Here is a 230211-nt window from a genome sequence, read left to right on the forward strand (position 1 = left end):
TACAATGTCTATCGCAACAACGTCACCGTTAGCCTGATCGATGCGCTTGCCGGAATTTTCCCGGCGGTGCAACGCCTTACCGGCGCCGAATTCTTCCGCGCCATGGCGCGCTTCCATTTACGCGACACTCCGCCGACGTCGCCGCTGCTCTTCGAATATGGCCGCGACTTTCCGGCTTTCATCGAAGAGTATGAATACGCCCAGTCTTTGCCCTGGCTTGCTGACGTCGCGAGGGTCGAGCGTGCCTGGCTGGACGCTTACCATGCGTCGGACGTTCAACCGCTTGCTGCCGATGCTCTCGCGTCCGTGCCGCCTGAGCATCTCGCCGGTCTGGTTTTCACGCCGCATCCGGCTAGTAGAATCGTTCGCTCGCACTATCCGGCATTGACGATCTTTGCCGCCAACCGCGGTGATGATCCCGTCGGTCCTATCGAGGCAATCGACCCGGAAGATGCGCTGATCACGCGGCCCGATATGGAGGTGGTCGTGCGGCACCTGCCGCCGGGCGGCGCGGAATTCCTGATCTTTCTTATTTCCGGCGAGCCTTTGGGTGTCGCCGCAGCCAGGGCTGTCGACGCCTACCCATCCTTCAACATCGCAGCCAGTGTCGCTGGCATGATCGAGGCCGGCGTGTTTTCGGCCATCACTCCTGGAGACGCATGATGACATCGACCACCACACAACAACCTTCGATCAAAGACAGGCTTCAGCCGATCGTGACACTCGTGGAGATGGCGCAGACCCTCGTGCGCGCAGTCGCGCAGCCGACGCTCGTCCAAGCCGTTATGCGCGTCGCCCTTGCCGTACCTTTCTGGAAATCCGGCATTCTGAAATGGGACGGTTTCCTGCAACTGAACGACACGGCTGTCACCCTCTTTACTGATGAGTTCATGCTGCATCTGCCGGGCGGGCCTTATCCCTATCCAGCGCCGGTGACCATGGCTTTTCTTTCCGGCTGCGCGGAGATCACGTTTCCGATCCTTCTGGTTCTTGGCCTTGCCACCCGGTTCGCCGCGACGGGCCTTCTGTTCATGACGCTGATCGTCGAATTGACAGTGCCGGACGGGTGGCCGATCCATATCACCTGGGCTGCGATGGCGCTGTCACTTATGGCATGGGGCCCCGGCAAGGTGTCGGTCGACTATCTGCTGGCAAGGATCTGGAAGAGCAGCGCTGCATGATCGTCCCTTCTATAACAAGTAATGCAAGCGGCTGCACCGCATCGGAGCAACGGGCGTCGCCGCGGGCAACCTGGCGCCGCCCATTCAAATGTGAAGCCTCGGCGTCGCCGTGATAGTTGCAGCCGCATCGATCAGCTGCGTCTCGCAAATGGCTGGCTACGGTATCCCAGGAGCCGCGTTAATATGAATTTCTTCGTGGTCAACAAGCTCCTTGAGAATATCGTCTCGATCCTGATTGAGATGCGGCGGAGCCCGGTCGAAACGCACCGGCGTTGCTGACATTTTGAGGGGATTCCCGAGAAGCCGCAAGGCCTTCCCATCCTGCGTTTGCATCTCCACCACCATCTCGCGAGCGAGCGTATGGGGATTGGAAACGACCTGATCGACGGTGGCAACCCGGCCGGCAGGAATTTCGGCAGCAATCAGGCGCTGCTCCCAGTTCTCGGCAGTATCGGCCTGCAATGCCTCGCCTATCAGTAGATCGAGGGCATCGATATTGACGACGCGGTCGCGGTTGCGCTGAAAGCGCGCGTCTACGCTCAGATGGGGCACCCCGATTGCCGCGCAGAACCGGGCAAACTGCTGATCGTTGCCGACCGCGATGGCGATATCGCCAGCGCCGGTGGCAAAGGTCTGGTAGGGGGCGATATTCGGGTGTCGGTTGCCGATGCGCCCCGGCACCTTTCCGGAAACCAAGTGGTTCGTCGCTGCGTTGATAAGCCAGGCGACTTGGGCATCGTAGAGCGCAAGGTCGATGTATTGACCTTCACCGGTACGGTCACGGTGCCGCAAGGCTGCAAGGATGCCGACGGTCGCGTACATGCCGCACATCACGTCGGCAATGCCGAGGCCCACCTTGACTGGTCGCCCGCCATTGGCATCATCTTCTCCGGTGATGCTCATGATCCCACCCATGGCCTGAACCAGGAAGTCATAGCCGGTTCGGTCGGCATAAGGGCCTGTCTGACCGAAACCAGAAATCGCGCACCAGACGATATCGGGCTTGATCTTACGGATATCCTCGTAACCGAGCCCTCGTCTGGATAGATCGCCCGGCTTGTAGTTTTCGATGACCACATCGGAAATTGCGGCCAACCGCTTCACCAGGGCAACGCCGTCCTCGCTGGCAAGATCGATGGCGATCGATCGCTTGTTGCGGTTGGCCGAGAGGAAGTAGGCGCTCAGATCGCTGTCTTTGCCTTCGGCTGTTGGCACAAAGGGCGGTCCCCAGCTTCGAGTGTCGTCGCCGACATCAGGACGCTCGACCTTGATGACATCGGCTCCGAGATCGGCGAGCAGCTGTGTGCATGTCGGTCCTGCCAGGATCCGCGAGAGGTCGAGGATGCGCAGGCCTTCAAGGCTGGCGGATTTATTGTATTCAGACATCGAAGCCTCACGATTTCCAGGGCGAACTCTTGAACCATCGAACGAGATAGGCGGTCGCGATCAGCACGCCGAAGCCAAAGAGATTTCCAATTGCTTCTGCGTCGGTGGTGCGCCCGGCATGATCGAGCGCAATACCGATCGGTTGAGCGATCACCATGCCGGTGATGAAGACGGCAAGCGACTGCTGGCCCACGACCGTCAACACCCGCACGACAGGGCCGCGCAGGCGCGAGCCTTTCTCGCCGACCAGATTCACAGCGATGTAGCATAGCGCCATGAAGTGAACGAAGCGCAGCGGGCCGAAATTCGTCTTGTCGGTCGATGGAGCAAGTCTCGTCGCCGCCATCTGGAAGAAGGGGTGGACCTCCTGAAACCGTACCCAGGCAAAGGGTATCGTCAGCACGACGACACCGACGGCAAGCGCCATCAGCCGGCGGTCAAATCGCGGTGCCGGCAAGCTGCCGCGCATCAGGAAGAAGCCGGTGAAAAACAGGAGTTGCCACCCGAACGGGTTGAAGAACCATGGGCGATCCGACCAGGGTTCGGCCGGCAGCCGTGTCAGGCCAAATTGAGTAGCAAGCCAAAGGCTGATCATCAATGCAAAGGGCAGGAAACGCTGGATCTTCAACGCAAGGATCATCACCGGCATCAGCGCCAGAATGACGATATACATCGGCAGGATGTCGAAATAGTTCGGCACGTAGGTGAGTGTCAGTAGGCCGACAAGAAGGTTGCCCGGATCCTTGATGAACGGCACGAGATTGAGGCTGTCGACATAGCTGACGCCGTCATAACGCGTTCCGGCGACGACCATGATGGCGGCGACGACGATAAAGACAACAATATGGGCCCAGAAGATCTGCCAGATGCGTTGGGCGATGCGCGCGATTAGCATAAGTGCGCCGCTGCGATCGAAGGTCGAGCCAAAGGCGATGGCGGAGGCCATTCCCGATTGGAAGACGAACATTTCCGTCGCATCGGAAAAGCCAAAACGCGCCGGGATCCACAACGCCCAGCCGTCGCTGGGGATGTGTGCCAGAAGGATGATTAGCATGCCAACGCCACGAAAAAAGTCGAGGCGCGGATCGCGCGGACGCTTGATCTTCTGAGGAGCCAGCGCCGTCGCGACAACCTCAGAAGGCGCCATCGTAGGCGCTTGCGTCGAACCGGCAAGCAATGAGGCTGAAGCCTCCGCGCTTGCCGGCGGCCTCAAGCTCGTGACTGAACTCATCGGAATTCTCCACATTGACGCCATAGCCGCCGAACCCTCGTGCGACTGCGGCGAAGTCAGTTTCTCCAAGCGTGACGCCGGTCGACGCAAGCCCGGCCGATGCTTGCTTCAAAGCGATGAGGGCGAGACTGCGATCCTGGAACAGAACGATGGTCACCGGCAGATTGAGATCGCGCAGCGTGGCGAGCTCGCCGATCCCCATCTCAAGGCCGCCATCACCCATCACGGCGAACACCCGCCGGGAAGGATCGGCGACTTTGGCGCCGATCGCCAAGGGTAGGGCGGCGTTCATGGTGCAGAATCCCGCGGACTGGAGCAGCGAAAAGGGCTTGGTTGCCACCCATTTTTGCGACAGCAGAATGCGATGGGCGCCGCTGTCGACCGTCACCAGACCCTCCGAGCCAGCCGTATCGTTCAGGCGATCGATGATCGCGTGCGGGCCCCACGCCGCCTTGGTCGCGAAGATTTGACCAAGCTCTTCCCTTGCGACGCCGGGCTCGCCCTTTGCCCAGACATTTCGCCCCGCTACCGAACCGTTGAGCGCCTGGACGATTGCCCTTGGCTCGGCGGTGATCCTTGTCCCCGCATGGTGCATCGCGTGATCGAGAGGTGCGTTGCTGATATCTACCAGCTTCGACCGATCCGCGACGAAGTCCAACCAGCCAAGGCGCATCTCGATCGGGTCATGGCCAATCATCAGCACGAGATCGGATTTTTCAAGCAACGCCAACAGAACCTTGTCAGCAAGCGGCGAGAGTCCGGCTCCGCCGAGAGATAGTGGATGATCCTCACGCAGGAGACCCTTAGCCTTGTAAGTTGTGATGACCGGCGCACCTATCGTCTCGGCAAGATGTTCGAGGGCCGGGCCAGCGTTGCAGCGAGTGGCCTCAAGTCCCGCCAGGATTATCGGGCGTTCAGCGACGCGGATTCGTTCGGACACATTTCTGATCGCAGGATCGGTAATCGAAGCAGATGTGCCAAACTGAGTTGGCGGCCTGATAATCGCGTTGTTAGGACTCACTAAAGCAGCAACAGTCGGTGAAAGATCGAGATGAACCGGTCCCATCGGCTGTGTCGTAGCGATCGCCAACGCGCGCGCCACGGTCGAAGCAGCACTTTCGGGCTCAATCTCGAAAGACGTCTTAACGATGGGCCGTAGAAGCTGTGCATGGTTGATGACCTGATGTGTGTAACGCGCGCGCGTGCTGCGGTCGACGATACCCGAGATAACAATCAGGGGAACACGCTCCTGGAGAGCATCGGCTATACCATTGACGGCATTCGCCAGACCCGGGCCGACAGTCGTCACCAGCAGCTCAGGCTTCCCGCTGATGGTGCTTGCGCCAGCCGCCATGATCGCTGCCGATGTTTCATGGCGGGCAAGACTGAAGGGAATACCCGCTTTCTCCAGGCCATCGATCAGCGTCACGACCTCGCCTCCCGGTACCCCGAAGGCATGGCGAATGCCATGGGCGTGAAGGGTCTTCGCGACAATATCTGCGACACGGTTCGTGTTGGTGGAAATCGTCATCGTTCCTGCTTCGCTTCAAGAGTTATCGAGCCCTGATGGCAGCCTGCCCGGGGATGGTGGAACCGGGCAGGCCGCCTCCACGGCACGTCTTAGTGTTCGGTCTGGCGGACGACGAACGCTACGACGGTGCCGAACAGGACATGACCAATGAGCGATGCCCAGGTCAAAGTGATAAAGCCAAGGAATGCCGGCAAGCCTGCAAAAAGATGCGCCATCACATAGAGTGCGAACACCCAAAGGCCGGTCCCGAAACCGATACCGGTCAAGAGCAGCGGCAGCTTCGGCACAATCAGCCTCTGCAGCGGCCGGGCGATGAAGAGATAACCGATCGGATAGAAAATAATCCCCACCACGGCATGGATACATTCCGCAAGCAGCAGATTATTGAAGCCGAAGACCGACTGTATCAAGGCAGCCGGTTCGAGTGGTCCTCCAACCCATAGCGGCGTGATCAAGCGCGCCCAAATCTCCCAGGTAATATCAGCTGCAATGCCCGCAGAGACGATTGTGCGGCCAAGGCTCGGCTGGATTTCCGGAAAGACGCTGGTCTTATTCATTTCCATCATCGACATTGGGATTTTCCTTCGTTGATAGGGATTGCTCAAACGGGCAATCGTGCGCTGACCGAGCGCTCAATGGACTTAAAGAGCTGGTCATCGGCCTTGAGGCGCTGTCGGATCTGGCCGATGCGCGAAACTGCAGCATTGTCGCCGCCCGCACCGACGGCTTTCGCAAGCGCAAGCACGAAAAAGTCTCGCTGCGCGTTGCTTCCGCCTATCTTTGTGAGGTTTGCGACCATTCGGTCGATCATCTGGCGATCGGCCGGGGCGTCGAGACCGGCAAGTACACGAGCCATCGGCACACCGATTTCCGCAGCAACACGCGCCTGATCATCCATGCCCAGCGCTTTTGCGTCGATCTGTGCCACGAGCTCGGCCACGCCGTCGCGCTCACCAACGGCAACCATTGCAGCCAGATTGTGGAGGGCCGCAAAAATGAGCGTCGTATCCGTCCGGCGACGATAGGCGATCTCAGACACGTCGTGCCAGCGGTCACCCACATGGACGCCAGACTGCTCCATGCGCCATAGCAGTGAAACGGCGTTGGCCATGTCACGGAAATCGTCGGTCTGCTGCGGACGAACCTCGTCGTCATAGATTTCCAGAACCCGATCGTGGTCGCCGCGCTCGAGATGCAACAGACCGAGATGCCAGGCCATATGAAACGAAAAATTGTTGCAGCGCGACCATGCCTTGCGGCCGCGCTCCAGCCAGTCGACACCTTGTTCGGTGTCGCCACGCATCTCAAAGACATGCGAAACGGCGTGCAGGCCCCAGGAATCGTCTGGTTGGAGCGCAACCGCGCGCAGGCCAGTCGCGAGCGCCTCAGAATAGCGCCCATGCTCCTCAAGCGCGAAAGCGTGACAGCCAAGCACGAAGCCTGCAGCAGCAGCCGACGAATCGAGGCCGATTACGGCACGCGTGCTTGCTTGCAACATCGCCGCCGTATCCCCGGCCATGAACCGTAGAGCGTGGGAGAGCTTGAACGGAAGAAGCGTCGCCGGCCGATCTTCGAAGCCGTGGTCGAGCACATCGGCAGCGCGAGAGAAGGATCCCTCCGAAGCGGCTTCTAGCGCCCTCACAAGGATGCGTTCGTCACTCGTCCCGCCGACTTTTCTCGCCAACGAAACATGTGCGTCTGCAAGTGCGGTCGTCGCGACCGGCTCAAGCTCGGACCGAGCGAGAATAAGGTTTGCGAAGCCCTTCAACACATGCCCAGCAACATGATCAGGATCCGCAGCAAGCGTTGCCTGCAGGGCCGCGCCAGTGCTCGGCCGATGAGATGCTATCCCGTAGACCGCACTCTCAAATGCTCGCTGCGCCTCATTGCTGGCGGTGCTCGTTGTCAGATCATAGGCATCGCGTTTCATTCGTTTACTCCTTGAGGAGGGACCGTTGCCTGAAACCTCTATGGTCCCAGGCGAGAGCGTCCGACAAAGACCATTACGGCTGCAGCTGTTCGTTCGTTACAGCGCGGCAGAATTATTTTCTCGCAGATGCAACACGCCTAGCAATCAAACCTATGGAACCGGAAATTTTTTGAAACATCTGTAACAAAACGATGCCCTACTGCGAAAAGGCACTTGGCGGCTGATAAATGAGAAGGTGGCAGGACAATGGAAACAAGACGAAAAGCGGAACCCGTGGTGATGGTTACCGGCGCTGCCGGAAACCTTGGCCGAGCTGTCGTGCATGAACTCGTCGCAAACCGATATCTCCTGGTTTGTGTCGAGCGTGGTTTTGAAGCGCTGGAACGATTGTCTGCAAATGTCGGCCAGCCGAGCGACATGGTCCACTTAAGCGGCATAGATCTGACAGATGCTGATGCCTGCAAAGGCGCGGTTGACAGAACCCTTGAGAAGTTCGGGCGGATCGATGCCCTCGTCAATACCGTCGGCGGCTTCGAGACCGGACCCGTGAGTGAAGCAGGAATAGATCAGTGGGATCGGCTGTTTCGGATGAATGCCCAGACAGCCTACACGATCAGCGCTGCGGTGCTTCAGCCGATGCAGCAGGCCGGCTACGGCCGCATTGTTCATATCTCTGCAGCACCTGGCCTAAAGGCAGGCGCTAATCAAGCCGCCTATGCCGCATCGAAGGGCGCTGTTATTCGACTGACGGAAGCGATCGCCGCTGAGAACCGCGACAACCGCATTTCGGCCAATTGCATTCTACCAGGGACGATCGATACGCCGCAGAACCGGGCCGCGATGCCCAATGCGAAAACCGATAGCTGGGTGCAGCCGGGTGATATCGCAAAGCTGATCGGCTTCCTCGTTTCGCCTGCTGGCGGCGTCGTCACCGGCGCTGCCATACCGGCGACCGGGCGCATCTGAGGAATGTCATGTTCGATATGTACGATCCAATCGCCGTCGGAGTGATGATATGGGCCGGGATTGGCCTTGTCGTAGCCACGGCGTTTCTGCTTTTCGGTTTTGATAGGATCGATCCCGGGGCCCATGAGGCTTACGCGGTTCGGCCGCTCCTTGTTCCTGGCCTCGTGCTCCTCTGGCCGCTTGTGATCTGGCGGTGGATTATACTTTCGAACGAGGAGCGATAACATGCAACGCCGCCATCGCCGCGCCCATACGGTGATCTGGACCGGCGTCGCCGTCGCCGTGCCGATTGCGCTCGCCGTGATTTTCGCAAGCGTCCCCAAGCTGGCGACAGATGCACCAGCCGTGCGCCTCGATGCCCCGACAGGGGGAGGAGGGCAACCGTGAGCGTATCCTACAAACCGGTGATCTGGAACCGGACCAAGATGATCTATGACGCGGTTCTGCTGGCCGGCATCGTGATCTACATCCTGATTTTCTTGAAGCTGGGTCCGATCCTGTCGCCTGCGCTACGCGACACCGATCTTCCGACGCAACGCATGCGCGCCTTTGGCTCGCTGGCGCTGCTCATGCTCACTATCATACTTTCGATCGGGCCGCTCGCGCGTCTCGATACCCGCTTCATGCCGCTTCTCTACAATCGCCGCCATTTCGGAGTGATGACGGCGATTGTCGCCGCGACCCACGCCTACTACGTGTTTGGCTGGTACTTCTCCTACAGTCCGACGCCGCCATTGACCGCGTTGTTCACCAGCAATACGAGCTTCACGAGCGTCGTCGGATTTCCCTTCGAGCTCTTCGGCATTGTCGCGCTCGTCATATTGGCAGTTCTTGCGGCGACAAGCCACGACTTCTGGCTTTCCTTCCTGACGCCTCCGCTGTGGAAGGCGATCCATATGAGCGTATACCTTGCCTATGCAGCGGTCATCCTGCACGTGGCGCTTGGCGCACTCATCGATCGTCGCGACCTTGCGCTCGGACTGCTGTCGATCGGCGGCTTGGCGCTGCTTTGCACCTTGCATTTGCTTGCAGGGCGCCGGGAAAGTGCGGCCGACGCTGCTGCATCTCCGAAGGCTCCCGACGCACCCTGGATTATCGTCGGTGATCTTGCTGAGATCGCCGAAGGAAGGGCGATCATCGGCGCGGCGCCAGGCGGCGAACGCATTGCCGTCTTCCGCTCAAAAGGCGGTCTCTCGGCGGTCTCGAATGTCTGCTCGCACCAGAACGGCCCCGTCGGCGAGGGCAAAGTGGTTTCGGGCTTAATCACCTGTCCGTGGCACGGCTATCAATATCGAGCCGAGGATGGCTGTTCACCGCCGCCATTCCGTGAACGCATCCGTAAGTATCGCGTTCAGTTGCAGGGATCGATCGTACTTGTCGATCCCAAACCGTTGCCGCTCGGCACCAAACTCGCAGCATTCCCGATCCCGGCCGAATTTCTCCCCGCCGCTCCGAAGAAAGAAGGAATAGCCTGATGCTCAAACCCGCTGAACGTGGCTTCTTTGTCGGTTATTTCAAAAAAGTCCCTGCCGACGTCAGGGCGCTTATGATCGGCTTCATCGTGTTTTTCATTGCAGGAATGGCCTCGGCCTCGGTGCTCATGTCGCTCAACACCGACAGCCCGGGCGCGGGGAGCTACGCCGACGAACTGCATGGCGAGCATCTCATCGGGATGATGGAACTGAAGCCCTATCCGATCCTCCGTGTGCCGGCTGAAGGCTCGGAACCGGCACGGGCGGTGATGTTGGCGGGCTCCGGCAAATTCGGCGTCGACGACAGAGCGTTGCCGCTTGCCGGCAAAACTGCGCAAGTCGGCGGCGTCTTTGTCAAACGCGGCGATCTCGAAATGTTGCTGATCGGCGGCGCCGACGATCTGAAGGCCGCCGATCTTCAGATCTCAGCCACATCAACAATCGCGGGCCCTCAAGACCTTGGTAGATGGCGCCTGACTGGTGAGATCTGTGATGGGAAATGCGGTGGTGGCGCGATGAAACCCGGCACTGGGCTTGCGCACAAGGCCTGTGCCAACCTCTGTCTGAACGGCGGCGTTCCGCCGGTGTTCGTCTCCACTGCTCCGGTCGACGGTCATATCTTCTTTCTGCTTTCATCAGAGGACGGTGGTCCAATGCCGGCCCCTCTGCTCGATAAAACCGGCGTCCCGGTGGTGCTTGAAGGCAGCGTCGAGCGGCGTGACGATCTGCTGATCTTCAAGGTTGACCGGCCGGTCAATGGAGCCCAGTCGTGAGTGAAAATGAAACGGCGACCCGGATCCGTCATGTCATCGGCCTTATCCTGACTATACTTGCGATCGGGCTCGTCGTCCTTGTCTGGAACTTTGGGCTCGATTATCTGAACGGTACGATATTCGAGGAGTTGCGATACGTCATTTTCGCCGTCCTTGTGATCGGCCTTCTTTCGGGATTGCAGAACCTTCTCTCCCGCTTCGGTCGCTAATCTGCGGCCGATCACGACGGCATATCGCGCTAGCATCAGCGCCGAATTGCGTCGGCATAATCAGGGCGATGTAACAACCAGGTCGATTCCAACGAACAGGACATGCGGACCACACAACTTTGTCCGCGCGCCGCCGAATTTCGTGGCGCAGCGTTAACGATCAGCACAGGAACAAGCTCATGGAAACGACGATCGAGCCCACAAACGAAGCAAACGAAGATCATATCCGTCATCGCGCCTATATGCTCTGGCTGGAAGAAGGGCAGCCGGATGGCCGGGCTGAAGAACATTGGCATCTGGCGCGGTCTGTTGCCGAGGCGAGAGAGGACATGCCGGATGCAGTGACAGTGTCGAAGGAAAAAGCAAAATAATGATTCTGGATTCAGGGCCGGATGGTGCCCTGATTTTTCCAATCTAACGGTATAACGAGCACATGAAGCCGCAATCGATCTTCGACACTGCTGAGGGGCGGCGTCTGCTTGCCGAGAGCGCGACCGGTTGGCGCCGATGGGGTCCGTATCTGGCGGAGCGGCAATGGGGCACCGTCCGCGAGGATTACAGTGCCGATGGCGACGCCTGGCGCGCGTTTTCATTCGACGATGCACGAAGTCGCGCCTATCGCTGGGGCGAAGACGGAATCGGCGGGTTCTGTGATGACAGCATGCGCTGGTGTCTGTCGCTTGCACTCTGGAACGGTAGGGATCGGATCCTCAAGGAGCGGCTGTTTGGCCTCAGCAACGAGCAAGGCAACCACGGTGAGGACGTCAAGGAGGTCTATCATTATTTGGATGCGACACCAACGCATTCCTATCAGAAGATGGCCTATCGCTATCCGCAATGTGCCTTTCCCTACGATGAACTGGTCCGCGTCAATGGCGAGCGCTCGCGTCTCGAGCGGGAATATGAGCTCGCCGACACCGGCATATTCGCCGACGGCCGATTTTTCGATGTAACGATCGAATATGCCAAGGCAGCGCCGGACGACATTCTCATGCGCATCATCATTAAAAACGCTGCCGTCGAGGCGGAGTGCATTCATGTGCTGCCGCAGCTATGGGCGAGGAACACCTGGTCATGGAGTGACGGTAGTGAGCGGCCCGTTCTTGAACACACCGCCAGTGGAGACGTCTTGGCGCGCCGGATTGGCAAAAGGACATGGCGGCTCAGCATTGATCAAGAAGCCGAACTGCTTTTCTGCGAGAACGAAACCAACGTACCGCTCCTGTTCAACTCGCGGGCAACGGGACCCTTCAAGGATGGCATCAACGACTACGTCGTTGATCGGAAGGCCGACGCCGTCGGCACAGACGGTCATGGCAGCAAGGTCGCGGCCTGCTGCGCACTCAAAGTTCCCGCTCTCGGGAGCCGCGAGATCCGGCTTCGATGGCGGCCGGATGGCATTGCAACGAAACCGTTCATCGATTTCGACGCAATTTTCCGAGAGCGTATTACCGAGGCGGACGAGTTCTACCGCGCCCTACAGCATGGCATCGACGACGAGGACACTCGAAAGGTGCAGCGGCAGGCGCTGGCTGGCCTGCTATGGTCGAAACAGGTCTACCGCTTTGATGTTCCGACCTGGCTGGACGGCGATCCGGCCCAGCCCAGGCCTCCGCAAGCACGGCGAAGGGGCCGCAACGCCGATTGGCGACATCTCAACAATGCCGATGTCATCTCCATGCCGGATACCTGGGAATATCCCTGGTATGCCGCATGGGACCTCGCTTTTCACTGCGTCTCGCTGGCGCTTGTCGACCCCGCCTTTGCCAAGGGCCAACTCGCTCTTTTTACGCGCGAATGGTTCATGCACCCCAATGGGCAGCTACCTGCCTATGAATGGGAGTTCGGCGACGTCAATCCGCCCGTTCACGCCTGGGCGACGCTGAAGGTCTACCAGATGGACCGTGCGCTGATCGGCACGGCCGACGTCGATTTTCTAAAAAGAATATTCCACAAGCTGATGCTGAACTTCACCTGGTGGGTGAATCGCAAGGACAGTGGCGGCCGCAATATTTTTCAGGGCGGTTTTCTCGGCCTGGATAATATCAGTCCCTTCAACCGATCGGAGGTTCTACCTGATGGGGCTTCGATCGATCAGGCCGACGGCACGGCCTGGATGGCCATGTATGCATTGAACCTGATGCGCATAGCGATCGAACTATCGATGACCGATCCGGTCTACGAGGATATCGCAACGAAATTCTTCGAGCATTTTCTGTCGATCGCCGGCGCCATGGCAGACGTTGCGGGCAGTGGTCAGGGGCTCTGGGATGACGTCGACGGCTTCTTCTATGACACTCTGCACACCAAAGAGGGACGCATTCACCCTGTCCCTGCAAGATCGATGGTCGGTTTGATCCCGATTTTCGCGGTCGAAGTGCTCGATCAGGCCGCTCTCGACAAAGTTCCAGAATTTTCCAAACGTCTGCAATGGTTTCTCAAGCATCGGCCACAACTGGCGAGTTTGGTCCCGAAGTGGACGGACCCCGGGGTTGGCGAACGAAGCCTTCTTTCGCTGTTGCATGGCGACCGACTGAGAGGCCTGCTACGAAGGATGCTCGACCCGGGCGAATTTCTTTCCGAATTTGGCATAAGGTCGATGTCCAAGGCACATCTCGATGCACCATGCAGCGTAAGTTTCGCTGGAATGCAGCTCGACGCCAGCTATACGCCGGCAGAGGCGGTCACCGGCCTGTTCGGAGGCAATTCGAATTGGCGCGGGCCGATATGGATGCCGGTCAACTTTCTCCTTATCGATTCGTTGCGGAAATTCCATGCTTACTTCGGCGACGACTTTAAGGTCGAATGCCCGGTTGGATCAGGTCACATGCTCCATCTGGAAGAAGTGGCGGATGAGTTAAGCCGGCGGTTGCAGAAGCTTTTCGCAAGCGACGCGGGCGGGCGACGGTCGTCCGTGAGATCAGACGCGACGATCGATGACAATTTGTTGTTCCACGAGTATTTTCACGGTGACACCGGCGAGGGACTTGGTGCTTCGCACCAGACGGGGTGGACGGCTCTTATTGCCAATCTTCTCCACGATCGGGGCATAACAACGCGCCGCTAGCACTGCAATGGCCGATTCACAAGTCAAATGAACCGACCAACTCCGTAGCTGCGAGGCTCTGACCTTATCCCCCGTACCGAACTGCGGGCGAGAACCATGGTATGATTATTTTCCGCCTGCTGTAACGAACCACTCGCTCTGTGCGTAACGGTCATGAAAAATTAACTGTGTGACACGGGGATGTTTGATGACGGTAGACGGTGAGGCTTTCGCGCTCGCTCAGGTTCGCGACTCTCTAGATAAGGCAATGAAGTTTCACACTGCCGGCGAAATCGACCGCGCCGAGGAACACTATCGCGAGGTGCTCAGACATCGTTACCGCGTTCCTGACATTCTTCCGCTGCTGGCAGGAATTGCGGCGTTGAAAGGAGATACCGAAATGGCGATCGGTTATTGGAACGATATGCTTGCGATCAAACCGGACCATCTCGTGGCTCTCCTGGAAAAGGGCGCGCTCGTGCTCAAACGTGGAGAAACGGACGAGGCGATCCGGTGTTTTGAGGCTGCGGCAATCGTTTCTCCCGATAATCCGTTGGCCTTGAACAACCTGGCCGTCGCCCTTGTACAGGCCAGCCGCCATCATGAGGCCCTCGACCACTTCCGCAGGCTGGCAGGTCTGCAGCCGGAGAACATCATGCTGCAACATCAGGTTCGTCGCCAGACATCGAGGGTCGTTCCTTTCTGGCATATTCCGATGTTGAACGATGTGCATCGCAATGCGGCCTTTGAAGAAGCAATCAAAAAGGTGGTTGCTGCGCGCGGAACGTCGGTGCAGATTCTCGATATTGGTGCCGGTAGTGGATTGCTGTCGATGATGGCGGCGAGGGCGGGAGCGACAAACATCGTGACCTGCGAAGCCGTTCCGGTGATCGCCGAAATTGCCAAGCGGATCGTCGCGCAGAATGGGTTCTCCGACCGGATTGCCGTTGTCGACAAGATATCCACGGATCTCGTTATCGGTCGGGACATGGGTGCTCGCGCCGACATCCTGGTGTCGGAAATCCTGTCGAGCGATCTTCTTGCCGAAGATGTTCTCAACACTTTTGAGGACGCTCATGCACGTCTGACCAACGAGGGCGCGACCATCATTCCGCGGGCAGCGACAGCCGTTGGTTGCCTGGTTGAGAGCAATGTCCTTAACCAGTACGCATTTGTGGAGGAGGTGTCGGGCTTCGACGTTTCTGAATTCACGCAACTTGCTGCCAATCGACTGCCGGTCCACGGCACGATGACGGAATGGAAGAGACTTTCGCCTGATGTTGATCTGCAGAAGATCGATCTGACTCAGTCAAAGTATGCCGAAGAGATGCGCATTGTCGAGATTCCGGTGATTTCGGACGGTATTGCGACCGGGATCGTTCAATGGATAAAGATAGATCTCGCGGAGGGCGTCGAGTTTGTCAATCATCCTGACAACTATTCAGACGGCGGCTGGCTGCAGATCCTGCATCCGTTTCCAAGGCCAATACAGGTTGAGAGCGGCACCGCTCTGCAAATCATTGCGGGCCACGATCGCAGCAGCCTGATATTGATGCCACTGTCTTCGGCTAGGAACTGAGACCACGAGCTACGGCAGAGCATGCGCAAAAGAGGTCGGAATGGGCCAGACAATCAAAGCATTCGTATTTGACGCCTATGGCACGCTTTACGACGTGCGGTCGGTTGAGAACGCTGTGGAGCTTGCGTTTCCGGGCCGCGGTCGGTTGATCACGCATGTCTGGCGGATGAAACAGCTCGAATATTCGTGGCTTGCGACGCTCATGAGCCGATACGAGGATTTTTGGTGCCTGACGCTACGCTCTCTGGAATATACGCTCCATTCCCTCAACCTCAGCTTTAATGAGCAGCTGCTTCAGGACATAGCCTCGAGCTATCTCAACCTCACGCCCTTTGACGATGCGCGGCCTTGCCTGGAGCGGCTCGCACCCTTGACGCGCGCCATACTGTCGAATGGAAGCCGCTCGATGTTGTCGAGCCTTGCTGTAAATTCCAAGCTCGATCGTCTTTTCGATCATATTGTCAGCGTCGATGCAAACCGTGCCTTCAAACCCGCTCCGCAGGCCTATGCGCTCATCGAGGCAGTGCTTGGCGTTGGGCGTGACGAGGTTGCGTTCGTATCGTCCAATGGCTTCGATATCTGCGGTGCAAAGAGTTTCGGTTTCACCGTCGTCCGCGTCGCGCGGACCGATACCGCCAATATTGCCGGAAGCCTGGCGGAGATGATCGTTGACGACCTCTTTGTTTTCAATCTGATGCGCGCAAATGCTGAGGCGTTGAACTATGCAGCGGATCTCACGGTGGGGTCGCTGGCTGATATTCCCGACCTGTTTGAAGATCGTGGGTTCGCCGGCTGATGTACCTGTACGTCAAAGCGCTTCATATCGTGGCTGTCGTTACCCTGATTTCTGGCATGCTGGCGATGGCGCTTGCGCTACGGATTGTCATATCCGGACCGCTTGAACGGGATGGCCGCAGGTTCGCCGAAGCCATACTGCGTTGGGACGGGTTCGTGACAACGCCCGCCCTTGCCGTTGTGTGGATGGCTGGCTTTACGATGGCGTTTGGCGCCGGCTGGGACACATCACCCTGGCTTTTGCTGAAGATGGTACCGGCCATCTTTTTAAGCGGCCTGCACGGTCTTCAGGGAACGACCTTGAGACGTCTTTTGCAAGACGGCAGGCCTGCCAATGGTCTGTTCAGGGCCGCTCCGATCGCGATATTCGTTGCCTTCATTGCCATCGCCTGGCTTGCGGTCGTCAAGCCCTTCTGACCAGGATCGAGGATGTCGTGGCCTGACCTCATCTCGCTGACGATATTTTGATTGAACTGACGGTTGAATTATAGAACGATCGAATTAAAACTAGGCCGTTGAGTTCCAAAAATCACAGAAATGGTCGGGGTGTTACTCAAATGGAACTGGAGCAGGAGCTTGCAGCTTTCAAGGCTGAATTTGCACGCAGTGCACCAGCGGGTCGAGCTGCTCTGTATGACGCAAAAATCGAAGAGCTACGAGCGAATTTTCCCTTAGCCACTGTTCTCCAAGTCGGTAGCCTCGCTCCAGATTTCGAACTACCCGATGTTTATGGAACACACGTCAGCCTTCGTCGATCGTTGCAATCTGGTCCTGTGGTTTTAGCGTTCTACCGCGGGGGCTGGTGCCCTTACTGCAATATTCAGTTGCGAGCCTATCAACAATCAATGCAACAGATCTCAGCAGCAGGTGGACGGCTTATCGCAATATCCCCGCAGCTTCCGGACCAGTCCTTTAGCACTGCGGAAAAGAATGAATTGTCGTTTAGCGTCTTAAGTGATGTCGGGAACGTTGTGGCACGAAGCTTTGGTCTCGTGTTCAGCTTGCCTCTGGAATTGCGCGCGGCGCTGACAGCCAACAACAAGGCACTCCCCGACATCAACGGTGACGAAAGCTGGGAGCTTCCCGTACCAGCGACATTCGTCGTTGCATCCGGTGGCGCGGTGACTTTAGCCCATTTCGATGTCGACTATAGGCAACGACTCGACCCAGGCACGATCCTTGATGCGCTGAAATCCCTGACAGCGCAATAATGCGGTCGGCGGACTTCTATTTCAGCCTGCAAGTTTGCCAGCGCATCCGCAATTGCGAAATGGAGATCTCAAATGATCCGGTTTTATTTCCACCCGACGCCGAACCCGGCTAAAGTTGCGCTTTTTCTTGAAGAAGCCGAGCTCGCTTATGAGCTGTTTCCTGTTGACACAAGTAAGGGCGAGCAACACCAGGCTTCGTTTCGGGCGATAAACCCGAACGGCAAGGTTCCGGCGATTGTCGATACTGAAGGTCCAACAGGAAAAGAGGTACGGGTATTCGATTCGACGGCAATTCTTCTCTATCTTTCGGAAAAGACCGGCAAGTTCCTCGGCCCCGTTGTGGATCGACCCGAGCTGCTTTCCTGGCTTCTGTTTCTTGCGTCGGGCCTCGGTCCGTTTTCGGGGCAGGCGGTGCACTTTCAGCATTCTGCGCCAGAGGCGCTGGATTACGCGATCAACCGCTATCGCCGCGAGGCCGAACGCCACTACCAAGTCCTAAACGATCACCTCAAGGGACGGTCCTATATTTTGGGTGACACCTATACGATCGCCGATATGTCGGCCTGGGGTTGGCTCGATCGGGCATCCCGCGTGCTAAAGGGCGCTGACGATCCATTCGCGCTATACCCTAACCTGAAACGATTCTTTGATAATGTTGACACCCGACCGGCGGTAGCCCGCGCGCGGAACGTTGGCAAAGATCATGTTTTCAAACGCGTCAACGACGAGGAGACAAAGCGCGCGCTTTTCCCCTCGAACTATCCATTGATCGCCTAAGCCCACCTAATTATTTGTGGAGATTACCCTTGAACGGAAGCCGGTCGCCAGCGCTTGGGTAAGACGAAGGTGAAAGCCATCAGAAATTCGCCCTCAGATCCACGCCAGCATAGAGGCTGGCGACCTGATTGCCATAGCCGTTGAAACGCAGAGTCGGGTGACGACTGGCACTGAAGAAACCGTCTTCGCCGGTTGGCCGCTTGGTGGCTTGGCTCAAGCGTGGATGATCGACGGTCGGATTGACGTTAGCATAGAAGCCGTATTCCTGGCTGTTGGTCACTGAGCGCAATGCGCACGATCGACTTGATACCCTTGCCGCCGTATTTCCACGGTACGACGACGCGGATCGGCGCGCCGTTCTGGTTCGGCGGCGCCTCGTCCAGCCGCAGGCTTTCGACATAGGGCCAGTCCAGCGATTCGAGGAGGCTCAACTGCCCGGGGATCTCAGTCGGCCGTAAGACAGTCTCGAAGGCGACGAATTTTGCGCTGCCGAGCCGAGCGGCTCTACCTTGTCGAGCAGGGCCGAGAGTGGAAAACCGCCCCAGGGAATGACCATCGACCACGACTCGACGCAGCGCATCGATGGAGCGGCGTGAATAAAATTCGAAATTCGCCGATATCGGCGCCACCGACAGCAGGCGCCGCGCTCTTCAAATTCACTCTGCGCTCGCACCTGAGGGAGTAATCAGTCAGTGATGGCCGACAGGATCGCGCCGCCGTTGGGTCGCTGGACAAGCACCGCGGTCTTCAAGCCCGGTTGCTGACCTGGGAGTGTAAAAGAAGTCATCTCTCCGCTCCAATGACCCAATCTCTCAAGACGACGAACAACGTGAGCATGTTGCAAAGTGCTTCCCGTGTTCTCGCCCCGCGCAACGGGCACTGCCTCGATCTGTGGGTCGTAACGGACCAGCCAGACGTCAGCGCCGCCAGTTTCAGGGCCTGCCCCAACCTCGATGCGATCCCGGCTTAAGGCGAGCGCAGGCCCATTGAGAGGAGGCGTTTCAGAGATGAGCTGCTGGATCTCCGGTAGGCTGTTTCCCACGGCCGTCGCCGACCCGTTCACGACCATTTGCGGTGTGTAGGGTCCCGCCTGGTGCAGGGAAGGTTCGTAAGTGACTTGACGTTGAGTGAACTCCGGCTTTCCGTAAGTGTCCTTCCATCCGAGATAATCCCAGTAGGTTACTGAGAAGCTCAGGGCCAAAACGTCGGACCGATTGCTAAGCTTGATAAGGTTGACGTTAGCGGGTGGGCATGACGAGCAGCCCTGACTTGTGAATAGTTCTACAACGGTTGGCGTCCGCTCTGCTGCAACTGCGGGCAGTGCCGCAGCAACGGTCAGCGAAGACAAGAGTGTCGTTTTGATGATGCCACGATATTTCATGGTGAAGCTCCCAGGCTATGTCCTCGCGCCAGGAAATCTGGACGATCAACCAGGTATTCGCCGCACAGACGACCATTGTTACGTCCTCACATCTTAGTGATGGCGCAGACAACGCTGTAACGATCGACGACCACTCTGCGTAACGGAGACATCATCACCATATCACGGGGAAAATAACATGTTTCAGCTGCGATCCACTGTAGTAGCCGCCGCAGTCGGTGTTCTGTCGGCGTTTTCGCAACCGGCACTTGCCGAACCAGTCTCTTTCAGTACCAAGGATGGAGTACGGATATACGGCGACTTCCGTAAAGCGGATGGGCAGGCCCGGGGCACGATCCTGCTCTTTCATATGGCTGGCTCGAACAAAAGTGAGTACGCGCCTCTTTCGCCCCTCCTCAACAAGGCGGGCTTTGCAACGCTAGCAGTAGATCTCCGCTCAGGCGGCAACCTGTGGAATGGCATAAACGAGACCGTGGCGCACGCGAAAGCCAATTATGACTACGCCGACGCCATTCCCGATCTTGATGCCTCGATCGCCTACGCGGAGGCCAAGCACGCCGGACCCATTGCTATTTGGGGATCAAGTTACTCGTCAGCGTTGGTCTTCATTGTTGCGGCATCACATCCAGAGGTCAAAGCTCTGCTCGCGTTTTCGCCGGCCGAATATATCACCGGCCACTCAATCAAAAACGCTGCTGCAAAGCTGTCTATTCCCGTTTTTATAACCTCGTCGCCTGACAGCGGCGAAGTATCGGCTGGTCTCGCGCTGGCAGATGCCGTGCAACATCAACAGGCTGTCCAGTACATTCCCACTCACGGTGTTCACGGATCATCTACCCTTCGTCGTGACGAGGATCCTGCAGGCGCTGACGAAAATTGGAAACACGTAATGGCGTTTCTGGATAACGCCTTTCCACGCTGACGATGTCGTCAAGAGCATGAATAACGCTCCGAGCCGGCGAACGAGTGCCGGCTCGGAAGCTGGCAAAATTAGCGGAGGACACGATCCGCCAGAACGTCGGGCTGCTTGATTTCGAGCGGTCCGTCGAACAGTTCCTCATATTTTGCCATCAGAGCAGCGGCGATCGACCCACCAAGGTGCGCCTGGCGACCTTCGACGCTGTCGAAAGCATCGAAGATGCCGAAGGTCAATTGATCGAACCGGACGGCAAACCAGGCGACGGTCAGCGGCTCTTGCTCCAACAAGGCAGCCGCTCCCTTCAGGAAAGCCGCAACCTCTTCCTCTTTTCCAGCCTTTGCCTTCAGTTGAACGAATAGTGCGAGCTTGGTCATGTTCATTTCCTCTATCAAAGTGCCGAATGGCCGCTCACGGCTTCTTCGAGCGCAGGTTTCATGGTCAGGAAACGTTCGTCGATCGCTGCAGGATCGTCACGGTTGGTCGCGATCATTTTAGCGCGGGTCTCTCCGCCGCGGATCACTTCGAGCGCACCTTCCTCGATTCCGCCAATTAAAGCGTCAGCGACCGCTTCTGCTGGCTCCCGAGTGAAGCCAAGCTCAGGACCGGCCTTGGATGATTGCATCATTGGCGTATCCGTCGCGCCGGGGTAGAGCGTCAGAACGTGGACGCCTTCTCCCTTCAACTCGCGGCGCAGAGCTTCGCTGAAGCGGGCAAGCCCTGCCTTGACGCCTGCATATGTCGCGTAGAAAGGCGCCCCGATCAGCGCGATGCCCGAGGCAACGTTGACGATCAGCCCGTCGCCGGAATCACGCAGATGAGGAAGCGCCGCCTGCGCGAGCAAGATCGGGGCAACGAGGTCTACCTCAACCATTGCCCTTATCTCCTCCTCGGTCGTTTTTTCGAGGCGGCCGGCTCGAACTCCGCCAGCGTTGTTGACTAGGACGTCGAGCCCACCAAGCACGCGGATGGCCTTCTCAAGTGACCGGGCACGGCCTTCGGCTGTCGCAACGTCCGCCTGTACCACCGCAACGGGAGATCCGTTTGCCTCAAGCTCCTTTGCCGCTTGCGTCAGGCGTTTCCCATTTCGGCCGGAGATGACGACACGAGCACCTTTGGAAATCATGACGCGTGCGATAGCGAGTCCGATGCCACTCGATCCACCTGTGATCAGAACGCGTTTTCCGTTAAGCTCCATTTGTTTACCTCGTTCTCGTTGAAACTCGCATCGGACGCCTCAGGCAGGCGCTTTTTCCCTCAAAGCGTCAACTATGGCCTCGGAAGACAAGCGCTTGCGATAGTCTGCTTCCGCATGGGACAGGACGACGCGGCCATTGCGACCGATGACAAAAGTTGCGGGGATCGGGAGTTCCCAGCTGTTGTCGCCGTTGATTGCAGCCAAATCGATCCCAAGGGAGGCATGAGCGCCCTTCAGATCCTCGGGCATTCGGCAAACCAGACCAAACTTCCGCGCGACGACGTTGCCGATATCGCTGAGCACATCGAAGGTGAGGTTGTTTTTTTCAGTTATTGACAAGGAGCCGTCTGGTCTCTGGGGCGAAATGGCGAGGAGACATCCACCTGCTTCTGCGATCTCCGGCAGAGCACGTTCGTAAGCTGCCAGCTGGATATTGCAGTAGGGGCACCAGGCGCCTCGATAGAAAGTAAGAACGACCGGACCGCCTGAAAGTGTCTCCAGCAGTGATATGGCCTCGCCTCCGGCGCCCGGCAGCGTAAATTCCGGAGCCAGGTCGCCAGGCTTGGGTACCCGGTCAAAGGGAAAACTGGCGGTCAGTTCCTTGACCTTGGCATTGAGAAATGCCGCCGCGCCTGGAGCGGCGCTTGCCTCGAACCTTGCGTTGTAGTCGGCAAGTTCCTGCTCAAGATCCATCTGATCGTTCCCCTCCCTGTGCGGAAAACAGCGTGATCGAAAATGTACACCAACGTGAACGGCGCGCGATTGCGTTTTAAATCATTTGTTATAAAAAGTATCCAGCCAAGTTTCCCGGCTATGCTTGGAAGACCGATCAACTTTCCGCGAGACAGGCATATGGCCCGGCCAAGAGAATTCGACGAAAACAAGGTGCTGCAGCTAGCGGTAGAGCAATTCTGGGAGCGAGGATATGAAGCAACCTCAATTCGCGATCTCGCTCAGGCGATGGGTCTGACGACTGCGAGCATCTACAACGCGTTCGGAGACAAGCGAGCTGTCTATCGACGAGCCTTGGATTTCTACGTCGAGCAGAGTTTCGGGGATCGGGTCGGACGTTTCGAGAAAAGGCTGCCCCGCGATGCGATACAGGCCTTCTTCCACGAAATTATCGACCGGTCACTCAGCGATACGAAACGAAAAGGCTGCATGCTGGTCAACTCTGCCCTTGAAGTGGCTCCGCATGACGAGGAATTCCAACGAGTGGTCAGCGGGGTGCTTTCCCAGGTCGAGGCGTTTTTCCGACGCTGCATTGAGGCCGGCCAGAACGACGGTTCAATTGACCGACGCCAGTCCGCAACCGATATGGCCGGTACCCTGCTCGGAACACTTTTGGGCATCCGGGTGCTTGCCCGAACGCGCCCTGAAAAAAACCTGCTTGAGGGGCTGATCAGGCCGGTTTTTGCGATGCTCGAACCAGAATCAAAACAGCAGTTGGACCAGTCATTTGCCTGAACAATCTCTCGACGACCGTGGGCTTCGTCTCTCCACGTGCAAGCCACAAAAAAAACCACGCGGCGCATGTAACAATTACGCGCAACTCGGCGAAAAAGGATGTGTCGGATGATAAACCCGGCGCGTGAACAGGAATGGGCTTCGTGGATGCAGTCCGCAATTGCGGGTGACAGCCGGGCCTATCACAAGCTGCTGACTGCGATCACTCCGCATGTGCGGGTTATGGCTCGAAGACGCTGTGACCAATTCGGCGCGCCCACAAGCGAGGTCGAGGACGTGGTCCAGGAAGTACTGTTGGCAATTCATCTCAAACGAGGAACCTGGGACCCGGCCCGGCCGCTGGGACCGTGGATTTCAGTGCTGGTGCGCAACAAACTTATCGACAGCCTTAGGCGACGCGGGCGGCAGATCAGCATCCCGTTAGAAGATGTCGAGGCGACGCTGGCGAGCGATGAACGGCTGAGCGCCTCCGATCGGATGGATGTGGAGCAAATACTGGCCAAACTGAGGGATCCGCAAAGAACGATCGTCCATGCGATCTCGATCGAAGGAACGAGCGTCCGGGAAACGGCCAATCGCCTCAATATGACAGAGGTGGCGGTTCGGGTGTCTTTGCATCGCGCGTTGAAGGCGTTGGCTGCATTGTATTCGGAGCGGGCAATATGAAGACCAACGACCTCATTGCGCTTCTTGCCCACGATGCCCCTGTTCGTATCAACCTTAGTCAGGCGCTTTTTCATGCGGCGATAGCAGCGACCATTATCGCCGGCGCTGCGTTCTTTGGATTTATCGGATTTCGCGTCGATATCGACACGGCGGTCGAAAGCGTGCGTTTTCTGTTCAAGTTCGTGATCACCCTCGCGTTGGCAATTACCGCTGGCTCGTTGCTGCTCCAGATTGGCAGACCTGGGACATCTCTTGGCCCGTGGGCCTGGTGGCTGTGCCTACCTGTTGCCTTGGTCGCAAGTGCGGTTGCCCTTGAACTCCTCGTCATGCCTAGCTCAACGTGGGAAGCGCGAATGATTGGGCACAATGCCAGGCTGTGTCTGACGATTATTCCATCACTGTCGGCGTTCCCATTGGCGTGTTTTCTTTATGCGATGAGGCATGGCGCGCCAGAGCGACCGGGGGTTGCCGGAGCGGTCGCCGGGCTGGTTTCGGCCGGCATCGCGGCAACGTTCTATGCGGCCAACTGCAATGACGACAGCCCGCTTTTCGTCATGTTCTGGTATCCAATGGCGATCGCCGTGGTTTGCGCCGTAGGTGCGCTGTTCGGGCAAAAGATGCTGAAATGGTGACCTCCACCTCGTGCATTGCGAGCGACGAAGACCAATGGCCAGCCATGGCACGACCGCTCAATGCAGGCCGCGATTTTGTCGAGTCGTTTGATTTTCTGACTTGGCCTGATTTTTCGGAGGAGAGCGCTCCCCAGTTCGACGAGTTGCTGATGCGTTTTCCGGTGACTGAGGAATGCAGATACTTCGAGCGGAAAGCTGAGGCACGCCTGAGGCGGGCTTCATCGAGACAGCGGCATGCCAATTGGGAGACATCATGACAGTAACATCGCGTGGCTCGAACGAGCCGAGCCTCGACAATTTCTGGATGCCGTTTACGGCCAACAGACAGTTCAAGGCCGCGCCGCGAATGCTCGCCTCCGCTAAGGGCATGTATTTCGAGGATACCGACGGCCGCAAAATACTGGACGGTACGGCCGGACTCTGGTGCGTCAATGCCGGCCATGGAAGGGAGCGCATAGCAGATGCGGTCCACCGTCAGTTGAGCGATCTCGATTTCGCTCCGTCGTTTCAGATGGGGCACCCGATCGCATTCGAGTTTGCGAGGCGTTTGGGAGACATTGCTCCGGCGGGTCTGGATCGGGTGTTCTTTACGAGTTCCGGATCCGAATCGGTCGAAACGGCGTTGAAAATTGCGATCGCCTATCAGCGCGCAATAGGGCAGGGAACCCGCACGCGTCTTATCGGTCGGGAGCGTGGTTATCATGGTGTCGGATTCGGCGGCCTGTCGGTCGGTGGGATACTCAACAACCGGCGGGTCTATCCGTTGCTGCCAGGCGCAGATCATCTGCGTCACACGCACGATCTTGATCGAAACGCGTTTTCAAAGGGACAACCGGAGCACGGTGTTGAACTGGCAGATGATCTCGAGGGCCTTGTCGCGCTGCATGGAGCAGAGACCATCGCCGCAGTGATCGTCGAGCCCGTCGCTGGATCGACCGGTGTATTGGTGCCGCCGCGCGGGTACCTCGAGCGACTGCAGTCCATCGCGCGCAAACACGGCATTCTGCTGATCTTTGATGAGGTGATCACCGGCTTCGGTCGGCTTGGTACGCCGTTTGCCACCGAATATTTCGGTGTCGAACCCGATCTCGTCAGCACCGCGAAGGGCCTGACCAATGGTGCCGTGCCGATGGGAGCCGTCTTTGCAAGCCGCAAGATCCACGATGCGCTGATGACAGGTCCTGACCATGTCATCGAATTGTTCCACGGATACACCTATTCCGGCCATCCGGTCGCGTGCGCTGCGGGCCTCGCAACGCTCGATATCTACCAGGAAGAGGGTTTGCTGCGGCGTGCTGGACATCTCGCCACAGAATGGCGCGAAGCCATTCACGGCCTGCGCGACCTTCCCCATGTCATCGATATCAGGACCGTCGGGCTCATCGCCGGCATCGAATTACAGTCACGAGCTGACGCGATCGGCACACGAGCGTATGAGGTGTTCGTCAGGGCCTTCGACAAGGGCGTGCTCACGCGCGTGACTGGGGATATCATCGCGCTTTCGCCGCCACTTATTATCGAGACAGGCCAGATAGACCAGATCGTTTCGACGTTACACGATGTCCTAATTGAAATTCTCTAAGTCTGGCGGCTAAATGGCGCAGCCGAGTGATTGATCGACCGGACCGGCGACGCCATATAAGCAACTGGCTGGTCTAACATTTGAAGTTAGGAGTGTGTTGGTGTGAAGACGGAAGACCTGATAAATCTGATATCGGAAGATACCCGTCGTCCCGTTAACATCTCCAGGGCGTTGTTCATCGCAACCACCGGCGGCGCCTTTCTCGCAGCGATCGCATTTTTCTCGACGTTGGGGTTTAGACATGACATTGGACACGCCGTCGAGACCGTCAGATTTATTTTTAAGTTTTTCGTGACCCTGTCTCTATTCGGAGCCGCGGTTTCGCTCATTGGAGCGACGATACGGCCAGGAAGTAATCCAGGTGGCCGGCGCTGGTTTCTGTTGGTTGCGCCTGCACTACTTCTCGGCGCGGTGGCGGTTGAGCTCTACGTGACCCCCGCTTCAGATTGGACTGAAAAATTGATCGGCCACAATGCGCTGCATTGTATAACGATTATTCCTGCCCTGTCGCTTTTTCCGGCCGTTCCCCTTTTTCTTGCGATGCGAAATGGCGCTCCCGAAAGCCCCGGTATTGCCGGCGCCGTTGCCGGTTTGGCATCGGCGGGCATTGCTGCCACCCTCTATGCTTCGAATTGCTTCGACGACAGTCCTTTGTTCGTCGCTGCCTGGTATCCACTTGCTATAATGCTGGTTGCAACCATTGGATTTTTTTCCGGGCATCGGTGGCTACACTGGTAGCTTGCCACCGACTAACTGATCACAAACCTCCACTCCTAGTTGGATTTGAGGCGGTGGCGTCGCCTTAACCGATCGCCGACGTCTTGAGTGCTTGTCAGGCGCATTTCATAGGACAGTCGACAATGCGATTTCACGCCAAGTGGTGATGGCGGTGGCGCGGAGCTGGCGGTGGTCTGCGGCAGAGAGATGTTTCCGGTGAAGCTGAAAGAGGTTGGCGACATGGCCATGGACCGAGATGAAACGTTGACATTGCCGCGCTGACTTAAAGCGCATCATTCGCCGCTCTCGGCGCCGTAGCGGCAAATGAGAATTTTCGGCACGGTTGTTCAATCACTTGTGCGAGCGATGCTCTACGCCCGGCATCAACTCGGCCTTTGCCGCCGAATAGGAACGCAGCTTGTCAGTCACCAGCACCCGCGGGGTGGTACTTTGGCTCTTGAGCAGCTTGCGCATCAGACGTAGCGCTGCTGCCTTGTTCCTTCGGCTTTGAAGCAGGGCATCGAGGACGTAACCGTTTGCATCGACGGCGCGCCACAGCCAGTACCTCTCTCCCTTGATCGTCACCACCATCTCATCGAGTTGCCACTTGTCGGCAAAGTGGCCTCGTGTGCGGCGCCGGAGCTGATGAGCGAACTTCAAGCCGAATTTCGCCGCCCATTCCGCGACGGTCTGAAACGTGACGGAGATGCCGCGCTCAGCCAACAGATCTTCGACGTCGCGAAGGCTCAGCGGGAACCGATAATAGAGCCATACCGCATGGGCAATGATCTCAGCAGGAAACCGGTGGCGTCTGAAGTGGGTATGCGGGGCTTCGGTCATGAAAACCCCAATATCAAGTCAGCTCCAACCAGCCGGTTAAGGCGACGCCACCCGTCCGCATCTGCTTAAGACCAAAAGCAGGTGTCTCACTCGCTTCTAAATCGTTCTCACGTTCCTCATCATGATCCGCATTGCGCGAATAGCTGCTTCGAGGTCTTGCGGGTCAACGCCTTTTATCAGCGCGTCTTCTCGCGCCAGGGCAATGCGGATGACCGTTGCGTGGAGTTCGTAGCCTTTATCGTTAAGCCACCAGATCCGCTTACGAGGGTCCTTTTCCGACGTGACCGAACCGAGCAAGCCCATTTCATCGAGCGTCGCCAAAGCACGACTGGCTGCAGCTTTGTCCAGATTCACGACCTCACAGATCCTTGCGGCCGTGATTTCGGGTTCTACGGCAAGCATCGCGATCGTCCGCCACTCCGTAATGCCAATGCCAAATCGTTCACGATATATAGCCGACGCACCACGCGAGAGCGCATTGTTGATGCTCGAGAGAAAGAACGGGATGTAGTTGGTGATGTCGAGAATCTCGACCCCGTCTCGTAGCGTTGTCGGGTGGGAGATCCGGGCCTCAGGGCAAATCGCATCGGGTTCGGCACCTTGAAGCTTCTCGCGCATCTCATTTCGATCCATCAGGCAGTTTCTTTCAGCGCCTTTGCTAGGCCGACAATGTCGAAGTCCCGAGCTGCGAGCGCGTCCAGCGACACACCATTCGGATGTCGAAGAAGCTGTCTTGCGGCCATATGTTCGCCCGCGGCATTGATTGTCTCAAGGCACACTAATTTGCCCATCTTGAACCGAAAAACAAGCTGTCGCCCACCTGGCCGTTCCACCGAGACGTCATCGTCCGCCGACTGACCGAGACCTGCAATCTGGAGCTTCAGGCTTCCTTGGTCGCTCCAGAACCAAGGCAAGGCGTTGTACGCCATGCTCTTGCCGGTAATCCGCATGGCGATGGTACGGGCGTGATCGGTTGCTGCCTGTACCGATTCAAGCCTTATGAGGGTCCCTGAAGTGGGGCAGGGAAAGGCTGCACAATCGCCCAAAGCCGAAATTGATGCGTCCGCCGTCATCAGTGCTCTGTCGACCACGATCCCGTTGTTAACCTGAAGACCTGCAGTTTCGGCGAGCTCAGTGTTGGGACGGACGCCTGCGGCAAGCAGGATCATGTCGCCTTTGATACTGCGACTGTCGGAAAGCCGGACGCCGCATGCCAGACCATTGTGACCTGTTTCGACTTCGACCACGGAGGCACCCAAGATGAGTTCGGTGCCGATTTGCTCATGATATCTGCGAAATGTCTCAGACATTGCTTCCGAAACCGCTCGCGCCATAAGCCTTGATGCCGCTTCAACCACTGTGACGTGGTGACCGGCAGCGACAGCGACCGCAGCAAATTCGAGGCCGATGAAGCCCCCACCGATGACGATCACCTTCCGTGGTACGGTGAGAGCATCGCGGAGCCGGTCCGCGTCCCCTGTCGTTTTGAGACTGTAGACATTACCGGCGTCCAACGCCGGTATGGGAGGTACAAAGTTGCGCGCACCGGTGGCAAGGATCAAATCTTGATAAGGCACAGTCCTGCCTGTCGAAGTCTCAACTGTTTGGGACGATCTGTTGATGCCGATCACCCGCTCTGGCGCTATCAGCTCGATCTCGCTTCGCTCAAAGAAGCTCGCCGGTCGTAGTTGTACGAGCTCGGCACGCCCGTCCTTCAGATATGACTTGGAAAGAGGTGGTCGCTGGTAGGGGAGGGCTTCCTCATCGCCGATCATGGTGATCGGCAATCTATATCCTTCCTGCCGCAAGCTGGAAGCCAATTGGAAGCCGCCCTGGCCGGTTCCGATGATGACGACCCCATGGCTCATGTCTGGCTCTCCGGCAGGTGAATGATGAGACCATCAAGCTCCGGCCGTAGGCGGATCTGACAGGAAAGGCGGCTTGTCTGCTTCACTTCGCAGGCAGCGCTCTCCAACATATCCTCTTCACCATCGGCACGATCGCCGACTGCCTCCAACCATGCTTCATCAACATAGCAATGGCAGGTGGCGCACATCATTGATCCGCCGCATTCGGCGACGATGCCATCTACGTCATTGGCAAGTGCCGCCCGCATGACATTGTCTCCGTCGGCGGCGTCCACGGCAGTTTCCCTGCCGTCGTGGGAGATAAACAAAATCTTAGTCATGGCAGCCCTATCTAGCAATGAAACGAAGCGGCATGCGGTCGAGCGCGTGGATGGCATTGTTGGGGCGCCATACGGCCTCGCCGGCGAACTCCACGCGTGCGACCTTCTCGACGAGAACAGTGAGAACAGTTTCCAGTTCAAGACGCGCCAAGTTCTGGCCAACGCAGCCATGAATGCCTGCTCCGAAAGCCATGTGACCTACGGGCTTTCGATCGATCCGGAAGACTTCCGGATCGCCCCATTTCTGTGGGTCCAGATTTGCGGACGCTAAGACACACAGGATCTTGGTTCCCTCGCCAACAAAGTGACCCGCGACCTCGGTATCCTGATTGGCCGTGCGAGCAAACGTATGGACGGGCGACGTAAAGCGAAGAACCTCTTCGAAGCATGCACGCGCCAGAGAGTGATCTGCTTTCAGCTTTTCGTATTCGTCAAGATTGGATGCCAGACACCACAAGGCGTTGCCGATCCCCGTGACGGTGGTATCCACGCCGGCGGAGAGGAATGAGCGAACAAGCATGGCTGCTTCGTCTTCCGTCACCTCGCCATCGTCCGCTGCGCTGTAGATCAATGCGCCCAGTCCATTCTTGGTCAGGCGGTCGCGAGCGCAGGCGGCCGAAATCCACGGCACGATGTCCGGAGCCATTGCCATCGCGTTGCGCCTGAACTTGTTATCGGGACCCAGCGCGTTGAATACCATGGCCCCGTAATCGACGAGCTTACGCCGATCACTGTCCAGCATGCCGACAGCTTTCGGGAATACCGCGACGGGGAAGGCTTCGGCCAAATCGGCGACAGCCTCGAAGCTATCGCGCTCGATCAAACCGTCGATGATCATCTCGGCATTCTGACGAAACTCATCCTTCAATCCGGCGATTGCCTTTGGCGACAACGCACGCGCCATGACTTTGCGCGTCTTCGTATGATCCGGCGGATCGACTTCCAATATGATCGATGGTGGTCGCCAGGGCTTGCCACACTTGAAGTCGTTAAGACCGACGCCGCGGGACGAGACAAAACGTGTGTGATCGGAGAAGATCTCGCGCGTCTCCTCGTAACGCCCCGTTGCGAGGACCGACCACTTCGAGATGTAAACGAGCGGTCCCCGCGCACGCAACTCCGCAAAGTAGGCTGCGGGATCGAGGAGCACATCTTCAGCGTATGGATCCACGTCCCATACCGGGATGCCAGAGGATGGCTCGAACGTCATATGGCCTTCAATCATGTTCATGAGTTTACCTCCTCCGCAGGTCAGGCGTAAGCGACGCCGATGTGGCGTCCCAGTAGTTTCGATCGTCTTTTGAGCGCGTCGGCTCCCCGTCGCTGTGATGACGATGGCGAGGCTTGCGATCACAACGCCGCCGCGGCGTGTTGCTCGACACCACGGTTCGTCTTCCATCCGCCGCCAGCGCTTGGAAACTTGCATCGATCGATCGCGGATGATCCCAAGCGCCTCGAGTGACTCGTCGAGAAGCACGACTTCCGGTGCCATCATCAGCGTCCGCGCAATGCCAGCATCTGCTGCTCGCTCCTTGAAAGCTGCGTGCCCCAATCTTTCGGCGATCTTTCAGTTTCGGAAAGGCTTCAACGAGCGACGTGATTCCGTGTAGGACTGAGGGGATATTTTCCTCCGCCGCGAGTGACGGAAAAATGTCGCGTATTTGGCGTACCTGGCCTAACCCAGATGGTCGGTCTCTTCCCGGATCAGCAGTTGCTGGTTCTCAAGGCCAAGATTGGGGCCGCCGACGTCCTTGTAGGTGATTCGGTCTTGTGCTCGCCAGCCTGCTTTCCATGCCTAGCGAGATAGGTCTCGACGGCTTCCCCGTAATGGTTGCCTTACATGGCGAGGTGGCCTGAGAATTACGCAATGGCGCCAACCCCGACTGTGTCGACCGAACTAACGCTGGAACAAACCGCGGCAATAGCAGCCGCCAAGGCTGCACGCGTGAAGATTTGCATGTGATCCTCCCAAATCCATGTCTATGCGAGCACTCCTCAGGTCGCACGAGTTGTGTTCGCAACTCATCGCCAATAAAGCTTAAGCTAGTTGAGTTGTCAACTGACATAATCATTGAGAAGCCGAAACAGCAAACGCAGGAGCATAGATTTCAAGGATCGGGTCGTTATCTCAGCCTTCCCGATCAAGCTCATCTGAAGACCCTTCTGGCCCAATACTGTGGGATCGTCTGTGGGATCGAGAACAAGGAACCGGATCTTCTCCCGAGCGCTTGACTATCGCAACCTCCAATCGCTCCCGGACGAACTGGGCTTCCTCGATATCGCCGATATTGATTGGCGCCACAAAACTCCCACGTTGCGGCAAGATGTCGATAAGTCCTGGCAAGACGGATCAATGCTTTGCGCACAGGTGTCCGGCTGACGCCCAATTGGCTTGGCTCAGTTAGCCGTTTGCGCGTTTTGACAGCATAGCGTCGAGACTTGCTGGGCCGCCGCCCGAAGTAGCAAAGTAAAGAAAAACAAAGCTCCAACTGGCGGCGGTGTAACCGCCGTTTTCCGTGGGAAAAAAACTGACAGGAAGGTGCGCGGTGAAGTATGCGGCCGCCATGAGGCCGGAAAGAATGAAGGCGGATAGTCGGGTGAAGACCCCGATCAGGAAGCAAAGCCCAACGGTAAGTTCGATTAGGCCCGCAACCCATTCCGGTGAACCGAAAGCAGGCATGAACTCGCCAGCATGAAAATGAAATATTTTTGCGGTCCCGAATGAGAAGACTATAAGTCCCATTACAATCCGAGTTATGCTTAATACTCCTGGTTGGAGGCCTGTGAGTTTTTTGATCATCAAATAAATTACCTGCTGGAAAAGCTTAGTGCTGCTGATCATCAATGATCAGTTACCTGCTAGATTCACAGTCCCTTTTCGGATGATTACGTTGCCGTAAAACAGCGTCTCACCGGTGGCAATAATGGCGAAGGCTTCTTTCGCCCGCTCATAGAATGCAAAGCGCTCAACGCGTGTAAGCTTGATGGCCGCGTCCGGAAGCGTGTCGAGCGCATTCTGGATTGCCTCATGGGCCGGGACGATAGCATCGGGCTCGCCGATCACCTCCATTCCGACAACTGGATCAGGTTCGGATTCGTCGACCGGCATGACAGAAAGCACGGCTTTGAGCATGCGAGGAAGGTCGGCGGCCTCCATGCAAATTAGGCGCTTGGCAAGGGTCTGGGCGGGAAAGCTTCCGTCAGCAATCACTATCTCGTCGCCGTGACCCATCGCGCGAAGCGCGTGGAGTATATCTGCATTCAGGATGGGGTCGATACCAATGAGCATGGTCAATCCTCAGGTCAGGTCGTGAAGGTCTTTGGTGATGGCCGGGCCGATCTCAAATTCCGAAAAGCGGATGTTTAGGCCGCTACGCTCTGGCGTGCAGGCGGTTGGGCCGACTTGGTAGGTATCCGCGATGGGGAAGGGAGCGAGACGAAGCAGCGGCCAGAAGCTGCCATCGCGCGATGCCTGGACGCGCATCGCGCCCTTGGCAAGCGTGATACGAATGTAGAAGTCCTCAAGCTCTTTGAAGGGCTGCGACACCGACCAGTCCGACTTGCCGTCGGTAATGACCGTGCTAAGGAACAGCTCGCCATCGGTGAATTCGACGCCGGTCTTGACCCAGCGCTTTTCGTCGATCCGGACCATCAGGCCAGCCTGGTCGTAAAGCGTCCGGAACTCGCCCTGGATGCGGATCTTTGCCGTGAAACCGTCCGCCGAAGGGAAGCCCAGGAAATGGCCGCTGTCGCGAGTGAAACCGTAATAGGTCTCGCGCCAGAAATCAGTCTTCTGGTCTGTTGTCATGGTCAGGCTAGTGTCAAGGGCCTCTGCGCTTGCAGGAGCGTTCAGCCATGTGCCGTTTCTGAAATCGATGGTCATTTCGTTCCGTCCATTGAAAGTTGATAAGCGTCGATTGCGTTGCGCTCGAAGAAGCGATCGGCGACGCCAGGCCCCGTCGATGACAGCCGGGAGGCAATGGCCTTGACCTCGGCATAGGAGGCGGCCAGCGTGGAAACCGGCCAGTCGGAGCCGAAGATCACTCGGTCGGGGCCGAAGCATTCGAGGGCGATCTTTATATAGGGGTCAAAATCTACGGGCGCCGCGCGATGGCAGTTGGCCTCTGTCACGAGGCCGGAAACCTTGCACCAGACGTTGCCGTGTTCGGACAACTCCTTAAAGGCGGCATGCCAGGAGGTCGAAAAGCCTGACGCGATAGGCGGCTTGGCCATGTGGTCGAGCACGAAACGTCCGTTCGGAAAATGACCCACGAGATCTATTGCAGCGGGCAGCTCACGCGTGCGCACCAGGAGATCGAAGGCGAGCCCTGCCTCGAAGACTGCGGCAATGCCTCGATGAACGGCAGGGCGGCGAAGCCAGTCCGCATCCGGTTCGTCATGGACATTATGACGGATACCGACGAGACGCTGTCCGCCCGGAAGCAACCGGCATGCCGTTAGCTGTTCAGCGATATCCTCGGCCTGCAGATCAACCCAGCCAACGACACCTGCGACAAAGCTGTACTTGTCGGCTATCGACAGGAAATCGCGCGTCTCTTCGAGATCGTGGCGGCATTGCACGAGAATGGTTGCATCGACGCCCGACGCGGCCATCAGCGGCATCAGCTCGGCGGGGCCGTAGTCGCGACGCAGCGGCTTCAACTCATCGCCTGCCATCCATGGATAGGTTCCCGTCGCGAGATTCCAGAAATGCTGGTGAGCGTCTATAACTCGGTTCGGCATCATCGGCTCACGCTGTCGGCGCTTCGGCGGCGATAAGGCACTCAGCCTTCAAGTCCTGCCAGAGCGCAGCTGGTATCGGCTGACGGAAATGGGTTGCGTTCTCCTCCATCTCCGTGGGGCTGCGGGCGCCTGTCAGGATGCTTGCAACGGCCGGATGGGCGAGCGGAAACTGGATCGCCGCCACCTTCAGCGGTACACCGTGGCTCAAGCAGACCGCCTCTAGCCGCAGCGCTCTGTCAATCAGCGATTGGTTCGCGTCCTGATAGTTGAACTTCGCGCCCGTTTTTGGATCAGCCAGCAATCCGCTGTTATAGACGCCGCCGATAACGACGGAGATGTTCTTCTCGACACAAAGCGGCAGGAAATCGGCAAGTGCTCCCTGTTCCAGCAGCGTGTAGCGGCCAGCAAGCAGGAAGCAGTCAAAATTGCCGTTGCGGGCGAATTCGGCAAGCATTTCGCTCTGATTCATGCCGGCGCCAACCGCGCCGATCGTGCCCTCGCTGCGCAATCTGTCGAGCGCCTTGTAGGCGCCGTCGATAGCCTGGGCGTAGTGATTATCCGGATCGTGAATATGAAGCACGTCAATGCGGTCGGCGCCGAGGCGCTTCAAGCTCTCTTCGATAGAGATCATCACGCCGTCATAGCTGAAATCGAAAACTGGGCGCTCCGGCGGCGTGCCCTTGTAATAAGCGTCTTCGCCCTCCGGTTTCTCGGGCAGGCGGAGCAGACGGCCGACCTTCGTGCAGAGCACATAGTCGTTGCGTGACTTGGTTTTGAGAAACGCGCCCAGGCGCTGTTCGGCCATACCATTTCCATATTGCGGCGCGCTGTCGAAAAAGCGAACGCCGAGTTGCCAAGCCGTTTCCATTGTCTGTTCAGCGGACTTTTCGCTAGTCGCGGAATAGAGGCCTCCGATTGCCGTCGTGCCGAGACCGAGCGTGGTCGCCTCCAGCTTCGTGGTGCCAAGGCGTCGTTTCTCAAATTTTTCTTTCATGAAAATTCCATCCGAAAAGCGCAGGAAATCCAGCTTGCTTTTAATTTTCATTCTCTTTCCGTTGTGTCAATAAATTTCTTTTGAGAAAATTAACTTGCATATGCGCAAAGATTTTGTCAGCTTCTGAACATCGGTTTCGAGCATAGAAGACCTCAACATGACTGCCGACTTCTCAAAAGGTGCTGCATTTTCTGACGGGAAATTCGTCCCGGCCGGTGAAGCTGCGATTTCTGTTCTCGACTGGGGCTTTACCCGCTCCGACGTGACCTATGACGTCGTCCATGTCCGCGACGGCGCTTTCTTTCGTCTGCAGGATCATCTCGACCGGTTCGAGCGCTCATTGAAGGGACTGCGCCTTTCGCCGCCTTCTTCTATGGCCGAGATCGGCGAGATTGCCATGCGGTGCGTCGCTTTGTCCGGCCTGCGTGACTCCTATGTCGCGATGATCTGCACACGTGGCAGGCCGCGGATTTTCGGATCCCGTCGCCCGCAGGATTGCGACAACAAGCTGATCGTCTACGCGATCCCGTGGATCGACGTGATCCCGCTCGATGTGCAGGAGAGAGGAGCACATCTGCATATTGCTTCCGTGCCGCGCATCGCGTCCGCATCGATCGATCCTACCATCAAGAACTACCATTGGGGCGATCTGACCCGCGGTCTCTTCGAAGCCCATGACGCCGGCGCGGACACGGCGGTGCTCCTGGATGCGGAAGGGTTCGTGACCGAGGGGCCGGGCTTCAACGTTTTCATCGTCAAGGACGGCGAAGTGCTGACGCCGGATCGCGGAGTGCTCGAAGGCATTACCCGCCGTTCCGTGCTGGAATTGTGCGGAATGCTCGGCATTCCAGCCCGCATCGCACCTCTGACCAGCGATGATCTGGCATCGGCGGACGAAATGTTCTGCACGACGACGGCGGGCGGCGTGATGCCCGTATCGAGGATCGGCGACCACATCATGGGCAACGGCAGACCGGGCGGGGTCAGCCTCAGGCTCAAGTCGTCCTACTGGAAACAGCATAAAGCTGGATGGCATCAGACACCGGTCGATTATTCAATCAAAACAACTTCGTTCGAAGGGGAACGCAAATGAAAAGACGTGAATTTCTGACCGCGTCCACTGCGGTGGCCGTCGGGGCTCTCGCTGCTCCGGCTTTAGTCCGGCCAGCACGTGCGGCCGGCAAGGAGCTGCGGATGCTCACCTGGGAAGGCTATGCAGACGATCAGTGGGTCAAGGCATTCGAGGCGCAGACCGGCGCCTCCGTCAGCGTCAGCTATACCGGCAGCGTCGACGAGATCTTCGCCAAGATGACGGCTTCGGAAGGCGCCGATTTCGATGTGATTGCGATAGAGACATCCTCCTACAAGCGCCTTACTCAGGAAAAGCTGATCCAGCCGCTCGACAGTTCGAAGCTGCCGAATGCCAAGAACCTTGCCGGCGCTTTCAAGAATGTCTCGGCGATCGTCTTCGACGGCAAGACCTATGCCGCGCCCTTCGCCTGGGGCTCCATCCCGCTCATCTATAATGCCGACACGTTCAATACGCCGCCGGTCAGCTGGGAAGTGCTCTGGGACGAAAAGTACAAGGGCCGCGTCATTGTCATGGACGACGCCAATAACGCCATCGTGACGGCGGCGCTGACGCTCGGCATCCGCGACCCGTTCAACCTTACCGATGAGCAGTTCGACCAGGTGAAGAAGAAACTGCTTGCCCAGAAGGCGAATGTCGCCAGCTATTATGCCGGCTTCGATGACGGAGTCAGCATCTTCGCGCAGGGCGGCATCGATCTGATGATGTCGATGGGCGAGCCGCAGGCACCGATGCTGAAGAAACAGGGTGCCAATGTCGGTCTCGTCATCCCGAAGGAAGGTGCGATCGGCTGGATCGACTGCTGGGCGATCAGCGCCAAGGCGCGCGATCTCGATCTCGCCCACGCATGGATCAATGCAATGCTGGATCCCGCGGTTGGCACCTACATCAGTACGAAAACCGGCTATGGCAACACGACAAACCAGGCCGTCAACATCGATGCAGGCCTCACCTATGCCGACAAGCTGATCTTCCTGCAGGCGCCCGAGGACTTTGCAAAACGTATCGAGGTCTGGAACGAGATCAAGGCGACACCGGTACAACCATGAGCGCACTGCTTTCCGATACTGCAGATCTGGCCGCCGGGAGACAGAACGTCATCCAGCTCGTCGGGGTAACCAAATCCTACAAAAGCATTGGCGTGCTGAGCCCCGTCGATCTGGATATTCGGGATGGTGAGTTTCTCACCATCCTTGGCCCTTCAGGCTCGGGCAAGACGACCATCCTTCGGATGATCGGCGGCTTCACGCGCCCAACCGCAGGCAAAATCCTCCTGCGCGGTACCGACATAGCGCAGGTGCCCATCCACAAACGGCCGTTTAACACAGTGTTTCAGGACTATGCGCTGTTCCCGCATATGACGGTGGCACGCAATGTCGGTTACGGCCTGCGTATCCGCAAGACGCCGGCTGGCGAGATCAAGCGGCGGGTCGAAGCGGTTCTCGGTACGGTCAACCTCGGCGATAAGGCAGGCCGATATCCGGCCGAACTTTCCGGCGGTCAGCGTCAACGCGTGGCGCTAGCGCGCGCAATCGTCTGTGAGCCGCAAGTAATCCTGCTCGATGAGCCCCTGGCTGCGCTCGACGCAGAACTCAGGCGCTCCATGCAGGAATTCCTCAAAGAGTTGCAGCGGCGCATCTGTACGACCTTCGTCTTCATTACGCACGACCAGGAAGAAGCTATCTCCATGTCGGACCGGATCGCCGTGATGGACCATGGCAATCTCGTTCAGGTCGGCACGCCGCAGGAGATCTACTACAATCCTAAGAGCGAATTCGTCGCTAAGTTCTTCGGCGAGAACAACATTCTGCCGGCGGTCGCCAGCGGACTGCCACCGGCACCAAGTATCGAAAGTCCGCTCGGCAGGCATGCCGCCACTGCGGGCCAGCACGGCGAATTGCTGCTGGCGATCCGGCCGGAAAGCCTCCGGCTTTGTGATGGCAGCGACCTTCGATCCGACGAGCGCATCGCGAGCGCGCGGCTTGAGTCCATTACTTTTCTGGGCGCGAGCACACAGCTTTCTCTATCCGTCGGTGCATCGGGCGAACATCGCGTCAAGGTAAGAGTACCGACGACGCTATCGACCCGAAGCCTTGCAGCGGGCAACGACGTCATGCTGCGTTGGTCGGAAGCCGATGTCAGCTTCCTGCCGAGAGGATGAGGTCATGAGCATCGCCACCTCCCCTTCCGCTATCGACATCGCGCAAGCTCCCTCCAAACCAACGCGGGGCCTTGGCAAGCCCATTGCCAGTCTGCTGGTGTACGGCCTGCCGACCGTCATGATCTTGCTTCCGCTTGTTTCGTTTCTTGCGTCGAGTTTCCTGGAGCAGGACAACGGCAGGCTGACGGGCGACTTGACCTTCGCCAACTACGCCGCTTTCTTCACCAGCGGCAGCTACCTCTATGTTTTCTACGGCACGCTGAAGCTCGCCTTCATCGTGGCGCTGATATCGCTCGTCTTTGGATACATCCTCTCCTATCTGATCTGGCGGCTGGAGGGCTCAGCGCGCTATCTCCTTCTGCTGCTGAGCGCGCTTCCGCTGGTGATGAACTATGTGGTGAAGATCTATGCGATGCGCAGTATCCTCGGCTTCAACGGCTTCCTGAACTCGACCCTGTTGACGCTCGGCGTTATCGACATGCCGAGCAGGCTTTTCATTTTCAACCAGACGGCGGTTATGTTGACGATGGCGGTGATCTACCTGCCATTTGGCATCCTCCCGATCTTCCTGGCGCTGGAACGCATTCCGTCGTCGCTGATCGCGGCGGCGGCCGATCTCGGGGCAAAGCCCGGGCAGATATTCCTGACTGTGGTCCTGCCACTCAGCCTGCCGGGCTCGATCGCTGCCGCGCTCTTCGTCATGGTGATTGCGCTTGGCGACTACCTAACGCCGCAGATGGTTGGCGGCAGCGAGGGCTTCACCTTCGGCCGCGCCGTCTGGAGCCAGTTCGGCATGGCCTTCAACTGGCCGTTCGGCGCAGCGCTTGCCGTCATGCTGCTTTTCGCAGTCGTGGCGTTGATTGCGCTTGCTTCTCTCATTTCGCGCACCGCGAGGATCAAATGACCTTGCTCGAACGCATCACCGTCACCCTGCTCTGGATCGTCGGTGGCATCACCTTTGCGGTGCTCTACGCGCCCGCCGTTATCGTCATCCTGCTCTCCTTCATCGGCATCAAGGACCGCAAGCTCGACTGGTCGGACTACAGCCTGCAGTGGTACGGCAAGGTCGCTAGCAATTCGCAGCTCATAGAGGCGCTCACCAACTCGCTGATGGTCGGTGTCTGTGCCGTGGTCATAGCAAGCGCGATTTCGCTTGGCCTCGCCTACTACATGAAAACCGGCGCGCGCCGCGGTCAGTCCTATGTCGAGTTCGTGATCTTCCTACCCTTCGTGCTGCCCGCGATCATCACCGGCATTTCTCTCCTGATCGCGTTCCGACAGATTGGGATCGACCGCAGCTTGATCACGGTCACCGCCGGTCATGTCGTATTGATTCTGGCCGTGATCTACCGGATGATTTCTATCAGACTCGATGCGCTCGAAGATTCGCAGATCGAAGCCTCGCGCGATCTCGGAGCAAATGGTTGGGAAACCTTTGTGTACGTTGTATTTCCGCAACTGCGCTCGGCGCTCGTTACAAGTTCCCTACTTGCATTTGCGCTCTCGTTCGACGAAACATTGGTAACGTTTTTTCTCGTCGGTGGGGAAACAACGCTTCCCATGCGGCTTTGGGCGATGATGCGGACCGGCTTCACTCCCGAAATCAACGCGCTCGTTTCGGTTGTGCTTTGTGTGACGTTTCTGTTCGCGACCCTCGGGGCTATGTCGCTGCGAAAGAGTATAGAGCGGAAATCATGACTTGGACGAAAGCCACCGGCCAGATTGGAAAACACGGCACGACATGAACGAGAAAGTTAAAAACCTCGGCAAGCTACTGAAGGACCGGCGCTCCTACCACGGATGGACGCTTGCGGAAGTCAGCTCAATGACCGGAATCGCGACCTCCACTCTTTCCAAAGTGGAGAACGGCCACATCTCGCCGAATTTTGATACAATCCTCAAGCTTTCGCACGGGCTCGGCGTCGAGATTGGCGACCTCCTGAACTCGTCGTCCAATGAGCCTACGCCGCCACTCGTCGTTGCGCGACGCAGCATCAGCCGCAAGCTTGAAGGGCAGCAACTCGACCGGCAATATTACCGCTACAGTTACCTCTCCTCCGACGTCGCCCACAAGCGCATCATCCCGATCCATATTGAGGTGCGTGCGTTAACGCCGGAGCAGATGGGGCCGCTGACGGCTCATGTCGGGGAGGAGTTTATTCTCGTCCTCAAAGGCAAGGTCAGGCTGTTCAGCGAGTATTACGAACCGACCGACCTGGACGAGGGCGATAGCATCTATCTCGATAGTACAATGAAGCACGGCTATATGTCGCTTGAGGCGCCAAGCAGCTCGATTGTGGTCTGCTGCTCCAGCGCCACGCCGAACCTTGCACAGACGCTACGCGAGGTGATCAAGGAACAGATCATCTCCGAGCAGCAGGTAAAGGGAAAGGCGTAACGAGCTTCTACGTCAATCGAGCACATAGGAAATCGGCGTCCCCTTCGAGGTGGCGAGATAGGCCTGCAGACGCTCCTTGGCTTTCGTGCTCGATGCTTGAAGGTGTGACGTCAATGCCTGCTCGGCGAGCGGATAGTTGCCGGCGGCGATCGCGTTCATGATGGCCAGATGCTCGTCCATGAATGCGTCGATGGGTCGCGTGCCGCGGACCGCGCGTTGGATGTGCTTGCCGGCGACAAGTACGCAACGCGTCCGCTTCAACGCTTCGAGGATCTCTCCATTGGCGCTGTACTGCAGTGTGGTGATGTGCAGATCTTCCTCGAGTGAGTCGAGTTCGGCACTTGCGATTTGCGGGAACCTATCTGAAACTTCGATCAGTCGCTGACGCATCGTTTCCAGCGTGTCAGCTGGAATGCGTTGCATAGCGCTCTTCAGCGCAGCAGGTTCCAGGAGCAGGCGCACCTCGTAGATGTTTCGGAAGCGCTCCTCGTCGAGCGGGTTGATCCACCAACGGGATTTTTCGTCACGTTCCACGATACCGCTCTCGGCGGCGTGGTTGAGAATGTCGCCGGCAACCGTGCGTCCAACATTGTAGTGGCGGGCAAGCGCCAGTTCGTTGATCCTGAAGCGGCCGAACACCGCGCGCAGGATAACGGTGTTTTCGAAGTCGTAGTAGAAGTTTTGCCACGCGAAGGTCTTGGGACTTGCCGATCCTTCGTCGTCCAGGCCCAGCATTTCGGACGTGATCCTTATGCGCAGAGGCCCGCCTTCTGCACCAGCCAGCACGCCGCGGCCATCAAAGCGGCGCACAAGCCCTTCGGCTTCGAGAGTAACCAAGGCTTTCTTGACCGGCGAGCGGCTGGAGTCGAAGAGTGCCCCGATCGGACCTTCGAGAAGGACCGTTCCGTCCGGAAGGCTTTTTGAAAGCACGGCCTTTCGCAGTTTATCGGCGATGACTTCATAGGCAAGAGTGCGATGCGTCATTCGATCCTTTCCCAGTCTCAGGTCACCGCCCCTATTTGCCAAGGCACGAATTCCAGGTCACCATAGTTGTAGCCCTCGCTCAGCGTCCGGTCGCCGGAAGCTATGGCAATGATCTTCTCGAATATGCGTTCGCCGGCAGCCTGGATGCTATCGCTACCGTCAATGATGCCACCGCAGTTGATATCCATATCCTCGCTCATATGCTCGTACATCTCGTTGTTGGTGGCAACCTTGATGCAGGGCGCCGGCTTGAAACCGGAGACGGAACCGCGGCCGGTCGTGAAGACGATCAAGTTGCAGCCGCCGGCAACCTGGCCCGTCACGGCGACCGGGTCGTAGCCTGGCGTATCCATGAAAACAAAACCGGGCTCGGTGATCGGCTCGGCATATTCATAGACCGCCATCAGTGGCATCGAGCCGCCCTTGGCAACGGCGCCAAGCGATTTTTCGAGGATGGTAGTCAGCCCACCTTCCTTGTTGCCATGCGAGGGGTTGTTGTTGAGCTCGGCGCCGTTTTTTTCCGTGTAGTTTCGCCACCAGTCGATGCGCGCCATCAGCTTTACGGCAATCTCGGGAGTGGCTGCCCTGCGCGTCAGGAGATGTTCGGCGCCGTAGATCTCGGGGGTTTCGCTGAGCACTGCCGTCCCGCCGTTCTTGACGAGCAGATCGGCGGCGTAGCCCAGCGCCGGGTTGGCGGTGATGCCCGAATAGCCATCGGATCCACCGCACTGCAAGGCAAGCTTGATCCCCGAAAGCGGCTGCTCGGTCCGGTTCGCCGCATCGATCTCGGGGAGGAGTTCCTGAATGATTCCGACAGCCTCCTCAATGGTTTTACGCGTGCCACCCAGCCCCTGGATAGTCATCGTGCGTAGGCGCGGGCCTTCTTCCAACTCGAAAGCCTTGACGAGATGGCTAATTTGATTCGTCTCGCAGCCGAGGCCGATCATCAGGATCGCCGCGAAATTCGGATTGCGAGCGTAACCGTTCAGCGTACGCCTGAGATAGGTGAAGCCTTCCGTATTGGTGGGGATGGCACAGCCTGTCCCGTGCGTCAGCGCTACAACGCCATCGACATTGGCGTAATTGCCGAAGCCGTTCGTCTTGAAATAGTCGGCAACCGCCTTGGCGACCGTCGCCGAACAGTTCACCGAGGTGATAATTCCGATATAGTTGCGTGTGCCGACAAGACCGGTGGAACGAAGGTAGCCTTTGAACGTACGGCGCTCACTTTCCGGCAGGAGCGGCGTTGGGCCGCCGTCGATTGCAAATTCGTGGGAAACGGCGCTGTCGAGCATGGCTAGATTTTGCAGGTGAACCTGCTCGCCCGCGGCGATGTCTCGGCTCGCATACCCGATGACCTGTCCGTATTTCAGAACCGCTTCGCTCTCCCGGATCGGGCGCATCGCAATCTTATGACCGCTCGGAATGACACTTAACGTTACAGCCTCACCGATATTCTCGCCCTCCGCAAGCCGGCGCGTCGCGACGACGACGTTGTCCGTATCATGCAGCCGGATGATCGAGGGGCCGGATTTATGCACAGGCATCGATATCTCCCAAATGAGTATTGCGTGCAAAAATCATTCGTGATAGACCTCCGGAAGTCAAGTAAAGACTTGAGCTACGAGAAAAATTTGCGGGGCATTTCCAAAAATGGCGAGTGATAGACACTATTCCGGGCTTTTCCCGGTGGCACCGACGCCTTTCACCGACGCGGGAGATATAGATCTCGGCGGTCAGCGCCGCGTACTCGATTGCATGATCGACCAGGGCGTCGATGGTATTTGCATTCTAGCCAATTATTCCGAGCAGTTCCTGTTGTCGGACGAGGAGCGCCTTCAGCTGACCGAGCTCAGCCTTGCCCATGTCGCAGGCCGCGTGCCCGTTATGGTCACTTGCAGTCACTTCAGCACCCGGATCGCTGCATCGCGCGCACGGCACGCGTCTGAGCGCGGTGCAAAATTGATCATGCTGATGCCACCCTACCATGGGGCAGGCATCAAGCTCGATGAGCCATCGATCCGCGAGCATTTCGCCCAAGTCGCGGATGCTGCGGGCATTCCGATCATGATCCAGGATGCACCGCTCAGCGGTGTTGGGCTGTCGACCGATTTCATGGCGCGTATCGCGCGCGATCTACCACTCGTTCGCTACTTCAAGATCGAGGTGGCCGGCACCGCAGCCAAGTTGCGCAAGCTCATCGAGCTTGGCGGCGAGACGATCGAAGGCCCGTTCGATGGCGAAGAGGCGATCACGCTGATGGCCGACCTCGATGCCGGCGCCACCGGTGTCATGTCGAGCGCCATGCTGCCGGATCTGATCCGCCCCGTCATCGAGCATCACAAGGCAGGCGATCGCCAGCAGGCGGCAAAGGCCTATGAGCATATCCTGCCGCTGATCAATTACGAGAACCGCCAATGCGGGCTCAGGGCCGCCAAGACGGTCATGATGGAAGGCGGCGTCATCAAGTCCGATCATGTCCGCCATCCGCTTGAGCCGCTGCACCCGGCAAGCCGGGCGGGGCTCCTGGAGCTTGCGCAGAATGTCAATCCGCTGGCACTCTCCTGGGGCAAGTGAGGACGCAACACTATGTCAATCATTGAAGACCCCAAGATCGTTGAAATTACCGGGCGCACCAGGGTCCTCGGGATTCTCGCGCATCCGACTGAACATGTGAAAGCCCCTCCCGGCATCAACCGGATTGCCATGATGCGCGGCAGGGATGCCGTGATGGTGCCGCTGAATGTGGCGCCCGCCGATCTCGAAAGCTTCGTTGCCAGCCTGCGTGTTCTGAAAAGCTTCGACGGCGCCATCGTTACCGTTCCGCACAAGCAGGCGATCATCCGGCTCTGCGACGAGGTGAGCCCGCAGGCGCTTGCCGTCGGCGCTGCCAATGTGCTGCGCCGCAAGCCTGATGGCCGCCTGATCGGCGACCAGCTTGACGGCATAGGTTTCGTCGAGGGCCTCGGCGATCAGGATATCGCGGTGAGCGGCCGCAGCGTCTATCTGGTCGGGGCAGGGGGAGCCGCCAACGCGATCGCTTTCGCCCTCGCAGAAGCAGGCATCACGAGATTGACGCTCGCCAACCGCACGGTGGAAAAGATCGAGACTCTTGCCGCAAAACTTAAGGGTGCCTATCCGGCACTCGATGTGGCGATCGGCACCGCCGATCCGCGCGGCCACGACCTCGTCATCAATGGCACTACGCTCGGCATGAATGCTACGGATCCGCTACCACTCGACGCATCGCTGCTCGAACAGGGCATGACGGTTGCCGAAGTCATTATGGAGCCGGAGATCACGCCGTTGCTGCAGGCTGCCCGCGAGACCGGATGCCGTATACATTTGGGCCGCCACATGCTCGACCACCAGCTTCAGCTGATGGCCAATTTTCTTGGTCTCTGACCACCTCGGCCGCTTCGCGCGGCCTCAATTCTTATTTTCGGAGAGATGACATGCAGGATCTGGCAATCAATGGCGGACCGCGCGCGATCGACGGCACGCTGCCGAGCTTCCGCGACACCTCGGGCCGCACCTTTGGCCAGGAGGAGATCGAAGCGCTGACAGAGGTCATCAAGTCGGGACGCCTCTCGTTCCTGACGGGGCCGAAGACAGCGGAGTTCGAGCAGGCCTTCGCAGCCAAGTATGGCGTCAAGCACGCCGTCGCCGTCGCCAACGGCACGGCGGCGCTGCACACTGCCGTCATCTATCTCAATCCGGAGCCCGGCGACGAGATCATCCTTTCGCCGGTAACGGACGTGGGAACGGCTATCCCTGTCATCGCGCAGCTGGCGATCCCCGTTTTTGCCGATGTGGATCCGGTCACGCAGAATATCGATCCGGCGTCGATCGAGGCCAACATCACGCCGCGCACCCGCGCGATCATGGTCACCCATGTCTACGGCCATCCGGCCGATATGGAGGCGATCATGGCGATTGCCAAAAAGCATAAGCTCGTCGTCATCGAGGACTGCGCCCAGGCCCATCTCGCCTATTACAAGGGCAAGCTCTGCGGCACGTTCGGCGATGTCGCCTGCTTTTCTTTCCAGCAGTCCAAGCACATGACGACGGGCGATGGCGGCATGGTCATCACCAATGAGGACGGCAAGTTTGGCCGCGGCCTTCGCCATTGCTCCGACAAGGGCTGGCCGCGCGAGCGCGGCGGGCGCAATCACCTTTTCCTGGCACCGAACTATCACATGACCGAATTGCAGGCGGCGGTCGGCCTGGAACAGCTGAAGAAGCTCGAACAGTTCGTCGGGGCGCGCGTTTCCTCCGCCGACCGGCTTACCGAGCTTCTGGCCGGCATCGATGTGCGGCCGGTTCTGCCGCTCGAAGGCACCGTCGGCGTCTATTTCTTCTACTCGTTCCGTCTCGATCCGACAAAGCTCTCCGCCCCCGTCACCGAGGTGATGAAGGCGCTCGCGGCCGAAGGTATCGACGGTTTCATCGGCTATCCCGGCCAGATCCCGCTCTACCGCTACCCCGTCATCCGCGAGCACAAGACCTTCGGCGACTCCGGCTGGCCATTCACGCTCAAAGGAGTGCGCAAGATCGATTACGACAGCAGTCTCTGCCCCGAGGCCGAGCTTGCCTGCAAGGAAACGATCTGCATGTGGTGGACCGATCGCTTGGAGGAGCGCCATCTCTTGCAAATCGCGTCGGCGATTGAAAAGGTAATCACCCACTATTCCGCACGGACGTACGGCCGTGGCTAATCCCTTGAACCTAACCTTCGCATTGATGATGGCTGGATTGGCGGGGTGTTCGACAACGTCGACAGGAAAGGACGTTGGTGCGCGTTTTGTTGGCATGACGAGCGCGCACGCCATAGCTACCTTCGGCGCACCTGACACTGTGATAAAAATCGGCGACAGGCAAACGTTGCGCTGGTTTATTCAAAAGAGGGAATTGTACGCCGGTCCGAGCAACAAGAAGGAAGTGTTCAAGGATCAGGATGGCGTCCATGTCAGCGAGACAATGGGAATGAAGCTGAAGACTCGGTTTAGCACTTGCATGCTCACCATGCATGCAAGGGGTCCAGAAATGGTCATTCAATCCGTTGAGACATCCGGCGATATTGGCGCTTGCGAGGAGAGATGGGGCCTAGACGGTCAGGCGTTCTTGACCGAAACCCCTCACGACCCCAGCATCTAGAGCGATTGCACTTAAACTGGCCGGGCACACGACGGAATTTAACCGCATTCTCTGACCAAAGAAAAATCACGTTCGTCCGAGAGATGTCCACACACAGTTTTTTATGGGGCAAATGGATGCCCGCGAACGATGGATGCATTTAAGAACGCATCGTGGCCTGCGCTCAGGCGATCGATCAAATTGGAGGAGATCTACCTCCACGCCAACAAAACCATGATCGAGGCACGCTCTGGCCTCCGCCGATACGTGACGTTTCGCAACAGCCGACGCCCGCATTCATTCCTGGGCAGCCAGACGCCGGATCAGGCCTACGTTAACGCGCTGGCACCAATGATGGTGGCTGCAGAATCGAGGCGGAAATCCACTTAGCAAAAAGCCCGAAACAGTTCAGACAAACGAGCCACCTCTCTCCGTGGAGCCGGTTTTGGTTAGGTGCGGAATAATTTGGTATAGTTTATTTTTCTGGTTTGTTAGGCACAGGCAAGATGACCCCGCAATCGACACCGATTTGGCGATAGGTGAATGTCGTCGATGGTAGCCGGGCGATAAGGGCGTTCCCTCCAACGTTTCCAACGCGAAATGCCACAGTTTGAAAGCCGGGAATAGTTGATTGGCGATCAATTCCAGCCGAATTTACATCGGTATCGAGACATATTATCTTTGATATCAGTCGGCTTTGTGCGCTTGACGCGAACGCGATGACCAGGTCGCAGTAATCTGTTTCGTTCGAGACGAAAATCGCTGCCGTTTTATCCAAATCAACATCAAGATAGGATCTGAGCTGCGTATTATGAAAATGGAAGTGGCGTAAACTCGGGTTAGCTTTCAGCAACCTATAACGGCGCACGGCGTGCTCGTTGTGCTCTTTGCCATTCAGAAAGTATACATTGCCTGGCAATGATTTTGAGAGCGATGTTGCCAGTGCATTTATCTGCATATCTGCTCTTTCATAAACCGAGCACGCATCCTCCAACTCGACGAGTCTTAACCCTTCCAATTCAACGATGGGAATGCCAAAGGATGAAAGTATCGCCACATCCTTCTTGCGCACTTCGATACTCTGGTCGATCAGCATAGCGATGCCATCGACCCGCTGGGATAGGGATGCGATAGCCGTCTCAATTGTGGTGTGCCGCCTGAAGATATGGCTTACGGTATATCCGTGCCCTGCGGTCGATTCTAAAAATCCGGCGATGATTGCTTGCGCTCGCCGGTTAGGACGCACGCCGTCTTCTCCTTGAAGAACCACCAGGCCAAGTGTGTTGGTTTTTCCGGTTCTCAGGGAGCGGCCTGCCATTTGGGGCTGATATTGGAGGCGTTTGATCTCCTTTTCTATCACTGCACGCGTCCGATCGCTCACAAGATCCCAGCGCTCGTTTACGACGTTTGAGACGCTCATCACGGAAACACCGGCCGCGGCCGCGACATCCTTCAGCGTTACTTCTTGCTTTTTGCGACGGGGCACTGCTGCATCCTGAATGAATTTCTACATTTATCTTTACACAAAAATCTGGCCGCGCTGCAATGCAGCACCTAGCACCTAGCACCTAGCACCTAGGAACCGTGCTCGAATTAACGCGCGAACAGATTGTAACGTTAAATGGCTTGCTTCGGTCCATGCAACCGTCTTGGCAGCTGAGTTTGATCTGAGGAATGATGTTATCTAATTGAAACGGAAGAATAATAAATTTCTTTGACAGATGCAGCCCGTGCCCCTTGACAGATTGCGTCGGTCGATCTTAATTTTAACGTTAAAGATAACTTAAGAAAGGGGAACGAGCATGAAAAATGAACTGAAGACCACTAGGCGTGGGTTTATGGGCGTTACTGCGGGCATTGCTGCTGTAACTGCATTTGGTGGCGCCGGCGTAGTTTTCGCCAAGGGGAGCGGGAACATCGGTTTTGCCATGGAGACATATACGGTTCCGCGGTGGAAGAATCTCGATCGCCCGAGCTTTGAAAAAGCGGTGTCGGCCGGTGGCTTCAAACCGATCACCAACCAGGCGGATTTTAAAGTCGAACAGCAGCTATCCGATGTTGAGAACCTTTTAACCGTGGGCGTAGACGCCCTTGCGATTGTTGCTGTCGTGGCTGAAGCGGGCGTCAACATGGCGCGCAAGGCAAAGCGCGCGGGCGTACCTGTGATCGCTTACAACACCGCGATTCCATCAAAGGATGTCGATGTCTATGTCGCGAGAAATAACCGTGGAGTGGGTCAAAAAGCTGCTAACGCCGCGTTGGCGGCCGGTGTGCTCAAGGGCAATTGGATTATTGTGTCCGGCCAGGCTGGCAACACGGTGGCAGAGGAAATCACCAAGGGATACTACGATATCCTGCAGCCCCTGATCGACAAGGGTCAATTGAAGATTGTCAGCCACCTTTTCCACGATGGGTGGGATCCAGATGCTGCGCGCCGTCAGGCGGAAGATTGTCTGACGTCGACGAATAACGATGTCGCAGGGTTCCTTTGCAACAATGACGGCATGGCTGGAGGTGTTATTGGTGCGCTGCAGAAGGCGGGATTAGCGGGGAAGGTCTTTGTGACTGGCCAAGATGCCACGGTCGAGGGTTGCCGACACATTCTGTTGGGTAACATGGCGCTATCAAGCTTTACTCTTTTCGACCAGATGGGAACGATCGCCGGCGAACTTGCCGTCAAACTAGCCAAGGGGCAAGATCTGGGTATTACGCAAACCTACGACGCCGGCAATGGGGTCACTATCCCTTATATGCCGGTCGAAGACCGCGACATCACCCGCGAAAATATGGTCGAATACTTGAAAAAGTACAGCCCGGTCTACGTCGACGCCAAGGCCGTCTTGGAAGGCGTTCCAAAGGAAAAATGGCCCAAAGGCGCAGAGGCCCTTCTTTAACGAAAACTGCCTCCCCAAAAAAGCCACCCGTTGAAAAACGGGTGGCTTTTTTGTGGTAGAGGATCGGTCAAAGACACGCACTTGTAACGTTAAAGCTTTTTGATCCGCTATAAATCGGGCGGTTAGAAAAAAACCGGGCGATTTACCTAAGTAACTGATTCATAAACAATATACCTAATGCGAATTGCCCCGCTGTGTATTGACAAGCTGCTGCATTGTCATTTACTTTAACGTTACAAAAAATAAAGGGAACGCGGCAGAAGCCGTTTCGACCTTCCGACTGGAAATCGCAATCAATCGTGCTGCCGCATAGCTTGCGCTCGCGGCGACGGCGGCTGTTTGCCCGTTTTGACCGGAGATAGAATAAAATGGGAACAAATTCTACTGCAGGCGTGGCAGAGCCTTCGTCAGCTCTACCCGAAGCACAAAAGCAATCCAGAGAGGCCGAGCGCGCCGAGTGGCGGCTTATCGTCCTTGTCGCTGCCACCGTGGCAATTTGGATTGGCTTCCACGCGTGGACCGGTGTCTTCATAAGCCCGCGTAACCTTTCTAATCTAGCCGTCCAGGCTACGATCACCGCTTTGATGGCCGCAGGACTGACATGGCTTCTCGTTGCGCGCGAGATTGATCTGTCCGTCGGATCATTGCTCGCTCTATGTGGTGTCTTGTCCATGCAGTTGATGCAGAAACATGGATTAGATGCGATCACAACCATCTTGCTGGTTATCGTTGTGGGTATCGCCATTGGCTTACTTCAGGGTTCCTTGCGCGTAAAACTCGGCATTCCGTCGTTCATTATCACGTTGGCCGGATTCTCCTGGCTAAGGGGATTGGCCTACGTTGTCTCAGGGGCGGAAACCCTGTCAGGCGCCGGCGACACCTTTTATCAAATCGGCAATGGGGAATTTCCCAGCTGGATCAGTCTGACCGCCATCTTGACACTTAGCGCGCTTTATGTGTTCACGTGGCTGCGGACATACACAGGTTTCCTCGGGCCGCAGAAGCGCACTTTGCGCCCAGTTAGCATCGCGGTTCTCGGCTTGACGCTTTTAGCGGCCGGCATGTCCATCTGGGTATTTGCTTGGACCCAAGGAATTCCCTATCCATTGGCACTACTGCTGATCATCGTCTTCTCTATGGAATATGCCGCGAAGAACACTCGCTTTGGCCGATATGTGTATGCCATTGGCGGAAACCCCGTGTCGGCAAAGCGCGCCGGTATCAAAGTGAATACCATGATTTTGGCGCTGTTTGGCCTGATGGGCGCACTGTCTGCGCTAGCGGCTATCGTCCAAACGTCCAGGCTGGATGCCGGCCCTCCCGGCGTCGGACTCTTCGTGAACATGAGCGCCATCAGTGCGGCGATCATCGGAGGCACGAGCTTGTTCGGCGGTGAAGGTCGCGTCGTTGGCGCAGTTCTGGGGGCCCTTCTGATGGCAAGCATCACAAATGGGCTTAGCCTGGCGGGCGTTGATACCTTCTACCAGATGATCATCACCGGCGCATTGCTCATCGTCGCGGTCACCGCCGACCATGCCGCACAACAAAAGGCGAAGTGAGATGATCCAGACAGCAAATAATCCCGCAGTTTTGGTAAGAGACCTGCGCAAAAACTACGACGCAGTCGAAGCCACCCGTGGGGTCAGTTTCGACATCATGCCAGGCGAAATCATCGGACTTGTCGGTGACAACGGCGCGGGCAAGTCAACATTGACGAAGATGATTGCGGGTGACGTCGCACCATCGTCCGGCGAAATCCGGATTGGGGGTTCCCAGGTACAGAGCTCTTCAACGACTTGGGCGCGCGATCACGGTGTCGAGATGGTTTACCAGGATCTCGCCCTTTGCGACAATCTTGATATCTGTGCCAATATTTTCCTTGGAAGGGAAATCGTCCAGCGATCGCCCTTGGGCTTTCGGCGCCTGGCGCACGACGAAATGCATCGAAAGGCGGAAAGCCTACTGACGATGCTCGACGTCAAGTTGCCGAACCTGAGGGAGCCTGTCACTGCGCTCTCAGGCGGGCAACGACAGATGGTCGCGATAGCTCGGTCCGTCGCTTACGACCCCAAGCTTGTGATCATGGACGAGCCGACCGCCGCACTTTCAGTTTCGGCGGGCCAGCCGGTCCTTGACCTTATCCGGCGCTTACCCAAGCAAGGTGTTGCTGTTCTCCTGATCAGTCACCGTCTGAGCGACGTGTTGACCACGGCCGACCGGATTCTTGTGCTTCGGCGCGGGAGGATCGTGGCCACAGTCAAGGCAAGCGACACCAGCGAGGGCGAACTTCTTCATCTCATGGCTGGGATCAACACTCCGAATGAGGACTGATCCAAACGCACCAGCGCGCAGGCTCGAGAGAGCATCGCCAAGAACTAGAAAGTGGGAAGAGCAATGACATATATCCTTGGAATTGACGTCGGTGGTACCTTCACTGACTTCGTAGCCTACAACGAGCAAAGTCGTGAAGTAACGGTGTGGAAAGACTTTTCTACGCCTGGTGACCCGTCTGACGGGATTCTCAACGGCCTAAAGCAGTTTCCAGCAGGTGAAGAGATCTCCGGGATCCGGCTTGGAACCACTATCGCGACCAACGCAATTCTTGAGCGAAATGGAGCGAAAGTTGCCTTCGTAACCACCCAAGGGTTTCGCGATGTGCCCTTCATCCAACGCGGCAATCGCCGCTTCCACTTCAATTCGCGCTGGGTCAAACCGCAGCCACTGATCGAGCGGTCGAATGCATTCGAAGTGCTTGAGCGCATTGATTGTGACGGTAATGTCATTACCCCTCTCGACATGGCCAGCGTCGCTAAAGTCGCCGATGCGATTGCAGCAAAACCGGAAATTAAAGCGATCTCCCTTTGCTTTCTTTTTTCATACATAAATCCGGAGCATGAAATCGCCGCGCGCGATTTTCTTGCGTCGCGTTTCCCTCATCTCCCCATCTCGATTTCTTATGACGTGCTCCCCAAATGGAAGGAGTACGAGCGTGCGTCGACAACGATTGCAGATGCGTACGTGAAGCCAATCGTGACTGAGCAGCTAGGTGAGCTTGAAAGCCGTATTTCGGATGCCGTTGGCGCCGCGCGCGTTGTTGTCACCAAATCAAATGGGGGGCAGACGACTGTAAAAGGAGCTTGTGACGCGCCAGTGCAGATGACTTTGTCCGGGCCGACAGGAGGTGTCGTTGCCGCCCAGTTCATCGGCAGCCTCATTGGTGAGAAGAACTTCGTTACTATTGATATGGGCGGCACATCTACCGATTGCTCACTGATTGTGAACGGATCTGCTTCCATCACGACAGATTTCGAAGTCGAATGGGGCATTCCAATCCAGGTGCCGATGCTTGATGTCCGCACGATCGGTGCAGGTGGCGGCTCGATCGCTTGGATCGACAAAGGTGGTCTCCTGCGTGTAGGGCCAGAGAGTGCGCGCTCGCGTCCTGGTCCCATATGCTACGGCCGTGGTGGCACTGAGCCGACTGTCACCGATGCCAACCTTGTGCTTGGCCGTATCAACCCGGACAATTTCCTCGGCGGCACGGTCAATCTTGACATGGAAGGTGCACGCGCAGGTATTGCCCGGCTTGCGGAGAAACTACGCATGACCGTCGATGAGGCGGCTTTGGCGGTGATCAAGATCGTTAACAACAATATGGTTGGCGCCGTTCGAAGCGTCTTGATCGAGAAGGGTGAATCTCCCGATAAGTTCTCACTGATGTTCTTCGGTGGGGCAGGTCCGGTCCATGCCTGTGACTTGTTGAAAGATCTGTCGATGTCCAGGGCGATTATTCCGGTCCATCCCGGCCAGTTCTCTGCATTCGGGTTCACTGCAACGGACGCGCGCGTGGATCGGCAACGTACGGTCCAAATGACATCGAACCGCATGGATTTCGCCCGTGCAACCCAACTGCTCAAGGAGCTTGAGGACGATTGCCTCGCGCAAATGCACGCTCAAGGCTTTACAGGCAGCATCGACATCGAACGTCGTGTGGAAATGCGGTATCACGGCCAGAACTATGAGCTCTCTCTTCCGCTGCGCTTTACATCGTTCGACGAGGCGACAGCAAAGGAGCTTTGGACAAGTTTTGACAAAGCCCACGAAGACCGCTTTGGTTTTAATATTCCCGGTGAGTTCATAGAGATCGTCAACTTCAATGTAACCGCATATGAGACGCTCGGGAAACCGCAGGTGCCGAAGCTCGCTCAAAGCACCAGTGCCCCAAAGCCGGTATCGATGCGTTCGGTTGGTTATGACGAGGGACGTCACGATACGCCAGTCTACCGACGGGAAGAACTTTTCGCCGGCGACGCTATTCAGGGACCGGCTGTCATTGAAGAAGCCGTCTCCGTTGTTGTGCTCCATCCAGATCAAGAAATGCACGTAGACGACTACGGCAATCTCCATGTTTCAGAAAGGCAAGCGCGATGAAATTCTCCGACAACGGTTATTATCTCGAAGAATACACCAAATGCGATAACTGCGGTGTTCTGCTCTATCGCTCCCCTATCCGTATTACCACCGACGGCGCGAACAAGCAGTATTGCTCCGACTGGTGCGTCGATTGGGACATGAAGCGGGAATCGGAAGTCGCGTCCCAAAGGCGCCTGGCAGAAACAGGGGGGAAGTAAATGGAAAAAATCGCTGCCAAGCATATGGTTCAAATGAGTATTCTGGACGGGCGTCTCGTCCAGATCGCGAAGGAAATGGGCATTACGTTGATGATGACATCGTATTCGACGATTTTCAACGAAGGCCTCGACTTCACCTGCGGTCTTGCTGATGCCAAGGGTAACCTGATTGGAACCGGCGACTTTCAGCCCTCCATGATCGGTGGATTACCTCTCGTTATTCAAACGATAACGCAGGAAATTCCGGTCGAGACCCTCGAGGAAGGCGACGTGATCGTGCATAACGACCCCTACCGCGGCGGCATGCATACCCCCGAGCACACCTTCATCCAGCCGGTTTTTGTCGACAAGGTCTTTGTCGGTTACTCCGTCGCGATCGGTCACGTTGCGGAAGTGGGAGGCATGGTTCCCGGTGCGTTTGCCGGCGAAGCTACAGAGATTTTCCACGAGGGTTTACGGGTACCGCCGATCAAAATTCGGCGCAAGGGCAAGGACGTAGAGGATGTGTGGCGCCTGATGCTCGCGAACTACCGGACTCCGCGCCAGAATTTCGGCGATTTCCGGGCGATGATCAGCGCCGTCGAACTTGGTGAACAGCGTCTGAGGGGCCTGATCGAAGAGTTTGGCCTCGAACGATTTACCGAACTGACCGACAGTCTTCTAGACTATTCGGAGGCCCGGATGCGCGCTGAACTACGTGAGTTTCCCAATGGCGTCTACAGCTTCGAAGACTATATGGAAGACGACGGGATCGAGAAGCGTCGTTACAAAATCGCGGTCGATGTCTTCGTCCAGGATGATGAAATCGTGGTGGACTTTCGTCGATCTGACAAGCAGGCGAAAGGGCCAATCAACGGCGTGCTGTCTGTTGCGCTATCGGCGTCCTATAACGCGATCTTACACCTAACGGATCCAAGCATCCCGAAAAATTCGGGCTGCTTCAGACCTATACGGGTCGTCGCTCCTCCTGGCCTCGTGGTCAATGCCAACTACCCGGCACCTGAAGTCGGAGGTAACACCGAGACGCATATCCGGATCTGCTACACTGTTATCGGTGCTTTGGCAGTAGCTGTTCCGGAACGGGCGTTTGCAACGGATGGCGGCACGCATTCAAACTTCCTGTTTGGGGGGCAAAACTCCCGGACGGATGAGTACGTCGTCTGCTATGATTTATCGACACCCGGCTGGGGAGGGCGTAGCCATGCGGACGGGAATAGTGCTTGCAACGCCATTAACGGCAACTCGCGCCTTAATCCCGTTGAGGTATTTGAAACCCGTTTTCCCTGGCGCATTGATGCGCATGAGTTTGTTCCGGACACGGGTGGTCCCGGCGAGTTTCGCGGCGGACTTGCCTTACGCAAGAAGATGACGTGCCTTGCTGATGAACTCAAACTGTCCTTCATGTCCGATCGACAGGAGCTTGCGCCGTGGGGTCTCTTCAAGGGCCAGTCCGGAGGTTGCGGTAGTCTGCATATTCGCCGCAAGGGCTCGGAGGCCTGGAAGGATTTTCAAGAAGACAGCGGTAAGGTCTCAGCATCGAAATTTTCGAATGCGGTAGTTTATGAAGGGGACCAAGTTATCGTCGTCGCCCCAGGTGGGGGGGGCTACGGTGATGCGCGCAAGCGCGACCGCCAAGCACTGGCAAAAGATATTGCCGCTGGTTGGGTCACAGAAAAAGGCGCTGCAGCCTATCGTTAGAAAACTGAACCGGCAGGCTCTGACGATGTCGCCAGAGCCTGCATAGCCCGGAAAATAAATCATGAATGGTCTATCATCTTCGACAGTTTTGGTTGTCGGGGCTTCCAGAGGTATTGGCTTAGCGCTGGTTCACGCACTCTCGACACAGGGTTACAACGTCATAGCAACGAGCCGCGATGGTTCCCAACGTAGCAGCGATGCCTTGTGGCTTCCGCTCGAGCTCAATGATCCTCAGTCGCGCCATTCACTCGTATCGAGCGCCCACTTAGCTGGCGTGGAAATTGTCGTCGTATCCGCCGGTGTGATGCCTAAAGATGTCGACGAGACGCTCAATAAGCAGACGATTGTTGATTTGTTTCTGACTAATAGTGTTTCGCCTGTTGCCTTGGGGCAGGAGCTGGCTAAGACGCATCAATATTCACTCAAGCATCTCATGTTTTTGGGGTCGGTCATGGGATCGGTCGAGCTAAACTCGGTTGGCGATCACTGGCTCTACCGGTCAAGCAAGGCAGCATTGACCTCGGCCGCTCGCAGCCTGTCCGTTCAAATCCCGAGCGTGAAAGTTACCGTTGCTCATCCAGGTTGGGTGAAGACAGATATGGGTGGGGAGGAGGCTGATATTGAGGTCGAGGTTTCCGCGGTAGGGTTGAGTGCGTTGATCTGTTCACCCGCAGATTCTTCCTTCACCTTCTGCAACTACCTGGGTGAGACAATTCCGTATTAGCAATTCGGGACCGCCTCGACAGCGTCGCCCGTCCTGCAAGCTTAACATTGTGAGCGGGCGCCAAGACTGCTTCGAGCTTCTGCAGATCAGATTGTTTTTCTTGCGGCAAACCGGAATAGTTGCAACGTGTACCTACGTCTGTTCAACGGGCACAAGCAGTCGTGGTTTGCGTTCCGCAATATCGGCCCGCGGAGAAAGAATGTATTCAAGAACGCTTCGTGAGCGTTCCCATTCACTTGCTGATGGCTTTCTTGGGAGACAAGGGGCGCGTCATATAAGACCGTCGCGACAGAGTTCAACGTCGTCGCTCGCACAGGAGCTTGCTTGATCGCCGGGACACCAGAGCATATCTATCCCAAATCGGTTCTACCCCTCGTCAATGGCCGAGCATCTTGAGTGCCGTCGCGATGACGGTCACCTGTAGTAAAAACCCTGGACCGTGGTCAGGGCATCTAGAACTACTTTGACTGCGGAAGCGTCGAGGGGTGCCTGCGGCGGTATCGGATCTCCGACGTCGTAGCGCTGTGCGCTGAGCGCTGCCTTCAAGCAGCTTGCCAACCGATATTGTGCGAAAACTTCGTTGAAAGGCCAGAGGCGCTTTTGCATTGTCATCGCATCGTTCCAATCTCCGCGCATACAAGCATCGTACAACTCGATGCTTTGCTCGGGCAGTACACAAGCCGGTCCAGCGAACCAACCTCTGCCTCCCATCATGAGTACTGTAGTCGCGATATGGGACGATGCTGAGTAAATAGCAAAATCGCTATCGCATCGGTTGAGGATGGACAGCAATCGACCGGTGTTCGTCGAGGCATCCTTTAGACCAACGATGTTTGGGTGTTTTGCAATCGCGCAGATTGTCTCGATTGACAGATCCGTGCGTTGGAAATTCGGATTTGTATAAACGATGATAGGGAGATCAACGTTATCTGCTACGTCCAAAAAATATTTTCTCGCTTCATTTTCCCTTAGAGGGAAATATGAATCGAGCACAACGACAATTCCGTCTACTCCTACGCCGCGATAAGCTTTGGCTTGATCTATTGCCGATTGAGTGGAAACGCTGGCGACGCCCGGTAGTACCGGCACCCGATGGCTCGCGGCCTCAACCACTACCTCAACGATGCGCATCTTTTGCGTCTCGGACAGATAGGCGTATTCTCCACTGCTTCCAAGCGGTGTTAAGCCGCTCACACGTTTTCGAATAAGGTCAGAGCAGAGATCACCCAATACTCGCTCCATGATACTCCCGTCAGAGTTTACTGGACTTACCAGGTAAGGGATCACGCCGGAAAAAAATGTCATTGTTCCAATCTCGGTCTTGGTGTTTCAAATCAGGTGTTCTTGCGTCTAGGGCATTGCTTCGGTCAGACGCGGTTATGAGATTGCCCCCGTGAAGGGGCATACTTGAGCTGGCAGAGCTGCTCAGTTCGCTTGCTCTGCATACTGGGAGCCTACGGCATCAAGAGAGGAGAACAATGGACATTTAGCCCGCGCGCATGCACTTTGTCGCAGTCACTACCGACAGCCGCCACGAAAATTGCTGAAAGGGCCGTTAAGGGACCGCGCGCAAGCCACCCCAAGACGCCGGGCATGGAGCCTTACGCATTCCACGTGACGAGATTCAAAGAGAATTTCGTTCGCCCGTCCAACCCGCCCATGCCGCGTTTGAAAATCAAGCGGGCCTTACAACTATCCCTGTGTTTGGGTTGCAATACGGCGAAACTCGATTGGTGACATCTCAGCATTTTTGGTGAAAAAGCGAGTGAAGTAGGCAGCGTCTTCGTAACCCAGTCGGTATGCAATTTCTTTAACGCTCAAGCTTGTGTTTGCAAGGTAAGCCCGAGCCTCTTCCATTATGCGAGCCCTGAGGTTGGCATGAACGCTTCCGCCCGTTGCTATGACAGACATTTTGTTAAGGTTGGAAGCGGAAACACCGAGCTGCGTAGCATAAAAATTGACGTTTTTGTGGGATTTGTAGTATTTATCAATCAGCCATGAAAGCTGCTTGATCCGACCCCCATCGGACAGATCTCTGTATTTTCCAGCGTCCAGTCCTTCTTTGAAGGCGTTCCGTTCATGCAGAAGGCGAAGAAATTCAACGATGAACGCCTGCACGGAAGCTTCCCTTGCCAAGACATGGGGGTAGCGGAACTCATGATGTTCTTGAATGACTTTCTCAATTGATTCGATCAGCGGGGCGTTGTTGATTGGATCTATGCCTTCGAAGATCATGATATTATCGAGCACGTCTGCGACGAGCAGCCCCCTTTGTGCCATGCGCCCAAAGAAAAAATCGCTGATCGTGATGACGTGGCCGCGGGTTTCGATCTCGGGATATGAATTGAAGCCATGCTCGAAATTCGGAGGGACCAACAACAGTGTCCGATCCCCAAAGTCTTTCCTACCCGCAGGTGTTACAAGGGTAGATTTTCCTATTGAAATATACACGAACTGGTAAAGGTCGCGATGCAAATGCATTTCGATATTGTTGGTCAGATTTTTACTTCTGACGAAGATCGACTCCGCATTCGAGTAGATCGACTGCCCCAGTTCCGGGCCTTCGCCATAGAGTGAATAAGCAGGCGTGGCAGCGCCGCCATAAGTGGGTTGGGCGACGTTTATTCGACTCGCGTTCGGCATCCAGTACCCCTTCACCGCGGGACGAAGCGTTGAGCAAAACGTCCAGCTATTTGTCAGTTTTTACCATTGTTCCCTTTGCGAGAAAATGGTTTTTTGAAATCAGACTTGACGGATTTTGTAGTCGGGCCGCTCTCGTTTTTAGATGTGCCGCGGTCGGGAACTGGCAATTATCCCACGAATTTTCGCTTGGGCGAGGCGCCGGAAATGGATCGTGCGGTGGCAGCCATCGTACGTCGGCCGGCGCAGATAATATCAATGCGAGGGACGCAGTATTATGCACATGCTAACAAAGAAGACATCGACTGAAATTCCACTCGAGGCAGTTGTGGTCCGGGCGGATGAGGGATCACCCGTAAGCCTTGGCTCAGAAGGCGGCGGGAGCGCTCTGGTCAAAGTGTCGCCAGTGAGCCATCAATTCTCGCACTTTGCCGTCGTGGGCATCGACCTTCCCAAAGGAGCTTACCTTCGCCCACATGCTTATGAACTTAACGAGCGGATGGTTCTGTGCTTCGGAGGCCGAGGTCATGTCATCGTAGACGGACAAAAGCATCCGGTGTCCAAGGGAACCTTCATGTTCTGGGGTCGGGGTGTTGGCGTTGAAGTCGTGCAGGATGGTGACGAGCCTCTTCGCCTGTCGGTTATCTCTTTTCCGCCGGCACCTGACTCGCGCTTCGATCTGTTTCCACTCGGCGGCGGCACCCCCGCCGATGGTGGCGCCTCGGTCGGAGTTCGTGCGGGGAACAATCTCGTGGAGCGTGATAACGGCCATTTCATTATCGTCCAAGATGATGAAGGCGAGGAGTATTGGCAGGCTGCACCCAGCCTGGGCTACGTGAGCATCATGATCGCTGCGCCTGTTTTGCCGGTAACCTACTTCTGTGCAGCGTCACAGCTGCTTGAACCAGGGGCCAATGTGCGCCATCACGGCCACGTGGCGTCCGAAGAGATAGTGATCGTTACCCACGGAAAAGGTATCGTGGTTCTGGGTGATGAACAGTTTCCGATTGCAGAAGGCGACGTCATTGTCCTTCCGCCGACGCTAATGCATCATTTCATCAATAACGGAACTGAGCCTCTCAAATACGGCGGCGTATTCCTTCCGCCTAGCGTGGAAGGCGCCTTACGAGAGACGGGCGTCAGGAAACTTCCGGGCGAACCCCGTCCGGCGTCAATTCCACGCAATCCGACGACGGAAAAGCTCCTCGTGGATAAATACGGTTTCATCATTCCCGGCATTTCGGATCAACGTACTGTAGGCGTCTAACAAACGTCTAAGAGGGAACTTCAATGACACTTCCACTGGAAGGAATTCGGATCTGTGATCTGTCGCAGATCATGTTCGGCCCGTGCGGTACTCAGGTTCTGGGTGACTATGGCGCGGATATCATCAAGATCGAAAAGCCCGGCATCGGAGACATCAGCCGGGCGATTGACCGCCATCGCCCTAACAAAGGCGACGAAAGCGCGAACTTCATGGCCATGAACCGTAACAAGCGGAGTCTGGCGTTGGATATCAAATCCCAGGAAGGCCGTGATATTGTCAAAAAGATTGCCAGGAACGCCGACGTGTTTGTGCACAACTTCCGGCCGGGTGTGGTCGAGCGTCTCGGCCTCGGCTACGAAGATATCAAAGCCATAAACGAAAAGGTCATCTATGTCGAGGGATCGGGCTTTGGGGCGACGGGTCCACTCGCGCACAAAGCCGGCATGGACTTCGTGGCACAGGCGATGGCGGGCGTTGCCTTTGGGAATAAGGATCCGGATGGTAAACCCCAATTGTTCCCGATCTCGACAGCGGATTTTTCGGCGGGCATGATCTTGGCTCAAGGGGTGCTCATGGCGCTTTACCACCGCGAGCGCACCGGTCAGGGACAGAAGCTTGAGATCAATCTTCTCGACGTTTTTTTGGTGATGCAGCAACAGGAAGTCACGCAAAAGCTTCGGACCGGTCACGACTTCAATCCTCTTGAGCAAGACCCAATGGACATCTTCACGACTTCAGATGGCAGCGTCGCTGTAATTGCGGTTTTGAGGCCAAATCCAGTGTCCGATATCTGTAACGCGCTTGAGATCCCCGATCTTACCAAGGATCCCGAGTTTTCTACGCTTTCCCAGCAAATGTCCAAACGCGGTGAATATCGCCGGCGGATGAGTGCCGGCTTTAGCAAGTTCACCACGGAAGAATGTGTGAGGCGGCTGGACAAGGCAGACATCTTGTGTTGCCCGGTACTCCCCTTGGGAGAGGTCCTGCAGCACCCGCAGATCGACGAGAACAAGATTATCGTCGAGATCAACCACCCAAAACACGGAAATTTCCGTACCGTCGGGAATGCGATAAAGTCTTCGGCCTTTCCCAACATTGCACTCAAAGCTCCTCCATTGCTGGGTCAACACTCCGAGGAAATCCTGACCGAGTACGGCTTCTCCCAAGACCAAATTGCCAAGCTTTTCGATAGCGACGTCATTGCTCGTTAGACGACCGAATACGGCTCAGCAAACTTGACATAGATGAAAAGGCGTCAACTCAATGACCTTACACTACAACATTCAGGGGAGCGGTGCGCGCACTGTTCTCCTTGTGACCGGGCTTGGTGGGCATGCAAACTTCTGGGATGCTCATCGTTCCTATCTCGCGGAAAAATACACCGTCATAAGCTTCGATCAAAGAGGGTGTGGCGCCAACCGCGATGTGGAGGGAGTTCACACCCTGCGTGAAATTGTGTCCGATGCGGTCGGCATCCTTGACGATGCTCAAGTGAAAAAGGCTACCGTGATCGGTCATTCCATGGGAGGCGTCATTACCCAGTGCTTGGTTCTCGACCATCGGCAAAGGGTCGAGGCAGCAGTGTTCAGCGGGACATTTTGCGCATTTGATCGCTATATGGAATTCATCAACAATCTACGCCAGCGCGTCCTTGATACGGCGGGGACGGAAACCTGCGGGCAGCTTTCGGCCATCCTCGCAATGCCAGGTGGGAATGTGCTCGATCCGAGCTATGACCTTATGAGCCGAATCAAGACGATCCGCCAGACCATGGCCGACGATGTCCTCGCAGCACGGATGAAAGCACCCTTCAACTTCGATCGCCGCGATGAGCTTCGGGCAATTGAAGGTTTGCCAAGCCTAGTTGTGGGAGCTTCGGATGACATGTTGGCAGCGGAATATCAATCCAGGGAAATTGCCAGTCTGGTGAGAGGTTCTCAGATTGAAATAATCGACGGAGGGCATTTCTTTCCCAATACTCGCGCTGCCCGCTATCGTGAACTGATTGGCTCCTTCCTTCAGTCCACAGACGCCCTTTAGCGCCTATTTCGTGGAGGGCGATAACTTGGGTTGTCGCTTGCCGCCGCTATGCCGAAAGTTAGAGCACACGATGTTCAGTAGATCAGTCAGGACGACTCCTCCGGGGCAAATGGAGGGCACAACAGACATCATTGTCGTTGGATCGGGAGCTGCGGCGCTCACGGCAGCGCTAACAGCCGCATCGGCTGGCAAGTCCGTTCGGGTCATCGAGAAAACCGACAAATTGGGTGGAACCAGCGCCATGTCAGGCGGAATGACCTGGCTGCCTGGCAATCACTACGCGCAGGCAGCTGGCGTTGAAGATTCATTCGAAGAGGCGTTAGCCTATATGCGAGCAGCGTCTCCAATAGGGTGGCGGGAGACAGAAGACGAGCTATGGAAGAGCCAGCTTAGGAACGGGCCAGAAATGCTCAAGTTGGTGGAGGCACTTAGCCCCCTTCGTTTTCGCCTCACGCCGGTTCCAGATCCGTTCCAAGAATGCGTGGGCGCAAAGTCAACCCGAATTCTCTCCGTCGAGCCACTGAGCAAGAAGATTCTCGGGCCTTTGCGTAAAAAGGTCAGGCGTTCGACGATACCGCAAAGGCTGACGTATCATGAAACCGTCGCTGCTAAGCTTGATCGTCAGCCCATAAGAGGTACATTGAAATTCCTTCCTACTCTAATCCGGCGCTGGCTCACGGATTCAATGGCACAGGGCAACGGCCTTATCACCGGTCTTCTGAAGGGCTGTATCGACGCCGGGTGCATGTTTGAATTATCAACAAGGGCGATCGCCTTGAAGGTCGATGCCGCGGGTGTGGTCAAAGGGGTAGAGGTGGAGCGCGATGGACGGCGCCACACCTACAAAGCGCGGAGCGGTGTCGTTCTTGCTACGGGGGGCTTCGAGTGGGATAGCAAAATGCTGGCCACGTATTTTCCAAGCGAGATCGACTTTAAGAGCTCTCCGAGCAGCAATGAGGGTGACGGCCACAAGATGGCACAGGCTATTGGCGCCACCTTCGCACATATGGACCAGGGTAATATCGTCATCCAGCCGCCCACAAAATACGAGGGCAAACTGCACGGCTTGCCGCTCAGGATCCATGCTGAGCCGGACGCGATCATTGTCGACCAGTCTGGTAACCGGTTCGCCAGCGAGTATGAGTTTTGGGTTTACGATCGCATCATGGATCGGGATGACGACGGAGGTCTCATTCATCAACCCGCTTGGGTGATCAGCCATTGGCCGATGATCAAACGTACTCCACTGATCTGGTGGTACCGTCGGTACCAACCCGGCTGGTTACTCAAAGCAGATTCCCTGGAAGAGCTGGCGGCAAAGACGGGCCTTCCATCCGGCGCTCTGCGCAAGACAGTCGAACGCTTCAACGCCTTCGCTCGAACCGGGATCGACGAGGACTATCAGCGAGGATGCTCCTGCTTCTATGAAAAGAGCGTAGCATCGAGCGTCGGTCTTATGGCGGAGATCAAAAAGCCGCCGTATGTCGCCTATCGGTTCCGTCCGTCCCTTCTCGGAACCAAAGGCGGAGTGAGAACCAATGAGTATGGTCAAGCGCTTCGGGCGGACGGCAGCATAATTCCCGGCCTTTATTGCGCCGGCAATGTCATGGCCAGCCCCACGGGAGCACGTACGCCAAGCCAGGTTGGTACGACAATCGGACCATATATGACATGGGGTTACATTTGCGCTCGTTCAATTTTGAAGGACAACCGCCTCTAGCCTCGCGGGACGGCGGTCATTGCTTGATTGGCACGAAAAGACGCGACCCTTGGGGCAGCAAATGGCTGCATGCGTAGCAACTGGAGATAACATGAACCCGACCGAGAATTACGCCGACAAAGTCGTCCTGGAACGACCGGCAGATGGCGTTGCCCTTATTCGCTTCGACCGCCCGGATAAAAAAAATGCGTTGCACAGCTCGATGATCATTGAGCTGGGACGCTTGCTTAGCGAGCTTGATGAAGACAATGGCGTGCGTTGCGTAATTCTCGCGGGGACGGAGGCGTTTTTCGCAGCCGGGGCGGACATCAAGGAAATGGTGGCCTTAGGTCCTGTTGAAGTGTCAAACAGCCCATCCCGTGTCGCCGCTTGGGCGGCGATCGAGTCCTTTGAAAAGCCGTTGATTGCTGCCGTCAACGGCCTCGCCTTCGGGGCAGGCTGTGAACTCGCCCTGGTATGCGACTTCGTCGTCGCAGGCTCGAATGCCCAGTTTGGCCAGCCGGAGATCCGTCTAGGCGGCGTGCCAGGCGACGGTGGAACGCAGCGATTGCCGCGCAAACTTTCGCCGAACCTGGCGAACTATATGCTGATGACTGGAGAAGCCATCGGTGCGGAGCGAGCGCTTCAGTTCGGCTTCGCCGTCGAGGTTTGTGATCCACCTGCTACCGTGACACGCACTATCGAGATCGCCCGCGCAATAGCGGCGCGGGCTCCGGCCGCAGTGAGGTCGGCGAAAGCTTGCGTGCGCAATGCTGTCGGTGCCACGTTAGAAAATGGCTTAGCGTTCGAACGCTTTAGCGTTAATTGCCTAGCAATGACTGAAGACGCAAAGGAAGGCATGCTTGCTTTTACCGAAAAACGTCCTCCTGTCTTCACGGGACGATGAGCGATTGTAAAACGCACCGATCTGCACGAGACGGAAGGGCAAGGCTGACACAACAACCTGTCGCTCGAACGGTTAGATCAGCGACGACGTTGCGCCCCACAATGAGCATCTGCTCGCAAACTCGTGCCTCTGGCGACGGACTTGTAAATGATCATCGGAATCAGCATCGTCGAACTACTTCGGGCCCAGCCTCGAAGGATGAGCTTGTCGGTTTTGACCGGGTAATTTGAAGATATGCGATATTTGCCTTTCCTGATGCCCTGAACCATCGGCTCGGGCCACAATCCCGTTCATGCGGACAAGAGCGCCGCACAGTCTTCCTTGATCATTGATGCTTGGTGCACACCGTCGGTTGGCCGATTGTGCAGTGTGGTCGCAAGCGAGCTATAGTTACGGCCGTGCGTAGTGCGACAACCAACATGAGACGTGATCTCATCCCGATTGTCGCTCGACAGTCGTGGCTTAACGAAGCCTCGCGCGCAAAGGGAGGCCGCGCTTTAGACTCCCGCTTTCCGAAGGCTTGCTGATGGTTAGGCGACCTGCTTGGCCGCGATCTTGGCGACGTGAGCGCCCTGATAACGCGCACCGTCCAGTTCTACGGATGAAGGCTGACGCGAACCGTCAGCCCCGGTGATTGTTGTCGCACCATACGGCGTTCCACCTTTAACCTCTTCCAACCCGAGCTGTCCCTGGAAGGAATAGGGAAGACCGGCCACGATCATTCCGTGATGAAGCAGTGTCGGGAGGAAGCCCAGGATGGTTGATTCCTGACCGCCATGCTGCGTCGCGGAAGCTGTAAACACCGCGCCTATTTTACCAGCGAGCTTCGAAGCGGCCCAAAGTCCCCCGGTTTGATCCCAGAAATTGCGCATCTGCGATGCCACAGTGCCAAATCGTGTTCCTGCTCCCACGATGATCGCGTCATATTGATCCAGTTCGTTCGGGTCGGCGATTGGAGCTTCCTGGTCCATCTTAAAGAACGAAGCTCTGGCAACCTCGTCGGGCACCAACTCGGGGACCCGCTTGATAACAACTTCGGCGCCAGTGGAACGTGCGCCATCTGCAACCGCCTTGGCCATCGTTTCAATATGGCCATAAGCAGAATGGTAGAGAACGAGAACTTTAGTCATCTGATATAATTACCTTGTTGTGTGTTGGAGCGAGCTCATCAATTGTTGCCATTCAGCGTCATCGTCAGGAGGCGGCGCGCCCTACTGAAATCGACAATTCCCCGATGGCTTCTATCTGCACGTCGATAGTATCGCCCGGCTGAACAGGTCCCACTCCCTGAGGGGTTCCAGTCATTATGATGTCTCCCGGAAAGAGGGTGTAGAAGCTCGAGGCATACTCGATAAGGCGTGCAACGCTGAAGATGAGTTGCGACGTATTCGCTCTCTGTTTCTCAATTCCGTTCACGCTGAGACGAAGCTCCAGAGCATCGGGAGAGGGGATTTCGTCGAAGGTTACAAGCCATGGCCCGAGGACGGTATAGGTGTCTGGGGACTTTCGAAACGATGGAAATTCCTTTCCTCTAACGGTCATGTCCAGACCGATTGTGAAGCCTAGGATATGCTCGAAAGCCCGATCCTTTTTCACAAAGCTGGCCTCTTTGCCGATAATGACCGCGAGTTCTACTTCGTGATCTGTCCGACGCTCGCTGAAGCGGGGCATGACAGTTTCGGAAGGTCCTATCAACGAACTTCCCGCCTTCAAGAACAGGCCGAACTCGTCGATATTTGTATAGGTCGTGCCGTTGTTGATCTCACTGTCGGCATTCGCTTCATCAATGTGAGCGCGATAATTGATTGGCGCGCCAATTATCTTGCCTGGATTTGCGATGGGCGATGCCAAGGAGACTTCGTGTAGCGCCAGTCGCGACGAACTTTTGGAAACAGCCGCGCGCATCTTGGGGAGATCCAGCAGCTGCCGGGCAAGCCAGTCGCCGGGCGGCAAGGGCCATGCTGGATTCAGGTCAAAGGCCGAAGTGATGTCTATGACCGTATCCCCCACTACCACGCCGATCCGGTTGTGATTGAACCTGCAAATCTTCATGGCATCTCCCTCCGGCTAAATTACTGCATTTGCATTTATTGCATATGCAGTATATCGCTATGCCTTGTCTGTCAACGATGATCACCATCCAGTGCAAGGAGAACTGTTAGATGACTACGGAATCCAACACGCCAAACACTATCGAGCGATCGGCCTACTACGCTGAGCTCAGCGCTCTTCAGCTGGCGCCTCTATGGGAACGCCTGAAGGGGCTTGTCCCAACCGACCCTCGCCCGAACGCGGTCCCCTATCACTGGGCATGGAATTTGGTTCGCCCTCAGTTGTTGACCGCAGGTCGCGCGATTACCGCAGAGGAGGCGGAACGTCGTGTTCTGGTTCTGGAGAACCCAGGGCTTGAGGGGAAATCTCAGATCACCGATACGCTTTACGCTGGACTGCAGTTGATCATGCCGGGTGAGGTCGCCCCAGCTCACCGGCATACTCAATCGGCGTTGAGGTTCATGCTCGAAGGCGTGGGCGGCTTTACTGCAGTATCGGGTGAGAAGACAACGATGCATCGTGGAGACCTGGTCCTCACGCCTTACTGGACTTGGCATGATCACGGGCATGACGGCGACGAGCCGGTCATATGGTTGGACGGGCTCGACGTGCCATTGGTCAATTTTCTAAAGGCAGGGTTTCGCGAAGAACATCAAGCCAACCGGCAGGTGTTGAGCAAACCGGAGGGCGACTCTCTCGCTCGCTTCGGAAGCGGCCTGCTTCCGGTGGTCATGCCCAGCATGTCCGGCACGTCGCCGGTGTTTAACTATCCCTACGCCAGAACCCGTGAGGCGCTTGACGTTTTACAGCGGTCCACTGACATCGACAAGCACCTCGGCATTTGCATGCGTTATGTGAACCCTGTGAACGGGGATTGGGCAATCCCAACGCTTGGCACGACGATCCGACTGCTCCCTAAAGGTTTTAACTCGACATTCTACCGGTCGACCGAAAGCGCTGTATTCGTGGTCATCGAAGGGGAGCCGACCGTGATTGTGGAGGGATCGGCGCCAGTCGTATTGGGCCCGAACGACGTGTTCGCTGTTCCCGGTTGGTTGCGCCATCGATTTGAAAGCTCCAGTTCGGATTCCATTCTCTTCTCATTTTCCGATCGGCCGGTGCATGAAAAGTTGGGCCTCCTGCGCGAGGAACGCAGCTGACCCTTTTACTGTAGCGGGCGGCGGCCAGTAGGCCGCCGCTCCGAAATCATATTTATCCACTTTTGACCGAGACGCGCCTCAATCTCGGTTATCTCGATCTTTTTTCGGATCGGATTCCAAACAGGTTTGTGGTATTCGACCTCGCTGCACGATGAACTTCGACAAAAGTGAAGAGACGCATGGGTGAAGAAAACTACAAGCTCGAGGACCGTCTCTCTTTTCTCACGAACCGGGTTGCCTCTGCAATAAACGAGCGGTTCGTTTTGAAGCTGCAGATCCACTCGTTAACGATACCGATGTGGCGCGTTCTCGTTGTGCTTCATGATTTCGGAGAGTCAAAACTGGTTGATCTCTCCTCGCTGACATCAATCGATGCTTCAACGCTGTCGCGGCTCACCGAGGGGATGCATGAACGCAAACTTATCCGGAAAGTCCGCTCGACAAAGAGCAAGAGAGAGATCGTTGTATCGTTGCGATCTGAAGGCAAGGGGTTGGTGGACGCCTTGATTCCGCAGGCGATCGAACTCGATACATTTATGCTGGCTGGCCTCAGCGAGAGCGACATGGCCGTGACACGGCGCGCATTGCGAAGTATGTACGAACAATTGACCGCAGCCGGGCAGACTGTTGTGCCATCTGCTGGCGCTGCCACGAAGGACGCTCGGAAGGAAAAGTACTATGTCCAATCCAAATCCGACCGAGTTGAGTGAGCTTGGGATTAGACATCGTAGACGTGAGTGCGATGGATCGGCTTGACGCGACGGGCTAGAAGCAAGGTTCCACGTCAGCAAGTCCCTCCAATCCCTCCAGGCAACGGCGCCAAAGTCGCGTGAATTGCCACGCTGCCCCGTTTCATAAATCTTGCTGTCGGCAGGCGCGATCGTCTAAGATCATTGACACTCGAGCATGGGCGTTGGCCGTCGGCTTGAGAGCCCTGCTTCATCATCGGTGCTAAGGTATAATGCGGCCATGCAGGCAGTCCGGGATTGATCCTGATCAACCCACGAACGAAGTCCTTATTTCATTTCCAGTCAAATTGGCTCAGTGTGTCGAGCATCAAGAATTCTCGGCCATAGTGAGATAGGACCCCGCTGCGGGGAACAGCTTGGGGCGTAGTTCCCAGTCCGTCTTCGTGAGCTGCGGACAAAGAAGATCTGAACCTGCGAAACCGAGGAGCGACGGCTCCTGCGTGTAGAGGACCGTCCGGTGCTAGTCTCGGCTGGGTTACACGGGTCGCGCTCGTCGTTGCCGCCTCGACTTGATGCGGTACCTACAGACCTCGGCCGGCTATAAGATGCCGAACATGCAGGGCAGTCACCGTGGAATTGAGCAATTTGTCCAATATTTTGGGGTACTTTACCATTGTCCCTGAAGCCGCCACATGGTTACTGGACTCCAAGCTTCGGCGACCTTTCAGGTTAGCCATAACAGGAGCATGGGAACCGCCGTATCAGCGGCTCCGAAGTTCAAGTGGAAGCCGCGGAAGACGGACCCTCTTAGCTGACAACGCAACGTTGCCAAGTCGTAAACCATACGGGAACAATGGTGGAGGCCTACATGACCATAGTAAAAAATCATCGTGAAATGAGCCGCAGAATGGCATTGAAAGCAGCAGCGGCGTTGCTTGCTGCCTACAACCTTCGTTCAACGCGTGCACTTGCCGCCGGTGAAAGTCTTAACATTCTGAATATGAACCTCCTATTCGGCGAAACGCTGGGTAACCAAATTTCGAAATCCTATACCGCTGCCGAAATCAGCGCTGACCCCGTTCCGCAAAATGAGCATTACGAAAAGCTCCTTGTAGAAATGTCTCAAGGATCTTCCACTTATGACCTTTTGACCTTGGACGCATTGTTCATCAATCAGGTTTTAGGCAATCAGTGGGTGAAGGCCGTGGAGGATATCCAGGCTGAGGATGCATCGCTGCAGCCTTTGCAATATCAGAATGTAATTCCGGAATCCCTGAAATTTGTGCAGCGCGACGGGAAGCATTACGGAATACCGCTGACGCTCGCCACCCCTATTTTTGTTTACCGAAAGGATCTGTTCGAAGCAAAGGGTCTTTCGGTGCCCACGAACTGGGACGATTATCGGAAGTGTGCCGAAGCGCTTCATACAAATGAGGTGGCTGGCAACATCCTGCTACTAGGTGGTCAGGATGCTCACATGTCAGGCGACTGGGCTACCCGGTTAATGAGCATGACAAAGTTGGGGCCCACCGACGATGGCGTGTTGGATGGCTCAAATCAGCCTGCCTTCAATACTGAGGGACAGGGTGTGAAGGCGATTGAACGGATCAAGGAGGTGCTTCCTTTTGCACCCAAGGGCGCTGAAGGTCTCGACTATCCAGACGGTCTGTCCCTTTTCTCCCAAGGAAAAGCCGCGATGTTTATCAGTTGGTCGGATGTGTTTTCCGGCCTGGAGAATGGACCACTGAAGGGCAAGTTCGGCTATGCCGCCGTTCCAAGCGAAAAATATCAGCAGCAAATGACCGGTGGCTTTTCAATCGGCGTCAGCGCTTTTTCACAAAAGTCAATCGAAAGCTATAAATTCCTCGATTGGATGCTTAAGGGAGAGGGGTACAAGCTGTTTCTCGATAACGGCGAAATGAATCTGGTGTTCAAATCGCAGCTAGAAGATCCGGCGGTGCAAGCAAGAATCCCCTCGCTGGCCGTCTATCAGGATTTCAAGAAGCGGGGAACCACCACGATCGCACTACCCCCTTACCGCGTTCCGAACTCGGTGGAAGTGCAACGGGTCCTATATGAGGAAATTCTGGCCGCCGTTCTCGGCAGAAAATCGCCTGACCTAGCGATGAAAGACGCCGAAACGCGCGTCAAAGCCATCATTCGTTAAGGCCGCTTGAACTGACGTGAAGGAACGGCCCGCGGCCGTTCCTATCATGCAATGGGAAATTACTATGGCTATGACGCGTTCAATCTCTACGCCAGTTGTCACTGGCACCCATAAAGCGGAACGGGCGGGAGAGCGCCGGACAGGCGTACTTCTCCTCACACCGGCGTTTGTCCTTATGAACCTCGTCGGCTTTTTTCCGATGATCTATTCTCTTTACATCTCGTTGACGAACTACAACCCGACCCATGGCGGAGCCTCTCAATTCATCGGTTTGAAAAACTATGCCAACGCCCTTTTAGATCCACAATTTTGGCATGCCATTGGCCTCACCTGTGTTTTTGTAACCTTAAGTGTGACGTCGTCATTGGTTCTTGCAGTACTTTTGTCGCTTCTGTTCAACTTGCGGTACCCTGGATTTTTCCTGTTGCGGACGATCATCCTGGTGCCAATGTTGGTTACGCCGATCGCTGTTGGCATCGTGTGGCGGGTCATGATGATGCCCGACCTCGGCGTCCTCAATTACCTCCTGACCGTGTTAGGCTTTCAACCCCAGCTCTGGACATCATCGGCAAGCACCGCGCTGCTATCGATTGTACTTGTCGACATTTGGCAGTGGACTCCCTTCATGTTTCTTATTGTCTTCGCGGGCATTTCATCGCTCCCACGCAGCCCATTCGAAGCCGCTGCCATTGACGGGGCCGGGCCGATACGTGTGTTTTTCTCCGTCACTTTGCCGCTACTTCGGCCGGTCATCGTTATCGCCACGCTACTGCGCATCGTAGATGCCTTCCGAACCTATGACACGGCGTTCATCATGACGCGAGGTGGGCCAGATTTTTCCACTGATCTCGTCAGCGTCTACCTGCAGAGGATAAATTTCCGCTTTTTTGATCTCGGCTACGGATCGGCATTGTCGTGGATTACCCTACTAATCGTGACGGCTATAATTTTGATATTCACCAAGCTCTCTGGCTTTGCGCGAATTATTTCTGAAAAAGAAAGCCGATAGGAGCCCAGCATGTCTATGAAAAGGCCCGCTATTCGCCGATATTCTCAAATCTTGCTGGCGTACTTTTTTGCACTCTTTGCGACAGCGTTTTTCGCCTTTCCAATATTTTGGATGGTCACAGCATCTTTGAAGAGCGACCAGGCAATTACAGCATTCCCACCTGTATGGGTTTTCACCCCGAGCTTGCAAAACTACGCCAAGCTCATCACGGACATTGGCATCGCCAAGATGTTTATCAACAGTGTCGTCATCGTCGGATTGTCCACGAGCCTGGCGATGGTTTGCGGAACTTTGGGCGCCTACGCGCTGGCTCGGTTCGATATAAAAGGCAAGCAGATGATTGCCTTCGAGATTTTATCAATCCGTATGCTGCCACCGATCGTCAGTGTCGTTCCAATGTTTATCCTCGCGAGGTGGCTGGGTATCTTCGATACCTACTGGTTGCTGACTGCGGCGTACGCTCTTTCCGGTCTACCATTTGTTGTCTGGGTAATGCGCGTCTTTATTCAGGATATCCCGCAGTCAATTGAGGAAGCCGCACTGATTGACGGATGTTCACGACTTGAAACTTTTTGGCGGGTGACGCTCCCGCTCTTGTTGCCCGGCCTGGCAGCGACAATGGTCATCGTGTTCATGTTTGCCTGGAACGAATTTCTCCTGGCTTCCATGTTGACGTCGAACGCTGCGAAAACGCTACCGGTCATCGCTGCAAATACTCTGAGCGCAAAGTCAATTGCCTGGGGTCTGGCTTCAGCCGCAGGAGTCGTCATGTCGCTGCCTGTCGTCATCCTCGTTCTACTTATGCAACGCTATCTTGTTCGCGGCCTGACATTGGGCGCAGTAAAAGGCTAAGGAGGCTATCGTGGGCATTCAAATTAGAAACGTGCAAAAGCGTTTTGGCGAGATAACTGTTGTTAACGGCGTGTCAGTTGACATAGCCGAAGGCGAGTTTTTCGTCATGCTGGGGGAATCTGGCTGCGGAAAGACGACAACACTCCGTATGGTCGCAGGGCTCGAATTACCAACCTCGGGATCCGTGCACATCAACGGCAGGGACGTGACCTTCGCAGAGCCGCGCCATCGCGATATCGCCATGGCGTTCCAAGACTATGGGCTCTATCCCAACATGACAGTCTTTGAAAACATTGCCTTTCCGCTCAAGATCAGAAAGGTGCCTCAGTCGGATCGCAAGAGGAAGGTTGAGGAAACAGCCGGCAAGCTCGGTATCGCGGACTATCTTGGCCGTAAGCCGTTTCAACTGTCCGGCGGTCAGCGGCAGCGAGTTTCGCTAGCGCGCGCCTTAGTACGAAACCCTAAAGTCTTCCTGATGGACGAACCGCTTTCGAACCTTGACGCGAAGCTTCGTGCCGTCATGAGGACCGAAATCAAAAAGCTCGTGTCCGAACTGGGAATCACCACGATTTATGTCACGCACGACCAGATCGAGGCTATGTCTATGGCAGACCGAATTGCCGTCATGCGTCGGGGCGACATGGTTCAGATCGGGTCGCCCATGGAAATCTATGACCGGCCCCTGACGCGCTTTGTCGCTGATTTCATGGGATCACCGCCCATGAACCTGTTCCCGGCTGTCATGAAGACGCCGGGTCAGCCGACCTGTCAGATCCAGGAGTTTGTTGATACGCTTCCAATTACCGAGCGCGAGTTGATTGCCGCGAGACTGGATCCAGCACACCAATTTACACTCGGTATTCGGCCTGAACACCTGAAGCTCGTCCAACCTGGTTCGCCTGGATCGGCGCGTGCAGTTGTCGACTTCGTCGAACCATTGGGCCAGACCACCAATGTCTATCTCGCAATCGGGGACACGCGGCTGATTGCGGTTACCGATCGATGCGCCAGCCAAGTAGGTGATGTCGTTGGGGTGTACGCGCCCCCGGAGAGTGTGCGTGTCGTTGCAAATTGAGACCGTTTCGACGTCCCCGCTAAAGAGAGCCGCGTCGTCGACACACGTACCGGCATTTTGACCCCTAGTAAAATTTTTGTTGATGGAGGCTCACTTGTTGCAAGCGCACCCCGCTCTCTCGCACCGTACTTACGGCCATTTTATCGACGGGGTCTTGTGTGATCCTTCGGTCACGTTGATCGACCGCCACTCACCCGCCGACGGCACGTTACTCGCGCGCTTTTCAGCAGGTACGTCGGAAGACGTCGATGCTGCTGTAGCGGCGGCGTTAAAGGCATTTAACCAGGAAAATTGGCGGGATCTGAGCGGCTCGGGCCGCGCTGGGCTGCTTAATAGATTTGCTGACTTGATTGCAGACAACGCGGACTATCTTGTTCGACTTGAAGCGGAGGAATCCGCCAAAGCGACGAAGATGTCTGTATACGAGCTTGCAATGGTTGTCGAAATGACGCGCTTTGCAGCATCACTTGCGGTGACCGAAAAAGGAGAAACCCATACACAGCTCGGGCCTCTGTCGCTGGGGCTTGTAACGAAAGAACCATGTGGGGTCGTCGGCATGATCGTGCCGTGGAATTTCCCTTTGATCTGCCTTTTTCAGAAGCTCCCGTATGCGCTCGCGGCTGGATGCACGGTAGTGATCAAACCCTCCGAGCTAACGTCCAGTACCGCCATTGAGATTGCGAGGTTGGCGAGCAAAGCGGGCTTTCCTCAAGGTGTTATTAATGTCGTGACTGGCACAGGGACTGCCGTGGGCGAGGCTCTGACCAGTCACCCCGATGTATCACTGATATCCTTCACGGGCTCCACTGGTGTTGGTCGGCACATCGCTGGAAAATGTGGGGAGGCCGTTAAGCGCGTAGCATTGGAACTCGGAGGTAAAGGCGCCAACATCGTTTTTGCCGACGCGGACCTTGATGCCGCATTGGATGGCGTTCTCTTTGGGTTCGTTTTCAATCAGGGCGAAGTTTGCGCGGCCGGATCGCGCCTGCTGATCGAAGAGAGTGTTGCCGACGCATTTGTGTCAAAACTTGCCGAACGCGCAAAGCGGATCGTTGTTGGCCACCCCATGGACAAAAATGCGGATATGAGTGCGCTGATCCATGAGGGGCACATGAACAAGGTCCTCGGGTACGTCGCCGACGGACAGAAAGAAGGTGCCATCCTCACGTGTGGCGGAGAGCGTCTCCAGGGCCAAGCTTACGATAATGGCTTTTTCGTGGGTCCGACGATCCTTACTGAAGTTACCTCTAGCATGCGCGTTTTCCGGGAGGAAATATTCGGGCCTGTTCTTTGTGTGACAAAATTCAAAACACAGGAAGAAGCAATACATTTGGCTAATAGTACCGATTTCGGTCTTGCAAACGGGGTGTGGAGCAAAGACATCGACAAAATCTTTACGGTTGCCCGCCAGTTGAAGTCTGGAACCGTATTTGCGAACACGTTTCTGGAGGCGGCGCCGCAGCTTCCCCAAGGTGGTGTCAAGAAAAGTGGCTTTGGTCGTGAAAACGGTTTGGATGCACTTAATGAGTATCTGGATACCAAGCAGACCTACGTGAAGTTGGGTGCCCGTCAGCCGATTCTTGCTCATACAATCAGCTAAATCAAAGGAAGGGAGTTTGCTTTGGCAGACGAGAGCAAGCGCATTGCGTTGATTGGATATGGTGCGATGGCCCGCAGCTTGCAGGCTTCGCTTCTTCGGTCCGAAGCCGGTGTGGCCGTGGCAGCGGTACTCGTACCAGCTGAGTTCGCGCCGCCGGCGAGTGAAATTGCTGGTTTAGAGCTATTTCACGATGTTGCGGATCTTGTCGCCTGGCGTCCTTCACTGGTCGTTGAGTGCGCAAGCCACGATGCTGTGCGCGATTTTGTTCCGACTTTGCTGCGGAACGGGATCGACACAATCATTGTCTCAACCGGGAGCTTGGCTGACAAATCGTTGTTCGATGATCTTGAGGTTGCCGCAAAAGTCGGACGCTGCCGTCTAACGGTCGTGTCAGGCGCTATTGGAGGACTTGATGTTTTGAGATCGGCGAGAAGCGCAGGCTTGAGTAAAGTAGCCTATACTGGCATCAAGCCACCAATCGCTTGGGCGGGCACTCCGGCTGCGGATAGGATGGACTTGACGGCGCTTCTTGAGCCGACGGTCATCTTCGAAGGCAACGCACGACAAGCCGCGCAGCTTTATCCAAAAAACGCAAATGTAACCGCCGCGGTGGCGCTCGCAGGTGTCGGGTTTGACGCAACCAGCGTAGCACTTTTGGCAGACCCCGGGACAGCGACGAACGGACATCGCGTGGAGGCGACGGGAGCCTTTGGCAGTTTTTCAATCGAGCTACAAAACCAACCTTTACCGGACAACCCGAAAACATCTTGGTTGGCCGCTTTGAGTATCCAAGAGGCGATTGTACGGCACTTCAGCTCCGTCGTCGTTTGAAAGTGCGCGTTAGTTCGGCTTGGACCGCGTCCAATCGGCAGATTTGAATACATAGGTGTAGGTAAGAGCGCATGAAAATTCTCGTCCCAGTGAAGCGGGTGGTTGATTACAACGTGAAGATCCGTGTCAAGCCGGATGGATCGGGCGTCGACCTTGCCAACGTCAAGATGTCGATGAACCCGTTCGACGAGATTTCGGTTGAGGAGGCCCTTCGCCTAAAGGAAGCCGGCAAGGCCGAGGAAGTGGTCGTCGTCTCGATCGGCCCGGCCAAGGCCGAGGAAACTTTGCGAACCGCGCTCGCCATGGGCGCCGACCGCGCCATCCTCGTTGAAACCGATGACGCCGTCGAGCCACTCGCAGTCGCAAAGATCCTCAAGGGTGTTGCCGACGCTGAAAAGCCAGGCCTCATCATTGTCGGCAAGCAGGCGATCGACGACGATTCCAACCAGACCGGCCAGATGCTTGCAGCCCTTCTCGGCTCCGCCCAGGCAACCTTCGCCTCTAAGGTCGAAATCGCCGGCGACAGCGCCGCTGTCACCCGTGAGATCGATGGCGGCCTGCAGACCATCAAGGTCAAGCTTCCGGCTGTCGTCACCACCGACCTTCGCCTCAACGAGCCGCGCTATGCTTCGCTGCCGAACATCATGAAGGCAAAGAAGAAGCCGCTTGACAAAAAGAGCCCGGCTGATTTCGGCGTCTCCACCGCGCCGCGCCTCAAGGTGCTGAAGACGGAAGAACCATCCGGCCGCAAGGCAGGCGTGAAGGTGAAATCGGTCGCCGAGCTTGTCGACAAGCTCAAGAACGAAGCCGGCGTACTCTGAGATCTGGAAAGGGAGAACACGATAATGGCCATTCTTCTTCTGGCTGACCACGACAATGCGACCCTTTCCGACCAGACCGGCAAGGCACTCACGGCTGCTTCCAAGATTGGCGGCGACGTTCATGTGCTGGTCGCAGGCAAAGGCGTCAAGCCTGCTGCCGATGCCGCCGCAAAGCTCTTGGGCGTCTCCAAGGTCCTGCTCGTCGAAAGCGACGAGCTCGCCAACGATCTGGCAGAGCCGCTGGCCGACCTGATTGTCTCGCTGGCAGCGAGCTACGACACCATCATCTCGGCCGCCACCTCGGTCGGCAAGAACGTCCTGCCGCGCGTCGCAGCCCTTCTCGACGTCGCCCAGATCTCGGAAATCATCGAAGTCGTCTCGGCCGACACCTTCAAGCGGCCGATCTATGCCGGCAACGCCATTCAGACGGTGCAGTCGACCGACGCCAAGAAGGTGATCACGGTGCGCACTGCATCCTTCGGTTCTGCCGCAGAAGGCGGATCGGCTTCGGTCGAGGCGATCCCCGCCGTGTCCGATCCGGGTCTGTCGACCTTCGTCAACGATGCGGTGTCGACCTCCGACCGTCCGGAACTGACATCCGCCAAGATCATCATCTCCGGTGGCCGTGCGCTCGGTTCAGCCGAAAAGTTTAAGGAAGTCATCCTGCCGGTCGCCGATAAGCTCGGTGCTGCCGTCGGCGCATCGCGCGCTGCCGTCGATGCAGGTTACGCTCCGAACGACTGGCAGGTCGGACAGACCGGCAAGGTCGTCGCTCCGCAGCTCTACATCGCCTGCGGCATTTCGGGTGCGATCCAGCATCTCGCCGGCATGAAAGACTCGAAGGTCATCGTCGCCATCAACAAGGACGAGGAAGCGCCGATCTTCCAGGTCGCCGACTATGGCCTCGTGGCAGATCTCTTCGAGGTGCTGCCTGAGCTACAAAAGGCCATCTAACGCGATAGCCGAATTTTTACGCGCCGGGAATTGGGATTCAGATCCTTATCGAAGCGGCGGGAAACGATAGCGATATACAGAGGGATGGATGACGGATATGAATGAAATGACAGGGCAAGAAGATATCTACGATGCCGTAATTATCGGCTCAGGACCATCGGGGGCCATAACCGCTCACACCCTCGCGCTTGCAGGACTCCGTGTCGTATGTTTGGAACAGGGCGACTACGCGCTCCCTTCCGATTATGCCGCGAACTTCGATATGTGGGAGCTCGTGGCCCGGGGGCATTGGCAAGCAGAACCCAATCGTCGGCGCAATCCCGCAGATTATCCCTTGGATGTTTCCGACACAGACTTGGCGCCTTCGATGTACAGCGCGGTTGGAGGATCGACCATCCACTTCAGCGCTTTGTGGTCTCGCCTAGCACCTTCCGACTTCCGTGTACGCACAACGGATGGCGTGGCTGACGATTGGCCTATCAGCTACGCCGAATTGGCCCCCTTCTATGATGAAGTCGACGACTTCATCGGAGTTTCCGGGCTTGAGGGAGATCCTGCCTATCCCGAGGGTTATGCTCCAAAAATGCCGCCGATGCCCCTTGGCAAACATGGCATGAAGGCCGCGCAATCGATGAACGCTCTTGGCTGGCACTGGTGGCCCCATTCAAATGCGATACCAAGCCAGAAGATAGGGTCCCTTGCAGCATGCGCACGATGGGCCACATGTACGCAGGGCTGTCCAGAGGGAGCCAAAGCTTCTTTTGACCTAGCCTATTGGCCCGCGGCGATTAAAGCCGGAGCGAAATTGATTACCGGCGCAAGGGTGTCGAAAATAACGACGGACGAGAACGGCCGGGCCTCGGGTGCAAGCTGGATCTCGAATGGCACTAGCTATCACACATCAGCGAAAACAGTCGTTGTTTGCGCGAATGGTATTGGCACCCCCCGGCTTCTTCTGCTTTCGCCAGGCGACAGACATCCCTTGGGGCTGGCCAATTCCTCTGGTTTAGTGGGTAAGAACCTGATGCTGCACCCCAATTGCGCGGTCATCGGCTATTATGACGATGAACTGGAGTCCTGGCGCGGTCCGGCCGGATCCGCGGCAAGTTCGATGCAGTTTTACGAAACCGATCTCTCGCGGGGGTTTGTTCGCGGTTCGAAATTGCACGCCTGTCCCACGCCGGGCCTACTATTCAACGGCGTAGACCCACACAGGTTGTTAGCGTTTGATGAGCTCTGGGGCAAGAGTTTCCATCGCGTCATCAGGGATGCACGCAACGCGATATTCTGGGCAGCCAACATTGACGACCTGCCCGAAGAAACGAACACCGTGACGCTTGATCCTATTTTGACAGATGGCGATGGCATCCCGGCACCGAAGATCAGTTATCGCTACAGTGAGAATACGCTGAAGATCAGGGACTTCACGGTTAAAAGGCTCAGTGAAATCCATGCGGCAGCTGGCGCGAAGAAGACAATCGAGATCGCCGATCTCCAGGGCGAGCCGGGGCACCTGCTTGGAACAGCAAGAATGGGAAAAGACCCAAAATCGTCTGTTGTAGACGAATACGGTCGCAGCCACGACGTTCCGAACTTGGTCATTTCCGATGGGAGCATTTTTGTCACCGGCGGAGCCGCGAACCCAACCAGTACAATAGCCGCGCTTGCACTCCGGAATGCCAAAGAACTCGTTCGCAACCTCAAAGGTGGTGCTTCACAATGACGAACAGCGGTAAGTTGAACAGCGACAAGCGCCTGTCTGTTTCCAGGCCCGCCTCCGCTCCGCCACGAGCGTTCACGCAACGGGAACTGCAGACGTTGCGCATCATCGCGGATACCTTAATTCCACAAGAAGGTGATTTTCGCTCTGGCAGTTCCGTTGCCGAATTCAACGAACTCGTGACGAAGGCCGCTGCGATACTCGACAAACACTTCGAAATGCTGACAGCTCTTCTAGAGGTGTTGGGCTTCACGCCTGCGACAGAGATGTGGGCCAGGCTGAGAAGGCTGGCGGACGAGGACGGAGATGGATTTTATATTCTCTCCACCTTGATCGTCGGTGCGTACATCTATTCCGATGAAATGAAGGCAGAACTGAATTATCCGGTTCCTCATCGCAATCCACCAGGTTTATTTGATGCCGCAGACGAACTCTCAAATGGAATTCTCGATCCAGTCATAGAGCGCGGCCCGATCTATAGAATGGTTAAATGATCACTATGACTGAAGCGGCTTGCCCGGCTTAAACCGGCACCTGTGCTCCATAATGAACGTTGAGTAAAGCAGTGCGCGAAAGCATGGAATTCGACGTCGTAATCGTCGGCGGTGGACCTGCCGGTCTGTCTGCGGCGATCCGCCTGAAGCAGGTCAATCCGGAACTATCGGTCGTCGTGTTGGAGAAGGGTTCCGAAGTCGGCGCCCATATCCTCTCTGGCGCGGTGGTCGATCCGATCGGTATCAACCGCCTGCTGCCCGGCTGGCGCGCGGAGGCTGACCACCCCTTCAAGACCGAGGTCAATGCCGATCACTTCCTGCTGCTCGGCCCCGCCGGCTCGCTGCGTCTGCCGAACTTCATAATGCCGCCGCTCATGAACAATCACGGCAACTACATCGTCTCGCTCGGCAACGTCTGTCGCTGGCTGGCCGAGAAGGCGGAAGCGCTCGGCGTCGAGATCTATCCCGGCTTTGCCGCAACCGAAGTGCTCTATAATGACAAAGGCGCCGTCATCGGTGTGGCCACCGGCGACATGGGGATCGAGAAGAACGGCGAGCCCGGCCCGAACTATACGCGCGGCATGGAACTGCTCGGCAAATATGTGCTGATCGGCGAGGGCGTGCGCGGCTCGCTCGCCAAGGAGCTCATTGCCAAATTCGACCTCTCGAAAGATCGCGAGCCGCAGAAATTCGGCATCGGCATCAAGGAGCTCTGGCAGGTCAAGCCGGAGAACCACAAAAGGGGTCTGGTGCAGCACTCCTTCGGCTGGCCGCTCGGCTTCAAGACCGGTGGAGGCTCATTCCTTTATCATCTGGAAGACAATCTGGTCGCCGTCGGCTTCGTGGTGCACCTCAACTACAAGAACCCCTATCTCTATCCCTTCGAGGAATTCCAGCGCTTCAAGACGCATCCGGCGATCCGCGGCACCTTCGAGGGCGGCAAGCGCATCTCTTACGGTGCACGCGCCATCACCGAGGGTGGATATCAGTCGGTGCCGAAGCTGACCTTCCCGGGCGGCGCGCTGATCGGCTGTTCGGCCGGTTTCGTCAACGTACCCCGCATCAAGGGCAGCCACAATGCGGTGCTGTCGGGCATGCTGGCAGCCGACAAGATCGCCGCGGCGGTCGCCGCGGGCCGCGCCAATGACGAAGTGATCGAGATCGAGACCGAATGGCGCCAGACGGATATCGGCAAGGACCTGAAGCGGGTGCGCAATGTCAAGCCGCTGTGGTCCAAGTTCGGCACGCTCATCGGTATCGGCCTTGGCGGCCTGGACATGTGGACGAACCAGCTGTTCGGTTTCTCCATTTTCGGCACGCTGAAGCACGGCAAGACGGATGCCCAATCTCTCGAGCCCGCGTCCAAGCACGAGAAGATTAACTATCCGAAGCCGGATGGCGTCCTGACCTTCGATCGGCTGTCCTCGGTGTTCCTGTCGAACACCAACCACGAGGAAGACCAGCCGGTGCATCTCAAGGTCAAGGACATGGCGTTGCAGATATCGTCGGAGCACGACATTTTTGCCGGCCCCTCGACGCGCTACTGTCCGGCAGGCGTCTATGAATGGGTGGAGAAGGATGGCAAGGAGACCTATGTCATCAACGCCCAGAACTGCGTCCACTGCAAGACCTGCGACATCAAGGACCCCAACCAGAACATCAACTGGGTGCCTCCACAGGGTGGCGAAGGGCCTGTCTATCCGAATATGTGAGGTGCTGCGCGGACTTCCCTGGCAGATTTGCTGATGTAAAAATTTCCACTAACCCACTGACGCAAGAGATCAAGCACGTACTTATTGAGACTGCCTTTCTGCCGAAGGCAAAGCGGCAAACCTCGATGGGAGTGTTGCCAGTCGAAAATGCGAGGCGTCGCGACGGACGCCTCTTCGCAATTACCGGGGCCACGAATGCAGCAACTACTTCGCAGCGTCCGAAAGCCATTCAAGAGCACCGGCTTCTGCAGGGAATAGCCAACCGATCACCAAAATAATCCAAAACTTCCGTGTTTCTGTCCATTGCTTCGACATCGCGATCCTTTCAACCTGCTTGCAGATAAATCGAAGGTGGAGAGCCATGATGAGCACGCTGATCTACATGACGGATATCTCGAATATCGTTTTATCCCTTGGAGAGAGTGTACGGAGCTATTTGTATCAACTAGGAAGAGACAGCAAGCGCAACGGTTGAGCACTGTTTCTCGACGTGGCCTGCTGCAGGCGACGCATGAGGCCGCGGCTTTCGCCGGCTGTATACACAGCCATACTGGCTTGACCCTGCGCGAACACCCGATCGCTTTCTTGCGCAAGGATCTCGCCGCTCGAAGCCTCGTCACCTGCGGTGAAGCCATGTCTGCCCGCGATGGCCGGTGGTTGATGACCGGGGGCCTCGTTCGGGTCCGTCAAATGCCAGGATCGGCAAAAGGCGTGATGTTCCTGACGATCGAGGACGAGACCGGTCCGGCAAACGTCGTCGTCTGGCCGAAGCTGCGCGCGACGCCGACGCGTTGTGCTCGGATCAAGCATGATGGCGATCAACGGCCGCATCCAGCGGGAAGGGGACGTCGTGCACCTCATCGCCCAGCAACTGTTCGATCTCTCGGGCGACCTATCCGCCTTGGCGGATCGTGATGGGAGTTCAAACTGCCGACGGGCCGGGGCGACGAGTTCGCCCACGGATCGCCGGGAAGTCCGGATTCGCGGTATCGAGCGCCGGCGGTCCAGCCAAGGGATATTTTCGTTCCCGCCCTTTCTATCGATATGCTGAAGGTGAAGATTCGGAATTTTCACTGATGATTTCAGAATGATTGCTTGTTCAAAGGACGCACTCCTTGACCGGAATCGGACCGCGGCACCCCTCATCCTACAAAGGCAGTGATTTAAAGAAGTTCCATAATTACTATTACGTGCGATTCACTAAGTCATTAAAATATAAGACATTTATCCGTACTGCTGGTGCTGTTTGCTACCCACATCTCGGCAAAACTTGGTGCACTTGGACTAGGTTCTCCAAAAACCTTACTCAGCGAGCGGAAGCACGTATCTGGTCACCACAGCCGCACCATCCTCAAGAGATATTTCAATGACCTCATTGACCAGATTGTCCGTGGCCGCCAGTTCATCGACTATAGCGCTGAACAGCTCGCGCTGCCTTGCAGGAAGGACCTGCGGCACGATTATGACAAGGCCGGCGTGCAATTCTTCCTTCGCGTAGAGCTTCCGAAAATCCCGTGCGTTATTGGTCACAAACGTGAAATCGCCCTCAACGATGCGAGGCATAAGATCCCAGTCAGTTTCGCCGCTCAGTCCCAGCCAGTTCACATGGGAACACTCGTGGCCAAGATCTTGCGCGACGGCCACGAGTGAGGTGTGAAGGCATTCATCAATCAAGAATTTCAAGAAGAGACGCCCGACGATTTTGGCTTCGGATCCCCTTTGAGCGAAAGGCGCTTCGTCGATTTTACTGTCAGTCCCTGGTCCGAAAGTTTCTTGGGCCGCCCACGTGAAGGATGGGCGGCGGTCCAAATCTCGGCGAGTTCCACCATATGTGAGGTAATGGAAGGATAGCCCTCAAGGATCTCCTCGGTCGTAGCCCCTTGCTCTTTCATCGAGGCAATCATGCGGACCGGTACGCGCGTTCCTGTGAATACGGGATCACCGCCGACTATACCTTTGACGCTCTGGATGATGGTTTCGGCTTCCCTAAGGGCGTCCGCGCGAGCGGAAAGCTGCTCCCTCGCCCTTGCGACGTCGACGATCAGATAATCGTCCGCTCTCACGGTCGGCGCCATCGGATTGTCCTTGATGGCTTGGAACAGTCGCTTGCGGCGTTCGGCGCTAAGGATTGAGCCAACTCCATACCACAACTTCAGACGAAGAAGATCATCATCGGTCAGCGCACGCCCACGATGGCTCGCAAGCCCGGTATCTATAATTCGCTTATCGATAGCGTTATGCACCGATTTGAGCCCGACCTGACTCACCGCAGCCGCCTCGGCAGGCGTATATTCTCGAAGGGTGGCACTCATAATCATTCTCCTTGTGGAGAACATATAATGTGCTTAGGCATGATTGTAAAGATTATAGTGATCCCTCTGCCTCGCCGTCCTCACCTAGGGCACGCAGAGAGGCGAGGCACCCGGTCGGACTTTTGGATAAGTTTCACGATATTCTCCTTCTGTGGATGATCCTCTACACGGGCTTTTCGCAAACTTTTTTGATGCCCCCATAACGTAGAAATTTCCTCCTACGGGTTTTGAATTTGACGGATGTTTTCGGAAATGGAGGCGCCCTCGGCGCACGAATGACCGGTCAGCAGCGTTGGTGCATCGGTCGCTGAAAGAACGATTTCTGTCTTTGATGCTCTGGCTACGCGGTGACGGTTTTATAGCGGACGGATTTCGGGCGTGCGCATGCCAGCATTCGATTGAGGACGGCACAGCCTATGGAGACTTTGCTGCGCTCCGAATGAGCGCGCCCGCAACCTGTATCCGATGATCGATTTGTAGCGACCGATTGCGGTCTCGACCAGAGATCGTTTCCCGTAGCCGGTCGCAGCCTGCCACTTCATCCGGCCATCGGTGTTGATCGCCGCGATGTGGCGGTCTCGTTGGCTCAAGGGATCGGCATCTGGCCCTTTCACCGCGTTTGCGCGTGGCGGAATGACCACCATAGCACCGGCACTATGCCAGGTCACGGCGTCATAAGTTGGACTGCCGTCATAGGCGCCGTCGGCCGTGAACTGTCCGGTCGGCGCATCGATCTGGTCAAGCAGCGCCTCCACCTGCGAGGCGTCGCCGGCATCTTGGTCGGTCATGACGTGGGCGATGATGTCGCCGCTGCCGGCATCCAGAGCCAGGTGCAATTTTCGCCAGTTCCGACGTGATTTGGCACCGTGTTTCTCCTCCAGCCATTTGCCCGCACCGTAGATTTCCAACCCTGTGCTGTCGATGAGGACGTGGACATGTCCCTTTCCCCGAGCTTGGTGCTGTCGCCGCCCGTCCGGCAATCGCCGTTTGCTTGCCCGACGGCTCAGGGTCGTATGATCGGGAACGGCGAGATCCAGTCCCATCAGGGTCAGCACTGAAGTCAAAAAGCCCTCCGTCTGGCGCAGCCGCAGGCCGAACACCAGTCCCAGCGTCAGGGCAGTTTCAATCGCCAGATCGGAATAACGCGGCTGTCCACCGCGCGTTGTCCGCTTCGGCGCCTGCCAGGACGACAGCGCCTCCGGCGTCATCCAAAGCATCAGGCTGCCACGTCGGCGAAGACCAGCCTCATACTCTGCCCAGTTCGTGACCTGGAACTTCATCTTGCCAATACGATGGCGGCGGGAGGCGTCGTGCTTGAAAGGCATCGTGGCGGAGACCGGTTATTGAGCTGGCCACCGCACCTAACCCACCGCGATTAACGATCCGCGCACCAACGTCCCTCGGCTACAAAACGCCAGCCGAAGTGTTCATGGCGCATTTGCACGAAGAGGGCTGATCCCCTACCCTAAACGCCGGCATGATGCACTTGGGTGAGCTTCTCCATTTGGTTTGCAATAACAAAGTCTAGTGGTGCACAATGACCTGTCCCAACTGACCACCGAAGGGAGTGACCAAATGCAGCATTGGTTGGACAGACTGACTGATCTCTCGGCGATCAGGGGTGACGAGAAAATCCTCAAGCAAGCCTTGGCACACCTTACGAAACAAGCCGGCTTCCAAGGCTACGCCTATCTACACATCCAGCCCGGTCACACGATTGCTGCGTCCAACTATCATCCCGAATGGCGAGAGACTTATTTCCAACGGAATTTAGCGGCCATCGATCCGGTCGTTAGACGCGCCAAGTCCTTCAAACAGCTCTTCACCTGGAGCGGCGAACAGAACAGACACCGCCTGTCCAAAGCTGAGCGGGCGTTTTACGCCGAGGCCGCCGACTTCGGCATTCGCTCCGGCATCACCATTCCCGTCAAGGCAGCAAACGGATCTACGTCAATGTTCACGCTTGCCTCCGAAAAAACCATGATCGAGCTTGAACGTGATATCGATGCTGTGGCCGCCGCCGCAGCTGTGGGGCAACTCCATGCCCGTATGTCTTTCCTGCCCTTGACGCCGAGTGAACAGCACCCAGCCTGGCTGGATCCCAAGGAAGCCGCCTATCTCCATTGGATTTCCGTCGGTAAAACGATGGACGAAGCCGCCGATCTGGAGGGTGTCAAATACAACTCCGTCAAAAGCAAGCTCGAAGAAGCCAGGAAGCGGTTTCAGATTCACACCATGCCGCACCTGGTTGCACTGGCCATTCGGGCAGGGCTCATCTGAGCGAACGCATCAATTGACGGATACGTTTGGGATATAACCCAGAACTCCAACCAGCGTATTCAGCGCGTTCATCTGCGCGTGCATCGCGATCATAGCCTCCACGTATTCGAGGTGCTGCTCGCCTCCAACAGCTTTTCCCGTTTTATGGTCTGCTGGCAATGCCTGGAATAACTGATCAGCCTTGTCCACGAGTAGCCTGTGGAGCCGGACGGCATTGATCGTTAAAGTCTCGATATCTGCGGTATCCAGGCCCCGGGTAAGCCCGATCACCGGGCGCAGTTCACTGCTATCCGACACTGTCGCGTCACTCAAATTCATTACCAATCCTCCCGACGTTTCGTCTGCGGTCCGCCCCGCAAATGTCTGTCCATGATCCCCAACCGGGGTTGAAACCTCCACCCGGAGCCCTGTAACCTTTGGCACCGAAGCGCCCGGACATACATCAAATCAAAACGATGTGACATCTCTCACAGATGCCCCTCACCTATCCACTCATTCTTGTGAAGCAAACACCTGGCTCAGATAAATTCCATTCTGCCACATGAGCATACGGGGCTCGCTAGCTCATGAATCATGCTTTGACGTCCGGGGATCACTGCCCCCTTCCGCAGCAAGAGTGGAGAGCATGAGAGCGGTCTCGTAGGACTTTTCGAACGCGGGAACCGGTAGGAATTCAAAGCGCGAATGGAAATTATAGGCGCCAGTAAAGAAATTCGGGGTCGGTAGACCTCGGGCAGACAGGGCGGCCCCGTCGGTTCCGCCACGCATCGGAGTGAGCTTTTTTTCGATCCCAAGCCGACCCAGGGCGTTGAACAGCAGCTCGGCCGAGCGGTTGTCCTTCTGAAGGTAGTCGCCGATATTATGATAGGTGTCGGTCACGCTGTACTGCACCGATCCTGAACGGTATTGCGAGGCGATCCGTTCCACGACATCACCGATACGCTGTTTCCGCTGCTCGAATTTGACCTTGTCGAAGTCACGGATCATGACCTTGAGCCGGGCCTCGCTGTCGTTCGCAACAAGGTCCTTGAACCAGAAATAGCCTTCGCGTTTCTCCGTGCGTTCCGGTGTTTCGTTGCGGTCAAAATGGGAAATGAAGTCGAGCGCCATCAGCAGCGGGTTGACCAGCACGCCCTTTGCCGACATCGGATGAGCACTGACGCCGGTAAAGACGATCTCACCGGATGCGGCGTTGAAATTCTCCACGACGACCTCGCCAAGCTCACAGCAGTCGACGGTATAGGCGAAGTCGCACGGGAAGCGGCTCAGATCGAGCGCCTTGGCGCCGCGTAGTCCGATTTCCTCGTCCGGAACGAAGGCGACGAAAATGTCGCCGTGAGGCCGCGACGGCTCAAGCCTGGTAAGGAGTGTCATGATGACCGCGATGGCTGCCTTGTTGTCTGCTCCGAGCACGCTCGTTCCGTCGCCGACAATAATGTCCTCGCCCCGCCAGCCGTGGATTTCCGGATGGTCTGAGATCCGCAACCATATGTCTTTCTCCGGATTGAGGCACAGATCCAGCCCCTCGAAGCGTTTGATTTGAGGCCGGATTACCGGAGAGAGGCCGACATCGACCGTATCGAGATGCGCGATGAAACCGATGCGCGGGGCGCCCGGGCTATTGCCGCGCTTTACGCCCGTCACGATCGCATGCTCGTCGACCACGACGTCATCAACGCCGAGACCACGCATCTCCTCCGCCAGCAGCCTGGCGAGTTCAACCTGCCCCGGAGAAGATGGCAAATGCGTGGAAGCGGCATTACTCTGGCTTTCTATGGCAACGTAGCGGAAAAATCGGCCGATAAGCTCGTCGCGAACGCCCATCGTTTCTTGTTCAGTCGAATACATTCAATTCCCTCATAGGCGATGAATGATTATGCTCTTGGGTGGCGATGCCCGGTAAGTATCCGATGGCTGTCATCCGTCCCCTCACCTCCAGATCACAGGAGCGTCCAAAGCCCGGAACCACATACCGATCAGGCCGAAAAATTAGATGCGAAGAATACCTATCCCGCCTTCCAATTCGATCTGTACGCCCAGACTTGCCGATTGCTCCTTGAATCGTCGCAGGATTCTTTCGGCGCTGCCTCCCGTCGCGAGGTGTGGAACCAATCGGCTTTCGAGCAAGCGATCCTTCAATCCGTATTCTCCGCCGATCACGATAGGATAGAAGCTGATGTCGATCAGATCGTTATCCTGCCCGTAAGAGCACACACCGACAACGCTCTCCCAGACCTCAGGCGCTCGCCATGACGATTTTTCCGACCTGACATGGAAGATGAAGTTGCCGAGGCTGTAAAAAATCGGACGGCGACGATAGATTTCCATGGGCTGTAGGACCGGAGCGCCGTGGCTGACGAACATCGCCGCACCTGCGTCGATGCATTGTCTTGCAACGCCGCCGACCCACTCCGGTACCTCGTACCAGTCAGATGCCCAGTGGTGATGGTGCAGATAGGCTATGACGAGGCAGCCATCCCTGGCAGAGGAAGCAATTGCCTCGAGGTTCCGAGTAATATCGTACTCGTCAATTTTGACGCTCCTGCCGAATATCTCCGATCGTTTGAAGATTGTGCGAGCGATACCAATCTCCTCATGCGGATCAACATACGAAGGGTCGTCGGGCTGGCTGTCATTGGTGAGGTCAATCGCGGTGTAGCCAACACTCTCCCGAATGGAGCGAAGCTGCCCGAAGGCTGCGTCATCAACCTTGATGACCTGCGAAAGACGCAGCCGGTTCACGCCGGGGCGCGCAGGGCGGCCTATGTCTGCATTCGCTGCATACATGAAGTCGGGACCCGGCCCCCCGTCCATCGCAACGATGGCGACACGTCGTCCGCCGATTGTTCCGGTGCCTGCCTGCGAAGCCTCGAATTGGTTGCGGCCGAGGCCGGCATGGAGGAAACCTCGCTTCTCGACCTCTTCCAGGGTCGAGAGCACACCGGACGGGCCAAGATCAAACGCATGATTGTTCGAGAGCGAAAGTGCCCGAAACCCGGTCGCCTGAAGCGCATCCAGGACGACAGGATCGCTACAGCCGAAGAATGATCCCTTGAGCGGCCATCCACCATGGCTTCCAAGGATCGTTCCCTCAAAATTGGTGAACGAAAGATCCGCGCGGTTAAGCAGGGTCTGTACCTCCTGAAACGCCGGAGCACGGATAGCACGGATGTCGTATTTTATAAGGGATTGGCCCGTGACGGCCAATGTGAACCTGTCATTCATATGTCACCTTTTGTGGCTGCAAGACACCACCAATGTCTGAGAAACGGATGTGGAACACCGGGCCGCTGGCGCGGGGCTGCGGCCCGGCAGCACTCAGCACGTGAACCGGAGGGGCCGGGCGTCGATGAGGGTGCGCGTGTATGGATTTTGCGATTGCGAGAAGATGAAGTCGGAGGACCCGAAATCCTCGACCCGGCCGTCCTTCAAAATATATACGAAACTGCAGAGCTGCTGCACGACGGCAAGGTCATGGGAGATGAAGATCATCGTCATATCCCTCTCGGCGATGCTGTCTTTGAGAAGCGTGACGATTTCGGCCTGTACGGACACATCGAGCGCGGAGGTCGGCTCGTCGGCGACTATTATCTCAGGCCTCGCGAGCAGCGCCCGTGCGATGCAAACGCGCTGCTTCTGGCCGCCCGACAGTTGGTGTGGATAACGGGCGAGCAAGTTCCGGGAGAGACCAAGCTGATCCGTCATCGTCCCGACGTCCGCGGGTTCTTCACCAGAACACATATCCACGCCAAAGCGGATGCTTTCATGCAATGTCTCGCCGACGGTCATCCTGGGATCGAGCGAAACAGAGGGATCCTGAAAAACCATCTGCACACGGCCCAGTAGACCATTGCTACGGCCACTCTTTGAAACATCGAACTCGTTTCCGCCAATCGTCACCCGTCCCACTGAGGCCATGTCCAGTCCGGCGATGATCCGGCCGAACGTCGTCTTTCCGCTTCCACTCTCTCCGACAATGCCGGTGATCTCGCCGCGCGGCAGCCGTATGCTTGCGTCCCGCAACGCAAACTTTGCCGCGTTCCGGCCAAGGCTCCATGAGAACCCTTGTGGGGAGAAAGTTTTCGAAACACCCTCTGCGACGAGAAGAACCTTGGCGCCCTCTCCGCAATCGGAGGACATGGTCCGGCTGCCATTGGTTCCTGGCTCTACTGCAGCCGCCGATATCCGCAGCCGCGGAACTGCGGCAAGCAGGCTGCGGGTGTAGTCGTTTTCGGGCGCATCGAGAATGATCGCGGTGCGGTCCTGTTCCACCACCTGGCCCTTTCGCATGACGAGAACCCGATCGGTTATCTCGGACACCACACCCATGTCGTGGGTGACCAACATAATGGAGACGCCCGTCTCGTCGACGAGGGTTCGAAGGAGCTTGAGGATCTGCTTTTGGACCGTAGCATCCAGCGCTGAGGTCGGCTCGTCAGCGATGATGATGTCGGGAGATCCCGCCAGCGCGATCGCGATGACCACCCGTTGCCGTTGCCCTCCAGAGAATTGGTGAGGATAATTACTGTATCGCTGCCGCGGCTCCGGAATTCCGACGCGATCAAGGAGGTCAAGAGCACGTAGACGGGCGGTACGCCTCGAAAGTGAGCCGTCGAACGCCAGAATTGTCTCCTCTACCTGTGCGCCGACGCTCATCAAGGGATCGAGCGAGGCGGTATGGTCCTGGAAGATGGCGGATATCCGGCGTCCTCGGATGGCGCCCTCCCCCTTTTTCCTGCCGTCGATCGGTTTGCCGTCAAATTCGATCGTACCCGACATCACCTCAAACTCAGGCGCAAGCAAGCCGAGGACGGCATTGCCCAATGTTGACTTTCCGGCCCCCGATTCACCGATGACGCCGAGGATCTCGCCGCGTCCGAGCTCGAAACTCACGTCGGTGAGGATCGTCAACGGTCCGGACGCCGAACGATGGCGAAGGCTAAAGTTCTTCACCTGAAGCAGAGGCGTTCTTCCAGTGTTTTGAGTCATACCGGACGGCTCCTTGGATCGAGACGGCGTCGGACATCTTCACCGACGAGATTGATGCTTGCGATCAGCCCAAAGAGAGCCAAGCCAGGAAAAAGGCTGATCCAGTATTGGCCGGTCAGAAGGTACTGGAACCCGTTTGCGACTGTGGAGCCCAGTGACGGCTTGTCGATCGGAACGCCGAGGCCAAGAAAGGACAGGGTCGCTTCGAGTGCAACGGCATGGCCGACCTCGATCGGGATCAAGGTCACGGCCGGCGCGATGCTGTTAGGAAGCAGGTGGCGAAAGATGATCCTGGAGGTCGGCAACCGCATGAGCCGGGCCGCATCCATGTAGGATTTGTTCGTCTCACTGAGTGCCACGCTGCGCGCCAACCGGGCATAACTTGCCCACTGGGCGATAATCAGCGCCAGAATGATCCGGTCAATTCCAGGCCCGAGGGTGACGATCGCGATCAAGGCGATCAGGATCGTCGGCAGGCTGAGCTGTAGGTCGACGAGCCGCATGATCACGATGTCGGCCCACCTGCCGAAATAGGCAGCGCTAACACCCGCCGTTAGCCCGATCAGGGCGGCGACCGCTGCGCTTGTGACTGACACCACGAGGCTGATGCGCAAGCCGTAGAGGATACAGCTGACGATATCCCTGCCGAGCCCGTCCGTTCCGAACAGGTAAAGATAGCCGCCGCTGCCCCACGTACCCGGAGGAGAGGATGCCTCCCACCCGTAGATTTGCAGGGGGTCGTATGGGTTTTGCGGCGCGATCGCCGGTGCGGCAAGGGCAAGCAGGATGTAGGCCACAAGCAGGATTTTGGACGGGGTCAGCGTTTGCCATTGAGGACGCCGGTTCAACGCCCGGAGAATGTGAGCTTTCATGGCAGTTCCCTTTATGAAGACAGGCGCACGCGCGGGTCGAGCACGGCATGGAAGAGATCGACAAAGGCATTGAGGGCGACGACGGCGACCGAGATGAAGGTCAGTGTCGCCATCACCACCGGCCGGTCGAGGAGCTGGATGGAGTCGATCAGGAGCTTGCCGACGCCCGGCCACGAGAAAATCGATTCCACCACCACCGCAAAGGCGAGCATGCCGCCGAATTGCAGGCCGATGATCGTCATGATCGGCACGCTGATGTTCGGTAGAGTGTGGCGAAGCAGGATCCTTCGTGGGGAAAGCCCTTTCGCGCGGCAAAACCTCGTAAAGTCCAGGCTCTCGACTTCGATCGTGCCGGATCGCGAAAGCCGCGCGATCAGCGCGATGTTCGGTATTGCCAGCGCAAGCGCCGGAAGAACCGTGTGCCAGAGGCCGTCCCGGGTCAGGACGCTCCACTCCTGGCCCATGAAGCTCGCCGTCGCGCCCCTGCCCCCGGATGGAAACCAGCCTGTTAGGACGGCGCCGATGAGAATCAGCATCATGCTCAGCCAGAATGACGGGACGCTGAGTGCGAACACGCTCGATCTGAGCACGCTCCGGTCGAGCAGTGTTCCCCTCCTCCGGCCGGCCAGGAGCCCCACTCCTGTTCCGGCCGGAGCCGCGATGAGCATCGCGATACATGCGAGTTCAAGCGTCGCGGGAAGCTTGCTCATCACCAGCTCCAGAGCCGGCAGATGATAGATGTATGAGGTTCCGAAGTTTCCATGGACGACGTTGTCGATGAAAAGGAAGTACTGGCGCCAGATCGGTTGATCCAGTCCCAGCGCGACCGTCGCGCGCTGGATATCCTCAGGCGTGGCGGTTTCGATGTTGACGATGTTGAAGACCGGATTGCCGATGCTGTGAATGCCGATAAAACCGATCAACGACATGGCAAGGAGGAGAAGGAAGGCTTGGCCCAGTCTTCCGAATGCTGCTGAAATCAAGGCCATGGTTCTCACTCCGTCGTTGGAAGCGTCTGCATCGCGGTCGTCCAGCCGCGGGGATGCATCACATAGGAGCCAATCCGCGGGCCGAAGCCGACGATGTGATGGAAGTGATAGAGGGGAATGATCGGCTGGTCGGCCATCACGAAATCCGTCGCTTCGGCAAGCGCCTTGTTCCGCTCCGGGCCTTCCTGGATGCTTTCCGCCTTTGCAAGCATCGCGTCGAAGGCCTGGTTCCGATAATGCCCGAAGTTCAAGGCTCCGGTTCCCCGTTCGGGATTTGGCGAGGCCAGGAGAGCATGGAGAATGATGTCGACCGTCTCGCCGGATGTGCCGCCGTACCAGGCGGCAAAGTCGCCGCTAGCGCGCTTGGTGTTGAAGACCGAGAACGGAAAGGCGGTGGGCTGGACGGCGACCCCGATGCGCGCCCAGCTTTGCGCGATCGCCTGGAGGCTCTCACCGTCGCCGGGATAGCGACCGGAGGGTCCGGCGAGAACCACGTTGAAGCCGTTCGGAAAGCCTGCCTTTGTGAGGAGCGCCTTCGCTTCGTCGTAATTCGGATCCTCCGGCTTCAGATTGGACGAAGCGCCCGGCAGACCGCCCGGGAAAACCTGTATCGCGGCCGTACCGTAACCGGCAAGGATCTTGTCGACCATAATTCCGCGATCCGTCGCCATCGCAAGCGCACGCCGCACTAAGGGGTTCTTGAAGGGGTTGGGGATCTGCTCGCCGGATTTGCTCGTCACGCCGGGAAGTGTCTCTCTTTCCACGTCGAACTGCAGGAAATTGACACGCGCCGCAGTGACGCTCTCGATCCTCGCGCCCCGCTGTTTGAGCGAGGCCACGTCGCGTGCCGGAATGGCGTCCGCAACGTCGACATCCCCGGTGGCCAAAGCCGCCACCCGCGCCGCAGGATTCTCGATGATCCGGAACGTCACCTCGGACCAAGCGGGTCTGCCGCCCCAATAGTCGTCGTTCCTCGTAAGCTTCAGCATCTCACCGGAACTCCAGCTCTCGAACTTATAAGGCCCGGTGCCGACGGGAGGGCTTCCGGCATTGAGCTCCTCCGTGGCTTGGAACCCCTGCCCCGGTCGATGCATCACGAAGATCGAGGAAAAGGCCAGCGGCAGGTTGGGGACATTGCCGTTCGTATCGATGACAACGGTGAGAGGATCGGGCGCCGAGACCGCCTTGATCTCGCTTACATAGGAACGAAAGCCACCGCTTGGCGAGTTCAGGAAATCCCTGATGCGCGCGATCGTGTAGGCGACATCGTCTGCGGTGAAGGGCGAGCCGTCATGAAAGCGGACGTTTTCCCGCAGCTTGAATTGCCATTGCGTGCCGGATGTCGCGCGCCAGGAGACGGCAAGGCCCGGCTTCAGATCGAGACGCTCATCCTGATAGACGAGCCGCTCGTAGATGTGGGAGAGCAGCGAGGTGTTTTCGTTGAGATTGGCGTAATGCGGGTCGAGCGTCATCAGCTTGTAGGAGGTCGCGATGCGAAGCTCCTGTGCCTGGGCCGGCCCCGAAAGAATGCTCCAGAACGCAAGCGAGATCAGCAAGGCCGACAGAAGAAGCGGACGAAATGAATTTTCTTGTTTCATTATCGAGTTCCCAATTTTTTTGATTTTTGGCACAGCCAGCACCGCCGCGGCGGAAGGCGTTCCACCACGCGTTCATCACTGGAGCGAAGTCCTCAGAAATCCGGCATCGCGGATGCCAGTTGACCCAAGCGCAACTCGGACTGAAAGCTGGTGTTGATCGCTCCTACGTCGCTGCGCCGGACTGCGAGAAGGACATTTCCACATCGATCTTCAGCAGATCGGCTATGACGGAACGGATTTGCGGCCAAGGATACTCATCGCTGATGAGCGAGGGTTGCCACTTTGTGACGACGGCATGGAGTTTCGCGGTTGCGCCGGTGATCGATTCCGCCGGCGTATCCCACAGGGTTTCCGCCATCTCTCCCTCGAGGGCAAATGCATGGCGCTCTTCTTGGAGAGCCTCGCTGTATCCGACTTCGTCGGCAGCCTTTCCGGCTTCGGAAGCTTGCAGCGGTGAGCCCACAATCGAAAGGAGCTTGGTTTCCAGGCCCTGCTGTCGCAAGCATGATTCGATCACGTGTTGCCGGGCCGCACACCATTCATGCCATATCGTGAACGCGAGATCGCCTTTGCAAGCCTCCAGCGGCCCGGTGAGTGAGGCTGCAAGCTCCGGATATGTGGGTAAAGACGCCGCCACGAAGGAATGGAATTCTCCCCGGGTGACCGGAGGCAAAGTTCTGCTATTGTCGGAATCAGTCATGATCCGAGCTCCCGTAAGCTTGGTTGTGGCTAGATCGGGTAGGTGTTCGCGCACCTACTCGATCGTTGAGTTGCAGTTTTTCCTACAAAATGATAGAAGTCAATCAGAAAGTTTGCCTTGAGTAACAACCTTCTCACAGTGGAGCAATGCCGTGGAGCACGAGCTATGTTGGGCTGGAGCCAAGCAGAGCTTGCGAAGGCAGCTAATGTCTCTCGCCAAACTATTGCTGATTTTGAACGTGGGGCACATCTGCCCATAAGCAACAATCTCGCGAGTATCATTGTAGCCTTTCAAGAGGCCGGGATCGAATTCATCCGGGAAAATGGAAGTGGCGTCGGCGTTCGCTTCATGAAGCCGATGTCGTGAGTCACCGGAAGGCGGTGATGCCATCAGGCGGAAGCATATGAAAACTGCCCTATTGGAAAGTAAATACCACAGGCTGTAGCGACAACTTCACGCTCTTTCCGTCATGGCGGATGAAGCTGGAAACACATGGCAGCTCTGGTAAGGAAATTTGTATTCGCCGACTTGCAAATCAACGTTTTGTCGGTGTTCTACTTAACATTTCGCCCGCATGCTAGTTGACGTTCGGCCAGACCTCAATCAGCGTTCAGCCAGTGCCTTAATCAGCATTTTGCCCATGCCAATTTCAAACCGTATAAAGTCCAGCAAAAGGCTCACAAGGTCGCCTCGGGAATTGGAAGGTGACTATCGGAATAGATTATTGATCCATTTTACTGGGTTGATTTCTTCGCAAAGAAGCATTAATTGAACCATTAAAAGGGTCATGCGATGCGATTAACGCTTCAAATCCATTTTAGTGGTGAGTGGCATCAAGCTGCTACACTCGAGATACGCGACGACGATACTGGCTATCAAGGCGCGTCGATCGTTGACTATGACCTCGACTATTTCATTGCGGCGGCGTCCCAAGAATTCGCGCTAGGCAAGGCGGTCTGCGACTTTCGCGCGCTGTCCGTCCGGTACCCGGTGGACCTCGAAAACCGATATGGCCGTCATTGGCCTCCCTTCCTTCTGGACCTGATGCCGCAGGGACACGCACGGCGGAAGCTCGCCGAACATCTTGGTCTCATCGAAGCGTCCCGGGCATCCGATCTTCCCCTGCTCCTTCGATCGGCGGCGGGCGGAATAGGCAATCTTCGAATCAGGGAAGCGGCGGAAGCGGAAGCGGAGCGTTTGCAAGGCGTGCAGCGCCAAGGCGTTACCGAGACGGATATTCTGGCGCGCTCGGACCGCTTCATGGAAGTCGCCGATCGTTTTGGAATGCTTGCCTCCGGTTCAAGCGGCCTGCAGGGCGAGTGGCCGAAAGTGTCGATGACCCAAGCAAGCGACGGACTATACTACCCTGACAGCTTCGTCGACGACGACGAGGCAATGCGTCATGTCATCGTCAAACTGGTTCGTAGCACCGAGCCAGTAGATCGCCTGATTCTCGAAGGCGAAGCACTGTATTCCCGTATTGCTGTTGAAATCGGCCTGAATGTCAGCGAAGTCTCAACGTATGCGGAAGGCGTGCTGATTATTCCTCGTTTCGATCGGCAGAAGGGGAAGAATGGCCAGACGATACACCTTGGGCAGGAAAGCCTGGTCTCTGCCATTGGCGTTGCCGATTTCGGCCATATCGGATCGCACGAAATCTATATCGACGTTCTGAAGCGATATTCGTCCGATCCGTTCGCTGACATAGTCGAATACCTGAAGCGCGACATTGCCAACCTGGCGCTCGGCAATCCCGACAATCATGGCCGGAACTCGGCATTGAGCAAGCTTCCCGAGGGGCGGATCCGGCTGTCGCCGCTATTCGATTTCGCACCCATGCGACTGGCCAAGGAAGGAATTATTCGTTCCACGCGCTGGGCTTCCATGCGCGATGCAGGGCGCGATCACCTTCCGGATTGGAAACTGATCTGCGCCGAGCTTATGCCCGATCCGGATGAACAGGCGCGCCTCATAACCGCGCTCGGCCAATTTGGCGAACGCTTGAGGCAGGCGCCGCAAATTGCCGAAGACATCGGCGCGCCGCTCGAAATTCTCGATCGGGCGATGAGCCGCTGCATTGAGATCGCGGACAGCGTTTCAGTGGCCTGCGCGTGACATCAGAAAGGAGCTGATCAAATGGCCCGCTGGAAAAAACCCACGAAAGAAGAAATTCTGGAGCACCGTCGGAATCTGGCCGAGCAGGCGCGCCAGGGTGCCCTGCGTCTGCCGGGCGCAGTGGTGGAGATCCGCAAGAGCTTTGGGATGACACAAGAGGAGTTCTCCAAAACCCTCGGTCTTACGCGGCGGCAAGTCGCAGAAATCGAAGCTGGCACCGCAAACCCGACACTTGAAACACTGGACAAGATCGGCCGCCTGTTCGGATTTGCTGTCGGTTTTGTGCCAAGAACGCCGCGTGAGGACGCCGCGAAATCGCCCTTCAACTGACAACATGCACCGTTTCGTCGCCCACGGCGGCAAACGCAGGGCCGAGTACCCAATCGCCGAGTCTTTAACCAAGGCGGTTGCGGATGACAGCCGCTACCAAATTCCAAACCCGATAGAAGCGCGGTAAATGCTCATCCGCTCAGTCGCCGCACCATGATGACGTCCACGATTTCCCTGTCACCGTCCAGCAGCCCACAGGGGATCCGGCCAACCTCGATAAATCCATGGCGCCGGTAGAAGCGCAACGCCGCGGGATTTTCGGCGTTGACGGCGAGTTCCAGCTGCAAAACTCCCTCGCCTCTTGCAAAGTCGATCACAGCATCCAGAAGATCTTTGGCAAGACCGGTGCTGCGAAAACATTCACGCAGATAAACCATCACAAGGGTGGCGCGATGGGCCATCTTTCTCGGTCGAAAACGCAACAATCCCATAATGCCGATGGGCTCGCTTTTGCTGAACGCGACAAATACGGGATCATTCAGCCTTTGACGCCATGCTTCATCAGGGAGCATGACCCAATCCTCAAATCTGCTTGCGAACGACGCCGGCTCGCAACGAAGGGCTTCCAGCCGAATGCGCCGGAAAACGTCGATCTCGTCAGGAACAATTCGCCTGATCAATACTCGCTCTACTCCCATGACGGACTCCAGAAACGTGAACCGAGTTCCGACCGTGGAGAGTTTCGAGCCCAATCGACCACTTGCCGCATGGAGGGGCTTTTTCTTCCCAAATCTCCCAGGCGGCAGCTCCCCAGAAAGCCGCAAGAATTATGCCCACTGCCACTCTGCGGACGCAGGATGAATTGCTTCAGCCCTGATATGCGCCGACAGTTCCGCCCAAATCGGATCGCTGGTGAAACTCGCAAGGTCGCCGGCGGCATCCTTAAGCGAATGGGCGCCATATCTGTCAGCCACCTCCATCGCCACCCCGCTCTCTTCGATCTCCATGAACGGAGACCCGTCCTTTTGGCGCAAGACGCGGTGTCCCCACATCCCGGGCTGCTCGTCGGCATGTAGCGCATCCAGAAGCTCCCGATCCCTTGCGACATCGAGTGCGGTTGCGATAAGGTACCGCATGAGGGGATAGTAGACGGTCTGCCGACATCCGCCGAGAACACGAATGCCGGGCAGGATCGACGTCACCAGAAACGTCAGCAGCAGACTAGGCACCAATTTGCGCTGGCGCAGCGGGGCCGCGATGCTTTCAGGATCGAACCCCACCTCACGGAACGAAGGGGATCCGCCTGAAAGAACGCCGTCCTGCAAACGCAAGGGGAATATCCGGCCGCCCTCCAATCCCCAGAAAAAATCGGTTGATTGGCGAACCCATCCTGCCCACGGACCGCTATTCAGCCGGTCCAGCGCCCGCAACATGTTTTCCGCGAACTCGCCACCGCCGGCAAAGCGAGATGACAGCCACGAAGTCGGATCCTCAAAATGTTCCGCGACGAGATCGGCAACATCGATATCGTCAAATTGCAGCAGCCGTAGAGACGACGGAAATGATCTTCGCCATAGGACCTGATTGGCGGCTCTGATCGCCTCGGCTGCCGACGGAAAGTCACTGTCCGGCAAAATAGCCTTGAGCTGGGCAGCGGCGGGATTGGCGGCTCCGCCGGCATTTCGCTCCGTCAGCGTGAACCGATAAGGTCCGTTGAAGCCACAGATACTGTAAGGATCCATCCGGCTTCGAGACAGGCCGAACACGTTCACAACCTCGCCGCCCAGCGAAAGCCATCCGGGGCCTTTTTTCGACTTCTCTGTGAACTTCACCGTCGAGGAATTGTAGCAGATGTGCCAACGATGGGCATGGGCGGTGAGACCGAGTGCGCTGAACAGGTGCGTGTAGAAAGCATCGGGCTCGATCAGCAAATGACAATGTGGGCCGGTTTGGATAACTGGCGAAGCCGAAATTTGCCGGCCTGCATCCTCTGCATCGTCCTGACTGGCCCCTGACCTCAATGCGATACGCGTGACAAACGCCCGCAACCGGATCATCGCGTCATCGCGAATCGAACATCGGCCGCGGCGGCCTTCTGCGTAAACTGCAGATGCGTAGTCCTTGAGCGGAAGCGCCCAGAACCGGGCAAGGTCGGGCATCAGAAAAGACAACGCCTGTCTTACATCCTCCGCAGCACTTTGACCGCTCATGGCACTCGACAGCTCTTTGCTCATTTTTGCTATTCTCGCATGATCAACCGACCGTTCAGGTTTCGCTGTCGATCGACTGCGGCGGTCGCCACGCCCAGTCTAACGGTATCGGATTTTTCTCATCATTCACGAGGATGTGCGGCACCTGCTCGTAGCAAAACCCTGACGGTATCGCCGGTCTCACCATCGAAGTGATAAAGTCTCGCAGCGAATTCAAGGAATTGGAGGAGACGATCGTATAGAAATTCCCGCTATTCCAGGTGACGACCACATATCGGAAGTATGATCGCAGAGCCGATTGCGATGCCTCCAGATCGACCTGGAAGTCGAACATCGTATCCAGAACACCGCGCTTCTTCTCAACAATCTGCGTCTTCGTGAAAAACCTCGACTTGAACACCTCGTCCTTTTGGCGCTCTCGTTCAAGGTAGGCCTCAGTGTTTCCGTGGGCGAGCTTTTGCACCTGAACCAATACGCCGTTGGAACGGACACGGGGCGCGATGAAGCCGGTTTGATTGTCCCTGTCACGCCCGTACATCTGGAACGTAGTGTCTTCGAGAAGGACATCATATCCGTCCCGAAAAGGCTGAAGGGCTTCATCCGTCGCGTACCGCTCATCGTCCAGTTCGAAGAATGGCCCGTGGTAAAACTGCGCGTTGTCGCTGCCTCTCCGGGCGAAAAAGGAGATACGGTTGCCGTCCGTGGGACTGCAATTGAGAGTTCTCAGGCGCCCGTCACCCAGCTTTGCCAGTGTCCTCGCAAGGGTGCCGGCGCCCGCCCCCAGGGTGTAGATCGTCGCAGGGCGTCCGTGGCGCGCCCACGTCTTCTGCGCAAACGAGAAGATAGCGGCGCCCAGGCGACACTCCTCCTCCAACCGATAGGGAATGCTTGCAAAATAGTGGCTATCGAAATGTCCCCACAAACGTCGGTGCGTATCCCAGAATGTCATGCAAGCGAGATCGAACGACAGAAGACCCATCTCAGGTTCGGGCCTGTCCAGATCGGGCGCCCCTCCCAGTCCGCTGGCCGTTTGCTCAAAGAAGGTTGCAAACGAATTGAGGCGCGGAGCCTTCCGCCAGGCATCTATTGTCTTGCTGTCCACCATGGTGCGATCCTCGTTTCGAGCCAAACGACAGGTGCCGCCTTGATCCGATTTTCGGATCAGGGCTCACAGCTCCGCCGATCGTCCCTGCCAAGGGCGTTTTTCGCGACTAACCGTGATTGCGTAGAGTTGATTGCCCGGGAGACTCGATGCAATCTACCGATATCGAGAGATTGACTCGCAACTTTGACTTGCTCAAAGACGTCGTCAAAACGCCGAAAAGGCGTATTTGCGCGGTGTCAGGTCTCGATTATTTCAAGGAAGCTTGCCCTTGCGATAGCCTGATACATCGTCCTGGCATCGAGTTTGCGTTTGGCTAACGTGAGGTAGAGGCGCACGGCATTCTCCGAAATTTGCAGTCTCGCGGCGATGCGCTTCGAAACGAGGCCCCGCGCCAGGAGTTGAAGACATTCCTGTTCTCGCCGGGATAGTTTCCGGTAGCCACCACTTTGGCGTAGGCCCGACACGGACAGCACTTTCTCGTGCAGATAATGGGATAGAATCTGCAGGTCGTGGTTCCTCGATATGCGTAGTTTCCGCCACTCAGGGCTCGGCAGGTTCGACGTCACCGAAAACAGACTGCGTTCGCCGCCCGGGCCTCTGATCGGGACTGTCAGACCGTGCCGGCCAATGTCGAATGACGCCGCCTCCTTGAAAAAGTAGCGCGTCCCAGGGGATCTCTGATCGAGGCTTGACCAATCGACGGGCAGGAAGCCATTGCGGCTGAGTTCGATGACAGGGTCGATCTCGAAATAGTTTTTTCGAAGATAAAGGGATGTCCATTCCTCTGGATATGTCGTGCAATAGAAGGGATAGGCGTCTGCCCGATTTGCTGGCCGGACCACCAAAAAGACCAGATGAGCAAAATGGTATCGCTCTCGAATATCAGCGATAGCGACATTCAAATCCGCTCTGCTGCCTACCCTTCGCAATATCGCCAGCGACCATGACAATGGCGACGGTTGTCGATTTTCCATTGGTTTCCTTTCGAGAAGCGCGACGCGTTTACTGTCTCCGCATATCGGGCGATCTGCCATCCCGCTTGGTGTGGGCGTATTCGGCGTTGAATCATCAACGTTTCATTTGTGACGCGGCGGAAATCGGCTTATCTCGAGCCGCCGATCCCGGAGAGATCGATGCGCATCCCTGCTCTGTTGGGATCGCTTGCACCGTCGGCCTTCGGACCATCCTGGCCATCTTGGTCCTGCGGCTTTGCACTTGCGTTTGCATCCGGCTCGATGACAGGGTCGCCTTCCTTCGGCTCCGCGAGTTTTACCTCGCCAGGATCGGCCGCAGTAAACACCGCCTTTCCCTCGAAATAGCCGCTCCGCCAGGAGATGATGGCGTCCTCAAACGCCTCGTCGACGGCGTTGCCGTACCATGTCGTGACGATACGGTAGACCTTTCCGAACAGCGCCGTGCCCATGCTAATGTTTTGGCAAGAATCGACCAGGTCCGGTTTCAGCTGCGAGACATCCTTGATCCCGAGACCGGCCGGATACTGCGTGATCCCCACGCGGACAACGGCCTGTCCGACATACTGCCCAATCAGTGCCATCGCCTCCTCGGGCGTTTTTGCCTGCGGTACCAGAATAACGCTGTTTCCGGAGCGAACCGAGACGGAGAGCGGATCGGGCGACCCGGCCTGCGCGATGAACTTTTCGACGATGGCAGGTTTCAAGGTCGGATCGGCGCATTGCCGGATAAGAGCGGCATCGACCATAGTTGCTATTCCTCTGCTTGGGAGTTGAAGGCGGTGACGAGGGGCAAGTCGAACAGCCGGGCCCAGGCGGTGGTGCTGGCGTTCTGGATCGCGATGATCGATGTGCCGGATGTCCACCAGCCGTTGCCGGCAGCGACAATAATCTCTGGCCTGTGCAGCATCGACTGCAGCACAGGCCAGACGATGAGCTGCTCGTAGCAGATCAGCGGCGCGATCCTCTGGCCACCGAGCTCGACGACGGGGTTGGTGAAAAAGCCAGCCCGGGCGCCGCCACCCCGTCCACTCCAGGCAAGCCACGGCTGCCACATCGACGCGGGGACGGGCATCCGCTCGTGATAAAGGATGCGTGCCCCTTCGCTGGAGATCGCCACCAAGACATTGTCGTAGCCGGCGCGCTCGATGACTGTAGCGCCGGCGATCACGATGACGCGGCTGTCCGCCAGCTCTCCCTGCCAGTACCGCTCGACAGTCGGTGTCCAGAAGCCAAGGGCGCCTTCGGGAAGCACGACGACGCGCGCGCCATTGTCTGCGACCTGTCTGACCGTTGCGATGAGGCCACGGTGATGCTCGAGAGATGCGTCACGGCCGAGGTTTTTCCCGAGCTCAAGATCGACCCCCGCCCAAGCGTTTGGTACGTTGGATGGCGTCCAGGTCGTGGCGGACCAGACGTAAAGTCCCCCCAGGACTGCGACCGCGATTTGCCACCTTCGACCGGTCATGATGACCAATAGAATCGCGGTCGCGCCGAGGCCGAACCACCCCCATCCCGGAAACAGCACGCCAGCGGCAGTAATCGGATGCGCCCAGCCTGCTATACCGAAAGGAGGAACTGCCATCAGGACGGCAGCCGCCACATAGCGCAGCGCCCTTCCCTTGCCCGGACGATCTGTCCAGAGCGTCGTGTGGACGACCACAAAGGCAAGCGAGGCGACGATCCAGAGCAAGAGCCCCGGCCACAGATCGGACGCATAGAAATTTGCAACGCCCTGCGGCAGCCCACGCGAGGCCGCCAGAAAATACCCACCCGAGACTACAGCAGCGACGACACGCGTCGGCGATTTCGCCCAGAGCAATGGAAAAAACATGGCGACCGGAAGGGCCAGCATGTTTCCGCTCCAGCCGACGGTACCCACCGCGATCGACAGCGCGATCAGGATCGGTCCGTGCAAACGGTCAGGGATCGAAGGTGAGGATCGGCTTGGCGAGGCCGAGGAGGCCGCTGATCGAGATAGGGCCAAAATATCGGGAATCATAGGAGCTCGCAAAGCAAGAGTGGAGAAACAGGTGACCCGACGGCACGATGCCACCAGCAAAATGGAGGAGCGGACGACCCGCACCGTCGCTTGAACGAACAGCGGAGTTGGGCAGAGGAAGCCGATCAATGACCACATTGGAGCCGACCTCCACATGCTGGCCGGGAAGCGCCACGACGGTCTTGATGAGGGGAGCAAAGCCGCCGGGGCATAGCCCACGTCGGAGATAACCGCGCTGCCAGGCCTCCTCAAACTGCGGCGTGGGCGGAGGGCAGATGAACACAAGGTTGCCAACGAGGGGGTCTCGACCAAAAGGCTCGATGCGCCAGAGACCAAGTGGTTCGCTCGGCGTCAGGTTCAGCCTGACGCCGCCTACAAACGCGATCCCTGCGAGAGCCACCATGACGCTCGCACTGGCAGTGACGAACACAATCACCCCTCGCCTGCTCATTGCTTCATCACCGGCGCCTGACGCTGAGCGAGCTTCAGGTCCTCGGTCTGCTTCAGCGTTGCCACTGCGCGCTCATGGGCCGATAGCTGCTGAACTGTGCGCATCACCGGCCAGGCTTCTTTCAGCCGCTCCTTCTCCTCAGGTGCCAGCCCCTCTGAGAGCCTGTCGAACAGCTGACCTTGCGGATTGCGCGCGGCGTTGGTCAGCAGGGTCCGCTCACCGAACCGTTCGGATACCGCCTTGTTGAGGCCGTCGATTTCGGCCTTGGTTTCGCGTATGCTGAGCGCGTATGCCATCGCGGCGGGAAGATCGTGGCGGTCGATCGCGTCGCGCACTCGTTCCAGCACGCTTAGCGCTGCCGGCGACAGCGCCGGGATGTCGATCGAGACGCGCTGGCGTTGCGCCTTCTCCTCACTCTCGAGCCGCTGCACGGCGACCTCGCGGATGCGAAGGTAGGTTTCGACGTCGCGCTTCAGCGCGGGCACGTTGACCTCGGCGACGCGGCGGGCCTCGCGGTCAGACTTGCTGGAGAGAACCCCGGTCTTGCCCTTGAGCGGGCCGATCGACGACGGATCCGCGGCAAGCTTGTTCAGCGTCTGCGACGCAACTTGGCTGTCGGCAAGGACCGCGTCGAAATTCATGGTACGGAAGGCGGGCTCCGGATCGGCGAACACATAGCGAAAACGTGTCGAGACCTCGTCCCATTGCTTCTTCACGGCGGGATCGTCCGCAACCTTCCGATCGACGGCGTCGCTCAACGGTACTGGGAACAGTTTTACGCCTGACACCATCGGGCGGATCTCCTTTGTCGTTTGAGTTTTTAGGGTTTGCGTCAAGCCGAGACGTGTCCCCGCTGCTCGAAGGCGAACAGCAAGATCAGCAAGTTTCGAGCCCTGGCGCAGCGTCCAGTCGAGCCGATCACGCAGCAGGGTTCGAGCGACCTGGACGATTTGCAGGCCGCGGTTCTCCGCAAAGGCGAGCGCCGGGCGATAAAGCTCGCCGCGCTCGTAGTCGAGCGTGGTCTCCTTGGCATTCCTGCGCGACAGGATCTCTTTCAGACCGCCTGCCTTGGCAAAGGAACGACGGCCATAATAGAGTGCCAAGTCCTCGCGATGGCGGGTCATCGCGACATAGGTCAGATGGCGATCCAGCGAGAGGGACGCGAGTACCTTCACCCTGTCGACGGTGGCGCCCTGGCTTTTGTGGACCGTGGTCGCATAGCCATAATCGAGGTTGTTGTAGAAGCGCTGCTCGACCGACACCTGGCGACGCTGATCGCCCTCGCCGATCACGACAGAAATGCGGTTCGGCGCTGCCTCGACGACACGGCCGATCATACCGTTCTTAACGCCGAGCGAACCTTCGTTCTTGAGGAAGACGATCTGGTCGCCAGCGTCGAAATGGCGGATACCGTCGGCAGTCCTGAAGGAATGCCCCTCACTGAGAATGCCTCGCTCGACCAGCTTCTCGCGCGCCATCACGTTGAGCATTCGGACGTCGCGTCGGAGATGCGCCAGCATCAGTATGGACTTTGCCGGATCGTAGTCACGGTTCCAGTCGGCGATGAGGTGTTCCACAGCCTGAGCTTTCAGCTCCGCGCCAACCACCCTGCCCTCGGAACGATAGGCGGCGAGCGCTTCGCCAACGCGGCCGCGTGCCAGATCGAGCGACGCCTTTCGCATCCAGTCCTCTCGCTGGCGATAGATGGTTTCGAGTTCGGCGTAGCCAACACGGTCCGCGATGGCGCGAAACGCGGCGCCCGCTTCGATCGGCTGGAGCTGCTCGGGATCGCCGACAAGTATGAGCTTGGCACCGGACTTGACGACCGCTTCGACAAAGCCGGCCATCTGCCTGGACGCCAGCATGCCGGCCTCGTCCATGACAAATACCGTCCGGGCATCGAGTGCGTCGCGTCCCTTTTTCCAGCGCAGCTCCCATGACGCGAGCGTGCGGCTTTGGATCCCTGCTTCCTTTTCCAGACCCTCTGCCGCCTTGCCGGCAAGCGCGCCACCGACGACACGGTATCCGGCAAGTTCCCAAGCCTCACGGGCTGCCTTCATCATCGTGGTCTTGCCCGCACCGGCCCGACCGACGACAGCGGCGATGCGCGCCGGACCTGCGACATGTTCGATCGCTACTCGCTGTTCAGTTGACAGGCGGGCATGGCGCCCGAACGTCGCTTCCAGCACCGACTCAGATACACCATGTGTTTTCCGCTCGGAGAGCCAGAGCGAGCGCCGTGCCATCTCCGCTTCCAGCCGGATCAGCTCTCGCGTCGTGTATCGCGCCGGCAGCCTCTGGCCGGTCGCGAACTCGATCGTGTCCCGCTGCAGACGCAGGATTTCTAGGCTCTGCAGAATACGTGCTAGAAGCTGCTGGAAAGTGCCGGGATCATCGATATAGCGATGCAGCACCTTGGCCACGTCGCGTTCATCGAAGACGCTCTTCTCACGAGAGACGAGATCGACCACGATCTCCGGGCGCGCCTGAATGCGCCGCAGGTTGTCGGCCTTGCGTGCCTCCTGCAGGTCGAGCCGCTCAAGCGAAGGCCGCTCCCCTTCCACCATCGCTTTCCGCTCGATCGCCTTGGCGCCAACGCCGAGATGGATGGTCGGCCGGAGCTCGATACCCTGCTTCTCATAGGACCGGCCGTCGACGTGCAGCGCGACCCCATTCAGCGCCAGATGATGGTTCTGACGTTCGAACCAGGCGTCGCGAAACGCATTGAAGTCCTTGTTGTCGCCAGCCCATAGTTCGTAGACGATTTTGCCGGCGGCGTTTCGAAGCGGCTGCCCGTCCTCGCCGATGACCGCAACCTTCTTTGGCCCAAAGCCGCCCTCGGCCAGCGGCCGCAGCGTCGTCATCAGATGGATGTGCGGATTGCCTGGATTGTCGTGGTAGACCCAGTCGGCCACCATGCCTTTCGACAGGATGTGCTTTTCCACGAAGTCCCGGACGAGCGCGACGTTCTGCTTGGGCGTGAGTTCAAGTGGCAGAGCAATGGTTACGTCCTTGGCAAGCTGGGCATCTATCCGTTTCTCGAAGGCCTCGACCCTGTTCCAGAACGCCTCCGAAGCTCCGGACACCGAACGGTCGGCGATCAGCTTCCGTGCCCATTGCGGCGCATTCGCAGGAAGCACGAACTCCTCGTGCAGCAAGCCCTCCTTCCGGGTGTAATCGATTGTGCGAGCCTCACGCTCGTAGTCCATTCGGGCGCAGTGCCGGTAAGCCGCCGACAGCACCGCGCTGCGGCCGTCGCCGCGGCTGACGATGCTAACTGAGAAGTGGGCGATGGCCACAGCGGTGAAACTCCCCGATATGAACCTTGTTCGTTGGGAGCGGCGGGCCATCTGAGGCCTCTGAGCACGCGTCGCATCAGCGACGTATAATTGCGCCCTTGGAACCGCTCCTTCGGAACGGCGGGATCATCCACAAAAGCATCGCCGTTGGCGATCTGCAGATCTGCAGATTTCAATTCAGGCTCATCCGGGAGAGTTTGGCGTCGCAACAGCAACGCCAAGGACCTCAAGGAGATCGTCCGGAATGAAGAAGCCATCATCCAAGATCAGGGAAGAAATCGCCAGATTGCTGGATCAGTTGAGAGCCGCCGAGACGCGCGAGGCTGAACGCATCGGCCGGATTGCGCTGAAGGCCGGTATTGGTGAGATCGAGATCGAGGAGGCAGAGCTTCAGGCGGCATTCGAAGAGATTGCAGGACAGTTTCGCGGAGGTAGTGCGGCGGCAACGCCGAGAAAAAAACCCAGCGGCGGCAGGATCGGTAGCGAGACCACCTCGACGCTCGCGTCTGGCTCGGGTGCGGGCGGGCCTGGTGAGGCTTGAGCGGATGGCGAAGGGAATGTCGACGGAAGCGCGCAGGAAGGACACTCGCGAGAAGATCGAGCTCGGTGGCCTGATCGTGAAGGCGGGCTTGCGCTACGAGAAGCGAGCACTGCTCCTCGGCCTGCTGATCGAGGCCCGAAAGCGGATTAAAGGCAATGAGGCCGAGCGCTTGCGCCTGACGGCTCTCGGCGCGGAGGCGTTTGGCGATGACAGCGAATAGACTGCTTCTCGGGATCCTTCCGGCGGTCATCATGTTAGCCGCAATGGTTGGGACAACAGGCTTGGAGCACCGGCTGGCGGCATTGGGGACCAGCCCGCAGGCAAAGCTTTTCCTCGGGCGGGCCGGTCTCGCCCTGCCCTACATCGCCGCCGCCGCAATCGGCGTGATCGTGCTGTTCGCCTCGAACGGATCGGTAAATATCAAGGCTGCCGCGCTGAGTGTGCTTGCCGGAAACGGCGCGGTCATCATCAGCGCAGTCGCCGGGGAAGCAATCCGACTTGCCGGCATCGCCAGCAGCGTGCCGGCGGGGAGATCGGTTCTCGCCTATGCCGATCCCGCGACAGGGGTCGGCACAAGCGCTGCATTGATTGGCGGGGTGTTTGCGGCGCGCGTTGCGATCAAAGGCAATGCCGCGTTTGCTCGAGGACGGCCAACGCGGATCGGCGGCAAGCGGGCCGTGCATGGTGATGCCGACTGGATGAGCATGCAGGAGGCCGGGAAACTCTTCTCCGGCGCCGGCGGCATCGTCATCGGCGAGCGCTACCGCGTCGACCGCGACAGTGTGTCGGCGATATCGTTTAGCGCCGATGCGAAGCACACATGGGGCGCGGGCGGCAAATCTCCGCTTCTGTGCTTCGATGGTTCGTTCGGCTCATCGCACGGCATCGTCTTTGCCGGCTCCGGTGGCTTCAAGACGACGTCGGTGACAATTCCAACCGCGCTCAAATGGGGCGGCGGGCTCGTCGTGCTCGATCCGTCCAGCGAGGTCGCGCCGATGGTTGTGGGGCATCGACGAATGGCCGGCCGCAAGGTCATCGTGCTCGACCCCACAAACCCCGCCATCGGCTTCAACGCGCTCGACTGGATCGGCCGCTTCGGCGCCACGAAAGAGGAGGACATCGTCGCGGTCGCGACATGGATCATGACCGACAACGCTCGCGCCGCGTCGGCGCGCGACGACTTCTTCCGGGCTTCCGCCATGCAGTTGCTGACCGCGCTGATCGCCGACGTTTGCCTGTCGGGGCATACGGACGCAAAGGATCAGACGCTGCGCCGTGTCCGGGCCAATCTCTCTGAGCCTGAGCCAAAACTTCGCGAGCGGCTGACACGGATCTACGAGCAGTCGGAATCCACCTTCGTGCGCGAGAACGTTGCCGTCTTCGTCAACATGACGCCTGAGACATTCAGCGGCGTTTACGCCAATGCGGTGAAAGAGACGCACTGGCTTTCCTACACGAACTATGCCGCCCTCGTCTCAGGCGACAGTTTCTCGACCGACGAACTGGCAACCGGCGTCACGGACATCTTCATCGCTCTCGACCTGAAGGTGCTGGAAGCGCATCCGGGACTGGCGCGGGTGGTGATCGGCTCCTTCCTCAACGCGATCTATAATCGCAATGGCGAGGTTGCTGGGCGAACGCTGTTCCTGCTCGATGAGGTGGCGCGTCTCGGCTATCTGCGCATCCTCGAAACGGCCCGTGACGCAGGACGCAAGTATGGGATCAGCCTGGCGCTGATCTTCCAGTCGATCGGTCAGATGCGTGAGGCCTATGGTGGCCGTGACGCCAGCTCCAAATGGTTCGAATCCGCGTCATGGATCTCGTTTGCTGCGATCAACGACCCGGAAACGGCCGAGTACATTTCGAAGCGCTGCGGTGACACAACGGTCGAGGTCGACCAGACAAACCGCTCTTCCGGAATGAAAGGATCATCGCGCTCGCGGTCAAAGCAACTCACGCGCCGTCCGCTGATCCTGCCGCATGAGGTGATGCGCATGCGTGGCGATGAGCAGATCGTCTTTACGGCTGGCAATGCTCCGCTGCGCTGCGGTCGCGCTATCTGGTTCCGGCGCGAGGACATGAAGGCCTGTGTCGGGCAGAACAGATTTCACAAGGTCGGTAAGACGTCTGAAGCCCGCTGATCGAGCGGAGCGCAACGGGTCCGCCAGCGTAAGACGCTCTACGTGCCAGATCACTCGGAATAAAGCCATGACGGTTTGTCATTTCGGAAGAAAGTGCCAGCTCTCATCACATCGAAATATCGCGAGGTATCGACGCTCATGGAATTGCTTTTTACATTCGCCGGATTGGTTGCAATCGCCGTGGCGCTTTACATTTTACTGTCGCAGAGAGGAAAGGGGCTTTCCTTCAAGGTCACGTGCTTGATCTTCAGTGCGTTGGTGTTTTGCCTGGCAGCATTGTGGTGCATTGTTTACGGGCCGGAGCTGTGGATCCTGATACAGGCGGGCGCCATTATCGCCGTCGCAACGCTTGCCGGCCTTTTGGCCTCTCGCAAATCCTGATGTTCGCGATCTGCGATCCCGACGAGATCAAGTGAGAATTTGCCCCGCACCGGAGACCGTGCGAGACAGCAGCCACGGTAGGGCCATGTGCCGGAAGCAGCTGCCCGCGATCGGCGTTCGGTCGGTGGTATCCTCATCGGCGAAAGGCTGGCCCAGAAGTGGCAAGGATCGCGCCGGGGTTAGTGTGAATGATCCGAGCACGGACGGATCACTGTTGTGAATCGATGATACCTATCCGATTCAAAACTCTCATTGGACGGCGGAATCCAAACGCGCGATTCTGCTGTCATGATCGTTCAGCCCTACCACCTCTATGTCGAGCGTATCGAGCCTGAGAAGAACATGGCACGGTTCTGCGTACTCGCAGTCCAGCCGACACTGTTCGGGGAAGTGTCGCTGGTGCGTCGCTGGGGAAGGATTGGCACACACGGCCAGCAGAAGGTTCACATCTTCAATGAAGAGAAACAGGCCATCGGTCTGTTCCTCGAACTCCTACGCGAAAGGCGAAAAAGGGGTTATAGACCGAAACCACCTGTGGAAATCCGGACTATCCGGCATTTGTCATCGCAGCGCGTCAATGACAAACTCATCGCAAGCTGAGAGGGATTCCATCTTCATAAATGAAGCGAGGGACTTCCATGACCACCACCAATGAAATTGCCGACAAGATCGCAGCAGACAACAGCCTGACGAAGGTGCAGGCCAAAGGCATCGTCGAAGCCGTGTTCAAGGCGATCGCAGACGCTGCCGGCTCCGACGCTGAAACCTCCATCCCGGGCTTCGGAAAATTCAAGGTGAAGGCATCGCCGGAGCGCGAAGGTCGTAATCCTTCGACTGGCGCGACCGTGAAAATAGCGGCTTCGAAGAAGCTGACCTTTGCGCCTGCCAAGGCGCTCAAGGATGCACTGAACAAGTGATCCCCAAAAGGGAGAGCCCCGCCTTTCGGCGGGGCCGTCGTTGCTATCAGTCCCGGTTCGGCCGGGACCAGATGAGCGAGAAGCCTTCCTCGCCTTCGACCTCGATCAGGGTTGCGTAGATCGGGGCCGGGAGGCTCGGGTCGTCGAGCTTGACCGAGAGGTAGTCGCGGCCTTCGTTCGAGGTCTTCTTCCAGGCTGCGCCGAACTCGACATTGCCGGCGAGGATGCGGAAGTCGGGACCCTTTTCGGTGGCGCGCTCGACTGCACGGATGGTTGCCTTGACGTTGAGGTTGAGGGTCTTGATGGTGCCGTTGAAGCCGTTGCCGGAAGCGGTGAAAGAGCCGATGGTTGCCATTGTCGTATTCCTTTTCGGTTGTTCGGATCGCGCCCACCGCGATCTCGATGGCTGTCGACAAGACCGAAGGCGATCGGCCTGCACCTGAAGGGCCGCAACGCAGTGAAGGACGGCCAAAGGAGAGGCTTTCTTGGTCACCGCGAGGAATGGGCGCTTCCGCGCACAGGGGAAGAAAACGATCCGGCCGTTGCGGATGCCGATCGAGCCGAGCATCGCGACGCGGTCTTCGGTCAGACATGCCCCATCGAGACCGCAGTGGACGCGCCAGCTGTCAGATAAAGGGGTACGGCAATGGCCTCATCGAGTGGTGACCAATGGAAATGGGTGCACAACGCCCACAAGCACCGACCGAGTGATCGAAGCCAACGCCGCATGTGGGAGGTTGCCGGAAACGGTGCGTTGCTTCCTCGCGTAGCTGGTTGTGATGCCACGCCTGAATGACAGGACTGAGGAGCGATCACTCCCCCACTCGCAGCTTCAGACGGACCACGCCCCGGCCGGAAGACCAATCAGAGCTTCAAGCCGCGCGATGTTTTCCGCCGGTCAACCCATTCCTTGAAACCACGAACGGCGGGGTCGCGAGGAGCAACCTGGCCGCCAATCGACTTCACCAAATTTAGTGCTAGCTTTGCGTGACATCCGCAAGCGGGGCCGCTTTACCCTTGAGCGCGAGGCAGCCGCCGGGCCATGCACCTTCATCTGCTCCCAGCACTGTCTGAAGCCAGGCGAGCGTCAGACGCCTCAAAGCTTCCAGAACGTCAGGCGCCTCGGTCTCGGTCTCCTTTGCGTCAAGCCCGGCGATCCCGCCCAGCCCGTGACCGACGCCGTGCAACATCAACAGCGCTTCTGCGCCCGGCGCATCGTGAAACACATCCGCATGCCAGTCCGGCCCCCGGGTGGTGAAATGCGGATCGTCCGCATCACCGCAAACGACAAGGCTGCGTATCGTCAGCGTCGAGAATTCAACGTCGAAGAACGGAAACCGTGCGGCGTTCTCATCAGTCATGTCCTTTCCGCCGCGTCCGGGAGCAGCCAGCAGGATACCCGCCGAGATGCGTGGATCGGAGAAATCCTCACCATTCAGCAGCGCGCCTAGCAGGAGGCCAACGGTATGCCCGCCGAAGGAATGACCGGCCGCGGCGATGCGCGAGTGATCCGTCCGGCCAGCAATGGCGGGCGCCTGCCGCTCCACCTCCGGCAACTGGTCGAGAATAGCCTTTATCTCCTCGACGCGCTCGCGCCAGAAGAACGGCGCGCCGGGTGAATCTGAAGGCAAGCCACCAACGCGCGAACTCGCATGCGTCGGCTGGATCACCACGAAACCCCGTTCCGCCCAAAACTGCGCAAGTGGGGCGTAACCGTCTTTCGACGGGATATAGTTGGACGGGCCGAACCCGTGCGACAGCAGTACGATGGGAAGGTTGCCGCCGGTCGCCGGTGCGGTCAGACGCAGTTCCAGCGGTTGGCGGCCGGGCATCGGCAAACGGATTGGGGTATGGGCCACGGTGAGAGTGGCCTCAGGCGCAGGAATATGTTCGGCGAGACCGATCAGATTGTTCATGGTCGGGATCCGTAAGCATTGATTTCCGGGTAAGCGTCTTCAGGCCACCGAGTGGCCTGCCTCGCGGAACCAGGTTTGCGCATCCGCGCCGGCGGGAGTTTTCATCGGCGCTTCCCGTTCCGTGACAGCACGCCAGACGGCCTCTGCCACGTCTTCCGGCGTCGTGAATTCTGTGCCGGAACGCAGCGTTGTCAGGTAGTCGTGGACGAATGCGCTATACGGCTCGGGGACATCCATTCCCATACGGGCGACGGCATTTTTGCCGAACCCTGTGGTCGGCGCCGAACCCGGGAGAACAAGTTTCGCACGCACTCCGAATAGAGCGGCTTCAAGAGCGAGACTTTCGGTGAAAGCGTTTAGCGCTGCCTTGCTGGCGCTGTAGACGGAGAGTGCGGGCAGCGGCTTGATGGTGACGCTGGAGCTGACGTTGACGATGACGCCTGAGCGACGGATACGCATGTGCGGAAGAACGGCTTTGGTCATCGCCATCGCGCCGAACACGTTCGTTTCGAACAGTTCGCGGATTTTCGACATTTCGGCGCCTTCCAGTACGTTGAGCATGCCGACGCCTGCATTGTTGACCAGAGCATCGATCGGCCCGGCCGCTTCGACCGCCTTCGTGATGCTATCCGCGTTGGACACGTCCAGTGCCAGGATCTTGAGCTTTTCGCTATGGGGTATCAGATCGGTCCGCGGAGTACGCATGGTGGCGACCACGTCCCATCCTGCCGTCACAAATGTTTGCGCGATGGCGAGACCGAAGTCGGATGAGCAACCGGTGATGAGGATGTTTGGCATGTTCTGTCTCCTGACGATTAACTTTCCAAGAGATGGACCAGTCGACTCGGACTTGCTATGTTTGATTGTTCGTAATGTTTTAGCGTAAGTCCGAAACCATGACCGATCCAGTTGCCGAAGTCGTTTCCCTACTCAAGCCAAGCCCGTCGATCTCAAAGCTGGTGACAGGCGGCGGTCAGTGGCTCGTCGAGCGCACGGAACTTGGAAGCCCCTTTTATTGCGCGGTGGTCGAAGGCCATTGCCGGATGACGATCACAGGTCGTGAGCCGATGCTTTTGACTGCCGGCGACTTCGTTCTGGTTCCGGAAATCTTCTCGTTCACGATGAGCAGCCTGGAACCGCCGCCGCGCGGAGCGCTTGCCCAGCGTCTTGAGACCAGCCCGGGTGTCTTCCGGCTCGGAGACCCAGAAGCGCCCGCCGAAATCAAGGCGATGGTTGGCCATTGTGCCTTTGGCTCGGATGACAAGGCTCTTCTTGTCTCGCTGCTACCGGAGGTCATCCATGTCCAAGGCGAAGAGCGACTGATGATGCTCGTGGGGATGATAAACGACGAAACGAGTGCCGACCGTACAGCGCGTGAGATGGTGCTTCACCGGTTGTTGGAGGTGCTGTTAATCGAAGCTTTGCGATCAACAGCAAGTGCGGCGGCCCCGCCCGGTCTTCTGCGCGGTATGGCCGATCCGCTACTGGCACCGACCTTGCGCCGGATTCACGCAGATCCAGGTCGCAGCATGACGGTGGAAACATTCGCGCGGGATGCCGCCATGTCCCGTTCGACCTTCTTCGATCGTTTCCGGAGGGAGGTTGGCGTGCCCCCGATGGAATACGCGACCGGCTGGCGTATGGCGCTGGCGAAGGAATTCCTCCGCGACGATGTCGCCACGGCGGAGATCGCGCAACGTGTCGGCTACGGTTCCGCAAGCGCCTTCAGCGTCGCGTTCAACCGCCATGTCGGAATGCCTCCCGGAGCCTATTCCAGGAAAGGCGCAGTTGCATAGAGCTGGCTCAGATAATACTACCTGCCAATATAAGCAGACAGTTCGTCCGGCGTTCCGTTGGGAAAAGCCTGCTTCAGGTAGTCCAGGAACGCCGACACGCGAGCGCTCAGCAGTCGCCGGGATGGGTAGAGTGCCCATAGCGCGACCTCCGATTCCTCAATATCTCCCCAATGTAGCAACGTGCCGTCAGCAAGATCGTGGCTCACCAGCGAGATCGGCAGGCGTGCAGCGCCGACACCTACCCGTACCGCATCCCGCACCATGATGATCGACGACAATGCAAGGACTGGCTCGATACTGAATGTCGCTGACCCTGCTGATGTCGTGCATTTCCAGGTCTGCCGATGACCTGCACCTCGCACTACGCCCGGCACTGGAGCGTCTCCAACCGGGCGGATAAGCTCGGGGCTTGCAACGACAACGAGCCGGTCGCGCAGGAAGACTCGGCCGACGAGGGCTTCGTCTGGTTCCGGGTTGACCCGGATGACCAGATCATAGCCTTCCTCGATCATGTCCACGGCTCTGTCGTCAGTGGTGATTTCCAGTCTCACATCTGGATGTTTCAACGCGAAACCTGCGGCGATCTTTCCCATGGCGGTCTGGGACAATAAGAGTGGCGCGCTGATCCGCAACCTGCCACGCGGCTTTTCCGCGCCGGAAGCGATACTGGCTGCCGTCTCATCAAGTTCCGTAAGGAGAGCGGCTGTCCGCACGTGCAGGGCACGTCCCTCCTCGGTGAGCTTTAGGTTGCGCAGGCCACGCTCGAACAGCCGAAGCTCAAGGGCAGCCTCAAGTTCTGTTACCCGTCGCGACAGGGTCGCCTTCGGACGGCCGGAGGCTCGCGCTGCTTTGCCAAAGCCACCATGGCGCGCAACGAGATTGAAATCGGCAAGAGCGAGGAGGTCCATGAATGTTCCACCTGTGAGACGGAGTGTCCAAATTAACGATCTATCGGGCCATCAATGAACCATCCATATTCCGGGTGTCAAGCGAAACCAACCAACCCGGAGATACTCCCATGACCATTCTCGTTACCGGCGCCACAGGCAATATCGGCGGCCAAGTTATTCAACATCTTGTCAACCGCGGAGCCGATGTCCGCGCTCTCGTCCGCGATCCCTCGAAGTCCAGTTTTCCGGCGGGTGTCTCCGTCGCAAAAGGCGACTTCCTGGACGTCGACTCCCTGCGCAGTGCCTTCGATGGCGTGTCCACACTGTTCTTGTTGAATGCGGTCGTACCCGACGAGTTCACCCAGGCTCTGATCGCGCTCAATGTCGCCCGCTCGGCCGGAATCGAACGGATCGTCTATCTCTCGGTCATCCACCCCGACGTCTACGTGAACGTGCCGCATTTCGCCGGGAAGTTCGGCGTCGAGCGGATGATCGAGCAGATGGGCTTGGCAGCGACGATATTGCGTCCCGCCTATTTCATCCAGAACGATCTGACGATCAAGGACGTGATCACTGGCTACGGCGTCTATCCGATGCCCGTCGGGACCAAGGGCCTCGCCATGATCGACGTGCGCGATATTGCGGAGATTGCCGCCATTGAGCTGCTGCGACGCGAACAGGCCGCACAGCCGCTCCCGTTCACTCGCATCAATTTGGTCGGTCCAGACACCCTCACCGGAGCGGACATCGCCGCCATCTGGTCGGACGTTCTCGCTCGCCAGATCAACTATGGCGGTGGCGATACTGCTGCGTTCGAGCAGAACCTCAAGCCATTCATGCCGGCCTGGATGGCCTACGACATGCGCCTGATGGGCGAGCGCTTCCTGACCGACGGAATGCTGCCCGAGGGCGGTGACGTCGAGCGACTGACGTCACTTCTTGGCCGTCCGCTCCGCTCCTATCGCAACTTCGCCTTGGAAACCGCTGCTTCTGCCTGAGGCAGGCGCCCACAATTTTAAACAAGGACCATCGTCATGATCTATTCGACCACAACCGTCACGGTGAATCCGGAAGGCGAAACAAAACTCACCCGGGAGCAGGTCTGGAAGGGCCTGGAACTGAAGGCGCGCGACGCGCGCCTCTTTCTCCCGCCCGGCCTCTGCACCCGCTGCGACGTCGTGGAGGAAGGCGCGACGCACTTCGTGCGCGAAGCCACCATCGCCGGCTCCGACATCAGGGAGATCATCACCCTCGAGCCGCAGAGCAAGGTCACCTTCTTCCAGGCCACCGGCCCACGCGAAGGCGCCATTATTAATGAGCTGTTCGAGGACGAAGCCGGCGCCCTGCAGCTGAAATTCTACTGCTACCTCGGCCTGCGCGGTAAGGAACCTGGCGGCCCAGAGGAACAGGCCGAGCAGACGCAGTTCGACAGCGACAAGGGCTACAGATCGGCCCTGCTGTCGACGCTGAAGCGGACCCGCGAACTTCTCGCAGAGGGCCGGCTCTGATTATCACCAGCATCCAACCCAACAGGGCGGCCTCCTGAGAGGCGCCTGCTTTCCAAGAGGAGCACAACAATGACCACGTTTACGACTGATACAACTCTGGCCGCTGCGCCGAAGATCCTGATCCTCGGCGCAACTGGGCCAACCGGCCGTCACATCGTCAACCAGGCCGTCAGCCGCGGCTACGATGTCACCCTCCTGGTGCGCTCGCCGGAAAAGGCCGCAGACATGAAGGGAGCGAAGATCGCCGTTGGAGACGCCCGTGACGAGAAGGTGTTGCGCCAGGCCGTCAAGGGTCGCGATGCCGTGATTAGCGCGCTCGGCACACCCGCAAGTCCGTTTCGCGAAGTCACGCTTCTTTCGACCGCGACCCGAGCGCTTGTCAGCGCCATGAAGGCAGAGCGCGTCGCGCGTCTCGTCGCCATCACCGGTATGGGCGCTGGCGACAGCGCAGGACACGGCGGTTTCCTCTTCGACAAGCTGATCTTCCCTCTGCTTCTGCGCAAGGTTTACGCCGACAAGGACCGTCAGGAGGCAATCATCAAGGGCAGCGATCTGGATTGGACCATCGTCCGTCCTTCAGTTCTCAACAACAAGCCTCGTCACAACACGATCCAGACGCTCACGGATTTGAACCAGTTCCGCGGAGGCTCCATTTCGCGCGAAGACGTTGCGACCTTCGTGCTGGATCAAGTCACCACGGATCGGTGGCTACATAGGTCACCCTTGATCACCTGGTAGGGTTGGCTGGAATGGCCTGTCGAAGCGAAAGATGCAGGCGGGAGGGATCGCGGTCACCCAAGCCGCGATCGCATAGCTGCACTGCACAAAAATTAGGTGCAGCATGATGAAAAATAGGGCATACAGACTTCAGCTGATGCACATGGCGGCTTCCTCCCAGTTCCGCCGCAGCAGCTGTTCCCCTCTGGAGGTCCATGACCTTCACACTTTATGGGCCGCGGTTTTCCGTCGGCCCTTTTTTCTTTTCAGAAGCAGGTCGCAACGGCGTTGCGGGCATTGGAGAAAAGCGGGGCCTGAGCCCCGCGGCTCGGCTACTCGAAGGCTGACATCTGGGCAGTCGCGGCTTGTCTGCCGACCGAGTTCGCGGGCTGTTCGACCGTGCGCTCGTAAGGCTTCCAGGTTTCGCCGGTGATGGTGATGGTGTAGCTTCCGGCCCACGACCGCACGTCTTCAGCTGATGGCGCAAGCAGCGCTGCCGGATGCACCAGTTTTCCCTCGGCAAAATGCTCGACCAGAGCCGCACGGGTATGTTTTAGGAGGACTACTCGTTCTGATCGGTCTGCTCTGGATGGGTCAGGGCAGCGGGTATTTGCCATATCCGGCCGAGAGCTTCATGATCGATCAGTCGCCCTGGATTTATCGGGGAGCTCTGGTCGGCGTTGTGGTGATCGTGCTGGCGCGATGCAAGCGGTCGCTCCCGTGATTGCCCCTGCCCAAAACGAAAAAGCCTGCCGCGGGAGGAGGAGTGGGCCGTCTGAAATCAAAGCTCTGCGGGAGGAGGTGCATCGCTTCGATGAAAACCAGAATACCCATTCCGTCCGCACATTAAATAGACTTTGCTGCAGTGCAGCCATGCGAAAAATACACGGCCTCAGATAGATCTCCAGCGCAGCGCCTCGCGGCGGCCAGACACAGAAACGCCCGCGTCATCAGCGGGCGTGTCGTCATTCAGCTTGGCTTGGAAACAGTCGCTTAGCGAGCAACCGATGCGCGGGCCACGCTATGAATGTCGGCGCGATCGATGCCGAGGTCCTGCAGCTCGCGCGAGCTCATGCGGCCAAGTTCGCTAACGGTCTGACGATACTTGCGCCAAGTGTTGAAAGAGCGTGCTACGTTCATGATGATCCCCTTTCGTGAGGTCTCTTGACGCCAGCAACCATGCTTGGTCCCAACGTCGTTTCGATGATTGGGATATTGGCCCCTGCCCGCCCGTCGATAAGGCACAAGGTCTCAGGTCGGCCATGTGCTCAAAGCATGGGTCCAATCAGAGAGGGGCTGAAGGGGTCATCAGGCCCGGAATCGGTCGAAGGCAGTGAGGCGTTTGATTGGAGGATCGGCGTCTGGATAACGGTAGATTTCGGCCCTGAGATAGCGGAGCTCATCATCGAGCGCCTCTTCTCCAACCTCGATCCACCAGGATTTGGGACGACCGTCACTTCCGTCGGACCAGCGATAGCCTCGCGCCTTCAGCTGGTCCTTCATGTCGAACGGGCTGTTCTCTGCAAAGATCCGGACACGCGATCTCTGGCTTGCTTCATAGAGCTCGGCAAAAGCGGTGGAAACCGATCCGTCCACTTCGCGGGCCAGAACCTCCAGAAGCGCAAAGCAATCGTCGACCGCGCGATGACCCTCATGAAAATATCCTGCTTGCCCGAGCAGATATCCGAGCTTGGTGCCTTCATATCCCCGCGACGACCAGTCGATCTCGGAGTTGGAGCAAGCCCAGGCCTTGCCGGAGAACAGGCGAGAAAAGGCCTCGCAGAATGGCCGGTCGAAACCGGCATTGTGGGCGATCAGCAGATCGGCAGCCCCAATCAGCGCCCGCAACGCCGCCATATCGATTGACTGCCCGGCGACCATATCGTCGGTAGTCCCGGTGAGCCTGGTGATCTCAGCGGGAATGGAAACGCTCGGCTGCCGTAATCCGCCATACATGCCGGTCACGTCACCGATACTTCCTGTTGCATCGAAGGTGAAAGCGATCACGCCGATCTCGATGATCTCATCCTTGCGAGCATTGAGGCCCGTGGTCTCGGTGTCGAGAATGATGCCCTTGAGCGGGTACCCTGGCCGGGGGACTGGCGCGATCGCGCGCGGCACGAGTTTCTGCAGGATCCGATATCGGCCTGTCTCCGACAGATGTCGGACCATGTCGTCCTCACTAAGGGGGATGGTATGCTTGTCGGGTTTGACGGATTTGGAGGAGCCACGCGTGACCGCATGGTCGCGCGGAGCCTGCTCCGAAAACATGTCAAACTGTTCTGCCATTCCTGTTGTCAAAGCCTCGCCGCTAATTTTCCACCTTCAAAACACGGCACGATCGGCAGATCAACCTTGTTGGTGGGGTGCGGGTTCAGCCAACCTGGGAGCAAGGTTTATAATCGCACGGTTTCACGCAGTGACAGCTCTTGGGTCGTTGGGCAGAAACGTCCAGAATATAAAGGGCACACCAGCTGTAGCGGGAACCGCGAAAGCCGTTCGCCTCCCACAAGACCGGTCAAAAGGGTTGCCGCAGGAGGGTTAGCATAGCGACGGCAACGCCGGAAACCGGGACCGACAGCCCCCGGCGCGCGGGTCCGCTCTTAAACCAGCGACCGCAGAAGTGCGCTTTTGGGCCGTCAAATGTGAACGCCTTGAATGGACTTGAACCCATAACCCCCGTTTGGCCGACATCTGAAATCTATAAGGTTTTGAACAAAGAGCTTTCAAGCGAACATCGACCAGAAACTGCGCCGGCTCCCATTCTAATGAATCTCGAGCTTCGCCGAACACAGGATGAACTCTGCCCGGATCCCCGATTATTCTAGGAAAGGTTCTGTCGGTAGAGAAGCAGGACAGTGACGAATGTGACAAACCCAATAACAGTCAGGCCGACGGCCCGCATCGAAGCTGCTCGGTCGCGATGAATTAACGCCGCCGAAAAAGTGCAAAGCGACCAACCGCCTGTGACTATGATCAGCAGCCAGGAATATAGGAACGGACCAAGATCGTAGCCACCACCGCCGATAGATGCTCCAGAATTCGTATCGATCTGAACTGCGATCAGCGAAACAACGGGTACGGCGAGTGTAGAGATCCATACCCAAAACGACCTATTTTTCATCAGAGGTTACCCAGTCCATAAACGCGGTTGTCCCGTCCGACGAGGAGATATGACTAAAGAGATAGGCCGCAGCAATCCATTTGAACCTGTCTGTTGATTTCCGCTTGGCATTCTCCGCAGACATCGACATTGCAAGAGATCAGCGCTCGAAACGTGCCAGCATCCTGTTCAACTGAGCGTTTTGCAGTCGGAGCTTGCCCGCCAACTGGGTCCGGAGCATGGCGATCTCTTCATCCAGGCTGACCATTTCGTCGGAAACAGAGGCAGCGACTGGAGAGACCTGTAACACGACCGCGGCCGCTTCAACCTTTGTGGCATGAGTTCTCCGCTCGCGGCGCGTGGCTTCGGCGGTGCCTTCGACCTCCTCAACGATCACGCCGACATCCGGCAAAACTGTGCCAGAAGCTGGCTCCAGCTTGGCGCTATCGTTTTCCAACACGCCTGCAGAATCGTTGCGGGTTTCATCGGATGGTTCAGGCGCGATGGCAACCGCATCAGATCGATCGATCGGCCGTAGTTGTTCTCTTGCCAGGTGATCGGCGCTATGCCGGCTCTCCTCGACTGTGGTTTCGGTCGGACCCGCTATCGCCAAAACGTTTGGCTTGACGCCTTCGATCGCGCTGTTGTCCTGATTTGGCTGGCGCCGCGGCGACACAAGTCTGGCAAGGAATTTCCAGGGAGACGCCATTAATTCGACCTCGCGGTTAATCCCGCATGCAGGCTGCGAGTTGATGGTTTGGCGGCGGCCGTGACCGCCCACCGGACTATTTGGCTCGTTGCATGCAAATGCGGCCGGCGATGGGCCGCCGGTTGCTTCTTAATCGAGCTCGAGGCGCTTGCGCAGATCGGCGTTTTCAGCACGGAGCTTTTCGGCCAACAGCTTGCGCAGCCTCTGGTTCTCTTCTTCCAACTGCAGCAGATCGGCCATCTCGTCACTCGCTTCTGCGGTAGCTGTCGGCAACGCAGGTGCCGTCGGTGCTGCGAGAGCCACCGGTACGGCCTTGGGAGCGCGTTTCACAGGTGCCTGCTTTGCGGTTCCGGCACCTTCGATCGACTTGGCCTTGCGTCCACGCTTCTGTTTCTCGGGCGTGCCCGCAGAAGTACCGGCTGGTTCCACCGCATCATCGACCGAGGCGACTTGAGGACTCACCTTTTTTGCGCGCGGTTGGCGCTGCTTTTTCGTCGCGATTGGCGTTTCCGCAACGGCCGACGCATCAGTCGTGGTCATCGTATCGATTTCGTCGGCCATGATCGTCTCCTCGGTCACTGTTGGTGTTGTGTGATGCCCAGTCGGCGGTGTCAACAATGGTTCCGCTGGCTCAGCTTTCGATACAGACACTCCGCTGGCGGAACTACCATCTGTTGGCCCACCCGGCAAAAATGACACCGCGTCGTCCTCGACATCGCGGGCAACGGACTTTAGATCGATCTTGCCCCAGATCGAGTTCGACTTCGGGTCGGGTTTCTGCCGACCGGATTTATATTCGACGACGAAACTGCGTTGGACTTTTTTCACCGGAAGACGCCTCGGGTATCACGGGATGATTCAGCGATACTCAACATCGCCACAGGCCGAGGAAATAGCGGTTATTCGCGTGCCAGTCCATGCTGTAACAGCACGAATTCGGATGGTGAATCAAAGGCGACGCTTGCGACTTTTGCATACTATATGTGGATGAATCTTGGTACTCGATCTGAGGTAGTACACGGAGGTCTTGATGGGATCCGAACCTTAATTCCCGCTGCTTGTCTCAGTGGCCCCAGAGACAAGATAGCGGTATCGCCGCAAGATTGTCACCAAACGGCAGAATCTTGTCGCCGTCGTACAGAACCCAGCCCGCCTTGAAGGCACGGCCTGTGGCTACGGCTAGTTTGCGTAAGCCTTTGAAATCTGAGGCGGTCACCGTTGCCGCAGCCTTGACTTCAAGTCCCACCATATTGCCAGCTTCATCTTCGAGAACGATATCGACTTCGTCCTGATCCTTATCCCGATAGTGATGGTAGGTTGATTGGATGTCGCTCCAGGTCGCAAGCCGGAGGATTTCGTCGGCGACAAACGTCTCCAGCAATGAGCCGAATAGTGAACGGTCCCGTGAAATTCGATCCATTGTCAGTCCGATAAGCGCAGCCAAAAGGCCGCTGTCGAGAAACAGGAGCTTTGGAGTCTTAACAAGGCGCTTCAACGGATTTCGAAACCAGGGCTCTATGCGACGAACTAGAAACAACTGTTCAAATAGCCCGATATAACGGCGAGCGGTCTTGTCATCGATACCGACTTGGCCGGCCAATTGGGTGAAATTGAGCAACTGTCCTGAATGATGCGCAAGTGCCCGAAGAAGCTGCGGCATCTGGTCCAGGCGTTCGACGTCGGCAATGTCGCGCACATCTCGTTCAACGATGGCGCGGATGTACTCCCTAGCCCATGCGGATCGGCGGCGGGGATCGCCCCGGCCCACCATCTCAGGATATCCGCCAATAAGCACCTGCTCAATCAAGGCGTTCCCGACTATTGGGCTGTGGGGAACTATAGCCTCTCCAGCAAAGGCAGAATCAAGGAAGTTCGACCGGTTACGTCGAATTTCGGATTGAGCTAGAGGCAACAAGGTGACGACCTCCATCCGCCCAGCCAAACTGTCGGAAATCGTCGGAAGTGCGAGAATGTTTGCTGAGCCCGTTAACAAAAATCGGCCAGGTCGCCGATCGTTGTCGACGGATTGTTTTATGGCACGTAGCAGCTCCGGCGCGCGCTGCACTTCGTCTAAGATGCCGGTATCAATCTGACGAATGAAGCCGACTGGGTCGGCCTTTGCTGACAGTAAGGTCGTTTCGTCATCTAGCGTAAAATACGGACGATCTGTCTGAAGCAAGGTTCGAGCCAACGTCGTCTTGCCACATTGACGTGGTCCGTTCACGAGTACAACTGGCGTATCTTCCAAGGCAATCCTAATTCTCTCGGCCACGCCTCTCGGATAAAGCAGGTCAAAGGGGCTTTCCGCTTTCAATTTGTTCTTCCTCCTGAGCGCTACAAAATTCTAGGATAGCCGGCGCGTTCGGCTCGGAAGCTACACGCGTCCAGTTCGGATTTCAACCTCGTCCAATCCGGAACTTATATTCGTCTGTTTCGGAGTTTACTTATGAGCGTGTGCCGACCGGCGAGAAGGCCAAGCGGTGGTCTGGTTAGAGCTGCTTTCAACCCCATGGTCTTGATGAGAATCAAACGGCAAACCTCAGCCGATTTTGGGAGCGATGTGAAATAGACATGCGATTTCAGATCGCTTGGATAGCTTGTCAGTGGTAATGCGAATTTTGGAACACCTAGGCGGTTTCCTGCCGCCCTATAGTCCCGACTTCAATCTCATCGAAAACGCATTCTCCAAACTGAACGCTATGCTGCGCGCTCGCGCGGAGCGGTAGCTCTGACGCGCTTCAGAGAGAGGTGTGCGTGACCCGACCGTCACAGATCGTCAAAGCGGCCTTGAGGCGGGAGACCTCCTCTGGGGCGGTCGCCTCGATATCACCGGACAGCACGACGACGTCGGCGAGATAGCCGGGCTTCAGCACACCTTTTCGGTCCTCCATGAACTCCACCCAGGCGCAGTTCTTTGTATAGCCCTCCAGTAGCTCCGTCAGCGAAAGCCGCTGATCCTTCAGGTCGTCGCGCCATGGCCTGCGCATCAGCGCGCCTTGGATGCAGGCGAGCGGGTCGATGGGCGTGACCGGCCAGTCGGTGCCAAGGACGAGGGTGACGCCGGAATCCTTTATGGTTCGCCATGCGAAGGCGAGCGGCCAGCGCTTTTCGCCGATACGACCGAGATAAGGCTGCAGCGGCAGGTCGCCCGTTCCCGGCGGATGGGTCGGCTGCATCGAGCCGACGACACCGAGCGCCGACAGACGCGGCACGTCATCCGGCTCGATGGTCTCGATATGTTCGATGCGGTGGCGGTTGTCGCGTGCACCATTGAGCGTGCGCGCATGCTCATAGCCGTCCAGCACCTCACGGACTGCGCCGCTGCCGATGGCGTGAACAGCCATCTGGAAGCCAAGGCGATCGGCCTCGACGGCGACCGCATTGAACTGTTCGACCGGGAACAGCAGATCGCCGTTTTCGTCGGGGCGGTCGCCGTAGCCGCCGACCATGACGGCCGTTCCGGACTCTATCACGCCGTCAGCGAACATCTTGACGAAGTCACAGCGCAAACGGTCCGTATTGTAGCGCTCGCGCCAGACGACGGCCTTTTCCTCGATGACGCTGAGCGGCATGAAATTCTTCATGTGGTATGGCATGCGAACACGGACCGGCAGGCCGTCCGTCTTCTCGATCTCGTCGAGAAGCTCAAGCTGGTAGAGGTTGCCATCCATGTTCTGAAACGAGGTGATGCCGAGCGAGGCGCAATAGGCGAGCCCCTTCTTGAGGAGGGCAATATCGCTGGCGCGTTGAGCGTCGGTGACCAAATCCGGGTTGCCGCCGGTGGCGATGCCGAAGCGTTCGCGCCCGCCGGTCGATCCGAGCTCCAGCACGGGTCCCATGGCTTCGCTCTCGCGCAGTTCGCCGGCGGCAAGGCCGTCCGCTCCCATGACGATCTCATTGCCGATGCTCAGTTTCGCACCTTCGAGAATACCGGCGGCCTTGAGTGCAGCGGTGTTGGCCCAGGCCGTATGATAGTCGGGGGAGATGAGCAGCAGCGGCCGGTCGGGCATGATCGCATCGAGCTTGCGGCGATCGGATGGCGTATCGCCGAAGATGAGATAGTCGGCGCCGTTGCCGACGAGAAGCGGCAGGTCCGGGTTTTGCGCAGCATAGGCCGCAATGGCGTTTGTGAGCGCCGCTTCGCCGCGAACGCCCATCAGCGGCAGTTGGATGAGGCTGAGGGAGCCGCCAAAAATATGCATGTGAGATTCGTTGAAACCGGGCACGATCGTCCCGCCGCCCGCATCGATCACGTGCGTGAATGGGCCTGCAAGCTCCATGGCTTCGGCATCCGAGCCGACCTTGACGATCCGGTTGCCGATAATGGCGACGGCTTGAGCGCGCGGCGCGGCATCGTCCATGGTGATGACCTTGCCGTTCCTGATGACGATGTTCGCAGACTGACCCATAGCGTTCTTCCCTTTTAGGTAAATTTGTTATGTAGCGCGCCGGTCTGGCCGGCGCGCTGATGTCCTTTGATGGCGGAATGGCTCCAGACCCAGCGCTACTTGCGCAGGTTGGTCCAGATCTTGTTGTAGAGCTCGATGACTTCGGGGCTGCAGGGCGGCGAGAAAGAGACCTTGAAATTTGCCGGGCGCTGGAGTTCCAGCGCGTTGCCCAGATCCTTATCGAGGAACTTCTCTGAGCCGACGATGCCGTTACTATAGGTCGCGAAGTTGGAAATCATCGCGGCGTTTTCCGGGTCCATGACGAAATTCTGGAAGAGCTTGGCGTTTTCCAGGTTCGTTGCGCCCTTCAGCACGGCAACGTTGTCGACGAAGCCCTCGACACCTTCCTTGGGGAAGCCGAATTGCAGCGTCGGCCGGCTTGCGCGGGCACGATAGGCGGCACCGTCCCAGATCATCGAGGCATCGACATCCTTGGACTGCAACAGCGTCGGGGCATCGTAGCTGAACGTGCGCCAGGAAGGCTTGGCGGCGAGCAGAAGTTCGTTGATCTGCTTTAGCTCAGACTTGTCGGAGGTGCAAAGCTTGAAGCCCTTGTAGTGCTCAGCCGCGTGGATGACGCTTATCATGTCGTCGAGGACGTTGATACGGCCTTTCAGCTCAGCCGGCGGATTGAAGAGAACGCCCCAGGTGTCGAGATCGCCCTTGTAAACAGCAGTGTCGGCTTGCAGGCTAGTGACGCCGATCTGCCACGGAACGGTGTAGTGGCGGCCTTCGTCGTAATAGAGGTTCACAATTTCCGGCTTAATGTTCTTGAAGTTTTCCATCTTGTCGGGCTCGGTAGCCTCAAGAAGTCCTTCCTTCTTCATGATGTCGACGGCGTAGTCGGACGGTATGACGATGTCGTAGCCGGAGCCGCCAGCCTTGACCTTCGCCATCATCGATTCGTTGGTGTCATAGGTGTCGAGCGTAACCTTTACGTCAAACTGCTTCTCGAACTTCTTGATCAGGTCGGCGCTGGTGTAGTTGCCGAAGTTATAGATGTGAAGTTCGCCGGCGGCGAAAGACGTGCTGGTTGTGAGCAGAAGACCCGCGATGGCAAGAGATGACAATTTCTTCATTTCTGTTGTACCCTTCTGGTTGGTTTTTAGTTTTGGTTCTGCTTCATCTTTGTCAGGAGGAAAGAGAGAACAATGAAAGCGATGGAGACGACGAGCAGCGCCGTGCACATGGCGTTGAGTTCGGGCGTCACGATGTTGCGGATGCGAGACCAGATAAAGAGTGGCAGCGTTGTCTCACCGGGACCGGCAATCAGCTGCGTGATCGTGAAATCGTCGAAGGAGACGATGAAGGCGAGCGCTGCGCCAGAAGAAATGCCCGGCAACAGCAGCGGCAGCGTGACATAACGAAACGTTTTCCAGCGATCAGCGTAGAGATCAGCCGCCGCATTTTCCAGCGTCACGTCCATGCCCTCGAGCCGCGCCTTAATCGGCAGGTATACGAAGGGGATGCAGAAGGACGTGTGCGCCAGAACGATCTTCAGAATGCCATAGCTGATGCCGAAGGTCTGCGCGATGAAGGAGAAGAAGGCGAGCAGCGACACGGCGCTGACGATTTCTGGGACGATCAGCGGCGAGGTGATTGCCAGAATGGTAGCAGACTGCCCCCGCCAGCGCTTGACCCGCGTGGTAGCCAGCGCCGCCATCGTGCCAATGATCGTCGACATGATCGTTGCCGCAATGGCGATCGCCACCGACAGGATGGCTGAGTTGAAGAACCCCTCGTTCCGCATCAGCGCCACGTACCAGCGCATGGAGAAGCCCTGCCAGGACGCGCCGATGCTCATGGCATTGTTGAATGAGAAGATGAGGACAACGAGGATCGGCAGATAAAGGCTGACCAGGCAGGTGACAGCGATGAAGCCGAACCCCGTTTGGCGCTTGATGTCGATCTTTCCTGTGGACGCGAAGCTAGCCATGTTTCACCTGTCCCGAGCGACGGATCTGAAAGAGAAGCGCAAGCAAAACGAAGACCATGAGCACGATCGAGAAGGCCGAGCCCAGCGGCCAGTTGCGCGACGAGCCGAATTGGAGCGCGATCAGGTCGCCGATCATCAGGTGGCTGCCGCCACCGAGCAGAAGCGGCGTGACATAGGCCCCGAAGGCGGGCACGAAGACGAGGATGCTGCCGGTAACGATGCCGGGCTTGGCCAGCGGTATGATGATCTGTGTCAGCACCTTGAAACGGCTCGCATAGAGATCGAAGCCCGCCTCGACGAGGCGAAAATCGAACTTTTCCAGCGAGGCATAAATCGGCAGCACCATGAAGGGCAGGAAGCTGTAGACCAGGCCGAGCAGGATGGCGAAGTTCGTGTAGAGCAGCGTGATCGGGCGATCGATGAGGCCGAGATGCATCAGCACCGTATTGATGAGCCCCTCGTCGCGGATAATGAACATGACCGCGATCGTGCGCACCAAGAGGTTCGACCAGAAGGGGATCGTCAGCAGTAAAACCCAGAGATTGCGCTGTTTCGCTGGGCGCGTCGCCATGAAATAGGCGGTTGGGAAGCCGATCAGCACGCAGAAGATCGTCGTCGCCACGCCAAAGACGGCGGTGCGAATGTAGATCTCTAGATAGGACGACGAGAACGTAAGGGTGTCATCGAACATGTCGCGCTGGAAAATCAGAGAGACGTAGGCCTCGAAAGAGAATTTTGGCACGACGCCGCCGTAGTCGCCAGGCGCCATGAAGGAGTATGCGACCACGATCATCAGGGGGATGAAGCCCAGAAGGATCATGATGACGATGGCCGGTGACGAGAGCAGCAGATGACGCCTGGCGTCCTGTTCGTCCTGAGCGGTGGCGATCTCCGACATGGCCTCAGTCCTTCAGGATCTGGGCGACGCGGGGCGGAATGGTTACCCCGATCGTCCGGCCGACGGCAATGCCTTCTTTCGGGCCAGGGCGGTTCTGCTGCCGAATGGTCAGCGCCGTACCGTCGCTCAGGCGGGCGTGGACATGCGTGTCCGTGCCGAAATAGACGATTTGTTCGACGGTCGCGTCCACCGCCTGCGGCGAGCCGGGCGCGACCAGTTCCAGATGCTCAGGGCGCACGACGATGGTGACGGCCCCCGAACTGGCTACCGACTTGGCGGTCAACGCCTCGACGACTGGACCGCAACGCAGCGCCACCGTGCCGACGCCGTCGGCGCTCGACATCAGGTCGCCCTCGAGGAAGTTCGTCTCCCCGATGAAGCCGGCGACAAAGCGGTCGGCGGGATGTTCGTAGATATCAGGCGCCGAGCCGATCTGCAGGACCTTGCCGCCATTCAGGACTGCGATGCGATCAGACATGGTCAGGGCTTCCTCTTGGTCGTGGGTAACGAAGATGAAGGTTATCTCGGTTTCCTGCTGCAGGCGCTTCAACTCGATCTGCATGGATTTGCGAAGCTTCAGGTCAAGGGCCGAAAGCGGCTCGTCGAGAAGCAAAAGCTTCGGTTTCGGGGCGAGCGCGCGGGCCAGCGCAATGCGCTGCTGTTGGCCGCCGGAAAGCTGAGTGACGGAGCGATTGCCGGCATTCTCCAACCGGACCAGACGAAGCATTTCCTCGACTGACGACGATATTTCGGCGGCACTCTTGCCGAGCATTTTGAGGCCAAAACCGATGTTTTCGGCGACCGTCATGTGCGGGAAGAGCGCGTAGTTCTGGAACACCGTGTTGATCGGGCGTTTGTTCGGCGGCAGCATCGAAATGTCTGTGCCGTCCAGCAGGATCTTGCCGTCGCTCGGCGCTTCAAAGCCAGCGAGCATTCGAAGCAGTGTGGTCTTGCCGCAGCCGGAAGGCCCCAGAAGGGTGAAGAACTCGTTCGGACGGATCTCTATGGACACGTCGTCGACGGCGCGGAAATTGCCGAAATCCTTCAGAACACTGAGGATCGAGACAGCACCGCCCTTGGCGGCCCTTAAAGGCGTAATACTGCTCATATTTTAAGAGCCACCCAGTTTGAACTCGGCCGAAAATCCATCGGTTCAGTCTCCCAGTTTCAAGTTTCCATGTTGGGGTCAGAGCGAAAATGATGCAGAAATCCAAAGCCGCGAAGAATATCTCCGCAGTCGACATCAGTCCAAATTGAATACATTGACTTCGCAGAGGACAATCGGCCTGAACGAGCTTCTCGTTAGCGTTCCTGTACGGAGTTATCTGCTGTATTCCGCAGACCGGAATGGCCCGCGAAATTTGTGTTGTTCCCACGCTTGTATTTTAATTAGTGGACGCCACCTACTTTATGGCGTCAACAATTTGTGTCAATAAAATGTTTTACGACGTAAAATATTTTATTGGGGAGGCAGCGAGACATTGGTTCAGAAAGCGACGGCAGGCCTGCGCGAGCGGCAAAAGCAGCAGCGCAGGGATGCAATCATGGAAAGCGCGCGCACTCTTTTTGAACGCCTTGGCATCGAGGAATGCTCGATGGCGATGATCGCCGCGGCGGCCGGCGTTTCGACGCCCACGGTCTTCAACTATTTCGGCAGCCGCGATGAATTGCTGCTGGCGATCATCTTCCAGGGGCACCAGAAAGCAATCGACCATTATCGCACGCACATCCAGCGCCAATCCGACAGCCTCGCGGACGATCTGTGCGAACTTCTGAGCGACCTGACCAAGCGCTCCCTGGAAATTTTCAGCAAATCCGTCTGGCTCTACGCGGAATCGACCGCGATCCGCTACCCTCAGTCCGAATTCGTGCAACGCTACAGCCAGATCGACGCGACACTGATCAGAACGATCAATGAGATGCTGGTCGCACATGCCTGCAGGACGCGGCGCGGCGGCCGTTTTGACGCCGATGCCCTCGCCTCCATCATCTACAACCACTGGCTCAGCCATTATCAGGCCTGCCTGAAGGACGAAACGATGACGCTGGAGACGCATCTGGCGCGGATTCTTCCGGAGATCAGGGGCCTTCTGGACCTGATCTTCGAAAACGCCTGACCGAACGCGTCCCGCCATTTCATTCGGCATATCCGTTGATGCCCTTGATCTCCAGGAAGTCGTCAAGACCAAATTCCCCGTATTCGCGTCCGTTTCCGGATTGTTTCATGCCGCCGAACGGGGCGTAGGTGTCCCAGGCGGGAGAGTTGATGTGGACATTGCCGGCGCGCAGCCTGCGGGCGACGCGTCTGGCACGGTCCCTGTCCGACGAGGATACATAGGCCGCAAGACCGTAGATGCTGTCGTTGGCAATGCGGATCGCGTCGTCCTCGTCCTTGTAGCCGATGAGCGAGAGCACCGGCCCAAAGATCTCCTCGCGCTCGATACGCATGCCGGGCTTGACATCGGCAAAGACGGTCGGGCGTACAAAATATCCGCGATTGAGGTCGTCCGGGCGGCCTTCGCCGCCAGCAACCAGCGTCGCGCCTTCAGCGATGCCTGCGGCAATCATGCCCTGAATCTTATCATACTGCGCCTGGCTCACGACGGGGCCGAGATCGACGCCTTCACGCTCCGCCGGACCGACGACCAGCGAACCGGCCGCTTCTGCAGCAATGGCTGCTGCCGACTGCATGCGTCCTTCCGGCACCAGCATGCGGGTCGGTGCGTTGCAGGACTGGCCCGAATTGTCGAAGCAGTCGAGCGTACCCTGGCGTACGGCCATCACGAAGTCGGCGTCCTCGAGGATGACGTTGGCGGATTTGCCGCCTAGCTCCTGGTGCACACGCTTGACGGTCGCGGCAGCGGCCTTCGCGACGGCGATACCGGCGCGGTTCGATCCCGTTATCGAGATCATGTGAACATCGGGATGCGCGGCCAGCGCCTCACCCGCCGTCGGGCCGTCGCCGTTGAGGAGGTTGAAAACGCCGGCGGGAGCGCCTGCCTCGTGCATGATTTCTGCGAAGACCAGCCCGCTGACCGGGGCGACCTCGGACGGTTTCAATACCATGGTGCAGCCGGCGCCGAGCGCGGGCGCGACCTTGCAGGTGATCTGGTTGAGCGGCCAATTCCACGGCGTGATCATCGCGACGACGCCGACCGCTTCCTTGGCCACCATCGTCTTGCCGACCATGCGCTCGAACCGGTAGTCCTTCATGACGTCAATCATGGTACGTATATGCGCGGCGCCGCTGCTGACCTGATTTTCGAGCGCCATTTTTTTCGGAGCACCCATTTCATGGGAAATTGCCCAGGCGAGATCTTGCGAACGCTTCCGATACACGGACAGAACCGATTTCAGCAGGTCCAGACGCTCTAATGGGCTCGTCAGATAGAAGCCCTCGAAGGCTCGCGAGGCAGCTGCAACGGCGCGATCGACATCGCCCCCGCCCGCCAGCGCAATCGTCGCAAAGGCCTCTTCGATGGAAGGGTCGATGACCTCGAGCAATCCCTGCGGGTCGATCGGATCGACCCAGGCGCCGTCAATGTAGAACTGGCCGAACTTTTTCATCTGGAACTCCTGCGGATATATGAAGTGTCGTTGGGATCGACGATATTCAGGATTTGATCACATTATTTGGTCTTGTTTCGAAGGTGCGCATTCATTGCCGCAGGGCGTCCCCTGAGGGCACCCGTCTCTCTTCAAAGGCCAAGTGCAACCCCGTCCTTGCGTGATTCCGACCCGCCCGTCAGCGTGCCATTTTCCCAGTCGATGCGGATCACCTGCGCGCCACCGATGGGGTCCTCAGTCGGTACGATCTCGAAGCCGCGCGCCTGAAGTTCTGCAATGGTCGCGGCCGGAACGGTCTGCTCCACCTCGATTTTCGGCGCGAGCCCGCTTGCCGGCACTAGGCGTGGCAGGTCGATGGCGTCCTGCATGTCCATGCCATAGTCGAGCACCTTGGAAATCAGATGCGCGTGACCCATGGCCTGGTAGTACCCGCCCATGACGCCGAATGATATTTCAGTCCGACCGTTGCGCGTCACCATGCCCGGGATAATCGTGTGCAGCGGACGCTTTTCCGGCGCCATCATGTTGAGGTGTCCGCGCTTCAACGAGAAACTCTGGCCACGGTTGTGCAGGATGACCCCCGATTTCGGTGCAACGATGCCCGTGCCAAAACTGTCGAAGATCGAGTTGATGAAACTCACCGAATTCCGCTCTGAATCGACCACGGAAATATAGACCGTGTCGCGATGGCGCGGCAGTTCGAACGGCGGCAGATCAGCAATCGCCTGCGTCAGGTCGATCATACTGGCGAGCCGGCCGGCGAACTCGTCGGACAGCATCTCCTCGACCGGTACATCGGACTTGGCGGGGTCCGCCAGCCAGGCATCGCGCGCAGCATAGGCAAGCCGCGTCGCCTCAATTTCGATATGAATGCGGTCGATCGCGTCCGGCGCGCCCGCAGCCTCGAAATGTGACAGGATGTTGAGGATCATCAGCGCGATGATGCCTTGCCCGTTAGGCGGGCATTCATGGATCGTGTAATCCCGGAACGTCGTGGTGACCGGCGTCACGTACTCGCCCCTGGCGGCGGCGAAGTCTTCGAGCGTATGAAGCCCCCCGAGCGCGCGCAGGCGCTCGACTATGTCTTCGGCAACCGGTCCGCGATAAAAGCCGTCGCGACCTTCGGTGGCGATCCTGTCGAAGGTCGCGGCCAACTCCGGCTGGCGATGTATCTCGCCGACGCGCGGCGCGCGGCCCTGCGGCAGGAAGATGCGCGCTGCTGCCTCGTCCGCAGCAAGCAGCCGCTCTTCCTTCACCCAGTCATGATGCACACGCGGCGAAATGGCATAGCCGGTCTCGGCAAAGGTGATGGCGGGCGCGAGAACCTTGGCAAAGGGAAGACGGCCATGATCCGCGTGAAGCCGCGTCCATGCGTCGATGGCCCCGGGGACGGTCACGGAGGAAGGCGACTGGCGTGGTACTTCGGTCAGGCCGCGCTCCTCGAACCAGTCCACCGTCAGGGCTGCCGGTGTACGGCCCGAACCATTATAGGCAATGACGTCGGCTCCGCCCCTCGGCGCGTAAAGCGCAAAGCAGTCGCCGCCAATGCCGGTCGATCCTGGCTCGACAACGCATTGGACGGCGCAGGCGGCAATGGCAGCGTCCATGGCGTTGCCGCCCGCCTGTAGGATGTTGATCGCCGTCAGCGTGGCGGACGGGTGCGATGTCGCAGCCATTGCCCGGGCGGACACAGCCACCGATCGCGTCGGCTTCTCGAAATTGCGCATTGCCTTTAAGTCTCCGTAGTATGCGGTCATGGCGGGTGGTTCAGGCGCGCACGCGGTAATGCGAAAGCCTTGCCTCGAGCAGCGAAAGCGCCCACACGATGAGGAAGTTGAGGGCGAGGTAGATTGCGCCGGCGGCGATGAACACCTCCATGGCGCGATAAGTCTGGGAAATCAGTTCCTGCGCTATGCCGGTCACTTCCGTCAGCGTGATGATGGAGGCAAGCGAGGTGCCCTTCACCATCAGAATAATCTCGTTACTGTAGGCAGGCAGCGCTTGGCGCAGCGCCAGCGGCAGTATCACCAGCCGCAAAGCCAACATGCGCGACAGACCCAACGCCGAGGCCGCTTCCGAAAGCCCACGCGGGACATTGCGGATAGCACCACGTAGGATCTCGCTGCCATAGGCCGCGGTGTTCAGCGTCAGCGCCAGGATTGCGCACCAATAGGGCTCGCGGAACAATGACCAGAGCCCGACCGATTGCAGGGTCGGGCGGAATTGGCCGAGCCCGTAATAAATGAGGAATATTTGCACCAGGAGCGGTGTACCGCGAAAGATTGCGACGAATGTCCGGATCGGCCAGACCACGACCGGCCATTTACCCTGCTGAGCCAGCGCGAGAAGAAGAGCGAGGACGAAGCCGAGGAGGACCGAGGAGCCGGCCAGTTCCAGCGTCAGCGGCAGGCCGGAAAGGAGGGTGGGGATGATTTCGAATAAGAAGCCGGGATCGATCATCAATGGATAACCCCGCGCGAGGCGTTGACCTCAGCCCGTCCGAAGATAAGGCCCGTGAGGCCGGCAATGGCGAAATAAAGCGCCGCGGCAGCGCAATAGAACAAGAAAGGCTCGCGGGTCGAGCCCGCGCCGATCTGCGACTGGCGCATCAGTTCGACAAGTCCGATGACGGAAATCAGAGCCGAATCCTTTAGGACAAGCTGCCAGACGTTACCAAGACCGGGAATTGCGTGGCGCAGCAGTTGCGGCAAGATCACGAGGCGGAGCATCTGGATGCGCGTCAGCGCAAGCGCCTTGGCGGCGTCGAACTGGCCGCGCTCGACCGCGAGATACGCGCCTCGATAGACCTCAGCCTGATAGGCACCCGAAATGAAGCCGATCGTCACGATCCCGGTGGCAAGCGCCGGCAGGCCAGTGAAGCCCTTCGCGCCGAAGAGACGGCCGAACGCCGTCAGCGCGACGCTGCCGCCATAGTAGAAGAGATAGATGGTCAGGAGATCCGGCACGCCGCGGAACACGATCCCGTAGGCAGACGCGATGCCCCGCGGAAAGCGCATGGTGGAGAGCCGGCCGGCTGCTGCCATCCCACCGAAGACGATCCCGAGCGCAAAACCTGCCGCGGAAAGGAGCAGGGTGATGGCGGCGGCCTCAAGCAGCGCCGCACCCCAGCCTCCGGTTCCAAGACCGAGCAGATTGAATTTATCGAACATGAGGGCTCAAAACCTGTAACTCGGCTGGGCACGACGGAGGCGCCGCGAGATCGCTTTGTGAAAGATGGGTGGGATCGAATGACCTCGGCCACCCGATCCCGCGCGGCTCACTTCACCGGCGTGACGTCGGTATGGACCCACTTTTCGGAGATGCGCTTGGTCGTGCCGTCGGCAATCGCGGCATCGATAGCCGTATTGAACATGTCCTTCAGCGCCTTGTCTTCCTTGCGCAGCCCTGCCCCGGTTCCAAGGCCGAAGATGCCGCCGACAAAGCCGGGACCGGCGATCGTGTAGTCGGCAAATTCCGGCTTGGCGAGCGTGGCGGCGAGCGCCGTCTGCTGAGCAAAAATAGCATCGACGCGGCCGGCAGCCAAATCGAGATCGTGCTGTTCCGTCGTCTTGTATTCGCGAATCTGGACGGTATCGCCGAAATACTTCTTCAGGAATTCGAGGTTAGTCGTGCCAGACTGCACGCCGACGACCTTGCCCTTGAGCAACGGCTTCAGCTTCTCAATCGCTGCCATTGCGGCGGCCTCGTCCTCCAGCTTGAACTTCTCTTTGGAGATGCCAAGCTTGCCGAGGTCGCTGTCCTTGGCGATTGCAAAGCCCGAAGGGTCCACCGCATAGGGCTGGGTGAAGTCAATGGTTTCCAGGCGCTTCGGCGTGATGAACATGCTTGCCATGATCACGTCGAACTTGCCCACCGTCAGCGAGGGGATGAGGCCGTCCCAGTTCTGCGCGATGATGGTACACTTGATCTTCATGCGAGCGCAGAGATCGTTGGCGAGGTCGATCTCAAGCCCGTCGAGCTTACCGTCGGCGGTGGTAAAGTTCCACGGCGCATAGGCACCTTCGGTGGCAATAGTAATGGCTTTCGGCGCATCCGCCGCCATTGAAAGCGGCGCGGATATGATTGTCATGAAGGCAGCCGCAATTGCGGCCATACGACGAAATGTCATGGCTTTTCCCTTTTTGTTATGCCGCATTAGCGGCGTTCCCCGTCCTTGCCGGATGTCCCTCCGGCTTCGGACAATTTGACCAACCGGCAATCAGCGCCGGCTGGGACTTGCGAAATCGGCAAGCAGCGGCGCCGTGAAGAGAACGTGTTCCTGCATAACCCTTTCGGCCTTGGCGCTATCGCCCGACTTCAGCGCATCGATGAGATTCTGATGCTCCTCGCGCGCCGAAAGCGGCTTGTCGATATAATCGAACCAGATACGCATGTAGGGCTCGATGGCAACGTGAAGCGCGGCAATCTGGCGGATGAGCTTCGGTCGCCCACTCATCCCATAGAGATAGGCGTGAAACTCCTGGTGGCGCAGCACCCAGTCGCTGCTTCCGGCCTCGCCCGCGCGTTCCATGCGCAGGAGGAGCCGGTCCAGATCCTCGAAGCTCTCCAGCGTCAGACGCGGCATGACGATGCGGACTGCAAGACCCTCAAGTACAGAGCGGATTTCGAAAGTCTCGTTGAGCTCGTCGAGCGTGAGTCCCGCCACCACACAGCCCCGATTGGGCCGCAGCGTCACGAGACCATCGGCAGCCAGGCGTCGAAAGGCTTCACGAACCGGCATGCGGCTCATTCCGATTTCGGTAGCGATCTCTTCGGGGATCAGGCGGTCCCCCGGCTTGTAGCGGCCGAAGCGCAGGGCCTGCTGGAGATACGCATAAGCCTCCTCCTCGGCCGTTGAGGCGACATGTGTGGTGGATGCAGATGAAATCGCCATTGTCGCTCGCTGGATTTTTGTATCCACTTATCCAAACACCGAGTTTGAAGGCCGTCAAGGGGTTTTTGGCTTCTCGCAAATTTTCTTTACCTACCATTTCCGACAAGGCTGCATAGGTACAACGTGATCACAATAATAAAAGGAGATTTTCTCACCACCAAACGCTTCACCAAGAAAAGTACGTATCATAACGCGATAATTTGCACCTTCGTGAATGTCTCATTGACACGATAGCGCCATCGCTTCTAGATGTGATCACAATGATCACTTCGAAAGGTTCTCACAAGTGCCGAGCATCTTACCTAGCGGACCACTAGACTCCGCTTCCCTTCTCACCGCTGCGAGGCGAATTCTTGCCGAAGAAACGTCGATCTTCGCGAGCCAGCGGTCGCGTAGCAAAGAGATTTTCGCCGCGGCATCGTCGGGATTTTTCAACCAAGTCCCGCAGTACTGGATGCGGGACTGGCCAATGCCGTTTCCAATTGTGATATCCAAGGCTGCCGGGAGCGAAGTTTGGGACATTGATGGCAATCGCGCGATTGATTTCTGCCTGGGAGACAGCGGTGCGATGTTCGGGCACGGACCGCAGCCGATTTTGAACGTGCTGGCAGGCGCTGGCGCCCTGGGTCTTACGACTATGTTGCCCTCCAGAGACTTGGATGCCGTTGGCCGCCTTTTGCGCAGCACATTCGGCATGTCAATGTGGCAGGTCACGACGACAGCAAGTGACGCCAACCGCTTTGCCTTTCGGGTGGCGCGTGCGGTGACTGGCAGGAAAAAGATCCTGGTATTCGATGGTTGCTATCATGGCGCGGCCGACGAAGCGCTGGTGGACCTCGTCGACGGGCAGACGGTCCCTCGCAATGGCCTACTTGGCCAGACGGTGAATCTCGCCGAAACGACTGTCTGTATTCCTTTCAACGATGTTCCCGCTCTCGAAGCAGCGTTGAAAGGTAGTGACATCGCTTGCGTCGTGGCGGAGCCCGTAATGACCAATTGCGGTATGATTCTCCCACTTCCCGGGTTTCATAAAGCCCTGCGGGATCTTACTCGCTCTACAGGGACGCTGCTGCAGATCGACGAAACGCATACGGTTTCGACCGGATTTGGCGGATACACGAAAGTGCATGGTCTCGAACCAGATATTTTTGTCGTCGGAAAGCCCGTCGGTGGCGGTATTCCCGTCGCGGTATGGGGCATGACGGACGATGTGGCGAGCCGGTTTGAAGCCGTACGCGCGGCGAGTACGGGCACGGGCCACTCAGGCATAGGCACGACGCTCTCGGGCAGCGCTTTGCAACTTGCCTGCCTCAGAGCTTGCCTCGAAGAGGTCATGACAGCCGAGGCTTACCACAGAATGAACCGCCTTGCTGATGCCGTCGAGCGAGGCTTCTCCGCGGCCATCAAACACTACGAATTACCGTGGCACGTCGGCCGCGTCGGCGCCCGGCTCGAAGTTGTGTTCGCGCCACATCCCCTGCAGAACGCCTGTGAAGCACGCGCCGCGGCCAATCCGGTGATCCAGAAGGCGTTGCATACGGCATTCCTCAATCTGGGATATTTGGTCACCCCCTTCCACAATATGGTTCTTGTGGCGCCGACGACCAGCGAAGAGCATGTCGCTGGCCTTGTCGCCAGCTTTGAGAAAGTTCTCGATCGTATGACAAAGGCTGTATGAAATGACCGGAACACGTCCACTCAATGCGGCACCTGTCGAGGAAGCCGAAGCGTTCCTGGAGCGACACCAAGACATCGCAGCCTTTGACCTCGTGCTCATTGATCCGAACGGGGTTGCGCGCGGCAAGATTATCCGCCGCCATGAACTCTTGCCACTGTTCCGTTCCGGCCGGCATCTGCCCGGCTCCATTTTGGGGCTGGATGTTACCGGCGCCGATGTCGATGAGACCGGTTTGACCTGGGACGATGGAGACGCCGACAGGATTGCATGGCCGATCGCCGGTTCACTTGTCACCTTGCCTTGGACGTCACCCGAACGCGGCGAAGTTCGTGTCATGCTGTATGAGCTGGACGGATCTGCGATGGGTGCCGATCCCCGGCAGGCTCTGGTGCGCCAGATCGAGCGGTTTGAGGCTAAAAATCTGTTCCCAGTGTTAGCCTTCGAACTGGAATTCTATCTTCTCGACGCCGAAAAAGATGCTCTTGGAAAACCTAAGGCAGCACGTCTGCCTCTCTCGGGAACAGCATCAAGTGGCAACCACGTCTACAGCGTTGCCGTGCTGGATCAGTTCGAGCCGTTTATCGATGCGCTTTACCGCGCCGCCGCCGTCCAAAACCTGCCTGTTGAAACAATCATCTCCGAATACGCTCCCGGCCAGTATGAGCTCACTCTGCGTCACCAGCCCCAAGGCCTGCGGGCGGCAGACGACCTCGTGATGCTCAAGCGCCTCGTTCGAGGTCTCGCGCTCCGACATGGCATGCGCGCCAACTTCATGGCCAAGCCCTTCGCGCATCGCTCCGGCTCCGGTATGCATCTTCACGCCAGTCTTGCGGACCCGTTGGGCAGCAATCTCTTCGCCGACGTGCAAGATGATCTCGCGCCGATGCTGCGCCACGCCATCGGTGGCTTGCAGCGGACCATGGCGGATTCGATGCTGATGTTTGCACCCAATCTGAATTCCTGGCGTCGCTTTTCGCGCAACAGCTATGCACCGACGTCGCCGACCTGGGGGCGCAACAACCGGAGCGTTGCCATCAGGGTGCCTGCGGGCAGCCCAGCCAACCGCCACCTTGAACATCGTTCCGCCGGCGTCGACGCCAACCCTTATTTGGTTGCTGCGACCGTGCTTGCCGGAATGTACGAGGGGATTGATAACCGGATCGAGCCAGACGCAGAATCGTCCACCTACAGCGACGACGCCGGAAAGTTGCTGCCATGCGACTGGCGCGAGGCGATCGACCAGGCTGCTGAATCCGAATTCCTGAAGGACGCTCTCGGCGAACGCATGGCCTCGGTCTTCATTGCGTTGAAGCGTGTGGAACACCGCTTCTTTTCCGCCGAGGTGACAGACGAAGAGTTTGCCTATTACGGCGACGTCATATGACGGCGAGCGAAGGCGACTTTCGCTCGGCTCTGGTGACCGGCGCGGGAGGGCCCCATGGCATAGGCTTTGCCATCGCCCGCAAGCTTGCACAGAAAGGTCTCGCCGTTTGCATCACCGGCGCCAGCGAACGAATTCATCTGCGGGCTGAGGAACTGCGGGCACAAGGCTTTGACGTCATAGCCCAAGTTGCAGATCTCACCAAGGCCGAGGAGGTCATGCGCCTGCGAAAACTGGTAGGGCCGGTTGACGTTCTGGTGAACAATGCCGGCATGGGATCCACGGCGGCGCCAGCCGTGCAACGCGAATTCCTGGCGCTGAGTGAGGCCGATTGGGACATCGGAATTGACGTCACCCTCAAGACCGCGTTTCTTGTCACGCGCGCCTTTCTGGAGGCAATGGTCGAAAGGCGGCGCGGACGTATCGTGAATATCGCCTCCGTGACTGGCCCGCTGGTTTCCAATCCGGGAGAGGCTGCCTATTCGGTGGCAAAGGCGGGGATGGTGGGGCTCACCCATGCCCTGGCGCTCGAAGTTGCCCCTTACGGAGTGACCGTGAATGCAGTCGCCCCCGGCTGGATCGAGACAGGTTCATCAACCGAGGAAGAGCAGGTCGCTGCCCGGTACACGCCTCTGGGACGCGCTGGAACCCCGGATGAAGTCGCTGCCGCCGCCGTCTTTCTTGCTTCTGGCGAAGCGAGCTACATCAACGGCGCGATGCTGGTTGTCGATGGCGGCAACATCCTGCAGGAGCGCAAGGTCCAACTGGCTTGAACCTCTTTCCAAGGCGGTGAGCGGAATTGCGGACTGAACACCCAGAACTAGATGGGTTTCGATTGGTCATTTGGCAATCCTTGCAAGGCAGTTGCAACGACGCACTGGTTGTCGCGCACTGGATTGTGCTATGGCGTCGCGTCTTACGCGGCAGATGGCCCTCCTGCCTCCAAGAGGAACGGCAAGGCTTGACCACATCGCAGCGGGGTCGTGCGGCGGCGGTATCAAGGCGTATGAAATAATGAGAGAACTATCGACCCAACAGCAACAGGTTTATCAGGCGCTTCGCGAGCAGCTTATTTCTGGCCGATTTTCTCCCGGCACGAGCGTCAGCCTACGGGGCCTAAGCAAGAGTATGGGTGTCGGGCTTATGCCTGTCCGTGAAGCGATTACCCGGCTCGGCGGCGAGCGCGCTCTGGAGGTGCGTCGTAACGGCCGGGTCTGCATTCCCGAGCTGACTCGCCGACGTTTCGAAGAGCTTATGCATGCCCGGCTGCAGCTGGAACCCCTTTGCGCACGTTTGGCGCTTCCCTATGTGACGCTCGAGACTATTGGGGTGATGGAGGCCTGCGATTCGCGCATGAACCAAAGCTATGGAGCCAAGGACGCAGACGCCTACATGCGCGAAAACTATCAATTTCACTTCGAATTGTACCGAGCTGGGGGGTCCGAAGTCATTGTCGCTCTGCTGGAAAGCATTTGGATGCAGTTTGGTCCGTTCATGCGCAGCGTTTATGAAATGAGCGAAACGACATCCATTGTCGATAAGCACCAGATGACGCTAGAAGCCATTCGCCGAAGGGATGCCGAAGCCCTGGGCGTGGCGATCAAAGCCGATATCCTTGACGCCATTCACCTGTTGAAGCAAACGCTTGGAAACGACACACTATAAGGTTAGCCGCGCAGCCGCACATTAGGATGTGAACCGCCATGCCCACAGCAAACACCTAAATGGGCCTGCCTCGGTAATCGAGCCGGATTGTGGTTCTCCCTCGGAATGAGGATGTTGAACAGGATGCGTGGGCTTTCTGCCGCGTCTTGCGTGGCGGGTCTCACCCGCCGGCGCATCGCGCCATTCGCCATCAATGAAGAGTTCGGCATCGGAGTGATAGTGCATGGGGACTCCTTATCTACGATAGGATCATGGATGACCAACCACACCGGAAGCGCGGCACGCTGGTCAAAGCAGGCAGTTGAAATCAACGCGATTTCACAAACGTAGCTATTTCCACACTTGTCCTTGCGCGCGCGATTTCTGCATCATCGGCATTGCTCGCCCCGCTCTTGATCCCATCTGGCAAACTCTGACCGCGCGTTGCGACAAGCGCGCGGATGAAGTCGGCGGTAAATTCGGGATTTGACTGCGAGGTGAGCGCCGCATCGCCGTAACGCAGCACGACATAGGGACAAGCGGCATCGTAAAGTTAACAGCCGAGTAGCAAGCGGATGATGGGTGGCGGCAGACATCGCTCATGCGTGAGCGATTTTCGTCCATAAGTTCATCGCCGCGGCACGCAGTTCGCGGTGATGGCTGGAGGGGATGTCGTGGCGCGGGATGTGGAACAGGTTGGCAATTGGATCATGGATGGAGACAAAGCGTTGCAGATGCCGCTTCGATTTGAAGCGCTTCATGATCCGCTCTCACCGCCGGACTGGTGGGTGGGAATTCTCCGCCCGATTGTTCAGGCCCTTGTGGAAGCGATGCTTGACACCGAGCATGATCTCCTGCTTTGCAGCGCCGTAGGATCGAAGCTTGTCCGTGATCATCACACGCGGCGCCCGGATGTGGCTCTTCAGGAGCTTGCGCAGCAGGCGCTTGGCCGCTTTGGCATTGCGGCAGCTTTGCACGAGAACGTCCAGGACGAAGCCGTCTTGATCCACGGCGCGCCACAGCCAGTGCTTCTTGCCCCGGATCTCGATGACTACCTCATCGAGGTGGCGCTTGTCGCCAAACTTGCCTGTTGAAGGCCGGCGGATCTCCTTGGCAAAAGTAGGGCCGAATTTTCCACCCACAATGAGACCGTCTGATGCGAGACAATGATCCCGCGAGCAGCCAGCATATCCTCGACCATCCGCAGGTTGAGAGGGGACCGGAAACAAAGCCACACCGTGTGGGCGATGATTTCCGCGGGAAAGCGATGACGGCGATAAAGCAGATCACCGTTCGTCATGACCTGTAATTGCACATCGAATTCCAAGTTCCGTTAACTTTACGATGCCGCCCCAGCCGTTCCGCGACGCTGGATTGGCTATAACTTCGGAATGCTTTCTTGGCAGCGGCCACCGCCAGATCGATATCTCTAGCATTTCGCTCTGCGTGGTGGGCTCGACTCATTTTCCGTCAATATAGAATTTCCATTTGTCGAGCATTCGATCCTCCAATCCCTGCCATTGCGGCCAGCAGCTCCAGCGAAGCGCTGGTTACCACCCGACTGCATCCCTTAACGAGTACCACCAAGAACCAATTGTAGAGTATTGGGCGCGAAGCAAGCGCCCGCCCGGGAACGGATACCAGGGCAGTTTCTCGAAGATGTCGAAGCGCGACGCATCACCGTCGATCGCCTCAGCGAGCGTGCGGCCGAAAAGATGCGACCCGGTGACGCCATGGCCACTGCAGCCATGGGCGAAGTAAGTGCTTGGACCGATGCGCCCCATCTGCGGCACGCGTGTGAAGGAGAGCGCGAAGTTGCCGCTCCAGGCGTAGTCGATCTTCACGCCTTTGAGCTGTGGAAAGACCTTTTCGAGGTTGGGCCGCAGCTTCGCTACAACGTCGGCGGGATCGGTGCCGCCATAGACGGTACCACCACCGAAAATCATCCGCTTGTCGGCGGAAAGACGAAAATAGTCGAGGATGTAGCGAACGTCTTCCACACACATGTCGCTTGGGATCAGCGAGTTGGCAAGTTGTTCGCCGAGCGGTGCCGTGCTTATCATCTGGGTGGAGACCGGCATGACGCGCGACACGAGTTTCGGCACCGCGTCGCCGAGATAGGCATTTCCGCAAAGGACGACGATGGGAGCCGAGACCTCGCCGCCTTCGGTGTAGACAGTCGGCCGCTCTGCAACGTGATCGACGCGTATAACCGGCGAACCTTCGTAGATCGTGCCACCAATGCTCTCGAAGGCGCGCGCCTCGCCGAGCACCAGATTGAGCGGATGCATGTGACCGCCAGTTGTGTCGAGCATACCGCCGCAATAGGCGTCCGAGTTGACGAGCTTGCGAAGCGCCCCCCTGTCAAGAAACTGGTGATCGTCCATGCCGTACTTGCGCCAGAGCGCCTGCTTGGCTTCAAGCTCCTTCATATGCGCTGACGTATAAGCAGCGTAGATGTTGCCCGGCTTCAGGTCGCACTCGATTTGGTACTCGCTGACGAGACGGCGTATGATTTTGCCGCCCTCCTGCACTAGGCCGCCGATGAAACGGGCTGTGTCCTCGCCGTAGCGGCACTGGATGGTCGCGAGACTGGCGTTGAGGCCGTTGACAATCTGACCACCGTTGCGGCCCGAGGCCCCCCAGCCAACCTGAGCACCTTCTATGACGACGACCTTGTAGCCCTTCTCTGCGAGATGGATTGCCGTCGACAGGCCGGAATAGCCCGCCCCGACGACGCAAACGTCGGTCTTTATCCGGCCTTGCAGCCGAACCGGCGTGCGGCTGATGTTGCGAGAGGCGGCATAGTAGCTGGTCGGATAGCTGCCGTCGCCAGCATAGGATTTGTGTTTCTTAAGCATTAGACGATTTCCAGATAGGCGCCAAATTCATAATCCGTAACCTGCTCGGCAAAGCCCGCGATCTCTTGACGTTTGCAGGCAATCAGCATGGAACGGAGCAGCGGGTCGAAGACCTCGGCGGCAATCGATCCTGCCTCAAAGGCATCGACCGCTTGCCCCCATTCGGCAGGGATTTTGGGGAGTTTATCCATGGAGTAAGTGTGGCCCTCAACTGGTTCGGGCGGCTGCCACTTGTTGCGAATCCCGACGAGTGCCGCGCCCAGAATCGCAGCAATGACAAGATAGGGATTTGAATCGGCGCCAGCGACGCGGTGCTCGATACGACGCGCCACTGGATTGCCCCCGGGTATGCGGATCGCCGACGTACGGTTCTCATAGCCCCACGATATTGCGGTCGGTGCTAGCGTATCCGGCCTCAGCCGACGATAGGAATTAAAATGCGGCGCAAAGACGAGCGTCGTCTCGGCCATACCACGCAGCAGGCCTGCCACAGCATGCTTCATGGTCGACGAGCCCTGCTCTGTACCGTCGTTGAAGATGTTGTTCCCTTTCTCATCGAGCAGACTGAAATGGACATGCATCCCGCTTCCCGAACGCGTGCCGTAGGGCTTTGCCATGAACGTTGCGGCAAGCCCGTGTTTGCGAGCCACACCCTTTACAATGCGCTTGAAGAACACCGCATCGTCGGCCGCCTTCAGCGGGTCGTCAGTGTGCAGCAGGTTGATCTCGAATTGACCGATCCCATTCTCGGCAATTGCCGCGTCCGCAGGCACGTTTTGTCGGGCGCATTCCTCGTAGACTGATGAAAAGAAGTCTCCAAAATCGTCGAGTTCATCGATTGACAGAATTGCATCTGAATCGAGCCGCTTACCTGTATATGGCGAGATTGGTGGAACAGCGCTGTCGGGTTCCGGATCGATAAGGTAAAACTCCATCTCCGTCGCCACCACTGGACGAAGATTCAGCTTCTGATATTCCCGCACGATTGCCGCCAGTGCTTGGCGCGGGTCGGCAAGGAACGGCTTACCGTCTTCTTGTTGCAGCCACAGCGGCACGAGTGCACTCGGCCGAGAAGTCCAGTTGACTGGCAGCACACCGCGTCCGGTGACGCCGCAGATACCATCGTGATCGCCGGTCGCGCGAACCTCCTCGTTACCGATTATGTCTTCGCCCCAAACATCGACGCCGACGATCGAAAGCGGCATGCGGATGCCACCGCCCAAAACCTTTGATGCTTGCTCAACCGGAAGCCTTTTGCCACGCATGATGCCGTTCAAGTCGCAGATGACGGCCTGAATGCTTTCGATCGGACCATTTTTCTCCAGCCATTCGTGAAACGCGGGCGGACTCGCCTCGTACGACGACATATATCAATTCCCTTATTGTGATCACATTTGCACTTACTTGACATCATTATGTCTGTTCCGTCAAGCTGAGCGCTCACAACAATTCAGGAATTTGCATATGCTCGCAGACGGTCCCGACCTCATCCTTATTCAGACAGGCACCCCTCCGGATGAAATCCGCATTCCGCTGGGCGACTTGCCCGACTGGTATTGCCATGCCCTCGGCAGAGCGACAGACAGCATTGAGGTCGTACGTGTATTCGACGGCGACGGGCTGCCGAAACCCGATCCAAGCCGGATTGCTGTCATTACGGGATCGTGGTCCATGGTGACCGACCGCGAACCCTGGAGTGAAGCTACAGCTGCATGGATCCGCGATGCGATGGCGCTAGAGATGCCGCTTTTTGGCGTATGCTACGGACATCAACTCATGGCGCATGCACTTGGCGGGCGAGTGGAATATCATCCTCAGGGCCGCGAAATCGGGTGCCATACAATACGCCTGCTGCCGGACGCGCCGGTGGACGTGCTGCTAAGCGGTTTGCCTCAGCAATTCCAGGCACATCTGACCCACATGCAGACGATCATCGATCTGCCCCCGGGTGCGTATTCTCTCGCGGCATCAGATCATGATCCCCACCAAATTGTTCGATTTGGCCCTCGAGCGATATCAGCCCAATTTCATCCGGAGTTCACGTCGGAAACTTCTTCGGCAATTATCAAGTTCAGGGCCGATGCTCTCCGCCAGGAAGGAAAAGACCCAGACGAACTGCTTGATGCCGTGCGAGAGGCACCCGAGGCAGCAGGACTACTTCGCAAGTTTGTCCAAACAAATTGTCTCCGCATCGCAAGCACAACCGCGCTGAGGTCTAGGTGACCGACTCATAAGATCGGAGCCAAATTCGAATTGAGGCTAGCTGGACGGATGCGAGGAAGTTGTCGTCGCGTTTGTCGTATCGGGTTGCGACTGCTCTGAAGTGTTTGAGTTTGTTGAAGAACCGCTCGACCGCGTTGCGCTGTTTGTAGAGCCATGGGCTGAAGACGGGAATATTGACCCTGTTTGGCATAGGGCGAATACATCCCCATGCGCCACGGGTTTTGAGGTTTTGGCGCAACGCGTCGCTGTCGTAGGCACGATCAGCCAGCAGGATATTTCCGGCCCGAACAGTCTCGAACATATCGGCAGCCGAACGTCCATCATGCGCTTGGCCTGGCGTCAGCTTCAGCAAGATTGGACGGCCATCAGCATCGACAAGTGCATGGATTTTGGTTGTCAGTCCGCCACGCGAGCGACCCATGCAACCGGATCGCTCTTCTTTTTTTGGCCGTTGGCAGCATGTTGATGTACGCGGATTGACGAGCTGTCGATCATCTGGATGTCGCCATCGTAAGCTTCTGATATTGCGTTGAGAATACGCTCCCAGTGCCCAGCATGGCGCCACCGGTTGAAGCGATTTACGCAGGTGGTATAGGGACCATATCGAGCCGGGATATCCGCCCAGGGCGCACCCGTTCTCAGTCGCCAGAAGATACCATTCAGCACCCGCCGATCATCAACCCTCGCCTTGCCGCGTACCTTCGTTGGAAGAAGCGGTTCAATCACCGACCATTCGAAATCCGTCAAATCAAAGCGAGCCATCACTGCCTCCAAATCAACGGAAGCAGTGAATCACAATCCATTAAAAACAAAAACTATTTTATGGGTATGTGACCTAGCATTACAGTTGCATATTTCTATAAACTCTGAATCTATGGGTCTCCATGATTCGGAGGTCATGGATGATGGGTGCATCAATCGAGACGACGCTGGAACTTTGGGCATCGTCGCTGCGTGACGTCAAGGCTCGTATGCGGCGACTGTTTACGCAGGAGCGAGTTGCAGCATCCGCGAACCTTTTCCTGGACGGCTTGCTGGGTGACGAGCGGCGAAAGACAGGTTGGATGCGCGCTGAGGCGGCCGGGGATCCCGGTCCGTGGCGGCAGCAAGCCATTTTGGGTCGCGGACGCTGGGACGCGGATGGACTTCGCGACATCGTGCGAGAGTATGTTGTGGAAAACCTCGCCGCCGATGATGCGGTCCTGGTCATCGATGAGACGGGCTTCCTCAAGCAGGGCAAGACATCGTGCGGTGTTTCGCGTCAATATACAGGTTCGGCAGGCAAGATAGCGAACTGCCAGATCGGTGTGTTCGCCGCCTATGTGTCCGTTCGCGGTCATGCCTTTATCGATCGAGCCCTGTACTTGCCCAAGAGCTGGACCGGTGATCCGGCAAGGCTTGCAGCCACCCATGTTCCTGAGGCTATAGCCTTCGCTACCAAGCCAGGCCTGGCTGTCGATATGATACGGCGTGCGCTGGCAGCCGATGTGCCGTTTTCATGGGTGGCTGCAGATGCGGTCTATGGCGTCGGGGACGTTGAAGGGACCCTGCGCGGAGCCTGCAAAGGCTACGTTCTTGGGGTTAAATCGGACCACCATTTCGGCTCCTGGTCGGGCAAGCCTCCGGTCGCCGGCACAGCTCAGGAGATCGCCCGTGACCTCGATCCAAAAGCATGGCAGCGTCTTTCCGCCGGTGATGGCACCAAAGGCGCGCGGCTTCATGACTGGGCCTACTGCGAACTCGCCGATCTCCATGCCGACGAATATAACGAGACGGAAACGGGCCTTTGGACCCGTGGCCTCCTGATCCGGCGCAATATCAGCGACGGCGATCTCGCATTCTTCACCACATGGTGCCCGGCCGGAACGGGCATCCAGACGCTCGTTTCCGTTGAAGGCCATCGCTGGGCCATCGAAGATAGCTTCGAGACCGCCAAGAACGAGCTCGGACTCGATCACAACGAAACCCGGTCATGGCATGGCTGGCATCGCCACGTCTCCCTGGTCATGCTCGCCTTCGCCATGATGGCGGTGATCCGGTATCGCGCCAATGACGTGACGCCCCAAAAAAGACCGCGGATGCCGCCCATCAGGATTTAATCCGCTGGTCTATCCAGGAAGTCCGGCGCATCGCCACAAGGCTTGCCCAGCGTCGCATAAAGCCCGCCTACGTCATCGCGTGGTCATGCTGGAGGCGCGCCCATCAGGCTGCCGCTCGACGAGCGCATTTGAAAGCAAAAATGCAACTGTAATGCTAGGGCACTGAGTCGTTCTTTATGATCGGTGGAATGGGATTCCGGCGGCGGGATTTTGTGGAGGTTCCAAGCGTTTTTCGACGCAATCAGACGGCCTCGACAACTCAACTTCAAAGAGTTATGCAACGAACAAATTGTGATCACATAACGTCAATGTCGATATGATTCCAATAGTGAAGTGAAGCTCCACTACCTGAAGTCAGCCCACCGAGCGAAGGAGTTGCTCCCGTTGAAACAACCAGACATGCCAGCCTTTGAAAGACCTGCGGGCATGACAACCCAAGAGTATGTTTTTGAGCGGCTCAGACAGGCTATCATGGTGGGAGCATTCAAACCAGGCACATCACTTACCATCCGCGGGCTAGCCGATATTTTAGACAGCAGCCCAACGCCGGTTAGGGAGGCACTGAGACAGTTAACTTCAGTTGGCGCTTTGCATCTTTTGGAAAACCGCCGGATCGTCGTCCCAAGAACGACGCCAGCGCGTTTCGAGGAACTCATTTCCCTGCGCATCGCGCTGGAAAGTCACGCAGCACGAAGAGCGGTCATGCACCTTTCGGAGCTGCAGATCGACCAGCTGGTTGTGTTGGATGATGCCATAGAGGCTGCAATTTCCGTCGGAGACAAGGCTGGAGCACTTATTGCCAACCAGGAGTTTCATCGACGCATTTATATGGCAAATCCTGCGCAACTCGCGATGCCGATGATAGAGAGCTTGTGGCTTCAGCTTGGACCTTTACTTGGAATAGCTATGGAGCATGTTGCAGAATTCTATCTTGTTGATCGCCATCAAGAGGCGATTGAGGCATTGCGACAACGTGACGAGGAGGCTGTCGCCCGGGCAATTGACGCTGATATTCGCGAAGGTGTCGGAGGGCTTGATGGCGGCGCAATCGAACGGCTTCTAAAGCTCACCGGATGAGCAATAAAAATACTATGAGCGTGCAACTCTGGCCAACGATCGCATAGCTTTGAAATCGGCGCCGATCCACAAATGAGAATCTCCAATCGGAAAATGAACTAGCAATCCGACAGAGCAGCGAGCCGCGCCGCCTCGTCCATTATGTCCATCAGACAAAAAGTACTTAGGTGGTCTTGACTGGAACCGAACTCACAGCCCCATAGTGGCTGCCATTGGTCAGCCGCAAATCTCTTGAAAATTCCCTGACTTCACCTTCATCTTATTAATCCGAAGATCCAGCAATTAGATCTCGTGGACCTTCACAGCCACCTGCTGTCTTGGATACGATGACTGGGGCAACGCGAAGAGCCCACACGCGATTTCATCACCGCCACCAATCCGCAGCCTGAAAGCTGCACGCTATCGGCAAGGCCGAACAGGTCGAGCTATCGATGTTCGACGGTAATGGCCGCCAAATCGACGGCCTAGGCGATTCCAACCGTCGATTTGCCGGTCCCCGGCACATCTCTCTTTCATTATTCTCCTGATGTCAGCGAAAGACAGGAGAAACGAATGCGCGGCGCGGATATTCTAGTAGATATGCTCATCGGATACGGCGTTGACACGATCTTTGGCGTGCCGGGGGATACCAACGTACCGCTCTATGAAGCACTCCAGCACCACGAAGACAAAATTCGCCATGTGATGGCCCGCGACGAGCGATCCGCAGGCTTCATGGCCGATGCTTATGGACGATTCACCAACAAGCCGGGCGTGTTCGAATGCCCGTCGGGCGCGGGCGCGATGTATTCATTGCCACCTGTGGCGGAATCGAACGGATCGTCGGTGCCCGTGATCCTGCTGACAATCGACATTCCATTGCCCGGCGAGGGGCGCGGCGTCCTGACGGAATTGGACTGCGCGAAACTGTTCGAGCCGGTCACGAAGCTCTCCTTGCAGGTAAAAACGCCGGAGAAGCTGCCCGAAAGGGGGCGTCGCCTTAAGCTGGGACAGGGTGCGCGTCTGGCATCGTGTCAGCCTTCACGCGTTGATTAACATAGTGATCTGCCGCCATGTTGCGTTGGCGTTGGAGCGAAGCTGGCGGTGATCTGCTGCGGTCAGGTGTTTGCGGTGAAGAAGAAAGAGATTGGCGATCTGGCCGTGGGTTGAAATGAAACGCTGGCATTGCCGCGCCGACTTGAAGCGCATCATGCGCCGTTCCCGTCGTCGCACGGGAAGATGTGAATTCTCGGCGCGGTTGTTGATGCCCTTATGTGACCGATGCTCGACGCCCGGCATCAATTCGGACTTGGCGGCAGAGTAGGACCGCAGCTTGTCGGTGATCATAACCCGTGGGGTGGTACCCTGACCCTTGAGCAGTTTGCGCATCAGCCGGAGGGCGGCTCGCTTGTTTCTCCGGCTTTGCAGCAGGGCGTCGAGGACGTAACCGTTTACATCGACTGCCCGCCACAGCCAGAATTTCTTCCCCTTGATCGTCACCACCATTTCGTCGAGCTGCCATTTATCAGCAAATTGACCGCGGGACCGTCGACGAAGCTGATGAGCGAATTTGAGGCCGAACTTCGCAGCCCATTCCGAGACGGTCTGAAACGAGACCTCAATGCCGCGCTCGGCCAGCAGATCTTCGACGTCTCGAAAGCTGAGTGGAAACCGGTAATAGAGCCAGACCGCATAGGCGATGATCTCGGCGGGAAAACGGTGGCGTCTGAAATGAGCAGGAGAGATTTCGGTCATTGCCACCAATACCAACCCGTTCACCACAGACACGTTAATCCGACGCTACCCGCAGACCAATTGCTGCACCCAGTCCCCAACGCGTCGAGGTTCGGCAGGCTCAGTGGACCGCTCCTACAATCTTCCGCGCGGCCCGCTGCGCAGGCCTCGGCGACATGAAAAAGCGTGTTAAAGCCCTCGTCGCCATATCGTGCCGCGTCAGGAGCGCCGCCGCAGCCGACGGAATCGAGAACGCAGAGGAAGACGCGTGCCATGGGCTCGATCTCACGAAAGCTGGAAGCGGCCAAGCGAACGACGGCGGATTAACTCAATGACTTCGTAAAAGGCCCAGCCGATCGCCGACAGCAGCATGACCATACCGATGACGGCCGCCGTGTCGCTGTTTTCCTGGCCCGAGGAAAGAAGGTAACCGATACCCTCGTTGGCACCGATCAGCTCGCCGATGACGGCGGCGGTCATGGCAAGCGTCGTGGCGACCGCCATGCCGGCAAGTACGGAAGGGAGCGCTGAGGGCAGCTCGATATGCCGAAAGCGTTGCCAGGGACCGAGCTTCAGCACCGAGGCGAGATCGCGGAAGCTCCCCTCCCCGTAGCGTAGCCCGGTGACCATCCCCGTCATGACGGGGAAGAAAGTGACGATCGCGATCAGCACAATTTTCGGCGCCGGGCCAATGCCGAGCCAAAGAAGAAGGAGTGGCGCGATCGCGATTTTCGGAGCGGTCTGCAGAAGCAGGATCAACGGTGTGGCAAAGCGTTCGACACGGGGCAGGCGTGAGAAAACGACGCCAGCAAAAATGCCGGCGACGGCTCCGATGATGAAACCCGCGACGATTTCCGACAGTGTTACCCAGATATGCCGGGCGAGCTTGGCGTTCTCGAACAGGAAGGCGACGCGTTCGAACACCTCGGCGGGTCCCGGCAAGAGAAAGGCTGGGACATTGAAGATAAAAACGATCGCCGTCCAAAGAACAAGGGTCACGATCAGACCCGCTATGCCGCGCAGAATCATGCTTATTGACCGATGGTTGAAGGATCGACGACGAAATCGGCGGCCTTCGGGGCGCTGTCGATCACCTTGTACTGCGCCAGTATGTCGGCGCTCTTCTGCCAGCCGCCCATATCGGCCGCACCGAGGCCTTTTTGCTGGGTGAGCGGGCTTTGCCAGACGGATGGGATGAAAGTTTGCTCGAAAGCGGTCGTCAGAATTCCCTTCTGGTCCTTCGGCCAGGTCGGCGTGTACTTGCTGAACGTGATGTCCAGCGCCTCCGAAGTGTGACCATCGATGACCCATTGATAGGACTGCGTGACCGCAGTGGTGAAGCGTTTCACGACGTCGGCGTTCTGCGCAAGCTTCTTGTCACTGGTAACGACCACGTTGCCGAAGGACGGCAGGAAGCCATTCGACAAGATCATGGTCACCTTGGTGCCGTCAGCTTCCAGATTGTACTTGCGCAGTTCCGAGAATACGATGGCATCGACTTGCTCAGCCTTTAGCGCCGGGATGATGGCACCAGTAGCGACGACTTCGACGGATACGTCATCGAGCTTCAGACCCGCTTGTTGCAGGCCGACCTGAAGTTGCAGGTAGTTCGGGCTGGCCAGGCTGGTGACGGCAATCTTCTTGCCCTTCAGGTCCTTGTAGGACTTGATCCCACTCGATTCTTTGGCGAGCAGAGCGCCAATGCCGCGCTGGTAAGTGGTGTGGACCACCTTGACCGGCAGACCGTTGGCGGCAGCGGCAATGACGGCGTCACCGTTCGGGAAGCCGAAATCGACGTTGCCGGCTGCGATATTGGTCAGGATGTCGGCGGCGGCGGCATAGATGAATTCGACCTCGATGCCGTTCTTTTCAAAAATGCCCTTCTCTACGCCAGCATAAAGCGGTGCGTAGAAGGGTGCTGCGGCACCGTCGATCTGCAGCACGACCTTGTCAGCTGCTTCGGCGGTGATAGCAAATAGGGGCGAGGCACTGAGGGCAATGAGACTTGCCACAGTCGTCGCGCGAAACTGGATCATTGTTGTTATCCCCTGAGTTCCCATTCTGTGGAGGAAAATAGCCTTCCTGCAATGCGCAGAAGGTTGCGCTGGGTTGCCTCATAGTCGTCGAGCCAGCTGTCGGTGGCACGATTCCCATGGACACCAAGTAGGCAGCCGGTTTCAAGGCCAATGGCTCCGCCGACGGTCATAGTGATCTCGCTCTCCATCTCGACGCCGATGGCACCCTCAGCCTGGAAGCGTCCAATGAAATTGGCGGACAGGTCCTGCCCGTCATCAACGGGGCGATAGCGGCGGTCCTGGCCGAAATAATAGCTGTCCGTGGACGCAACCACGCCCGGTCGACAGGTGAGGCCAAGTTCTGTTGCAGCACCGACAAGACCGGCGACGATACGAGAGGAAGCTTTCGCCTCACCACCCACCGCGCGGTATGTGCGGGCTGTGCCGGTATCGCCAAGGGCGCGATCTACCGCCACGAAAGAGCCGGGCGCATATTCCGCTACCAAGGAGGACATCCCGCCGATCCGTACAACACGCTTGGCGCCGAGCATGGCGAGTTCCACCAAAGCGATCTCGGTTGATGGGCCACCGATACCGGTTGAGCAGATCGTCAACCGCTGGCCCTCATAGATGCCGGTGATAACGGCGAATTCCCGCTTGCGGCCGAAATCCGTCACCTCTTCCAACATGTCGGCCAGCAGTCGCACGCGATCGGGATCACCGGGGGTGAGGACATTCTCGGCGATATCACCGGTACCGCATGGAAGATGCGGCGGCCGCCCATTCTCCCAAGGGAAGGCGGCGCTGGTCATGCTCATTTTTTCACGCCCTTCCAGTAGAGTAGTCGATTTTCGAGAATGCTCAATGCGACATGCATGAGTTGTCCGAGGAAAGTCGTCAACAGAACGGCCGCGAACAGCAGCGGCGTCTTGTAAGTCGCCCCGGCATAGGTCATCAGGTAGCCGAGGCCGAGTTTGCCGGACATCCACTCCGCAAGGACTGCGCCGACCAGAGCCTGCACCGCGCCGATCTTTAGGCCGACGAAGATTTCTGGCATTGCGGCAGGCAGCTCGATCTGGCGGAACCGCTGGAGGTTGCCGAGGCCCAACAGTTTGGCTAAATCCTTCATCTTCGGATCAAGCGCCCGGAAGCCGGCGCAAGCGCCGATGAAAACCGGAAAGAAGACCAGTGAGAAGATCAGGATGACCTTGGATAGGACACCGAATCCGAACCACACGACGAAGAGTGGCGCGAGCGCGATCTTCGGTGCCGTTTGGAGAATGACGAGCGGACCATCGAGCCAGACCGCCAGCTTCTGAAAGCGGGTCATCACATAAGCCAGCGCGATTCCCGCCACGGAGCCAAGTACAAGGCCGAGAATGATGTTCTGTAGCGTGAAACCGAGATGCAGCCAGAGCTCACCGGTCACCGCGATGCCCGCCAGCGCGTTCCAAGTGCGCAATGGTGACGGGAGGAGATAGGTCGGCATCGCCATCGGGCCAGTTGCGAACCACCAGGCAACCAGAAGCGCGACAAGTGCCAGCGAATAATCAATCCACGCGATAAGGCGCTTGACCATCAGCTCCTCTCCCCACCTGGCGTCCTTAGATCGCGGCGGAGCTGGGCGACGAGTGCGTGATAGGCCGGATCGAGCTTCGTCTCCTCACCGCGCGGACGGGCGAGAGTGACATCATGAACGCATTTCAGTTTGCCGGGGCGAGCGGTCATTACCATTACCCGGTCAGCGAGATAGGCGGCTTCCTCGACACTGTGGGTGACGAGCAGGATGGTCTTGCCGGTCGATTGCCAAATGCGCAACAATTCATCGTTCAGCGTGTCGCGGGTCAAAAGGTCGACGGCAGAAAACGGTTCGTCCATAAGAAGAATCTGTGGGTCGTCGGAAAGCGAACGGGCGATTGCAGTACGTTGGCGCATGCCCCCGGAGAGCTGGCGCGGCAGGGCATTTTCGAAGCCGGCCAGCCCAACCATCTTGATAAGGTCAAGCGCCTTCCTGTCAGCTTCGAGGCGGCTGACGTTGGCGGTATCGAGCGGAAAGCGAACGTTTTCGAGGGTCGTCTTCCACGGCAGCAAAACCGGCTCCTGGAAAACAAAGCCGACGGGACGCTTACGGCCGGCCGTATCAAGCGTGATCGTGCCACCACTCGACTGATCAAGGCCGGAGATGAGGCGCAGCAAGGTTGACTTTCCGCAGCCGGAGGGTCCGACGATTGCAATGAACTCGCCTTCCTTGATGGTAATGCTGAGCGGCTCCAGAGCCGTCACCGTCCCATGGTCCGCGACGAATGTCTTGTGAACACCCGCAATATCGATCATCCGCTCCGACTGCACCACCCGAAAACTCCATGTATCAGATACAGGAAAAGCCATAAGCCTTTCGACGATCAGCAGCCGCTCTGCCGCCTTCCCATCTAAGAAAGAGGCAAAGCTTTCACAAAACCTTCACCGACGCAACTTGAATCTCAAAGATGAGATTCGTATCATAATTGCTTCAATATATCCAACATGGAACCGGTTGAGGCCGCAGCCTGGGGCGAAGCGCTCTTAGGATCTCTTAGGATTAGGATAAAGTCTGCCGCACATCGCCCTTTAGGACGTGTCGTCAAAACTGGTCAGTCATGCCGTTGGAAACCTGCAGGGCTTCGCTCGAGAGCGGAAAGCCAAATCCTTCTTGGCCCGCTGTACAAACTGTCCGTCAACGGGCGCGACGTGCGTTTTCTGTCTAGGAGCAGCTTGGGCAGCCAGCGGGCTTTCCTTTGCTAACCGGCAGTCGCAAACTCGGCGATTCCACCATGAGCAGCTGACCATTTTGAGGGCTCATTCAAAAAGCTCTCAACTTCATCGAGAACGGCAGCCTTGAAATGCCCTGTCTCTTTAGCAGCGGCCAACACATCCCACCAGGTAGTAAGATAGTGCAGATTGATGTTCAATTCAGACATGAGCTCCCGGCTGTTCGGGAAGATGTCATAGTAGAAGAAGACAAAGCAATGATCGACTTGAACTCCTGCCTTCCTCAGGGCCTCGCAGAAATTGACTTTGCTCCGACCGTCCGTCGCGAGATCTTCAACCAAAAGCGTGCGAGCTCCAACGGCGATGTCACCTTCAATTTGAGCATTTCGTCCAAAGCCCTTTGCTTTCTTTCTTACATATTGCATCGGGAGCATCAGACGATCAGAGATCCAAGCGGCAAAAGGAATACCCGCCGTCTCTCCACCGGCGATAGTATCCAAGGATTCATAGCCGATATCACGGACTATTGTTGCTGCGGCAAAGTCCACTAGTGCCGATCGCAACCTCGGATAAGAGATGATCTTCCGGCAATCGATATAAACCGGACTCGCCCATCCCGAGGTGAAGAAGAACGGCTTTTCGTCGTAGAAGTGAATTGCCTTTATCTCGAGCAGCATTCTTGCAGCTTGTCTGGCGATATGTTGTCGATCGGCTATAGCGGATAAGCTCTGCATTGGGTGCTCCGTGCAATGATTGCCAGGTTTGCGCTGGTCGTCTAAAAAATGAAAAACAGTCTCTTTTTACATATTTTCTTGTAAAGTCAAGCGACCGGCTCAACACCCTTTCTCAAACGGCGAAACATAAGTGGGGATTCACTTATTTTATAGATTAATCCCAAAATTGAGATAATTGCTTGCAAGGGAGACGCTGAAATGTATAGTTAGGCATTCAGGCCAATGAACAAAAAAGGGAACGTCAATGGTCAGCGAGCAGATTGCCGTTACCGGGGAAATCGAACCGCCCTTTGCTGAGGTCACGTCTCAGGCAAAGAAAGCGCTCCTTGGCTCAGCACTGGGTTATGCCATGGATGGCTTTGATCTCTTGATCCTAGGCTTCATGCTCAAGAATATCTCCGCCGATCTGGCGCTCTCTCCGGTTCAAGCCGCCTCTCTTGTCACTGCCACGCTGATTGGCGCGGTGATCGGCGGCTTCATATTTGGCGTGCTCGCCGACAGGATTGGGCGTGTACGCGTGCTCACCTGGACAATCTTATTATTCGCGGTTTTCACAGGTCTTTGTGCCGTCTCTCAGGGCTATTGGGATCTGTTAGCCTACCGCACAATCGCCGGCCTCGGTCTGGGAGGCGAATTTGGTATTGGCATGGCGCTCGTCGCTGAAGCTTGGCCTGCGACGAAGCGAGCCCGTGCTTCTTCGTATGTGGGACTGGGTTGGCAACTGGGCGTCCTGGCCGCTGCGATCGTGACGCCGGCTTTACTGCCAATCGTTGGTTGGCGTGGGATGTTTTTGTTGGGAGTATTTCCGGCTGTCGCTGCTTATTTCATCAGACATTCACTTCATGAGCCTCAGATATTTGAATTGCGGAAAAGTGAGGCAAGTCCGTCTATTGGTCTGTTGGTGTGCGATGTGTCGGCGCTTAAGCGTAGCGCGGGAATGGTCGTGCTCTGTTCAGTTCAGAACTTCTGCTACTACGGCGTTATGATCTGGTTGCCAAATTATCTGGCTTCCCGGTTCGGATTTGCGCTTACTCAATCTGCCATCTGGACGTCCGTCACGATCGCAGGCATGGCGGTTGGAATCTTTTCATTTGGCCATATCGCAGATCGCATCGGGCGCAGGCCGACATTCCTGACCTATATGATCGGCGCATCGATTATGGTCGTGGTTTACTCTCAGCTTACCGATCCGATCGCCCTCCTCATCAACGGCGCGATCATGGGCTTCTTCGTCAATGGAATGATTGGCGGTTACGGCGCCCTGATCAGCGAACTGTATCCGACCCACGTCCGTGCAACCGCGCAAAACGTCCTATTCAATATCGGCCGCGGTGTCGGCGGCTTCGGGCCGCTCGTCGTTGGAGCATTGGCATCGGCCTATAGCTTCGAAACAGCGATAGCATTTCTAGCCGCCCTGTATCTTGTCGATATTGCAGCCTTGCTCGCGCTCATTCCCGAGCGTCGCGGCGCAGAACTGAACTGAATCCAGGCTTCAGCCGATGAACATTTGTCACCAATCCACCATTTCCGCCGATCAGGCCCCCTGGAATGCGACAGTCGCCAGGGATGTAACGGAAGTCGTATCGAACACCGCTGTCAACGCCGAGTACTGGCATCTGGTTGCGCTATGTGGGGAAATCACAGCTGGTGCCCGACCCGGGCAATTCTTTCAGCTGCTATGCCCACAGCCGCTGGACGAAAAACCGTTTCTACGTCGGCCAATGAGCCTTTATCATGCCGACCCGGAGCGCGGCCGTGTAGAATTCCTATATAAGGTTACCGGTGCAGGTACCCGCGGCTTGTCGATGTTGAAATCCGGGGACACACTCGACATTGTCGGTCCACTTGGAGTTGGCTTTACCATCGACAGTTCCTGGCGGAATATCGTGTTGGTTGGACGGGGTGCCGGGCTGGCAACGCTGGTACCTATCGCTTCGGTCGCGAGACGTCAGGGCACGAATGTTACAGCGCTCTTTAGCGCTCGCCACCCAGATCTTATCGTTTCCGAAGATGTTCTGCGAAACCTCGGCGCCAGTGTGATCACGGTAACGGACGCCCAATCGACAAGCGATCCGACAACCGTCGAAGAAATTTTGCGGGAGCTTATTCGCGGGCTTCGCTGTGACGCATTGTTTACCTGTGGCTCGGCACGTCTCATGCGGATACAGCAAGCCCTGTCAAGGGAGTTCGACATACCCGCGCAGGCAGCGCTGGAAGAGCAGATGGCATGCGGGTTGGGGCATTGCTATTGTTGCGTTCGCGATTTCAACGCCGAAAGCCAGATAGTCAGTCGCCGCATATGTACCGAAGGGCCGGTATTTGACCTGCAGGAGGTCATGCTGTGACAAGTCACTATGCAGTGGATCTAACCACCGAGATTGGCCGCCTGCGGTTGCGCACTCCGATCATGCCTGCGTCGGGTACCTTTGCCGATGGATTGGCGAAGGCCGTGGATTTCGATCGCCTCGGAGCGCTGGTTACCAAGACCATTACGCGCGAATTGAGAGCCGGCAATCCCCTGCCCAGAGTTGTCGAACGCCAAGGTGCAATGCTGAACGCCATTGGCATACCGTCCATGGGGGTGGAGCATTTTCTAAACGACGTGATACCGCTTTACCGGTGCTACGAGCCACCCCTTGTCGTCAGCATTTCTGCGCCGACTGCCGAAGGATTTGCAAGTCTTGCCGCAGAGCTCACGGTGCCGGGCGTTGCGGCGATTGAAGCGAACATATCCTGTCCGAATATCGAGGAAGACGGAAAGGCGTTTGCAATGGAGCCGACATCGACCTGGAAGGTCACGGATGCTCTTCGACAAGCGACCACCCTTCCCCTTTGGGTCAAGCTTACTCCCAACACTGGCGACATCCCGTCGGTTGCGCAGGCAGCCGAAGAGGCAGGAGCCGACGCCGTCGTTGTTGCGAACACGATCCTGTCGATGGCCATTGATGTGAAGAGCTTCAAGCCAAGCCTGGGCAACATCCTGGGAGGACTTTCTGGTCCTGCCGTAAAGCCAATCATCCTGCGACAGGTGTACCAATGCGCCAAGAAGGTACGAATCCCCGTGATCGGATGCGGAGGAGTTACCAGCGCCGAAGATGCCATCGAATATATCTTGGCGGGCGCTGCTGCCGTGCAAGTCGGAACGGCAACGTTTTTGCGACCCGATGCGATGACACAAATCTTGGATGACATGCAGGCGTTTTGCACCAGGCGCGGGATTGATCGTGTCGCAAGCCTGATAGGCGGTCTCGTCCTGGATGACAGCCAAACAAGTCAGACACGGCGGATGGATCCGCTATGAGCAAGAAAAGCGCCCTTGTCCCGAGCGATCCAAACACATTTGGAAGCATACATCAGATGGTGGAGGAACTTTTCGCCTCGCTTCGAGCCGCAACGGGGGATGGCGCCGGCATAACCCGGGAAGCTTACAGCGCGCAGGAAACGGCAGCGCTCGATATCATCGAAGCTGCGGCAATGAAGCACGGCCTTGCGAGCGAGCGGGATGCTGGAGCAAATCTTGTCGTGACATTGGAGGGGGCCCAACCGCAGCTCGGTTTCATGGCCTGCGGATCCCACATTGATTCGGTTCCACAAGGAGGAAACTTCGACGGCGCCGCAGGCGTGATTGCCGGCTTGGCCGCCTTGGTCAGCCTAAAACGCGAAGGATTTCTACCAAAACGGACTCTCAAGCTGTTTGCTCTTCGTGGAGAAGAGAGTGCCCGGTTCGGCAAAGCATATCTGGGGTCGAGCGCGTTGGTCGGCCAACTCAAGTCGATAGAGCTCGACACTCATGAAAGCAACGGAGCAAAGACGCTGGAGCAATGCATGCGCGATGTCGGCGCCGACGTGGCCCGCATTCGCTTAGGACAGCCACTGATCGAGCTGGCGCGCATGACCGGTTGGCTCGAGCTCCATATCGAGCAAGGTCCCGTGCTGGCGGCAAGAAATCTTCCTATCGGTATCGTGACCGGTATCCGCGGTAACATCCGCCATCGCGCCATCAGATGTATCGGCGAGGCCGGGCATTCAGGAACGGTTCCTCGCTGGCTGCGTCATGACGCCGTCTTCGCAACAGCCGAGCTCATCACACGTCTCGACCAGCATTGGCGCAAACTGCTCGAGGAAGGCCACGACATTGTCATCACGTCCGGCGTCTTCGGGACGGATCCACGCGAGCATGCCATAGCGCGCATACCAGGTGAGGTCAGCTTTTCATTTGAAGCGCGAAGCCAGAGTGAAGCCACACTCGGTGCCTTTTATCAGCTGTTCCTTGCCGAATGCAGCAATGTCGCGCGCGAGTGGGGCGTGCGCTTCGACCTTGATCGCAAGCTTGAAGTCGCATCCGCGGCAATGAGCGACGATTGGGTGGAACGGCTGAAACGCATTGCCGCAAAACTGGACATCGCTTGCATGGATATGGCAAGCGGCGCCGGTCACGATGCCGCAGTCTTTGCGAATGTCGGCATTCCCGCCGCCATGATCTTCGTGCGCAACGAGATGGGATCTCACAACCCCAGGGAAGCGATGGAGGTCGACGACCTCATGGTGGGGTGCGCGGTTATACGCGAAGCGCTGGTGGAGGTTTTATCGTAATCAATTCAAGACGGTGGAGGAAACACCCGTAATCGGGTCAGACCCGCATGCAGCTTTTTTCAAGAAGATCAAGGAGACCGATCATGCATGAACTACTGGAATGGCTGAAAGACCAAAAGGGTGGTGTCAGGACTTTCTCGGATTTTCGAAATATGTCTCTTTCAATCAGGTATGCGAGGCCGACCAATGCGGCGCTTGCACGTTTGTTGGGAGATTTGTCCGGTCGCTTTGCCGATGCATATGACGACCAGCCCTTAAGAGCTACGGTTGCCGATGAAGCGATGTCCCGCCTACTCAATTTTGTCGAGCGCGCCGTTGCGATCGAGGCCGCCACGCCCGAGGAGCGATTGCACCTCCTCAATGACATAGGCGTGTCTGAACTAGAAGATTGTAACTGAACCGCAGGCGCTCAAATCTCACGCTGCGGTCGCCGGCTCTGCCTTAGGCCTACGTGAGATTAAGGACAAGGCGCCCATATCGAGACGATTACGAAAACAGCTTGACGTAGTCGTCTCAATAGTTAGATTTTTCGCATAAAATTACACTTATCGACGAAATGAAACGACTGCACGACCTCTGGAAGGAGACCGAATTGCTTAAGAGAAATGACTTTTCCCGGCTCGGGAACCATTCGATTGACGATTGCCTCGATGAGGGCCAGCGGCGGCAGATGATTTCCGCTGCATCGGTGAAGATCGAGGAACTCTTCGACATCCTGCGCATCGATCATGTCAACGATCACAATACACGCGATACACCGATGCGATTTGCCAAGATGTTGGTGTGCGAAACGCTGGAGGGACGTTACTCGGAGCCTCCCAAGATCACCGAGTTCGAAAACATTGGAGCCTTCGACCAACTTATCGTCACGGGTCCAATCGAGCTGCGCTCGACCTGCGCACACCACCTTATGCCGATCCACGGCAGCGTCTTCATCGGGATTCTGCCGTCCAAGGACGGCAAGATCATTGGACTGTCCAAATACGATCGGATCGTGAACTATTTTGCGGCACGACTTCAGATCCAGGAAGAGCTCGTGAAGCAAATCGGCGACTTCATCTGCGAGAAGACGGACCCCCAGGGTCTCGCGGTTCGCATCAGCGCTGTTCACATGTGCAAGACCCACCGCGGCGTCAAAGCATCGCAGGCCAGTCGCATGGTCACGAACGCATTCTACGGAAGGCTGGAATCCGATGCTGCCAAGAAGTCCGAATTCTTGCAGGAATGCGCAGCACTCGAGAAGTTTTGAGGTGACCCATGACCAGCAGCATCACTATGCCCGACGACCGGGTGACGAGCACGCGCAAGCACATTGAAACATACAGATCTACGAAGAGCTACGATCACAATGAAGGCCTATCCTGTTGCTTTCGGCAATGGCGCGCCGATTCCCATTGCCAGCTGATCCACGGCTATGCATTGGCAGTCAAATTCGTCTTTGCCACCCATCATCTCGATGAACGAAACTGGTGTTTCGATTTTGGTGCACTGAAGGAAGTCAAAGCCTGGCTGCATTCCTTGTTGGATCACACGATGATCGTTGCCGCAGACGATCCTGAGCTACCACGCTTCCACAATCTTGCCGATGCAAAACTCGTCGATCTGCGAATTTTGCCAGGTGTTGGCTGCGAGGCGCTGGCACGATATGTCCATGATCATGTAGCGACCATCGCACGAGAAAAGACCAATGGGCGCGTATGGCTCGAGTCGGTTGAAATCCGTGAGCATGCCGGCAATTCGGCCATCTACGAACTCCACTCCCACACTCCGCATTGATTTAAAGGCTGGAGGACCGCCCGCAGCCTACGAGCTATTGGCAAACACCATATTTTTCGATCAGTTGCTCCAGAAAACGAGCTGCATCACTGCCCTTCAAAGACCGCTCCCACAATTGTTTGGCAATATCTTCGTGTAGGGTGATGGCTTCAGGCGATGACGTTATGAGGCCGACACCGACACGAATGTTCGGCTGTTCGCCCAAACGGAACGGGCTGATGGCCAGAACTGAACGCGACGTTTGGCGAAAGATCTGAAAGCTTGTCGCAGGTGGAGATTGGGGAACGATACACATCTGAACACCGATCGGCTGCGTTTTTAGCAAGTCTACGATATGCAGCGCTTCGCGCTTTGCCATAACGCGACGCTTTTCCTGTATGTCATCGGGCAAATCCGGTCGACCAACCAAGCCATGCAAAAGAAATCGCTCAAGATCGGAGGAGGCAATCAGATTGACCAGCAGCGGTCGGCGTCTGAGATACGCGTCCTTGCGCTGCTTGAGAACAACAAGCAACTGTTTGATGGCCGCAGCCGCAGCCGTGTTCTCTGAAGAGTCCTGAAATACTTCACTGAGCATGTCGTCATAGACTGGCGACGTCAGCAGATAGGATATTGGGCCAAAAAATCCTATGATCTGCTCGCTTTCTTCTTCAAGCTGTCGCATACGCTCGAAGAATGCGACAGCGGTGTCGACATATTCCATCCCAATGCCGAGCAGGCTCTGCAGAGAAACGCCAAGCACGTTGGTAATTCTGGTTAGCGTCTCAATCTTGAAGATCTCGCCCTTTTCGGCGCGATAAAGCGCCGCACGTGAGATTCCGAGCCGCTCAGCAAGCTCTTCTGGGGACATGCCACGTCCGATGCGATAGGCGTGCAATCTGGCGCCGATATCGCTGACACGGATCGAGTCGTTCGCTACTCGTTCGTTTTCCATCGTTTCTAACATTCTAACTCTACTTTAATGTTTTGTAATACTTTTTTGATCTTTGATGTCAACGTCTCATAAGTGGCGAATGAAGCTTATAATCCATCAAAAGTCTAGAAAATCGGACCCCGCGGCTACGAAGCGACCTATCATCACTTTAATCGACGGCACTTCGCCACACGATCGCGAACCAATCACGTTCCGTTGATCAGCATGATACCGAGCACCACGGCAACTATTCCTGCTATCTTCTCCAGCCTCAAAGCTTCGCCAAACACCAGCTTTCCCAATATTGCCGAGACCGGCAAGCTTGCCCGCCGCAGAATGGCGACGACCGAAGGCAAAGAGCCCGGCAGCGAAACGGCATAGAAGGAGAGCATCTCGCCCCCAGCAATCAACAGGGCCGCCACCGCCAACGCCCTTGAGACGTTCTTCGCGGATTGGCTCAAACGCCAGGAAAGCGGCGTGGCGGGTCGACCGGCAAAAAGGAGAATTACCAGAAGCAATCCCAGTCGATACAGATCTGACAGGGCTTGCAGAACGAAGCTGTCCGCATGGGCTATTGAAAGAAGGTTCTTGTCGTAGATAGGCATGATGGCGGAGCAAGTCGCAGCGCTGACCGCCAGGATGTAGCTCAGCGTGAGATGTCGTCGAGGGCAAGATGTGCCGGACGCAGACAAGGTGCGCCGATAGTCTGTCCGGGACACCGTAACCACCCCGAGCAGGATTGCGACGATCCCTAAGCACGCGGCGACTGAAGGCCGGTCGCCGTACATCAAAGTTCCCGCCGATAGCGCCAGAACGGGAGAAAGCGCACGCAGCGCCGAATAGGTGCTCAGCGGCAATGTCCGTAGTGCAAGGAATATCGGCGCGTAGGCGAAAAGCTGAAGCAGCGACCTGCCCAGCACCAGCAACTGGATATCGGTTGGCAGATAGACGGACTGCAGGAAAGCCTGCGACCTGCCGGTCAGGCTCAGAATCGGCACCCACACCAGCATCCCGAGAAAGTAGAGACCAAAGCAGGCGACACTTGGCTTGAGCCGCCTGGAAAGATATTTGAGAAACACATCGCCGCATCCAAGGACGGCGCCGGCTGAGGTCGCAAGAATTATCCACATGCGATCACTCCCACGGGCGCGCGGATGGCAGACGATGCATGCTCAATCAAAGCGGCGCGCGTTGCGATCAATGTGTGTCAAAAACCTCGCGATAGAGCCGAAGCCGCGCCTCGGTTACAGCCTTTTCCAAAGCGGTTGGCTGTCCTGGATCCTTGGCCGGCGGCAACATTCCAAACTTCATCAGACAAAGCATCAGCAAGAGGCGTGCTTTCGTTGCCGTCAGGTTTGAACCGCCGACGAAAAGCCCGCCCGACAATGCAAAACCTTCCGAGTTCCCGCGCCCAACGATGACGACCGGAACGCCGCAATAAAGCGCCCGCTCGAGCGCTACCGCTTTGGAGCTTGCCGCCGGCTTGCCGTATGGTGAAAGCCCTTCCAACACGAAACCTGACAACGGATGTAGTCGCAAATACTGATCCAGCGTCGCGTTGATCTCGACCTCCAGATCCGGCCTTGTTCCGTAGTCGTCTTCGGAATAGCTGTAATCCTTGACGATCGAAACCTTCGGAATGGCGTGCTCCAGCAGCTCGCCGCGGCCGTTCTTGATTGGAACGGTAACCCTCTCCAGCCGACCTTCGGAAAGAGAAATTCCCATTACCTCGTCTGGTAGACGAGTGATGTTGACTGCGGAGTCACGCGTATGTTTGGCACAGGGCAAGAACCGCAAGCTCGGACCGCCCTGTCCGGCCGAGCCGATGACACCACCATGCCCGCCACTTGCGATATAGCCGCCAGGGCGCGCGTCAACCTTGGCAACCTCGCGTGCCGCAAACACTCTCTGATCCTGCACAAGAACCGCTCCCGCCCGATTGTGGCCTTGCTCATCGGCCCAACAGCGCGACCGAATATAATGGACAGAGTCGATGAGGTTGCGGGGCCCATCATTGCTAGTCTCACCGTGATATCGTTGCGAAGCATTACCGCAAACCGGCGCCGTCACATCAAGCACAAGGTTCAGCCAATAGATCGTTTCCTCAATTCTCGGACTTCCCTGTGTCCAGATCGCGCCATCATAGTGCCCGCTGGAGAGGATCCGTTGCGCGGCGTTAGTGATCTGCGCAAGGCTTGCCCTGGGCGGCGACTTCGCAAGATGCACCGGTCGATAGGCAAAGAAGTCGCGTCCCTCGATTTCGGGAGCGGTCGACGCGCTGCCTTGGGCGCCCTGCCCTTCTGTAGCACTTCCCTTTGTGTATCCGCCTGAGGGAACGACGCGGAAGAAATCGACATCGGCGATGTTCGCAATCGAATTGCCAAGACCGAGTGGGTCCACCCCCAATCTGTCGATCTCGGCGAACATCCGCTCACCGTCAGGCATGAAAGGCTGCCTGCTGGCATCGCGCGGCGCCTTCGGCGAAATCCCATCCGCCTCCCAGGCACTTCCATCGCGTTGGCGCGCCATATATGGCAGCGGATAGTATCCATCCTCTGGTCGAAGTTCGACCTTCAACACCGCCACGTCCGTGGCCGATGATCGGGTGGGCGAGAACCGGCCCTGCGCGTCCAGATAGCCGTCGGGGTCGCAATAGAGCTCGGCTGCATCAGCCTCAAGCGGATGTGCAGAGAAATGCTCTATATAGACCCAGACCGGCAACGCCAGTCTTTGAGGTCTCAGAGGATCGTAGCGCGAGGGGTTGCCATCGACGTCACTCAACAGCGGCAGGCCATGCAGCCTGCGAGCCTTGTTGGAGGTTATCAGCGGTGGCGTGTTGTGGATGGTGGCATTTGGTCCGGCCAGATGCGCGATACGGACTTTGCGGCAGTCTGACCCTTCAGGCATGCGCACCGGCCTTGATAACGGATGCAGGCCCCTCGCCCAGGGAGACACCATAAGTTGCCAGGGACGATTTCAGCCGCGGATAGATCTCCTGCCCGAACGATCTCAGGTCTTCCACAAAGTCGATGAATGTCAGCTGCATGGCATCAAAGTCCGCGGTCACGATGATATCCGCCAGCTTTTCGGCGATCGTGATTGCCGAACCGATCAACGGCGCGCCGGTGCCAAATCCGACCATCCGCGGATTGCGCAAAAAAGATGTCCTGTCGGCCGACGAATCTCGTTGGTCGCGCTCGAACGATTCGATCAGATTGCTGAAGGCGGCCTCATCGCGGCCTGCGACGATGTGATTGAAGCGCTTAAGTGCCTGCTCATCGGTGTCTCCTTGCACAATGAGCATATTGCCGGAAGCCTTGACGGTTCGGCCCCGCGCAGCCGCCACAGCCTTGACCTCGAGAACCTTCTCGGGTCGGGCTCCGACGAACTGATAGTCCGAATGCCTGGCTGCAAATTGCAAGCCCTCGTCAGACAGGCCGGCAGAGACAATGGTTGGATAAGGCCTCTGGATCGGCTTGGGGTCGCAAACGCAATTGCTAAGCTGAAAGAACCGGCCTGAATGGTTGCAGCGTTCCTGCGACCACAATTGCTTGACGACCGTCAGCCATTCATCGGCATAGTCGTAACGGATCGTCCCATAATCCTGCGGAACAACGCCCATCTGTTCCAGTTCTTCCAACGTATTTCCGGTCACGATGTTGATGCCAAAGCGGCCGTTACTGATTTCGTCGGCTGTTGCAATCATTTTCGCGGCCACGACAGGATGGAGAAGCAGCGGATTGATCGTCGCGAACAGCTTGATACGACTGGTAATGCTGGCCAGAGCAGAGCTCATCACCACAGGTTCGATCGTCTTTTGCCAAAATCCACTCTCTCCGCCAAATCCCATCCATTTCCCCATCGAGAACAGAAAGTCGAAGCCGATCTCCTCAGCGAGCGTCGCAATCTTGCGCTGCAGCGCAAAACTGGGATGGTATTGCGGCGCGGTCGTCGACATTAGGAAGCCATTCGTGCCGACCGGCATGAAAACGCCAAGCTCTATCCTGCGCATTTGAGTTCCTTTCAAAACAGGGGGAGTAGCTGCCGCTGTTCACGTCAGTTACCTTCGTCATACAATCGGGTGACCGCAGACGTGGCCGGGTTCAACTTGAACAATCCGGCGCGGTCCGCCGCGGAGGCGCTTAACTGCCGTGCTTTGCGCTTGATTGCGTCTTCATCCAGTGTCGCAATCCGCCCGCTCGCATATAACGGCACGCCCGCAACCCAGGTCTGCGCGATCGAACTTGTGGTGGCAGAATAGACAAGGGCCTGCAAAGGATCGAGAAACGGCGTCCATTCGATGTGATCTGTGTCGAAGAGTACGAAGTCGGCCTGCTTTCCGACTTCGATAGAGCCGATCTCATCGTCCCAAAGCAATGCCTTGGCTGCGTCGACCGTCGCCATGCGCAATGCCTTTTGCGCTCCCACCGCCTCCGGATCGTTCCTCGCATCCTTGAAAAGGCCGGACACAATATGCATCTGGCGCATGAGGTTGAGATTGCCGGAGGCGGAAACGCCGTCCGTTCCCAGTCCAACAATGACGCCCCGGTCCATCATGTCGGGGTACCGGCCAATCCGGCTTGCGCCCTTGGCCAATTTCAGTGATGAACAGGGGCAGAAAGCAACCTTGACGCTGTGAGCCGAAAGAGCGTCCAGATCGGCGTCGTTGACCGCCACGCAATGGGCAATGACGAGATTAGAACCCAGGCCGCCGGCCGCAGCAATCCGTGAGACGGGCCAAGTGCCATAATTTCTCTCGCAAACCTGCGCCTCCTCCGCAGATGTTGCGAGATGATATGTCGTACCGACTCCCAGGCGCTCGGCGAGCGCTCTTGCCCCGACATGAAGCTCCAGTGTGCAGGGCTCCTTGCCTTCGATGTTGACCCAGCAGCGGATGCGGCCACCGGCTCGCCCATTGAAGCGACGCACACAGTCCTCCAAGGCGGCAAGCGCAGTCGCGGCGTCCGGGAAAAAATGATGATCCATCATTTCTGCCGACCAGCCCTCGGGAATGTCTTTTGGACGATTGTCGGCTGCATGCCTGCCGGTGATGCCGCGGATCCCTGACCGTTCGATGGCATCGACAACATGCTCGGGATCGTGCTGCGAACCCATGTCGAGAAAACACGTGGTTCCGCAACGCAGCATCTCGCAGATTCCCAAAAGCGCGCCGTAATATTCATCCTCCGTCGTCACGTGTGCATAAAATGGCTTCGCCCAATTAAAGACCCAGGCTCGCGTGTTGAGATTGTCGGGGAAAATTGCCCGAGACAGCGTCTCGGAAAGATGAACATGCGTATCAATGAAGCCAGGGCAAAGAGCATGCCCGCGACCGTCGACAACCTGATCATATGTCAGATCCCGGCAACGCTCTGCAATCTCTGCGGCCGGACCAACATCCACGATGCGGCCGCCGTTGAGGACGAGGCTCGCACCGCGAAGAACGGTATTGTTCGCATCCACCTGAAACAGGACATCCAGATTTTCGATCAATGTGCGCATGATGCCACTCAGTCAACCAGCGCCGGCGCTTTGAAGGTTCTTAGTCTGTGCCCTTCATTGTCGCATCGGATCTCGCCGACCGTGCCGCCATCGTAGCGGTCCATGACCTGCTTTATGTCTGCGGACACTTGCGATCGAAATGCGCGGTCTTCCATCTCCGGCCCCATCGCGAGGATCGAAGAGCCCCAACTGCTCATCGCCACTCCGCTGACGCCCATTTCGTGCAAGCGGCGCATCGTTGTCGAGACGACTTCCGACTGGCATTGGATTTGATGCGACTTCCAGCGGCACTTCTGCAATTCGTTGATGCCGCGTGCGAAGACAGCAGGGTCATCCTCAATGACGGAAGGCACGAGCATCATCATCGTTATATGGCACACGGCCCTCACATCCTCCTGCGGGATCGGGCAAACACTTGCGAAGAGCTCCTGCTCCAAGGCGCCATGGATCTTGCGTGCGATCGGCGTGACGAGCAGCATCGGCCAATCGGGCATTTTGTAGCGAGCCAGGAGCGGGCCAGGCGGAATATCCGTCGCCCATCCAGACGTCATGAAGGCGCCGGCCTTGACCTTGGCTGGATGGCCGCAATCAATGACAAAGCCCCCCTTGTCGAAACTGTTGGACCCGATGCCGGAGGTCCCGCCACGTCCGACAAAGCGCGCGAGTTCGCGTCCGGCAAAGTCATTGCCAAAAAGCGCCGTGTAAGCTCTGGCGACCCCAAGGAGCAATGCCGTCTTCGAGCCAAGCCCGGCGTGAGACGAAACCGGTGACTTTACGGTAATATCGACATGGGGCAGCCCGAGCTTCTTCTGCAGCCCAGCGAGCGTTGCCGCGATTGCCCCTTCCGCTTCGTGACGATCTTCCGGATCATCGATAAGGCAGGCGACCTGATCCGCTCCGCTTGCTGGCAATGCAACAATCTCAAATCTTGGATTCGACAGTGCGAATCCAACTCCACCATCCACGCGGCCCGAGAATGCACCATTCAAATCCGTCAGGGTCAAATGGAAGCGACTGGGCGCGCTTACGCTAACTCTCTGATATACCATGAATAACTTCCTCTAATTAACAATGGCTTTGCCGGCGGCGGCGAAGGAGAAGCCCTGTATCGGAGCTGGGTATCCCGACGAGCAGGTGACCGAATAATATTGACAATAAATCGCTTTGTCTACATAAATAGACAAAGTTGATATTTCGAGAACTTTCTCTAATTGGAGACGGCGATTGCCGTTGCGCTCATGATTGATCCGTCAAGCAGGCTGCAAAAGCGCCGGAGAGTAGGTGTCGATGGTCCATGAAACCTATTGGCAGCGGCTTGCGCATGTCATGACAATGGGCTCCAGGGACCCGTTTGCCCAAAACCTGCCGCCCAGTCACAGACTGCGCGTCGGTTTCAGCTGGAGCATCAAGCCCGAATACGCCTGTTTTTATTTCGCACAGCAGCACGGCTATTATTCGAGTGCGGGGCTGTCGATCGAGTTCCGCCCCGGCAACGGAGCGGAAAGCGCATTGCAGGTCTTGCGATCTGGCGGGATCGATCTTCTCGTTCTGCCCTGCCCATTTGCCGTTAGTGCCATCCAAGGCGGCGCACCGGTCAAGATCATGGCGCTTTATCAGCAGGTGGCGCCCGTCTGTCTTGTGTCGCATGACGACTGCCCGGTCCGTCACCCCCGTGATTTGGAAGGAAAGGCCGTGGCCATGTTGCTCGGGGAAACCGGTACCGCGTTCCTCGAACACTTCTGCCAGAAAAACGCGGTCGACTACGAGAAAGTCGGACGCCGAAACACCCGGCCGCAAGATAAGCTCGACGCTTTTCGACGCCGTGACGTCGATGTCATCAGCGTCTATCGAACGAATGAACTGCCAATTCTGAAGAGCTCGCTTGAAAACTCGCTCGCAGAGCTGGACCTTGCCGCGTTCGGTCTGAAGATCCCTGGAATGTGCATCGTCACGACAGATACCTTGCTTGACGAGCAACCTCAGATCTTGCGTCGGTTTCTGCAGGCCACCAGCAACGCGACAGCCGCCGCGCTCACAAAGAGACTTCAGCTGCAGACCGTCGCACAGGCGCTCTGCAATCATGACAACGAGGCCGATATTGTCCGCCAACAGCTCGATGCTTTTGTCGGTTCGCTATCGCGCGATACAACGGCGCCTTTCGGCTTTTGCGATGACCGAATGATCAACGCCTATCTGGCCGAGACCGGTGTCGCGCTCGCCGGCCGGCCCTGCCGCTATACCGCCCATCTTGAACCTGAGGATATCGATGGCCATGGAAGCGCATGCTGACAGCCAATTTGCACCAATTTCAAAAGAACGCTTTAAGGCGGCGATAGCACCGCTTGCCGGGACAGTGTGCGTCGTCACGACCGATGGCCCCGGCGGCAAGGCAGGGTTTACCGCATCCAGCGTTTGCGGCGTTTCCGATGACCCGCCAACCTTGCTCGTCTGCATCAATCGCCAGAGTTCGGTCCATAACGCGTTTGTCGCAAACCAGCTCTTCTGCGTGAATGTTCTTGCCGCAAGCCATCAGAGCCTATCTCGTGCATTCGCCGGAAAGACATCGACGGACGCAAGGTTTGCGATTGGTGATTGGACGGCCAGTGAAACCCCGCTTCCCGTGCTGCCAACAGCGGTCGTCTCACTGGAGTGCGAAGTCGTCCGCTCCATGGATATTGCCACTCACAAGATTATTTTTGGCAGGCCCTTCGCCATCCACGGCGAGGCAGGCGATCCGTGCCTGATTTACTTCAGGCGACAATACCATCTGCTTGGCATCGCTTCGTAGGAAGGCGGCCAGCGCCATCATCTCATGAACATCTCGGAAAGAACAATGGAAGCCTATCTTGTTGACGCAGTAACCGCAATCATTGACGAAGCCGCCGCCGCCGCAATACTCCCGCGTTTCAACCGGTTGCATACAACGGAAATCGAAGAGAAAACGCCAGGCGAAGTGGTAACGACGGCCGATCGCGACGCTGAGTGGATCATCTCTCGGCAATTGGCCGGCCTTGTTCCGGGTTCGCGCGTTGTCGGCGAGGAGGCGGCGGCTCAAAATCCCTCCGTGCTCGATCAGCTCGACGAGGGAGATGTCTGGCTCGTCGACCCCTTGGACGGTACAGCCAATTTTGTCGCAGGATCACCCGATTTTGCAGTCATGGTGGCGTTCCTGCGAAACGGACTGACGATGGCCTCATGGATGCTTGCGCCGCTTTCACACCGCCTCGCGATTGCAGTGCGCGGTCAAGGTGCGACGTTGAATGGCGATCGCGTCAAGGTGACAAGTGCCCCCCAGACACTCTCGAAGTGTCGAGGAGCGGTGCTCACACGGTTTCTTCCCGAGGAGATGAAGAACAGCCTGTTCGCCGGCAAGGACGAATTCGCCGAACTGCTTCCGGGGCGCAGATGCTCAGGCATAGATTATCCATCGCTTGTCGCAGGAGAACAGGACTTTTTGATGTTTTGGCGACTGCTACCTTGGGATCATGCCCCTGGAGTCCTTTTTGCCGAAGAGGCAGGCGGTGTCGTGGCGCGCCTCGATGGCTCTAAATATCTACCGGGCGATCAGCAGCCGGGCCTGCTCATCGCCCGGGATCCGGAGGTCTGGCGCTCGGTGCATCGGCTTCTCACCGGGCAAGCGTCACTGCGCTGAACAGCCCAAGATCCGCCGTGTCCATTGGAGAGCCCTCATGATCCGCACCAATCGGGCCGCCGTCATTCTGCTTATTGCATCGGGCGTCGCAGCCGGAATGCAATTTGCAAAAGTTGCCGTCATTTTCGATGAGATCCGCGCAGCCTATCATATGGGCACCGCCGCCACGGGCTTTTTGGTCTCCAGCCCTGGTCTCCTTGGAGTGGTTTTGGGTGCGACAGCAGGTCGTCTGTGTGGGCGTATCGGCTTCCGCCGAGCTTTATGTCTTTGTCTGATATTGGGCAGCTGTTGCTCCTTCTTCCAAGCTTTGATGCCGCCTTTGCTCCCACTTCTGCTGAGCCGGATCGTCGAGGGTCTGTCTCACCTAGGGATCATTGTCTGCGCTCCTGTCTTGCTCCTGTCGACAACCGCCGAGCGGTCTCAAGCTGTCGTCATGGGTGTTTGGGGAAGTTTTTTCGGAGTGGCATTCTTCATATTGGGATCGATTGGCGTGGCTTTCGCGCGATCCTTCGGAATTACCGACCTGTTCCTTCTGCACGGCGCGCTCATGCTTCTTCTGGCACTGGTGGTACCGATATTCCTCGACGCTGATCAGACACCCCCTCGCAACACCCAGTTCCCGGGTTTTGCAAGCCATATTCTGGGTGAGACGGTTGAGACCTACCGCAGCCCATCCACACGGCTGCCCGCATTCATCTTCCTGTTCTACACTTTTACCTATGTGGCCTTGGTCATCTTCGCACCGCATGTTTCTGGCGATGCAGATCAGATTGCGTTGCTGCGATCACTATTGCCATTGGCCGGAATAGCGGGATCGGTAACGAGTGGAGTGTCGGCCAAGCTCACGAAGGCGCCGACCACTTTGGCAATGACGGCTTATCTCGCCGTTTCCTTCATGGCGGTTCTGGTGTTCGTCCTCGGTATTGGCGACCTGACGCTGGCAGGCGCCCTTGGCATGATGTGGTGTCTCGGCATCGCGCAAGGGTCCGCATTTACAGCAATTCCATATCTGGCGGAAACCCGACAGCAACGCGGTCGTGCGGTCGGAGCGATCGCGCAGCTTGGAAATCTCGGCTCAACGATCGGTGCACCTTGTTTTGCCGCGATGTTCGGTGGTTTCGGGATACGCGGCGTCGGATCCTTGGTGGTGTTTACCTGCCTCGCAGGAGCCTTAGTTGCATGGAGCGGCACACGGTATCTTCGCCGCAGAACCCGGCGCCGGCCGCATACTCAACCGTTTTCAGCATCATAGAAGTCAGCCGATAATGTCCAGCTCCCTATAGTCAGGAAGCTTAGCATCAAGAAGGCAACCGTTGCGCACGACAAATCGGTCTGATTGCGGGCGGGCCAGGACCTCACTCCAGTTGCGACCGCCAAACACGACCATATCGGCCCCACCCCCGACGGCCAGTTTGCCCATGGAACGTGCACGGCAGATCCCAGCTGGCGTACTTGTCAGGAGCCGTGCGACATCGTCCAGCGGATGATCAAGATGCATGATGCGAATTGCCTCTCGCAAGACCTCCAGCGGATCGAGGTCACCGTAAGCGAAAAAGGGATCGCGGGTATTGTCCGAGGCTACGGCTGTATCGACACCCGCAGCCGCAAGCTCCTGCAACAATGTGACGCCTCGCCATCGCGGCGTCCGCCCGCGCACTCGGTCCTGTAGATAGAGATTACACATGGGCAAAGACACGATCGCGATCTTTGCTGCCGCGACCTCGCCGATCGTCCTCAGGGCCGTATCGGCATCCTGGAGCGCAAGAGAACAGCAATGCCCGGCAATGATCCTGCCTTCAAACGCCGTTTCTTTTGCCAACGAAGCAACGGTCGCCAAGGTGTTTGTCGTAGGATCGTTTGTTTCGTCGACATGCAGGTCAAGGTCATGTCCACCCTTCGAGGCCGCCTTGATCAGGGTTTTAAACCTTGTCTCTAGCGCAGGTCCCGGCTCGGTCACGCAACCAAGATGGATGCCATGGTGCTTGGCCAATCTCAATATCTCACCGAAGAATCGCTCGTCGTCGACAAGATCGAGTGGAAACATCGCGACCGCCTGCAGGGAAATCCGATCTCGCCAACGATTTCGGACCTCCGAAAATGCCGAGAGAACCGCATGATAGCTGGCCGGCCGACAATCGAGATGTGTGCGCAGCAGATGCGTTCCGTGCGCAAATGCGCACCGAAGCGCGAACTCCATCCGCATCATGACATCCTCAATCGACCAGAACGGTCGATCCCGTCTGACGGCCTCCAGAGCACCGCTGAACGTACCATCCAGATTGCTCGTTCGCGAACAGATGTGGCCTTTGTCGAGATGCGTATGCATATCCGTGAAGCATGGAAGAACGATCCCGGAATCGATGTCGGCGCCATACAATCCGTGCTGGACAATGCCGGCGGGGGTAATTGCGGCAATGGATGAACCGGCAACAACGATATCGACCTTGATTAGATCTTCGCCCGAGAACCGAAGATGGGCGTCAAGCACGCAGCGAGGGACCCTTGCATTGGCGAGGACGAAGGCTTCGCTCCGGGGAAAGTCGGCTCTGTCGAACAGCATGGCGGGGGCGCCCCTGTCAGAAACGCTGCATTTCGTGCTGCACCGCGGCGAGGAATCTCGTGCGCGCTACCGCAGTCGTGCGGTTCATCGAATATTGGCCGAGATATAAGACCTTGGCCATCGGATGGATCTGAGCCCTGATGACGCGCTTGACGATCCGCCTGGGCGGATCGCCGACAATGAGCGCCTTGGTGCGATCTGCCCCGTATGTTGTAATCGCCGCAAGCTTTGTGATGTGCTTCAAGGTGTACTGCATCCGTCCGCCCTCAAGTTTGAAGGACACGCCGGGCAGGAAGACTCGATCGAAAAATCCTTTGAGAATGGCCGGAAAGCCGAAGTGCCAGATCGGTGTGACCAATACTAGCGCCTGTGCGGCCTTCAGGCGGTGGACATAGCCTGCCACCGCCTCCTGGTTTACCGATTCATCGTGGTAGACGATACGTTCATGACGCGACAATACCGGGTCGAATTGCTCCGCATAAAGGTCGCAGTAATCAACCTCGTGTCCTGCTGCTTCAAGCCCTTGTCTTGCCTGTCGGCAGAGCGCCGCACCGTAACTTGATTCAACCGGATGGGAATGGAGAAGAAATACGCGCATCTGGCGCTCCTAGGAGTAGTGCAGTCGAAGCCGCTAGTTGTGTGAAATTGGCGAGCCGATAGCGTCCCCTTTGCGCAACTGTGTCTTTAGTCCGGGAAAGAGTGCCAACGCGTTCTCATTGGCAATCTTGCCGCGGTCGATGTCTGACAGTTGCGATGCCTGGAGAGTTGAAAGCGGGGCCATATCCGCTGGCGGAAACGAATAGTCTGTTCCAAGCACGATCCGGTCGGTGCTGACGGTTTCGGCAAGAAAGCGCAGCGTTCGCGGGGAGTGGACGATCGTATCGAAATAGAGGTTCTTCAGATAGAACGACGTTTCGTTCTCGGCGGCATAATGTTGCTGCTGCTTGTTCATCCGACTGTGAAGCCGATCAAAACGCCCGATCAGGAATGGCAATAGACCGCCCCCATGAGACAGAAGGACGTTTAGTCCGGCAAAACGGTCGAATACGCCTGAACCGATCAAGGAGCCGATCGCCAGCGTGGTATCGTATGGATACTGCACGACCTGCGTAAGCGCATACTTGTTCACACGCGAGCCAGGAACGGCCTGGACCGGATGGATCATCAAAGGTACGCCGAGTTCCTGGAGTTTCGACCACAGCGGATCAAGCGCAATGTCTCCCAGATTGACCTCGTCGACATTGGCTGCAACACAGATGCCGACAGCCCCCATGGCCTGCACCGCATGAGCCGCTTCTGCCGCCGCCAGTTCACCGCTGTTGAGCGGAACCGATGCCATGAAGGAAAAATGTTCCGGATAGGCCGCGCATAGCTTCTGATAGGCACTGTTCATGAGGCGGTGCCACGCGACGGCCTGGGATGGCGGCAACCCGTACCCAAAGATATCCGTCCATTGGCTGAGAACCTGATGTGTGACGCCCATCTCGGCCATGCCTGATAGGCGCTGCTCGACTGTTTCAATTAGCTTGGGGAAAAAGGGGCGTACCTTAAGCCCGTAATCGAAATGGAGAGCGGGAACAGCCTGCGGCGTCTCCCGATGCAGCGCGATGCCGAAATCCCGGGCACTCTCCTCAAGCGTATGCAGAACCTCAGCTGGAACGTAATGGGCGTGTGTATCGATAGCCATGCTTTCCCTTTCCGATGAAATATGCCGACTTTCGGTCGTGTCGGCGTCGAACTGCAACGCCTTGCCTTCTATGTCGCCGCGACGATCCCCTCGCCGTTTCTGAATGAGCGTGCTTGGGCGCTCTTCTCGTGCACGATTGCTCTTAGAACGTTGCCGCTGAAGCCTTCGCGCACGATCCCCCGCGCCATCGTCGGAACAAGCGTCCGTCTGGCATCGCAAAACGCAGCTTCGAGGTCGGCGAAAGTCGCACCCTGATGTCCGATGCCCGGCGCAAGAATGAGCCCATTGTCCATGCGCGCCACCATGTCGGCCAGGCGATCGCCGATTGTGGCTCCCAGCACACCGCCGATTACCTTCTGCTCTTTGCGAATGTTGAAGGCGGCGATCTGCTCGGCCAGAAAGCCGGCAACCGTCGTTTCCGCATCTTGAACCAGCGCAGTCTGTATGGGCGCGCCTTCCGGGTTCGACGACATCAGAACAACGAATATGCCTTTGCCGTATTCGGCCGCGACATCCAGAATCGGCAAAAGCGAGCCGAAGCCCATATAGGCGTTCACCGTCAGTGCATCCGCATTGAAGTAGCTTTTCGGCCCGAGATAGGCTTGCGCATAGGCCGCGCAGGTCGAATCGATATCGCCTCTCTTGGCGTCCATGATGACGAGCAGGCCTTTTTCGCGCGCCATGTCGACAAGACGCTTGAGTTCCAAGAGCCCGTCGGCGCCAAATCGCTCGAAATAGGCGATTTGCGGCTTTATGATGGAATTCAATCCATCGGATGCCTGAAGCAAGCGCTCGCAGAAAGATCGCACGCCTTGGCAATCGTCTGGCAGGCCGGCTGCATCCAACAGTGCTGTCGATGGATCTATGCCCAGGCAGAACGGTGATATGGTGTCAGCAACATTGTGAAAGCGAGTTGCAAAATCCATCTATAATAACCCTTGCTCAATCGCTGAGATTGTCGAGCTGACGGCGTCGGCGCTCGTTCGCTGTTTTAAGTTTGAACAAATACGGCGCGGTCATCGGTAGCCGATACGGCGTCAGCTGTGAGGAGAACGCATCTTCCACCGCAGCAGCCACTGCCGCACCGGCTGCGTTGATCCCGCCCTCGCCGGCCCCCTTCAGGCCGAGCGGATTTGTCGGGCTCGGCCAGTCTTCGAGCACCAACACGTCGAAAGCGGGTATGTCGGCCATTTTAGGAATGGCATAGGTGGAAAGCCCGGTGGTGTGCGGGTAACCGTCGTTGGAATATGTTATTTCCTCAAAAAGCGCGCCACCAATACCCTGAACAGCGCCCCCAACGAGCTGCCCTTTGACAAGGTCGGGATTGACGGCACGCCCGATGTCATAGGCAATGCAATATCGCTCGGCCCGAACCTGCAGCGTATCCGGATCGACGCTAACCTGCGCGATATGAACCCCATAGGGATAGCTGACATTTTCTGCGTCAAACGTCGTTTCAATTTTGAGGGCCGGCGCGTTGTCGCCGTTGCCCATATGCAACCGCGATAGGTCTACTGGCTGGCCGGCGATCTCCAACCGACCGTCTTGCAGATGAACGGCTTCGGGCGCCGCATCGAAAAGCTCTGCGGCACGTTTGATGATCGCCTGTCGAAACAATTGTCCAGCTGCATGAACGGCCGACCCCGCCATGATGGTGGCTCGCGAGCCAAACGTGCCGCCGCTTTGGGAAATGCGATCCGTCTGGCCGCGGACCACCTTGAAGTCACTCATGTCCAGACCAACGCTATCGGCAGCGATCTGGGAAAGAACCGTCTCGAGACCTTGCCCGAGAGAAGAGGCACCGGTGACGAGCTCGACAGAGCCGTCGGATGAAAGACAAAGGCTCGCCGTTTCGCGCAACGCGACACCAGATTTTTCAACGAACATTGCCAGGCCGACGCCGACGTGCTCGCCGGCCGCCCGACGATCAGCCGCCGATTTGCGCATTCCTTCAAAATCGAAAGCGCGCACAGCCTTGTCCAGCGTCAGGCCATAATCGCCGGAATCATAACGAACCTTCTTGCCGGCGGCAGTTAGGTCTCGATCAAACGGCATCTCTGAGGCAGGGATTAGATTCCTGCGGCGCACCTGGATCGGATCGATCTTGAGCACACGCGAGATGGTGTCCATCATGCGCTCCATCGCAAATGTCGCTTCAAAACGACCCGGCGCGCGATACGTGCCGCAAGGCGTTTTGTTGGTCAGCCGAACGCTGGCTTGGGCCCGATATGCGGGGATCCGATAAGGTCCGGGTAGAAAGGCGCAGGACAGATCGGCAACTTTGATCTCGTGCGTGCGCAAATACGCTCCCTGATCGGCAACGATATCGGCGGTCAATCCGAGGATTACTCCGTTGTGATCAACGGCAGCGTCCAGCATGACAACTTGGCCGCGCGAGTGATTGGTCGCAAGGAAATGCTCCCGCCGGTCTTCGATCCATCGTACCGCGCGCTGCAGCCGAAGTGCTGCAAAGGCAACAAGAACATCTTCAGGATAGAGCTCGCCACGGACACCAAAGCCACCGCCCACATGCCCCTCGCGCAGGACGACCCGGTTCGGATCCAGGCAGAGGATCCGGGCAAGCTCGGCGCGGTTTGCATGAACCACCTTTGCGGCGCCGTAAAAATCAAATCCGCTGGCGTCGCCATGAGGGACAGCCAGCGCACCTCGGGTCTCCATTGGAACCGCGGTCTGCCTGGCGATTTCGCAGGATATCGAAAACCGATGCGCTGCCGCTTCAAAGGCAGCGGCAATGTCGCCGTAGGACTTGTCAATGCCTGCAGCCTCTTGCACGTGAAGCCCAAGTCCGTCATCCGGGCCAGGCGCTACTGCATTGCTGACGGGAGGAAGACATTCTACATCGAGTGTAACAAGCTCTGCCGCATCTTCGGCGATGCGCGGATCGGTGGCAATGATGATTGCAACCGGCTCACCCACGTAGCGCAATCGATCAAGGGCCAGCACAGGTTGCTGATAAAGCGACAGCTCGGGTTCGACGACACGGCGAAATCCGATCGGGGCGAGCTCGCGTGTGTCGCTGCCGGTGAAAATGGCGACGACGCCGCTGACAGATTTTGCGCGATCCACTCCAATGGCGTTCAGGCAGGCATGCGGATGTGGCGAACGCACGACGTGCATATGCAGCATGTTGTCAAACGACAATGCGCCTACGAAACGCGTCCTGGCGCTGAGCAGGTCCTCATCTTCTACTCGTTCGACCGGTTTTCCGACAAAGCTCATTGCAACTCCCCGAGCTCATCACCGCGGGAGGAAAGCAGATCAGCCACGGCCGAGACGATCGGCTCGTAACCGGTGCATCTGCAGAGGTTCGACGACAGAACATGCCGTGCCTCGTCGAGCGGCAAAGCCCGGCGAAGGATGTAGTCGACCAGTACGAGAAAGCCCGGCGTGCAATAGCCGCATTGCAAGGCCTTATGCTTTTTGAAGGCTCTTTTTATCCTTGCAAGCATGTCCGGCGAAGAAAGGGCTTCCGCAGTCTGGACATGAGCTCCGTCTGCCTGAACCGCGAGAAGCAGGCACGCGCGTATCGGCATTCCATCCAGCAAGATTGTACAGGTTCCGCATTCGCCCTGAGCGCAACCAACGCGGACGCTCGCCATGCCGCATTGTTCGCGCAATTCGTCAGCAAGCGATGTCCTGGTATCAACGCTGACAATTTGCTCTCTACCGTTCAATTTGAATGAGATGTGGCCGGACATCTGCTCTGTTGTCATTGCATCATTGCCTGTTTCAATGCACGTGTTATCGCCGCAACCGCGATCTCCCGGGCATAGCGGCAATCGGTACCCTCGATCATCTGCAGGTGGCCAACCTCGCTGCGAATGATATCGGCAAGGGCGATATCTTCGCGCCAGGCCCTGCGGGAGTTCGCAAGCTCATTTTCCAGCGAATAGAGCCGCAAAGGACGCGGCGTGCAGGCTCCGATTGCTATCCGACAGTTCAAGATCCTGTCATCGTCGCGTTGCGTTGCTACGAGCGAAAAGGCCATCGCTGGCCTTCCCGCAGAGGGTGCAACCTGTGCGAATCCGAACACTTCATTCAAATTGGATAGGCGCATGTCCGCGCCTAAGACGACTTCATCCGGTCCAAGCCAGGTTTGAGCCGGCGGTCCTAGGACGTCAGCGTAACGTTGGCGACGAGTGCCACGGGTCGATGCAATCACCACATTCGCATCCAACAGCACCGAAAGCAGAGTCCATTGTGAAGCCGGGTTCGCCAGTGCAAGACTGCCACCAAAAGTGCCGCGATGTCGGATGGCAAGATTGCCGATCTGCGAACCGATCTGCTTTAGCACGCGCAGAAAGCAGATCGGCAGCCCCAACCGTTCGACTTCACCCTCGCAGAGCGATTGATGGCGCACCATTGCGCCGACCGAGAACACGCCATCGGAAAACGACATTCGAGAAAGTCCGGGAATGCGACCAATGTCGATGAGCGTGCCAGGCCTTACCTTGCGCAGGTTCATGAGCGGTATCAGGCTCTGACCTCCGGCGAGAATAGCGCTGTTGGGTGCGTACCGCACCAAAAGTAACAAGGCGTCCTGAAGCGTCATCGGCCTGTGATACCGAAATGGAGCAGGATACATGGCATGCCCTTACCGACCAAAAAGTGGACGTCAACTCATAAATAACCGTATGTCTCAATATTGATACTATGTCAACAAATAGAAATTTATCGGCAGCCTGCTATACAAAAGGAGGAGAATCCAATCAAATTATCAAATCTTACCGTGACCGTTCGCAAGTCTCGTCCCTTCCATCAGGCTCGCCGTATTGGTTTTGATTCAGTTAGGGAAAGCTATTTCGAAACAGAACTGTCGGGTTTCAGCTAGATTTGCGCCACTTTTTCATTTCGCATTGTACCACCTAGTTGCATTTAAGGTGTTGATCGAAAAGGCTTTGGTGCGCGGATCGTTGAAAGAACGGAATTCCGTCTTTGATGCTACGACTATGCGATAGCGAACTTGAGCCGGACGGATTTCGAGCGTGCGCATGCCAGCATTCGATTGAGCACTGCGCAGCTGAGGGCGACTTCCGTCTGCTGTGCTGCGAACGAGCGCGCTCTTAGCCGGCCGCCGATGATGGATTTGTAGCGACCGATCGCGGTCTCGACCAAGGATCGTTTGCCGTAGCCGGTCGCGGCCTGCCATTTCATCCGGCCATCAGCGTTGATCGTCGCGATATGTTGGTTTCGTTGATTGGTGGGATCGTCGTGCTGACGTTCTACCGCATTGGCACGCGGCGGGATAACTACCTCAGCATCGGCGGTGTGCCTGATGACGGCAGCGTAGGTCGGCTCACCGTCATAGGCTCCATCGGCCGTGAACTGCGCTATCGGCATGTCGATCTGGTCGAGTAGTGGCTCCACCTGCGAGGCGTCGCCGGCATCCCGGTCCGTCATAACGTGAGCGATGATGTCAGAGCTGTCGGCATCCAGCGCCAGATGCAGTTTCCGCCAAGCCCTACGGGATTTAACACCATGCTTTTCCTCCAGCCATTGGCCAGCGCCGTAGACCTGCAGCCCTGTGCTATCGATCAGGACGTGGACAGGCCCTTTCTCCGGGAAGCGATCAGAGTGCCGCTTGTTCGGCGCTCTCGGTTTATTTGCACGACGGCTCACGGTCGTGTGATCGGGAACGACGAGATCCAGCCCAATCAGCTTCAGTACCGAGGTCAAGAAGCCTTCGGTCTGCCGCAGCCGCAAGCCGAACACCAGTCCCAGCGTCAGGGCAGTCTCAATCGCCAGATCGGAATAGCGCGGCTGGCCGCCGCGCGTCGTTCGCTTCGGCGCTCGCCAGGACGACAGTGCCTCGGGCGTCACCCAAAGCGTCAGACTTCCGCGCCGACGAAGGCCTGTCTCGTACTCCCGCCAGTTCGTGACTTTGAACTTCATCTTGCCAATACGATGGCGGCGGTAGGCGTTGTGCTTGAAAGGCATCGTTGCAAAAGCCAGGTTATTGCGATCGCAGGTCACCTACGACAACGCAATTAACGATCCGCGCACCAAGGCTCATTTCGAGCCGTTCTACTATTGGTCCCCTCCTAGCGATATGCCTCCAGACCAGGCAGAACCGGAATTGATATCGGCAGTCGCGGATCGATCTGAAGTTCAATTCCACTCGGTCGGCATTTACCTCGCTCCTGACAGCATCCCAGTTGGTACGTTGGAAATCGCCGTTGACGATGAAACCGGCGAAGCATGCGGCATAGTCAGTACGAGGGGAATGACGAGCGCTGCGACATGGACGAAAGCTGGGGCGAGCCTGGACGAGACAATCAAGACCTTCGTCGAAGCGATATCGATCGACAAGGATGCCCTCGTTGCCGTCAAATTGACGATGCCACCCCAGGCCTAGACGATGCCGTCAGCAAGGCGCTGATTGACTAGGATGTTTCACCGTTTTGGCGGTGGTCACTTTCTTGCGCGGCTTCTTCGGGATCACCCGGGCGAGAGCGTCCGTGCAGCCCGGCTGGGTGAAGTGGCAACTGACCGACGCTGGCGAGTGCCCGCCACCGCCCAGGCATGTCGATTGAGATTTCGTAAAATAGGGCGTCCGGCGCCCAGTCAGTCTCGCTGTGCCGGTGCCGCACGGCTTGTAGAAGGTTCCGACTTGCGTCTTGAGCCCGTATTCCTTGTAATATGTGACTTCATAATCGCGGCCAGCGGCTGCTTGCGCCTCGGTACCGGCGACGATTCCCAACGTCGTTATGGCAAGAAAAAGACCGAATCTCATGGATACTCTCCCTTAGACAGGCGGCGATCGTGACAGGTTTGGATAGTTTTTGCACCATCTTTGAAATGTTTCATCGAGGCCATAGATCCTGTTAACGCATGTGAGGCAAAGCTGAGGTCTTGCAAGGAGCTTTGTAAATCACGCGACGCGGTCGTCTCTGGTTGCCTCTTCACTCAGACCATCGATCTCATGAATTTACAGCTCCCCGTCTCCGATTCCGTGCCGACTCTCGCCGCGTTAGTCATCAGGAACCAAGTCATTCCTATTGTTCACTCGACGCCGTACAAAGAGCAGCACAAATGCCAAACAGGCGGTAGCGTAGCCACTAACCAGATACGGTGCGGCCACCCCGGCAATCTCCGCTAGTCCGGCCCCAAGTGGCGGGGCAGCCATCATCGCCGCTGCGCTGAGCCCTTCGCCTACCGCCGCAACGCGCCCTAAAAGTTCAAGTGGTGTCTCCTTCTGTAGCACCACTCGATAGGGAACGAAGAAACCTGCGCTGGCCAAACCTGTGGCAAATAGAAGTAGACAGAAGGCCGCAGCAGGAATCACGATATCGCCGCGCCCAACATGTCCCATGAAGGCAATTAGCAGCCCTCCGACAAGGCCCGAAGCGATCATCAGCTGAGAAGGGTCACGTTGTCCAAAGAATTGTTCGAGAAGCAAAGCACCAATTACTCCGCCGGCGCCTGCGGATGCCACGGATGCTCCAAGTAAGGCGCTCGAAAATCCAATTTCTTTGACTAAGAGTGCAATGAGTCCGTCGTACAGGAATATTAGGAAATAGCCGAGGGCCATTGCCAGAATGGAGGTGGCAAGGATCCAAGTCCTTTTGGCCCTTTTTTCCGTTTATATCGGACCCGAGCCGATATGAGTAACGCAAAGCGCCGTAGGGGTCCCGACGACTTTGATGGATCACCGCGAAATGTGAAGAAGGGTGAAAATAACGTGGAACTCAACAATCGCCTGCTGTTCCGCAGCCAGACTCTTTCAATCTCTGCTCGGCACGCTCTTTTTTAGAATACCTCTAACTCAATCAAGGCCGCATGAAACCTTTGCCATCTCGGCACGTTCATGTGACGGACCTGCCGCGGCGCAGCTGGCCCATGCCCCATAAGCGCCCGCGTAGGGAATCCCATGCCTGAATCCGTCAAGCTTGTCTCCATCGGGACTGCCGTCCCTCCTCATGTCATCGATCAGCGTGACGCCGCGCTCGCATCCCACCAAGCATTTTCGTCACGCTTTCCAGACTTCGAACGCCTCGCAAAAGTCTTCGAAAGTTCCGGTATCAGGCGTCGGTATGGCGTTCGTCCGCTCGACTGGTATCTCAAGACGCTAGGCTGGCCGGACAGGAACGACGCCTTCATCGAGGGCGCGAGCGCCCTGTTCGTGTCTGCAGCGACTAAGGCGTTGCAATTAGCCAACCTTTTGGCGGCGGATGTTGATACGATAGTTACCATTTCATCCACGGGCATCGCCACGCCGAGCCTTGAGGCGCGGGTCATTGCACAGATGGGATTTCGCGCTGATGTCGAGCGCGTTCCCGTTTTCGGGCTCGGTTGCGCCGGTGGTGTTTCGGGCTTTTCCATTGCGTCGCGACTAGCTGCGTCCAGGCCAGGCTCGGTCGTTCTGCTTGTCGCGGTGGAAACATGCACCCTTGCCTTTCGCATCGATAAGCTGACAAAAGCCAACATCGTCGCAACCGCTCTTTTCGGTGACGGTGCGGCAGCCTGCATTCTTCGTGCGACGAATGACGGCATCGCCGAAGTCGAGATGAGTGGCCAGCATACCTGGCCCGACACGCTGGACATCATGGGCTGGAGCGTCGAACCTGAGGGTTTGGGCGTGATCTTCGATCGGGCTATACCGCCGTTTGCCGAGGCGAACATTCATCCTGCCGTCGCGTCCATTCTGGCGCGCTCCAACCTGAAGATTGATAACGTCGACCGGTTTGCCTGTCATCCCGGCGGCGCGAAGGTTATCGATGCGCTGGAATCGGCGCTTGACCTTGGGCAGGGAACATTGAACCACGAACGCGATGTCTTGTCGGACTATGGAAACATGTCATCGCCAACGGCTTTGTTCGTCTTGGAACGGCTGATCTCCACCGGATTGCCGCGACGCACGCTACTCACCGCCTTGGGACCAGGATTTACGCTGAATTGCGCCTCCTTGAAGGCTGCGGCATGATCTGGCCGATCCTGCTGCTGACGGCGGTGACCCTTGAAAGGCTGGGCGAACTCTGGCTTGCCAGAAGCAACACGCAGATACTGATGGCAAGGGGAGCTGTCGAAGTTGCAGCCTCGCACTATCCGGCGATCGTCACTCTGCATGCTGCATGGCTCCTCGGGCTCTGGCTTCTCGCGTGGAATGCACCACTTAATATGGCATGGCTCGCAGTCTTCGTAGGTCTTCAGGTCTTGCGGCTCTGGACCCTGTCCACGCTTGGTCGGCGATGGACGACACGGATCATCATTGTACCCGGAGAGACGCTTGTGGTCGAAGGGCCCTACCGGTTTGTGCGGCACCCGAATTATGCTGTGGTGATCGGCGAGATCGCAGCTCTTCCGATGTGCTTTGATATGCCGCTTTATACACTCCTGTTCTCGATCGCCAATGCTCTGATCCTTGCCATACGCATCAAGGCCGAGAATGCAGCCCTTTCAGGATTGTCCCATGCAAAACCGGCCTGATCTCCCGCGCTCTGCCATCAACCCTCAGCTGGTGTGGACGGGTTTCATAGCCATGTGCGTCGGGATGTTCATGGCGATCCTCGATGTGCAGGTCGTTGCGACGTCGCTGCCGACGATCCAGTCGGCGCTTGACATCGATCCGGATCAAATGAGCTGGATCCAGACCTCCTACCTGATTGCCGAAGTGGTCGCGATTCCGCTGACCGGCTTTCTGACCCGACTGCTTTCGATGCGTTGGCTCTTCGTGACCGCAATAGCCCTATTCGTCTTTGCATCCATCGGCTGTGCGACCAGTGGGAGCTTTGGCGAACTGGTGGCCTGGCGTGTTCTCCAGGGGTTTTCAGGCGGAACACTGATCCCCTCCGTCTTCTCCGCCGTCTTCATTCTGTTTCCCAATGAGCGGCAAGCGGTCGCCACCACGATAGCCGGCGTGCTTGCCGTGCTAGCGCCGACGGTCGGCCCCATTGTCGGCGGCTGGCTGACGGAGACCTATTCCTGGCATTGGCTGTTTTTGATCAATATAGTCCCGGGTATCGTCTCGGCTCTTGTCGCCGGTCGTTTCTTGCCGCGGCAGCGGATCGATTTCTCTGAACTGCGCCATCTCGACGGCTTGTCGCTTGTGATGATGGCAACGGCTCTTGCCAGCCTGGAGCTGAGCCTAAAGGAGGCGCCGACGAGCGGCTGGACATCGTTGTATGTCATGAGCCTGCTTGCCCTGTTCATTGCCTCGGGATGCTTCTTCGTCTGGCGTGGCCTGCGCCAGGCTCGTCCGGTCATTGATCTCCATAATTTTCAAGACCGGAACTTTCTCGTCGGGTCTGTGCTGAGTTTCGTCCTCGGAATTGGCCTCTTCGGTTCCGTCTACCTGATGCCGGTTTTCCCGGCTTTTATCAGGGGACACAACGCGCTTGAAATCGGAGCGACTATGCTTGTCACGGGTATCGCGCAGCTGGTGACCGCACCGATCGCCGTGGCGTTGGAGAAACGCGTGGATGCACGTCTCCTGTCTGTCGCGGGCTTTGCGCTGTTTGCCGTCGGCCTAGGCATGAGTGCGTTTCAGGACCCCCGTTCGGATTTCGGTGCGATGTTCTGGCCGCAGATCATCCGAGGCGTCGCGATCATGTTCTGCCTGCTGCCGCCGACGCGGCTCGCACTCGGAACCCTGTCGCCGGACCGCATTCCTGATGCAAGCGGCCTGTTCAACCTGATGCGAAACCTCGGCGGCGCAATCGGCATCGCGTTGATTGATACCATCATCTACACGCGATCGGAGCCGCTCGGGCAAAAGCTGTGGGAGCGGCTTCAGAGCGGCGATGCCGAGACCGCCGCGTTCATAGGCGCGCCGGCGCAGATAATGGCGGGACACATGGGAGCCTTCGACGCCAATGCCACGGCCGTGCTCGACCCACTGATCCAGACGGCCGCAAGCGTCGAGGCCATGAACGAAGCATGGCTGAGCATCGCTATTCTGACCGGCTGCGCCATACTCTTCCTGCCCCTTGCGAGAAAGATAGAACCTCCGCAATAAGAGTGGAACTGAAGTGTCGCCAGATCGGATGCCGAAGAAGATGTGACTGCTATGCTCCTTATCCCGGCGCGGCTTCTCTCATATCAAGAGAATCGTTCAGACAAACGCGGAGATTATCAATGAGACGAGCCTCTATTCTCATAGTAGCCCTTCTGCTGGTCGCTGGTGCGACTAGCGCTGCCGACGCTCTTGTCGGAAACTGGAAGACTGAAAACGGCGAAGCGTCGTCCATCACCCCTTGCGGTTCGGGCTACTGCATCACCATCAAGACTGGAAAGTATGCAGGTCGCAAGATAGGCACCTTCAGCGAAAAGGACGACAGCTATCGCGGCCAGCTCACGGATCCAGAGACCAACAAGATCTACAGCGGCACGCTAAAAATCACGGGTCGCAGCCTCAGAATGCAGGGTTGCGTTATGAACGTGCTGTGCAAATCCCAGACTTGGACGCGGCTATAGGATCGTCGCTGTATCAGCCAAACGATGTCATATTTCGAAAATGACACGATCCATCGCGGGTTTCGGCAAGACCTCATCGTCGGGCTCGGTTAGCAACGCCGCTTCGGGGCTATGGCCTGCCGGAATGCTTTGCCACGATCCGCCGCCTGCCGGAGGCCCGCGCGGGCAAACCAAGCAAGCGGGAGTTCTTGCAGGTCCTCAGACTGCCGTAGGTCTTCCGGATGGATCAGTTGTCGCCGGGACCACGGAGCTCTAGTGCAGCACGATCAACTCCGGCGCCGTCAAATCGCTAGTCCGGTGTCAATGCGAGCGGATTTGAGCTACCACCTCATCAATTCATTGAGCCGACGAGCTTTCCGATGAAAGCGTAACAGGCGGTCTTGAAGGGATCAGAACTTTCAACCCACTGATTTTTGTCAGGTAGCAGGCAGCGGATCAGTGCCTTCGTTTAGGATTGCGATATATCTGCGATAGCTGAAGACACGGCCACGTTTACGGCCTGTCACCTCCTCGACAATGCCCAAACGCTCCAAATCGGCGAGTGCCACGTTGACAGTGGGCGCAGACAGGCCGGTCATTTGAACAATCTGGTTTGCTGTATGAAAGGGATTTTGCTGAAAGAGCTCATGAATGCGAAGGGCCGATCCGGCTCTATCGCTCTCGGTTGTGATTTTCTCCCTGTCCTCCTTGAAAAGACCGACAATCCGAGTGGCAGCTTCAGATGCTTGGTTGGCGGTGTCGGCTACACCTGTCAGGAAGAAGTCTAGCCAAGCCTCCCAGTTTCCATGTTCACGGACCTCTTGTAGTAATCGATAATATTCCCTTCGATGGGCCTTGAGGTAAAGACTGAGGTATAGCAGTGGTTTGCGTAGAACGCCGTTCATGCAAAGGTACAAGGTCACAAGCAAGCGACCTATACGGCCATTGCCATCGAGAAATGGATGGATCGTTTCGAACTGGACATGTAGTAGGCCGGCTTTGATCAATGCCGGTAACCGGGATCGATCATCGTGCATAAAGCGCTCGAACGCATCCAGGCAGCTCGCCATTTCCGTCACGGGTGGCGGCACAAAGAGCGCATTACCGGGTCGTGTGCCTCCAATCCAATTCTGTGAGCGCCGAAATTCTCCGGGATCTTTGGTGCCCCCCCGCCCGCTTTGAAGCAGTCGTGCGTGCATCTCTCGGATCAGGCGCAATGACATTGGCAGCGTTTCCAAACGCTCCAAACCGTACATCATCGCATCAACGTAGTTGGAAACCTCACGAATATCATCGACCGGTTGCCCCGCTTGAGCTTCGGTTTCAAATCGCAAAAGATCCGAAAGCGTCGACTGTGTCCCCTCAATCTGCGAGGAAAGAACTGCTTCTTTTCTCACATACATGTAAAGGAACAGCTCCTGGCGCGGGAGCAGCATTGTGATACCATCCAGACGGCCGAGCGCACGCTCGGCCACACTGAGGCGCTCCAGTAGCGAAAGCACATCGATGGGTGGCTCGGGCGGCAATGGCGGAGGCACAAACGCCCGCACTGTCTCGCTTGCTGCTGATGTTTTGACAAAATGGCCGAGGCGCGGGTTAGGACTGGAAACAGACATATGCTTAGTATGATTTCCATCCACTATTTAAGCAAGTGGCACTTTTTTTAAATAACAAACGACCTTAGATAAGCGCCCTTAATTAGTGGAGATCGTCCTCTCGACCTCAAGAGCAGACGCCAGATTCCGTGCCCACCATGCAATCTTGCTGACGATCGATATAGCCAACGTTGAAATGCCGCCTTCGCCATGCATATTTTGTTAATAGTCCGCTCCAATTTCCGCTCGCCCTCGGCATTGGTGCCTGGTGATGGAAGTGTCGAAATCCAAGGCATGTTGGCCCCGGCACCAGAGAATTTGCCTTCGGCTTTGATATTTGAGCAAAGCTAATGCTTAGCGTCCTCGGTCCTAGGACAACGGACGGAGATAAACAGTCAAGATATACAACATATAGTTGTCAAAATGAAGCTGATCAGCCTGCAAGATCAAAAACTCGCAAAGGGGACAGTCAGTTATCTATGATGGCGGCAATTGCGGCTTCTTGATCCGGATTCCATAGCCATCGCCGTCTTCCAGAATGAATTCTATACCAGCATCTTCCAACACCTGCCTTATGCCGTCCACAGTGCCATTTCGTAATTGTTCTCCTCGTTCCAACCGACTTATTGTCTGGGTTGAAACATTTGCTGCCTGCGCAAGTTCTCGAACTCCCCAGCCTAATGCTATACGGGCTAGTTTGCACTGAATGGCGTTCATTTCACAACCCTGTTGTGATTTATCTTGCTCAGTTGCACCGGCAACTGTACCCTCCTAAGCTGCTGTCGGCTGGCCTTGGTGTTTGCACCACCTCGGCCAGCCTAACCACAATCTAGCTATCTGGAGCTTGGATCATGGCTGATTCTGAGAATAGCAGAACTTTGCCTGCAGTTGCCTGCGGAAAAATAAAGTCATCCACCGGACGGCGTGGAAACATCCCGTACACCATCGACCGAAGAAATCTCCTCTCCGTCGCTTCACGCTTACTGAACTCTCGCATCGAAGATCCTGACGGTCCGCGAACAGAGCCAGGCCCGACGCCCGTCAGAGAAATGTGGCCTCGCTGGTATGCGCGCCACCAGCAGCGCGTGAGAGCCACCCGTCTTAGAGAAAAACTGGAAAAGCAATTGCTCGAAGAGGCCGGTGGTCTCCCGGTCGCGATGCTGCGGAATGTCGGAAACGATGGCACCGTCGAGGTTCACTCTTTTGCCGACATCAATCGAATGGCCTCTCAGCTCGATGCCGAACACCTGTCTCAGGCCCGAGCCGAGCTTCGATGGCGCCGGAAACGATGGAAAGAAGCGGATCGGCGTTTGGGATACAGTGCCGCAGTCGCTCTGGAACGGGAGCTCGTGGAACAAGCCGGTATATCCGGACGTGTCATGTGGATCACACGGCCCTCGTCGCTGACCGAAGTCACCGCGAAGCTCCATTGCCTCATCGTCATGCACGATCCCAGCCTGAAGTTCGAAGATGCACCGTGGCCCGAGTTGCGGACGATGCTGAAGGATCTTATCCGCGTTGCGGAGAAGCACCGGCAGAAACCATGCAATGGACCTGCATATCCTGGTAAAGCAGCAGGCGTACGTGGCATTCTAAATTTGGCGATGCAGTACCAAGACGCAGCCAACAAGCTTGGCCAGGGCTCGTCCAAGCCCAACGAGGCACCACGGCGTCTTCTGGCGCTTCATGCGATGGAGCTTTATCTGAATGCATTCTTGCTCGCCAAAGGTGTGGACCCCGCAACGATCCGCGGTTTTCGGCACGACCTCGGCGAGCGGGCGCGTTTGGCGTCTGAAGCTGGCCTTGTCCTGCGCAAGCGTACGATGGCGCACCTGGCAACGCTCTCTGAAAGCACCGAGTATCACGTCATCAGCCATGTCCCAGAGCTCATGTCCACGCTGTCACAGGTGAACCGAATGATGGCGACTGTCGATGAGCTCTCACGGAAAGTGCGAAAGGCGTTGCGGGCATCGTCGTGATTACGCCTTACCCAGCCGGCGCTAGCTGGGTTTACCTCACGCCTGCAACATTTGGGTTGCTCTTGATGGGGATCGAACCAGCGTCGCTCCGACGGATAGAGTTGTTTCAATCACTTAGATGCCCGGCAAAGAGTTTGGCTATGAGAGCGATCTCCACCCGTGAACTCGCGGCGGCAAGCGTTCGGTGGCGCCATAAACGCTAGGCTCTTACGAAAGCGCCAATTCAAATCCGGCAAGACCGAGAGCCTCATCGGAGAACGATGGGCGTCCGCAGATGGTGTTAGCAACCTTGGTCCATGTACGAAGCTCGCCGTGGCAGGACGTTTGCCACGGTGAGTGAGGCGAGCACTCACTGCTGAATGCTTCTGATGGGATCTTTTGGGGCGGGATTGAAGCCGACCAGATCGGTGGTGAGCTTGGCATAGGTGCCATCCGCAATCATGTCGGCGAGAGCCTTGTTGACGGCCTTGACCAGCTCCGGCTTGCCCTTTTTGACCGCAAAGCCCTTCTGGATATGGCTGACGAATTGAGGAAGAACATGAAGCGGCATGTTCGCTGACTTGATCATGTAACCGGCACCGATCGCATCGGTGATTTCGGCATCGATATTGCCGTTGACTAGATCCTGGATACCATCCGTCTCGGCCTTGTAATCCTTCACATTGGCGCCCCTGTCCTGGGCGAGCTTGGTAAAGGTCGAGGAGGCCAGCGCGCCGACGGTCTTGCCCTTCAGATCGTCCGGGGTCTTGATGGAGGAGTTGTTCGGAACGACGACGACACCCCCGGATTCCAGCCAGCCGTCGGCAAAGACGACCTGTTTCTGACGCGCGGGCGTGATGTCCATGGCATCGCTTGTTATGTCGTATTGATCTGCCTGAAGCCCGATCAGCAGCGATTCCCATTTGATGATGACGGGTGTGTATTCGAGGCCGAGGCGTTTGGCGACTTCCTTCATCACGCGGATCTCAAGCCCGTCCAGGCTTCCATCGGCTGCGCGCATGCTGAAAGGCGGGAAGGTGCCTTCGGTTGCGACGAGCAGCTTGCCGGGCTGCAGCAGTTCGAGGCCGGCGGCGGAGGCCGGCGCCTGGCTGGTGGCAAAGGCAGCGGCGACGGCAAAAGCAAAGGCGATTATCTGACGTTTCATGTCTGTTCCCTTTTCATTTTTGTTCGAGATGCCCTGTCGCCGAAGCGGCAGGAGTTCAGTTTCTTCGGGCAGGACGCGCGAGGAATAGGGTCAATCGGTTCAGCTGTGCACCGCGTAGCGGCGCTCCAGCCAGGCTGCGAGCTGCGTGAAGATCGTCGTCAGGAGCAGATAGATCACGGCGACGGCGATATAGAAGTCGAACGGACGGAAGGTCATTGCGATCAGCGTCTGCGCATAAAGCGTCAGTTCGACGACGGTAATGGTCGACAAGAGCGAGGTGTTCTTCAGCGTCGAGATCGCCTCGTTCGTCAGCGACGGGAGCACGATGCGGAACACCTGCGGCAGGATGATGCTGCGCATCGTGGCTGCGTGGCTGAAGCCGATCGCAAGGGCCGATTCCATCTGCCCGCGCGGGATCGCCGACAGGCCGCTGCGGATGATTTCCGCGACATAGGCGCCGCTGTTGATGCCGAGCGCCAGAACGCCTGCCGTAAACGGCGAAAGCCTGATGCCAATCTGCGGAAAGCCGAAATAGACGATGAAGACCTGGATGATCGTCGGCGTGCCCCGAATGAACCAGATGTAGAAGGCAGCGACAGCGCGGACCCCGCGCCAACTAGACCTTTGGCCGAGGGCCGCAAGGAGGCCCGAAATCCAGCTGACGACGATGGTGAGGATCGTCAGCCAGAGCACGGTCCAGGACGCCACCAAGAAGCCGGGGCCGTACAGGCTGACATCCGTCAGAAAATTCGTCGGCATGATCATGCTCCCTAGGCAGTCTTGGCTGCCGCGGCGCCATAGGCCAGCCCGTCGTGCAGAATACGGTGGAGGAATTGCCGCAACCGGTCGCTCTGGGGGTTGCGTAAGATCTCGGGCGCGCCAGATTCGGCCATCACGCCCTTGTCGAAGAACAGAACGCGTGAAGATACGTCGCGGGCAAAAGCAATCTCGTGCGTCACCAGCAACATGGTCATGCCTTCCGATGCGAGCGAGGCCATCAGAACCAGCACTTCATGGACGAGCTCGGGATCGAGCGCCGAGGTCACCTCATCGAACAGCATCAGCCGGGGCTTCATGGCAAGCGCCCGTACGATCGCCACGCGCTGCTGTTGTCCGCCGGAAAGCCGGGTCGGATAACTGTCGCGCTTTTCATAGAGGCCGATGCGCGACAGAAGCGCCCCGGCCTCTTCGATCGCCTGCGCCTTCGGCAGCTTCAGCAGTTTCATGGGCGCATGGATGACATTCTCCAGAACCGTCATGTGCGGCCAGAGGTTATAGCTCTGGAAGACCATACCGACCCGCTTCCGAAGCGACTGCATCTGCGCCGGCGTCGGCAGAAAGCGGGATTCCGCGTGAAAATCGAAGGACAGCTCCTCGAATTTCAGGAAGCCGGACTGCGGCATTTCGAGGCCGTTGATTGAGCGCAGGAAGGTACTCTTGCCGGAACCGCTGGCGCCGATGATCGACACCACCTCGCCGGGCTGGACTTCAAGCGAGACACCCTTCAGGACTTCGTTTTCGCCAAAACTCTTCCTGATGTCCTTGAGAGCCAGAAGCGGCGGGGTCATGCGGAGACCTCCGGATAATCCGTGACAAACCGGATTGTCACGTCCTGCGGCGTGCGGTCATCGCCGTTAATCACGGTGATATCCTGCGGGCAGGCCGACAGCACCAGAACCAGGTCCATCTCAGCACGAAGCGCCACGAAATCGCCTGCCTTCGATGCCGGCGCGTGGCGCTCCAGGCTCCCGTCGGCATGAACCGGGACGTTCATGAAGAGATTGAGCGAGGCGGGCGTGAACGGCAGATCCTCAGCCTTTTCCGAGAGCGCCTCGTGAAAATTGTCGGAGCAGCTACGGTGATAGCCATCGCAGCCGAGCTGTTGATAGAGTTCCGCATTGCAGGGGCAGAGCAAGGTGTCGTGACGCAGCGAAGCGCTGTCGTCGATCAGCGTCATCATCGGCCGCCGGCGATTACTGACGACAGCCATCCCCTTTTCGAAATAGATGCTGCTGTTCACCGAGCGGGTGTGATCCATGGAGGTGAACTCGCCGGCGTCGGCGACTCCCAAGGCCCAGGTGTCCACCACCTGATTTCCATAGAGGTTGGTGATGACGGCCACCTGCCCCGCTTTCATCTGATACCCGCGGCCGTGGCTCGCGGGCACCGTGTCTGAACTTACAGTCATTCTTTCCGTATCCGTTGATGCCCAAGCCAGTCGATGCCTTGGCGCCCAGACGAGTTTTCGGCCTCGAGTGCCGCGTTCATCAAAAAATCCTATTCAGTATACCACTGGAATTCAAGCTTTAATTTCAGTTATTTATGGCAATATAATAATCAATATCGGCTGCAATTTCTCAGCAGATGATGATTTTTTAATCAGAATCACTTTTGTGAGCAGGCGCAGATGCATCTACGTTGACCTCGGAACACGATTGGTGTACCGAAATTTTCGTCCAATACGGGAACCCGAAATGACCGATCCGCCGACCCCGTGACGATCCATCTTCCCTCTCGGATGCGGCAATTGTTTCCGCTTCGATCGAGGCCTTCAGGAGACGAGAATGACCCGCTATTTTCCGCAGGAAGAATATGAGAACCGCTGGGAAAAGGTTCTCCAGGAAATGCGGTTGCGCGGGTTTGAGACCGCCGTCGTTTTCGGCCGCGGCGGCGGCACCACGGACAATTGCGGCGACGTCCTTTATCTCTCTAACCATTATGCCATCAGCGGCGGCCTGGACTCGCTGATCTGGTCGGCACGCTCCTTCTCGGGAATCATCTTCCAGCAGGGCAGAGAGCCGCAGCTTCACATCGATGAGCCCGAGGTCCGCACCGATCTCGTTTTTATTTCCGATGCGCGCTGTTCCAATCATCCGTTCCGCAGCGTCGCAAAGGCGCTGAACGAAAGGGGAATCACCGGGCGCGTGGCGCTGGTCGGCACGCAATTCATTCCCGTGAAGTTCTACCAGCAGCTTCTTGAGGAAGCACCGGATATTCAATGGATCCCGGCCGACGACCTCGTCCGGTCGGTGCGGCGGATCAAGAGCCCCCGCGAGCAGGATTGCTACCGCATCGGCGGTGAAACCGCGACGGTCGGCCTGAACCGCCTGATGGAAGGGCTGATCAGCGGCCTTTCCGAGCGGGAAGCCGCCGGCGAGGCCGCCCGGGAAGTGGTACGGCGTGGCGGAAGGCTGCAGATGATAGGCACCAATCATGGGGAAACGCTCGGCTTCGACCAGCGCTTTCCGCTGACGGGATACAGCGCCGATAAGCCGAAGCCCGGCGATATCGTCACCGGAACGCTCCACGGGGCGTTCTACCAGGGCTACTATCTCGATCCCGGCCGGACTGGCGTTCGGGGCAAGCCGACGGCCGACCAGAAGCGGCTGATCGAAGCGGCCGCCGACATCGTGCATCGGCTTTCCGATATGGTGCGCCCCGGAGCGAAGCTTCTGGACGTTGCCGCAGAGGGGGATCGGCTGACGGCGGCCTTCGGAGGTTCGGTATCGCCGATCATGAAGAACTTTCCCTTCTACGGCCACGGCATCGGGCTTGGCTTCGAGCAGCCGCGCATTTCCACCGTGATGTCGCTTCCGGAAGATACCGTCGAAGAGAACATGGTGTTCGGCGTCGAAGCCTTCCTCTCCCTCGATGGCGTGGGAGCGGCCTTCTACGAAGATATTCTCATCATCGGCAAGGATGGCAACGAGCTTCTGACACGCTCCCCCAGCCAGTGGTGGTGAATTGCGGGCGAATGCCTGCGTGAAATCGCAATAGTAGAAAGCCGGCGGCCGACAGCCGCCGGTTTTCAGTTAGTGCGCGAAGACGCCGTCGAAATCCTTGAAGCCCTTGACCTCGATCGGATTGCCGCTCGGGTCGAAGAAGAACATCGTGCGCTGCTCGCCCGGCTCGCCCTCGAACCGCACGACCGGCGGAATGTCGAACGCGATGCCTGCGTCCTGCAGACGCTTCGACAGGGCAAACCAGTCGTCCAGCGGCAGGACGACGCCGAGATGCGGCATCATTACCATATGATCGCCGACCTTGCCGGTGCGGGCGACTTCGAAAGGCTTGCCGAGATGCAGCGAGATCTGGTGGCCGAAGAAATCGAAGTCCACCCAGGTATCGGTCGACCGTCCCTCTTCACAACCGAGAACGCCGCCATAAAACTGACGGGACTGGTCAAGATCGGTCACATGATAGGCGAGATGGAAAAGCGAACGCATGTTAGTCCTTTGCGATATCAGGTTTGAGAGATTGGAAACAGATTTCATCGGACGATCAGATCACGAGGCAGGTCGGATAGCAGTTCGGTGCCATTCTCGGTTACGATGACCGTCTCGGAAGCGCCGACGGTCCAGACGCCGTAGCTGCGCAGGGTCGCCGGCAAATGGAACACCATCCCGGGCTCGATGATGCGCTCGACCCCGGAAAATAGGCTGAGTATGCCGCCCTCGCCCCAATCCGGCGCAAAGGCGATGCCCATGGAATAGCCGATGCGCTTGCGGAAGGCCGCCGTGTAGCCCGCCGCATCGATCACTCGCTGGGCGGCCTCGTGCGGCACAGAGCAGGGAATGCCCGGCCTGATCTCGCGGAGAGCCGTGTCGAGCGCCATAAGCGAACAATCCATCATCCGCCGGGCTTCGACCGCCGGCTCACCTATCCAGACCGTGCGCATCAGCGCGGCATGATAGCGGGCATGGCTTCCAGCCAGTTCGAGAAAGACGGGGTCGCCGTCTTCGAGCCGACGACGGCGCCATGTCATGTGGGGCAGACCGCTGCGCGGCCCCGAGGATACCAGCGGTTCCATCGCCATCACCTCGGACCCGGCCTTTGTCGCAGCATCCAGCATGGCGGCAGCGATGGCGTTCTCATCCGTGCCGGCCCGGCAAGCTGAAATGCCGGCGATAAGCCCTTTCTGAGCATAGCTGGCGGCCAGTCTGATGGCCGCAAGTTCGGCAGGCGACTTCACCACTCTGAGCGGAGGAAGAATGGCGGAGCCATCAGGCATGGCTTCGACGCCGGTCTGCGCAGCGATCCGTTGTGCAAGCATCGGCGAAAGGAACCAGCCTGCAAGCTCGATTGCGGGCCGCGCGATCCCCCGTTCCTGCAAAAGCTGTGCGAGGGCGGAGGCCGGATCCTCTCCATCCTGGTATGCAACAATGTCGTCAATCCAGGTGTTGGCGATCGATCCGGCCAGTTCCAACTGCCGGACCAGCATCGTCAGCTCGCCCTCCACCGGCATGATCAGCGCCTGAAAGGCAAAATAACCCGCTGTCTGACGGCCGGTCAGCCAATAAATATTTTCAGGGATGGTGACGATGAGCGCTTCGTATCCGGCCAGCCCGATGGCTGCGCGGGCACGGTTCTGCCGCTGCTTGAACTCGTCCTCAGGGAAAGCCGCCTCGTAGCCTTTGAATTCGGCAAACTCATGCATCTGGCATTACTCAACTTCGGCATTAGCGTCTCATGATCGAGACGAAAACGGACAACCGTCCGGAATGGATAAATGCGAAAAGCGGTGCCTCCATCGGGAAAGCGCATCGCAGTTTCGCAACGAACGCTCTAGGGCCGGGCGAGCCACCCCAGAAACCGGCTGCGTACGCTGTCGAAATGCGCTTCCATCGCAGCGACGGCGGCGGCGGGATCTCGCGCTTCGATGGCGTCGATCACCGCGATATGTTCAGCGGCCTGCTCTGCAAAGCGATCATGGGTGCGGGTGATAGTGCATCGGCGGGCGATGCTGCGCATCTCCCTCAGCATGGCGGGCAGAAGATGCAGATCCGCCGCTTCAGCAACGGCTTCGTGGAAAGCGTCGTCGTCCATCCAGAAACTATCGAAAGCCACATCTTTTCCTTCGACATAGGCCTGCATGATCTGCCGAGATTGATTGAGCGCGGTCGTCATCGGCCGTTCCGCCGCTCGGGCGGCAGCGGCCCCTTCCATCAGCCGGCGGACCTGGACGATCTCCAGCAGTTGCTCCACGGTCACGGGCAGGACCATCAACGTGCCGTTGGTGAGCCGCGAGACGACGCCCTCTTTCTGAAGCCGCGAAATGGCGGCGCGAAGCGGTGTGCGGGAAATGCCGGATTCGATTGCGAGCGTCCGCTCGGTCAGTAGATCGCCGGTCTTGATCGTGCCTTCCAGAATGCGCTGCTTTAGGTCCTTATAGGCCTGCTGGGCCAAGGTCTCGCTCATGTTACCACCTTCACCTTCTCGACCACGTGCGATGGAGGACCCGCACGGCCTGCACGAGATCAGCCGGGCTCATCGCCTCGTCCGGATTATGGCTTCCGTTCCAGTTGCGCAGAAACACCATGACCGATTCCCAGCCAGCCTGAGCGAAGGCGGCAGCGTCGTGCCCCCCGCCCGACAGCATGAATCGCGGCTTCAGATCGAAGGCGGCCGCGGTAGCGGCTATGTCGTGGCCAAGCTTGGAGGACAACCGTGTCGGCTGGCTGCGCGACTGCGCGCCGGTGACAACACGCACGCCCCTCGCCTTCTCGACTTTCGCAATCTCGTCCCGGAACATTCCGTCGACGCGTTCGAGAATGGCCATATCGTCGCTGCGGATATCGATGCAGAAATCGACACGGCCCGGAACCTTGGCAAAGGCATGTTCGGCTGTCGCCGCATCGACGCGGCCGAAGGTGACCGCAAGGTCATGCCCCTCGTCTAGAACTGCACCCCAGGCCTTGTCCATAGCGACGATGAGATCGGCTAAGGCAAAGACGGCATCCGATCTGGCGGCGCGTGGCGCTCCGCCGGAATGGGCCCATATACCCTCGATACGCGCATCCCGATAACGCAAGCCACCGCGCACGCCATGAACAATCCCGAAGGCTTCGCCCGCTTTGTCGAGCACCGGCCCCTGTTCGATGTGCAGCTCGACGAAGCGGGCAGCCGCAAGTCCTGGATTGCGCAGCACGGCATCGGGATCGCCGCCCAGTTCGAGCATGTGATCGGCAAGAGTGCGGCCGCTGTCGGCGCGCTTGGCCTGCATTTCCGGTGCCGTCAGGCGACCGAGCGCTGCCCGTGAGCCGACATAGGAGACGGGAAACCACACGCTTTCCTCGGCCCTGGTCACGGTCACGACGATATCGGTCGGCGGCGCTTCGCCGCTCTTTACGAAGGCGGTTGCCAAGGCCATGGCGCCGACCACACCGGCCGCTCCGTCGTAGGCGCCGCCCATCGGAACCGTATCCAGATGCGAGCCGATGTGAAGCGCAGGCGCGTTCCGATCCAGACCCGGCAGGCGGGCAAAGAGATTGAGCGCCGCGTCGCGTGTGATCTCAAGGCCCAGCGCCTCGGCCTCTTCGATAATAACGCGATGCGCATCGCTTTCTAAACTGCTGTAGGACGGTCGAGTATATCCGGGACCCGGGGCGGAAATGGCATTGATCTTTTCCAGCAACCGCTCGACGGTTTCCCTGATCAGCGTCTCGGTCATGCGGCTATCTCTGCGGGGTTGTTAAGTGCGGTGGCCGGGCGCTCGCCGGATAGAGCAGTCAGCACGTTTCTGGCCGAGCCAACCGCGACGCGGCGCAAGGCCTCTTCGGTCGCGCCGCCGAGATGCGGCGTGAAAATCACCCGATCGGACGCGGCCAGCGGTCCTCGCGGGGCGTCGTCGCTGTAAACATCGAGACCTGCCGCGGAAATCCGGCCGACCTCGATGGCGGCGGCAAGCGCCGCTTCGTCGACCAGGCCTGCGCGCGCGGTGTTGACGAGGATCGCTCCGTGCTTAACAACGGAAAGCGCCTCTTCGCCGATCAGGTGCCGGGTCTCAGGACGCAGCGGCGTATGCAGCGAGACTAGATCGGCCCGCGACAGGCCGGCGCCGAGGCTGCCGGCCCGTTCGAAGCCTTGAAGGTCGGATATGCGCGGCGAATACACGAGTACTCGCATATTGAGCGCGGCCTTGAGCATATGCGCAAGGCCGGCGCCCGTGGCGCCGAAGCCGATGATGAGGGCGGTCTTGCCCGAAAGCTCGGAGAAGGTCTCGCGTTCGCGAAGGCCGTGAAGGCCGGCACGCTCGCTGCGATCGGCGGCGGAAATACGACGGGCAGCAGCAAGCGCCAGTGCCAGCGCCAGCTCAGAGACGGAGCGTGCATTGGCGCCCGGCGTATTGCAGACGAGGACACCTTTCCTCGATGCCGCATCCTTGTCAACGGCATCGTGGCCGGCGCCATGCACGACGATGACACGAAGGCAATCGCTGGCCTCAATTGCCGCGCCGGACAAGCCAGCATCGCGAGTGATCGCGGCATCGCAGCCAACGATCATCCGCGCAACGATCTCCGTATCCGGCTTCGGGCACAGGACCGGCTCGACGCCGGCTTGGCTGAGCAGGTCCAGCCCGTCGGCATGAACCGGCTGAACGATGAGGCATCTCATTCGGCCGTCCTTTCGGGAGATAGCGCCAACCTTTCCAGAATGGCATCGCGCGCACGGGTGATGTGTTCGGCCATCAGGATACCAGCTCTCCCCGCATCGCCGGCTCGTACGGCGTCGAGCATTTCCAGATGTTCCTCGCAGCTTTTCAGAAAGCGATGCGGCAGGTTGCTGTGGTCGAACATGCAGGTGCGGCGGCGTAGATCGGCGATGGTGCTGACCATCACCTCGCTGCGGCTCGAAAGCGCAAACGTTCGATGCAGGTCGTCGTCCACCCGGCGCTGCTCGTCCTCTTCGCCCGGACCGTGGCGCTGCAGATGGCGAACCCGTTTCTCCAGCTCATCGAGCAAGGTAACGGGAACCGACGTCGCCTGCCTGATGCAGTAGGATTCCAGCACACCGCGCAGAAAAAAGATTTCCTCTACCTCGGCGGCAGTCAGCGTCCGCACCTTCAGAAAGCGGCCATCCTGTTCGGCAAGGCCCTCGGCCTCGATCCGCTTGATCGCCTCGCGCACCGGTGTGCGCGACATGTCCAGGGTCTCGCCCAGCTTTGCTTCCTGCAGCGCATCGCCGGGCATCAAGGTGCCGGACAGGATCATCTCGATGATCTTTCCATAGGCCTGTTGAGCAAGCGGCTGGTTCAATGCAGTATCTCTCCCCGTTGATTGTCGTTTCTCGGCTTTGCCACCAGGTTTGCAAGGATACCCCGTAAAGCTTGCCGTTCGCCGATCAGCAGTTCCTCAGCCCGTTCCTGTGAAACCCGGGCAAAGCGGATCGCCCGTCCGCTCACCACTTGCGCCAATCGAGGCAGGTCGACGGACGCTACTGTGGCGATCTTCGGATAGCCGCCGGCGGTCTGCCGCTCTGCCATCAGAACAAGCAGCCGTCCTGAGGCCGGCACCTGAATGGAGCCGGGGCGGGTGCCATCAGAAACGATGTCGTGTCCGGCGACTGCCCGGATCGGCGACCCGTCGAGCATCTGCGCCATCCGGTCGCGGCGAGCAGAAACGGTGAAAGGCGTCCCCAGAAGCGTCTCCTTGACGTCCGCGGAGAAATAATCGTCTTGAGGACCGTAAATGACCTGAATGGGTCGCGCGCTTCGTCGCCATGGCTGCCGCAGGGCGAGATTAGCCGATGCGGTTGCCTCGCCGAGCGGCAGGTGGTCGCCGGCCTGCAGTCGACGTCCCTCGTGACCACCGAGCCCCGTGCCGAGATGCGTGGAGCGCGAACCCAACACCGGCGTCACATCCACGCCACCCGAGAGCGCGAGATATCCCCAGACACAGTCCCGCAAGGCGCCGATCGCCAGCGTCATCCCCGGCAATAGATCGTAACTCTCCCAAGGATAGACTTTCGTTCCATCGAGCCGTATGTCGACGTCACCGCCGGTCACGGCAAAGCGTACCGGTTGAGTGACCGTAAAACTTCCGCCAACGCCTGCAAATTCCAGCGCCGCAGACATCGGCTCGTTGCCGACAAGAGCGTTGGCAATCCGGAAAGACGGCATATCCATCGGGCCCGAACCGGATACGCCGGCATGCTGAAGGCCCCTTCGGCCCAGATCCTGAACCGTTGCCATCGCCCCTATCTGCTGGATATTCAGGAAGATCATTTCAACACCGCCTCCCGGTCCATCTCTCCGGCGCCCATCGAACGGGCAACGATCGCGGCCTCGTCTTCGCTGACGGGGCGGAAACTTACCCTGTCGCCGGCCCGAAGCAGGAACGGCTTGGGCCGCGCCGGATCGAAAAGCCGCAGCGGCGTCCGGCCGATGAACCGCCAGCCGCTTGGGCCCGGAACGGAATTGATGCTTGCCTGCTTGCCGCCGATACCGATCGCGCTCGCCTCGATTCTCTGCCGGGGCGCAGCAAGACGCGGCGTGTGCAGTATCTCCGGCAGCCCGCCGAGATAGGCAAAGCCGGGTGCAAACCCGATCATATAAACTCGATATTCCACCGACGAATGAAGCTCGATCAACTGAGAGGTCGTCAGATCTTTCATGGCCGCGAGCGCTTCCAGATCCATCCCGACCGCTCCGCCATAAACGACCGGGATGTCGAAATGTCTCGAATGGCTGTCGCCGACTGCGAGGTCCTCCAGCCGGTGCTGCAGGCTGATTGCAAGATTGCGCCCGCGAATGATCTCCGGATCATAGACGACCATCAGCGAGCGGTAGGTCGGCACAAGCTCTTCGACGCCGTCGATGGGCGTATCCGTCAGGCTCTGCGCCAGCGCGATGACCTGCCCACTGATCACCTCGTCGATAATGTCTGAAAGCTCGACGCACAAGGCGCTGTCGCCGCAAGCAAGAATGCGCGGAAACATTTTGGCCATTGCGCGTCGATCCCTTTCATCCGTTACAAGCGGGTGCGATTCTCACCTGGTTTTGGCTATTGCTATTTCAGTATACCAACTGTATGTCAACTAAAACTGCTGTCAACTTGACGCTGCGGGACGGCACAGAAATTGTCTTATTGCCGGAAAGCAAGCTTACCCCGCAAGGAGTTCTTTCGGATGGTAACCATCGATCTCAATTGCGACATGGGGGAAAGCTTCGGCGCCTATACAATCGGCGACGACGAGGCGATGCTGGAGCTGATCTCTACCGCGAATATTGCCTGCGGTTTCCACGCAGGCGACCCCGTGGTGATGCGCAATACGATCCTGGCCGCCAAGGCCAAAGGCGTGGCGATCGGCGCACATCCGTCGTTCATGGATCTCTATGGTTTTGGCCGCCGGCGCATTTCCGGCGAGCGCCCGGAAGACCTGGAAGCACAGATCATCTATCAGATCGCAGCTATGCAAGGCATGGCGTCGGCTCTTTCCTGGCCAATGACTCATGTCAAGACCCATGGATCGCTCGGCAATATGGCGGCTGTCGATCCCGAGCTGGCCGCGGTCTGCGTTCGCGCCATCAAGACGGTCGATCCGACGCTTGTGTTCATCACCCTACCCTATTCGGAAACGATGAAGGCTGCCGAAAGGGCCGGCCTTCGCGTTGCCTGCGAAGTCTATGCCGACCGGACCTACGACGACAATGGCATGCTGACCTCTCGCCAGATGGAGGGATCGGTCATTCACGATCCACAGCAGAGCGTCGATCAGACCTTGTCGATGATCCGGGAGGGCTTCATCCCGACCGTAGGTGGAAGTAAGCTGCCAGTCGATGCGGCAACGATCTGCGTCCATGGAGACAACCCCGCCTCCGTTGCGACGGCACGCGCCTTGCGCACGGCGCTCGCCGCACACGGCATCGCCGTCGCTCCCTTTGCAAAGCCTGTTTCTGACTGAGGACAACCTATTGACCCGCACAGTTTATCTGAATGGCGCCTGGCTTCCCGAAACCGAAGCGAAAGTTTCCGTTTTTGACCGTGGCTTCCTGTTCGCCGATGCAATCTATGAAGTGACGGCGGTGATCGGCGGTAAACTGATAGATTACTATGGGCACGCGGCTCGACTACAGCGGTCGCTGTCGGAACTCGGCATTGCCTGCCCGCTTTCCGAAGAGGCGCTGCTCGACGTCCACCGGGACATCGTCCTCCGCAACCATCTGGACGAGGGCCTGATCTACCTGCAGATCAGCCGCGGCGCCGACGATCGTGATTTTGCATATCCGGTGAAGGCAGAGCCGACGCTGGTGCTGTTTACCCAGGCGAAGCCGGTGCTGAACAATCCTCGCAGCCAAACCGGCCTGTCGATCGCCACCGTACCGGACTGGCGCTGGGAGCGCCGGGACATCAAGACAGTCCAGTTGCTCTATCCGTCGATGGCGAAAATGGAAGCCATAAGGCGCGGTGCAGACGATGCATGGCTCGTTGAGGACGGGTTCATCACCGAAGGCAGCGCAGCGACCGCCCATATCGTGAAGGCGGATGGCACCCTGGTGACGCGCGGCCTGTCCAATGCACTGCTGCACGGAATCACTCGGGCAAGCATTATCGATCTCGCTCGTGGTGCCGGAATGACCGTCGAGGAACGTCCATTCTCTGTCGAGGAAGCCCAGGAGGCTGCGGAAGCCTTCATCACCTCCGCCACCAATTTCGCAACTTCAGTGATCAAGATCGATGATGTCGTCATCGGCGACGGTAAACCGGGACCCATCGCCGGGAAATTGCGAAGGCTTTACAGCGAGACACGGCTTGCCTCGGCGATCTGAAAGATCAAAGCGATCATGCAACAATTAATGGCTACGTTCAAATCTCTGTTTGCGTGCGTGTTTTTGCTGCACAGGGACTGCCACCCATAATTGTATTCAGTCCTGCAGCTATGTACGAGATATCTGTGAGGTCATACCGTCAGAGATATTTCGTAATGGTTTTGAATTCGCCGATCGACTGCCGCTTGTCCCGCGAAAGTGGCCCCACGGTCTCCTCGAGACAATGATCAAGATGATCCTGGATGAGCGTCCGTTTTGCGTTGACGATCGCTTTCTCAACAGCCGATAGCTGCCCGAGGGGTCTACCAGGCAAAACCTATCCATGTATTTGATCTTGAAGATATTCAGGCAGCACACGTGCTAATGGAAACAAATGAGGCGGGCGGAAAGGTCGTCGTGCGCATTTGAAGTTGAACAATAGCGCGTTTGACGATGCATCAGATCGTCCTTGCTTATGCGCGCGAGCCTCAAAGCCCGCGCGAAACGGGCTGAGCGTTCGATTTGGCGATGTTTTGCCTCCGGATAGCTTGACCTAGGTCTCAGGTCCGCTGCACGAAATCCGCAATCAGGCGCGAGATCATCTCCGGCGCATCTTCGAAGCAGTAATGGCCAACGCCTGGGAGACGCTCGATGGGTGCTGACGGGAACAGCGCGGAGAAGAGCGGCAGGAAATGCTCCGCATGCAGTGTTCTGTCCGCTTCGCCCCATATGGCGAGAGCTGGTTTGCCACGGATGATGCGCTCGGCGGCCGGATCGGGTATCTCGAATTGGTGGGAGCCGGTCGCAAAGCCCTTGGCCCAGCCAAGTGCGCCAAGACACTCGGCCGCCGTGGCAAAGGGGGCAATATAGGCATTGAGCCAGGAGTCGGTGATGACGGTATTGTTTTCGAAGCCGTTGAGCTTGAGCGTGCTGAGGATGTTATAGCCGAGATTGTTGAGTACCGGCTCCAGCGTGCCGTAGGCCTCGGCCTTGATGATCCATTGAAACCATGGGGACAAGGCGGCGTTTGCCATCACCTGATCGCCAAGATCCGGCTGACCAAACGGTGTCGGGCCGTTTGCCGAGATGATGCGGCGGATGCGGTGTGGATGACGAGCCGCAAAGCCCATGCCGACCGGGCCGCCGAAATCGTGCATGACGAGTGTGATGTCGGTGAGACCGAGCGCGAGCACGAAGGTCTCCAGATTGGCGATGTGGTCCTGCAGCCAATAGCTGCGTCCTTCAGGCGTCTCGCTTTTGCCAAAACCCATGTGGTCGGGAACAACGACGCGGTGCGTCTGGTTCAGCGTCGAGATCAGATGGCGAAAGAGATAGCCCCAGGTCGGCTCTCCATGCAGGCAGAGGATAACCTCGCCGCCGCGTGGTCCCTCGTCCACGTAATGCATGCGAAAACCCGGAGCATCGGTGAAATGCGGAGCGAAGGGGAATGTGCCGGCGAAGGTTGCGTCAGAGGGAATCACGCTGCTCTCCTATTGTGGTTGCAGTTTAAAACCACAAGATAGATATCTCTTGTGGTTTTAGTTTGCAACCGTTATATGGAACGGATGCCCAGGATGCCCGTTTGCGCTCTCGAAACGGCATCGCCAGAGATGCGAAAGCAATTAAGGAAGGATCGGATGGCTAAGAGAATAAGCCACAAGGGTTCCTTGTGCGGGGTCGCGCGGCCGCTGGATGCGATCGGCGACTGGTGGTCGCTGCTGATCATCCGTGACGCCTTCGATGGGCTACGCCGGTTCGGCGAATTTCAGAAGAGTCTCGGCCTTGCCAAGAACATCCTGTCCGCCCGGCTGCGCAGTCTCGTCGCCCACGGCATTCTCGACACCGTGCCCGCCTCCGATGGCAGTCCCTATCAGGAATATGTGCTGACACAGAAGGGGCGCGGCCTGTTTCCCCTCTTGGTCGCGCTTCGCCAATGGGGCGAGGATTTCTTTTTCGGGCCTAATGAGCCGCACGTGATGCTGGTCGACAAGGCAAAACATCTGCCGGTACGGCGGCTGGAGCTGCGGGCACAAGATGGGCGCATGCTTATGGCGGAGGATACGGAGGTCATTCCGCCAGCGCAGGTGGACTAGCATCTTTTTGATTTGCTTCAAGCGTCGGGAAGGCAAAGGTCGCACAAAGTGGGCGGAGGGTGGCGTCGCCTGTCCGATATGATTCACGACCAGGGACCCGATTTTGTGCTGGAACAGCGCGTCGCTGTGCGTCCAGCATCGCTACATCGGAAGGATTGAAGCATGGCAAGCGGACATCCTGCTAGGCCACTATACCCTATTCGCCCGCTCCAGCCTATCGATACCCGAGCGAGCCCAAGATATTGCATTGTCACTATGAACTTTCTCACCTGATTGTGGATCAACAAGCAAACCGCCTGTTAAGGACGCAAGCGTGCCGGCTGCAGCAAAGGCGGCGATCAACTCCCTGAACTGATTACGAAGCGCGCAAAAAAGGACTGATTGATCCGCTTTCCCATTCTCACCGACTTCAGCTAACTCTTCCTGTGAGGCCGAGGTATAATAATACTCAAAGCCAGCTGTGAATCCGTCCACTTTAACCGGGAGAAAGCCAGTCATTGCGCGAGGATCGAAATCTTGGGAAAGCTCGATTGGAAATGAAAATGACGCTTGGGCTATGCGCGTTTGCCACGCTGAGGGTGTCGGCATTTCAATGTCACGTAGATACACAATAAGATCGTAACTCATCGTCGCCTCAACGAAGCCAAAACGGCTTACCTTCCAGCGTATCATACTCCGCCAGCGGCTTATTTTGATCGCGAGCGAGGCCCGGTAGATCTGCGATCACGATGCGAACGGGCTCGTATGAGTAGTTTGGGTAATTCTTGAATGCCTCGTAGTTCAATCGCGATGATTGAACGCAGTATGTGAAGTGTTCGAAATATTTCTCGAATAGATCCGCTAAAGTCGGTAGCTTCGGATTTAAGAAAGTCTTTTCTCGATTGCCAACAAGGTCGGGATCCCACGCTATTCCAGATGCTGTCGGCACTGCTGCAAAGATCGATTGAACTTGCTTCATAAGCGCGCTGGCTTGATCCAAATCCTCAAGACGAAGATAACGGCGATACAAGCGATCCGTCAACAACGCCCAATCTTGCTCTGGATGGGCGGCCTCGACATGAATCCTCAAACAATCAAAGAACAAAGAGACATCCGATATCGGGCCGAGCTCCCGTATAGAGCTTCCGCCTGCTAAGCCAATCGTTCTCATTTCGTTTTAAACCTAATTGCGTTTGGACTGATTATACCATTCGTTCTTTCAACTATAGCCTGTCTAATTGCAAGCTCCTGTTCCGGCGTTACGGTTTGACCACGGGTATCGATGACGAGCTGCTGCTGCATCCCCTGGGGTAGGTTGACCGAACGTTGAACTGCCTGCTTTGCAACATTGTTGATAAGGCCATCCGAATTTGTTGTGATATTGAAGTTCTTCACTTCAAACGCAGCGCTGCCATCGTCGGCGATGAAGTCCGGCCGAACGCTACCGGACGTTCCGTAAGGAACTTGCTGACCATTGATATAGCTAACCTGTGGCGTATAGCCCTCTCCTAGATCATCACCAACATCAAGTTCCGACTGGCGCGGTGTTGGCCGAATTGTTGGGCCGCCCTTGAGGTTGCCGTAAGGACCTACGTCGTCCGCGAGAGAGCCTTGTATCCCCTTTCCAATTGGTCCGTACATTTGCAGAATGCGGTCTGCCTCACTTTCGGATTCCTCCTCCTCGCCCGCTGCCTGCCCCATCTGAATGACAAGGACCTTGTCTTCCTCACTGGTAACAATGAGCTTGGATCCGGGGCCGACAATGCCAAGAATCTTTTGTGCAAGATCGGACGAAACTGCGCCGTATGCTGCGTCGACACCCGAGCAAGCGGTGCCGGCGCCTTGCTGCGCGCAGCTGATCAACGCCGCGCGTAGCTGAGGGTCCTTGAGGTTTAACAGGATGTTGCGCGCCGTCTGGCCGTCACCCGACGACATCTGTCGATCGGCGACCATCTTGTCGAGTGCGTCACCAATCGCCTGCAGGACGGTCTTGCCGGCGCTAACAGCTGCGCTGAGGCTTTGTACCGAGACGTAAGGCTCGAGATCGATATGCTTGTCTTTGGTGATCACGTTCTGCTTGGTGGGATCGGTGTTGATCTCAGTCACCGGCCGGGTCTGACCGCGCTGCTCGAGCGAAGCCTGTTGGTCGGGATTGCGAACGGTAATATTGCCGGCCGCGCCACCGCTCGAGATCGTCGCCTTGACGGACTGCTCGACGTCATCGAGCTGGTATTTGCCGCTGGCGCTCGAATTGTTCCGCGTCTTGCCGTTGGCGTCCGCGCCGGAATAAAGGTCGATGTTGGCATTGACCTCATAGCCCTGATATTTCTGCGTGCCGACGAAATCGGACCAGGTCAGCGTGCCGGTGTCGAGATTGACCTGGCCGTCAGTCGAGATCAGGCCGGATGCGGCAAGATTGGTGTTGCCGCCGACGGTGATATTCTGATCGCCCGTGGAGTAGAGGCCGGCAGGCGTATCGATCCAGTTGGTCGAGCCCTTGCCTGAGCCGAAGCCCGGCTGCACACCGCCGAGCGTCAGCCCTCCAAGTGCCGTACCGACATTGCCGGCTGTCAGCAGATCCTGTCCGGCAGTGCTGCCGACCGTCGGCCCGGTAAACGAGAAGCCGAGCGAGGACGAACTGTTTGACTGGCTGCCGGTATTCGGCGTCGAGACGATATTGAGATTGCCGCCAACCTTGCCGTTGATCGTGTCGGCGGAAAAGACGGTGTTGTTGAGGGTCGTGTCGCCCTTCGAGATGAAGGTGATGTTGTCCGTGGCGCTTACGGTCGAGATCACCTGTGTCGTCGACGAACTAGAAGACTTCGATTGGCCGGCCGAGACACTGGCCGTCGGCGTGATGCCGGTGGCCCCGCCCATACCGACGCCGACCGACACGCCGATGCTGGCGCCCGCAGACTGGCTGCTGGACGAAGCATTGGATGTCGCCTGGGCACCGGCCATGTCGATATTGTTCGCGGAGATCAGCACGCTGCCGTTCATCGGATCGTCGGCATGGTCCGGATTGGCAGTTGCGGAGATTTGTAGGCCTCGGCTGGTGAAGTCTCCATTTGTCGAGATATCAACCGAGCTGCCCGAGATCGTCGGCAGCACTGGTGTCGAGGTCGAAACCGAGGTCTCGTTCTTGGAATAGCTGAAGCCGGCGGTCAAAGAGACCGAAGCGAGATTGCCAGCATTGATGCCATTCTTGAGGCTGGAGAGCGCATCGTAGGCCTGCATGCCGGCAAAGGCGACATTGGCCGCCGAATAGCCGTCCGTGACTTTGCCGAGTTTGGAGGCGAGGTTCTCTATACTCTGGCCAGCGCCGACGAAGCTTGAGGAAACACCGACACTGACGCCAGCAAAGAAGCTGGTGGCGACCTCATCAAAATTGGTAATGTCATTGCCGGAGAGAATGTTGACGCCGTTCTGCCCGAAGATGGTGACGCCACCGCCTGCGGTGATCTGACCGGCCTGGTCGTTGAAGGTGTTGCCGGCGGTCAGGTTGATGTCTCCACCCGCCTTGATCGTCGACACCGCATTGGTGTCGGCGCTTTGATTGACCTGATCGGTGAAGCGCCCTACCCCGATGCCGATCGAGGCACCGCCACCGTTGGTCGAGACCTGGATACCGAAGCCGGAGCGCTTGTCGCTCTTCGAGGTGTCGTCGCTCTCATGGCCTGGCAGGATGTTGATATCGCCGGTTGCCTTGCCCGTGACATCACCGTTTGTCGCCGAGATCGAGGACCCAATGATGTTGAGATCGCCCTTGGTGGCATTGAGCGTAATGTTGCCGTTGGCGGCAGAAAGCGTCGAGCCGATATTGTCGCTCGAACTTTCGCTGATCGTCTTGTCATGGCTGCCATAGATCGAGATGAACCCACCGCCGGAACCGACGCCGATGCCCGACTTCTTTGTCTGCTTATCGCTCTCGTGTTCTTCCTCGGCCCCCATGACGGTGACGGTTGAGCCGGAAAGGCTGAGACCATTGCCCGCTGCTATTTCCGAACCCGAGACCACAGCCTCGCCACCGGCGTTGACAGTGATATTGCCGGACGCGGAAATCGAGGAGCCGACCGTATCTTCGTCGTAGGTGTGCGTGTGGGTCTTCGAAGGGCACTGTAAACTTAGCGCCGCGAAGACAAGAATTGGGAATACGGCTTTGGTTCAGGCGGCGTGAAGGCGTGCGATTTGGCACCATGCTTCCAAGGCTGCGGCTCGCAGTTCACGATGGTGGTTGGATGGAATATCGTGACGGGGAATGTGAAAGAGGTTGGCGATCGGGTCGTGGATGGAGACAAAGCGTTGAAGGTGCCTCGCTGACTTGAAGCGTTTCATGATCTTCTCACGCCTTCGGAGAGGCTGATGGGAGTTCTCCGCCCGATTGTTCAGGCCTTTGTGCGAGCGATGTTCGACGCCGGGCATGTTCTCCCGCTTCGCCGCACCGTATGATCGAAGCTTGTCGGTGATCATCAGACGTGGCGAACGGCCTTGTCCCTTCAGGAGCTTTCTCATCAAACGCTTTGCAGCCTTGGTATTGCGGCGGCTCTGGACCAGAACATCAAGGACGAACCCATCCTGATCGACGGCGCGCCAAAGCCAGTGTTTCTTGCCGGCGCTCGTGATGACAACCTCATCGAGGTGCCATTTGTCGCCGAGCTTGCCGGCCGAACGCCTGCGGATATCATTGGCGAAATGCCGGCCGAACTTCTCCGCCCAGAACCTCACGGTCTGGTGAGAGACGATGATGCCACGCACTGCCAGCATATCCTCGACCATTCGCAGACTGAGCGGAAACCGAAAATAGAGCCACACCGCATGGGCGATTACGTCCGCTGGAAATCGGTGACGGCGATAAAGAGGATCACGGGGAAATCTGGTCATACCGCCAGATCCCACATTTTGTTCGCTGCTCGGTTAACGTTACGGTGCCTCGGCGCGTGCGAACGACGGCTTTAGGACGGTTCGGGAACCGCATGAACGACCGATTTGAGGGCGCAAAGCCGTCGTCCGCACTTGGCTGCGACGCCACTTTTAAAGATCACGACCCACAGTCAACAAAATCGGATCCGTTGATGTGAGGGATATGAACCTACGACCACTCCGTCGCCAACTATCTGAAATCCCGTGTTTTCACCTTGATTGCATCAAGATGGAGGTTGGGATCTTATACCGAGCCGTAGGCTATGCCGATAAGGCTTCCTAAGCCACTGAACTTTCGAAAAAGGCGGCCGCGCACCGTCGTTGATCCTGATCTTGCCCCCGTTGAAATAATCCCTTATGCCGAGACTGGCATAAGGGATTAGCGATAGTGCGCGGCCTGGGCGCCTTCGGCAGGCCACGCCGATCCGGTGTCAGCGACCCAATGGAAAAATTCATCCCATCCTCCAGATGTCAAACCTTGCCTCTAATTGGTCGGCGTGGATTGAACATGGCCGGCAGTTGGTGACTTAAATGCACCAATTACCGAGGCATTGTCGCGAGAAAATCATAGATCTCTTGGTCGAGAACTTCGGTCGGCTCGTTGTTCGACCAAGCCACGGGATCTTCGCCACCGAGAATTTGAGCGTCGCGTAAGCGCAGCATTTTCTTTATGATTTCATCATCGAGAAAGATAAGTAGCTTGCCAGTTTCACGCATTGCGCCCTGTGCAGCGATCTTCGCGTGCTTGTGTGCCGTTGTGCGGCTAAGCACGAAACAGATCGGCCGAAGTGCTACCACGCTCATATAACGTTCGGTGGTGAAAACCTGCATTGGTCCAATCGGGCCATCATAGTTTTTGCATTCGAAAACGATAACACGTGCTCGAAAATCACGCGTCAGCGCTGACCAAAACGGACTATGCGATTTCACTCTGTAGACGATGTCTAGGATACTTAGCTTATCGTCCAAGCGGGCTTGCTTGCGCGGGTCCGCAAGAGCATCGCCGAAGAGATAGTCGACAATTTCCTCGCACAGATTTTCATAATCCTTTGCGCCGTCATCGCCCTTTTGAATGTCATCAAGCCGCTCTATCAGCAGCTCGCCCCGGACTTGTTTTGGCAAGTCGTCCGCCCCCCCTTCGTCTTGGGTGGCTTCAACGCTGTTCGCAGCAGCGATTACACCATTGCCTTCCGACAGTGCGAATGGCCAGTGCTCTGCTTCTTCGAACAAGCGTTCGAGCAACATCTGCAGGGGGGTGCCATGCGCAGCCTCCAAAATGTCAGCTCGATCCCAAATTTTGATACCGAATTCGTTCTCCGCCCAGTCGCGTCGACTCTGATCTATATTGCCGGAAGCGACCAGCAGTGCTTGGACATCTTCGGTCTTAAGGCGCGCCACATCGGGCGCCCATTGCCTAAGAACCCGTAGGTAAACATCCGACCGATGCGTCCACTTCACTTCGATCGCTTTGACAATCTCAGTGTCTTTTCGGGCTATAATATCGGCAGTCCGAATGTCATTACCCGGCACTGAAGCCTCGCGCTCGACACCGTATCCCAAAATCTTGAAGAGCTCTGCAACCAAGTCTTCAAATCTAAATCCAAATCTACTGGACACCCCTGCCACTGTCCTGCCTTTCAATCGTTTGTTGAGCCTTTTTTGATCGCTTAAACTTTGAGCATGTATACTGCGTAAATATCTTACCTAAAATCCCGCGCCTTCACCTTGATCGCGTCGAGGTGCAGATTAGGATCGACGATAACTTCGAAATGCAAACAGGGGGAAATTGCGGGGAATCGACACCACCAGTTTAGGCCGAGCAATCGTACAGACTACCCGTTTGGGCGGCTGCATAAACCCAAGGTAGTCGCTAGTATAATTACCACCGGATTGGACGCCACCCCCGATCTGGCAACTGCAGCGTCCGACGGAGCGACACGCCACGTTCGTTTCGTCGGACACCCTGCGACCCGCCCATGGGCCACATCATCCCCTTTAACACGCAAATCCCAACGCCAACATCAGCCGCCTATGCAGATGATTGAAACTACGGCTACCGGGTCAACTGGATGCATCGCGCTTGTTTGGCTCACCTGATGAAGACATGTCGCATGTCTACGCATGATGTTCCCATGAAATATGGTTCGAAACCTAAGCTATCTCCCTGGAAAGAAGCGCTCTCCCGCCAATTCCTGGCACGCGGAAAGAAGCATGAAGTAAACGCGCCGAAAATCCGATTCCTCGCCCTCGTAAGGATCAGGTATTGAAATATCTTGATTGAAGACGAGCTTGTAAACCAGCTCAATTCTCGCAGTCGATTCGACGGGCTTCCTTTTTTTAACTGCGTCCAAATTTCTATGGTCCATGCACAGAATCAGATCGAAGCGAGTGAAGTCTGCGGGTGAAATCTGCCGCGAGCGGTGATTGGAAATGTCTAGACCAAATTTAAGAGCGAAGGTGCGGGCACGCAGATCCGCACATTCGCCCTGGTGACGCCCGCTCGTTCCCGCAGATTCAACCCGCACCTGGCTGTTTTTTTGCATCGCTTGGCAAGTAACTTTGAATATGCCTTCGGCAAGCGGTGATCTGCATATGTTGCCCAGGCACACGAAGAGCACTGAGCGAAAGGATTGCCCCGAAACACTCGAGCCTTCTGCCGGCAATTCTGGCAAATTACCCTCAATGTGCAACGAAGTGGCTCCAATGTCTGTACCATTGGACATACATGAGAACCGGCCACAATCTCCAATGTTCGTCGGAATGCCTTGAGGAGTGCGCCAACCATAGCGCTCTTACGGACTGCGATTTGAGATACGGGACATTTTCCAGGCTTTGAACAGAGATTAGATCTTCCGCCCACTCCCTCAACGATGTCCTCAACCATTCATCGATGGGGAACCCAAATCCCATTTTAGGATAGTCGAGAAGCTGTCGGGGTATGTAGTCGTATGAAAGCGTCTTCTGGAGATCTCTTTGACTCTGCCCGGCATACTTCGCCCATTCGGGAAGACCAAAGGCGTAATCAACCACCTGCTCAGATAGCAGTGGCACCCTGACCTCAAGACCGACACTCATGCTGGCTCTGTCGACCTTCGTGAGAATTCCATCCCCCATGTACCGCCGCATATCCTGCAGCTGCATGCGATCGGTCAGCGTTAGAAATTCGTCTGAATCATTCCAAAATAAATCATCGCCCTGAAAACGAATTCCGTCGCCGTCGAATAATGACCCGGGGCCAGTCGTAGTTACTCGGCTATAGAGATCCCTGAACGTCGCGACGGGGTATCCAAAAGGAAGATGCTTGGAGACCTCGAATAGCGTATGATTCATCTGAGCTGCGGATGATCGGATGCTTACGCGGTTGCATTCCAGGAATTTAAGGGCTTTTTCGCGTAGGTCTGGCTCCAAACTGGATAGCAATTCCCAAAACTGTTGGCACCAGCCATATCGATCATATCCGCCGAATAGCTCGTCCCCTCCGTCTCCCGACAAGCTGACGGTCACTTGTTCGCGTGCCAGGCGCGAGACGGCCAATGTGGGAAGCTGCGAAAAATCTGCAAAGGGCTCGTCATAGTATTTTGGAATGTCCTCGACGATTTCCAATGCACCCTGTGCGTCAAGAATGATCTCATGATGGTCCGACCCAAGATACTTGGCGACGCGCCTTGCCTTCCAACTCTCGTCCCACTGCCTCTCGGCAAAGCCGACGGCGAAAGTTTTGATGGGTCGAGCCGAATGACGGCACGCTATCGCAGCCACCAATGACGAATCGAAGCCCCCCGACAAGAAGCACCCAGTGGGCACATCAGCTTGCATATACTGCTTAATGGTATCGTTTAAGATCTCATCAAGCTCCCGCCGCAGTTGGACTTCGGGTCTATAGGCGCGCCCTTTCGCTTGCTGCTGCTTTGCACTTCGAAGGCTCCAGAAAAACTGCAAATTCGGCTCCTCACCAATTTTCAGTGAAAGGACCTGACCTGGTTCAAGCTGCTTGATCCTCAAAAAGATGGATCGTGGTGACATGATAAATCCGCGATCGACCAAAGATGCCACCGAATCTTGGTCGAGCTGCAACGGTTGTCCTGACCACTCCAAGAGCGACTTTATTTGCGATCCGAAGACGAGTGCGTTGTCATGCCACATCCAATAGCACGGCTTGATTCCGAATCTATCCCGACATAGCCAAAGCTTTCGGTCGACGACATCCCATGCGGCAAAGGCGAACATTCCCTCTAGAACGACGAGCGTTCGTTCTATGCCCCACGCGTTGATCGCTTCAACGAGAGCCTCAGTGTCGGAAGTGGTAGAAAATCGCACGCCTTCGGACGCCAGCAATGAACGAAACTGCAAATGATTGTAGATCTCACCGTTAAAGGTAATGACAAATCGACCGTTGCTGGAAGTCATTGGTTGATGCGACCGGCTCTTCGGATCCATCACGGAAAGTCTGGTATGCCCCAAAGCCACGGAATGCGTTTCCAACTCAGTCCATGTGGCGAGGTGGTCAGGCCCACGGTGGTTAAGGGTCTGAGCCATCGCCAATATCTTCTCGCCAGCCTTTCGGATACCCGCAGCGGCGGCAAATCCCGTTATACCGCACATGGCGTACCTCGATCGCTTGGGATGGTCTGGCGGCGCTGAGTGTGCCGCACCCTGAATATGCGAAACATCGACGTAGACCGTGCGTCTGTCAGATCGGAATCTTGTTGGGAAAATACCGCCGTATCAGCGATCCGTAGTCTTTGAGGCGCTTCTTCGGAAGATTGTAGATTGATTTAGTACCCAGATCATGTTTGCGAAATATCCCGAGATACTTTTCATAATAGAGCCTGTCTCGGTCATCCATAAATTCGCGAGACATATCAAATCGCAGGCTATGGAATCTGGTCAACCAAGCGACATGGTCGGGAACATGATCCTTGAGTTTCTGATAAGCGAATTCATCATGATTCCATGTTGTTACTATGTTGTCGAGACCTACCCCCGGCCTGTTCTTGCCGATAGGTTCATTCGGGCCGTTGATAAACTCCGGATTTTCTCCGACCAACTCGGTAACCTTACCCAAATCGTGTATCAGAGCAGATAAGATCAATGTCTCGTCATCAACTCCATCTCTTTCCATGCCCTCGGCCACTTGAAGCGTATGTACCAATTGATCGACACAGTATAGCTCTGTATCTGTCGGATCAATACATTCCGCCAACTTTAGTAGTATATCGAAGACATATACATCGCCGAAGATTGGCTTGTCATATTTCCTGCGAAGAGCCAGTGAAATCTCAGTCGTTTGACGAAAATGCCCTCTATAGAGCCTTTTCGCTTCGTCCTCGTATTTGTCCCGCCAGTATGCCTGTTCTTCCGCTGTCATATACTCACCCGGCTCCTTACGGAACAGCGGATCTGATGACCCGAATACATTCTTCGTTAGTTGCGACGAAGCTCTGCGCTTTCTAGTAGGCAAATTCATAGCTCTTTACCTCTTCCAGGCGATTCTGATCGATTAGTTCAGCGGCATTCGTGATCCATGTACCCATCTGTAGATTGGCCTTTACCTCGAAATCATTTTTCATCTCATCATAGAAAGACGCGGCCTGCCTCATGATGCGAGCGCACTTGTCGTGCATTCCCTTCCGCGCGTTCAAATCCGTTAGCACTATGTGTGCATTTAGACATTCAACTGGAAAATCCCGAGAGAGCGAATTGCAGGTATCTCTTAGCAATGGCACCGCACGCTCAAAGTCACCTGCCTTGAAATATGTATACCCAAGAAACCATTGATATCGCCACCAAGTGGGATCGTGACGACTATGTCGCTCCAGCCTCTCGGAGCGGGCTGAGCGAAAGCCGTTGGTGCCATCAAGGGAATGATTGATTACTACATCCGGCACTAGGGTGGCATTAATACCAAGTCGTCTTGCCGATCGTGTCGGATTACAATGAACCATTCCTTCGTAATGAAGTCCGAGGTCTCGCCTAAACATAGCGAACTTATAGTCGTCAAAAAATGTACCATTGCGCGCGTTCCGCCAGGTCAGAAAGTAGGCCTGATCGTCACCTCGCATTAGTGCTTTGATTTTTCCAATTGCACTTGTCGAGATCTGCTCATCTGCATCAAGGACCAACACCCAGTCACAGGGATTGTTGGCCAAACTCAAATTGCGCGCCTCAGTAATGACGTGTGGATCCTCAGCTGGAGGAGCCACATTGACGACTTTCGCCCCCAATTGGCTTCGAAGATATTCGTCGGTGCCGTCGGTTGAGCCGGTATCAACGATAATGATTTCATCCACGGCAACGCGGATGCTCGAGAGGCATCGATCGATATTTTTCATCTCATTCTTGACGACCATGCTAATACCGACACTCATTGGGTTTTGCCTCCTCACTTTGGTGATATCCAACAAATTCAAGGCATTGCCGACGCATTCGCGGCCGCCAGTCCCCCCACCACTCCGCAATCGAAGTGCACTTTTTGGTGGTGGTATAAATTTCTTAGCCTCTATGGTTGTCGAGATAGTTAGCATCGAGTCATCGAGATTACAACTAATAAATGCGTAAAGTTTCAATTACCTCTTTTACGTGTTTACGGCCTATCCAGCAGCGTCCACTTGGATGTCGGTTTCACCGCCTCTCTGTCTCGCAGCATCAGTCTTCATCGAAGGGAACACGTGCGGTTGGGGCAATTACTGCCAGGGAACGATCTTCCCCTCCGACGAATGCCATCGCCAAGGCCAGTCGGAATACACGTTTAGAGATAATTCCATTTCGCTATTGCATCTTGGCGAGACACATGCAATGGTAGTCTTAATATAAAACACAACCTAAAGAATGTGCTGCTTTGGAAATTGACCCGTATGGATATTGATATTCATGCAAGGGAAATTTTTGAGCCCGGAGCGCGGTGCGCTTCCGGGTTGGCTGCAGCCTCCCACAATCAAGGACGAGCTTTGGTCATTGAACGTTCGTTCTCAGGAATCAGTTTGATGATCAGCCCTAAATTCGCGGCTCTGGCCGGCGCACCTGGACCGGAACCCCGACGCTTCGTTGATGAATTCACTGAAATCGCCGCGACATACGCGAACGAAGTCGCGGTTGAATCCGGCGATACCACTCTGACATACAGGGCACTCGACGAGCTTTCGACCGTCATCGCAATAAACCTCGCCAGCCGTGGAATTGTCGCCAATCAGGCGGTTGGTGTCTGGACCGGTGAATCCGGCGCGCTCATCGCGACCATTGTCGCAATCTTTAAAATCAACGCCGTCTATGTGCCAATTGATCGAACACTTCCCGATAGTCGAGCAATTGAAATTCTTACAGACGGCCAAGCTAAAATTGTGGTCCTCGATCACCATCAGCCATTCGGCAGTCTTCCCTGTCCCTCTGTCTATCTTTCCGAGCTAATTGAGCCAAATCCAAACCCGGTATCGCGCTCCTGGGAAGTACTCGCGACATCACGTATATGCTACCAGACCTATACTTCGGGTTCGACTGGACGGCCAAAATCGATAAGGATATCCGAGCAATCGATGATGGGTTATCTCGGCGGCATCATAGAGCGCTATGAACTCCCGCTGCGTTCGTCGCTCATTACCACCGCGTCGCTGTCCTTCGATGCTTCTATTCGGGAGATATTCTGCGCGCTCCTTACCGGAAGCACGCTCTACCTCATTCAGCGAGGCAAGGGATTCGATGCTGATGGCTATGTCAGAGTGCTGCAGGAAAAGGGCATAACAGCAGTTTTGTCGATGACGCCGAGTATTCTCAAGGTCATCGCCGTAGCAGCATCCAGCAATCGAATTGAAGCGCTTCCGGCACTAAGGCTTCTGTGTGTTGGAGGCGAGGTGTTCGACCAGCGAATCGCAGACGTCGGCCGCCGGCTTTTCCCGAATGCCGTTCTCATCAATCATTACGGTCCGTCAGAATGCACGATGACATCCACCGCCTGGATCGTGCCCGCTGGCGATAAATTGCTTGATCGATTGCCGGTCGGAACCCCCAATCGTGACACGAGTATCCTCATAATAGACGCTGAGTCAGGTGAGGTATGCGAGGTCTCACAGGATGGTGAAGTATGGATCGTCGGTCGCGGCGTTTGTGCTGACTATAGCACGCCGCTCCCCTGTATTGATGATCAGCACTTGAAGTCGCTAAATGGATGGCCGGCTTACAGAACCGGTGATATCGGCCATATAGCCGAGGATGAAAATCTATACATACTCGGCCGTTCGGACGAGCAGATCAAGATTAGAGGCATTCGAGTAGAGCCAACCCAGGTATCGCGAATTCTCACGGGAATAGATGGAATTGATGATGCCGTCACCGTGTCGGTTCTCGATGACCGCTTAGGCTATCAACTCCATAGCTATGTCGTCCTCAACGAGGGCAGCGCGCTTACAAGCGATGTCGTCAAGGAGAAACTTCGGCAAGAACTTCCCGCCTATTTGCTTCCAGCAAGCATCACTTTTATCAGCTCTTTTCCCGTAAACAGGCACGGCAAGCTGGACAAAGGAGCGCTCCCCAAGCCGCACCGGGCGACCGCTACCACAGAAGCGCCGCAGACGCGACTGGAGGCGGATATTTGCAGGACCTTCGCTGAGATCCTTGGGACAGCTACCGTTGATCCAAACGCCTCGTTTTTTGAACTTGGCGGCCACTCACTTTTGGCAACCTACCTTGTTCTGGCGATCAACGAACGCGAAGGCTGTAGCCTGCCCCTTGAAAACATATTTGCAAATCCAACCCCTCGCTTGCTCGCGCGCAACATTGAAGCCGGGAATTAGAGGGAGATCCGTGTCAGACACAGCGACCGATGAGTGGAGACCCATGATAGATAGATACGCCCCCATATCGATCGGTGGATCCGGAAACCCACCGGTCTTTTGCCTCGCTCCCGTACACGGCAGCCCCTCGATCTATCGCCATTTGGTACCGGAACTGGGTCGCAAGGTAAGTTTTGTCGGCCTTTCAAGCTTGGGAGTTTTTCTGGATGTCCCAGCCCCTCCCACGCTTGAAGAGCAGGCCGCTTCAGCGCTCGACCGTATCTTGAAATTCGACGATGTCTCTTCAGGTGGATTTGGAATCTTGGGTTACTCGATGGGCGGAAAGCTCGCCTATGAGGTCTCGATCCGTTTGTCGGCTCTCGGTCTTGTGCCGAAAGATATCGTCATCATAGATTCACATTTTGAGGGGGATCGACGCCTGGTCGGTCCAGAAGCTCAAACACACATAGACTGGGTGTGGGATTTATTCTTTACCGTGTATTTTGGTCTTGATCGGCAGAGCGTCATGCACGGTGAGATTTTTCGACAATTCCTGGGCTCCTGCCTTGCAGATCAGCTCGGCACCGTGCGGCGCTATATATCTATCCACCGGCCGACAGGCCACCTCGATAATATCTCCAACAATGACCTACGAAAGCTTTTTCTCTTCCATTATTCGCAATGCAAGTCAGTCGCCAATTATACGCCACCACCCTCGGATCTTTCGATCGTGTATCTGGAAGCCAAACACTCGGAAAACCTTGGCCAAGCGCAGCTGTGGCGCGAAGTCGCCGCCGGCGGATGCTCGATTTTCCAGATAGATGGCACCCATACGTCCATCTTTTACGATCGCGAACGTCAAAACGAACTCGCTCGATGCCTGCGCGACAACGTCGCCTTGTTCCGGGAGAACGACTTATGAGCCAAGAAATTGAGCCTGCCGGAGTCATTATCGCCGTGACGGAAAGCGACGTCCACGTGGTCGGCAACAGGGTTCTGGAATTGGCATTGGCGACAGAAGGCTTTCGCGTTGTCAATTTGGGGGTATGCACGTCTGCTCGAGACATAGCCGAGGCCTATCAGGCGAACAACGATATCATTGCCATCGCGATAGGGAGCATCAACGGCCACGGCGGTACCGATCTCCGCGATTTCGGATCGATCCGGCGCGACTATCAGTTGGGTTGCAGGATTTTCTTCGGCGGATACCTTGAGGTCGGACGGCGCGCGAGAATGATGGACTACACGCCGGAAGCGCTCGCGGCCCTGGGACTAGACGAAATCCTCGACGACATTCCACAATTAATTGGGAGGCTTATTAGTCTTCGCCTCGCATGGAGAGAGCGGCGCCGTGGACAGTTTTGAACATGAAACCATGTCCGTTTCCAAACAGGCTCGAGACTTTTTGCGTTCACGGCAATCTCGATCCGTTGCCTCCACGATGGAAAAGGCAAGAGCAAGTGGTCGCATTTTGCTTCAACCAAGGTGCGGTGTCGGCTCGCATGAGCAACAATTGGCTCTACTGAAGAAGTTATCCGAGGATGCGAATCCGGATGTTGCGACCATTACTATAGATTCCTATACGAGACTCGGCGCATTCGACAAAGCCCATGAACTGGCCCGCACAAACCCTGCAATGCTCAATGGGTATCCGTTGGTGGCTCACGGAGCGGAGAGACTTCGCGAAATGGTATTGGCCATCGAGGCTCCGATACAAATCCGCCACGGGTCACCGGATCCGCGGCGTCTTTTCTCAACCTCTCTTGAAGGCGGCGCGGATGGGTTTGAAGGCGGGCCCCTTTCCTACACTCTGCCCTATTCAAAGGACTTCCCTCTCGAACGATCCCTTCGCGCCTGGGACATCGTCGATGAGGTCTGTGGAGAACTCGCCGAAGACGGAATCAATATCGATAGAGAATTTTTTGGCAGCCTTTCTGGTACGCTTGTACATCCGGTCATCTCGCTCAGCGTTACGTTCATCGAAGCAATGAAGGCGTTCAGCAAGGGGGCAAACAAAGTGGGAATCGCAATATCTCAAAGCGGCTGCCCATATCAGGATATCGCGGGCTTGCGGGCGATCGAGCTCCTCGCGACATCCTTATGTCCGGGCAAGACTGTCTTTCCAATCCTGCATCATTTCATGGGTGTTTTTCCGCGTGACCCGACCAAGGCTTTGGCCCTCATTGCACAGGGGTCCGTCACCGCGCGCCTTGGCAAGGCGACAAAGGTTGTCGTGAAGACGCAGGTTGAGGCACTTGGGATACCGAGCGCCGACGCAAACGCAAGGGCGATCAACTTTTCAAGGATTTTCTTTTCCTCGATTTTTGATGGGTTCCTACCAGACAACGGCAAAATCGATGAAGAAGCCCAACAGATTTATTGCGAGGTTAAGTCGCTCGTTTCAATGACGTTCGAACATGGCGATTCAAACGGTACCATAGCCAATCTTTTCGCAGAGGGTCGTCTGGACGTCCCCTTTTGCCCGAGCCGTTATTGCAAGGGGCTTTGCGTTCCGCGAAGAGCAGACGATGGGGCCATCCGCATAGTTGATCCAGGTTTGATGAGCTTTTCCCGACCGTTTCTAGACAGAGAAATGCGGATGGCCGGGCTGAACGCCGACCCAATGCAAATATCCGCGATGATCCGGGATATTCAGTATTTTTCAGGAGAAGATGATGCTGATTCACAATGAACATGCCCGCATATTTTCTCAGTCAGACGGGTTGGGGCCAGACGATAAGCTAGCGAGCCTTATGGCGGAACTTGGCGTCACGCCCATCATAAATGCATCCGCGCCGAAGTCGAACCTATCTGGTCCCGCCTTATCTCATGACATAGCCTCTATCGTTGGTGAAGCGCAGAAGTGGTGTTTTGATCTGGCCGATCTCAATCGCCGCGCCGGCGCCTATTGCGCTGCGCAGTTAGGGGCTGGGAGTGGTGCCCTCACGGGTGGGACGAGTGCCGGCATACTCCTCGCGCTCGAAGTAGCAAAGAAGATGAACAAGATAGACTCCACGCCGGAGGTAATTATCCGGCGCGGCGATTTCGGTCACTATGCCTATTTGTTTCAGCAGGCGGGGTGCGTGCTTCATGAGGTCGGCAATATCGTCGGCTGTTCAAGTGAAGAACTGACGGACGCATTTAATGAGCGAACCGTTGCCTTGGCGGTGGTGATAAGCCCAAGGCTTCCGCCGGCAGATTTGAGCCTGGCGGAACTGGTGAAACTCGCGGACGATCATAATATCCCCGTCATTGCAGATTGTGCAGCGATCTTCCCGTCTCGTGAACGGCTGTCGGAAATCCTTGGCACGGGATGCCATGCCGTTCTCCTTTCCGGGGGGAAGGTGTTCGGAGGGCCTCAGGCGTCGGGACTACTCCTTGGTGATCAATCGTTTGTCGAGTTTGCGCATCTTATGTCCTTTCCAAGCGACGGCCCGCTGCGCGCCGTAAAGCTGGACCGCGGTCAAATGTTGGGTCTGGCGGCAGCGATTGTCAAATTTCTCGCCAAGCCGTCCAGTACATTCCAGGCGGAATATCGGCAACGCTGTGAGGCCGGTGTCAGTGAGCTCGGACAGCTGCGCGGTGCCGCCGTATCGATATTGCCGGAGATACTAATCGAAAAAATACCGATGATAGCTGTCGAAGATACGAGCGGCCTCGGCCACGAGTTTTTCAAGACTTTGACCAATCGACTGCTAAACGGCCCGGCACCGATCGGTGTCCACTACATTCGAGCCAAGCGTATCATTTGCCTTAGCCCTATCGGATTGACGGATCAACAACTGGCATCAGTTTGTCGGCTATTCCGCAAAGCATGGATGGAGCTTGCCGATGACGTCGCCGAACGAAATTAACACAAATGGCTATCGGAGCGCCCTCAGGCAAATCCTGTCTATGGGTTCACAACAATATTTTCTAGACGTCTTTGACGAACCGGACATATCGATTGACGATTTTCTGAATGAGAATATCGCTCAGAGTCCAACGTTGTCAGCAAGCGCACTCCACTCTCGCGATCTACTTGCGGAAATCATTGCGCAACGGACGTTGGCGCCAGTAAGAGAGATTTTGGGGGGTCTTCTGGTATGCCCTGCGATTTTTACCGGTCCCCATTGTTCCCTTTTCGTCTCTCTTCCCACTTTCGTGTCCCGGTGCCTTGCCATCAGGGCCGCCGCGAAGCGAGCTAGCCCATTCGCATTGACATATGAATGCAGCACGGTTTCACTCCAATCCAAGAATGGCGTTGGGCCAGGATGGATGGAGTTTAAAGGAACGCGACATAATGTCTTTGGCGTTCCACGGCAGATTAGGGATAGCACCGCTGTTTGCGCGAGACACGGAATTTGGAGATTCAATAGCCTCCTGGGTTCCCCGCACGGTGAAGTGAGAGACATGGCGGCGAGAATCGCGAGCGTGCAGACAACCTCTCCGGAAGAGGCTATTCAGCAAGCTAACGACATTCTCTGCGGCACAGAAACCGCGGGCGGACAGCCGGGGCTGTTATCGCTCGCCGACAACCAAACGGCAGGATTGGTCGCCCGTCATCTCACGGTGGGCAGTGTGCTATCAGCGTGCGTTCTGGATCAAAACCTTCGTGAATGTCTTCTGGAAGAACTTGAAACCCATCGCGCGCGCTTTCCACAACTCCTTCCGAGCTCGACTGAACTATTCTGGATTATCTCAGAGGGTAGACGTCATCCGGCTAAGGTAGCTGATGGCAGGCTTCAGAACTCCCATATGAACTTTTCGCTGACACTGCAACGTGACGAACTGGTTGCCAACTTGAGAGCGGGTCGCATCGTCCCCAACCTTCTACTAACGTTTATGGCGCTGTGTATACTTCCCGACCTTGCCTGTTTCGGGGGGCACCGCCAAATGATCTACATCGAATTGTTCAAGGCTGCTCTCGGGGCCGCCTTGAAGCGTACCCGCCGTTTCCAGGAGACTGTCGGAGGAAAGAGTGTATGGCTACCGGACGGTCTCCAGCCATCGTGCCATCCACTCTCGCTACTGGTTGCAGCGCCCTCGCCACTTGCTTTAAGCATCAACCTTCTCGGCACGAAATTTCCAAGGGACCTTTTGCCAAGAACCCGATTGGATTATATCGACCCTCACTGGTACGCCGCGGTCACAAGCAACGCCAGCCAGCAATAAAATCCAAACGTCCGACCATGCCTCTCAATTTTCTGTTGAGATGGAGAACGTGTGCCCCCCGATCGATGAACCCATAAGTTTTGAATTTGCCTATTTTGACCCCAACTGATATGTCGTGGATCGAATTGGTTAGGCGAACGCTCTGGTTACCAGGATATAGTTGATGAAAACTGCTATCGTTTTCGACTGCGAATTCCTTTGCCTCGAAGGATCGCAACGCAGATTTTGGTGTGCGGCTCATGACCCCGATCCAGTCATAGCCCAAATCGGAGCTGTAAAGCTTGGGCTCGAGGACGACTACCCGCTCCTAGACATGCATAAGGCGTATGTTCGCCCAATCGATCGCTTCGGCAACCGGTATCAACTGGATACCTATTTCACCGAGTTAACTGGAGTGACAGAGGCAGACATCGAGAACCATGGCATCACCTTGGAAAAGGCTCTCCACGA

Annotated in this window: 222 protein-coding genes and 9 pseudogenes (2 of these 231 running past the window's edge); 110 read left to right on the forward strand and 121 right to left on the reverse strand. The window is 57.3% G+C overall.

The genetic code is table 11. The annotated features are described in order from the left end of the window. Together AB8B29_RS31790 and AB8B29_RS31795 are read left to right on the forward strand one after the other, a co-directional pair. A protein-coding gene (locus AB8B29_RS31790; protein WP_037198394.1) for an HvfC/BufC N-terminal domain-containing protein crosses the window boundary here: on the forward strand, positions 1-663 show its 3' portion. The gene continues 135 nt to the left of window position 1, outside the view; the window shows 663 of its 798 coding nt (coding positions 136-798); the start codon falls outside the window, past its left edge; its stop codon occupies positions 661-663. Next, positions 663-1181, forward strand: coding sequence for a DoxX family protein (locus AB8B29_RS31795; RefSeq protein WP_037198395.1), 519 nt, complete (start codon positions 663-665; stop codon positions 1179-1181). Before AB8B29_RS31790 ends, AB8B29_RS31795 begins: the two co-directional genes overlap by 1 nt. Before the next feature lie 156 nt (positions 1182-1337). Here AB8B29_RS31795 and AB8B29_RS31800 read toward each other — a convergent pair whose 3' ends face one another. The 5 genes from AB8B29_RS31800 to AB8B29_RS31820 form a co-directional block, all read right to left on the reverse strand. After that, positions 1338-2567 (reverse strand): CaiB/BaiF CoA transferase family protein, encoded by a 1230-nt coding sequence (locus AB8B29_RS31800; protein WP_037198397.1) that lies wholly within the window; start codon positions 2565-2567, stop codon positions 1338-1340. A gap of 7 nt (positions 2568-2574) precedes the next feature. Beyond that, positions 2575-3714: an OpgC family protein gene (locus AB8B29_RS31805; RefSeq protein ID WP_439006988.1), complete on the reverse strand. Its 1140-nt coding sequence runs from the start codon at positions 3712-3714 to the stop codon at positions 2575-2577. Beyond that, on the reverse strand, positions 3701-5329 hold the full coding sequence (locus tag AB8B29_RS31810; RefSeq protein ID WP_439006989.1) for a thiamine pyrophosphate-binding protein: 1629 nt from the start codon (positions 5327-5329) through the stop codon (positions 3701-3703). Before AB8B29_RS31810 ends, AB8B29_RS31805 begins: the two co-directional genes overlap by 14 nt. 89 nt (positions 5330-5418) lie before the next feature. Further along, entirely contained in the window at positions 5419-5901 is a 483-nt protein-coding gene (locus tag AB8B29_RS31815) for a hypothetical protein (protein ID WP_037198403.1), read from the reverse strand. Between the two features lie 29 nt (positions 5902-5930). Further along, entirely contained in the window at positions 5931-7259 is a 1329-nt protein-coding gene (locus AB8B29_RS31820; protein WP_037198405.1) for a tetratricopeptide repeat protein, read from the reverse strand. A 246-nt stretch (positions 7260-7505) separates the two neighbouring features. On the opposite strand from AB8B29_RS31820, the gene AB8B29_RS31825 reads away from it, so the two are divergent. From AB8B29_RS31825 to AB8B29_RS31880, 12 genes are all read left to right on the forward strand, one after another. Next, positions 7506-8225, forward strand: a complete 720-nt coding sequence (locus AB8B29_RS31825) for an SDR family NAD(P)-dependent oxidoreductase (RefSeq protein ID WP_037198406.1) — start codon at positions 7506-7508, stop codon at positions 8223-8225. 225 nt (positions 8226-8450) lie between these two features. Continuing rightward, positions 8451-8612, forward strand: coding sequence for a hypothetical protein (locus AB8B29_RS31830; protein WP_167669622.1), 162 nt, complete (start codon positions 8451-8453; stop codon positions 8610-8612). Further along, entirely contained in the window at positions 8609-9700 is a 1092-nt protein-coding gene (locus AB8B29_RS31835; protein WP_037198409.1) for a Rieske 2Fe-2S domain-containing protein, read from the forward strand. Before AB8B29_RS31830 ends, AB8B29_RS31835 begins: the two co-directional genes overlap by 4 nt. Before the next feature lie 71 nt (positions 9701-9771). Then, the gene (locus tag AB8B29_RS31840; protein WP_439006990.1) at positions 9772-10470 is read left to right on the forward strand and encodes a hypothetical protein; all 699 of its coding nucleotides are present in this window, start codon (positions 9772-9774) and stop codon (positions 10468-10470) included. Beyond that, positions 10467-10679: a hypothetical protein gene (locus AB8B29_RS31845; RefSeq protein WP_037198411.1), complete on the forward strand. Its 213-nt coding sequence runs from the start codon at positions 10467-10469 to the stop codon at positions 10677-10679. The genes AB8B29_RS31840 and AB8B29_RS31845 overlap by 4 nt, the downstream gene beginning before the upstream one ends. Positions 10680-10858: 179 nt before the next feature. Continuing rightward, entirely contained in the window at positions 10859-11050 is a 192-nt protein-coding gene (locus tag AB8B29_RS31850; protein WP_037198412.1) for a DUF2934 domain-containing protein, read from the forward strand. Positions 11051-11112: 62 nt separating this feature from the next. Further along, complete coding sequence (locus AB8B29_RS31855) at positions 11113-13746, forward strand: MGH1-like glycoside hydrolase domain-containing protein (protein WP_037198413.1); 2634 nt, start codon at positions 11113-11115, stop codon at positions 13744-13746. A gap of 247 nt (positions 13747-13993) precedes the next feature. Further along, positions 13994-15304 (forward strand): tetratricopeptide repeat protein, encoded by a 1311-nt coding sequence (locus AB8B29_RS31860; protein WP_439006991.1) that lies wholly within the window; start codon positions 13994-13996, stop codon positions 15302-15304. 40 nt (positions 15305-15344) lie between these two features. Continuing rightward, entirely contained in the window at positions 15345-16100 is a 756-nt protein-coding gene (locus tag AB8B29_RS31865; protein ID WP_037198415.1) for a haloacid dehalogenase type II, read from the forward strand. Next, positions 16100-16516, forward strand: a complete 417-nt coding sequence (locus AB8B29_RS31870) for a CopD family protein (protein WP_051963841.1) — start codon at positions 16100-16102, stop codon at positions 16514-16516. Before AB8B29_RS31865 ends, AB8B29_RS31870 begins: the two co-directional genes overlap by 1 nt. Positions 16517-16656: 140 nt before the next feature. Beyond that, positions 16657-17310, forward strand: coding sequence for a peroxiredoxin-like family protein (locus AB8B29_RS31875; protein ID WP_092575709.1), 654 nt, complete (start codon positions 16657-16659; stop codon positions 17308-17310). A gap of 72 nt (positions 17311-17382) precedes the next feature. Beyond that, positions 17383-18087: a glutathione S-transferase family protein gene (locus tag AB8B29_RS31880; protein ID WP_037198417.1), complete on the forward strand. Its 705-nt coding sequence runs from the start codon at positions 17383-17385 to the stop codon at positions 18085-18087. Positions 18088-18166: 79 nt separating this feature from the next. Here the strand turns inward: AB8B29_RS31880 and msrP are convergent. Next, positions 18167-18667: pseudogene (gene msrP / locus AB8B29_RS31885) on the reverse strand (protein-methionine-sulfoxide reductase catalytic subunit MsrP); the annotation flags it as partial. Positions 18668-18772: 105 nt separating this feature from the next. Further along, on the reverse strand, positions 18773-19468 hold the full coding sequence (locus tag AB8B29_RS31890; protein WP_047558301.1) for a DUF1223 domain-containing protein: 696 nt from the start codon (positions 19466-19468) through the stop codon (positions 18773-18775). Between the two features lie 178 nt (positions 19469-19646). Between AB8B29_RS31890 and AB8B29_RS31895 the strand changes: the two genes are divergently transcribed. Next, entirely contained in the window at positions 19647-20390 is a 744-nt protein-coding gene (locus tag AB8B29_RS31895; protein WP_052212386.1) for an alpha/beta hydrolase, read from the forward strand. 68 nt (positions 20391-20458) lie between these two features. On the opposite strand, the gene AB8B29_RS31900 is transcribed toward AB8B29_RS31895, so the two are convergent. The 3 genes from AB8B29_RS31900 to AB8B29_RS31910 are packed head-to-tail and all read right to left on the reverse strand — an operon-like array spanning position 20459 to position 22275. Beyond that, positions 20459-20761, reverse strand: a complete 303-nt coding sequence (locus AB8B29_RS31900; protein WP_047558513.1) for a putative quinol monooxygenase — start codon at positions 20759-20761, stop codon at positions 20459-20461. A gap of 14 nt (positions 20762-20775) precedes the next feature. Continuing rightward, positions 20776-21582, reverse strand: a complete 807-nt coding sequence (locus AB8B29_RS31905; protein ID WP_047558303.1) for an SDR family NAD(P)-dependent oxidoreductase — start codon at positions 21580-21582, stop codon at positions 20776-20778. Between the two features lie 39 nt (positions 21583-21621). Further along, positions 21622-22275: a peroxiredoxin-like family protein gene (locus tag AB8B29_RS31910; RefSeq protein ID WP_092575706.1), complete on the reverse strand. Its 654-nt coding sequence runs from the start codon at positions 22273-22275 to the stop codon at positions 21622-21624. A 42-nt stretch (positions 22276-22317) separates the two neighbouring features. On the opposite strand from AB8B29_RS31910, the gene AB8B29_RS31915 reads away from it, so the two are divergent. From AB8B29_RS31915 to AB8B29_RS31940, 6 genes are all read left to right on the forward strand, one after another. Further along, positions 22318-23049 carry a TetR/AcrR family transcriptional regulator gene (locus tag AB8B29_RS31915; RefSeq protein WP_425350025.1) on the forward strand — a complete coding sequence of 244 codons (732 nt, stop codon included), beginning with the start codon at positions 22318-22320 and terminating at the stop codon, positions 23047-23049. Positions 23050-23157: 108 nt separating this feature from the next. Next, positions 23158-23715: a sigma-70 family RNA polymerase sigma factor gene (locus AB8B29_RS31920; protein ID WP_047558310.1), complete on the forward strand. Its 558-nt coding sequence runs from the start codon at positions 23158-23160 to the stop codon at positions 23713-23715. Then, positions 23712-24347: an NrsF family protein gene (locus AB8B29_RS31925; protein ID WP_092575703.1), complete on the forward strand. Its 636-nt coding sequence runs from the start codon at positions 23712-23714 to the stop codon at positions 24345-24347. Before AB8B29_RS31920 ends, AB8B29_RS31925 begins: the two co-directional genes overlap by 4 nt. Then, on the forward strand, positions 24341-24604 hold the full coding sequence (locus AB8B29_RS31930; RefSeq protein WP_092575700.1) for a hypothetical protein: 264 nt from the start codon (positions 24341-24343) through the stop codon (positions 24602-24604). The genes AB8B29_RS31925 and AB8B29_RS31930 overlap by 7 nt, the downstream gene beginning before the upstream one ends. Continuing rightward, positions 24601-25929, forward strand: a complete 1329-nt coding sequence (locus tag AB8B29_RS31935; protein WP_439006992.1) for an aspartate aminotransferase family protein — start codon at positions 24601-24603, stop codon at positions 25927-25929. Before AB8B29_RS31930 ends, AB8B29_RS31935 begins: the two co-directional genes overlap by 4 nt. 102 nt (positions 25930-26031) lie before the next feature. Further along, the gene (locus AB8B29_RS31940) at positions 26032-26667 is read left to right on the forward strand and encodes an NrsF family protein (RefSeq protein WP_092575698.1); all 636 of its coding nucleotides are present in this window, start codon (positions 26032-26034) and stop codon (positions 26665-26667) included. A gap of 105 nt (positions 26668-26772) precedes the next feature. Here AB8B29_RS31940 and AB8B29_RS31945 read toward each other — a convergent pair. The 10 genes and pseudogenes from AB8B29_RS31945 to AB8B29_RS31990 all read right to left on the reverse strand — a co-directional run bounded on the left by AB8B29_RS31945 (position 26773) and on the right by AB8B29_RS31990 (position 35411). Continuing rightward, positions 26773-27486, reverse strand: a pseudogene (locus AB8B29_RS31945) (IS6 family transposase). Between the two features lie 96 nt (positions 27487-27582). After that, entirely contained in the window at positions 27583-28119 is a 537-nt protein-coding gene (locus tag AB8B29_RS31950; protein ID WP_245297577.1) for a MarR family winged helix-turn-helix transcriptional regulator, read from the reverse strand. Beyond that, positions 28119-29354, reverse strand: coding sequence for an NAD(P)/FAD-dependent oxidoreductase (locus tag AB8B29_RS31955; RefSeq protein ID WP_092575696.1), 1236 nt, complete (start codon positions 29352-29354; stop codon positions 28119-28121). The genes AB8B29_RS31950 and AB8B29_RS31955 overlap by 1 nt, the downstream gene beginning before the upstream one ends. After that, a complete protein-coding gene (locus AB8B29_RS31960) occupies positions 29351-29674 on the reverse strand; it encodes a 2Fe-2S iron-sulfur cluster-binding protein (RefSeq protein ID WP_092575693.1) in 324 nt (107 codons plus the stop codon). Before AB8B29_RS31960 ends, AB8B29_RS31955 begins: the two co-directional genes overlap by 4 nt. A gap of 7 nt (positions 29675-29681) precedes the next feature. Beyond that, positions 29682-30905, reverse strand: a complete 1224-nt coding sequence (locus tag AB8B29_RS31965; RefSeq protein WP_167669597.1) for a cytochrome P450 — start codon at positions 30903-30905, stop codon at positions 29682-29684. A gap of 1170 nt (positions 30906-32075) precedes the next feature. Next, positions 32076-32516 carry a DoxX family protein gene (locus tag AB8B29_RS31970; RefSeq protein WP_245297576.1) on the reverse strand — a complete coding sequence of 147 codons (441 nt, stop codon included), beginning with the start codon at positions 32514-32516 and terminating at the stop codon, positions 32076-32078. A gap of 6 nt (positions 32517-32522) precedes the next feature. Beyond that, on the reverse strand, positions 32523-32963 hold the full coding sequence (locus AB8B29_RS31975; RefSeq protein ID WP_047558326.1) for an RbsD/FucU family protein: 441 nt from the start codon (positions 32961-32963) through the stop codon (positions 32523-32525). A 9-nt stretch (positions 32964-32972) separates the two neighbouring features. Further along, positions 32973-33557: a DUF1349 domain-containing protein gene (locus tag AB8B29_RS31980; RefSeq protein ID WP_047558329.1), complete on the reverse strand. Its 585-nt coding sequence runs from the start codon at positions 33555-33557 to the stop codon at positions 32973-32975. Then, positions 33554-34420, reverse strand: a complete 867-nt coding sequence (locus AB8B29_RS31985; protein ID WP_439006993.1) for an amidohydrolase family protein — start codon at positions 34418-34420, stop codon at positions 33554-33556. Before AB8B29_RS31985 ends, AB8B29_RS31980 begins: the two co-directional genes overlap by 4 nt. A 4-nt stretch (positions 34421-34424) precedes the next feature. Then, entirely contained in the window at positions 34425-35411 is a 987-nt protein-coding gene (locus tag AB8B29_RS31990; RefSeq protein ID WP_439006994.1) for an aldo/keto reductase, read from the reverse strand. A 157-nt stretch (positions 35412-35568) separates the two neighbouring features. On the opposite strand from AB8B29_RS31990, the gene AB8B29_RS31995 reads away from it, so the two are divergent. The 6 genes from AB8B29_RS31995 to AB8B29_RS32020 are packed head-to-tail and all read left to right on the forward strand — an operon-like array spanning position 35569 to position 41060. Further along, on the forward strand, positions 35569-36504 hold the full coding sequence (locus AB8B29_RS31995) for a branched-chain amino acid--2-keto-4-methylthiobutyrate aminotransferase (protein ID WP_047558332.1): 936 nt from the start codon (positions 35569-35571) through the stop codon (positions 36502-36504). Next, a complete protein-coding gene (locus tag AB8B29_RS32000; RefSeq protein ID WP_052212394.1) occupies positions 36501-37550 on the forward strand; it encodes an ABC transporter substrate-binding protein in 1050 nt (349 codons plus the stop codon). Before AB8B29_RS31995 ends, AB8B29_RS32000 begins: the two co-directional genes overlap by 4 nt. After that, positions 37547-38662: an ABC transporter ATP-binding protein gene (locus AB8B29_RS32005; protein WP_052212396.1), complete on the forward strand. Its 1116-nt coding sequence runs from the start codon at positions 37547-37549 to the stop codon at positions 38660-38662. The genes AB8B29_RS32000 and AB8B29_RS32005 overlap by 4 nt, the downstream gene beginning before the upstream one ends. A 4-nt stretch (positions 38663-38666) precedes the next feature. Next, the gene (locus AB8B29_RS32010; protein ID WP_092575691.1) at positions 38667-39566 is read left to right on the forward strand and encodes an ABC transporter permease; all 900 of its coding nucleotides are present in this window, start codon (positions 38667-38669) and stop codon (positions 39564-39566) included. Then, positions 39563-40360 carry an ABC transporter permease gene (locus tag AB8B29_RS32015; RefSeq protein WP_047558335.1) on the forward strand — a complete coding sequence of 266 codons (798 nt, stop codon included), beginning with the start codon at positions 39563-39565 and terminating at the stop codon, positions 40358-40360. The genes AB8B29_RS32010 and AB8B29_RS32015 overlap by 4 nt, the downstream gene beginning before the upstream one ends. A gap of 1 nt (position 40361) precedes the next feature. Then, positions 40362-41060, forward strand: coding sequence for a helix-turn-helix domain-containing protein (locus AB8B29_RS32020; RefSeq protein WP_131512112.1), 699 nt, complete (start codon positions 40362-40364; stop codon positions 41058-41060). Positions 41061-41072: 12 nt separating this feature from the next. Here the strand turns inward: AB8B29_RS32020 and AB8B29_RS32025 are convergent, their stop codons facing one another. Continuing rightward, on the reverse strand, positions 41073-42044 hold the full coding sequence (locus tag AB8B29_RS32025; protein WP_047558341.1) for a GntR family transcriptional regulator: 972 nt from the start codon (positions 42042-42044) through the stop codon (positions 41073-41075). A gap of 17 nt (positions 42045-42061) precedes the next feature. After that, a complete protein-coding gene (locus tag AB8B29_RS32030) occupies positions 42062-43585 on the reverse strand; it encodes a UxaA family hydrolase (protein WP_167669601.1) in 1524 nt (507 codons plus the stop codon). Positions 43586-43697: 112 nt separating this feature from the next. Here AB8B29_RS32030 and AB8B29_RS32035 point away from each other — a divergent pair, with 112 nt between their 5' ends. From AB8B29_RS32035 to AB8B29_RS32055, 5 genes and pseudogenes are all read left to right on the forward strand, one after another. Then, complete coding sequence (locus AB8B29_RS32035; protein WP_047558353.1) at positions 43698-44621, forward strand: dihydrodipicolinate synthase family protein; 924 nt, start codon at positions 43698-43700, stop codon at positions 44619-44621. A 12-nt stretch (positions 44622-44633) separates the two neighbouring features. Next, a complete protein-coding gene (locus tag AB8B29_RS32040) occupies positions 44634-45449 on the forward strand; it encodes a shikimate dehydrogenase family protein (RefSeq protein WP_047558356.1) in 816 nt (271 codons plus the stop codon). 50 nt (positions 45450-45499) lie between these two features. Then, the gene (locus AB8B29_RS32045; protein WP_162732586.1) at positions 45500-46762 is read left to right on the forward strand and encodes a DegT/DnrJ/EryC1/StrS family aminotransferase; all 1263 of its coding nucleotides are present in this window, start codon (positions 45500-45502) and stop codon (positions 46760-46762) included. A gap of 4 nt (positions 46763-46766) precedes the next feature. Continuing rightward, complete coding sequence (locus tag AB8B29_RS32050) at positions 46767-47201, forward strand: hypothetical protein (protein WP_439006995.1); 435 nt, start codon at positions 46767-46769, stop codon at positions 47199-47201. Positions 47202-47363: 162 nt separating this feature from the next. Next, a pseudogene (locus AB8B29_RS32055) lies at positions 47364-47570 on the forward strand (hypothetical protein); the annotation flags it as partial. 85 nt (positions 47571-47655) lie between these two features. Here the strand turns inward: AB8B29_RS32055 and AB8B29_RS32060 are convergent. Beyond that, a complete protein-coding gene (locus AB8B29_RS32060; RefSeq protein ID WP_052212402.1) occupies positions 47656-48666 on the reverse strand; it encodes a LacI family DNA-binding transcriptional regulator in 1011 nt (336 codons plus the stop codon). 316 nt (positions 48667-48982) lie between these two features. On the opposite strand from AB8B29_RS32060, the gene AB8B29_RS32065 reads away from it, so the two are divergent. The 7 genes from AB8B29_RS32065 (at position 48983) to AB8B29_RS32095 (ending at position 57127) form a co-directional block, all read left to right on the forward strand. Continuing rightward, positions 48983-50074 (forward strand): sugar ABC transporter substrate-binding protein, encoded by a 1092-nt coding sequence (locus AB8B29_RS32065; RefSeq protein ID WP_092575680.1) that lies wholly within the window; start codon positions 48983-48985, stop codon positions 50072-50074. Positions 50075-50442: 368 nt separating this feature from the next. Next, complete coding sequence (locus tag AB8B29_RS32070; RefSeq protein WP_092575678.1) at positions 50443-51633, forward strand: sugar ABC transporter permease; 1191 nt, start codon at positions 50443-50445, stop codon at positions 51631-51633. A gap of 1 nt (position 51634) precedes the next feature. Continuing rightward, the gene (locus tag AB8B29_RS32075) at positions 51635-52405 is read left to right on the forward strand and encodes an ATP-binding cassette domain-containing protein (protein WP_439006996.1); all 771 of its coding nucleotides are present in this window, start codon (positions 51635-51637) and stop codon (positions 52403-52405) included. 63 nt (positions 52406-52468) lie between these two features. Then, positions 52469-54505: a hydantoinase/oxoprolinase family protein gene (locus AB8B29_RS32080; RefSeq protein ID WP_047558374.1), complete on the forward strand. Its 2037-nt coding sequence runs from the start codon at positions 52469-52471 to the stop codon at positions 54503-54505. Beyond that, entirely contained in the window at positions 54502-54705 is a 204-nt protein-coding gene (locus tag AB8B29_RS32085) for a hypothetical protein (protein ID WP_047558377.1), read from the forward strand. Before AB8B29_RS32080 ends, AB8B29_RS32085 begins: the two co-directional genes overlap by 4 nt. Further along, on the forward strand, positions 54706-56403 hold the full coding sequence (locus AB8B29_RS32090) for a hydantoinase B/oxoprolinase family protein (protein ID WP_047558380.1): 1698 nt from the start codon (positions 54706-54708) through the stop codon (positions 56401-56403). Positions 56404-56464: 61 nt separating this feature from the next. Further along, positions 56465-57127: an SDR family NAD(P)-dependent oxidoreductase gene (locus AB8B29_RS32095; protein ID WP_092575673.1), complete on the forward strand. Its 663-nt coding sequence runs from the start codon at positions 56465-56467 to the stop codon at positions 57125-57127. A 414-nt stretch (positions 57128-57541) separates the two neighbouring features. Here AB8B29_RS32095 and AB8B29_RS32100 read toward each other — a convergent pair whose 3' ends face one another. Both AB8B29_RS32100 and AB8B29_RS32105 read right to left on the reverse strand, forming a co-directional pair. Then, positions 57542-58432: a dihydrodipicolinate synthase family protein gene (locus tag AB8B29_RS32100; protein WP_439006997.1), complete on the reverse strand. Its 891-nt coding sequence runs from the start codon at positions 58430-58432 to the stop codon at positions 57542-57544. A 387-nt stretch (positions 58433-58819) separates the two neighbouring features. Next, on the reverse strand, positions 58820-59770 hold the full coding sequence (locus AB8B29_RS32105) for a helix-turn-helix domain-containing protein (protein ID WP_047558386.1): 951 nt from the start codon (positions 59768-59770) through the stop codon (positions 58820-58822). A 274-nt stretch (positions 59771-60044) separates the two neighbouring features. On the opposite strand from AB8B29_RS32105, the gene AB8B29_RS32110 reads away from it, so the two are divergent. The 5 genes from AB8B29_RS32110 to AB8B29_RS32130 all read left to right on the forward strand — a co-directional run bounded on the left by AB8B29_RS32110 (position 60045) and on the right by AB8B29_RS32130 (position 65680). Beyond that, a complete protein-coding gene (locus AB8B29_RS32110; RefSeq protein ID WP_092575669.1) occupies positions 60045-61034 on the forward strand; it encodes a cupin domain-containing protein in 990 nt (329 codons plus the stop codon). A gap of 23 nt (positions 61035-61057) precedes the next feature. Continuing rightward, a complete protein-coding gene (locus AB8B29_RS32115) occupies positions 61058-62245 on the forward strand; it encodes a CaiB/BaiF CoA transferase family protein (protein ID WP_092575667.1) in 1188 nt (395 codons plus the stop codon). 52 nt (positions 62246-62297) lie between these two features. Further along, entirely contained in the window at positions 62298-63074 is a 777-nt protein-coding gene (locus AB8B29_RS32120) for an alpha/beta fold hydrolase (protein ID WP_047558397.1), read from the forward strand. Positions 63075-63183: 109 nt separating this feature from the next. Continuing rightward, positions 63184-64794, forward strand: a complete 1611-nt coding sequence (locus AB8B29_RS32125; RefSeq protein WP_167669596.1) for an FAD-dependent oxidoreductase — start codon at positions 63184-63186, stop codon at positions 64792-64794. Between the two features lie 91 nt (positions 64795-64885). Continuing rightward, on the forward strand, positions 64886-65680 hold the full coding sequence (locus AB8B29_RS32130) for an enoyl-CoA hydratase-related protein (RefSeq protein WP_047558403.1): 795 nt from the start codon (positions 64886-64888) through the stop codon (positions 65678-65680). A 530-nt stretch (positions 65681-66210) separates the two neighbouring features. Here AB8B29_RS32130 and wrbA read toward each other — a convergent pair. Both wrbA and AB8B29_RS32140 read right to left on the reverse strand, forming a co-directional pair. Then, entirely contained in the window at positions 66211-66810 is a 600-nt protein-coding gene (gene wrbA / locus AB8B29_RS32135; RefSeq protein ID WP_092575661.1) for an NAD(P)H:quinone oxidoreductase type IV, read from the reverse strand. A 64-nt stretch (positions 66811-66874) separates the two neighbouring features. Beyond that, complete coding sequence (locus AB8B29_RS32140) at positions 66875-67732, reverse strand: fumarylacetoacetate hydrolase family protein (RefSeq protein WP_092575659.1); 858 nt, start codon at positions 67730-67732, stop codon at positions 66875-66877. A 110-nt stretch (positions 67733-67842) separates the two neighbouring features. Here AB8B29_RS32140 and gtdA point away from each other — a divergent pair, with 110 nt between their 5' ends. The 14 genes and pseudogenes from gtdA to AB8B29_RS32210 all read left to right on the forward strand — a co-directional run. Beyond that, positions 67843-68892: a gentisate 1,2-dioxygenase gene (gene gtdA / locus AB8B29_RS32145; protein ID WP_092575656.1), complete on the forward strand. Its 1050-nt coding sequence runs from the start codon at positions 67843-67845 to the stop codon at positions 68890-68892. A gap of 179 nt (positions 68893-69071) precedes the next feature. After that, complete coding sequence (locus tag AB8B29_RS32150; protein ID WP_092575654.1) at positions 69072-69602, forward strand: MarR family winged helix-turn-helix transcriptional regulator; 531 nt, start codon at positions 69072-69074, stop codon at positions 69600-69602. A gap of 847 nt (positions 69603-70449) precedes the next feature. After that, the gene (locus AB8B29_RS32155) at positions 70450-71748 is read left to right on the forward strand and encodes an ABC transporter substrate-binding protein (protein ID WP_439006998.1); all 1299 of its coding nucleotides are present in this window, start codon (positions 70450-70452) and stop codon (positions 71746-71748) included. A gap of 64 nt (positions 71749-71812) precedes the next feature. Continuing rightward, positions 71813-72757, forward strand: coding sequence for a carbohydrate ABC transporter permease (locus AB8B29_RS32160; RefSeq protein ID WP_052212411.1), 945 nt, complete (start codon positions 71813-71815; stop codon positions 72755-72757). A 9-nt stretch (positions 72758-72766) separates the two neighbouring features. Then, positions 72767-73609: a carbohydrate ABC transporter permease gene (locus AB8B29_RS32165; RefSeq protein WP_113108617.1), complete on the forward strand. Its 843-nt coding sequence runs from the start codon at positions 72767-72769 to the stop codon at positions 73607-73609. Between the two features lie 10 nt (positions 73610-73619). After that, on the forward strand, positions 73620-74684 hold the full coding sequence (locus tag AB8B29_RS32170) for an ABC transporter ATP-binding protein (protein ID WP_092575645.1): 1065 nt from the start codon (positions 73620-73622) through the stop codon (positions 74682-74684). A 94-nt stretch (positions 74685-74778) separates the two neighbouring features. Further along, entirely contained in the window at positions 74779-76284 is a 1506-nt protein-coding gene (locus AB8B29_RS32175; RefSeq protein WP_439006999.1) for an aldehyde dehydrogenase family protein, read from the forward strand. A 21-nt stretch (positions 76285-76305) separates the two neighbouring features. Next, positions 76306-77115, forward strand: a complete 810-nt coding sequence (locus tag AB8B29_RS32180) for an aspartate dehydrogenase (protein WP_208865035.1) — start codon at positions 76306-76308, stop codon at positions 77113-77115. Between the two features lie 71 nt (positions 77116-77186). Next, positions 77187-77936, forward strand: a complete 750-nt coding sequence (locus AB8B29_RS32185; protein ID WP_047558426.1) for an electron transfer flavoprotein subunit beta/FixA family protein — start codon at positions 77187-77189, stop codon at positions 77934-77936. Positions 77937-77960: 24 nt separating this feature from the next. Beyond that, a complete protein-coding gene (locus AB8B29_RS32190) occupies positions 77961-78890 on the forward strand; it encodes an electron transfer flavoprotein subunit alpha/FixB family protein (protein ID WP_092575640.1) in 930 nt (309 codons plus the stop codon). An 88-nt stretch (positions 78891-78978) separates the two neighbouring features. Continuing rightward, complete coding sequence (locus AB8B29_RS32195) at positions 78979-80613, forward strand: GMC family oxidoreductase (RefSeq protein WP_439007000.1); 1635 nt, start codon at positions 78979-78981, stop codon at positions 80611-80613. Next, the gene (locus tag AB8B29_RS32200) at positions 80610-81104 is read left to right on the forward strand and encodes a hypothetical protein (RefSeq protein ID WP_047558435.1); all 495 of its coding nucleotides are present in this window, start codon (positions 80610-80612) and stop codon (positions 81102-81104) included. Before AB8B29_RS32195 ends, AB8B29_RS32200 begins: the two co-directional genes overlap by 4 nt. Before the next feature lie 59 nt (positions 81105-81163). Next, positions 81164-82816 carry an electron transfer flavoprotein-ubiquinone oxidoreductase gene (locus tag AB8B29_RS32205; protein ID WP_439007001.1) on the forward strand — a complete coding sequence of 551 codons (1653 nt, stop codon included), beginning with the start codon at positions 81164-81166 and terminating at the stop codon, positions 82814-82816. A 540-nt stretch (positions 82817-83356) separates the two neighbouring features. Beyond that, positions 83357-83893, forward strand: a pseudogene (locus tag AB8B29_RS32210) (OB-fold nucleic acid binding domain-containing protein); the annotation flags it as partial. A gap of 225 nt (positions 83894-84118) precedes the next feature. On the opposite strand, the gene AB8B29_RS32215 reads toward AB8B29_RS32210, so the two are convergent. The 3 genes and pseudogenes from AB8B29_RS32215 to AB8B29_RS32225 all read right to left on the reverse strand — a co-directional run bounded on the left by AB8B29_RS32215 (position 84119) and on the right by AB8B29_RS32225 (position 86453). Beyond that, on the reverse strand, positions 84119-84499 hold the full coding sequence (locus tag AB8B29_RS32215; RefSeq protein WP_092575638.1) for a DUF5615 family PIN-like protein: 381 nt from the start codon (positions 84497-84499) through the stop codon (positions 84119-84121). Continuing rightward, positions 84496-85128: a DUF433 domain-containing protein gene (locus AB8B29_RS32220; protein WP_037197773.1), complete on the reverse strand. Its 633-nt coding sequence runs from the start codon at positions 85126-85128 to the stop codon at positions 84496-84498. The genes AB8B29_RS32215 and AB8B29_RS32220 overlap by 4 nt, the downstream gene beginning before the upstream one ends. Before the next feature lie 340 nt (positions 85129-85468). Continuing rightward, a pseudogene (locus AB8B29_RS32225) lies at positions 85469-86453 on the reverse strand (IS5 family transposase). Between the two features lie 250 nt (positions 86454-86703). On the opposite strand from AB8B29_RS32225, the gene traR reads away from it, so the two are divergent. Continuing rightward, positions 86704-87408, forward strand: a complete 705-nt coding sequence (traR, locus tag AB8B29_RS32230) for an autoinducer-binding transcriptional regulator TraR (protein WP_037197774.1) — start codon at positions 86704-86706, stop codon at positions 87406-87408. Between the two features lie 9 nt (positions 87409-87417). On the opposite strand, the gene AB8B29_RS32235 is transcribed toward traR, so the two are convergent. From AB8B29_RS32235 to AB8B29_RS32270, 8 genes are all read right to left on the reverse strand, one after another. Beyond that, complete coding sequence (locus AB8B29_RS32235; RefSeq protein WP_037197776.1) at positions 87418-87726, reverse strand: transcriptional repressor TraM; 309 nt, start codon at positions 87724-87726, stop codon at positions 87418-87420. A 246-nt stretch (positions 87727-87972) separates the two neighbouring features. Continuing rightward, positions 87973-89232 carry a peptidase T gene (gene pepT / locus AB8B29_RS32240; protein WP_037197907.1) on the reverse strand — a complete coding sequence of 420 codons (1260 nt, stop codon included), beginning with the start codon at positions 89230-89232 and terminating at the stop codon, positions 87973-87975. A gap of 165 nt (positions 89233-89397) precedes the next feature. Continuing rightward, positions 89398-90633: a CapA family protein gene (locus AB8B29_RS32245; RefSeq protein WP_037197777.1), complete on the reverse strand. Its 1236-nt coding sequence runs from the start codon at positions 90631-90633 to the stop codon at positions 89398-89400. 93 nt (positions 90634-90726) lie between these two features. Further along, positions 90727-92397: a dipeptide ABC transporter ATP-binding protein gene (locus AB8B29_RS32250; RefSeq protein WP_037197778.1), complete on the reverse strand. Its 1671-nt coding sequence runs from the start codon at positions 92395-92397 to the stop codon at positions 90727-90729. Beyond that, the gene (locus AB8B29_RS32255; protein WP_037197780.1) at positions 92394-93269 is read right to left on the reverse strand and encodes an ABC transporter permease; all 876 of its coding nucleotides are present in this window, start codon (positions 93267-93269) and stop codon (positions 92394-92396) included. Before AB8B29_RS32255 ends, AB8B29_RS32250 begins: the two co-directional genes overlap by 4 nt. 11 nt (positions 93270-93280) lie before the next feature. After that, positions 93281-94258, reverse strand: a complete 978-nt coding sequence (locus AB8B29_RS32260; RefSeq protein ID WP_037197782.1) for an ABC transporter permease — start codon at positions 94256-94258, stop codon at positions 93281-93283. Between the two features lie 5 nt (positions 94259-94263). Further along, the gene (locus AB8B29_RS32265; RefSeq protein ID WP_092575635.1) at positions 94264-95856 is read right to left on the reverse strand and encodes an ABC transporter substrate-binding protein; all 1593 of its coding nucleotides are present in this window, start codon (positions 95854-95856) and stop codon (positions 94264-94266) included. 163 nt (positions 95857-96019) lie between these two features. Continuing rightward, on the reverse strand, positions 96020-96610 hold the full coding sequence (locus tag AB8B29_RS32270; protein WP_439007002.1) for a hypothetical protein: 591 nt from the start codon (positions 96608-96610) through the stop codon (positions 96020-96022). A gap of 84 nt (positions 96611-96694) precedes the next feature. On the opposite strand from AB8B29_RS32270, the gene AB8B29_RS32275 reads away from it, so the two are divergent. The 3 genes from AB8B29_RS32275 (at position 96695) to AB8B29_RS32285 (ending at position 99001) form a co-directional block, all read left to right on the forward strand. Then, positions 96695-96922: a helix-turn-helix transcriptional regulator gene (locus tag AB8B29_RS32275; RefSeq protein ID WP_280951443.1), complete on the forward strand. Its 228-nt coding sequence runs from the start codon at positions 96695-96697 to the stop codon at positions 96920-96922. A gap of 426 nt (positions 96923-97348) precedes the next feature. Beyond that, positions 97349-98671 carry a type II toxin-antitoxin system HipA family toxin gene (locus AB8B29_RS32280; protein ID WP_092575632.1) on the forward strand — a complete coding sequence of 441 codons (1323 nt, stop codon included), beginning with the start codon at positions 97349-97351 and terminating at the stop codon, positions 98669-98671. Positions 98672-98692: 21 nt separating this feature from the next. After that, a complete protein-coding gene (locus tag AB8B29_RS32285) occupies positions 98693-99001 on the forward strand; it encodes a helix-turn-helix transcriptional regulator (RefSeq protein ID WP_037197787.1) in 309 nt (102 codons plus the stop codon). Positions 99002-99132: 131 nt separating this feature from the next. Here the strand turns inward: AB8B29_RS32285 and AB8B29_RS32290 are convergent, their stop codons facing one another. The 8 genes from AB8B29_RS32290 to traA form a co-directional block, all read right to left on the reverse strand. After that, a complete protein-coding gene (locus AB8B29_RS32290) occupies positions 99133-99639 on the reverse strand; it encodes a GNAT family N-acetyltransferase (RefSeq protein WP_037197909.1) in 507 nt (168 codons plus the stop codon). A gap of 129 nt (positions 99640-99768) precedes the next feature. After that, positions 99769-101175, reverse strand: a complete 1407-nt coding sequence (locus tag AB8B29_RS32295) for a hypothetical protein (protein ID WP_092575629.1) — start codon at positions 101173-101175, stop codon at positions 99769-99771. A 31-nt stretch (positions 101176-101206) separates the two neighbouring features. Then, positions 101207-102256 (reverse strand): class I SAM-dependent methyltransferase, encoded by a 1050-nt coding sequence (locus AB8B29_RS32300; protein ID WP_037197788.1) that lies wholly within the window; start codon positions 102254-102256, stop codon positions 101207-101209. 236 nt (positions 102257-102492) lie between these two features. Continuing rightward, positions 102493-103230: a LuxR family transcriptional regulator gene (locus AB8B29_RS32305; RefSeq protein WP_051963643.1), complete on the reverse strand. Its 738-nt coding sequence runs from the start codon at positions 103228-103230 to the stop codon at positions 102493-102495. Between the two features lie 128 nt (positions 103231-103358). Then, a complete protein-coding gene (locus AB8B29_RS32310) occupies positions 103359-103976 on the reverse strand; it encodes a TraH family protein (protein ID WP_037197789.1) in 618 nt (205 codons plus the stop codon). Between the two features lie 5 nt (positions 103977-103981). After that, positions 103982-105133: a conjugal transfer protein TraB gene (locus AB8B29_RS32315; RefSeq protein ID WP_037197914.1), complete on the reverse strand. Its 1152-nt coding sequence runs from the start codon at positions 105131-105133 to the stop codon at positions 103982-103984. 16 nt (positions 105134-105149) lie between these two features. Then, positions 105150-105680, reverse strand: a complete 531-nt coding sequence (traF, locus tag AB8B29_RS32320) for a conjugative transfer signal peptidase TraF (protein ID WP_439007003.1) — start codon at positions 105678-105680, stop codon at positions 105150-105152. Then, positions 105677-108979 (reverse strand): Ti-type conjugative transfer relaxase TraA, encoded by a 3303-nt coding sequence (traA, locus tag AB8B29_RS32325; RefSeq protein WP_439007004.1) that lies wholly within the window; start codon positions 108977-108979, stop codon positions 105677-105679. Before traA ends, traF begins: the two co-directional genes overlap by 4 nt. Before the next feature lie 244 nt (positions 108980-109223). Here traA and traC point away from each other — a divergent pair, with 244 nt between their 5' ends. The 6 genes from traC to AB8B29_RS32355 all read left to right on the forward strand — a co-directional run bounded on the left by traC (position 109224) and on the right by AB8B29_RS32355 (position 112959). After that, a complete protein-coding gene (gene traC / locus AB8B29_RS32330; protein WP_037197794.1) occupies positions 109224-109520 on the forward strand; it encodes a conjugal transfer protein TraC in 297 nt (98 codons plus the stop codon). 4 nt (positions 109521-109524) lie between these two features. Beyond that, positions 109525-109740: a type IV conjugative transfer system coupling protein TraD gene (traD, locus tag AB8B29_RS32335; protein WP_037197796.1), complete on the forward strand. Its 216-nt coding sequence runs from the start codon at positions 109525-109527 to the stop codon at positions 109738-109740. After that, positions 109727-111661, forward strand: a complete 1935-nt coding sequence (gene traG, locus AB8B29_RS32340; RefSeq protein ID WP_037197797.1) for a Ti-type conjugative transfer system protein TraG — start codon at positions 109727-109729, stop codon at positions 111659-111661. The genes traD and traG overlap by 14 nt, the downstream gene beginning before the upstream one ends. A 138-nt stretch (positions 111662-111799) precedes the next feature. Then, complete coding sequence (locus AB8B29_RS32345; protein ID WP_037197798.1) at positions 111800-112042, forward strand: hypothetical protein; 243 nt, start codon at positions 111800-111802, stop codon at positions 112040-112042. A gap of 288 nt (positions 112043-112330) precedes the next feature. Beyond that, positions 112331-112642: a WGR domain-containing protein gene (locus tag AB8B29_RS32350; RefSeq protein WP_051963648.1), complete on the forward strand. Its 312-nt coding sequence runs from the start codon at positions 112331-112333 to the stop codon at positions 112640-112642. Between the two features lie 38 nt (positions 112643-112680). Continuing rightward, positions 112681-112959: an HU family DNA-binding protein gene (locus AB8B29_RS32355; RefSeq protein ID WP_037197799.1), complete on the forward strand. Its 279-nt coding sequence runs from the start codon at positions 112681-112683 to the stop codon at positions 112957-112959. A gap of 46 nt (positions 112960-113005) precedes the next feature. On the opposite strand, the gene AB8B29_RS32360 is transcribed toward AB8B29_RS32355, so the two are convergent. The 3 genes from AB8B29_RS32360 to AB8B29_RS32370 all read right to left on the reverse strand — a co-directional run bounded on the left by AB8B29_RS32360 (position 113006) and on the right by AB8B29_RS32370 (position 115673). Continuing rightward, a complete protein-coding gene (locus AB8B29_RS32360) occupies positions 113006-113314 on the reverse strand; it encodes a DUF736 domain-containing protein (RefSeq protein WP_037197800.1) in 309 nt (102 codons plus the stop codon). 622 nt (positions 113315-113936) lie between these two features. After that, positions 113937-114875: an alpha/beta hydrolase family protein gene (locus tag AB8B29_RS32365; protein ID WP_092575610.1), complete on the reverse strand. Its 939-nt coding sequence runs from the start codon at positions 114873-114875 to the stop codon at positions 113937-113939. Between the two features lie 39 nt (positions 114876-114914). Continuing rightward, positions 114915-115673 carry an SDR family oxidoreductase gene (locus AB8B29_RS32370; protein WP_037197803.1) on the reverse strand — a complete coding sequence of 253 codons (759 nt, stop codon included), beginning with the start codon at positions 115671-115673 and terminating at the stop codon, positions 114915-114917. A 98-nt stretch (positions 115674-115771) separates the two neighbouring features. Here AB8B29_RS32370 and AB8B29_RS32375 point away from each other — a divergent pair, with 98 nt between their 5' ends. Then, complete coding sequence (locus AB8B29_RS32375) at positions 115772-116671, forward strand: AraC family transcriptional regulator (RefSeq protein ID WP_439007005.1); 900 nt, start codon at positions 115772-115774, stop codon at positions 116669-116671. A 17-nt stretch (positions 116672-116688) separates the two neighbouring features. Here AB8B29_RS32375 and AB8B29_RS32380 read toward each other — a convergent pair whose 3' ends face one another. Further along, on the reverse strand, positions 116689-117579 hold the full coding sequence (locus AB8B29_RS32380; protein ID WP_037197805.1) for a LysR family transcriptional regulator: 891 nt from the start codon (positions 117577-117579) through the stop codon (positions 116689-116691). A gap of 110 nt (positions 117580-117689) precedes the next feature. On the opposite strand from AB8B29_RS32380, the gene AB8B29_RS32385 reads away from it, so the two are divergent. From AB8B29_RS32385 to AB8B29_RS32395, 3 genes are all read left to right on the forward strand, one after another. After that, on the forward strand, positions 117690-118559 hold the full coding sequence (locus AB8B29_RS32385) for an SDR family oxidoreductase (protein ID WP_092575607.1): 870 nt from the start codon (positions 117690-117692) through the stop codon (positions 118557-118559). A 36-nt stretch (positions 118560-118595) separates the two neighbouring features. Beyond that, positions 118596-119069: an SRPBCC family protein gene (locus AB8B29_RS32390; RefSeq protein WP_037197807.1), complete on the forward strand. Its 474-nt coding sequence runs from the start codon at positions 118596-118598 to the stop codon at positions 119067-119069. Positions 119070-119138: 69 nt separating this feature from the next. Then, positions 119139-119807 (forward strand): NAD(P)-dependent oxidoreductase, encoded by a 669-nt coding sequence (locus AB8B29_RS32395; protein WP_092575604.1) that lies wholly within the window; start codon positions 119139-119141, stop codon positions 119805-119807. A gap of 311 nt (positions 119808-120118) precedes the next feature. Here AB8B29_RS32395 and AB8B29_RS32400 read toward each other — a convergent pair whose 3' ends face one another. From AB8B29_RS32400 to AB8B29_RS32430, 7 genes are all read right to left on the reverse strand, one after another. Then, the gene (locus AB8B29_RS32400) at positions 120119-120292 is read right to left on the reverse strand and encodes a hypothetical protein (RefSeq protein ID WP_245297573.1); all 174 of its coding nucleotides are present in this window, start codon (positions 120290-120292) and stop codon (positions 120119-120121) included. Positions 120293-120779: 487 nt separating this feature from the next. Further along, the gene (locus AB8B29_RS32405; protein WP_081938749.1) at positions 120780-120926 is read right to left on the reverse strand and encodes a DUF1127 domain-containing protein; all 147 of its coding nucleotides are present in this window, start codon (positions 120924-120926) and stop codon (positions 120780-120782) included. Between the two features lie 168 nt (positions 120927-121094). Next, positions 121095-122075, reverse strand: a complete 981-nt coding sequence (locus AB8B29_RS32410) for a 3'-5' exonuclease (protein WP_439007006.1) — start codon at positions 122073-122075, stop codon at positions 121095-121097. Positions 122076-122610: 535 nt separating this feature from the next. Further along, a complete protein-coding gene (locus AB8B29_RS32415; protein ID WP_081938750.1) occupies positions 122611-122910 on the reverse strand; it encodes a hypothetical protein in 300 nt (99 codons plus the stop codon). Positions 122911-123049: 139 nt separating this feature from the next. Then, on the reverse strand, positions 123050-123670 hold the full coding sequence (locus tag AB8B29_RS32420; protein WP_141694120.1) for a hypothetical protein: 621 nt from the start codon (positions 123668-123670) through the stop codon (positions 123050-123052). A 57-nt stretch (positions 123671-123727) separates the two neighbouring features. Beyond that, positions 123728-124426, reverse strand: a complete 699-nt coding sequence (locus AB8B29_RS32425; protein ID WP_037197811.1) for a transcriptional regulator — start codon at positions 124424-124426, stop codon at positions 123728-123730. Between the two features lie 235 nt (positions 124427-124661). Continuing rightward, on the reverse strand, positions 124662-125912 hold the full coding sequence (locus AB8B29_RS32430) for an ATP-binding protein (RefSeq protein ID WP_092575601.1): 1251 nt from the start codon (positions 125910-125912) through the stop codon (positions 124662-124664). Positions 125913-126234: 322 nt separating this feature from the next. Here AB8B29_RS32430 and AB8B29_RS32435 point away from each other — a divergent pair. Next, positions 126235-126321, forward strand: a pseudogene (locus tag AB8B29_RS32435) (transposase); the annotation flags it as partial. Positions 126322-126336: 15 nt separating this feature from the next. On the opposite strand, the gene AB8B29_RS32440 reads toward AB8B29_RS32435, so the two are convergent. From AB8B29_RS32440 to AB8B29_RS32460, 5 genes are all read right to left on the reverse strand, one after another. Then, positions 126337-128007: an amidohydrolase gene (locus AB8B29_RS32440; RefSeq protein WP_037197812.1), complete on the reverse strand. Its 1671-nt coding sequence runs from the start codon at positions 128005-128007 to the stop codon at positions 126337-126339. 95 nt (positions 128008-128102) lie between these two features. Continuing rightward, complete coding sequence (locus tag AB8B29_RS32445; protein ID WP_037197813.1) at positions 128103-129125, reverse strand: extracellular solute-binding protein; 1023 nt, start codon at positions 129123-129125, stop codon at positions 128103-128105. A 26-nt stretch (positions 129126-129151) separates the two neighbouring features. Further along, positions 129152-129982, reverse strand: coding sequence for an ABC transporter permease (locus AB8B29_RS32450; RefSeq protein ID WP_037197814.1), 831 nt, complete (start codon positions 129980-129982; stop codon positions 129152-129154). Continuing rightward, the gene (locus AB8B29_RS32455; protein ID WP_037197815.1) at positions 129975-130880 is read right to left on the reverse strand and encodes an ABC transporter permease; all 906 of its coding nucleotides are present in this window, start codon (positions 130878-130880) and stop codon (positions 129975-129977) included. The genes AB8B29_RS32450 and AB8B29_RS32455 overlap by 8 nt, the downstream gene beginning before the upstream one ends. A 4-nt stretch (positions 130881-130884) precedes the next feature. Next, the gene (locus AB8B29_RS32460) at positions 130885-131988 is read right to left on the reverse strand and encodes an ABC transporter ATP-binding protein (protein ID WP_051963654.1); all 1104 of its coding nucleotides are present in this window, start codon (positions 131986-131988) and stop codon (positions 130885-130887) included. 373 nt (positions 131989-132361) lie between these two features. Here AB8B29_RS32460 and AB8B29_RS32465 point away from each other — a divergent pair, with 373 nt between their 5' ends. Further along, a complete protein-coding gene (locus tag AB8B29_RS32465) occupies positions 132362-132997 on the forward strand; it encodes a TetR/AcrR family transcriptional regulator (RefSeq protein WP_051963656.1) in 636 nt (211 codons plus the stop codon). Between the two features lie 19 nt (positions 132998-133016). Here the strand turns inward: AB8B29_RS32465 and AB8B29_RS32470 are convergent, their stop codons facing one another. From AB8B29_RS32470 to AB8B29_RS32495, 6 genes are all read right to left on the reverse strand, one after another. Beyond that, positions 133017-134447 (reverse strand): aldehyde dehydrogenase family protein, encoded by a 1431-nt coding sequence (locus AB8B29_RS32470; protein WP_037197817.1) that lies wholly within the window; start codon positions 134445-134447, stop codon positions 133017-133019. A 131-nt stretch (positions 134448-134578) separates the two neighbouring features. Then, positions 134579-136174, reverse strand: a complete 1596-nt coding sequence (gene ggt, locus AB8B29_RS32475) for a gamma-glutamyltransferase (protein ID WP_037197818.1) — start codon at positions 136172-136174, stop codon at positions 134579-134581. Between the two features lie 40 nt (positions 136175-136214). Beyond that, a complete protein-coding gene (locus AB8B29_RS32480; RefSeq protein WP_037197820.1) occupies positions 136215-136907 on the reverse strand; it encodes an ABC transporter permease in 693 nt (230 codons plus the stop codon). Further along, entirely contained in the window at positions 136907-137617 is a 711-nt protein-coding gene (locus AB8B29_RS32485) for an ABC transporter permease (RefSeq protein ID WP_037197822.1), read from the reverse strand. The genes AB8B29_RS32480 and AB8B29_RS32485 overlap by 1 nt, the downstream gene beginning before the upstream one ends. Before the next feature lie 107 nt (positions 137618-137724). After that, a complete protein-coding gene (locus AB8B29_RS32490) occupies positions 137725-138576 on the reverse strand; it encodes a lysine/arginine/ornithine ABC transporter substrate-binding protein (RefSeq protein ID WP_037197824.1) in 852 nt (283 codons plus the stop codon). Positions 138577-138666: 90 nt separating this feature from the next. After that, complete coding sequence (locus tag AB8B29_RS32495) at positions 138667-139341, reverse strand: GntR family transcriptional regulator (protein WP_037197825.1); 675 nt, start codon at positions 139339-139341, stop codon at positions 138667-138669. Between the two features lie 286 nt (positions 139342-139627). On the opposite strand from AB8B29_RS32495, the gene AB8B29_RS32500 reads away from it, so the two are divergent. The 4 genes from AB8B29_RS32500 (at position 139628) to AB8B29_RS32515 (ending at position 144065) form a co-directional block, all read left to right on the forward strand. After that, positions 139628-141019, forward strand: a complete 1392-nt coding sequence (locus AB8B29_RS32500) for a transaminase (protein ID WP_197072769.1) — start codon at positions 139628-139630, stop codon at positions 141017-141019. Between the two features lies 1 nt (position 141020). Next, the gene (locus AB8B29_RS32505; protein WP_037197826.1) at positions 141021-142403 is read left to right on the forward strand and encodes a glutamine synthetase family protein; all 1383 of its coding nucleotides are present in this window, start codon (positions 141021-141023) and stop codon (positions 142401-142403) included. Continuing rightward, on the forward strand, positions 142400-143173 hold the full coding sequence (locus AB8B29_RS32510; RefSeq protein ID WP_037197827.1) for an SDR family NAD(P)-dependent oxidoreductase: 774 nt from the start codon (positions 142400-142402) through the stop codon (positions 143171-143173). The genes AB8B29_RS32505 and AB8B29_RS32510 overlap by 4 nt, the downstream gene beginning before the upstream one ends. A gap of 130 nt (positions 143174-143303) precedes the next feature. Beyond that, entirely contained in the window at positions 143304-144065 is a 762-nt protein-coding gene (locus AB8B29_RS32515) for a GntR family transcriptional regulator (protein WP_051963658.1), read from the forward strand. A gap of 578 nt (positions 144066-144643) precedes the next feature. On the opposite strand, the pseudogene AB8B29_RS32520 reads toward AB8B29_RS32515, so the two are convergent. The 3 genes and pseudogenes from AB8B29_RS32520 to AB8B29_RS32530 all read right to left on the reverse strand — a co-directional run bounded on the left by AB8B29_RS32520 (position 144644) and on the right by AB8B29_RS32530 (position 148272). Then, a pseudogene (locus tag AB8B29_RS32520) lies at positions 144644-145344 on the reverse strand (IS6 family transposase). Between the two features lie 250 nt (positions 145345-145594). Continuing rightward, positions 145595-146905 (reverse strand): NAD(P)/FAD-dependent oxidoreductase, encoded by a 1311-nt coding sequence (locus AB8B29_RS32525; protein ID WP_037197828.1) that lies wholly within the window; start codon positions 146903-146905, stop codon positions 145595-145597. Further along, a complete protein-coding gene (locus AB8B29_RS32530) occupies positions 146905-148272 on the reverse strand; it encodes a glutamine synthetase family protein (protein ID WP_092575592.1) in 1368 nt (455 codons plus the stop codon). The genes AB8B29_RS32525 and AB8B29_RS32530 overlap by 1 nt, the downstream gene beginning before the upstream one ends. A 97-nt stretch (positions 148273-148369) precedes the next feature. Here AB8B29_RS32530 and AB8B29_RS32535 point away from each other — a divergent pair, with 97 nt between their 5' ends. Further along, on the forward strand, positions 148370-149128 hold the full coding sequence (locus tag AB8B29_RS32535) for a glutamine amidotransferase (protein WP_092575589.1): 759 nt from the start codon (positions 148370-148372) through the stop codon (positions 149126-149128). Here the strand turns inward: AB8B29_RS32535 and AB8B29_RS32540 are convergent. Continuing rightward, positions 149121-149890, reverse strand: a protein-coding gene (locus AB8B29_RS32540) for an IS5 family transposase (protein ID WP_423742918.1) whose coding sequence is annotated in 2 segments (ribosomal slippage) — positions 149121-149551 and positions 149551-149890 — 771 coding nt in all. Because the reading frame shifts where the segments join, the coding sequence is not laid out codon by codon here. The two genes, AB8B29_RS32535 and AB8B29_RS32540, sit on opposite strands and share 8 nt — an antisense overlap. Before the next feature lie 122 nt (positions 149891-150012). On the opposite strand from AB8B29_RS32540, the gene AB8B29_RS32545 reads away from it, so the two are divergent. The 3 genes from AB8B29_RS32545 (at position 150013) to AB8B29_RS32555 (ending at position 153339) form a co-directional block, all read left to right on the forward strand. Next, the gene (locus tag AB8B29_RS32545; RefSeq protein ID WP_439006094.1) at positions 150013-151227 is read left to right on the forward strand and encodes an IS701 family transposase; all 1215 of its coding nucleotides are present in this window, start codon (positions 150013-150015) and stop codon (positions 151225-151227) included. A 399-nt stretch (positions 151228-151626) separates the two neighbouring features. Beyond that, the gene (locus tag AB8B29_RS32550; RefSeq protein WP_425350053.1) at positions 151627-152304 is read left to right on the forward strand and encodes a GntR family transcriptional regulator; all 678 of its coding nucleotides are present in this window, start codon (positions 151627-151629) and stop codon (positions 152302-152304) included. Positions 152305-152856: 552 nt separating this feature from the next. Further along, positions 152857-153339: a thiamine pyrophosphate-binding protein gene (locus tag AB8B29_RS32555; RefSeq protein ID WP_245297644.1), complete on the forward strand. Its 483-nt coding sequence runs from the start codon at positions 152857-152859 to the stop codon at positions 153337-153339. Here the strand turns inward: AB8B29_RS32555 and AB8B29_RS32560 are convergent. The 8 genes and pseudogenes from AB8B29_RS32560 to AB8B29_RS32595 form a co-directional block, all read right to left on the reverse strand. Continuing rightward, on the reverse strand, positions 153325-154038 hold the full coding sequence (locus AB8B29_RS32560; RefSeq protein WP_037197833.1) for an IS6 family transposase: 714 nt from the start codon (positions 154036-154038) through the stop codon (positions 153325-153327). The two genes, AB8B29_RS32555 and AB8B29_RS32560, sit on opposite strands and share 15 nt — an antisense overlap. Before the next feature lie 68 nt (positions 154039-154106). After that, positions 154107-154292, reverse strand: a pseudogene (locus tag AB8B29_RS32565) (phosphopentomutase); the annotation flags it as partial. 10 nt (positions 154293-154302) lie between these two features. Then, a complete protein-coding gene (locus tag AB8B29_RS32570) occupies positions 154303-155016 on the reverse strand; it encodes an ABC transporter permease (protein WP_245297645.1) in 714 nt (237 codons plus the stop codon). A gap of 32 nt (positions 155017-155048) precedes the next feature. Further along, positions 155049-156053, reverse strand: a complete 1005-nt coding sequence (locus tag AB8B29_RS32575; RefSeq protein ID WP_092577089.1) for an ABC transporter substrate-binding protein — start codon at positions 156051-156053, stop codon at positions 155049-155051. 5 nt (positions 156054-156058) lie between these two features. Beyond that, the gene (locus AB8B29_RS32580; RefSeq protein WP_051963666.1) at positions 156059-156850 is read right to left on the reverse strand and encodes a nucleoside phosphorylase; all 792 of its coding nucleotides are present in this window, start codon (positions 156848-156850) and stop codon (positions 156059-156061) included. Then, positions 156847-157611, reverse strand: coding sequence for an ABC transporter permease (locus AB8B29_RS32585; RefSeq protein WP_092577091.1), 765 nt, complete (start codon positions 157609-157611; stop codon positions 156847-156849). Before AB8B29_RS32585 ends, AB8B29_RS32580 begins: the two co-directional genes overlap by 4 nt. Next, positions 157611-158420 carry an ABC transporter ATP-binding protein gene (locus AB8B29_RS32590; RefSeq protein WP_081938752.1) on the reverse strand — a complete coding sequence of 270 codons (810 nt, stop codon included), beginning with the start codon at positions 158418-158420 and terminating at the stop codon, positions 157611-157613. Before AB8B29_RS32590 ends, AB8B29_RS32585 begins: the two co-directional genes overlap by 1 nt. A 389-nt stretch (positions 158421-158809) precedes the next feature. Next, positions 158810-159514, reverse strand: a complete 705-nt coding sequence (locus tag AB8B29_RS32595) for an orotate phosphoribosyltransferase (protein WP_037197843.1) — start codon at positions 159512-159514, stop codon at positions 158810-158812. A gap of 244 nt (positions 159515-159758) precedes the next feature. Between AB8B29_RS32595 and AB8B29_RS32600 the strand changes: the two genes are divergently transcribed. The 7 genes from AB8B29_RS32600 (at position 159759) to AB8B29_RS32630 (ending at position 165883) form a co-directional block, all read left to right on the forward strand. After that, positions 159759-160997: an MFS transporter gene (locus AB8B29_RS32600; RefSeq protein ID WP_051963669.1), complete on the forward strand. Its 1239-nt coding sequence runs from the start codon at positions 159759-159761 to the stop codon at positions 160995-160997. 16 nt (positions 160998-161013) lie between these two features. Continuing rightward, positions 161014-161859 (forward strand): dihydroorotate dehydrogenase electron transfer subunit, encoded by an 846-nt coding sequence (locus tag AB8B29_RS32605; protein ID WP_037197844.1) that lies wholly within the window; start codon positions 161014-161016, stop codon positions 161857-161859. Beyond that, positions 161856-162815 carry a dihydroorotate dehydrogenase gene (locus AB8B29_RS32610; protein ID WP_245297647.1) on the forward strand — a complete coding sequence of 320 codons (960 nt, stop codon included), beginning with the start codon at positions 161856-161858 and terminating at the stop codon, positions 162813-162815. Before AB8B29_RS32605 ends, AB8B29_RS32610 begins: the two co-directional genes overlap by 4 nt. Before the next feature lie 56 nt (positions 162816-162871). Beyond that, positions 162872-164107, forward strand: coding sequence for a Zn-dependent hydrolase (locus AB8B29_RS32615; RefSeq protein WP_037197939.1), 1236 nt, complete (start codon positions 162872-162874; stop codon positions 164105-164107). An 83-nt stretch (positions 164108-164190) separates the two neighbouring features. After that, positions 164191-164505, forward strand: coding sequence for a hypothetical protein (locus AB8B29_RS32620; RefSeq protein WP_037197848.1), 315 nt, complete (start codon positions 164191-164193; stop codon positions 164503-164505). Positions 164506-164699: 194 nt separating this feature from the next. Beyond that, positions 164700-165356 carry a GTP cyclohydrolase I gene (folE, locus tag AB8B29_RS32625; protein WP_162693674.1) on the forward strand — a complete coding sequence of 219 codons (657 nt, stop codon included), beginning with the start codon at positions 164700-164702 and terminating at the stop codon, positions 165354-165356. Positions 165357-165364: 8 nt separating this feature from the next. Then, the gene (locus AB8B29_RS32630) at positions 165365-165883 is read left to right on the forward strand and encodes a 6-pyruvoyl trahydropterin synthase family protein (RefSeq protein WP_197072772.1); all 519 of its coding nucleotides are present in this window, start codon (positions 165365-165367) and stop codon (positions 165881-165883) included. A 34-nt stretch (positions 165884-165917) separates the two neighbouring features. Here AB8B29_RS32630 and AB8B29_RS32635 read toward each other — a convergent pair whose 3' ends face one another. From AB8B29_RS32635 to AB8B29_RS32660, 6 genes are all read right to left on the reverse strand, one after another. Further along, positions 165918-166829, reverse strand: a complete 912-nt coding sequence (locus AB8B29_RS32635; protein WP_245297648.1) for a helix-turn-helix domain-containing protein — start codon at positions 166827-166829, stop codon at positions 165918-165920. Positions 166830-167002: 173 nt separating this feature from the next. After that, positions 167003-167926 (reverse strand): DMT family transporter, encoded by a 924-nt coding sequence (locus AB8B29_RS32640; RefSeq protein WP_037197850.1) that lies wholly within the window; start codon positions 167924-167926, stop codon positions 167003-167005. A gap of 67 nt (positions 167927-167993) precedes the next feature. Continuing rightward, positions 167994-169703 (reverse strand): asparaginase domain-containing protein, encoded by a 1710-nt coding sequence (locus AB8B29_RS32645; protein WP_037197851.1) that lies wholly within the window; start codon positions 169701-169703, stop codon positions 167994-167996. Continuing rightward, positions 169696-170808: an LLM class flavin-dependent oxidoreductase gene (locus tag AB8B29_RS32650; protein ID WP_051963673.1), complete on the reverse strand. Its 1113-nt coding sequence runs from the start codon at positions 170806-170808 to the stop codon at positions 169696-169698. Before AB8B29_RS32650 ends, AB8B29_RS32645 begins: the two co-directional genes overlap by 8 nt. Before the next feature lie 44 nt (positions 170809-170852). Then, positions 170853-172298, reverse strand: coding sequence for an amidohydrolase family protein (locus AB8B29_RS32655; protein WP_037197852.1), 1446 nt, complete (start codon positions 172296-172298; stop codon positions 170853-170855). 8 nt (positions 172299-172306) lie between these two features. Then, positions 172307-173347, reverse strand: a complete 1041-nt coding sequence (locus AB8B29_RS32660) for a beta-ribofuranosylaminobenzene 5'-phosphate synthase family protein (protein ID WP_037197853.1) — start codon at positions 173345-173347, stop codon at positions 172307-172309. Between the two features lie 238 nt (positions 173348-173585). Here AB8B29_RS32660 and AB8B29_RS32665 point away from each other — a divergent pair, with 238 nt between their 5' ends. From AB8B29_RS32665 to AB8B29_RS32680, 4 genes are read left to right on the forward strand one after another with little or no spacing between them, the layout of a single operon-like run. Further along, the gene (locus AB8B29_RS32665; RefSeq protein ID WP_051963675.1) at positions 173586-174587 is read left to right on the forward strand and encodes an ABC transporter substrate-binding protein; all 1002 of its coding nucleotides are present in this window, start codon (positions 173586-173588) and stop codon (positions 174585-174587) included. Continuing rightward, on the forward strand, positions 174571-175086 hold the full coding sequence (locus AB8B29_RS32670; RefSeq protein WP_051963703.1) for a flavin reductase: 516 nt from the start codon (positions 174571-174573) through the stop codon (positions 175084-175086). Before AB8B29_RS32665 ends, AB8B29_RS32670 begins: the two co-directional genes overlap by 17 nt. 45 nt (positions 175087-175131) lie before the next feature. Further along, entirely contained in the window at positions 175132-175950 is an 819-nt protein-coding gene (locus AB8B29_RS32675; RefSeq protein ID WP_037197857.1) for an inositol monophosphatase family protein, read from the forward strand. A 37-nt stretch (positions 175951-175987) separates the two neighbouring features. Then, positions 175988-177202 (forward strand): MFS transporter, encoded by a 1215-nt coding sequence (locus tag AB8B29_RS32680; RefSeq protein WP_051963678.1) that lies wholly within the window; start codon positions 175988-175990, stop codon positions 177200-177202. A 3-nt stretch (positions 177203-177205) separates the two neighbouring features. Here AB8B29_RS32680 and AB8B29_RS32685 read toward each other — a convergent pair whose 3' ends face one another. The 8 genes from AB8B29_RS32685 to AB8B29_RS32720 form a co-directional block, all read right to left on the reverse strand. Further along, positions 177206-178510: a cytosine deaminase gene (locus AB8B29_RS32685; protein ID WP_037197858.1), complete on the reverse strand. Its 1305-nt coding sequence runs from the start codon at positions 178508-178510 to the stop codon at positions 177206-177208. 16 nt (positions 178511-178526) lie between these two features. After that, a complete protein-coding gene (locus tag AB8B29_RS32690; protein ID WP_037197859.1) occupies positions 178527-179108 on the reverse strand; it encodes an NAD(P)H-dependent oxidoreductase in 582 nt (193 codons plus the stop codon). Positions 179109-179141: 33 nt separating this feature from the next. Continuing rightward, positions 179142-180254, reverse strand: a complete 1113-nt coding sequence (locus AB8B29_RS32695; RefSeq protein WP_037197860.1) for an amidohydrolase family protein — start codon at positions 180252-180254, stop codon at positions 179142-179144. A gap of 11 nt (positions 180255-180265) precedes the next feature. Next, positions 180266-181123, reverse strand: coding sequence for an orotidine-5'-phosphate decarboxylase (pyrF, locus tag AB8B29_RS32700; protein WP_037197862.1), 858 nt, complete (start codon positions 181121-181123; stop codon positions 180266-180268). A 16-nt stretch (positions 181124-181139) separates the two neighbouring features. Continuing rightward, positions 181140-183437: a xanthine dehydrogenase family protein molybdopterin-binding subunit gene (locus AB8B29_RS32705; RefSeq protein ID WP_051963680.1), complete on the reverse strand. Its 2298-nt coding sequence runs from the start codon at positions 183435-183437 to the stop codon at positions 181140-181142. Continuing rightward, entirely contained in the window at positions 183434-183931 is a 498-nt protein-coding gene (locus AB8B29_RS32710; protein ID WP_037197863.1) for a (2Fe-2S)-binding protein, read from the reverse strand. The genes AB8B29_RS32705 and AB8B29_RS32710 overlap by 4 nt, the downstream gene beginning before the upstream one ends. Beyond that, positions 183928-184803 (reverse strand): FAD binding domain-containing protein, encoded by an 876-nt coding sequence (locus AB8B29_RS32715; protein WP_081938753.1) that lies wholly within the window; start codon positions 184801-184803, stop codon positions 183928-183930. Before AB8B29_RS32715 ends, AB8B29_RS32710 begins: the two co-directional genes overlap by 4 nt. A 362-nt stretch (positions 184804-185165) precedes the next feature. After that, complete coding sequence (locus tag AB8B29_RS32720; protein WP_439007007.1) at positions 185166-186155, reverse strand: IS5 family transposase; 990 nt, start codon at positions 186153-186155, stop codon at positions 185166-185168. Here AB8B29_RS32720 and AB8B29_RS32725 point away from each other — a divergent pair. Then, complete coding sequence (locus tag AB8B29_RS32725; RefSeq protein ID WP_112440419.1) at positions 186145-186573, forward strand: hypothetical protein; 429 nt, start codon at positions 186145-186147, stop codon at positions 186571-186573. The genes AB8B29_RS32720 and AB8B29_RS32725 overlap by 11 nt on opposite strands. A 9-nt stretch (positions 186574-186582) precedes the next feature. Here the strand turns inward: AB8B29_RS32725 and AB8B29_RS32730 are convergent, their stop codons facing one another. After that, the gene (locus AB8B29_RS32730; RefSeq protein WP_051963687.1) at positions 186583-186951 is read right to left on the reverse strand and encodes a hypothetical protein; all 369 of its coding nucleotides are present in this window, start codon (positions 186949-186951) and stop codon (positions 186583-186585) included. 237 nt (positions 186952-187188) lie between these two features. Next, entirely contained in the window at positions 187189-187749 is a 561-nt protein-coding gene (locus tag AB8B29_RS32735) for an MFS transporter (RefSeq protein ID WP_037197865.1), read from the reverse strand. Positions 187750-188088: 339 nt separating this feature from the next. Between AB8B29_RS32735 and AB8B29_RS32740 the strand changes: the two genes are divergently transcribed. From AB8B29_RS32740 to AB8B29_RS32755, 4 genes are all read left to right on the forward strand, one after another. After that, positions 188089-189141 (forward strand): type III polyketide synthase, encoded by a 1053-nt coding sequence (locus tag AB8B29_RS32740; RefSeq protein ID WP_037197866.1) that lies wholly within the window; start codon positions 188089-188091, stop codon positions 189139-189141. Then, positions 189138-189644 (forward strand): isoprenylcysteine carboxyl methyltransferase family protein, encoded by a 507-nt coding sequence (locus AB8B29_RS32745; RefSeq protein ID WP_037197867.1) that lies wholly within the window; start codon positions 189138-189140, stop codon positions 189642-189644. The genes AB8B29_RS32740 and AB8B29_RS32745 overlap by 4 nt, the downstream gene beginning before the upstream one ends. Then, the gene (locus tag AB8B29_RS32750; RefSeq protein WP_439007008.1) at positions 189628-191172 is read left to right on the forward strand and encodes a DHA2 family efflux MFS transporter permease subunit; all 1545 of its coding nucleotides are present in this window, start codon (positions 189628-189630) and stop codon (positions 191170-191172) included. Before AB8B29_RS32745 ends, AB8B29_RS32750 begins: the two co-directional genes overlap by 17 nt. 119 nt (positions 191173-191291) lie before the next feature. Beyond that, a complete protein-coding gene (locus AB8B29_RS32755; RefSeq protein ID WP_037197869.1) occupies positions 191292-191630 on the forward strand; it encodes a DUF2147 domain-containing protein in 339 nt (112 codons plus the stop codon). A gap of 416 nt (positions 191631-192046) precedes the next feature. Here AB8B29_RS32755 and AB8B29_RS32760 read toward each other — a convergent pair whose 3' ends face one another. Both AB8B29_RS32760 and AB8B29_RS32765 read right to left on the reverse strand, forming a co-directional pair. Then, positions 192047-193225 (reverse strand): Fic family protein, encoded by a 1179-nt coding sequence (locus AB8B29_RS32760; protein WP_037197870.1) that lies wholly within the window; start codon positions 193223-193225, stop codon positions 192047-192049. Between the two features lie 456 nt (positions 193226-193681). Continuing rightward, on the reverse strand, positions 193682-193921 hold the full coding sequence (locus AB8B29_RS32765; RefSeq protein WP_081938754.1) for a helix-turn-helix domain-containing protein: 240 nt from the start codon (positions 193919-193921) through the stop codon (positions 193682-193684). A gap of 134 nt (positions 193922-194055) precedes the next feature. On the opposite strand from AB8B29_RS32765, the gene AB8B29_RS32770 reads away from it, so the two are divergent. Beyond that, entirely contained in the window at positions 194056-195183 is a 1128-nt protein-coding gene (locus AB8B29_RS32770) for a hypothetical protein (protein WP_245297643.1), read from the forward strand. Positions 195184-195532: 349 nt separating this feature from the next. On the opposite strand, the gene AB8B29_RS32775 is transcribed toward AB8B29_RS32770, so the two are convergent. The 4 genes from AB8B29_RS32775 to AB8B29_RS32790 form a co-directional block, all read right to left on the reverse strand. Beyond that, positions 195533-196327 (reverse strand): transporter substrate-binding domain-containing protein, encoded by a 795-nt coding sequence (locus AB8B29_RS32775; protein WP_037197872.1) that lies wholly within the window; start codon positions 196325-196327, stop codon positions 195533-195535. 99 nt (positions 196328-196426) lie between these two features. Then, a complete protein-coding gene (locus AB8B29_RS32780) occupies positions 196427-197086 on the reverse strand; it encodes an amino acid ABC transporter permease (RefSeq protein WP_037197874.1) in 660 nt (219 codons plus the stop codon). Between the two features lie 11 nt (positions 197087-197097). Beyond that, positions 197098-197895 carry an amino acid ABC transporter ATP-binding protein gene (locus AB8B29_RS32785; RefSeq protein WP_037197876.1) on the reverse strand — a complete coding sequence of 266 codons (798 nt, stop codon included), beginning with the start codon at positions 197893-197895 and terminating at the stop codon, positions 197098-197100. Further along, the gene (locus AB8B29_RS32790) at positions 197892-198515 is read right to left on the reverse strand and encodes a DUF1989 domain-containing protein (protein ID WP_037197878.1); all 624 of its coding nucleotides are present in this window, start codon (positions 198513-198515) and stop codon (positions 197892-197894) included. The genes AB8B29_RS32785 and AB8B29_RS32790 overlap by 4 nt, the downstream gene beginning before the upstream one ends. Positions 198516-198891: 376 nt before the next feature. Between AB8B29_RS32790 and AB8B29_RS32795 the strand changes: the two genes are divergently transcribed. Beyond that, complete coding sequence (locus tag AB8B29_RS32795) at positions 198892-200070, forward strand: M24 family metallopeptidase (protein ID WP_037197879.1); 1179 nt, start codon at positions 198892-198894, stop codon at positions 200068-200070. Positions 200071-200139: 69 nt separating this feature from the next. Here AB8B29_RS32795 and AB8B29_RS32800 read toward each other — a convergent pair whose 3' ends face one another. The 8 genes from AB8B29_RS32800 to pxpB all read right to left on the reverse strand — a co-directional run bounded on the left by AB8B29_RS32800 (position 200140) and on the right by pxpB (position 207052). Continuing rightward, a complete protein-coding gene (locus tag AB8B29_RS32800) occupies positions 200140-200553 on the reverse strand; it encodes a VOC family protein (protein ID WP_037197880.1) in 414 nt (137 codons plus the stop codon). A gap of 44 nt (positions 200554-200597) precedes the next feature. Beyond that, complete coding sequence (locus tag AB8B29_RS32805; RefSeq protein WP_037197881.1) at positions 200598-201764, reverse strand: M24 family metallopeptidase; 1167 nt, start codon at positions 201762-201764, stop codon at positions 200598-200600. 128 nt (positions 201765-201892) lie between these two features. Further along, positions 201893-202525: a GntR family transcriptional regulator gene (locus AB8B29_RS32810; protein ID WP_092577074.1), complete on the reverse strand. Its 633-nt coding sequence runs from the start codon at positions 202523-202525 to the stop codon at positions 201893-201895. A 10-nt stretch (positions 202526-202535) separates the two neighbouring features. Beyond that, a complete protein-coding gene (locus AB8B29_RS32815) occupies positions 202536-203777 on the reverse strand; it encodes a Zn-dependent hydrolase (RefSeq protein WP_037197884.1) in 1242 nt (413 codons plus the stop codon). Further along, the gene (locus AB8B29_RS32820; protein WP_439007009.1) at positions 203774-204721 is read right to left on the reverse strand and encodes an NAD(P)-dependent oxidoreductase; all 948 of its coding nucleotides are present in this window, start codon (positions 204719-204721) and stop codon (positions 203774-203776) included. The genes AB8B29_RS32815 and AB8B29_RS32820 overlap by 4 nt, the downstream gene beginning before the upstream one ends. Continuing rightward, complete coding sequence (locus tag AB8B29_RS32825; protein ID WP_037197886.1) at positions 204718-205362, reverse strand: GntR family transcriptional regulator; 645 nt, start codon at positions 205360-205362, stop codon at positions 204718-204720. Before AB8B29_RS32825 ends, AB8B29_RS32820 begins: the two co-directional genes overlap by 4 nt. After that, on the reverse strand, positions 205359-206330 hold the full coding sequence (locus tag AB8B29_RS32830) for a biotin-dependent carboxyltransferase family protein (protein WP_037197887.1): 972 nt from the start codon (positions 206328-206330) through the stop codon (positions 205359-205361). The genes AB8B29_RS32825 and AB8B29_RS32830 overlap by 4 nt, the downstream gene beginning before the upstream one ends. After that, the gene (gene pxpB, locus AB8B29_RS32835) at positions 206327-207052 is read right to left on the reverse strand and encodes a 5-oxoprolinase subunit PxpB (RefSeq protein WP_037197888.1); all 726 of its coding nucleotides are present in this window, start codon (positions 207050-207052) and stop codon (positions 206327-206329) included. Before pxpB ends, AB8B29_RS32830 begins: the two co-directional genes overlap by 4 nt. 180 nt (positions 207053-207232) lie before the next feature. On the opposite strand from pxpB, the gene AB8B29_RS32840 reads away from it, so the two are divergent. Both AB8B29_RS32840 and AB8B29_RS32845 read left to right on the forward strand, forming a co-directional pair. Further along, a complete protein-coding gene (locus tag AB8B29_RS32840; RefSeq protein ID WP_037197891.1) occupies positions 207233-208009 on the forward strand; it encodes a LamB/YcsF family protein in 777 nt (258 codons plus the stop codon). Between the two features lie 10 nt (positions 208010-208019). Beyond that, entirely contained in the window at positions 208020-208874 is an 855-nt protein-coding gene (locus AB8B29_RS32845) for a D-amino-acid transaminase (protein ID WP_037197897.1), read from the forward strand. A 139-nt stretch (positions 208875-209013) separates the two neighbouring features. On the opposite strand, the pseudogene AB8B29_RS32850 reads toward AB8B29_RS32845, so the two are convergent. Both AB8B29_RS32850 and AB8B29_RS32855 read right to left on the reverse strand, forming a co-directional pair. Next, a pseudogene (locus AB8B29_RS32850) lies at positions 209014-209166 on the reverse strand (metal-sensing transcriptional repressor); the annotation flags it as partial. Positions 209167-209413: 247 nt separating this feature from the next. Further along, positions 209414-210334, reverse strand: a complete 921-nt coding sequence (locus AB8B29_RS32855) for an alpha/beta fold hydrolase (RefSeq protein WP_439007010.1) — start codon at positions 210332-210334, stop codon at positions 209414-209416. Positions 210335-210490: 156 nt separating this feature from the next. Between AB8B29_RS32855 and AB8B29_RS32860 the strand changes: the two genes are divergently transcribed. Further along, complete coding sequence (locus AB8B29_RS32860; protein ID WP_092577068.1) at positions 210491-210946, forward strand: winged helix-turn-helix transcriptional regulator; 456 nt, start codon at positions 210491-210493, stop codon at positions 210944-210946. Between the two features lie 189 nt (positions 210947-211135). Here the strand turns inward: AB8B29_RS32860 and AB8B29_RS32865 are convergent, their stop codons facing one another. The 9 genes from AB8B29_RS32865 to AB8B29_RS32905 all read right to left on the reverse strand — a co-directional run bounded on the left by AB8B29_RS32865 (position 211136) and on the right by AB8B29_RS32905 (position 222213). Then, a complete protein-coding gene (locus AB8B29_RS32865; protein ID WP_092577065.1) occupies positions 211136-211573 on the reverse strand; it encodes a hypothetical protein in 438 nt (145 codons plus the stop codon). Between the two features lie 7 nt (positions 211574-211580). Continuing rightward, positions 211581-212096 (reverse strand): hypothetical protein, encoded by a 516-nt coding sequence (locus tag AB8B29_RS32870; protein ID WP_037197900.1) that lies wholly within the window; start codon positions 212094-212096, stop codon positions 211581-211583. After that, on the reverse strand, positions 212093-215071 hold the full coding sequence (locus tag AB8B29_RS32875; protein WP_439007142.1) for a hemagglutinin repeat-containing protein: 2979 nt from the start codon (positions 215069-215071) through the stop codon (positions 212093-212095). Before AB8B29_RS32875 ends, AB8B29_RS32870 begins: the two co-directional genes overlap by 4 nt. Before the next feature lie 18 nt (positions 215072-215089). Beyond that, entirely contained in the window at positions 215090-215806 is a 717-nt protein-coding gene (locus tag AB8B29_RS32880) for an IS6 family transposase (RefSeq protein WP_113119028.1), read from the reverse strand. A gap of 579 nt (positions 215807-216385) precedes the next feature. After that, positions 216386-217471, reverse strand: coding sequence for a restriction endonuclease (locus AB8B29_RS32885; RefSeq protein WP_439007011.1), 1086 nt, complete (start codon positions 217469-217471; stop codon positions 216386-216388). Positions 217472-218001: 530 nt separating this feature from the next. Next, entirely contained in the window at positions 218002-218535 is a 534-nt protein-coding gene (locus tag AB8B29_RS32890; RefSeq protein ID WP_162740625.1) for a low molecular weight protein-tyrosine-phosphatase, read from the reverse strand. After that, complete coding sequence (gene asnB, locus AB8B29_RS32895) at positions 218525-220447, reverse strand: asparagine synthase (glutamine-hydrolyzing) (RefSeq protein WP_113119031.1); 1923 nt, start codon at positions 220445-220447, stop codon at positions 218525-218527. The genes AB8B29_RS32890 and asnB overlap by 11 nt, the downstream gene beginning before the upstream one ends. 88 nt (positions 220448-220535) lie before the next feature. Beyond that, complete coding sequence (locus AB8B29_RS32900) at positions 220536-221213, reverse strand: inositol oxygenase family protein (RefSeq protein ID WP_162740626.1); 678 nt, start codon at positions 221211-221213, stop codon at positions 220536-220538. An 82-nt stretch (positions 221214-221295) separates the two neighbouring features. After that, a complete protein-coding gene (locus AB8B29_RS32905; protein WP_162740627.1) occupies positions 221296-222213 on the reverse strand; it encodes a glycosyltransferase in 918 nt (305 codons plus the stop codon). A 486-nt stretch (positions 222214-222699) separates the two neighbouring features. Here AB8B29_RS32905 and AB8B29_RS32910 point away from each other — a divergent pair, with 486 nt between their 5' ends. The 7 genes from AB8B29_RS32910 to AB8B29_RS32940 all read left to right on the forward strand — a co-directional run. After that, positions 222700-224628 carry a non-ribosomal peptide synthetase gene (locus tag AB8B29_RS32910; RefSeq protein WP_113119034.1) on the forward strand — a complete coding sequence of 643 codons (1929 nt, stop codon included), beginning with the start codon at positions 222700-222702 and terminating at the stop codon, positions 224626-224628. A 43-nt stretch (positions 224629-224671) separates the two neighbouring features. After that, positions 224672-225529: a thioesterase domain-containing protein gene (locus AB8B29_RS32915; protein WP_113119035.1), complete on the forward strand. Its 858-nt coding sequence runs from the start codon at positions 224672-224674 to the stop codon at positions 225527-225529. Then, complete coding sequence (locus AB8B29_RS32920) at positions 225526-225972, forward strand: cobalamin-dependent protein (protein ID WP_162740628.1); 447 nt, start codon at positions 225526-225528, stop codon at positions 225970-225972. The genes AB8B29_RS32915 and AB8B29_RS32920 overlap by 4 nt, the downstream gene beginning before the upstream one ends. Continuing rightward, on the forward strand, positions 225959-227299 hold the full coding sequence (locus AB8B29_RS32925; protein WP_162740629.1) for a methylaspartate mutase: 1341 nt from the start codon (positions 225959-225961) through the stop codon (positions 227297-227299). Before AB8B29_RS32920 ends, AB8B29_RS32925 begins: the two co-directional genes overlap by 14 nt. Beyond that, positions 227280-228461, forward strand: coding sequence for a hypothetical protein (locus AB8B29_RS32930; protein ID WP_113119037.1), 1182 nt, complete (start codon positions 227280-227282; stop codon positions 228459-228461). The genes AB8B29_RS32925 and AB8B29_RS32930 overlap by 20 nt, the downstream gene beginning before the upstream one ends. A gap of 538 nt (positions 228462-228999) precedes the next feature. Further along, positions 229000-229761 carry a hypothetical protein gene (locus AB8B29_RS32935; RefSeq protein WP_162740631.1) on the forward strand — a complete coding sequence of 254 codons (762 nt, stop codon included), beginning with the start codon at positions 229000-229002 and terminating at the stop codon, positions 229759-229761. Between the two features lie 163 nt (positions 229762-229924). Further along, positions 229925-230211 carry the beginning of a 3'-5' exonuclease gene (locus tag AB8B29_RS32940; RefSeq protein ID WP_113119039.1) on the forward strand. 328 nt of this gene lie beyond the right edge of the window, so only the first 287 of its 615 coding nucleotides appear in the window; its start codon is at positions 229925-229927; the stop codon falls past the right edge of the window.

The sequence above is a fragment of the Rhizobium sp. 11_C7_N12_5 genome, assembly GCF_051811145.1.
GTDB classification, from domain to species: domain Bacteria; phylum Pseudomonadota; class Alphaproteobacteria; order Rhizobiales; family Rhizobiaceae; genus Rhizobium; species Rhizobium lusitanum.

Bases quoted from the DNA above. Each gene is read 5' to 3' on its own strand.
- AB8B29_RS31795 (WP_037198395.1), top strand. From the start codon at position 663: ATGACATCGACCACCACACAACAACCTTCGATCAAAGACAGGCTTCAG.
- AB8B29_RS31800 (WP_037198397.1), bottom strand. From the start codon at position 2,567: ATGTCTGAATACAATAAATCCGCCAGCCTTGAAGGCCTGCGCATCCTC.
- AB8B29_RS31805 (WP_439006988.1), bottom strand. From the start codon at position 3,714: ATGGCGCCTTCTGAGGTTGTCGCGACGGCGCTGGCTCCTCAGAAGATC.
- AB8B29_RS31810 (WP_439006989.1), bottom strand. From the start codon at position 5,329: ATGACGATTTCCACCAACACGAACCGTGTCGCAGATATTGTCGCGAAG.
- AB8B29_RS31815 (WP_037198403.1), bottom strand. From the start codon at position 5,901: ATGTCGATGATGGAAATGAATAAGACCAGCGTCTTTCCGGAAATCCAG.
- AB8B29_RS31820 (WP_037198405.1), bottom strand. From the start codon at position 7,259: ATGAAACGCGATGCCTATGATCTGACAACGAGCACCGCCAGCAATGAG.
- AB8B29_RS31825 (WP_037198406.1), top strand. From the start codon at position 7,506: ATGGAAACAAGACGAAAAGCGGAACCCGTGGTGATGGTTACCGGCGCT.
- AB8B29_RS31830 (WP_167669622.1), top strand. From the start codon at position 8,451: ATGCAACGCCGCCATCGCCGCGCCCATACGGTGATCTGGACCGGCGTC.
- AB8B29_RS31840 (WP_439006990.1), top strand. From the start codon at position 9,772: ATGATCGGCTTCATCGTGTTTTTCATTGCAGGAATGGCCTCGGCCTCG.
- AB8B29_RS31850 (WP_037198412.1), top strand. From the start codon at position 10,859: ATGGAAACGACGATCGAGCCCACAAACGAAGCAAACGAAGATCATATC.
- AB8B29_RS31855 (WP_037198413.1), top strand. From the start codon at position 11,113: ATGAAGCCGCAATCGATCTTCGACACTGCTGAGGGGCGGCGTCTGCTT.
- AB8B29_RS31860 (WP_439006991.1), top strand. From the start codon at position 13,994: ATGAAGTTTCACACTGCCGGCGAAATCGACCGCGCCGAGGAACACTAT.
- AB8B29_RS31865 (WP_037198415.1), top strand. From the start codon at position 15,345: ATGGGCCAGACAATCAAAGCATTCGTATTTGACGCCTATGGCACGCTT.
- AB8B29_RS31870 (WP_051963841.1), top strand. From the start codon at position 16,100: ATGTACCTGTACGTCAAAGCGCTTCATATCGTGGCTGTCGTTACCCTG.
- AB8B29_RS31875 (WP_092575709.1), top strand. From the start codon at position 16,657: ATGGAACTGGAGCAGGAGCTTGCAGCTTTCAAGGCTGAATTTGCACGC.
- AB8B29_RS31880 (WP_037198417.1), top strand. From the start codon at position 17,383: ATGATCCGGTTTTATTTCCACCCGACGCCGAACCCGGCTAAAGTTGCG.
- AB8B29_RS31890 (WP_047558301.1), bottom strand. From the start codon at position 19,468: ATGAAATATCGTGGCATCATCAAAACGACACTCTTGTCTTCGCTGACC.
- AB8B29_RS31895 (WP_052212386.1), top strand. From the start codon at position 19,647: ATGTTTCAGCTGCGATCCACTGTAGTAGCCGCCGCAGTCGGTGTTCTG.
- AB8B29_RS31900 (WP_047558513.1), bottom strand. From the start codon at position 20,761: ATGACCAAGCTCGCACTATTCGTTCAACTGAAGGCAAAGGCTGGAAAA.
- AB8B29_RS31905 (WP_047558303.1), bottom strand. From the start codon at position 21,582: ATGGAGCTTAACGGAAAACGCGTTCTGATCACAGGTGGATCGAGTGGC.
- AB8B29_RS31910 (WP_092575706.1), bottom strand. From the start codon at position 22,275: ATGGATCTTGAGCAGGAACTTGCCGACTACAACGCAAGGTTCGAGGCA.
- AB8B29_RS31915 (WP_425350025.1), top strand. From the start codon at position 22,318: ATGTACACCAACGTGAACGGCGCGCGATTGCGTTTTAAATCATTTGTT.
- AB8B29_RS31920 (WP_047558310.1), top strand. From the start codon at position 23,158: ATGATAAACCCGGCGCGTGAACAGGAATGGGCTTCGTGGATGCAGTCC.
- AB8B29_RS31925 (WP_092575703.1), top strand. From the start codon at position 23,712: ATGAAGACCAACGACCTCATTGCGCTTCTTGCCCACGATGCCCCTGTT.
- AB8B29_RS31930 (WP_092575700.1), top strand. From the start codon at position 24,341: ATGGTGACCTCCACCTCGTGCATTGCGAGCGACGAAGACCAATGGCCA.
- AB8B29_RS31935 (WP_439006992.1), top strand. From the start codon at position 24,601: ATGACAGTAACATCGCGTGGCTCGAACGAGCCGAGCCTCGACAATTTC.
- AB8B29_RS31950 (WP_245297577.1), bottom strand. From the start codon at position 28,119: ATGGATCGAAATGAGATGCGCGAGAAGCTTCAAGGTGCCGAACCCGAT.
- AB8B29_RS31955 (WP_092575696.1), bottom strand. From the start codon at position 29,354: ATGAGCCATGGGGTCGTCATCATCGGAACCGGCCAGGGCGGCTTCCAA.
- AB8B29_RS31960 (WP_092575693.1), bottom strand. From the start codon at position 29,674: ATGACTAAGATTTTGTTTATCTCCCACGACGGCAGGGAAACTGCCGTG.
- AB8B29_RS31965 (WP_167669597.1), bottom strand. From the start codon at position 30,905: ATGAACATGATTGAAGGCCATATGACGTTCGAGCCATCCTCTGGCATC.
- AB8B29_RS31970 (WP_245297576.1), bottom strand. From the start codon at position 32,516: ATGATCAGCAGCACTAAGCTTTTCCAGCAGGTAATTTATTTGATGATC.
- AB8B29_RS31975 (WP_047558326.1), bottom strand. From the start codon at position 32,963: ATGCTCATTGGTATCGACCCCATCCTGAATGCAGATATACTCCACGCG.
- AB8B29_RS31980 (WP_047558329.1), bottom strand. From the start codon at position 33,557: ATGACCATCGATTTCAGAAACGGCACATGGCTGAACGCTCCTGCAAGC.
- AB8B29_RS31985 (WP_439006993.1), bottom strand. From the start codon at position 34,420: ATGATGCCGAACCGAGTTATAGACGCTCACCAGCATTTCTGGAATCTC.
- AB8B29_RS31990 (WP_439006994.1), bottom strand. From the start codon at position 35,411: ATGAAAGAAAAATTTGAGAAACGACGCCTTGGCACCACGAAGCTGGAG.
- AB8B29_RS31995 (WP_047558332.1), top strand. From the start codon at position 35,569: ATGACTGCCGACTTCTCAAAAGGTGCTGCATTTTCTGACGGGAAATTC.
- AB8B29_RS32000 (WP_052212394.1), top strand. From the start codon at position 36,501: ATGAAAAGACGTGAATTTCTGACCGCGTCCACTGCGGTGGCCGTCGGG.
- AB8B29_RS32005 (WP_052212396.1), top strand. From the start codon at position 37,547: ATGAGCGCACTGCTTTCCGATACTGCAGATCTGGCCGCCGGGAGACAG.
- AB8B29_RS32010 (WP_092575691.1), top strand. From the start codon at position 38,667: ATGAGCATCGCCACCTCCCCTTCCGCTATCGACATCGCGCAAGCTCCC.
- AB8B29_RS32015 (WP_047558335.1), top strand. From the start codon at position 39,563: ATGACCTTGCTCGAACGCATCACCGTCACCCTGCTCTGGATCGTCGGT.
- AB8B29_RS32025 (WP_047558341.1), bottom strand. From the start codon at position 42,044: ATGACGCATCGCACTCTTGCCTATGAAGTCATCGCCGATAAACTGCGA.
- AB8B29_RS32035 (WP_047558353.1), top strand. From the start codon at position 43,698: ATGGCGAGTGATAGACACTATTCCGGGCTTTTCCCGGTGGCACCGACG.
- AB8B29_RS32040 (WP_047558356.1), top strand. From the start codon at position 44,634: ATGTCAATCATTGAAGACCCCAAGATCGTTGAAATTACCGGGCGCACC.
- AB8B29_RS32045 (WP_162732586.1), top strand. From the start codon at position 45,500: ATGCAGGATCTGGCAATCAATGGCGGACCGCGCGCGATCGACGGCACG.
- AB8B29_RS32065 (WP_092575680.1), top strand. From the start codon at position 48,983: ATGAAAAATGAACTGAAGACCACTAGGCGTGGGTTTATGGGCGTTACT.
- AB8B29_RS32070 (WP_092575678.1), top strand. From the start codon at position 50,443: ATGGGAACAAATTCTACTGCAGGCGTGGCAGAGCCTTCGTCAGCTCTA.
- AB8B29_RS32075 (WP_439006996.1), top strand. From the start codon at position 51,635: ATGATCCAGACAGCAAATAATCCCGCAGTTTTGGTAAGAGACCTGCGC.
- AB8B29_RS32080 (WP_047558374.1), top strand. From the start codon at position 52,469: ATGACATATATCCTTGGAATTGACGTCGGTGGTACCTTCACTGACTTC.
- AB8B29_RS32085 (WP_047558377.1), top strand. From the start codon at position 54,502: ATGAAATTCTCCGACAACGGTTATTATCTCGAAGAATACACCAAATGC.
- AB8B29_RS32090 (WP_047558380.1), top strand. From the start codon at position 54,706: ATGGAAAAAATCGCTGCCAAGCATATGGTTCAAATGAGTATTCTGGAC.
- AB8B29_RS32095 (WP_092575673.1), top strand. From the start codon at position 56,465: ATGAATGGTCTATCATCTTCGACAGTTTTGGTTGTCGGGGCTTCCAGA.
- AB8B29_RS32100 (WP_439006997.1), bottom strand. From the start codon at position 58,432: ATGACATTTTTTTCCGGCGTGATCCCTTACCTGGTAAGTCCAGTAAAC.
- AB8B29_RS32105 (WP_047558386.1), bottom strand. From the start codon at position 59,770: ATGCCGAACGCGAGTCGAATAAACGTCGCCCAACCCACTTATGGCGGC.
- AB8B29_RS32110 (WP_092575669.1), top strand. From the start codon at position 60,045: ATGCACATGCTAACAAAGAAGACATCGACTGAAATTCCACTCGAGGCA.
- AB8B29_RS32115 (WP_092575667.1), top strand. From the start codon at position 61,058: ATGACACTTCCACTGGAAGGAATTCGGATCTGTGATCTGTCGCAGATC.
- AB8B29_RS32120 (WP_047558397.1), top strand. From the start codon at position 62,298: ATGACCTTACACTACAACATTCAGGGGAGCGGTGCGCGCACTGTTCTC.
- AB8B29_RS32125 (WP_167669596.1), top strand. From the start codon at position 63,184: ATGGAGGGCACAACAGACATCATTGTCGTTGGATCGGGAGCTGCGGCG.
- AB8B29_RS32130 (WP_047558403.1), top strand. From the start codon at position 64,886: ATGAACCCGACCGAGAATTACGCCGACAAAGTCGTCCTGGAACGACCG.
- wrbA (WP_092575661.1), bottom strand. From the start codon at position 66,810: ATGACTAAAGTTCTCGTTCTCTACCATTCTGCTTATGGCCATATTGAA.
- AB8B29_RS32140 (WP_092575659.1), bottom strand. From the start codon at position 67,732: ATGAAGATTTGCAGGTTCAATCACAACCGGATCGGCGTGGTAGTGGGG.
- gtdA (WP_092575656.1), top strand. From the start codon at position 67,843: ATGACTACGGAATCCAACACGCCAAACACTATCGAGCGATCGGCCTAC.
- AB8B29_RS32150 (WP_092575654.1), top strand. From the start codon at position 69,072: ATGGGTGAAGAAAACTACAAGCTCGAGGACCGTCTCTCTTTTCTCACG.
- AB8B29_RS32155 (WP_439006998.1), top strand. From the start codon at position 70,450: ATGACCATAGTAAAAAATCATCGTGAAATGAGCCGCAGAATGGCATTG.
- AB8B29_RS32160 (WP_052212411.1), top strand. From the start codon at position 71,813: ATGGCTATGACGCGTTCAATCTCTACGCCAGTTGTCACTGGCACCCAT.
- AB8B29_RS32165 (WP_113108617.1), top strand. From the start codon at position 72,767: ATGTCTATGAAAAGGCCCGCTATTCGCCGATATTCTCAAATCTTGCTG.
- AB8B29_RS32185 (WP_047558426.1), top strand. From the start codon at position 77,187: ATGAAAATTCTCGTCCCAGTGAAGCGGGTGGTTGATTACAACGTGAAG.
- AB8B29_RS32190 (WP_092575640.1), top strand. From the start codon at position 77,961: ATGGCCATTCTTCTTCTGGCTGACCACGACAATGCGACCCTTTCCGAC.
- AB8B29_RS32195 (WP_439007000.1), top strand. From the start codon at position 78,979: ATGACGGATATGAATGAAATGACAGGGCAAGAAGATATCTACGATGCC.
- AB8B29_RS32200 (WP_047558435.1), top strand. From the start codon at position 80,610: ATGACGAACAGCGGTAAGTTGAACAGCGACAAGCGCCTGTCTGTTTCC.
- AB8B29_RS32220 (WP_037197773.1), bottom strand. From the start codon at position 85,128: ATGAGTGCCACCCTTCGAGAATATACGCCTGCCGAGGCGGCTGCGGTG.
- traR (WP_037197774.1), top strand. From the start codon at position 86,704: ATGCAGCATTGGTTGGACAGACTGACTGATCTCTCGGCGATCAGGGGT.
- AB8B29_RS32235 (WP_037197776.1), bottom strand. From the start codon at position 87,726: ATGAATTTGAGTGACGCGACAGTGTCGGATAGCAGTGAACTGCGCCCG.
- pepT (WP_037197907.1), bottom strand. From the start codon at position 89,232: ATGGGCGTTCGCGACGAGCTTATCGGCCGATTTTTCCGCTACGTTGCC.
- AB8B29_RS32245 (WP_037197777.1), bottom strand. From the start codon at position 90,633: ATGAATGACAGGTTCACATTGGCCGTCACGGGCCAATCCCTTATAAAA.
- AB8B29_RS32250 (WP_037197778.1), bottom strand. From the start codon at position 92,397: ATGACTCAAAACACTGGAAGAACGCCTCTGCTTCAGGTGAAGAACTTT.
- AB8B29_RS32255 (WP_037197780.1), bottom strand. From the start codon at position 93,269: ATGAAAGCTCACATTCTCCGGGCGTTGAACCGGCGTCCTCAATGGCAA.
- AB8B29_RS32260 (WP_037197782.1), bottom strand. From the start codon at position 94,258: ATGGCCTTGATTTCAGCAGCATTCGGAAGACTGGGCCAAGCCTTCCTT.
- AB8B29_RS32265 (WP_092575635.1), bottom strand. From the start codon at position 95,856: ATGAAACAAGAAAATTCATTTCGTCCGCTTCTTCTGTCGGCCTTGCTG.
- AB8B29_RS32280 (WP_092575632.1), top strand. From the start codon at position 97,349: ATGCGATTAACGCTTCAAATCCATTTTAGTGGTGAGTGGCATCAAGCT.
- AB8B29_RS32285 (WP_037197787.1), top strand. From the start codon at position 98,693: ATGGCCCGCTGGAAAAAACCCACGAAAGAAGAAATTCTGGAGCACCGT.
- AB8B29_RS32290 (WP_037197909.1), bottom strand. From the start codon at position 99,639: ATGGGAGTAGAGCGAGTATTGATCAGGCGAATTGTTCCTGACGAGATC.
- AB8B29_RS32295 (WP_092575629.1), bottom strand. From the start codon at position 101,175: ATGAGCAAAGAGCTGTCGAGTGCCATGAGCGGTCAAAGTGCTGCGGAG.
- AB8B29_RS32300 (WP_037197788.1), bottom strand. From the start codon at position 102,256: ATGGTGGACAGCAAGACAATAGATGCCTGGCGGAAGGCTCCGCGCCTC.
- AB8B29_RS32305 (WP_051963643.1), bottom strand. From the start codon at position 103,230: ATGGAAAATCGACAACCGTCGCCATTGTCATGGTCGCTGGCGATATTG.
- AB8B29_RS32310 (WP_037197789.1), bottom strand. From the start codon at position 103,976: ATGGTCGATGCCGCTCTTATCCGGCAATGCGCCGATCCGACCTTGAAA.
- traF (WP_439007003.1), bottom strand. From the start codon at position 105,680: ATGAGCAGGCGAGGGGTGATTGTGTTCGTCACTGCCAGTGCGAGCGTC.
- traC (WP_037197794.1), top strand. From the start codon at position 109,224: ATGAAGAAGCCATCATCCAAGATCAGGGAAGAAATCGCCAGATTGCTG.
- traD (WP_037197796.1), top strand. From the start codon at position 109,525: ATGGCGAAGGGAATGTCGACGGAAGCGCGCAGGAAGGACACTCGCGAG.
- traG (WP_037197797.1), top strand. From the start codon at position 109,727: ATGACAGCGAATAGACTGCTTCTCGGGATCCTTCCGGCGGTCATCATG.
- AB8B29_RS32345 (WP_037197798.1), top strand. From the start codon at position 111,800: ATGGAATTGCTTTTTACATTCGCCGGATTGGTTGCAATCGCCGTGGCG.
- AB8B29_RS32350 (WP_051963648.1), top strand. From the start codon at position 112,331: ATGATCGTTCAGCCCTACCACCTCTATGTCGAGCGTATCGAGCCTGAG.
- AB8B29_RS32355 (WP_037197799.1), top strand. From the start codon at position 112,681: ATGACCACCACCAATGAAATTGCCGACAAGATCGCAGCAGACAACAGC.
- AB8B29_RS32360 (WP_037197800.1), bottom strand. From the start codon at position 113,314: ATGGCAACCATCGGCTCTTTCACCGCTTCCGGCAACGGCTTCAACGGC.
- AB8B29_RS32365 (WP_092575610.1), bottom strand. From the start codon at position 114,875: ATGAACAATCTGATCGGTCTCGCCGAACATATTCCTGCGCCTGAGGCC.
- AB8B29_RS32370 (WP_037197803.1), bottom strand. From the start codon at position 115,673: ATGCCAAACATCCTCATCACCGGTTGCTCATCCGACTTCGGTCTCGCC.
- AB8B29_RS32375 (WP_439007005.1), top strand. From the start codon at position 115,772: ATGACCGATCCAGTTGCCGAAGTCGTTTCCCTACTCAAGCCAAGCCCG.
- AB8B29_RS32380 (WP_037197805.1), bottom strand. From the start codon at position 117,579: ATGGACCTCCTCGCTCTTGCCGATTTCAATCTCGTTGCGCGCCATGGT.
- AB8B29_RS32385 (WP_092575607.1), top strand. From the start codon at position 117,690: ATGACCATTCTCGTTACCGGCGCCACAGGCAATATCGGCGGCCAAGTT.
- AB8B29_RS32390 (WP_037197807.1), top strand. From the start codon at position 118,596: ATGATCTATTCGACCACAACCGTCACGGTGAATCCGGAAGGCGAAACA.
- AB8B29_RS32395 (WP_092575604.1), top strand. From the start codon at position 119,139: ATGACCACGTTTACGACTGATACAACTCTGGCCGCTGCGCCGAAGATC.
- AB8B29_RS32405 (WP_081938749.1), bottom strand. From the start codon at position 120,926: ATGAACGTAGCACGCTCTTTCAACACTTGGCGCAAGTATCGTCAGACC.
- AB8B29_RS32410 (WP_439007006.1), bottom strand. From the start codon at position 122,075: ATGGCAGAACAGTTTGACATGTTTTCGGAGCAGGCTCCGCGCGACCAT.
- AB8B29_RS32415 (WP_081938750.1), bottom strand. From the start codon at position 122,910: ATGAAAAATAGGTCGTTTTGGGTATGGATCTCTACACTCGCCGTACCC.
- AB8B29_RS32440 (WP_037197812.1), bottom strand. From the start codon at position 128,007: ATGGGTCAGTCTGCGAACATCGTCATCAGGAACGGCAAGGTCATCACC.
- AB8B29_RS32445 (WP_037197813.1), bottom strand. From the start codon at position 129,125: ATGAAGAAATTGTCATCTCTTGCCATCGCGGGTCTTCTGCTCACAACC.
- AB8B29_RS32450 (WP_037197814.1), bottom strand. From the start codon at position 129,982: ATGGCTAGCTTCGCGTCCACAGGAAAGATCGACATCAAGCGCCAAACG.
- AB8B29_RS32455 (WP_037197815.1), bottom strand. From the start codon at position 130,880: ATGTCGGAGATCGCCACCGCTCAGGACGAACAGGACGCCAGGCGTCAT.
- AB8B29_RS32460 (WP_051963654.1), bottom strand. From the start codon at position 131,988: ATGAGCAGTATTACGCCTTTAAGGGCCGCCAAGGGCGGTGCTGTCTCG.
- AB8B29_RS32470 (WP_037197817.1), bottom strand. From the start codon at position 134,447: ATGAAAAAGTTCGGCCAGTTCTACATTGACGGCGCCTGGGTCGATCCG.
- ggt (WP_037197818.1), bottom strand. From the start codon at position 136,174: ATGCGCAATTTCGAGAAGCCGACGCGATCGGTGGCTGTGTCCGCCCGG.
- AB8B29_RS32480 (WP_037197820.1), bottom strand. From the start codon at position 136,907: ATGATCGATCCCGGCTTCTTATTCGAAATCATCCCCACCCTCCTTTCC.
- AB8B29_RS32485 (WP_037197822.1), bottom strand. From the start codon at position 137,617: ATGTTCGATAAATTCAATCTGCTCGGTCTTGGAACCGGAGGCTGGGGT.
- AB8B29_RS32490 (WP_037197824.1), bottom strand. From the start codon at position 138,576: ATGACATTTCGTCGTATGGCCGCAATTGCGGCTGCCTTCATGACAATC.
- AB8B29_RS32495 (WP_037197825.1), bottom strand. From the start codon at position 139,341: ATGGCGATTTCATCTGCATCCACCACACATGTCGCCTCAACGGCCGAG.
- AB8B29_RS32505 (WP_037197826.1), top strand. From the start codon at position 141,021: ATGACCGGAACACGTCCACTCAATGCGGCACCTGTCGAGGAAGCCGAA.
- AB8B29_RS32510 (WP_037197827.1), top strand. From the start codon at position 142,400: ATGACGGCGAGCGAAGGCGACTTTCGCTCGGCTCTGGTGACCGGCGCG.
- AB8B29_RS32515 (WP_051963658.1), top strand. From the start codon at position 143,304: ATGGCGTCGCGTCTTACGCGGCAGATGGCCCTCCTGCCTCCAAGAGGA.
- AB8B29_RS32525 (WP_037197828.1), bottom strand. From the start codon at position 146,905: ATGCTTAAGAAACACAAATCCTATGCTGGCGACGGCAGCTATCCGACC.
- AB8B29_RS32530 (WP_092575592.1), bottom strand. From the start codon at position 148,272: ATGTCGTCGTACGAGGCGAGTCCGCCCGCGTTTCACGAATGGCTGGAG.
- AB8B29_RS32535 (WP_092575589.1), top strand. From the start codon at position 148,370: ATGCTCGCAGACGGTCCCGACCTCATCCTTATTCAGACAGGCACCCCT.
- AB8B29_RS32545 (WP_439006094.1), top strand. From the start codon at position 150,013: ATGATTCGGAGGTCATGGATGATGGGTGCATCAATCGAGACGACGCTG.
- AB8B29_RS32550 (WP_425350053.1), top strand. From the start codon at position 151,627: ATGCCAGCCTTTGAAAGACCTGCGGGCATGACAACCCAAGAGTATGTT.
- AB8B29_RS32555 (WP_245297644.1), top strand. From the start codon at position 152,857: ATGCGCGGCGCGGATATTCTAGTAGATATGCTCATCGGATACGGCGTT.
- AB8B29_RS32560 (WP_037197833.1), bottom strand. From the start codon at position 154,038: ATGACCGAAATCTCTCCTGCTCATTTCAGACGCCACCGTTTTCCCGCC.
- AB8B29_RS32575 (WP_092577089.1), bottom strand. From the start codon at position 156,053: ATGATCCAGTTTCGCGCGACGACTGTGGCAAGTCTCATTGCCCTCAGT.
- AB8B29_RS32580 (WP_051963666.1), bottom strand. From the start codon at position 156,850: ATGAGCATGACCAGCGCCGCCTTCCCTTGGGAGAATGGGCGGCCGCCG.
- AB8B29_RS32585 (WP_092577091.1), bottom strand. From the start codon at position 157,611: ATGGTCAAGCGCCTTATCGCGTGGATTGATTATTCGCTGGCACTTGTC.
- AB8B29_RS32590 (WP_081938752.1), bottom strand. From the start codon at position 158,420: ATGGCTTTTCCTGTATCTGATACATGGAGTTTTCGGGTGGTGCAGTCG.
- AB8B29_RS32595 (WP_037197843.1), bottom strand. From the start codon at position 159,514: ATGCAGAGCTTATCCGCTATAGCCGATCGACAACATATCGCCAGACAA.
- AB8B29_RS32600 (WP_051963669.1), top strand. From the start codon at position 159,759: ATGGTCAGCGAGCAGATTGCCGTTACCGGGGAAATCGAACCGCCCTTT.
- AB8B29_RS32605 (WP_037197844.1), top strand. From the start codon at position 161,014: ATGAACATTTGTCACCAATCCACCATTTCCGCCGATCAGGCCCCCTGG.
- AB8B29_RS32615 (WP_037197939.1), top strand. From the start codon at position 162,872: ATGGTGGAGGAACTTTTCGCCTCGCTTCGAGCCGCAACGGGGGATGGC.
- AB8B29_RS32620 (WP_037197848.1), top strand. From the start codon at position 164,191: ATGCATGAACTACTGGAATGGCTGAAAGACCAAAAGGGTGGTGTCAGG.
- AB8B29_RS32630 (WP_197072772.1), top strand. From the start codon at position 165,365: ATGACCAGCAGCATCACTATGCCCGACGACCGGGTGACGAGCACGCGC.
- AB8B29_RS32635 (WP_245297648.1), bottom strand. From the start codon at position 166,829: ATGTTAGAAACGATGGAAAACGAACGAGTAGCGAACGACTCGATCCGT.
- AB8B29_RS32640 (WP_037197850.1), bottom strand. From the start codon at position 167,926: ATGTGGATAATTCTTGCGACCTCAGCCGGCGCCGTCCTTGGATGCGGC.
- AB8B29_RS32645 (WP_037197851.1), bottom strand. From the start codon at position 169,703: ATGCCTGAAGGGTCAGACTGCCGCAAAGTCCGTATCGCGCATCTGGCC.
- AB8B29_RS32650 (WP_051963673.1), bottom strand. From the start codon at position 170,808: ATGCGCAGGATAGAGCTTGGCGTTTTCATGCCGGTCGGCACGAATGGC.
- AB8B29_RS32655 (WP_037197852.1), bottom strand. From the start codon at position 172,298: ATGCGCACATTGATCGAAAATCTGGATGTCCTGTTTCAGGTGGATGCG.
- AB8B29_RS32660 (WP_037197853.1), bottom strand. From the start codon at position 173,347: ATGGTATATCAGAGAGTTAGCGTAAGCGCGCCCAGTCGCTTCCATTTG.
- AB8B29_RS32665 (WP_051963675.1), top strand. From the start codon at position 173,586: ATGGTCCATGAAACCTATTGGCAGCGGCTTGCGCATGTCATGACAATG.
- AB8B29_RS32670 (WP_051963703.1), top strand. From the start codon at position 174,571: ATGGAAGCGCATGCTGACAGCCAATTTGCACCAATTTCAAAAGAACGC.
- AB8B29_RS32675 (WP_037197857.1), top strand. From the start codon at position 175,132: ATGGAAGCCTATCTTGTTGACGCAGTAACCGCAATCATTGACGAAGCC.
- AB8B29_RS32680 (WP_051963678.1), top strand. From the start codon at position 175,988: ATGATCCGCACCAATCGGGCCGCCGTCATTCTGCTTATTGCATCGGGC.
- AB8B29_RS32685 (WP_037197858.1), bottom strand. From the start codon at position 178,510: ATGCTGTTCGACAGAGCCGACTTTCCCCGGAGCGAAGCCTTCGTCCTC.
- AB8B29_RS32690 (WP_037197859.1), bottom strand. From the start codon at position 179,108: ATGCGCGTATTTCTTCTCCATTCCCATCCGGTTGAATCAAGTTACGGT.
- pyrF (WP_037197862.1), bottom strand. From the start codon at position 181,123: ATGGATTTTGCAACTCGCTTTCACAATGTTGCTGACACCATATCACCG.
- AB8B29_RS32705 (WP_051963680.1), bottom strand. From the start codon at position 183,437: ATGAGCTTTGTCGGAAAACCGGTCGAACGAGTAGAAGATGAGGACCTG.
- AB8B29_RS32710 (WP_037197863.1), bottom strand. From the start codon at position 183,931: ATGACAACAGAGCAGATGTCCGGCCACATCTCATTCAAATTGAACGGT.
- AB8B29_RS32715 (WP_081938753.1), bottom strand. From the start codon at position 184,803: ATGTATCCTGCTCCATTTCGGTATCACAGGCCGATGACGCTTCAGGAC.
- AB8B29_RS32720 (WP_439007007.1), bottom strand. From the start codon at position 186,155: ATGCCTTTCAAGCACAACGCCTACCGCCGCCATCGTATTGGCAAGATG.
- AB8B29_RS32730 (WP_051963687.1), bottom strand. From the start codon at position 186,951: ATGAGATTCGGTCTTTTTCTTGCCATAACGACGTTGGGAATCGTCGCC.
- AB8B29_RS32735 (WP_037197865.1), bottom strand. From the start codon at position 187,749: ATGGCCCTCGGCTATTTCCTAATATTCCTGTACGACGGACTCATTGCA.
- AB8B29_RS32740 (WP_037197866.1), top strand. From the start codon at position 188,089: ATGCCTGAATCCGTCAAGCTTGTCTCCATCGGGACTGCCGTCCCTCCT.
- AB8B29_RS32745 (WP_037197867.1), top strand. From the start codon at position 189,138: ATGATCTGGCCGATCCTGCTGCTGACGGCGGTGACCCTTGAAAGGCTG.
- AB8B29_RS32750 (WP_439007008.1), top strand. From the start codon at position 189,628: ATGCAAAACCGGCCTGATCTCCCGCGCTCTGCCATCAACCCTCAGCTG.
- AB8B29_RS32755 (WP_037197869.1), top strand. From the start codon at position 191,292: ATGAGACGAGCCTCTATTCTCATAGTAGCCCTTCTGCTGGTCGCTGGT.
- AB8B29_RS32760 (WP_037197870.1), bottom strand. From the start codon at position 193,225: ATGTCTGTTTCCAGTCCTAACCCGCGCCTCGGCCATTTTGTCAAAACA.
- AB8B29_RS32765 (WP_081938754.1), bottom strand. From the start codon at position 193,921: ATGAACGCCATTCAGTGCAAACTAGCCCGTATAGCATTAGGCTGGGGA.
- AB8B29_RS32770 (WP_245297643.1), top strand. From the start codon at position 194,056: ATGGCTGATTCTGAGAATAGCAGAACTTTGCCTGCAGTTGCCTGCGGA.
- AB8B29_RS32775 (WP_037197872.1), bottom strand. From the start codon at position 196,327: ATGAAACGTCAGATAATCGCCTTTGCTTTTGCCGTCGCCGCTGCCTTT.
- AB8B29_RS32780 (WP_037197874.1), bottom strand. From the start codon at position 197,086: ATGCCGACGAATTTTCTGACGGATGTCAGCCTGTACGGCCCCGGCTTC.
- AB8B29_RS32785 (WP_037197876.1), bottom strand. From the start codon at position 197,895: ATGACCCCGCCGCTTCTGGCTCTCAAGGACATCAGGAAGAGTTTTGGC.
- AB8B29_RS32790 (WP_037197878.1), bottom strand. From the start codon at position 198,515: ATGACTGTAAGTTCAGACACGGTGCCCGCGAGCCACGGCCGCGGGTAT.
- AB8B29_RS32795 (WP_037197879.1), top strand. From the start codon at position 198,892: ATGACCCGCTATTTTCCGCAGGAAGAATATGAGAACCGCTGGGAAAAG.
- AB8B29_RS32800 (WP_037197880.1), bottom strand. From the start codon at position 200,553: ATGCGTTCGCTTTTCCATCTCGCCTATCATGTGACCGATCTTGACCAG.
- AB8B29_RS32805 (WP_037197881.1), bottom strand. From the start codon at position 201,764: ATGCATGAGTTTGCCGAATTCAAAGGCTACGAGGCGGCTTTCCCTGAG.
- AB8B29_RS32810 (WP_092577074.1), bottom strand. From the start codon at position 202,525: ATGAGCGAGACCTTGGCCCAGCAGGCCTATAAGGACCTAAAGCAGCGC.
- AB8B29_RS32815 (WP_037197884.1), bottom strand. From the start codon at position 203,777: ATGACCGAGACGCTGATCAGGGAAACCGTCGAGCGGTTGCTGGAAAAG.
- AB8B29_RS32820 (WP_439007009.1), bottom strand. From the start codon at position 204,721: ATGAGATGCCTCATCGTTCAGCCGGTTCATGCCGACGGGCTGGACCTG.
- AB8B29_RS32830 (WP_037197887.1), bottom strand. From the start codon at position 206,330: ATGATCTTCCTGAATATCCAGCAGATAGGGGCGATGGCAACGGTTCAG.
- pxpB (WP_037197888.1), bottom strand. From the start codon at position 207,052: ATGGCCAAAATGTTTCCGCGCATTCTTGCTTGCGGCGACAGCGCCTTG.
- AB8B29_RS32840 (WP_037197891.1), top strand. From the start codon at position 207,233: ATGGTAACCATCGATCTCAATTGCGACATGGGGGAAAGCTTCGGCGCC.
- AB8B29_RS32860 (WP_092577068.1), top strand. From the start codon at position 210,491: ATGGCTAAGAGAATAAGCCACAAGGGTTCCTTGTGCGGGGTCGCGCGG.
- AB8B29_RS32865 (WP_092577065.1), bottom strand. From the start codon at position 211,573: ATGAGTTACGATCTTATTGTGTATCTACGTGACATTGAAATGCCGACA.
- AB8B29_RS32870 (WP_037197900.1), bottom strand. From the start codon at position 212,096: ATGAGAACGATTGGCTTAGCAGGCGGAAGCTCTATACGGGAGCTCGGC.
- AB8B29_RS32880 (WP_113119028.1), bottom strand. From the start codon at position 215,806: ATGACCAGATTTCCCCGTGATCCTCTTTATCGCCGTCACCGATTTCCA.
- asnB (WP_113119031.1), bottom strand. From the start codon at position 220,447: ATGTGCGGTATAACGGGATTTGCCGCCGCTGCGGGTATCCGAAAGGCT.
- AB8B29_RS32900 (WP_162740626.1), bottom strand. From the start codon at position 221,213: ATGACAGCGGAAGAACAGGCATACTGGCGGGACAAATACGAGGACGAA.
- AB8B29_RS32905 (WP_162740627.1), bottom strand. From the start codon at position 222,213: ATGAGTGTCGGTATTAGCATGGTCGTCAAGAATGAGATGAAAAATATC.
- AB8B29_RS32910 (WP_113119034.1), top strand. From the start codon at position 222,700: ATGGATATTGATATTCATGCAAGGGAAATTTTTGAGCCCGGAGCGCGG.
- AB8B29_RS32915 (WP_113119035.1), top strand. From the start codon at position 224,672: ATGATAGATAGATACGCCCCCATATCGATCGGTGGATCCGGAAACCCA.
- AB8B29_RS32920 (WP_162740628.1), top strand. From the start codon at position 225,526: ATGAGCCAAGAAATTGAGCCTGCCGGAGTCATTATCGCCGTGACGGAA.
- AB8B29_RS32930 (WP_113119037.1), top strand. From the start codon at position 227,280: ATGATGCTGATTCACAATGAACATGCCCGCATATTTTCTCAGTCAGAC.
- AB8B29_RS32935 (WP_162740631.1), top strand. From the start codon at position 229,000: ATGGCGGCGAGAATCGCGAGCGTGCAGACAACCTCTCCGGAAGAGGCT.